We start from the raw sequence: 230,686 nt of genomic DNA on the forward strand, positions 1-230,686 counted from the left end.
ATACCTGCTGTTCTATTACGAAGTCTATAAGGACGTCCGGCTCGTCGGGGCTCCGCCCGAAAAGATCGGAGCGTTCGGAGGCAACCAGGACAACTGGGGATGGCCGCAGCACAAAGGCGATTTCGCCCTATACCGCGTATACGGCGACAAAGACGGAAAGCCCGCCCCGTATTCGAAAGACAACGTTCCGATCAAACCGGCGAAAGTGCTCGACATATCGACGGGCGGCGTCCACGAAGGAGACTATACGATGGTGCTGGGCTTCCCGGGACGTACCAACCGGTACATGTCGTCGTTCGCCGTCGCCGAAAAACAGCAGGTCGTCAACCCGGTCGTGATCCGGGCGCGGCACGAGCGGATGGAGATCATCAAAAAGCACATGGAAGCCGATCCGAAAGTACGCCTGTTGTACAGCGACAAATATTTCAACCTCAGCAATTACGCCGATTACGCGACCTGGGAGAACATCTGCCTGCGTCGTTACGACGTCGCCGGCATCCGCGAAGCGGAAGAAACCGAACTGCAACGGTGGATCGCGGAAACGCCCGAACGGCAGACCGAATACGGCCGCGTTCTGGCCGACCTGAAAAAAGGGTATGCGGCCCGTGCGGAGGCCGTCCGCCGGAAAAACTACTTCCAGGAGGCCTGGATCAGCCCGAGCGACGCGCTGATGACCGGTTTCCGAGTAGCGTCGATGGTCAACCGGATGCGGAAAGAGAAGATCGACAGCGTGCGGGTCACAGACAAAGCGTTCGCCTACGCGCTGAACCTGACGAAAAAAATGTACGCGGCCTACGATCCGGCCACCGATCAGGAGATTTTCGCCGCCATGCTGAAACTATTCACGGACAACGTACCGCCGCAGATGTGGGGCGACTATCTGCAACAGGTTTATACCCGCTACGACGGCAATGCCGAAGCGATCGCCGACTACGCGTTCCGTAACAGCGCGTGCGCCACCCTCGAAAAACTCTGCGAATACTTCGAAACCCCGCGCACGGCCGACCAGATCATGCAAGATCCGCTGGTAGCTCTCGCCGCTTCGGTTTCGACGATGACGTTCAGCGACGGAGTCCGCAACGCCGAAGAAGAGGCGGAAACCGACGTCGACAAAACCGAATCCCTGTACGCCAAAGTGCTGTACCGGATGCGGGAATCGAAAGGGCTCCCGCAATACCCGGACGCCAACTCCACGATGCGGATCACGTTCGGCAACGTAGAGTCGATCAGCCCGTACGACGCGGTAAAATACGACTTCCGCACGACGGTAGACGGATACCTCGAAAAAAACGACCCGAAAGATTTCGAATTTCGGGTGGACGACAAGATGTTCTCGCTGATCCGGGCCAAAGACTGGGGCAGATGGGGCGAAAAGGGAGTCCTTTACACGGACTTCATCACCAATAACGACATCACCGGAGGGAACTCGGGCAGCCCCGTTCTCAACGGCCGGGGCAACCTCGTAGGGCTGGCTTTCGACGGCAACCGCGAATCGATGTCCGGCGACATCTATTTCCATCCCGAATATGCGAGGACCGTCTGCGTCGATATCCGCTTCGTTCTCTGGATCATCGACCGGTACGCCGGCGCCTCCGGCCTGATCGAAGAAATGCGCCTGGTGAAATAAATGACCGAGTACCTGAAAAAGCGGGCGTGTCTGTCGACACGCCCGCTTTTTATTTTCAGTACCTTATGCCCGCGGCCTACTCTTCGGTCGTCTCCTCCTCACGGCCTTGCATGTCGATCTTGTAACTTTTCCCGCCGCGCACGACCAATGCCGTTCCATCCTTAAAGTCATAAGCATCGTCATAACGAAACGGGATAACGGCCGTCCCGTCCTGACGGATATAACCGTAATGTTTTTCGGAAAAGACCAGAATCAAATCGTTCTCGGTGCCGCCCATCCAACGGTAAATAAACGGAACCAACTCTTTCCCGTCGCGGTCGCATAATCCGAAAAGCCCGTCGCAAGCGACTTTGGCGATTCCGCGCTCGCTGTTCCATTCGACCAATTCGTAAATCGCCGGCAGGATCTCCTTTCCGGTTTTGTCGATTAACCCGTAACAACCGTTGCGCATGACCTCGGCGCGCCCCTCCATGAAATCGCTCGCCCACTCGTAACGCAATGGAAGCGCTTCATTCCCGGAACAATCCACATAACCCCACAGATCGCCCTTGCGGACGCAGATCAACGATTCGCAAACCGGCCCGACCCAACAATAAAACGACTGAAGCTGCGTACGGTTCAGCAGGTACTCCTCCCGCCGGGCATCGCTGTCGTCCGGCTCCGCAGCGGACGGTCTCCGTTCGTTCGCCAGTTTTACCGACAAATCGACACCCAGTTCCGTACGGTCGCCTGACAATTTCCGCAACGCTTCGCTCAACGCCAAACGACCGTGCAACGTATGATTGCTGCACGAAAGCATTTCGACGATCCGCAACACCGGTTCGCATCCCGCCTCCCTGGCGACATCGGCAAACATCGGAAGCAGGGGCGAACGCACCACGGGAAACCGGAATATCGCATTGCCCCTCAAATACCGGAAAGCGGCCGGATCGGATGCAACCGCTTTTATACCCAACGCCAGGTTGGCTACCATCACGTTGTCGGCGTCCCGAATCGATTCGTAATCCGGAGCGTCCGATCGCGGCATCTGCATGTACTCGTAATTGACCAGATGCACCGAACAATCCTTGTCGATCATCACGTTCGATGCGCGGATCGCCCCGTGAACCAGGTTGTCGTTGATCAGCCACACGGCCATCTGGCAAAATTCCGTCAGTAATTTACGGATACGTTCCTTGTCGCCCTCCATGCAGGCCTTTTCGAGAAACTCATCCAACGGCTGCATATGATCGGGATATTCCATCAACACCACGTCGATGTAACCGGCAGCTCCCCGGTCGTTGAAAACCAGCATTTCTCCGCTCAGATAATAATAACCGACCAGAAACGAGGAACGTATCCTCTGGAGATAGGCGGCAATCCGCCGCCACGACAACGTATTCTCCTGCTCCTCGCGCAGCGAACATTTCAGCAGGTAGCTCCTGCCCTTCCACACGACCGAGAAACTGATCGTCGTTCCCGAATATGAAAAAACGGGATCGCCCTTTTCGTCCGTCTTTACCCCGATCTCCCGCAACGTTTTGAAACGGCCCGCCGGATTGCAAACGGATTCAATCAAATTATATATCGATAAAGCCATAGGTTTTAGAATAAAAGGTTCGCACTTACGGAGCCGATATTCATCATACTGACCAGATCGGTCATCGCCGCGTTGTAACTGATCCCCCTGAAACGCTCCCCGTCGCGTCCCCGCAGCTGGACGATGCTTTCGTTATAGATTGCCGGCATTTCACTGGACATATCGTACAGCAACCGGGCGTAACGCTGATCGGGAAGCTCTTTTTTCGATTCGGGAAACAACACGGGCGAACGCTCCGCATCGGAAGAGATATGGATGTTGATCAGCAGCGCAGCACCGTCCTCGGTAGAGAGTCCTTTGATACTGTCGGCGATCTCCTGCAACTTGAAATCGTCCCCGTCGGACGACTCCCCGTCGGTAATGTTGAAGATCGTCGGCGGATAACTCTTCCGGTGCGCCTTCGCGCCGCACCACGCTTTGCAAAGCCGGTAACACTCGGTCAGCGCATGATACATCGGCGTCTTTCCGCCCGCATAAGGCTCCACCCAGATCTTCTGGCAAACCGACGATACGACGGTACTGCCGTCGGGCAACCGGCGCTCCCGTTGAACGGGCACGCGAGACAGTTCGTTTCCTATCAAATCGTTGGGACGCATAAACATTCTATTCGGGTTCTTCCACAGGGAAGCAACCTCGTCTCCGTGATACCCCAGTACGGCGATATCGAAATAATCGCGGTACCCCTCTTCCCGCCTGCTGCGGTTGAGCAGCTCGGCGATCAGCATATTGACGATAAAAGCCACCGCTTTGGCTTTGACAACTTCTTTACGATCGATTACCACCGTTTCGGCCATCGATCCGGACTGATCGATCAGGATAATGAAAGCTGCCGGAGAGTTCCGGCTGATTCTGGCTGAATACATAGAATTGCGATTTAGCTAAGGCTCTAACAAAATTACAATTCCTGTCCGGATAAACAAACCGTAGCGATCATTTCAGACCCGAATCTGCCACTTTCGATCGAAACGCCCGATAAAAAACGATTCTCCGTTTTTTTCGACCCGCGCACGACCGTTCCGAAAACAACCGGCATAGTCGAAAACCGGCGGCCCCGCCAGCTCGCCCGACACGTCGATATATCCGAATTTATCCCCGATCCGCACGGCGGCCAGCCCTTCCCGGAAACTGGTTGCGAACACGTACCGCAGCGGGATCGCCCGTCTGCCCTCCCGGTCGATAAAACCGTACAGGCTCCCGTCAGAAACCAGGGCCAGGCCTTCGCTCAACGGTTCCACGCTCCGGTAATCGCGGCAATCGATCCGACAATGTCCCCGAGGGTCGATCATCCAAAACCCCTCTTCGAGACGCACGACGGCCAATCCTTCACGGAAAGGTTTCGCGTCGAGATAGATGTTCTGCAACAGGATGCGCCGATCCTGCAAATCGGCGTACCCGAACCGCCCGTCGCAGCGAAATACGGCGCAACGCGGGTTTTCGTCGTCGACTATCTCGATCCCGTCCGACAATCCGTCCGGCACATTGCCCGATAAATCCCTCAACAACCCAGGCAATCCGTTCACTTCCGGCGTCGGATGCTGCATCCAGCCGCCCAGAACGACCAAAGCCGACGCGCCGCAGCGCGCCCACTCCCGCATCAGTCGGTCGAAAAGGGCCGACTTCCCCCGATTCACCTCGGCAGCGTCGAAAATAATATTCTCCCCGTCGTGATAACGCCCGAAAAGCGACGGATCGAGTGCCAGCGCATGCAGGCTCAGGCTAATCAGGGCGATCGGATAATCGTCGATCGCCTTCCCGAAAAAATCCGCATCGCGCGACGGATGCTGGTAAGCCGGCGAGCCGATGACTTCTGCCTTCCGTCCGGCCAGTTCTCCGATATAGGCTCCGTCGTAATCGATCAGCCGCAACCGCCCCTGCCGATCGACCATCAGATTGTCCTGTTTCAGATCGCCGTGCGCGAAATCCGATTCCAACAGCCACAGCGCCATCCGGTCGAACGCCCGGGCCAATTCCTTGAGCCCCGTACGGTCGCCGTTACGGCACAGTCGAGCCAACCGGCCGCCAAGCGACTCGCCTTCGACCCACTCCATCAAAGTTACCGGATAATAAGCTCCTCCGCCCGAGTGCTCGCACAGATAAATCTCGTCCGGCAGGAAACGGGCCGGCACCAAATAAGGAACCGTTCCGCCGCCGAGCGACGCATAGACCGCAGCGGCATGACGCGGCAGGCGCGTATAACATTTCAGGGCGTAATATTTTCCGTCCGCGCAGCGGACTTTGAAAATCACCGAATAATTCCCCGACCAGAACAACGGTTCTCCGTATGCATCCCGCTCGGGGACAACCTCCCCCAGCGTCCTGAAAATACGAAACGGATCGGTCAACGCTTCTACATACTGGCCGATAATCGGATTTCTCAACATAATCGTTCAAATTCGGGATCTACGATAAAGTTTTTAAAGTTATGTAAAAATTGCGGCGAGGGAAAATAAAAACCGTGAAAATAACGAATATTTATACATGACGCGGAAGATCCTTCCTGTCTGACGCATCGCCGATCTCACAAGTCATTATCCTGAATACAAACACGATAACACAATATTATTTCCACCCAGAACGCGACGGGGCGTCCGACCGTATGCCGAACGCCCCGTCACGACCGGATTCCGGCAATTTACCGGTTCATCACCATATTCTGGCGGTTGATGCTTTCGAGGTGGATCGCTTCGAGCACCGTTTTCAGGAATTCGGTGCTGACGCCCAACTTCGGAGCCTGCGAAACCACGCGGTCTACGATGCTCTGCCATCGGCCGCCCTGCAGGATCGTCACGTTGTTGTCGCGTTTGACGAGTCCGATCTGCTCGGCCACCCGCATCCGCTTGCTGATCAATTCGAAAATTTCGGCGTCGATCTGGTCGATCTGGCTGCGCAGTTTCGCCAATGCCTGCTGGTAATCCGGGCTGTCGGTCGTCGAACGACGCCATACGATCTTACCCAGCAACTCCTTCAACCCGTCCGGGGTAACCTGCTGCGAAGCGTCGCTCCACGCCTTGTCCGGACAGATATGGCTTTCGATGATCAGCCCGTCGTAATCGAGGTCGGCGCTCTTCTGCGCAACCTCCTGCAGATACGTCCGGCAGCCGCAGATATGCGACGGATCGCAGATCATCGGCAGTTCCGGGAAACGGCTCCGCATTTCGATAGCCAGATGCCACATCGGATTGTTGCGGTACAGCGAGGCTCCGTAGGCCGAAAAACCGCGATGGATCAGGCCGAGCTTGGTGATTCCGGCATTCTGCATCCGGGCTATCGCCCCGCTCCACAGTTCGATGTCGGGATTCATCGGGTTTTTGATCAGCACCGTCACGTCGGCCCCTTTCAGCGCATCGGCAATATCCTGCACGCTGAACGGATTGACCGTCGTACGGGCCCCCACCCAGATCACATCCACCCCGAATTCGAGGGCGGCCTCGACGTGTTTCGACGTGGCCACTTCGGTTCCGATCGGCAGGCCGGTCAGTTCGCGGGCCTTACTCATCCACGCCAGACCTTTGAGGCCCACTCCTTCGAACGAACCGGGCTTCGTCCGGGGTTTCCAGATGCCGGCGCGCAGTACGTCGACCAGGCCGGTCGCAGCGATTTGCCGACAAGTCTCGAGTGTCTGTTCCTCCGTCTCCGCGCTGCACGGGCCGGAGATAATCAAGGGACGTTTCGCTTTGATATCAAACGGTTTCATATCCTTATGTTTTTTACGTTTCCTGTTTTCATTCCGGCGAACGGGCGCCGGACGCCCTATTTTATAATCCGGTTGATCCGGTTCGCGCGCTGCATCATCTGTTTCAGTCCTTCGGTGTCGTCCTTTTCGAGCAGGCGCCGGAAAATCTGCAACTGATGGATATGCTCGCGCAGCACGTCGAGCACATTATATTTATTTTGCATGAAAATCGGAGCCCAGGTTTCCGGCGAACTTTTCGCCAAACGCACCGTACTCTCGAAACCGCCGCCCGCCAGATCGAAGATATGTTCCTCTTCGCGCTCCTTCTCAAGCACGGTCAGCGCAAGCGCGAACGACGTGATGTGCGAAATGTGGCTGACGTAAGCCGTATGCGTATCTTGCTCCTCGGAACTCATGTATTTAATCGGCATTCCGATTTTCCGGTAGATATCCTCGACCAGTTTCAATGCGTCCGGATCGCTCTCCGCACCGTCGCAAAGCACCACCGTACGTCCTTCGAATCCATCGTGAACGGCCGCTTCCGGGCCGCTGTACTCGGTACCCCACATCGGGTGGGTCGCTACGAAGCGCCCGCGCCTGGGATGCTGGGCGATCACCTCGCAAAGCTCCTGTTTGGTCGATCCCATGTCGATCACCACCTGCCGGTCGACCTTGTTCAGCACCTTCACGGCCAGCAGCGGAATCGAATCTACCGGCGTGGCCAGCACGATCAGATCGGCAGCCGGAATCGCTTCGTCCAGCGGAAGCGTGCGATCGACCAGTCCCAATTCGACCGCCTTGGCGCGGTTGCGCTCGGAATTATCCACTCCGATCACTTCCTCGCAAATGCCTTTATCTTTCAGGGTCAGTGCGAACGATCCCCCGATCAACCCGATACCTATTACCGCCGCCTTCATAGCAATGTCTTGATTTTATCGATCGAACGCTGCAACAACTCTTCCGTCGCGCAAAGGCTGATCCGGACGTACCGGTTCCCTTCCGAACCGAAAATACCGCCCGGCGTCAGGAAGACGCCGCAGCCGTTCAGTATTTTATCCGAAAACTCGTAACAGTCGCCCGCGCCCTCCGGCAGGCGTCCCCAGACGAACAGACCGGCCTGGCCCGCATCGTACGAACACCCGATCTGGTTCAGGATTTCATAGGCTTTCGCTTCGCGGCTGCCGTACAACTTGTTGATCGAACGGTACCAGTCGTCGCCGAGGCTCAACGCTTTGGCCGCAGCCGCCTGCATCGGGTAAAACATTCCGGAATCCATATTGCTCTTGAATCGGATGATCTCGTCAATCCGCTGTTTCGCCGCTCCGATCATCCCGATACGCCAACCGGCCATGCTGTGGCTTTTGCTCAGCGAGTTCAGTTCGATGGCCACATCCATCGCCCCGTCGGCCGCAAGCAGGCTCGCCGGACGCGGGTTACGCAAGAAACTGTACGGGTTGTCATGCAGCAGCAGGATGTTATGCTTTTTCGCGAAATCCACCAGTTTCTGAAACAAACCCTCTTGGGGTATCGCCCCGGTCGGCATGTGCGGATAATTGACGATCATCATTTTGACGCCCTGTATCCCCTGCCGTTCGATCTCGTCGAAATCGGGCATCCAGCCGGTCGCCTCGCGTAATTTGTAATCGACGCAGACCCCGCCGGCAATCGTAGCCGCCGAGCGGTAAGTCGGATAACCGGGATTCGGCACCAGCACTTTATCGCCCTTGTCCAGGTAGGTCATGCAAACGTGCATGATCCCCTCTTTCGAGCCGATCAGCGGCAGGATCTCGCTCACAGGATCGAGCGTTACGCCGTAACGATCCCGATACCAAGCGGCGAATGCGTTGCGCAGCACGGCGGCGCCTTTATAGGGTTGATAACCGTGATTCCCAGGTTTGGCCGCTTCGGCGGCAAGCGTGGCCACCACCTCCGGATGGGGAGGCTGATCGGGACTTCCGATGCCGAGGTTGATTACCTCGCGTCCGGCGGCCCGCATCTCGTCGATCTCACGCAGCTTCTTCGAGAAGTAGTACTCCTCGACGCTGCCCAGCCGTTCGGCCAGTTCCACTTTGATCGGATTCATCTTTTGCTATTTTAAAATTTACGAATGTTCTCCTCTGCGGTAAACGCCGTATACGTGCAGCTCGCGGCTCGCGCGGCGCATACGTTCGATCACTTCGTTATAATCGTCCATCGACGCGAATTCCATGTCGATATGGAACATATAGTGCCACGGTTCGCTCGGGATCGGCGACGATTGCAGCTTGGTCATGTTGATCGACGAATCCTCCATCGCCCGCAGCACTTGCAGCAGCGATCCCTGCCGGTGGTCGGTCATCAGGCACAGCGACGCCTTATCGGCCTTTTCGTCGATCGGCTGGTGGTCGGGGCGCAGAATCATAAAGCGGGTGCAGTTGTTCTTGATCGTATGGATGTCGGGAGCCAAAATTTCGAGTCCGAACAGCCGGGCCGCCAGTTCGCCGGCGATTGCGGCGGCGTTGCGCGTGCCCCGTTCGGCGATCCGGCGGGCGCTGAGCGCGGTGTCTTCGGTTTCGACCAGCTTCCAGCCGTGCGGATCGAGGAAATCGACGCACTGCAACAACGCCATCGGATGCGAGTGCACCTCTTCGATATCTTCCAACCGCACGCCGGGCAGCGCCATCAGGTTCTGCCTGATATGCAGGTAATACTCGCCGACCGCCTGCAGGCGGCTGTTATGCAGGATGCCGAGATTCGGCAGGATGCTGCCGGCGATCGAGTTCTCAATCGCCATCACGCCGCAGTCCGAGTCGCCGCTTTCGACCTGGCGAGCCACTTCGCGGAATGTCGGGCACGGCACGATCTCGATCCCTTCGCCCCAATACCGTTCGGCGACAATGTGGTGGAAACTCCCCTCGTAACCCTGTATGGCCACTTTCATCTTTCCGTTCATCTTCCTGTCTCTTTTACATCTTCCGTATCGACAAAAAATCCCGGCTCCTTACGGACCGGGATTTTTATTATTTTTCGCACAAGCACTTATCTTCGCTATCGGCAACGCAACCCCAGTCCGCTTTTGGTAAAAAAGTAGAAGTAAAAATAATAACCCCAAAAAAGCGAAAGCTGATTCATCGTCCCTCTGAACTGATTAGCTTGTTATACTTTATTTTTTAACTGTGCAAATGTACGATAAAAACGGGAAAAAACAAGAAAAATTTAACCGATACCGTTATTTTTTTCAACCTGAAGCCCCGAGCGGCCGTCCTGCGCCCCCGGCAACGGGTCCCCATCGTCGTAATCGGACAGCTGCGCAGGCAGGTCTTTGGTGGCTTTCACCCCCAGCTCACGCAACCGCTCGGTACGCCGGATCAGGTTGCCGCTGCCGGTTTTCAATTGTTTGATCGCCCGTTCGTATTTCTCCCCGGCAGCCGAAACGCTGCGCCCCAGATCGGTCAGCGTCTCGGCGAAACCGACGAATTTGTCGTACAGATTCGCCCCTTCGGTGGCGATCGCGATCGCATTCTTGTTCTGCTTGTCCCGCTTCCACAGGTCGTCGACCAATTTCAGCAACGCGAACAGGTTCGTCGGACTGCTGACGATCACCTTTTTATTATAAGCGTCGCTCCACAGCGTCGGGTCGTACTGCATCGCCAGCAAGAACGCCGGCTCGTTCGGCACGAACATGATAACGAAATCCGGCGAGTCTACGAGCGCCTGGTAACGCTTGCTGCCCAGCTCGTCGATATGACTGCGCACCGACCGCAGGTGATTCTTCACCGCGCGCGACGCTTCGTCCGGATCGGCGCTTTCGGTATAGGCGACATAAGCCGTCAGCGACACTTTCGAGTCGACGACGATCTGCTTGCGGTCGGGCAGGTTCAGGATCACGTCCGGACGCAGGTTGTTGCCCGCAGCGTCTTTGAGGTTCTCCTGCGTAAAATAATGAATCCCCTTGACCAAGTGCGAACTATCGAGGATCGTTTCGAGAATCATTTCGCCCCAATCGCCCTGCACCTTCGAATTGCCCTTCAGCGCACGCGTCAGGTTGTTGGCCTCCTCGGACATCCGGCGGTTCATCTCGTTCAGGCTGCGAATCTCCTCTTTCAGCGAGAAACGCTGCTGCGCCTCTTTGTCGTACACTTCGTCGACCCGTTTGCGGAATCCTTCGATATTTTCCCGGAACGGCTTCAGCAACGACTCCAGCGATTCCCGGTTACTCTGCTTGAACTGCCGGCTCTTCTCCTCCAGAATGTCGTTAGCCAGATTTTTAAAAGCGAGACGCTGCTGCTCTTGCAGCGCGGCGATCTCTTCGGTGCGGCGGGCGCGCTCGCGCTCGGCTTCGGCCTGCTGATAGAGCAATTTCTCCTCGAGGGCCGCACACCGGGCCGCCCGTTCGGCGGCCTGGCGGTTCAGGTCGATCAACTGTGCGTTTTTGGCTTCGTTATCCGCTTTCAACGCCTCTTCCGTCCGCGCATACCGCCTGAACGCCGGCCGGAAAGCCAACGCCGCCGCAGCGATTCCCGCAATCAATCCGATGAACAACAAACCCGCTTCGATCATTCTCCTGTCCTTTAAATTTAGCCGGCAACGCCGGCCGCAGAACAAAAATAGCTATAAAATCATTACCTTTGTACAAATTTGACATTTACAAAACCAAAACTTCAGAAAACATGAAAAGAATCATATCCCCTTCGGTGCTCTCGGCGGACTTCGGACATTTGGCCGACGACATCGCGATGCTCGACCGCAGCGAAGCGGAATGGGTGCACATCGACGTGATGGACGGCGTATTCGTGCCGAACATTTCGTTCGGATTTCCGCTGATGCCGCCGATCCGCAAAGGAACGAAAAAGGTGCTCGACACGCACCTGATGATCGTCAATCCGGAAAAATACATCGAACGCTTCGCCAAGGCCGGCGCGGACATCGTCACGATCCACCTCGAAGCGACCGACGACCTGCACGGCGCGATCGCGACGATCAAAAAGGCGGGCGTCAAAGCCGGCGTTTCGATCAAGCCGAAAACGCCGGTGTCGGCAATCGTACCCTATCTCAATGAACTGGATCTGGTGCTGATCATGAGCGTCGAACCGGGCTTCGGCGGACAGTCGTTCATCGAGGGATCGACCGAGAAAGTGGCCGAACTGCGTCGGGAGATGGACCGCTGCGGGTCGCAGGCGATGATCGAGATCGACGGCGGAATCACGCTGGATAACGCCGCCGAGGTGTATGCCGCCGGATGCGAAGTACTGGTTGCCGGAAGCACGGTATTCGCCAGCCCGGATCCGGAAGAGACAATCCACAAACTGTTGAACGTATAGACAAACGATGATATCGGTAGACAATCTTACGGTCAGCTTCGGGGGTTGGGATCTGTTCAGGGAGGTATCGTTCCTGATCAATGCCAAAGACCGGATCGGTCTGGTGGGCAAGAACGGAGCGGGAAAATCGACGATGCTGAAAGTGCTGATCGGAGAACAGCCGCCCTCGTCGGGAACCGTTTCGCGCAACGGCGACTGCACGGTAGGCTACCTGCCGCAACAGATGAAGGTGGCCGACACGACCACGCTGTTCGCCGAAACCGAATCGGCCTTTTCGGAAGTGATCGGACTCGAACGCGAAATCGAGCAACTGAACCGGGAGATCGCCGAGCGGACGGACTACGAAAGCGAGGGGTACGAAAAGCTGCTGCACCGGTTGAACGATGCGACCGACCGCTTTCACATTCTCGGCGGGATGAACCGCGAGGAGGAGGTCGAAAAGACGCTGCTCGGACTGGGCTTCCAACGAAGCGACTTCGGACGGGCGACCAGCGAGTTCAGCGGCGGATGGCGGATGCGCATCGAACTGGCGAAGCTGCTGCTTCGCCGGCCGTCGGTATTCCTGCTCGACGAACCCACGAATCACCTCGACATCGAGAGCATCGGATGGCTCGAAAACTACCTGAAGGAGTACAACGGCGCGGTCGTGCTGATTTCGCACGACCGCGCATTCCTCGATAACGTCACCACGCGGACGATCGAAATATCGCTCGGCAAGGTGTACGACTACCGCGTGCCGTACAGCCGGTACGTCGAGCTGCGGCGCGAACGGCGCGAGCAGCAGATGGCGGCCTACGTGAACCAGCAAAAGATGATCGAACAGACCGAAGACTTCATCGAACGCTTCCGTTACAAGCCGACCAAATCGAACCAGGTGCAGTCGCGCATCAAGCAACTCGAAAAGATCGAACGGATCGAAGTGGACGAGGAGGACCTCAGCCGGCTGAACATCAAGTTTCCGCCGGCCCCGCGTTCGGGACAGATCGTCGTGGAAGCGAAAGACGCCGGCAAAAGTTTCGGCGAAAAGCACGTCTTTTCGGGCGCGACGTTTACGATCGAACGCGGACAAAAAATCGCGCTGGTCGGCCGCAATGGCGAAGGGAAAACCACGTTCGCGCGGATGGCGATCGGGCAACTGGAGCCGACCGAAGGCAGCGTCCGCATCGGACACAACGTCCGCATCGGCTACTACGCACAAAATCAGGACGACCTGATGAACGGCGATTTCACGGTATTCGACACGCTCGACCGGGTGGCCGTCGGCGACATTCGGACGCGACTGCGCGATATCCTGGGGGCATTTCTGTTCCGCGGCGAGGACATCGACAAGAAGGTGCGCGTACTGTCCGGAGGAGAACGGGCGCGGTTGGCTATGGCCCGGCTGATGCTCGAACCGTACAACCTGCTGGTACTCGACGAGCCGACCAACCACATGGATATGCGTTCGAAGGACATCCTCAAAGACGCCGTCAGAAAATACGACGGCACGGTAATCGTCATTTCGCACGACCGCGAGTTCCTCGACGGGCTGGTCGAACGGGTATACGAATTCCGCGACGGACGGGTCAAGGAGCACCTGGGCGGCATTTACGATTTCCTACGCGACCGGCAAATCGAGTCGATGCGCGAAATCGAACAGAAAGCTCCCGTCGTTACAGCCGAACAAAAGCCCAAAGGGCCGTCCGGCAAGGCGCAGTACGAACAGAAACGGGAAGCCGAAAAACAGCTCCGCAAAGCGGAACGCGACGTCGAAAAGGCCGAACAGGAGATCATGGCGCTCGAAAAGGAGATCGCCGAAAAAGACCGGCAGTTGGCCGACCCCGCCGCACACGGCATCGACCTGGCGGACGGCAGCTTCTACGCGCATTACAACGAACTGAAAGACAAACTCAATAAACTGACGTACCGCTGGGAAGAACTCAGCATCACGCTGGAAAACCTGAAAGAAACGCTGGCCTCGTAGACCCGGCGGCAACGCCGGGGCGACCAAAGCCCGAAAAAAGAAAAACGATGGAAAAGAAAAACATGATATTCGGGCTACGCCCGATCATCGAGGCGATCGAGGCGGGCAAACAGCTCGAAAAAGTGTACCTGAAAAAGGGCGCCGACGGCGTGTTGCTGAACGAGTTGGCCGAACTGTGCCGCAGCAAGCGCATCCACGTGCAGTGGGTTCCGATCGAAAAACTGAATTACCTGACCCGCAACGGCAACCACCAGGGAGCCGTCGCGCTGACGGCGGCGATCGAATATGTCGACGTGTACGACATGCTGGCTGGGATTCCGGAGGACGAAACGCCGCTGGTCGTCGTTTTCGACGGGGTGACCGACGTGCGCAACTTCGGGGCGATCGCCCGCAGCGCCGAATGCGCCGGAGCGCACGGGCTGATCATGCCGGTCAAGAACTCCGCGCCGGTCAACGCCGAGTCGATGAAAAGTTCGGCCGGAGCGCTGAGCGTCATTCCCGTCAGTCGGGTCGGCAGCGTCCGCAACACGCTGAGAATATTGCAAAGCGAAGGAATGCAGATCGTAGCGGCCACCGAAAAGAGCAACACGCTGCTGTTCGAGGCCGACCTGACCAAGCCGACCGCGCTGGTAATGGGCAGCGAGGACGTAGGCATTTCGAAAGAGGTGCTCAAGATGTGCGATCTCCAATTGGCGATCCCGATCGTCGGCAGCATCGAGTCGCTGAACGTTTCGGCCGCCGCCGCCGTCATGCTGTTCGAAACGGCGCGGCAACGGATAAACAATCGATAACGCTATGGAAACGGAACAATTATACGAAAATGCGGTCGCTCTGTTGCGACAGATGATCCAAACCCCTTCGTTCAGCAAAGAAGAAGCCGGAACCGCCGGGCTGCTGGCCAAATTCCTGCAAGAACGCGGCGTGGAAGTGCACCGGAAAAAGAATAACGTCTGGGCGTTCAACCGCCACTACGACCCGGCCAAACCGACCATTCTGCTGAACTCGCACCACGACACCGTCAAACCGAACGGCGCCTACACGCGCGACCCGTTCGCAGCGACCGTCGAGGGCGACCGGCTGTACGGGCTCGGCAGCAACGACGCCGGGGCCAGCGGGGTATCGCTGTTGGCAGCCTTTTTGCATTTTTACGACCGGAAAGACCTGAAGTATAACTTATGCGTAGCGATCACGGCCGAGGAGGAGAACAGCGGGCACGACGGACTCGAATGCGTGATCCCGGAATTGGGGCCGCTGGAATTCGCGATCGTCGGCGAACCGACGCTGATGCAACTGGCCATCGCCGAACGCGGACTGATGGTCATCGACTGTACGGCGCACGGCAAAGCCGGACACGCGGCGCGCGAGGAGGGGGACAACGCGATCTACAAGGCGATGCAGGACATCGAGTGGTTCCGCACGTACCGTTTCCCGAAGGTGTCCGACCTGTTCGGTGCGGTCAAGATGAGCGTGACGATCATCTCGGCCGGAACGCAACACAACGTGGTTCCGGCCGAATGCCGCTTCACGGTGGATATCCGCGTCACCGACCGTTACACGAACGAGGAGGTTTTAGAGATTATTAAGGAGCATGTGAGCTGCGAAGTGAAAGCGCGTTCCACGCGCCTGCGACCGTCGAGCATCCGGCCGGATCATCCGATCGTACAAGCGGGCCTGGCGCTCGGACGCACGACTTACGGATCGCCGACGACGTCGGATCAGGCGCTGCTCGACATCCCGTCGCTGAAGCTCGGCGTCGGGGACAGCGCCCGGTCGCACAGCGCCGACGAATTCGTCCATTTGAGCGAAATCCGCGAAGGGATCGAACTGTATATAAAGATGTTATCCGCGATATTGTAACGAATCCGACCACGCCGACGAAACGGATCGGACAAACCTAAAATTCGGACGTATGAAAAAACTAATTCTGACTGCCGCCGTCGTGCTCGCCGCTGCGAGTATGTACGGCCACCGCGCACCGAAATACCAGCCCGTTCCGGTCGATACGGCGGTGCGCGTCGGAAAACTGCCGAACGGTCTGACCTATTACATCCGGCACAACGACCTGCCGAAAGAACGGGCCAACTTTTACATCGCCCAGCGGGTCGGATCGATTCTCGAAGAGGAGAATCAGCGCGGACTGGCGCACTTCCTCGAACACATGGCTTTCGCGGGAACCAAAAACTTCCCGGACGGGAAACTCACCGGTTACCTCGAACAGAACGGCATCAAGTTCGGCGCGAATCTGAACGCCTACACTTCGGTCGACGAAACGGTCTACAACATTACCGACGTGCCGACCGTAAAGCCGGGACTGGTGGACTCCTGCCTGCTGATCCTGCACGACTGGTCGGGATTCATCCTGCTCGAAGACGACGCGATCGACCGCGAGCGCAAAGTGATCCACGAAGAGTGGCGCACGCGCAGCAACGCGACGCTCCGGATGTACGACAGCCTGCTGCCGAAACTCTACCCGAACGGCAATCGTTATGCGAGCCGAATGCCGATCGGATTGATGGAAGTGGTCGACAATTTTCCGTACGAAGTGCTGAGAAATTATTACAGAAAATGGTACCGTCCGGATTTGCAGGCGATCGTCGTCGTGGGCGACATCGACGTGGACAGCGTCGAGGCGCGGATCAAAACAATGTGGCAGGATATCCCGCGCCACAAGCGCGCCGCCGAACGGAAATATTTCCCGGTAGAAGACAATGCGGAACCGATCGCAGCCATCGCCACCGATCCGGAAGCGACCTCTTCGTCGCTGGCCGTTTTCTACAAACACGACAAGCTGACGCCCGAACGAATGAAAACGACCGAAGCGCTCGACAACGATTATATTCAGTCTACGTTTTCGATCATGCTGAACGCGCGACTGGCCGAACTGACCCAACAGGCCGACCCTCCGTACCTGTATGCGGGATTCGGCGACGACGATTATTTCCTGGCCAAAACCAAGGGCGCTTATCAGCTTTACGTGGCCTTCCGGGACGACGCTTGGCAGCGGGCGCTCGACGCCGGGATCGGCGAACTGAAGCGGGCCCGCGAATACGGCTTCACCGCACCCGAATACCAGCGGGCGCAGGCGAAACTGGCCAGCTACTTCGAGAATAAATACAACGAACGGAACAAGGTCAAAAACGATACCTACGTGCAGGAGTGCCTCGATAATTTCCTCGAAAACGAACCGCTTGCGAGCGCCGAATACCTGTATCATTACTATCTGAAACGCGCTCCGGAGATCACACTGGACAGCATCAACGATATCTTCAGGACGATGTTCCCGGATCACAACATCGCGCTGATGATGATGGCCCCGTCCAAAGACTCGCTGAACTTCCCGACCGAAAAAGAATTCGTCTCAGCCTACCGCAAAGCGTACGAAGCCCCGGTGACCCCGTACGAGGAGAAACTGGACGAAGGCGGATTTCTCGACCGCGAACCGCAGGCGGGAACCGTCGTTTCCGAGCAGACCGACCCGGTATTCGGCACGACAGTGTGGACGCTGAGCAACGGAGCGCGCGTCGTATTCAAGCCGACCGATTTCAAGAGCGACGAAATCCTATTCGAAGCGATCAGCCTCGGAGGAACTTCCGCCTACGGAGACGGCGATTCGTTGTACATGAATTTCCCGACCGGTACGGCGCTCGTCGGCGGATTGGGCAAATTCCGGCCGACCGACTTGCAAAAGAAACTCGCCGGCAAACGGATCTCCTACCAACCCTATATCGGCAGCACGTCGGAAGGCGTTTCGGGCAGTTGTTCGCCGAAAGATTTTTCGGAATTGATGCAACTCACCCACCTGCTGTTCACCGAACCGCGCGAAGACACCGTCCTGTTCTCGGCCTGGAAAAACCAGACGCGCACCGTCCTGGCCAACCAGGAAGCCAATCCTTCGATAACGATGCAGGATACGTTAAACCGGGCGATATACGGGAACAACCCGCGCTACCGCCGCTTGACGCCGCAGCGTCTCGACGGCTACTCGTACGACCGGATTCTGGAACTTTACAGACAGCGTTTCGCCAATGCGGCGGATTTCACGTTCATCTTCGTCGGTAACGTCGATCCGCAGAGCATACGTCCCGACATCGAACGGTATATCGCCTCGCTGCCGGGTTCAGCGCAGAAAGAAACGGCTCGGCACATCGAATTCATCGTGCCGGGAAACCGCGAATCCCGCTTCGACAAAGAAGTATCCACACCGAAAGCGACGGTCGTCGTCACGATCAGCGGCGACGAACGCTATTCGTTGAAAGACCAACTCGAAATGACCTTTCTCAAACAGATCATGGACATCGTCTATGTCGAAACGATCCGCGCCGAGGAGGGAGGTACCTATGGGGTCAGCACGCAGGCTTCGCTGCTGCGCGAACCGTACAACCGGTATGCGTTCACGATCAGTTTCGATACGAGCAACGAGAAATCGGAAGCTTTGGCCGACCGGGCGCTGGCCGAACTGAAAAAAGTGGGCGACGAAGGCCCGACCGCAGCCGCTTTCGACAAAGTGAAAGAGTTCTTACAGAAAAGCTATGCGCAGTCGATCAAGGAAAACGGCTATTGGCTGGGGCAGCTCACTTCTTTCTACCGCTACGGAACCGACTCGCACACCGAATACCTGAAAACGCTGAACGCGATCACCCCGGAAGACATCGCCCGGCTCGCAAAGAAGATTTCCGATTCGCCGAACCGGGTGGAAGTAGTGATGAACGGAATCGCCAAACAAGAATAGAATTACGGGGCGTACCCGCAAATGCCCGTACGCTCCCTGTTTAAAACCCAAAAACGACAGACAGATGAAGTTGTGGCAAAAAACCAACGACGTGAATAAGGCGGTGGAACAGTTCACCGTCGGGCGCGACCGCGAGATGGACCTCTTTCTTGCCGAAGCCGATGTCCTGGGATCGCTGGCGCACACGCGCATGCTCGAATCCATCGGACTGCTCGGCAGCGAAGACCTCGCAAACGTGCAGCGCGAACTCAAAAACATTTACCGGGACATCACGGCCGGAAAATTTACGATCGAAGAGGGCGTCGAAGACGTGCACTCGCAGGTCGAATTCCTGCTGACGCAGCGCATCGGCGACGCCGGCAAAAAGATCCACAGCGGCCGTTCGCGCAATGACCAGGTGCTGGTCGACCTGCGGATCTTCCTGCGGCGGCAGATCCGGGAGATCGTAGCGGACGTGGAGCAGTTGTTCCACCGGCTGCAACAACTTTCGGAAAAGTACAAAGAGGTGCTGATGCCGGGATACACCCACCTGCAGATCGCAATGCCGTCCTCGTTCGGGCTGTGGCTCGGAGCCTATGCGGAAAGCCTGGTGGACGATACCGAAATGCTGCACGCCGCCTACCGCATCTGCAACAAGAATCCGCTCGGATCGGCCGCCGGATACGGCTCGTCGTTCCCGCTGAACCGTACGATGACCACGCAGTTGCTCGGTTTCGACACGCTGAGTTACAACGTCGTATATGCCCAGATGGGGCGCGGAAAGAGCGAACGGATCATGGCGCAGGCCATGTCGTCGGTCGCCGCTACGCTGGCGCGGCTGGCGATGGACAACACGCTGTTCCTGAACCAGAACTTCGGATTCATCTCCTATCCGGCCGAGTTGACCACCGGATCGAGCATCATGCCGCACAAGAAAAATCCGGACGTATGGGAACTGATCCGGGGCAAATGCAACCTGATCCAAGGACTTCCGAACCAGATCGCAATGATGACGACCAACCTGCCGTGCGGATACAACCGCGACCTGCAGTTGCTCAAAGAAGTGCTTTTCCCGGCCATCGCCGAACTGCGGAGCTGCATTCATATGGCAGTTTACATGCTCGAAAACCTGCAGGTTAAAGAGCACATTCTGGACGATCCGAAATACGATTACCTGTTCAGTGTCGAAGTGGTCAACAACATGGTGCTCAACGGAGTTCCATTCCGGGAAGCCTACAAAAAAGTAGGGATCGACATCGAAAACGGGAATTTTAAAGCAGAAAAAACCGTACACCACACCCACGAAGGGAGTATCGGCAACCTGTGTACCGACGAAATTTCGGCCCTGATGCAGCAAACGCTCGATAAGTTCCATTTCGACCGGGTCGACCGGGCCGAAACGGAACTGGTTAAATAAGCAAAGTTCATGGCGGAATATCACCATCCGTCGCTCGGTGCGATCACGGTCGTCCGCTCGTCGCGGTTACGCAGGCTCGGCATCAGCATCCGGGCAACGGGTGAAATACGCCTGTCGATCCCTTCGGGGGTCAGCGACCGGCAGGCGATCCAATTTCTGAACGAAAAGGAACAATGGGCCGTCCGTACCCGGGAACGGCTCGCCAGGCGCTACCCGCACGAAACGATCGAACTGCCCTACGCTACGCGCAGTCACGTATTGCAGTTGAACCCCTGTCCCTGCTTGAGCCCTTCGGCTCGGATCGGAAACGGAATCATCCGGGTCAGTTATCCCGCCGCCCTGCGATACGACGCTCCGGAGGTTCAGCGGATCATCCAGCAGGGAATCGAGGAAGCATGGCGTATCGAAGCGAAAGCCTACCTGCCGCAATGGGTCGACGCACTTTGTAAAACATTCGGATTCCGTTGCGGAACCGTGACGATCCGCAACACCCGGTCGCGCTGGGGCAGTTGCTCGTCGGAAAACAACCTGTCGCTGAGCATCCATCTGATGAAATTGCCCGACCACCTGATCGACTACGTCATCGTTCACGAACTCTGCCACACGCTACATAAAAACCACGGGGCCGAATTTCACCAGCTTCTCGACCGGCTGACCGGCGGTAAACATCCGCAATTGAGACAGGAACTGAAAAATTATACGACCCGTTGGAGATAATCGTCCGGAACGATATCCGGCATGAAACGGGCGTTCCTCCTGTGGGAGGAACGCCCGTTGTTTTCGCTGCTTTTTACAGCGTTTTCAATCGGATGTCGTCGATTCCGTAATTCGTTCCGAGACAATCGAAACGAATCACCAGATTTTTGGTCTTCGGGATTCCCTCCGTAACGGAGACCTGAGCCCATTTTTTATTCGCCGGACGAGCATCGGACGCGATCGGAAGCTGCGTAAAATTAGCCCCTTCATCCTGACTCACGCTGACCGTCAGGTTATTCACATCGTAAGCCTGCGAAAAACTACAGCATCCGAACGACAACACCAGATCGTTCGCCGCCATCGACGTATTCAGGCCCGAAACCGTAAAATAGGCGCCGGACGTCTTGAACAACAGGTAATTTCCGCCGGAAGCGCCGTTGTAATCGGAAGGAGCGGCCGACGAAACGAAAGCGCCCGATCCCGCATACGAAGCTTTCAGGTACGACCATTTCGCATACCCGCTGACATTTTGCTCGACCGAAACGGGAACGCCGCCCATCGTCTCCGTATAATCGACCACGCCGGAAGGGAAAACGACCGCCACGTCCTGCTCGCTCACATCGGTCGAAACCGTAATATCGAGTTTCAGGTTTCCCGAAACCGACTGAGGCGCGTCGTCGACGCTCACGTTATAGACGGTTTGGGCATCCAGCGTCAGCTCCTGCTCGTATTCCACTCCGTCGGCCGTAACGACGATCGTCGCCCGGTCGGCCGGAAAATAGCCGATTCGCCCACCGGAAACGTCGTCGTCAGTAAATGTCAGAGCGCCCTGGATCTGCCGGATCGTCGTTGAACGCGTCGAATGGTTGGCGCGAAAAGCTTCCGAATAGCTGACCCGGACGCCGGCATTGGTCTGCTTGCAGCCGATCGAAACCGGGGTTTCGTTGTCAACGGCGATCGACACCCCCGCCGATCCGCCGTAAACGGGCGTATCGAAAGCCGGCGCAGTAAAAGACTGCGAATAGGTCCGCACCGTATAAACTCCCGAAGGCAATTCGATAGGCCCCGGATCGACGCCGATGGGCGACAGCTTTTTAATCACCGTTTCGTTTTGCAGGATCTCGAGCGTGAAGGTGGCGGCATCCGCACTTTTGGTTGCCGACGCAGTTACGACTCTCACGGTCGGATCGACATCCAGGCGGACAACAAGCGATCCGTTTCCGACATTTCCGGGATCGTTTTTAGCGCACGATCCCCAGCCCATCGCCGTTATCAGCAATGGGAACAACAGGTTCCTTCTTTTCATAGTAGTTTGGTTATTCGGTCAGTTTCAATGGACTCCACCACGTATTCCATTGTCCCCACGCAGCTTCCGGCGTGCCGTACGCATAGGAGATATACTGCTGCACCCCTTTGCGCATGTGTCCCCGGCCGTCGCCGCTCCACCCGCAATTGTGCAGGTAAGGCTTCAAATTATCACGAATCTCTCCTTTCCGGGTAAAATGGATTCCGTCCTCCGATTCCCACAACACGATATAGCTGTCGGGACCCATCCGCTGGGCGGCATGGATCGCCTGAAATTTCTTGAGATCGTCACGGTATTTCACATCGCAATGATCGGCCCCTTTGATGTCGCTCTTATTGATCACCGTCCCGTGGAAATTCAGATGGGCGGGCCAATTCGGATCGTTCGCATCGGCCGTAACCAACCGGGTCGTTATCGACTCGTCGCCCGTCGCATTCCAGGTATAATAGCAATAGACGCTGTCGCCGAGCACCACGAACGACGGCTCCCCGGCTCCGAACTTCTTCGGATCGTCCGTGTACCGGATCATCGGCTGTACGTCCGTCCCGGTAGTCCAGCCCGAACCGTTCCACTTTTCCCACGGGCCTACCGGCGATTTCGAACGGGCGATATAAACATGGTTTTCGACCATCCCCTCGTTTTCAGTAGAAGTATAACCCGCATAGTAATAATCGCCCCACTGGGCTACGGCCGGGTCGCATACCGAAAAATGATCGGAAGCAAATTCGGTCGGAAGCAGCACCATCTGCTCCGGAGTCCACGTTTTGCCTCCGTCGGTCGAATGCTGATAGGAAGCCTGATCCCAGAATATGGTTCCGTCCGAAAAGTCCTGCGACACGCGTGCCCGGAAGCTACCGGCGACCTCTTCTCCGTTCAAATAGTTGGTCACCCCTTCCATATTCTTATCCGACTGCCAGACCATACACTGGTCGTTGTTGCCGTCGCTGAGCGTCCACAAGTATTCGCCGTACGGAAACTTATCCTTGTTGACCAGCTCCAGGCTCTGGTTGTCCTTATAATTTTCATAGCGCTGCGTGGCCACCGGACGGTGCCGCAGGGTCGTTTTATAGTCGGTATCCCACCGGTACAGGCTGAACGTAAGCGATGCGTTTTTCGCCTGTTGATTCGGGCAGATCACGCGTACCGAATAGAACGGTTTGGTTTCGGCGAACCGCTGGGCGGCCGTCATGCCTTTGCCCAGCACGACCGGCTTCATGACGGCATCGGCATCGAATTTCAGATTGCCGTCGTCGTGATAACCGCCCGGAGCGGCGAACCACGCATCGACCGAGCCGTCTTTGTTGACGATGATGGAAGGTCCGTAACGGTACTGTCCGCCGGTGTAAATATCCCACCCCGTCTCGACGACGGGAATTTCCAGAGCCGACTTGCAACCGCCCAAAGCCAGCGCCGGAATCATTGCCAAAACCAATTTCATTCTCTTTTTCATAGGTCAAAAATTTAAGGATGCGCAAATATCGTATTCAGACCCAAAAACCGTTCCAGACGGCCTTAATATCAAAATTAAATTATTTTTTCTGAAATAACAAATTCATCCGTAAAATTATTCCGAAAAGACGCAAATAGTCGCGCTTTTCGCTAAACAGATATCCCGACTTCGGGTTTTGCCAACAGTCTATTCCAGCAACCGGACGATCCGTCCGCAGGCCTCCCCGTCCCCGTAGGGATTCACGGCCTCGCTCATTGCCCGGTAATAAACGGGGTCGGTCAACAAAGCGGAAACCTCGGAAACGATCCGGGCCTCGTCCGTACCGACCAACTTGACCGTACCGGCCTGCACGGCCTCCGGCCGTTCGGTGGTTTCGCGCATCACCAACACCGGTTTACCGAGCCCCGGAGCCTCTTCCTGAATGCCTCCGCTGTCGGTCAGCACGACCGCGCTTTTCTCCATCAGGTATACGAAAGGCAGGTATTCCTGCGGTTCGATCAAGAACAGGTTCTGCGGCGCGTCCGTCCCGAAAACCTCGCCGATCGGGCGCCGCACGTTCGGGTTCAAGTGCATCGGATAGACGAAATCGACCTCCGGGAACCTGCCGGTCAGCGTCCGGATCGCCGTACAAATACGCAAAAAGCCGTCCCCGAAATTTTCCCGCCGGTGTCCGGTAATCAGCACCAGCCGGCGATCGGACAATCGCCTCGCGGCATCGTATCCCGCCCGCCGCAGCTCCCCTGCCAGTCTCCCGGCCAGGGCCTCGTCCGACTTGATCCGTCCGACCACCGCATGGAGCGCATCGATCACCGTATTGCCGGTCACGAATATCCGGTCGTCCGGAACGCCCTCCCGCAACAGGTTTTCGCGGGCCAGCGAGGTCGGCGCGAAGTGAAACGACGCCAGCCGCCCGGTTAACTGACGGTTGATCTCCTCGGGCCATGGGTTGTACATATCGTGCGTACGCAGGCCCGCTTCGACATGCCCCACCGGAATCCGCGCGTAGAAAGCCGCCAGCGCGGCGGCCGCGGAAGTGGTCGTATCGCCGTGCACCAACACCACGTCCGGCTTCGCTTCGGCCAGCACGCCGCGCATCCCGGCCAGCACAGCCGTCGTAATATCGTAGAGATCCTGCCCCTGCTTCATGATATTCAGGTCGTAATCGGGAACGATCCCGAACAGACGCAACACCTGATCCAGCATCTCGCGGTGCTGTCCGCTGACGCAGACGACCGTTTCGAACCGGTCGGGACGCTCCCGGAGCGCTCCGACCAGCGGGGCCATTTTGATCGCCTCCGGCCGGGTGCCGAAAACCAGCATGATTTTTTTCATTCCGTTACTGTTTTTTAAAAACGCCGCAAAAATCGAGAATAACGGCGTCGTCCCGATATTCCAGAGTTTTAAATTCTTTGTGCGCCACCAAAAAAGCGATGATATCGGATTCGGCATAAGCCTTCCGGTAATCGGCGAGTTTGAATACCGGATGCTCCCGCACGTTCGGCTCGACGATCCGGTAATCGGCATCCTCCCCCTCCATCACTTTCGAAGCGATATACTTGGCAGGACTCTCGCGCAGGTCGTCGATATTCGGCTTGAAAGCCAGTCCCATCAGGGCTACCCGCGGGGGACGCCCCTGCGTCACTTTGAACCGCTGGATAGCGGCTTTGACCTGCCCGGCGCACCAGAAGGCCTTATAATTGTTGATCTCGCGCGATTTGGCGATCAACTGCGACTCGCTCGGAAAATCGGCCGTGATAAAATAAGGGTCGACCGCAATGCAGTGGCCCCCCACCCCGCTGCCGGGTTGCAGGATATGTACGCGCGGATGTTTGTTCGCCAGTTCGATCAATTCCCAGACGTTGATCCCCGCTTTGGCGCAGATCAGCGAAAGTTCGTTGGCAAAGGCAATCTGAACGTCACGCGACGAATTTTCGGTCAGCTTACACATCTCGGCCGTCCGGGCATTGGTCGGATGCAGCGCGCCCTCCACGAAACGGGCGTAAAAAGCTATCGCCCGCTGCGTCGAAGCCTCGTCGATCCCGCCGATCACCCGGTCGTTGTGCACCAACTCGTGCAACACGTTGCCCGGCAGCACCCGCTCCGGACAGTAGGCGACGTGCAGTTGCCCTTCGAGCTCGGGCCGCTCCGAAAAGATCAGCCTCGCCATCCGGTCGGTCGTTCCGACCGGCGAAGTGGATTCGATGATAAAAAGGTCGCCCGCTTTCAGCAACGGAACGACCGAACGCGTAGCGGCCTCCACGTACGAAACGTCCGGCTCGTGATTCCCTTTGAACGGAGTCGGCACGACGATCAGGTAAACGCCGCTCGCGACCGGCTTCGTAGCGGCCCGGAACCGTCCCGCCCGCACGACTTCGCGGACTACCTCCCGCAATCCCGGTTCGACAATGTGAATCTCGCCCCGGTTGACGGTATCCACGACCTGCGGATCGATATCGACTCCGATGACCTGCAATCCTTTGGATGCGGCCACGGCCGCCGTCGGCAGGCCGATATAGCCCAACCCGAGAAAAAGTATCTGTTCGGTACTCTCCATAACTGTTCTGATGCTTTTAGATACGACCGATCGTTGCGGCGCTTCCTGCGTCGCACAATCGGCGCGATAAAGTTACGGAAATTTACGAATTTCTACGCTATCGCCCCGTTTTAATCACATTTTCAGGCAGAAACAATATCGGTCCGGGTTAATGGCGAAATAATTCCACGCAGGAAGGGATCCGGTCGATCTCGTAATAAACCGCATGAATCCGTTCCGGATGAACGATCACAATCTGCAAACCGGGTTTCTCTTTTCCCGCCGGGTGGCCGGCTGAACCGGCTACCGAGAAATGCGTATCGTTAAAATCGGATTCCGTCCGGCGACACAGGTGTCCGGCCAGCACCAGATCGACGCGATAACGGGCGCAGAGATCGAGGTATCGCTGCCGTTCCTGCGACGGAATGTTTTCGTCGGCGTCGGGTTCGTCCGGCCGGTTTACAAAAAACGGATGATGTCCGATCAGTATCCGGCGCCGGTATTTCCCGGCGTGCCGGAGCTGCTTTTCGAGCCAATCGTATTGCTGCCGGCGCTGCCCGGAGTTTCCCGCTTTTACGACCGGCGTATTCAGGCCGATCACGCAACACCCTTCCTTACGGAAAACGAAACGATCGCTGCCGTACCGGCCGATAAAATCCTGCACCGCTTCGGGCGAGGCTTCGTCCCCTACGTCGCAGGCGCCCGGCAACAGATAAATCGGGATTTTCGAATCGATCCGGCGGCACAACTCCCGGAACCCGGCCAGTTGGGCGGCGTTCCCGCGGTCGTTCACCAGATTCCCGGAAATCACCACGAATGCGGGCTTCAACCGGTTGATCGCGTCGATAAACTGCTTGAACTGCTGTTTTTCCCGCTCGAAACCGCCGTCCTCACTACAAAGGCCCAACCGCGGATCGCTCAACTGAACGAAAAAGAACGACCGGTCCTTTCCCGGGGCGGAAAAAGAAAAGGAAAACAGCATACAAAACAAAAAGAATACGATACGTTTCATAATCCGAGGAGATTAAATGACGATATTCAGCACATAAAAAAATGCTATGACCGGTCGTAAAGTTAAAAATAATTGCCATAATTCAAAAATATTTGATTCCATACGCTCTTTTTGCGCCATCGTCCGCTTCAGGAACGACTAAAATTCGGATCGTTCGGTATTTTTTATTCACGGATAAAACGGTATCTTTGAAAAGCACCGTTTTGAACATCGAATTACTATGAAAAGGATTGCCATTCTATCGTCCAGCGTGCGGACGGGACGCCTCAGTCACCGTGTCGCCCTCTATCTTCAACACTATCTGACGGCCAACGAACTGGCCGAAACCGAAATACTCGACCTGAAAGCGTACGATTTTCCGCTGTTCGAGGAACGTTTCGCCTTCCTGCCGAATCCGTCCGGGAAAGTGATCGATTTCACCGAACGACTCGTGGCGGCCGACGCGCTGATCATCGTCACCCCGGTCTACAACGCCTCCTTCTCAGCCGCGCTGAAAAACGTCATCGACCTGTACCTGCAGGAGTGGCGCCGCCAACCGGTGGCGGTCGTTTCGGTCACCTCGGGCAAAGTGCCAGGAATCGCGACGGTACAGCAACTCCAGGCTTTGCTGCTGAAACTCGGGGCGTTGGTCGTACCGATGCTGTGCACGGTGATTTCGGCCGGGGAGACTTTCGACGAAAAAGGGACGGCCGCTTCTCCCGCAGCGACCGAGAAACTGCTGCGCCCGATGATCGACGAGCTACTCTGGCTGACCGGTAAAACCGGCGAATAAGATTCCGGGAAACCCGAAGACGGCATCTACCGTTCCGTCTCCGCCTGCCGGCTCACATAGCGGAGCAATCCGTCGCAGGCGTCTTCCAACAGATCGAGCACCCGCTCGAACCCTGCCGCCCCGCCGTAATAGGGATCCGGAACCTCCGTTTCGTCGAAACGGGTGCAGAAATCGGTCATTTTCCGGATCTCGGCCCGGCCATCCGCCGGAGCCTTGCGGCGCAGGTCCCGGATGTTCCGATCGTCCATACCGACGATCAAATCGAAACGGTTGAAATCTTCCGCAATCACCGGACGGGATATCGAAGTCAGCCGATATCCCCGTTGAGACGCATGCCGCTTCATTCGAGGATCGGCCCCCTCCCCCGCATGGTAACCGATTATTCCGGCCGAATCCACCTCGACCTTTCCGCTCATTCCGGCTTTGTCAACGGCCTCGCGAAACACGGCTTCGGCACTCGGAGAACGGCATATATTCCCGAGACAGACAAAAAGCACTTTATATTTTCCGTTCATAACAAATTATTTACATCCCGATCTTTTCGGTTTATCCGCCCGTTTTCCGAACACGCCGGGAAACGGATTTTATACCCGACGCAAAAATACAAAAAGTCCCGGAAAACCGCACCCGGAAAACAGACCACACAAAAAACCTGTAAATAAACAATATACAGTAAAAACATCCGACAATAACTAAAAAATTAGTTAAAAAAACTTGCACAACTAAAATTTTAGTTATATGTTTGTTTTCAAATCAAACCGGTATATTATGAGAAAAGAGACGGAGCGGGAAAACATGCGGGAACTGACCCGGGCGGAACTCGAAATAATGCAAATCCTGTGGGACGAAAAAAACGCTTTCGTAAACGATATCCTCGAACGGATGCCCGAACCGAAACCTGCTTATAATACGGTTTCGACGATCGTGCGCATCCTCGAAAAGAAAGGCGCCGTCGGGCACGAAGTCCTCGGAAAAAGCCACCGCTACTACCCGCTGTTCGGGCGCGAAGCCTACACGCAAAACCTGATGCAGGGAGTCGTCCGCAATTTCTTCGGCAACTCGTTCGCCCGAATGGTCTCGTTTTTCTGCGAGAAGGAACACTTGCCGGCCGACGAGTCCGAAAAAATCCTGCAAATCGCGCAGGAAGCCATCGCCCGAACAAAAAAACGAACCGAGTAACCCGGAACCGCACGGCGCACCCCGATCCGACGGTACCTCAACCGTAAAACTTATGGGAACTGAACTACCCTACCTCGTCAAAACACAGATTTGTCTCGCAGCGTTCTGGATCGTCTACCGGCTGTTGTTCGCATGCGACAAGGCATTCGCACGCAACCGGGCCTACCTGCTGCTGACAGTAGCGGCGGCTTTTGTCATTCCGGCGCTTTCCGTTCCGGTATGGACGCCGGAGGCAACCGGAGGAGAACCGTACGGTTTCCGCATTCCGGCCGAGATCTTCACCGGAATACAACCCGAAACGCTCCCCGGCACCCGACCGGGCGGTATTCCGCAGGGACTCCGACTGTTTTGCTACGCAGGCAATCTGATCATGCTGCTGGCGTTATCGGCAGGCGGATTCCGGCTGTGGAGAATCACCCGTCGCGCCACGCTGCTACAACCGGGCAAAATCCGTATTTACGGCCTCAACATGCAGGGTTCCGCCTTCACCTTCTTCAATCGCATCTATATCAACGAACTGGGGACGAAGCCGCAGGACATCGCGCAGATCGTCGCGCACGAGACGCACCATGCGAGACTGCGCCACAGTTGGGACATTCTGCTGTCGTCCGTACTGCGGATTCTATTCTGGTGGAATCCGTTCGTGTGGCTGTGGGAACGTTCGCTCAGAGAGGTGCACGAGTTCCAGGCCGACGATGCGGTACTGAACAACGGTTTCGATTCGGAACAATACATCGCGCTGATCCTCGGAGGACTTACCGTCATCCGTCCGGAGTTTGTCAGCGGGTTCTGTTATTCACTCATCAAAAAACGCCTTATCATGATCGCTCGAAACAAACAAAAACGCCGGTCGAAATTCAGAATTTTGCTGGCATTACCGCTAACCGCGCTCCTGACGGTTTGCTTTTCCTTTACCGAACGCCCGGTACGGCAATCCGTACTTACGGAGACCGCCGACACCGAACAACCGTACTCTCCGAACAACGGGGAAAGCCCCCAGAGGTTATCCGCCGTGCAACAAATGTCCTCTTCCTCCGCAACCGGGACGAATGGCGGAAATGCGATCGCACCTACCTCCCCCGCGCCGCCGCCTTCGACAGCCGATGAACAGAATGAAAAAAACGCAGCGCGCCCGACCGTTTCGAAACAACCGGAACAGCCTACCGAGATATCGCAAAACGCCCGGGAGCATACGACCGATACGGCATCCCGTACGACTGCGCTCGACAGGCAATCGACCGATCTGATCAAACAAGCCAATGCTTTGGCCTCCCGTACGGCTGAGCTCAATAGACAATCGGCCCAGTTGGCCCATGCATTGACAAACAACCTCTCGTCCGAACAAACCCGTTCCATAGCATCCCGTATGGCTGCGCTCAACAGGCAATCGGCCAATCTGTCCCATGCGCTGGCCAACCGAATGGCAAGATTCTCAGACTCAACAAACAGAGCCTCTTCCGATACTTCAATATTCGGGAAACCCCGCCCCATCATTCTCATCGACGAGAAAGAAGTAGACAATATCAAGGGACTGAATCCAAACGACGTCGAAACGGTATCGGTGCTCAAAGACCCGACGCTTGTGGGCGTCTACGGCGACAGAGGCAAAAACGGAGTGATTCTAATCAAGACCAAATCCCTGTCGAAAAACTCCCGCGTCAAAATCGTAGAGATACCCGCCGTCATAACGTCTGATCGATCCGATAAGCCTGCTCGAAATCCGGAAGAAAACGAAAAACCGGAAAAATAAATACCCGAACATTTAAAAAGAATCGAACCCCAAGACAAACCGCGGGACAAAGATAACCGGAATTTCCGGTTATCTTTGTCCCGCGTTCCGATACGGCATCGTACCGGCATATACGACACGACACAAAGCGAAAAGACCATGAAATACAAATTTACCGCACTGAAAACCGGACTTCTGATCAGCCTATTGATGGGTTGCGCCTGCTGCAACCTCCGCCGAAACACGGTGGAACAGATACAGATCATCCCGGCCGACACCGTAAAATCGCTGTTCAGCAACCACGAGTCGAACGATACGCCCGTCGAGAAGAAAATGCGCGACCAGGGACTGGTCGACATCGCCGAACAGGATTCGTCGATCGCCGTGCGCCTGGTCTATGCGACACCCTACAACTTCATGGGCAAACGGCTCTATCACGGATTGACGAAAGCCTTCATGCTGCCCGAAACGGCCGGTATGCTGATCAATGCGAAAAACCGGCTCAAAGCGATCCGTCCCGACCTGAACCTGCTGGTCTACGACGCCGCACGCCCCCTTTCGGTACAGCGGGAAATGTGGGATATGGTCAAAGGAACCGCGATGAAAGATTTCGTAGCCAACCCGAACAACGGCCCCGGTATGCACAACTTCGGAGCAGCGGTCGACCTGACGCTAATGGACTGCACCGGACAACCGCTGCCGATGGGATCGTGTTACGACTTTTTCGGCGACGAAGCGCGCATTACCGACGAGCGGCAGTTGCTCGACTCGGCGCGTATCACCCGGCGGGAACTGGAAAACCGACTGCTGCTGCGCCGGGTAATGACCGAAGCGGGCTTCACGACCATCTCCGAGGAGTGGTGGCACTTCAACATCATGCCGACCGCCGAAGCCCGTAAAATATTAACGCCTATCGACTGAACACGCCGGATCGGGCGGAGGCAACCGACTCCGCCCGATCCGTTTCGAGACACGGGATTCTATTTACTGAAATCCAGATTTTCAGGAGATTCGGGAATATTTGGATTCATATCCATGCCTGTCAACGGAACCGAATCGCCGACGATTTCGAACGACACGTTACCGAACCAGACTTTTCCCTCTCCGTCCAACAATACGCCGTAGGCCAGCTTTCCCGCATCGGCAGGGACATCGAGTACGATCTGACATTGCTTCCAATCCGTAGTTCCTTTTATCGGACGATCCTGCATATTGTCAAAAGCGAGACTGTTTCTGGAATTTTTCGCATCGACCCGGAACCACATGCCAGCCCAACCGGTAACATTTTCCGATTTGATATCCGCAGTCATTTTAACGCGTTTACCGGCATATTGGCCGGGAAGACACATCTGCATCAATGTACCGAACTTTCCAACGCCTGACTGAAAAGCCTCGACCGACTGAATCACAGCTACGTTCTTCCCATCTTTTTTCGCAGACGGATCGACTCCCATTTCATAATTTTCAGGTGCGGTGCCCGCTTTGATCCACCCTTCCGGCACGGTCAGCGATCCGGCGGCATCGCTGTTTCCGGCCATTCCGAAAGACATCAGCGCCAAAGCCGCTACTGGAAGGTAAACCAGCGACTTCCAATAAACCTTTCCGTTTTTTCTCATCGTGTTCATCATAGCAATTCGTTTTTTGGTTTGACAATAGGTGTTATTGAAATTGGTTGCGAGTGCAAAATGTTGCAGGCCGACGCTTTTACGGATAATCAGCATCTGGTATTTACGGGCGTCGACGCCACGCTTCAACGCATAATCGTCGGCCTGGTATTCATGTATCTCACGCAGATCCCGCTTGATCAGATAGATCACCGGATTGAACCAGAAGACGATTTGCGCCACGGTAAGCAACGTCAGATCGAACACGTGTCCCAACTGCCGGTGTCCCTGCTCGTGGGTCAGGATCTCCTCCCGGTTGTTCGCGTAATCTTCGTCGGAAATGACCACGTATTTTCCGAAAGAAGCCGCCGACACCATCCCCGGCAAGACGATCACCTCGGCCCCGAAATAGTCCGATAAAATCTCAAATAATACCAAACTATTTTTATTTTCTGCTATTCGGGAAAGAGAGAACTAGAAACGCAACTTGCGAAAGAAGGTTTCCATCCATTCGCGGCACTCCTGTTCGAGAATGCCGGTGCGAACCTGCGTTTTCGGAGTCGAGACCAACCTACTACTTTAAATCATTGTGTACATAGAAGTTACAAACTGATGTTTTAGTTAAAAAAATACAGTAAACACAACAAGAGCGGGTAACAAAGAACAATCGACCTTTTGTATATTTTCTTTTTCTCAGGATCAATATCCCGCTTATAAACAAGGATATAGGCAACAGCGAATATTATGATAAGCCACTCCGAAGAAGCCGTGGAATCATCCTCCCACCCAAGCCTTTGCAGCGGATCTTTTATGTATAAATACAAATACAATCCGCAAAATAACCAAAATCCGACCTCAAGTAGAATTTTTTTCGTATTCATAATTCAGCATACTTCTTTATTGACTGATATACTGTAAACGGTGGAGAGGGTCCTGTTGCAGAGAGAAAATTAAAACCGTAGCTTTCGGAAAAACCGCTCCATCCATTCGCGGCACTCTTGTTCGAGAATGCCGGTGCGAACCTGCGTTTTCGGATGGAACAGCGAAGGCGTATGCAGCGACGCCCCCCGTTTCGGATCGGGCGCGCCATAAATCACCTGCCCCACCTGACACCAGAAACAAGCCCCGGCACACATGACGCACGGTTCGACGGTCACATACAAACGGCATTCGTTCAGGTATTTCCCGCCGATCGCTCCGGTCGCCGCCGTCAGCGCCTGCATCTCGGCGTGCGCCGTCGGATCGGCCAGCGTTTCGGTCAGGTTGTGGCCGCGTCCCACGATCCGGTCGCCGTACACGACCACCGCCCCGATGGGCACTTCTCCTTTATTAAAAGCTTTGCGGGCTTCGTCCAGAGCCTGCCGCATGAAAAATTCATCGCCGTTTTGCATCCCGTTCGCCAGAAATTTACTATCTTTGAAACCTGTTTTGCAGGATCGGAGGAACTGATTTCCCGGCACATTCCCGCATTTCAAAAGACAAAAATATAAAAAATCAGGTAATGTACAGAACGCATACCTGCGGAGAACTCCGCATCGAAAATTCAGACCAAAACGTTACGCTGGCCGGCTGGGTACAGAAAGTGAGAAATCTCGGCGCCATGACGTTCATCGATATCCGCGACCGTTACGGCATCACCCAATTGGTAGTCGAAGAACATTCGTCCGACGAAGTGCGCGCCACGGCCGCCGGACTGGGACGCGAATACGTGATACAGGCCAGCGGGAAAGTGATCCCCCGGGCCGCGAAAAACCCGAAGATCCCGACCGGCGAGATCGAAGTGGCGGTCGACGGACTGAAGGTGCTCAACGTATCGCAAACCCCTCCGTTCACGATCGAAGACAACAGCGACGGCGGCGATGAACTGCGGATGAAATACCGTTTCCTCGACCTGCGCCGCAACCCGCTGAAAAACGCGCTGATACTGCGTCACCGGATGGCGCACGAAATTCGCAATTACCTGGACGAAAATAGCTTTCTCGAAATAGAAACGCCCTATCTGATCAAATCGACGCCGGAAGGCGCGCGCGACTTCGTGGTTCCGTCGCGGATGAACCCGGGCGAATTCTACGCGCTGCCGCAGTCGCCGCAAACGTTCAAACAACTGCTGATGGTGGCCGGTTACGACCGCTATTTCCAGATCGTGCGCTGTTTCCGCGACGAAGACCTGCGGGCCGACCGTCAGCCGGAATTTACGCAGATCGACTGCGAAATGTCGTTCGTCGAACGCGAAGACGTTTTGAATATGTTCGAAGGCCTGGCAAAGCGCCTGTTCAAAAACATCCTCGGCAAAGAGTTCGACGGGAACTTCCCGCGGATCGGCTGGCACGAAGCGATGGATAAATACGGATCGGACAAACCCGATATCCGGTTCGGCATGACGTTCAACGACATTACCGAAGCCGCCCAAGGTAAGGGATTCGGCGTATTCGATTCGGCCGAATATGTCGGCGCGATCTGCGCCGAAGGGTGCGCAGGCTATACCCGCAAGCAGCTGGACGAACTGACCGAATTCGTCAAAAGGCCGCAGGTCGGCGCCAAAGGCATGGTGTACGTGCGCTGCGAAGCCGACGGCAACTACAAATCGAGCGTAGACAAGTTCTACGGACAGCAAGACCTCGGGAAATGGGCGGCGCAGTGCGGCGCCAAAGCGGGCGACCTGCTGCTGATCCTCAGCGGGCCGCGCAGAAAAACGCAGACCGCCCTGTGCGAATTACGCCTCGAAATGGGCAATCGGCTGGGACTGCGGTCGCACGAGAAGTTCGCGCCGCTGTGGGTAGTCGATTTCCCGCTGCTCGAATGGGACGACCAGACGCAGCGTTTCTACGCGATGCACCACCCGTTCACGTCGCCGAATCCCGAAGACATCGGCCTGTTCGACACCGATCCGGGAAAAATCCGGGCCAACGCCTACGACTTCGTCGTCAACGGCGTGGAAGTCGGCGGAGGGTCGATCCGTATCTTCGATGCCGAACTGCAGGCAAAGATGTTCGAAACGCTCGGCTTTACGCACGAAGAGGCGGAGAACCAGTTCGGATTCCTGATGAACGCATTCCGGTTCGGCGCGCCGCCGCACGGGGGTATCGCCTTCGGGTTCGACCGCTGGTGCGCGCTGTTCGGCGGAGCCGACTCGATCCGCGACTACATCGCCTTCCCGAAAAACAACTCGGGCCGCGACGTAATGATCGACTCGCCTTCGAACATTTCGAACGCGCAGCTCGAAGAACTGTCGCTGACCGTCAAAAAAGAAGAAAAGTAAATCCAAGACGATTCCCGTTTCGGGGAGTCGTCCGTTTCGATATTCATCCCGGAGAGGTTTCCTTTCCGGGATATTTTTGTATAAATTTGTATAAATTTGTATAAAACCGACGACTCGATGAAACGAAAAATCACCGCCCTGCTGTTCGCCTGCTGCGTCACGACGCTCGCAGCGCAAAGCGGCCAACCGCAACCGCCCGAAAATTACCGTCCGAGAATCCACTTCTCGCCGGCCAAAGGCTGGATGAGCGACCCGAACGGACTGGTTTATTACGACGGCGAGTACCACCTCTGCTACCAGCACATCCCGTTCGACGAAAACGGCAACCTCCCTTGGGGAGGGATGCACTGGGGACATGCCGTCAGCCGCGATCTGCTGAACTGGCAGCACATGCCGATCGCGCTGGCTCCGGACAGCCTGGGCTATATCTTTTCGGGATGCTGCGTAGCCGACCTGAACAACACGTCCGGACTCGGAACCGCCGCCGATCCGCCGATTCTGGCGATCTTCACCTATTACGATCCGGTCGCCGCCGCCCAGGGACGGATCGAAACCCAGTCGCAAGGACTGGCATACAGCATCGACCGGGGACGCACGTGGACCAAATACGCCGCCAATCCGGTTCTGCCGAATCCCGGCATCGCCGACTTCCGCGATCCGCACATCGTCCGGCACGAACCTTCCGGACAATGGATCATGGTGCTGACCGCCGGCAAAGCCGTCCGGTTCTACGGATCGCCCGACTGCCTGCACTGGGAATACCTCAGCGAATTCGGGCACGACCGCGGATCGCACGTCGGGCCGTGGGAATGCCCCGACCTGTTTCCGCTCCGGGTCGAAGGATCGAAAGAAATCAAATGGGTGCTGCTGGCCAGCGTCGTGAATTTTACCGAAACGCCCGATAAGCTCGCTACGGCGACCCAGTATTTTATCGGAGATTTCGACGGAAAACATTTTACCAGCGAACAAACCGATACGCTGTGGATCGATTACGGCAAGGATAATTACGCGGGCATCACGTTCGACAACGCGCCGGACGACCGCCGGATTTTCGTCGGCTGGATGCACTCGCACCAATATGCGGCGGCCGCGCAGGGGCATACGACCCAGTCTTGGTCGGGAGCCGCCACTTTCCCGCGCGAACTGAGCATCGTCCGCAGCGCCGACGGCTACCGGCTGAAATCGAAGCCGGTGCGGGAACTGGAACGGCTTCGCGGCCGATCGGTGAAACTGAAACGGCAGAAAATAAACCGTACGGCGACGCTGTCCGACCGGATTCCGTTCGACAAAGCCCCCATCGAACTCGACCTGACTTTCGATGGCATCGACGGCCCGGATGCTCCGTCGCGATACGGCATCCGGCTCCGCAACGACCTCGGGGAGTACGTCTCGATGGAATACGACCGGAAGAAACGGCTGTTCCGGGTCGACCGCACGCAAGCGGCGGCCGTCCGGTTTTCGGATCCTTTCGCCTCCGTACAGACCGCCCCCTACGAACCGGAAACGGGAACGATGCGCTGGCGGTTGCTCGTCGACGTCGCGTCGATGGAGTTGTTCGCGGCGGACGGCCGGATCGTCTTCACCGACGTATTTTTCCCCGGCAAACCGTTCGATATCATCGAACTATTCACCGAAGGCGGCAACGTGACGCTGAAAAAAGGCGATGTTACGGCGCTGGAAACGATCCGATGCAATCCGGTAGAACCCTGACCTCACGCTGTCCGAAACCGACAGCCAGGAGAGTGGGAACGTCTTGCGACGCCCGCCGGAACGTTTCGTTTATTAGTAATATAAAATAAAAGTTATGAAAAACCGGAAAAAAATCGTTGTCTTCACCGGCGCCGGAGTCAGTGCCGACAGCGGCATCTCGACTTTCCGCGACTCCGACGGGCTGTGGGACAAATACCGCATCGAGGACGTATGCACCCCCGAAGCACTGGCTCGCAACCGCAAAACGGTCATCGACTTCTACAACATCCGGCGGCGCGAGTTGCTGTCGAAAGAGCCGAATGCCGGACACTACGCGATCCGGAAACTGGAAGATCATTTCGACGTGGAGGTCGTCACGCAGAACATCGACGACCTGCACGAGCGGGCCGGCAGCACGCACGTCACCCACCTGCACGGCGAACTGCGTAAACTGCGCAGCAGCGCCGACGAATCGCTGGTCGTACCGATCGAAGGTTGGGAACAACACCTCGACGACCGCGCCCCGGACGGATCGCTGCTACGTCCGTTCGTGGTCTTTTTCGGCGAGGGCGTCCCGATGTTCGACCGCGCGGCCCGAATCGCCGCTACGGCGGATCTACTGATCGTCGTAGGCACCTCGTTGGCCGTGTATCCGGCCGCCTCGCTGGTACGCTACATCCGACCGGATGTCCCGGTTTACCTGATCGACCCGAACGAGCCGGATATGTCCGGTATCCGCAACCCGACAGAACTTATCCGGATGAACTCGGCGCAAGGCACTCCGCTGCTTGTGGACAGGCTGATCGGCGAGTTCGGAAATCGCTGATCCTACGCCAAGACAGCCGGGAGGCTTCCGCACGGAAGCCTCCCGGCTGTCTTTATACGCTTTCGGATTATCAGTAAACGAGCGATGTTTCCGGATTCCGATACCAATCCTTATGCCCCCCGGAAGCTACCCAACTGCTGAAATCGGGGTAAGCCTCATCGATCCGCGTTCCTTCCTTCGGACACCGGAAGTCGTAACCGGCGATATGGATCGCAAACGGGAACTGATTGTTTTTCGACACGTAATACAGGCCCTTGTCGGGCTGCGAAACGTCGTGTCCGAAATGCAACTGCGTCCTGTCGGCCAGCGCCGTCGGAGGATAATTGACCAAATGCACTTCGGATCCCCGTCCTTCGTCGGTCTTCAATACGGCGAACGGATTGTAAGGCGGTACGACCCGCTCGTAACCGATCCCGCTGGTAAACGAAGTCGTCACTGTAAACGTATGTCCCAGCGCAACGCCGATATCGTCGAACAACACGACCGTCGGATGATCCTGACCCGGTTCCAGGCTCTTCCCTTTCATGAAGGAAGACGGCGCCAGGTCGCTTTCGATCTGCACGCTCCGAACCGCATCCGCCCCGAGCAGGTGCAACTGATAACCGAAACCGTCGGTATAAGCCGCGCCATTGTGTTTAGCGGTAAATTCATCGACGGTACGGGACACGTTGTTGCTTCTGTCCGTATAAACCCGGCTTTTATACAATACGACCACGTCGTTCATATCGTAGTCCCCTTCGTAAGGCCACAGATCCTCGAACGCCAGCGTTCCCCGGTATTCGGTGTAGGTATCGGGGTCGGCGCCCGGTTCCGGCAGATCAGGAACGCCGGGAATCGCGTTCTGGTGTTCCATCTGTAGACCGAACAGCGCGTCCGTATAATTCCAGTCCTTGTTGTCCTCGAATCCGACGGCTACCCATCCGCTTTGCCGGTCATACAGAGAAACCGTGCGCTGCTGGCGCTTCCCGTCCGCCATCGGGTTCAAATCGGGCTTCGAATAACGGATATCCTTCGCATAATCGTAAGATGCGATATTCCCACTGGCAAACCAGTGTCCCATCAGGAAAAATCCGATGCTGACCCCGGCCGGGAATTCATCCTGAAAAGCCGTTCCGTCCCAGTACTTGAGCTGCACCCGATCGCCGGCAAGCAACGACCCGACACGCACATCCGAATTACCTTTGTAATACTTGGTTACATTCGGGAATGCGATGATTTTCGTCAGGGCGTCCGCCGCAGGAACCGTTCCGGTCGGATAGGTAAAATATCCCACGACGTTCTGCCACGAAGCGCCGCTTTTCAGAAAGACCATATTGATCTTGGTCGGCGACTCGATCGAAATATCCGCACTGGCCTCATCTTCGAACAATTCGGGATAAACGGTAGTGATGAATTTGCCGACGACTCCCGAATAGACCTTATCCACCCTCGCAACGAACGAGGCAGGCAGTTCATTATCCGACAGCACATTAGGCAACGTTCCGTACACATCCGTCCATTCGGACAATACTTTGCAATCGTCCGGATACGTGTAACCGCTCCCGGTCATCGCTTTCGATCCGGCATGCTGCGCGATATACTCGTTCTGGTCGAAATCGATCCGGTTTCCGGAAACTTTCAGATGCGCCGTTCCGACGGAACCGATCGCATCGGACGACAACCAGACCTCCGTCACCAGCGAAGGCATCGTCAGATTGCCGGAGAAATGCCCCGTCTCGTCGGTATATCCCCGGAAATAAGGTTCGACCTCTTTCTTGGTCAAAGTGCCGTCGGCATTCTCTTCATAGGGATTTTCACCGAACACCTCGAAACCGATCTGATAACCGTTCAGACGGTAATCGATGTTCGCGGCATACGACTGCGCCGTCGCGAACGTCTGATAATCGCCCGCAGACGGATCGTCCGGTTTCGGGCCGTCGCTCGGATTTTTGACGCAACCGGTCGCAACGACCGACGCCATGCAACAAAGCAGAACCCGTCCCGCATTGAAGCCGCCTTTATTTTTCCTCATACTAACAATCCTTTAAATATTCAATGCAAATGTAGAGCATTTTTAAAGGATCGGTACTTATTTTTCTTTCAATTCGATAAAAATTTCAAGTTCCGTTAATAATTTTTGCACAGGGAGCCCCATTACATTGTAAAACGAACCTTCGATCCGCTCGATCGCCACATAACCGATCCATTCCTGAATGCCGTAAGCGCCCGCCTTGTCATACGGACGGTAGCGGTCGACGTAATAGTCGATCTCTTCGTCGGACAGTTGTTTAAAAAAAACCTTTGTCCGGGAATCGAACGTGCGGCTGCGGCTTCCATTGCGCAGCGTAACCCCGGTAATCACCGAATGACTGCGTCCGGAAAGGCTCCGCAACATGTCCAGCGCCGTCTCCCGCCCGGCGGGTTTGCCCAAAATACGGCCGTCCGCAATTACGACCGTATCGGCCGTAATCAGGATATCCTTCCCGCCGAGCGGCTCCGGATAGGCTTCCGACTTCAACCGCGAAAGGAAAGCGGCCACTTCGTCCGCCGGCAGGTCGCGAGGATACTCCTCGACGACTTCGTAATCGCCGGCCAGCGAAAACTCCAATCCGCAATCCGCGAGCAATTGCCTGCGCCGCGGAGAGCGACTGGCCAGGATCAAATCGTATTCTTTTAATTCCTCGATAAAAAACATATGCAGGATTTTCGATTATCATCGGACGCATCCGATGAGATACCTTGCAAAATTACGCAAAAACATCCTGAATATCCCCTTTTCCCATTCGTTTTATACCTCGCTATTCGGTAGAAGGCCAGGCTTACATCCTGCGATACAGGCTCCGGGGGATTATTTTCAGCGCCAAGCCGATCCACCGCCAGCGCGGGGTGACGTACTGCACGGAACGTCCTTTGCGAACGGCCCGGCAAATGCACTGCGCGGCCCGCTGCGGCGAAGCGATCCAGAAATGGCCTTCGCCTTTCATCATCGCCGTGCGCACCGATCCGGGACGGATATCGACGACCCGAATCGGAAGCTTTTGACGGCAAGCCTTCTGGCGCAGACTCTCCAGGTAATTGATCTGATAGGCTTTCGACGCGGCATAAGACGGGGCCGTGCGGCTGCCGCGCAGTCCCATCACCGAGGTAACCGCCGCGAGACATCCCCCGCCGCGACATTCGAAATAACGGTAACACCAATCCACCGTGCGGGTAAATCCGTCCACATTCACCCGGTTGGTCGCCTCCTCGATCCGGTAGTCCAATCCGTCGTTCAGGTCGCCCGTCCCGGAGCAAAAAACAATCAGTTCCGGACTTCCCAGCGAGCCGGTCAACGCCGCGAGCCGGTCGCAGGCATCGGGTTGCGCAATATCGAAAGCGGCCGTTTCATAGCGTTGCGGAGCGGAACGCGCCAGTTCCTCCAGCAAAGCCTCCCTCCGGCCGGTAATCCCCACGCGGTAACCCTGCGAGGCGAGCTGCGCCGCCACTTCGCGGCCGATCCCGGAAGTAGCTCCGATCACGACCGCCGTTTTCGAAACATCGTTTGTTCTCGTCATCGTATGCGTTCCATAATTAACTACGGCCAAAAATACATACGCTCGGCGCGGAATTTCTTGAAAAAATTCAAGATTTTCTTTTCGATGACAATTTTCGGCGAATGTGGCTGACCGTCTCCGGCGTCACGCCGATAAACGAAGCCAACTCCTTGAGCGGAATAACGTCCACAAGCCCCGGATAACGGTCGATCAGATTCAGATAGTGCTCTTCGGGCGTTTTACAATAGAAATCGAGCAGCCGGTCGTAAGTTATGGCAAACAGTTCCTCGGCGACTCGGCGACCCAGGCGCTGCCCTTCGATACCGCTTTCCCAGTAACGTTCGAGCTCTGTGCAGGGGAGCAGGTACGACACCGACTCCGCAACCGCCCGGATATCGACCACGGCAGCCGTACCGCAGATAAACGACCGGTAATCGCAAACGTATTCGTCCGGGAAGGCATATCCCACCACATGCTCGTTTCCGCGCCCGTCAAGGCACGTATAGCGAAACACGCCGCTCTCGACGAAAGCGACGAAACGGGGAGCGCTTCCGGCCGTCAGGAACGATTCGCCCCGTCCGTAAACCCGGCGCTCGCCTCGTTCCGTAAAAAGCGGTTTCAACAAAGAGACATCCAGCCGGTCGGCATAACGATTGAATCGGTTCATAAACGCGACAAAGGTACTCGTCCAAATTTTACTTGATGTCGAAATCGAGCAGCAAACGTCCTTCGAGCGAGGCCCGGATACGATCTCCGGGACGCACCGGACCGACGCCGACCGGCGTGCCCGTATAGATCAGGTCGCCGATTTTCAGCGTCACGAACTGCGACACGTAAGCGATCACCCGGTTCACGCCGAAAATCATCTGCGACGTATCGCCGCGCTGGCGCACCTCGTCGTTGAGCGACATCTCGAAATGCAACCGCTGCACGTCGCCGCCCAGTTCGGCCAGCGGAACGAACTGCGGCGACAGCGCCGCCGAATGGTCGAACGCCTTGCCGATCTCCCACGGCAAACCTCCTGCAATGCACTCGCGTTGCAGGTCGCGGGCCGTAAAGTCGATACCGAGCCCCACCTCGTCGTAATAACGCGGGGCAAAACGCTCTTCGATCGCCTTGCCCACGCGGTTGATCCGGACGACCAGTTCCGTCTCGTAGTGCAGATCCCGGCTGAACGCAGGCACGTAGAACGGATCGTTGTTGCGCAACAGCGCCGTGTCGGGCTTCATGAAGAACTGCGGTTTCCCGGGCAGATCGCGCGTATGGTCCAGTTCGGCGACATGCTCGGCGTAGTTCCGTCCGATGCAGATGATTTTCATTTCTTATCTTCTTTAAGCAGTTCGACCATTCGCGCCCCGACACGGTCGGAGGCTCCGCTGCCGCCGATCAGCCGACCCAGCTCGGCGTAATCGGATATCATCCGGTCGTGCTTCGCCCCGCCGGGCAGGATCGCCCGCAGTTCGGCCGTCGCATTCGGCATATTCATCTGGTACTGCAACAGTTCGCGCACGCACTCGCGGTCGAGCACGAGGTTTACCAGCGACACGTACTTCGTTTTCAGGAACATTTTGCCGATCAGCATCGTCGGCAGGTCGCGGCGGTAACACACCATCTCCGGAACGCCGAGCAAAGCCGTTTCGAGCGTCGCCGTACCGGACGTCACGACCGCCGCATCGCTGACGGCCAGCAGTTCGTAAGTTTTGTCGCACACGTAGCGGACGTCGCTGTCGGCCAGGTAAGGCGCATACACCTCGCGGTCGAGCCACGATACCCCCGCCACGACGAATTGGTATTGCGAAAATTCCGCGGACAACTCCACCATGAACGGCAGGTTGAATTTGATTTCCGAACGGCGGCTACCGGCCAGCAACGCTACGATCGGGCGGTCGTCGAGTCCGTTTTCTTCGATAAAACGGGCGTACGGTTGCAGGTTTTGCCGGCGCTCCGCAATCGCGTCCATCAGCGGATTGCCTTCGTAGATCGCTTCGATCCCATGACGGCGGAACCAGGCCGTCTCGAACGGGAAGATAACGAACAGCCGGTCGACGTACTTCCGGATTTTTTCGACGCGCGACTCTTTCCACGCCCACGCTTTCGGCGCGATATAATAATAGGTCGGGATGCCGTTCTCTTTAGCGAATTTCGCCATCCTCAGGTTGAACCCGGCGTAATCGATCAGGATCAGCACGTCCGGACGGTAAGCGGCGACGTCTTCCTTGCAGGCGGCGATCTGTCCCAAGATCGTGCGCAGGTTTTTCGCTATCTCGACAAAACCCATGAACGATGCCTTTTTATAGTGCATCGCCAGATTTTCCGCACCGCCGACGGCAGCCATCTTGTCGCCGCCCCAGAAACGAAACCGCGCCTGCGGATCGGCTTTCAGCAATCCTTTCATCAGGTTCGCGCCGTGCAGGTCGCCCGACGCTTCCCCGGCAATCAGGTAATACTTCATCGCTATATGATTTTTATCTCGTTGAATTCCATTCCGCAACCTTCGACCCGGATCACTTCAGCAGATCGGGCCGCAGCCGTTCGGTGCGTTCCAGCGCCTGCTGCTCTTGCCATTTGTCGATCTCGGCGAAATTGCCCGACAACAGCACGTCCGGCACGCGCCATCCGCGGAACTCCGCCGGACGGGTATAGACGGGCGGCGCGAGCAGGTTGTCCTGAAAACTGTCCGTCAGCGCCGAAGCCTCGTCGCCGATCGCCCCGGGAATGATCCGGATCACGCTGTCGGCGATGATCGCGGCAGCCAGTTCCCCGCCGGTCAGCACGTAATCGCCGATCGATATCTCGCGCGTAATCAAGTGTTCGCGCACCCGGTAGTCGATTCCCTTGTAATGACCGCACAGGATGACGATATTTTCGAGCGTCGACAGGCGGTTGGCCTCGTGCTGGTCGTACCGAACGCCGTCGGGCGAAGTATAGATAATCTCGTCGTAGCTGCGTTCGGCCTGCAACGCTTCGACGCAGCGGAAGATCGGTTCGGGTTTCATCACCATGCCGGCTTCGCCGCCGAACGGGTAATCGTCCACCTGACGGTGTTTGTCGAATGTATAGTCCCGGATGTTATGGATATGGATTTCGACCAGTCCTTTTTGCTGCGCCCGCTTCAGAATCGATTCATTCAGCGGGCTTTGCAACAGTTCTGGAACGACCGTAAGGATATCTATGCGCATGGCCCGATCAGCGTTTGATACGGCTCGATCTTCGACCCGTGTATGAAAATAATGTCTTTCGTATCTTCCGGCGCGAGCGGCTTCATCCGTCCGTCGCACAGCGTAAACCCGCGATAACCGCGCGATTCGAAAAAGTCGGCGATCGCCGTGCGCGTATCGCCGCCCGTCTCGATCAGTACGGTCGGCAGGTGCCGCTCGATCAACGGCCGCAGTTCCGGGATCACGACGCCCTCGTATCCTTCTATATCGCACTTTATGAAGTCGATCTTCGGCAAATCGGCGAACAGTACGCTGCCGCGCCGCATCTCGGCCTCGAACTCGACGACCGGCAGGCCGTCCGTAGGCCGATCCATCACGAAATTCTGCCCGGTGCCGAAATAGCCGTTCTCGCCGACCGAACTGTTCCCCATCCGGATCGTCTTTTCGGCGTCGCCGAGCGCATAATTCAGGATTTCGACATTGCGGTATTTCCGCAGGTTACGGCGCAACACATTCAAGATCGGACGCACCGGCTCGACGGCGTACACTTTTCCCGACGGGCCCGCGAGCCCGGCCAGCACGTAAGAATAATATCCCAGATTCGCGCCGATGTCGATCGCCGTATCGCCGGGTGAAACGAGGTATTTGAGAAAACGCGGATATTCGTACACCTCCGAGCGGGGCGAAACGCCCCACCGGTATCCCTGCAGGTACATGCCGCTGAGCACCCGCAAGTAACTATCCAGCGACAGGTTTTTATACAACAATTTGCGGATCGCATTTCCCATCTGTCCCATCGTATCCGGCATTCGAAAGATTAATAATTGACCTCCCCGCCGAGCACCTCGGTTACGAACGGATTGTAGAGCGCCTCGTGGCCGATCGTACTGTCCTGCCCGTGCCCGGGATAGAAATGCACGTCTCCGCCGAGCGGCATTAGTTTATCGAGGATGCTACGCATGATCCAACTGTAGTCGCCGCCCGGAAGGTCGGTGCGGCCGATGCTTTCGCGGAACAGCGTATCGCCGGTGATCAGCAATTTCTCGTCTTTGTTGTAGAGGCAGATATGGCCCGGGGTATGGCCCGGAGTCTCGATAATCTCCATCGCGGTATCGCCGAAACGAACCTCCTTTTTGCCTTGCAGGTCGATGTCGATCGTCGGCACGGAATCCACTTTGAAGCCGTAGATCGCTCCGTGCGTCGGGGCCGACTCAATCAGGAAAGCGTCGCGCCCGTCGATTGCGAACGGAATCCCGTACCGCTCCTTGACGTAGTTCACGCCGAGCATATGGTCGACATGACCGTGCGTATTGACGGCCATCACCGGCTTCAGACCGTTCGACTCGATATAATCGGACAGCGCCTTGTTTTCCTGCGGCGTATAACCGCCGGCGTCGATGATGATGCACTCTTTCGTCTGATCGGACAATACGATCGTATTCTCCTGAAACGGGTTCGAAACGATAATTTTAACGGTTATCATAGATTGTCGGTTCCAAAATTTTACACAAAGATAGTTATCATTACCTTTGTAAGAAATAAAACAGGACAAAGTGGCAAGAAAAAAAGCGAACTACCCGCTCGTCGAAGGGCTCGAAATCGTCGACATCGCCGCCGAGGGCAAGGCGCTCGGCCGGTGGAACGACATCGTGGTATTCGTCCCGATGGCCGTTCCGGGCGACGTGGTGGACGTACAGATACGCAGCAAACGGCGGCGGTTCATGGAGGGATACATCGTAAATTACGTGAAAAAATCGCCGTTGCGCGAGGAGCCTGTCTGCGAGCACTACGGCACCTGCGGGGGATGCAAATGGCAGCACCTGCCCTACTCCGAACAATTGCGATTCAAACAACAGCAGGTCGCCGACCAGCTCGGCCGGATCGGAAAAATCGAACTGCCCGCAGTCAGTCCGATCCTGGGTTCGGCGAAAACGCTCTTTTACCGCAACAAACTCGAATTCACTTTTTCGAACAAACGGTGGCTGACCGCCGAAGAGATCGCTTCGGGCGACGAAATCGCCGACAGTCCCGCGCTGGGGTTTCACATCCCGAACCTGTTCGACAAAGTGCTCGACATCCGCAAATGCTGGTTGCAGGACGATCCGTCGAACCCGATCCGGTTGGCCGTGCGGGAATTCTGTCTCGAAAACGGGTATTCGTTCTACAACATCCGCGAGCACAAAGGGCTGATGCGCAACCTGATCGTCCGCACTTCCACGACCGGAGAGGTGATGGCGATCGTCGTTTTCGGCGAAAACGATCCGCAACGGATCGACGCGTTGCTGCAACACACGGCGGAAAAATTTCCGCAGATCACGTCGCTGATGTACGTCGTCAACACCAAACTGAACGACACGATCGGCGACCTCGACATTTTGCTTTATAAAGGCAACGACCATATTTTCGAACAAATGGAGGGACTGCGGTTCAAGATCGGGCCGAAGTCGTTTTACCAGACCAATTCGCTGCAAGCCTACGAGCTTTACAAGATCGCCCGCGACTTTGCCGCGCTGACCGGCGCAGAAACGGTTTACGACCTCTACACAGGAACCGGGACGATCGCCAATTTCGTGGCGCGGCAATGCCGGAAAGTAGTCGGCGTCGAGTACGTACCCGAAGCGATCGAAGACGCGAAAGTCAACGCGCGGCTGAACGGCATCGGCAACGCCGTTTTCTATGCCGGCGACATGAAGGATGTGTTAAACGAGCGTTTCATTGCCGAAAACGGGCGGCCCGACGTGGTGATCCTCGATCCGCCGCGAGCCGGTATCCACGAAGACGTGGCCCGCACGATCCTGACGGCAGCGCCCGCTCGAATCGTCTATGTCAGTTGCAATCCGGCCACGCAGGCACGCGACGTCGCGCTGCTCGACGGGGCGTACCGGGTGACGAAAATCCAGCCGGTGGATATGTTCCCGCATACGCACCATGTCGAAAATGTGGTACAATTGATGCGTCGATGCAACGTTTAGGGATCGGAAACGATCTTATATACAGTTACAAACTCTAAAAAAGAATGACTATGAAAAAACTGATGGTATCCGTGGCGGCCGTATTGCTCGCCGGATCGCTGTTCGCACAGGAAAAGAATTACATCGACCAACCCTATATCGAAGTGACCGGCAAGGCCGAAATGGAAGTCGTTCCAGACGAAATCTACCTGCGTATCGTCATCAACGAAAAGGACAACAAAGGCAAAGTATCGGTCGACCAGCAGGAAAAAGAGATGTTCAAACAACTTAAGGGAATCGGCATCGACCTCGAAAAGAACCTCGTCGTACAAGATATGTCCAGCGATCTGCAAACCTACTTCCTGCGTAAGAACGCAATCCTTTCGACCAAGGCCTACCAGTTGAAGGTAAACAGCGCCCAGCAACTCGGCGAGGCGTTCCAGGCGTTGCAGACGGCCGGTATTTCGGACGTGAACATCGAAAAGACGGACGTTTCGAACATCGAGGAGCTGCGCCAGGAAGTACGCACGAACGCGGCCAAAGCAGCCCGCAAAAACGCGGAAGTGCTGGCGGCGGCGCTCGGACAGCAGGCTAAGGAAGCGATTTTCGTACAAGATTACGGATTCAACATGCGCCCCTATGCGAACGTACTGATGGCCAAAAGCATGGCCGTAGCCGACGCTGCGGGAGAGGAAGCCGCTCCGCAGTTGGAATTCCAGAAAATCAAGATCGAGCACTCGGTCATGGTGCGCTTTATCCTGGGACTTTGATCCGGCCCGAAATAGAAATTACCGGGGATGGTTCCCCGACCCTGCGTCACCCGGTTACGGGTGACGCTTATCATTCCGTGCGGGGCGCGGTCGGCGAATCCGAACACGTCTTTATCCGCGAAGGATTTTTATGCAGCGAGTCGCCGCACGTCCGGATCTTCGAAGCCGGATTCGGCAGCGGGCTGAACGCCTGGCTGACGGCGCAGGCCGCACGGCGGGAAGGCCGTACGGTTTTTTACGAAGCCGTCGAGCGCTATCCGGTCGATCCGCAAACTGCCCGAAAACTGAGCTATGCGACCGATCCGCTGTTCCGGGCGCTGCACGACGCGGCGTGGAACGTCCCGGTCGGCATCGACGAACGCTTTACATTGAAAAAAGTAGAGGCGGCGTTGGAGGATTACCGATTTGACACTACCTTTGATCTGGTGTACTTCGACGCATTCGCCCCGGACACCCAGCCCGAACTGTGGAGCAAAGAACTATTCGCACGGTTGTATGCCTGTCTCGCCCCGGGCGGCACGCTGGTCACCTACTCGGCAAAAGGCCTGGTAAAGGAGAACCTGCGCGCGGCCGGCTTCGAAGTCAGGCGGTTGCCGGGAGCGCTCGGCAAACGCCACATGGTACGCGCCGTTAAACCGGAGCGATCCGACACCGGCTCAGAAGACTAAACCGAACGACGATGGAGACAAAAAAGCATTGTTTCGATTTCCGGCAATACCGGACGCAGCAGGAGCTACCGGAGCAGGAACGCCTGCTGATCGGCAAAGCCGCGGAAGCCTGCGGTTCGGCCTATGCGCCCTATTCGGGATTCCGCGTCGGGGCGGCCGTGCTGCTCGATGACGACGAAATCCTGACGGCTTCGAACCAGGAGAGCGAGGTATTCCCGTCCGGCATGTGCGCCGAACGCAGCCTGCTCTATTACGTACAGGCGAACCGTCCGGGCCGAACGATCCGGACGATGGCGATCGCCTCGGCGCCGTCGCCGAGGGAGTGTACCCCGTGCGGCGCATGCCGGCAAGTGATCGCCGACGCCGAAAAAAGGCAACAGGCGCCGATTCGGATCGTGATGAGCGGAGCGGGCCGGGCGATCGTCGTCGAAGAAGCGAAACTGCTGCTGCCGTTTACATTCGAACTGGAATAATCATCTCAACCCGAACCATGTTCAATCCCGAATCTATCCTGTACGAAGACAACCACCTGATCGTAGTCAACAAACGTTCCGGAGAGTTGGTGCAGCCCGACACGACCGGCGATCCGACCCTCGAAGACGAAATCAAAGCGTTCATCCACGTGCGCGACGACAAACCGGGCAACGTGTTCCTCGGCGTCGTGCACCGCATCGACCGTCCGGTCAGCGGAGCCGTGCTTTTCGCCAAGACCGGCAAGGCGTTGACGCGTATGAACGAATTGGTCAAAAACCGCGAAATCCGTAAAATCTACTGGGCTCTGACCGAGAACCGGCCTCAACAACCCGAAGGAGAATTGGTGCACCACCTCGTCCGCGACGGCAAAACGAATAAATCGAGAGTGTACGACCGTCCGACAGCGGGAAGCAAGGAAGCGCGACTGAGGTACCGGCTGAAAGGCAGCGGCACGCACTACCACCTGCTCGAAATCGAACTGCTGACCGGCCGTCACCACCAGATCCGGGCGCAACTGTCTAAGATCGGCTGCCCGATTCGCGGCGACCTGAAGTACGGCGCCGCGCGTTCGAACCGCGACGGCAGCATCTCGTTGCATTCGCGGAGTATCGAATTCATCCATCCGGTGCGCAAGGAACCCTTACGCGTCACGGCTCCCGTACCGCAGCAGGACAACCTGTGGAAGTTCGCCGAAACGTTCGGATAAACGGACAACAAATAAACGCATTCGCAAATCTCACTTCCGCCGGAAGACGACAGATGTAAACGGAATCGTACAACCTTCAAAAATAGGCAGAAATCTTCCGGAAGATCCCCATAAAAAAACAGGCGAAATTTCTTTCGCCTGTTTTTATTGATCAAAGGAGAGTCTTAAAATGCAGAATAAACGGAAATTTCATCGACGATCAACATACTTCCCCGTGCACCGAGTACCGTTCCTTCCGGACCCTTATAGCCGCTTCCGTTCTTACTCGACGAACATACGATCGCAAATTTATATTTATTCGCGGGATTGTATTCTCCGGTATAATTCAGTTCCAGACCGAATTGCTTGAAATCTTTCTGTTCACCGGAAGTCATAATTGCACTGGCAACGATCCGCGAATCATTCAGGACATTGCTACCATCGAGCGTTTCGTCCTCCTCGTTTTCCACTTCATACAATACGGCCACGATCGAACACTCGTCCGTTCCGGCATCTTTGAGAGCTTCGCCGATATTGTTGATCATACTATCGCCCGGCGCATATTTGTAATATCCGCTTACGAATGTAGGTTTCGTATCGCAAAGAGCACCAAAACGAGTACTTGCCAACGTATTTGTCATATTCAGCTTAAATTCGCCTATGAATAACGAACCTGCGGCAAGAGCGGGCACCATCGTCGGCAACGCTTCGTAATACGTACGGGCATCGATCGAATAAATCTGTGCACCTTTGCCCTTATAACCGGCATCAACCGGCCCAACGGGTTTATAAGGCGCATCCTGCAGAACAACGGCGGCAGAATTACTGGTCGCCCATCCCGAAGAAAGAACCGGCCTCATACCAACCGGACTACCCCATAATTTTTCTTCTTCCCACTCTTCGAAGCTGGCCAGACTGGTCTGTTTTCCGACGCAAGATACCGTATAGGTAGCCGTAGTGGTTCCGTCCTCGGCCGTAACGACAAAGTCCACGGCGCCTTGCGAGAAATCGACGGTCTTGTTCGACGCCGGTACGACGGTAGCCATTTCCGATACCACGATCGTCGGAACCAGCCCTTTCAGGTCGTCGGCCGTAGCGTCGGCCGTCATCGCAAAAGTATAATTCTTACCGTCCGTCGTCGCAGGCTGCACGGCAACTTTCGCATTGTCGGCGAATTCGATCGACAGCAGTTCGGCCAGGTCGCTCGGAACGTATTCGATCGCGCCGGTAAATTCGGCTTTGACATCGCCTACGCCCGGGACGTTAATCGTCATCACCAACTCGGTCGCCTTATCTTCCACCGTACCTTCCAACGTCACTTTGACGGTCAGCGGGTTTCCGCCGAGCGACACTTTTACGTCGCCTTCGCCGGCAACGGTATATCCGGCATCCTTCTTGGCAACGTTCACGTCACTCAAAACGATCTTACCGAGGGAGGCGCCGCCGAAAGAGAAATCCTCCATCGACATCTGCACTACATTCTCGTTCTGACGCGCGAAAACGATCTCCTGCTTGGTCGGGCCGACGGGAGTGTCGCCTACGGTAACGATCATTTTCCCGGTATAGGTCCCGGCGATATCCAGCGCATAGTCCGGAGTATCCGCGCCGATCTTATCGCCGGCAAAACCGACGTTGACTTTCAGACCCGCAGCGTCCACGACGATCTTGATATCGGCCTTATCGTTGGCAACCGTCCCGGAAACCTCCACATCGGCCGTCAACGGCACCCCGTTCAGGTTGATCGAAACGGAGCCTTTTCCGGTTACCGCGCATTTATAGGCAGCGGAAGCGTCCGTCGCCTTGGTCGCAGCCACGGCAACGTCCTTGATCTCGATATTTCCCAGGCTCATGCCTTCGTACGTGAAATTCTTGATCTCCATGGTCACTTTGTTCTCCCCGGTCCGGGTAACGTAAATCTTTTCCGTAGTCGGTGCGCCGGGCTGCGCCTCTCCGAGCGCTACGGTCATATCGCCTTTGAAAATACCGGCGATCTTGGCTGCATAATCGGTCAGATCAGGTCCCGGACCGTCATCGTCCTTGGAACAGGAACTCATCAGACCCAGCGTGAAAACGGCCGCGAGCGACGCTAATAAAATTTTTCTCATAATAAAATTGGTTTTTGTTAAAATTATTTGACGTATAAATCGTACTTCCTAATAAAGGATATCCCGGACATGAGCCTTGTCGTATTCGATATGATGTCGGTCGAGCATCTCGAAATCCTCGGGACGCAGGCCTGAATTATAAAATTCCACCGCCTTGTTATGGTCGTTCAGGTACATCCTGCGCGGATTGAACACGAAACCCGAACTGGTAAAGGCCTGCGTCGAATCCATGTAACGGCTCTGCAGGAACGCCATGTCGGCCAGATCGTGGAAAACCGAACCCGTCGTCGACGGCTTATCGCGGTTCGCCACGGCATTCCGATACTTTTCGGGGAATTGCGCCCGGTATTCGTCCGAAAACCATGCGAGCGCAGCCACGTGCAACTGATAATAGGTCGGCGTTGGCGAAGCGTGCAGGAACCGTCCGCGGTCGTCGTCCATCAGGTCCTCGCCGTGGTCGGCGCAATAGAACAACGCCGAACAAACCCGCGCGCTGTCCAGCAACGAAATCACCCGATCCAATACATAATCGGTATAATACACGCTGTTGTCGTAAGCGTTGCAAACGACATCCCGGTTCTCGCGGTTTACCGCCGACGCATGATCGGGCACGAAACGGGCGAATTCGGCCGGATAGCGTTTCGTATAATCGAAGTGAGATCCGTAAGTATGCAATACGATGAACAGGTTATCGTCGTTCTCTGCGATGACATCCCGCAGATAAGACAGCATATCCCCGTCCGGACGGTTGTCCGTATAGAGCTGCCCTTCGCGCGGACTGATGTCGATGCGACTGTCGGCTTCCTCCGAGAAAAAGTCGATCAACGAACGGTTCGGAACCTGATTCGATATGAACAGCGTCCTGAACCCGGCCTCTTTGAAAGCCGTAATAATACTTTTCTCCTGAAAAATATCATTGTAATTAGCCGCAGAAACGGCGCTGAGCAGGATCGGCACGCTCTTATGGGTCGCATTGCACTGCGTCAGCATATCGCGGAACGGCACCAGGCCGTCGCCGACCCGCTGCTGTAAACGGGGCGTGGTTTCGCGTTCGTAGCCGAACAGACTCCACGATGCGGCGCGCGACGCCTCGCCGATTACGAACACATAGATTTCGCGGCCGTCGGCCTGCCGGCTTCGCGTCACGTCGAAACGAAAATCGCGGGAAGTCTCCGGATAAGCTTCGCTCTGCGACCAGCGGTCGAGCGTCAGGTCGATATTATAAATCACGTTGATCGGAAAAACATGGTATTTCATGCCGAATCCCGGATGGGCGAACGTCGAAACGAGCACGAAAATCACGCCGAGCACGAAAGACGCCGCCGCCGCCCACAGCGCGCGACGGCGAAAAACCCCGCTGAGCCGCCGTTTGATAACCAGAGAGCGCACCCCCAACACCAACAGCGGAATATAGATCACGCAGACGAACACGACCGCCGGCCAGATGTTCGCCAACAACTCGCCGGCCTCGGACGCATTGGTCGTAAACAGGTTCGTGAACATATCCACCGCGATGATCGACCCGCCGAACAGATACAACAGTACGATCTGGAACGCGCCGAGGATCATCAGCGGCAGCGTGCACAGCATCACGCCGCCCGGACGGGGCAGCGATACCGACACCAACAAATAAAACGTAGCCGGCAGCAGGATCGACCCCAGCACGGTACTCCACGAATAGGGCTCTGTAACGGCCAAAAACAGGTTCGGCAGCAACATGATCGCCACGTAAACGACCGATATGGTCTCCTGTAGCCCGAGCGCCCGTTTCAATCCGCTGAAAAACCGATTTATCATCTTTTTCATTAAAATGCTTCGTTAATACTGAACAGAAATCCGTTCTGTCCCTTCTTTCCAAAACCGTAGTCCAACCGGACGTTCACCCGCTTTTTGAACTCCCAGCGGTAACCGATCCCGTAGTTGGGCAGCGTATGCGCCGGGTTGAACTTGTTCAGGCTCGGGAAGACGTTGCCGGCTCCCACCCAAACGGCGATCCCGCTGCGCCCGTAAATCTTCTGCCGCAGTTCGGCCTGGATCTCGATCATCTGCTTATCCCGGTAACGGCCTTCGTAATATCCGCGCATCCGGGTCGATCCCCCCATCAGGGCGAGCATCGTCCACGGCGTATTGCCGTAGTTGAACACCCCGTACAGGTCGTAGGCCATAACGCCCCCTTTCCACACCTGATGATAGGCGTCCACCTGGAGTTCGGTACGCGAAAACGCCCCTTTGTTCCCGAAGAAACCGGGGAAAACCCGCTGTTCCAGCTTCACATAAACCCCTCGCCACGGATTGGGAATAAAATCCCGCGTATCGTACATCAGGTAGCCTCCCACGCCGGTATTGATATAACGGGTAGCTTCCCCTCTCAGATAACCGACGTCCGAAAAATCCTTCCCTTCGATGTAGTTGAAACTCGCATCGACGCCGAGATAGAAATTCTTCGCCACCCGGAACATGAAATCCGCCTTCACCTGGTTCTGCAACCGCTTGTAGCTGCCGGGAGTCGCATACGTAGCGTTGTCATAGCCGATTCCCCAGAACGCGCTCGGGAACGAAAAGAAATAGGTCGAGAAACCGACCCGGTACTTTCCCCCTTTGAGCAGCGTATTGTTACTCACGCCCAGCAGATAAAAACCGGTCGTAGTAATATCCCCGAACAACGAGACGCTCGACGGCTGTATGCTGAGGTCCTTTTTATCGACCCGGTACAATCCGGCAGCCACGATCCCGATTCCCAGTTTGATATCGGACGAATAGTGCGGTCCCCCGATAATACTGAAGTCCAGCTTCTTCGTTTGGGTCTTATCTTCGTTGGCGGTTTCGAAATAGCGATAAAAACGCCTGAAGAAATTATTCTTCCTCACCACCGTATCCCCCGATTTCTTCAACCGCGTCACGTACAGATGCTTCACCGTCGTATCCCCCGACGGTTTGACGATCGTGTCGTTCGAAAGGTACAGCGTCGAATCGGCCGCAGCCTCCGCCGTCTCTCCTTCCGATCCGCCGGTCGCAGCCGTCCGGCCGGAAACCGTCGCAAAATTCATACAAACTGTCAATACAAGTAACAAAATTTTCTTCGTGGTCTCCATATTCAGGAACTTTTCAACAGAGAAAACATTGTCCCCCGTTCGTTTTGCGGGCAAAAGTAGTGAATAATCGCCACAATTCAGCTATCACTTGTATTTATTGATAACTCTGTAAAATTCATCGATTTGATTCTGCGAAAGCTCCCCCTTCGACAAAAACTCGATCTCTTTGTCCTTGTTCACGAAAATCAACACGAACATATCGTTCACGTCCCCCAGATTCCACCCGTCGCGCAGCATGTAATCGGGATCGGTATAGATCGCGGCTCCCGTTTGTTTGACTTTTTTGCGAATCATAGCCCGCACGATCGCATTCGGCAGCAACGGAGCATCCTTGAGATTGACCACGCCGAAACTGTATATATTGTCGCTCTCGATCTGGTTCTTTTCGAGGTTCTCGCGGAACTCCTTATTCTGATTGGCCTTATCGGGGTCCACGTAAAAAATCAGCAGGTTTTTCTTGCCCAAATACGGCAGCTCCACAGGCTCGTTGCTCGGATCGCATATTTTAACAGGACCTACTTTCGATCCGACCGTAGCAGTCTGAGCGGACAAGAACGCCGGGGAGACCATCATGAACATGAAAATCAGGTAATTTAAACGTTTCATACGATTTTATTTTTAAATGGATTCACAAATATAGGCCAAAAACGGAAAACTAAAAAAGTTTTCCCGTTTTCGACTATTTTCTCATCCCTTTAAAACAATCCTCACACGAGCCAACCGCTTTATCTGAATTAAACGGGAAAGCCGGAAAAAAGTTACAATAAAAAAGTGCGGATCCTGTAAAATGATCCGCACTCCGAAACCAAACCCGAAGCCCCGGTTACCGGGACGAAACCGCAGGCAGTTCGAGCGTCCGGGAAGTGTTGGCTTTCACCTGCACTTTTTTCTTTCCCTGCCCGGTGAAAATCTCGACCGCTTCGTCCGGAGCGGTGACCGTATAATAGACCGTACCGTCTTTCAGCGTCCAGTCGACCCCGACGACGGCGCCCGACGGCAACGGAATTTTACCCGAGGCGCGATCGAGCGAACCGACGTGCAGCGTCAGGTCGAACGAATTCACTGCGCGGTCGAACCGGGGATTCAGCCCCAGCGCATAGCGCGAAAGCTGCCAGGTCGGCGCTCCCGCCCACTGGTGGCAATGCGTCCAACGCGTATCGAACACTTCCACCCAAGTCGTGCGCCCTTCGCCCAACGCCCAGCCCCAGCATTTGCGGTACTGATCGAGGACGAAATCCGTCTCCCCGTTCTCGAACAGGATCGGAAAAGCGTAATGCGAAAAATAGGGCGTAATCAACTGCGGGTTGTTCGCAGCCGGATCGCTCAACCGAGGAGCGTCCGGGTTGTTCGGAAAGCAGTTTAAGATATGTTTTTTGATAAAAGCGACCGCCGCCGGACGGTACTGCTGCGGAATCAGTCCGGCCTTCATGCCGAGTACTGTGCGGTGGTATCCGATCTTATCCCAATCGTACCCGTACTGCGCGTAGTAACGATCCAGTATTCCGCTGAACTTCGCGGCTTTTTCGCGGTAGTAGGCCTCCCTGTCTTCGAGTCCCAGTTCGGCCGCCCAGCGCGTCATCGTCTGCACGGCAATCATATAGTGCAGGTTCAGCGCCATATCGCTGCCGCCATCGTTGGCTACGTACCCCCAGTCGATGAAGTTCCAGTAAGGGCAATCGTTGGTAATTCCCTGATCGGTCAGGTACGGATCGAATGCGGCGACGTTCTTTTCGGCCGCGGCGAACAATTCGTCGAGCACCGTGCGGTCGCCGGTCAGCCGCCAGTAATTCAGGCAGGCCGGAACCCATTGCAGCGCATAGGAAGCCATGTAAGACTCCCCGCCGGGACACAGTCCGGCCACCAGGCCTTCCGGATTGGCGCACTGGGCCGACTGCACCAAGCCGCGGCGCACGATACCGATATCGGAGAAACCGACAGCCCCGATCTCCATGCCGACGATACCGACATCGCCGAGCCACTGTCCGCGCTCGCGGGTCGGATTGTCGATCAGGGCATCCTCGCTGCACGCTTTGTAGGTCTCGATCCCGGTGTTCCAAATCGTATTGAGCAGATCGTCCGCGCTCGAAAAACTGCCGTCCGCACGGTCGTAATACCCCCTTTCGACGAACGACTCGTCGACGAAACGCACGCTGTCCTTCGGCGCGATCACATGCACTTCGACGAAACGGCCCCCGTGCGGGATCAGCGGGAAAAAACGCTGCTCGCCGCCGCGGGCGATAAAGCGGTACATATTATAGGAATCCCCGGCCGACAGCGTGATCCACGGGGCGACGCGGCCGTCGCTGAGGAATTCGCTGGAAGCGATCTCCACGACAGCTCCGGCAGGCAGATCGAGCACCAGGTCGGGACGCGCCAGGCGTACCCGGCCGAGATCGTAACGCCGCCAAACGCCTTGCCCCGGATAACGTTCCGGCGACAAGTCGCGCAGGAAAAAGCTGGCCCCCGGATTATCGCCCGGATAACCGAACACTTCGGCCAGTTCGCCGGAGGCGATCAGCTTCGGTTCGATCTTCAAGCTTTTGACCGGAGCGATCTTCGATGCGGCGAATTCCCCGATCGCGCGTTCGACGAAAACGGGCTTTCCCCACGACGAATCGTCGTAGGCGGGCTGCTGCCAATCCTTTTGCAAGGCGCGGGTATCGAGCCACTCGATCCACCCCAACTGCGGGTTGATCCGGCGCACCTGCGAGCTATAACCGGCAAGTCGCTGGCAGCGCCAGTCGATCGGCAGTTCCTTGCCTCCGACCGCAGCCTCCAGGTAGAGGAACGGCTGTATCGGGTGCAGAATGCGGGTAACGACCCCTTCGTACTGCAACTGCACGGCGATCGTGTGTTTTCCTTTTTTCAGATCGACGCTACGAAGCTGGTACTCCGGATAAGCCGCCGTATAACGGTCGGGCCCTTCGGTAAAATACTCCCCGTCGATCCAGACCACATACCACGAAGCCCCGCTCAGCCGCAGGTCGACGCGGGCGTCCGAGTCAAGCGTAAACGTTCCGCGGAAACCGACATGGATATCGGGCGCGGCCGTTGCCGCGTCGGTCCACATCAACCGTTCTCCGATCTGCGACCCCGCAGCAGCAGCCGGAAACGATAGTCCGGCACACAGGATCGCGCAAATTATTTTCAACGATTTCATTTTTGATATTAGGTTTAAGTTCAGTTTTTCATTCGAAATCCCGCCGACGGATTTACGAAACGTTCTCCCGGCGTTTCTGTCATTTGATCTCTTGCCGCATATAGCGGATCTGGTCGTAAAACCAATTGTACTCCCCTTCGCGGAACCATTCGTACCGACGGCCGTTGTCCCGGCGGCCGATCTGCGTGGCATAGAACAGGTAGAGCCACCATTTGCCGTCGCGGCGGCAGACGAAGGTCTGCGGCACCTGGCAGGCGGCGATTCCGGGATCGGGCGGGATAAATTCGCCCTTCTCCCAATGCCGCCCGTCGGCCGAAAAAGCCGTCCGGAGCTGGCGGCTGTCCCATCCCTCGAAGCGCCCGGGAGTCTTATCCGCAGGAGCGTAACCGGGCGGATCGGAAAAACAGTAGTAACCCGTGCCGATCTTAACCACTTCCGGATTGGGCCAATTGTCGAGCAGCGGTTCGTCGAGGGAATGGACAAAATCGAAACGCCCCGTCCGGAAATCGCCCCGACACTCAGCCAGCCCCATATGGCAGTTCCCCGGAAGGGAAGCGTTGTAATAGTCGAAATAGAGCTTCCACGCCTGCTGCTGCTCGTCCCACATCAGCGTCGGCCGGTGAAAGTCGCCTACCCGGGCGGCGGCGGCCCGGGGCGGGAACACCGAATCGCACTGCGCGATCAGCAGCGGCTCTTCGCGCTTGTGCCAATGAACCCCATCGACGGACGTAGCCCCCATTACGCACAACATCATCCCGGAAGGATACCCCGCAAGCGGCCCGTCCAGCGGTTTCGACGTCGAACTGAAAGCCATGTAATACACCCCGTCGCGAAAGACGACCGACGGATCGCCCACATGCCACGCATGGTAATAATGCCGGTCGCCGTCGGTCGAAGCGAACAGCGTCGAGGCCCAATCCTCCGGTCGGTCGCCGCTCCAACTGCCGTCTTTACAAAGCACCTCCCAACGATCCAGATCGCGCGAACGGGCATGGTAGATCGCATCGCAGCCGGGATATTCGGGATTCGTCGGATCGACGATCCAGCCGAAAAACCACATCCGGTAAGGATATTCCGAATCGTCCATCTCGATCACACAGGGCTGATAAGCGTGCAGAAAGCCCTCCAGCACAGCCCGCTGCGGACGCTCCCACTCCCCGGCAGGAAACCGGGGCGAATGATCCAGCACCGGCTTACGATCCCAGGTCAGCCGCCCGGCGACGCCGGATACGGAGCAACCCGCCGGCGCCAGCGCCAACAGTCCGCCGGTCAACAGAACGAGCAAGTCGCCCGTTATTTTCCGCCGGCTCAGCATACCTTCACCACCGGGATGCCCAGCAGGAAACCCAGTTTTTCGATTTTATCGCCCAGATGACCGATACCGATCGCACAGTGGTGGGCAGGCCCGGCCTTGGCCCATCCGTCCATAAAGGCGCGGGCACCGATCGGGAAACGATACCGGCTGTTCGTATTGCCGATCTGCAGCACCTTACCCTCGACGGACTCTCCTTCGGCGGTCAGCAAAAACACCCCGTCGCGGCCCTCGACCACCGACAGCAGCGTCACCGGTCCGCGGCGGACGCTCATCTGGATCGAAAGTCCTTTGCCCGGTTTGCCGTGATAGATCGGCAGCGGCACCAGTCCCACGCGGCCTTCGGCGATCGCAAAATGCGCCGGACCGTCGTGTCCCCACAGCACCACGTCGTCGTCGAAATCCATCGCATAAGGCTCCGAGAACGACCCGCCGGCCCCGAATTCGGCCAGTATCTTCATCGCATGAGCATTCTTCACTTCGCACTCGCCGGCGACCGGAATGTTACGGCCGGTCAGCAGCGTATTGCCGGCGATCACCGACGTCACGATATTTTCGTATTCGTTGCCGGCGGCCCCTTCGTAATAATAAGCCATCGAGCCGAGCCGGTGCGCCTCCACCAATTTGTCGAGCGCGACCGAAGTCCGCGCGGCGCGTTCCACCTCGTACGGTTCGCAATCGGCGGCTACGTCGAAAGTCGAACGGAACTCCTCGATCTTAGCGGCGGTTTCAGCATCGGTCACGCGGTCGCGCAGCTCTTTCAGTTCGCACATTTCGAGCAGTTCGACATGCGTCCCGAATACGCCGGACATCCGCGTAAGGTCGGTATATACGTCGAGCATCCCGCAATAGTAATGGCCGAGCACCCCCATCCGGTTCCGACGCATCGCGGCGGCTACACCGGCCGCTTCGATCCACGCTCCGATCTGCTCCCAGACGGACTCCTCGGCCAGGTATCCGGTCACGATGTCGTATTTCAGTCCCAGCCGGTTGAACACGCAGGCCACTTCCGGCACCGAGCAGGCCTGGCAGTGCGACAGCCACTCGCCGGTCATCCGACCGCGGTCGCCCATGCCGTTCAGGTAATCGTAGTCGATCGCCGCGGCGGGCTGCAGGTTCAGCACGATCACCGGCACGCCGAGCCGCTGCACCACCGGCAGCACCGTCGACGACAGCGCGTAAGTCGATATGTACAGGAACACCAGTTCCACATCGTTTTCTTTCAGCCGCCGCGCGGCGGCGTCCGCTTTCGCCGGGTCATCCACCATCCCGGCGTCGACCACCTCGGCCCCCATGCCGCTCATTTTTTCCGCGATCTGCCGCTGGTAGCCCTGCAAACGTTCCAGCAAACCGTCGAACTGCCCCCAATAAGTATTCAGTCCGATTCCAAAAAGTCCGATTTTCATGTTTTTTATTCGTTTTCAAAAAATAATCATTCGCATTCGACGAGCGCAAAATCCTCCTGCAACCCGAACGGCGTCAGGAAATATTCCGACGCCTTACGCAACTGCGGCACGTTCCACCGGTTCGGATCGACGATGCCGTCGTAGGCGACGTGGTGCGGACCGATCAGGTTTTCCATGTTTCCCACCACGCGCAGTTCGACGTCGTTTTTCCCTTTCCGGACGAAAGGCGTGACATCGAGCGTATACGGCTCGGCGAAAACGACGCCCGCCTTACGGCCGTTGACCCATACCTCGACGAGCGACCCCGTCCAGCGGTCGGCCTTTACGTAATAGCTTTTCCCGGCAACGCCGTTCACTTTGAAGCGTTTCGCATATTTCATCTCCCACGGGTAGAACGGCGCGCCGAGCGCCTGCCAGTTCCGCAACGGACCGTAACGGGCCGCCGGCACGATCGTCCAGCGGTCGCCGCGCTGTACGACCTCGAAATCGCCCAGCACATAGACGGCGCCCAATTCGGTATGGACGGTCGTTTTAGCGGCGACCAGTTCGACCGTATTCTCTCCGGAATGCACGTATTTTCCGACCGGGATCAACTTGAACTCTTCGTCCAGCAGCCAATCTTCGCCGGCCTGCACGGGCGTGCCGTTCACTTTCACGGTGTACAGCCAGGGGCGTTCCACCAGAATCTTCATCGACTTCGTATCCACCCCGGCTCCCGAAACGGTAAAACGGTAAGCGGCCGTAAAGCCCGGCGCGGCAGAAAGATCCATGTTCACGATATCCTGCTTGTACTGCATCGCCCAGAACCACGGATTCCCGCTCAGCCCGGCGTTGCGGAACACTTCCGCGCCTGCATTGTTGTAATAAATATCTTTGTACTGCTTGTCCCCGTTTTGCAAATCGATAAAATCGATCAGCAGCACGTTGTCCCTGTGGCGTGCGATCCGCACCGGACCGTCGGCCTGCAACGGCGTACCGCCCGTCGACACCTGCGGTTTCCGGGCTTCGACCGGATCGTTAGAAACATACAGCAGCACGCTGCCGGCCGGTTCGACACGGGTTTTTACGGTCACAGCACCATTTGCCGTTTCGACCGGCATTTCATATACCTTCCCGTCGAGCGCATCCATCCGCACCGCATGTTTCCCGTTCAGCGCGACTTCCACGTCGGATGCTTCGTCGAGCGAAGCATTCACCAGCAGCAGCGTCTGGCCGCCGTCGAACTCCCTGCGGTGATGGTGCAGATCGCCCCCTTCCCGGCGGACAAACCGGATGCCCTCGCTGCGCAAATAACGGTCGATCGCTTCCGGTGTGCATTCCGCCAGCGAAATCACGCTGTCCGACGCAAAAAAAGCTTCCGCTTCCGCAGACGGTTCGCCTTCCACGCGGGACGGATGCCCGAAAGCGATCAGCCGGCCGCCGGTGCGCACGAACCCGCGCAACATATCGAACGTTTCGCGTTCGAGGTTTTCGGTCTGCGGCGCAACGACAAAAGTACCGTACGCCCGCTGCCCAACGACGAACTTTCCGTCGCGGACGCTTCCGTTCGTCCGGAAAATATTTTCGCATCCCAGGTCGAATTCCACCTGCGCGTGTTCGAGTTCCGTCACCAAATCCTGAAACGCCTGCCCGATCTCCATCGCCCGGTTCAAAGACGCAGTCCCGTAATACTGGTTATACATCCATACCGAGGTCGTAGGTTCCAGCACCAGAATATCGTTTCGCTGTTCGCCGAGGCTCATCGCCGCGCAAATGCGGGCGATGTAATCGTTCAGCGCCCGGTAGTCGTTCCACCACGCGGCGCTCTGATTGAACATCGGCGGATAATCGAACTTACGCACCCCGGCCATGCTCATGTGCCCTACGTGCTGATTGACCAAGTTGACGCCCAGCACCATCTGCCAGTCGCACAGCCGTTTCATATCTTTGAACGTCACGTTCCATCCTCCGCCGCCGTAAGTTTCGCTCAGGACGCGCGGCCGCCCGAGCTGGTTGGCTATGCTCCGCACCTCCTTCACCGACCGGATATTCCCGAACTGCGCGCCGGTGCTCTTTTCATTGAACTGGTTGAACAGCATGTCGATCCCCGGAACCTGCTGCCACGCGGCCATCGACATGTTGTCCGTTACGCCGGTCACCAGCGGCCAGTTGTGCTCCCAGTAGTGCCCCGTCCACGAAATCCCTTTCCCGGCACAGTAATCGTACCACGGCCTGGCCCAGCGCTCGACAAACAGGCGGTTGAGCAACTGGAAATAGTCGTGACGCACCTTTCGCCAATCCCCGATTTCCTCGTGCAACTGCGGCAGGCAGTCGCTCAGATCATAACCGTACTCGCTACGGAAAACGTCGAACAGATCGGGCGTCCAACGCACGCCGCCGGGCGACACGATCTCGGGTTCGTCGGTAAAAACGCCCTTCACATTTCCCTTCAGGTCGCCTCCGAACGTCTTTTCGTAACCCTGCATCGTGATCTCCATGAATTTGTCGGTCACCCCGTGCGCCAGCAAGTCGACATACGGCCCGCCGGCATACCACGGCGACGGCTGGTAAAAAGTCTTTTCATACAGGTAAAACCGGCCCGGCCGTCCGGCCATCGAAGCGGCCCGCTCGGTAACGTTTTCGAATTTACCGTCCTCCTCGGCGACAATCACGAAATATTTCGAAACATCGGCGGGCATCGTATCGGCCGCCGTCGGTTTCAGGCCCTGTCCCTGGTTGAACGCTTCCGGCATCTCGCGCGGCACATGCCCGCCGGCGAAACCGCTCGGGTAGGAATTTTCGTCGTAAAGCCACACTTCGAGTCCCAGATCGCGCCCCTTGTCCACCGTATATTTCACCATCTCGTTCCACGTCGGCGACAGGTACTCGGTAATCAGTCCGAGCCGCGGATGGATAAATACGCCGCCGCAGCCCTGTTCCTTATATTCGGAAAGGATACGGTCGATCCGGTGCGGCGTAATCTCGGTGTTCCACACCATAAACGGCTTGGTGCGGAACTCGCTGCCGGGATCGGCGAATTGATCGAAAAGCCGCTGCGCCGATTGCGCGTCGGCTCCGTCCTGCGCGTCGGCAGTTCCGCCGACGGCAAGCATCAAAGACAGGATGGTCAAGTGGATTTTTTTCATTCGTCCAATATTTGTAGGTTATGCCGCCCGCACCGAAAAGAGCCCCCGTTCCGTACCGGCGCGCGCCTTCGTCTCCCCCGACACGGTTATTTATTTAGAAAGGTAAGTTTCAGTTTCAACTTGCTGACCACCCCGTACGACAGGCCGTCGTAATCCTTAAATGCGGTGAAGAACATCGTATACGTGCCGTCTTTCTCCTTGATCAGCGAAATCGGCGTCCGCAGCGCGGTCCACCATTTTTTCACGACCGGTTCGATGTCGATGTGGCGCAGTTTCGACCAGTGCACACCGTCCCACGACAACGTATATCCCAGCTTATCGACCCACGGACCGCCGTCGACGATCGCGATATAAACTCCGTTTTCGAGCCGCATCACGATCGGATTCTCGGCAAAACTCTCCAGGCCTACCGGGTTCAGTTCGCTCATCCGCGTCCACGGCCCTTCGATTCGGTCGGCCCGGGCCATCCCGACCATCCACCTGCAGGTGGACATCTGCTGGGTCGTCGCGCTGCCGTACAGCGCGTACCACTGCTTTCCGATTCGATACGGGAAAAACGAATCGACCCCCTGATGTCCCTCCCACGGATCGGGATTCTCGTCGTAGCGCATCAATATTTCGCGGTCGGTATAGGGACCGCCGATCCCTTCGATTCCTTTTACATCGGAAACGGCGTGCTGAATCACGCCGTCAAAATTCAGGTTATTGACGTCGGGTTGCTGCGGAAGCGCCTTATAGCATACGTAAAAGAGATGCCACCGTTTGTCTTTTTTATGGTAGACCATCATCGGCCCCCAGATCGCCGCGCGCTGCGACGCGCCGGTAAAATCGGCGTCCGACTCGCGGATCGTGGCCCGGCGGCGCCAGTCCGTCCCGTTCTCGGAAGTCCAGTAGCCGGTGCGCATCCGCACGCAGTACGGATCGCCGACCATCTCCGACGTAATCATGTGATAAGTGTTTCCGATTTTCACGACCCGGCCGCCCTCGAATCCATATTTGATATCTTCCGTATCCGGAGAACCGCGGCGGAGGATCGTATCCTCGCAGGCGAGCACCTCGATCCGGACGATTCCGTCGGAATCGGCGATCCGTTTCGGAGCGGCATCGCGTCCCTTGCCGGACGCGCCCATCGCCGCCAGCAAGGCCGCGGCGACAAACAGTTTCTTTTTCATAACGATTTCTGTTCGGGTTAAAAAATTACGCACGATCTCCCTCGTTCATACAAAAGTAAAACGACCGGACGCGGATCGTGTTCCAAAATTGATATATAAGTTCTGATTTTTGATCCGTCAGTCGAGCGGATCGTCCGTGGCTTCGCTGCCGCGCAGCCGGCAGCGGTACTCCTGCGGACTGTACCCGGTGCGCTTGCGGAAAAAGCTGGAGAAATAACGCGAAGAGTTGAAATCCAACGCATAGGAAACCTCCTTGACCGTCATCGCCGGATCGGAAAGCAACTCCATCGCCCGGAACAGTTTCAGTTCGAGGATATACTGCGCCGGCGCCATCCCGGCGTGCCGTTTGAACGCCGTGCGGAACCACGAGTAGCTGACGTGCAGCCGCCGGGCCACCTCCTGCGCGCTGATATTTTCGGACAGGTTATCGCGCATGATCACCTTCGCCCGGGCGATTTTATCGCACGTCTCGTCGTTCGGGGATTTCCGGCCGGAATTCAGGTTCAGCGCCCCCCCCATCAACAGCGAAACGGCGCCGGACAGCATCTGCTGGTAATAAGGGCCCTCCTGTCCGGCCGCCTGCATCGCGCCGCGGTAAACGTCGATCGCCAGCGTACTGATCCCTACGTTGTAGACCGGCGAACGCCCGCTGAAAAAGCCGCCGGCAACCCGTTCGTCGACCACCTTGCCCCGGAAACCGATCCAATAGACGCCCCAACCGGTTTTGCGGTTCGGACGGTACGTATGCCAGCATCCGGGAAAGATCAAGAACATCGCCCCGGGAGCCAGCGCGTATGTCTTGCCGTCGGATTCGAAAACGCCCTCTCCGTCGACCACGTAGATCAACTGGTATTCGTCGAGCACCCGGCCGGCGGTCACGTTGAAATAATAACCGGCCGGGTGGTCGGCCGGAGGATAGGCTTCGTCCGCATCGATGCGCTGAAAACCGACCGACGTGACGGTAATTCCCCACAGCCGGTCCCGATCGTTCGCCACCAGGTATTTGAACTCGCTCTGATCCTTCGTTGCCATCGGATTCCGGTTTAGCGGCCGCGGATGCCCGCCGCCGTCCTCAAAATTAATTCTTTTTTCGCAAATGCAAAAACGGTCGCCCCGGAAGCCGCTTATTCGGCCGCAAACGGCAACCGAGCCGTACCGTGAAATCACGACGACCCGATACGCGAAAAGCCCGCGCAGAATAATTCTGCGCGGGCTTTTCGACGGTCGCTTACGGCATTCCGGAACGCTACCCGAGCACCGACACGTTGAAAAACTCGACGACGCCCGCCACGGCGCCCGCATCGTCGACCACGATGATCGAATGGATCTTATTGACGCGCATCATCTCCTCGGCCGCCGTAATGCGGACATCGGGCGAAATGGTTTTCGGATTGCGCGACATGATCTCCTGCGCCTCGATCCGGAAAAAATTCTCCTTGTATTTAGCCATCGCCCGGCGCACGTCCCCGTCGGTAATCACACCGATCAACTTGCCGTTCTCGACGACCGCGGCAATCCCGAGCCGGGCGTCGCTGATCGCAATGATGACCTCGCCGAGGGTCATCGTCTTCGGAACGCACGGAACGCCGTCCTTGCGCATCACGTCGCGCACGCGGGTCAACAGCCGGCGTCCGAGGCTTCCGCCCGGATGAAACACGGCGTAATCCTCCGCCTTGAAATTCCGCATCTTCATCAGCGCGATCGCCAACGCGTCGCCCATCACAAGCATCGCGGTCGTCGACGACGTGGGAGCCAGATTCAGCGGACACGCTTCGCGCCCCACATTGATATTCAGATGAAAATGTGCATTTTTAGCCAGCGTTGACTGCGGGTTGCCGGTAATGGCGATGATCGTATTGCCGTTGTTCTGCATGAACGGGATCAGCTTCAGCACCTCGTCGGTCTGTCCCGAATTGGCGATCGCCAGCACCACGTCGTTCTTCGAGATCATACCCAGATCGCCGTGATAGGCTTCGCCCGGATGCAGGAAAAAAGCCGGCGTCCCGGTACTGGCCAGCGTAGCGGCGATTTTTTTACCGATGATACCCGATTTGCCCATGCCGGTAACGACGACCTTGCCGGTACAAACCAGTATCGCCTCGACCGCCTGGTCGAAATCGTCGGTCAACAGGTTGCTCAGGTTGCGAATGGCGTCCGCCTCGGCGTTGAACGTATCGATCGCATACTGCTTGATCTGACTCATATTCGTATCGTTTTTCATAATAAATTCGGTCGATTATGCAATGAATCCCCCTCTTATCAAAAAGTTCCGATCAGGCCGTAGCCCTGCGTGGCGCAGAAAACCTGACTGTAAATATGGAAACCGGGACGATTAGTCTCGATCTTCCGGTTCAACTGCAGGATCGGATGGCCGGCGCGCACGTTCAGGTACTCCTGCAGCCGCTTGTCGGCGCGGATCGCGAAAAGCTGCTGCGTTCCGCCGGTCACGACGATCTGATAGCGCGTTCGCAGCGAATCGAACAGCGAACGGTTTTCGAGATCGTATTCGGCGAAACGGGGCAGGTTGATATCGGGCAGCATCGTTATATCGAAAAACACCGGCTCGCCGTTCACCAGCCGCAGCCGCTCGAAATAAAAACAGCCGGCCCGCTGCTCCTGCGGTTCGACCGGGAATGAAAACGCCTCGTCCAACGGCCGGGACTCCGGCTTCAGGATGATGTGCGTCGAAAGATTCGCGCTGCTCAGCGCCGAGGTCGTTCCGGTCAGCGACAGGATGCCGATTCCTTTGGGCGCCCCTTTGACGATACTGCCTTTGCCTTGGTGCTTGACGATGAACCCGTCGGCGACCAACTGGTCGAGCGCCTTGCGCACGGTCGGCCGCGCCAGACGGTACTGCCGGCAAAGGTCGTGCTCGGACGGCAGCAAGTCGCCCGGACGGAATTCCCCCGACGCGATCTGTCCGCGCAACGTTTCGTACATTTGTTTATACTGCGGCAAATTGCCCATAACAACTTCTCTGAATTAATCGCCCCGCACGCCGACGAACCGGCTTATCGGTCAACCGGATACTGCGATCGGGCGACCGTCCGAACCGCGCGCCGGGCAGTCCAAAAGTAGACAAAGTATTCTGTTATTCCAAATTCCAAGTCAACAAATTTGTATATACAAGCTACAAACTTGTAAGTATTAATATTTTCAATAACACGCTTGTTATCAACGCTTAAAAAAAATTATCAAAATCACTTGTATATCTAAGTTATTGTTGTAACTTTGCAATGATTTTCCAAAAACTACAATTTAAAACCAACATACTTAAACCTAAATTATGGCAACAGTAGTTATCATGCCGAAGCAGGGACAGTCCGTAGAAAGCTGTATCCTGACCGAAATGAAAAAGAAAAAAGGCGACACCGTAGCGGTGGGAGACATCCTTTTCGCCTATGAAACGGACAAAGCCTCTTTCGAAGAAGAAGCCCAGGTAGCCGGAACGGTTCTGGACGTTTTTTTCGACAACGGCGATGAAATACCGGTGCTGACCAACGTAATGGTGATCGGCAACGAAGGCGAATCCACCGACGAATTCCGTCCGGGTGGCGCAGTTCCCGCAGCAGAAGTTGCGGCGCCGGCGGCAGCGGCCACGGTAGCGCCCGCCGAAGTAAAAACGACAGCGCCCGCACCGGCGGCAGCGCCTACGGCAGCTCCTTCGGGGACAATGTCGCCGGTATCCCCGCGCGCCAAAGCGCTGGCAGAAAAAGAAGCCGTCAACGCTGCCGCGTTGACCGGAACGGGCCCTCACGGCCGCGTGATCGAACGCGACGTAAAAGCCGCCGCGGAAGCCGCTCCGAAAACCACGCCCCTGGCCAAAGCCATTATCAAAGAGACGGGAGCAGCCCTTCCGACGGCCGGAAGCGGACTGGCCGGCATGGCCAAAGGCGCCGACGTAGGCGCGCTGAAGAATTCGGTTTACGCCACCGACAGCGAAATCAAGCCGATCTCGAACATGCGCAAAATCATCGCCAAGGCGATGCACGCTTCGTTGCAGAATTCGGCGCAGCTTACCCACCACCTCAGCGCCGACGCCCGCCGCATCATGGCGCTGCGCAAGAAGGTCAAAAAAGCGGTCGAAAACGGCTACCCGACCAACATCACCCTCAACGACATGGTATGTATGGCCGTTATCAAGGCTCTCAAGAAGTTCCCGCAGGTCAACGCCCACTTCCTCGGCGACAGCACCCGCAACTTCTCGAAGGTGCACCTCGGACTGGCCGTCGATACCGAACGCGGCCTGATGGTTCCGACCGTCAAGAATGCCGACGACCTGTCGATCCAGGGGCTGGCCAGCCAGCTCAAAGAGGTCGCCGAAGCCTGCAAGAAAGGCTCGATCGATCCGGATCTGCTCTCTTCGGAAGCCGCTTCGTTCACCGTATCGAATCTCGGCAACTACGGCGTAGAGATCTTTACCCCGGTCATCAATCTGCCGCAGGTTGCGATCCTCGGCGTGAACACGATCGTTCCGCGTCCGAAAGACCTCGGCGGCGGAGTCTACGGTTTCGTTCCGCACATCGGACTGAGCCTTACCTACGATCACCGCGCGCTGGACGGCGGCGAAGCGACCCGTTTCGTGAAACAGATCGCCACGGAGATCGAAAACCTCGAATTCGAATTGTAAAATCAACCGGACTCCGAAACGCCACTGAAGGCGTTTCGGAGTTCATCACTTAAAACTATAAACCGAAATACAATGATTGATTTAGCAATTATCGGAGGCGGTCCCGGCGGCTACGTGGCTGCGGAACGCGCCGGTGCGAAAGGGCTGAACGTCGTGCTGTTCGAAAAGAGGGAATTGGGCGGCGTCTGCCTGAACGAAGGATGCATCCCGACCAAAACCCTGCTTTACAGCGCCAAAGTATACGACTACGCCGTACACGGCGACAAATACGGAATCAGCGCGCCGGGCGCGACGTTCGATTTCGGCAAGATCGTCGACCGCAAAAATAAAGTAGTAAAAAAATTGGTGGGCGGCGTCGGTTCGAAGATGAAAGCGCACAAGGTGCGGGTCGTTAAGGGCGAAGCCAAAATCAAAGGACGCTCGGCCAACGGAATCGAGATCGAGTGCAACGGCGAAACGTACTATGCGGTAAACCTGCTACTGTGCACCGGTTCGGAAGCTTTCGTTCCGCCGATTCCGGGCGTCAAAGAAGCCGGCGACGTGATCGTTACGAACCGCGAAATCCTCGACCTGAAAGAACAACCCAAATCGCTGGTAATCATCGGCGGAGGCGTAATCGGGATGGAGTTCGCGAGCTTTTTCAACAGCCTCGGCACCGAAGTGACCGTCGTAGAGATGCTGCCGAAAATCCTCGGCGGACTGGACGGCGAAATCAGTTCGATGTTGCAGGATATTTACGCAAAGAAAGGAATCAAGTTCAATCTCAACTGCAAAGTAACCGAAATTCGCGGCAACGAAGTGGTCTATGTAGACAAAGACGGCAAAACGCTGTCGGCTAAAGGCGACAAGATCCTGATGAGCGTCGGTCGTCGTGCCGTTACGGCGGGCATCGGCCTTGAAAACCTCGGTCTGGAATTGAACCGCGGCGCGGTCAAGGTGGACGACAAGATGCGCACGAACGTGCCGAACGTCTTCGCCGCGGGCGACGTGACCGGATTCTCGATGCTGGCCCACACGGCCAGCCGCGAGGGCGAGGTAGTCGTCAACAATCTGACGGGCCGTCCGGATGTCATGCGTTACAACGCGATCCCGGGCGTGGTTTATACGAATCCGGAAGTGGCCGGCGTCGGACTGACCGAAGAACAGGCTAAAAAAGAGGGCATCGAATACCGCATCGCAAAACTGCCGATGGCCTATGCCGGACGCTTCGTCGCCGAAAACGAAGGCGGTAGCGGCCTGTGCAAAGTATTGGTAGGCGCCAAATACGGCGAAGTGCTCGGCGTACACATGCTCGGCAACCCGTGCAGCGAGATCATCTACGGCGCCTGCATGGCCATCGAACAGGAAATGACGCTCAAAGAGATGCAGGAAGTCGTATTCCCGCACCCGACCGTATCCGAAATTTTCAAAGAAACCATTTTTGCTTTCTAACCGAATAACAACTAATTAAAAACTTAAAAATCATATATTATGCCTAAGTCGCAATATATCGACCCGAAAGAGATGCGGAAAGCCGGTGAGATCACCTTCACCCCGATTCCGGTCAATCAGTACAAAAAGACGATCAAGGAAGAGCTCAAGGCGAAGAACTTCACCAAGGACGATCTGAAACGCATTTACCACGACATGGTCGTGATCCGCGAATTCGAAACCATGCTGCAACTGGTAAAAACGACCGGCGGATACAACGGCGTGGAATACAACAACCCGGGCCCGGCGCACCTGTCGGCCGGTCAGGAAGCCGCCGCCGTAGGTATGGCTTACATGCTCGATATCAATGACTTTATCTTCGGTTCGCACCGCAGCCACGGCGAAATTCTCGCCAAAGGTCTTCGCGCCATCGAGCTACTCGACGACAAGGATCTGGAGAAGGTGATGAACGAATTCTGGGACGGCGCTACGGTAAACGTCGCCAAGAAAGCTTTCAAGGGCGGTTCCGTAAAAGAACTGGGTATCCGCTTCCTGCTGTACGGCGCGCTGGCCGAGGTATTCGCCCGCACGACCGGGTTCAACAAAGGCCTCGGCGGAAGTATGCATACCTTCTTCACGCCGTTCGGCATCTACCCGAACAACGCCATCGTAGGCGGTAGCGGCAGCATCGCAGTAGGTGCGGCCCTGTACAAGAAAGTGAACCGCAAGCCGGGCGTGGTGGTTGCCAACCTCGGCGACGCGTCGATGGCCCGCGGCCCGGTTTGGGAAGGCATGACCTTCGCTGCGATGGATCAGTTCAAACAACTGTGGGCGGACGATATGAAAGGCGGCCTGCCGGTGATCATCAACATCATGGATAACCAGTACGGCATGGGCGGTCAGACCCGCGGCGAAACGATGGGCTTCGACTTCGCGGCCCGCATCGGCGCCGGCGTCAACCCGGCCCAGATGCACGCAGAACGCGTGGACGGCTTCAACCCGCTGGCCGTGATCGACTGCTACCGCCGTAAGAAAGCGATCCTCGAAGAGGAAAAAGACGGCCCGGTACTGATCGACGTGCTGACGTACCGTTACAGCGGCCACTCGCCTTCCGACGCTTCGTCGTACCGTACCAAAGAAGAGGTGGAAGCCTGGGAAGCGGAAGACTGCATCGCAGCCTACGGCAAGGAACTGATCGCCGCCGGCATCGCAACGCAGGCCGACTTGGACGCCACGACCAAAGAGGTGAAGGACATCATGTTCGACACCTTCAAACTGGCTATCGACGACGAACTTTCCCCGCGTATGGACCTGCACAAAGATCAGGAACTGCTCGGCACGATGATGTTCTCGAACCAGTCGATCGACTCGCTGTCGGACGCTAAGCCGGAAGTAAACCACCCGATGAGCGAAAACCCGCGCGTACAGCAGATCGCCAAGAAAGAGCGTTTCGCGTTCGACAAGGACGGCAAGCCGTTCTCGAAAATGAAACAGTTCCAGTTGCGCGACGGTATCTTCGAAGCCATCATCGACCGCTTCTACAAAGACGCGTCGCTGGTCGCCTACGGTGAAGAAAACCGCGACTGGGGCGGCGCGTTCGCCGTATACCGCGGTCTCACGGAAGCGCTGCCGTACCACCGCCTGTTCAACTCGCCGATCGCCGAAGCCGCCATCATCGGAACGGCTATCGGATACGCCATGTGCGGCGGCCGCGTAATCCCCGAAATCATGTACTGCGACTTCCTCGGATGCTGCGGCGACGAAGTGTTCAACCAGCTACCCAAATGGCAGGCCATGAGCGGCAACATCCTGAAGATGCCGGTAGTCGTCCGCGTATCGGTAGGTTCGAAATACGGCGCGCAGCACTCGCAGGACTGGACGTCGCTGGCAGCCCATATCCCGGGCCTGAAAGTGGTGTTCCCGGTTACTCCGTACGACGCCAAAGGTTTAATGAATGCGGCTCTGCAGGGCACCGATCCGGTGATTTTCTTCGAAAGCCAGCGTATCTACGACGTAGGCGAGCAGTTCCACGAAGGCGGCGTTCCGGAAGGATACTACGAAATTCCGCTGGGCGAACCGGACGTGAAACGCGAAGGCAAGGACATCACGATCCTGACCATCGGCGCCACGCTGTACCGCGCGCTCGAAGCGGCCAAAACGCTCGAAGAGAAATACGGCATGAGCGCCGAAGTGATCGACGCGCGCAGCCTCGTTCCGTTCAACTACGAGAAAGTGCTCGCTTCGGTGAAGAAAACCGGACGGATCGTCATCGCCGGCGACGCTACGGCGCGCGGCTCGTTCCTGAACGACCTGGCCCGCAACATCACCGAACTGGCGTTCGATTACCTGGACGCGCCCGCCGTCGTTCTGGGATCGCGCGACTGGATCACGCCGGCCTACGAGCTGGAATACGCGTTCTTCCCGCAACCGGACAGCTTCTTGGACATCATCCACGAAAAGATCGTTCCGTTGCAGGGATACGTTCCGACGCGTAACTACACCGATGCCGAACAGATCCGCCGAGCTAAAGAAGGTATCTAAAGACGTGTAACATAACACCGATTTCCGAAAGGTCGCATAGATATCGAAGTCCGTGTGACCTTTCGTTCTTAACAAAACATGTCAAAACCTAATAAACGTAAAACTACCGACAATCATGGATGTGTCAAAAAAACATAAGCTCGAATGCGTCGACGTCAACGCACACCTGCACACGCCGTACTCGTTCAGCGCTTTCGATAAACTGACCGACGCGCTGGATCGCGCCGTCAACGAAAACGTGAAAGTGGTCGGCATCAACGACTTTTATTCGATGGACGGCTACAAAGAGTGGAACGACGGGTGTATTCAGCGCAAGCTGTTCCCGCTGTTCAACATCGAGTTCATCAGCCTGCAAGAAGAAGACCAAGCCGCCGGCATACGGGTGAACGACCCGAACAACCCGGGCCGCACCTACCTCAGCGGCAAAGGCCTCGCCTACCCGATCGACCTGCCCGAACCGTACGCCTCGCAACTGGCCAACGTCCGCGCCGAATCGAACGCGCAGGTAAAAACCATGTGCGGCAAGCTGAACGACGTGCTCGCATCGTACGACGCTCCGTTCAGGCTCGACTTCGACCTGATCAAGAAGACGCTGACCAAAGGTTCGATCCGCGAACGCCATCTGGCCAAAGCGCTGCGGATCGCCGCATACGCGCATTTTAACAACGACAAGGCCGCCATCGCTAAATTCTTCGAAACGATTTTCGGAGGCAAGGCGCTGAAATCGAATGTAGACGACCTCGCCGCCGTCGAGAACGAAATTCGCGGCAACCTGCTCAAAGCGGGCGGAGCGGCTTTCGTCCCGGAAGACCCGAAAGCATTCCTGCCGATGGACACGGTACGCAAGATCATCCTGGCCGCCGGGGGCATCCCGACCTACCCGTTCCTGGCGGACGATGCGAAGGGCGGATTCACCGACTTCGAACAGGACGTCGTGAAAACGGCCGAGATCCTACGCCAGCGCGGTATTTTCTCGGTAGAATTCATCACGACGCGCAACAGCGTCGAAGTGCTTGAGAAGTACGCCGGCTACCTGCACGACAACGGTTTCGTCGTAACGTTCGGCTCGGAACACAACACGCCCGCGATGGAACCGATCGAACTGTTCACCCGCGGCGGCGCGCCGCTGACCGAACGGCTCAAATTCATCAACTACTGCGGCGCCTGCGTCGTGGCCGCCCATCAGGACATCGTCCGCAGCGGTATGCAAGGCTACGTAGATAGTCGTGGAAAGGCCGATATCGACAAACGCGACGAATACGTCAAGCACGGCGACCGCGTTATCAAATCCATCATCCTTTAAACCCGTAAACCAATCATGAAAGAGATAGAAGAACTGATCGAGATATCCCGCAAATACGGCAAAGACAGCCGCTATGTCATCGCCGGCGGCGGAAACACTTCGTACAAAAATGCGGAAAAACTGTGGGTCAAAGCGAGCGGATGCGCGCTGGCCACCATTACCGAGGACGGCTTTGCGGTGCTCGACCGTAAAAAGCTGAACGTGATCTCGGAAAAAACGTACAGCAGCGACACGGCAGCCCGCGAGGAAGAGGTCAAAAACGACCTGGCGGCCGCCTGCATCACCAAAGATCGCCGTCCGTCGGTCGAGACGTCGATGCACAACGCGCTGGAAGCTAACTTCATCGTACACCTGCATCCGACGATGGTCAACGGCCTGATGTGCGGCCAAAACGCAGAGGCCGAAACGCAAAAGCTGTTCGGCGACGATGCGGTTTACATTCCGTACACCGACCCGGGTTACGTGCTCTTCAAAGAAGTCGAAAACCGGATCAACGCCTACAAAGCGAAATTCGGCAAGGAGCCCGCAATCCTGCTGCTGCAGAACCACGGCATCTTCGTCGGAGCGAATACGACCAAAGAGGTGGAAGCCATCTACGAAAAAGTGCTCGGAACGATCGAAAAGGCGGCCGGCGCGAAACTGCCCGAAGGAGACGTTCCGGTATGCGAATGCGCTCAGGAAGTGCTGCCCGCCATCCGGATGATGCTCAGCAAGCAGGGTCTCAAAACGCTGAAAGTACGCAATAACGAACTGACCAAACACTTCCTCTCTTCGGCGGCCGAGTACGCCAAGGTAGCCGCTCCGTTCTCGCCGGACGCGATCGTATATTGCAAATCGAAATACCTCTATTTCGACTGCGATAGCAAGGAAGCGCTGCTGGAAACGGCCGAAAAAGAGATCGAAGCGTATGTAAATAAGAACGGTTACACGCCGAAAGTGATCCTGATCAAAGGGATCGGCCTGGTAGCCGTCGGCGACAACGCCGCGGGCTGCGACATCATCCTCGACGTCTACGAAGACATGATGAAGATCGCCCTGATCGCGCAGGCATTCGGCGGCGAACACCCGATGACCCAGCGACAGATCGACTTCATCGACAACTGGGAAGTGGAAAACTACCGCCGCAAAGTAAGCGCCGGCGGAGCTTCGGGCCGCGTCGAGAACAAGACGATCATCGTCACCGGAGCCGCCCAGGGGTTCGGTGAAGGAATCGCCGCCTGTCTGATTAAAGAAGGGGCGAACATCGTGGTGGCCGACCTGAACGAAACGGTCGGTCTGGCGACCGCCGAGCGGCTCAGCGGCATGGCCAAAAGCAACCGCGCGATTTTCGTCAAGACGAACGTAGCCGATACGGCGAGCCTGCGCAACCTGATCCACGAAACGGTGTGCAACTTCGGCGGCCTGGACGTATTCGTCAGCAACGCGGGCGTTCTGCGCGCCGGCGGTCTCGAAGAGATGACGCCCGAAAACTTCGAATTCGTCACGAAAATCAACTACAACGCTTACTTCTACTGCGCTCAAGCCGCTTCGCGCGTGATGAAGCTGCAAAACAAATACGCGCCGGACAATTACGGCGACATCGTCCAAATCAACTCGAAATCGGGTCTGCGCGGTTCGAAGGCGAACTTCGCCTATGCCGGCGGCAAGTTCGGCGGAATCGGGCTGACGCAGTCGTTCGCGCTGGAACTGGCTCCGTTCCGGATCAAGGTGAACTCGGTATGTCCGGGCAACTTCTACGAAGGGCCGCTGTGGTCGAACCCCGAGAACGGACTGTTCCTGCAATACCTGCACGCAGGCAAAGTGCCGGGAGCGAAGACCGTCGAAGACGTCCGCAAGTTCTACATGGATCAGGTTCCGATGCGTAAGGGAACCGGCCCGGAAGACGTTACCAAAGCCGTGCTGTACCTGATCGAACAGACCTGCGAAACGGGGCAGGCCGTACCGGTCACCGGCGGTCAGGTGATGCTGAGCTAACGGAAGACGGAACACACCGACTATCGGGCCCGTACGAATACGGACGGTGCGGGCCCGACAGTTAACCGTTTCGTAACGCCTTTAACCTATATAAGTATGACAAAAATTCGCATGATATGAATTTAATGTATATCTTTGCAGAAAATTTAGATTTTTCATGTGAAACCTTGTCGTCGTGAACTTTTAAAACCAAAACACATGAAAACAAAAGCTGTAAGACTGTACGGCAAAAACGACCTCCGATTGGAGGAATTCGAACTGCCGAAGATCAAAGATAACGAAATACTCGCCAAAGTCGTATGCGACAGCATCTGCATGTCGTCGTACAAAGCCTCCCACGAGGCCGACATCCACAAACGCGTTCCGCGCGACATCGCGCAGCGTCCGGTCATTATCGGTCACGAATTCGCAGGGGAACTGGTCGAAGTGGGCAGCAAGTGGAGCAAACAATTCAAAGCCGGCGACAAATTCTCGATCCAACCCGCGCTGAATTACGAAAAAGGGCCGGTCGGCGTGTTGAGCGCTCCGGGCTATTCGTACCAATTCATCGGCGGCGACGCCACCTACGTGGTAATCCCGAACGAAGTGATGGAAAACGGTTGCCTGCTGCCGTATACCGGCGCCGGATATTACCCCGCTTCGCTGTCCGAACCGCTGTCGTGCGTGATCGGCGCGATGCATGCGAACTACCACATCACGCCCGGGTCGTACAAACACGCGATGGAGATCAAACAAGGCGGCAGCATGGCGGTACTCGCCGGCGTGGGCCCGATGGGGTTGGCCGCCATCAACTACGCCATCCACCGCACCGACCGCAAACCGAAGCTGATCGTGGTGACCGATATCGACCAGACGCGTCTGGATCGCGCCGCATCGCTCTATTCGCCCGCGGAAGCCGCTAAAAACGGCATCGAACTGAAATACGTCAACACCGGCAAAATGGCCGATCCGGCAGCGGAACTGAAAGCGCTGAACGGCGGCAAAGGCTACGACGACGTGTTCGTATTCGCTCCGGTCGCTCCGGTCGTGGAACAGGGAGACGCGATCCTCGGATTCGACGGTTGCCTGAACTTCTTCGCTGGCCCGGCCAAAACGGATTTCAAGGCGCAATTCAACTTCTACAACGTACACTACGCCTACACGCACGTCGTAGGCACCAGCGGCGGCAATACGGACGACATGAAGGAAGCCATCGAGATGATGGGCAAAGGACTCGATCCGGCCGGCCTGGTAACGCACGTAGGCGGTATCAACGCCGTGATCGAAACGACGTTGAACCTGCCGAGCATCCCCGGCGGAAAGAAATTGATATACACCCATATCGAAATGCCGCTGACCCCGATCGCAGAATTCGGGGAAAAAGGCAAATCGAATCCGGTTTACGCCGAACTGCACAAACTTTGCGAAAAGCACAAGGGTTTGTGGAATCCCGAAGCGGAGGCCTACCTGCTGGCTAACGCCGATAAACTGTAAGCGCGCACGAAACGCGCGTTACGGGAAACGTTAGCGTCAAACTGTAAAACAAAGCCCGGCGGCGGACGGAAGTTTTCCGCCGGGCTTACAAAAAAGGCAACACGATTAGGTTAGTTAGATAAACAACAGGTTTAGCATTCGAGCTAAAAAAACAATTAGTTAGGTTATGAAACAGTTAGACACTAAGTTGATGCACCCCGCCGACCAGATTACGGTCGTGATCGGTCGCATTTACCGGAGCGGAATGACGACCACCTCGGGCGGTAACATTTCGATCAAGGACGAAAACGGTGACATCTGGATCACGCCGGGCGCAGTGGACAAGGGTTCGCTGACCCCGAAAGACATCGTCTGCGTAAAAGCGGACGGTACGGTGATCGGACCGCACAAACCGTCCTCGGAATTCCCGTTCCACAAGGCGATTTACGAAATGCGTCCGAAGATGACCGCCGTGATCCACGCGCATCCGCCCGCACTCGTATCGTTCAGTATCACGCACCAGATTCCGAACACCAACATCATTCCCCAGGCAAAACGCGTCTGCGGAACGATCGGGTTCGCTCCTTACGACGTCCCGGGAAGTCAGGGGCTGGGCAAGAAAATCGCTACCGAATTCAAAAATCACCCCGACTATAAGGCCGTGATCATGGAGAACCACGGCGTGGTGCTCTGCGGCGAAGACCTGATGGACGCTTATCAGCGTTTCGAGACGCTCGAATTCTGCGCCCGCACGGTCATCAACGCGAAGACGCTCGGCGAGCCGACTTACCTGACCGACGAGCAGATCGACCAGCACGAACGTTCGCTGCCGACCGATTTCCCGCACTTCATGGGGGTCACCTACCCGTCCGACGAACGCGCGATCCGCAGCCTGATCGTCAAGATGGTGCGCCGCGCTTGCGACCAGGGATTGATGATCAGCACCTACGGTACCGTATCGGTACGCTGGAGAGGCAACGACTTCCTGATCACCCCTCCGGGCGTTCCGCGCTGGGACATCGAACCGAGCAACATCGTGCAGGTGAAAAACGGCATGGTGGAAGCGGGCAAGATCCCGAGCCGCTCGGTAGCGTTGCACCAGGAGATCTACCAGAACCATCCGGAGATCAACTCGATCATCATCACGCAGCCTCCTCACCTGATGGGTTTCTGCACTTCGGGCGTGAAGTTCAACGTACGGACGATCCCGGAAAGCTGGATCTTCCTGAAGGATACCCCGATCATTCCGTTCGGCGTTCAGTACGAGGACAGCAAGAAGATCTCGGAAGCGTTGAAGAGCGTACCCGCCGTACTGCTGGCCAACGACTCGGTGCTGATCACCGGCGACGGTCTGCTGCAAACGTTCGACCGGCTGGAAGTAGCCGAATTCAGCGCGAAATCGCTGATTATGGCCGCCCCGATCGGCGAACTGAAACCAATCACGGACAAGGAAGTGGAAGACTTGCGCGTGGCATTCCACGTAAAATAACACGCGGTATGCTGCTGCTTAGGAGCATATCCGACTCTCCGGCATTCAATTGCGCCCTGGAAGAGTATCTTTTGACAGAACGTCCCGCAGGGGACGTTCTGTTATTCTATATCAACCGGCCGTCGGTCATCGTCGGGCGCAACCAGCGCATCGAGGCGGAAGTAGACACCGGATATTGCTGCGAACACGGCATCGAGGTCGTCCGAAGGCTGTCCGGAGGCGGAACCGTCTTCCACGACTACGGGAACATCAACTACGCCTTTATTGCGGACAAAGGCTCCGTCCCGGTGCTCGACCGGGACTTCGGCGTTCCGATCGTCGCCGCGCTGCGGGCGAACGGAATCGAAGCCACGATAGGCGCGCGTAAAGAACTGCTGGCGGCCGGATACAAAATATCGGGCACCGCTTCGCACGTGACGCGCACCAGCCAACTCTTCCACGGCACGCTGCTGCACCGTACCGACCTGGAACGGCTGGACTACACGCTGCGCGGGGATCGCTCATTGCGAGGCAAAAGCGTAGCTTCGGTACCGAGTCCGGTGACCAACATCGCCTCGATCACCGGTACGGAAGAGACGACCGAAACGTTCCTTTCGAGATTAACAGACTTCCTGTCAGCCTACTACGACTGTGATCCGATCCGTCCGGTTCCGTCGCAAATCGTCGAAAAAGTCCGTAGGATCGCACAAGAGAAATACGGATAACGCACTCTGGGAGCGGTCATTCGGGGTTCCGGAAAAATAAAACGCAAAAAAATAAAAATAAAACGCGCATGCTATTGTTTTTCCGAACTTTTTGTTTTCCTTTGTGTTGATTTATTTCTTTAATTACATTTTTTATGAAAGGTACAGTAAAGTGGTTTGATTCGGCCAAAGGTTATGGCTTTATCACAACCGAAACAGGTAGCGACATCTTTGTTCACTACACCGGTATTAACAAAGAAGGTTTCCGCGGCCTGGAAGAAGGACAGCACGTCGAATTCGAAGTCAACGAAGGCAAGAAAGGCGAACAAGCTGTAAACGTTTCTGTAATAGGATAAGATTTTGTATTCATCAAAATACTGATTTTTTCTATTAAATCCACAAAAAAAGGACTGCTCACAGAGCAGTCCTTTTTTTACTTTTCGCCAAACGGCTATTTCTTTGCCGGAGCGGCCGGTTTCACGGCCGTCGAATCGGCGGCCGGAGCCGCCACCGAAGCGGCGCACTGTTGCATCGCGTCGGCCAGCTCGGTCGGTACGCCCGGCTGCACGAACAGAGCGACGGTAAACTGCTGCGGCGTCACGTACAGTTCTTTCACCTTTCCGGCCAGGCAAGTATAAAAGGCCTGGATCTGTTCGTCGGTCGCGCCTGCGGGCAGGATACCGGCCTGTTGCAACTCGGCCGCCGGAAACAGCAACGGCAGATTCTCGAAATTATCGCCGATCGAGAAACCGACGCAGGAGACCATCGCAGCGTTGAGCGTATCCTCCTTAGCCGTAAGCTGATCGTACTTGTTGTAATCGGGATAAGTGCCTTCGATCGTCGTCAGCACGCACTGTTCGAGGTTGCCGTAATTGGCGGCTTCCATGTGTCGGATCGCCGAACGATCGCGGTAATCGCGGAGGGTTTTGCGTACTTCTTCGCGTTCCTTGTCGGTCCACTTGCGGGACTGCGAACAGGACACGACGAATGCGACAACTGCCAGAAGAGTGATAATTTTTTTCATCGTTTTTTGAATTAGGTTATTAAATTTGTTCAACATCGAATCGTCTGATTACCGGACTGAACCGGATACACCGGCAGTATGCTGCAAAAATCGCACAGACAAATCGCCGTTGCCCGATCCGGTCGTCTCCCCCGTCGCGCCCATACCGCCGAACCCGGAAAACGAAACCGACCAGAATCGGAACAAATCGGAATAAAAGCCGTTGCAAAACCCTTTTTTATTGGTATATTTGCTTTCGGCAAGGTAACACGACCGGGTTCCTGCCCCGCGATCCGAACCCCACTATTCGACGGCAAAAAGAGCCGTCCTAACCAAAGACACGACCGAAATGGACATTTTCGAACTGCGAGAGTTTTGTCTCTCGCTGCCTGCGACCGAAGAAACCACTCCGTTCGACGAAACGACGCTCGTCTACAAAGTAGCCGGTAAAATGTTTCTGCTGACCGATATGACCGACAGCCGGTGGATTAACGTCAAGTGCGATCCCGACCGGGCCGTGGAACTACGGGAGACTTACGAAGAAGTCTCGCCCGGATGGCACATGAACAAACGCCACTGGAACACCGTCCGCACGGACGGCGACCTGCCGGCCGGTCTGATCAGGGAATGGATCCGCGACTCCTACCTGCTGGTCGTAAAAAGCTTGCCGAAAACAATACGCGACGAAATACGAAACGCTTACGTCGAAAATAACGAAAACCGATGAAAAAATTTTACCTGCCGATTTGCTTCGTCCTGTGCACGCTTGCCGCGCCGGTTGCGGCCCAGATCCATCTGGAGGGATACCGCCAGGCCGACATTGCGCCGCAATGGCTCGACGGACGCTGGACGGCTCAATGGATTTCCGTCCCCGGAGAACCTCAAAACGCTTACGGGATTTACCATTTCCGAAAAACGTTCGAACTTCCCGAGCAACCGGAACGGTTCGTCGTGCACGTCTCGGCCGACAACCGTTACAAGCTGTACGTCAACGGCGAGCTGGCTTCGGTCGGCCCGGCCCGCGGCGACGTATTCAACTGGAACTTCGAAACGGTCGATCTGGCCCGGTGGCTGAAACCCGGCAAAAATACGCTGGCAGCCGTCGTATGGAACTTCGCGGAAATGAAACCGGTCGCCCAGGTCAGTTTCAACCAGACCGGGTTGATCGTACAGGGCAACACAGCGGCCGAAGAGGCCGTCAATACGAACGACAGTTGGCTGTGCAGCCACAACGGCTCCTACAAACCGCACCAGGCGCGCGTCTACGGTTATTATGCCGCAGGACCGGGCGAGCAGGTCGACGCGGCCGCCTACCCCTGGGGCTGGGAAACGCCCGGATTCGACGACTCGGCATGGAACAAAGCGCAGGCCGGCATGACCGGCGGAGCCAAAGGAGCGCGCGACTATCCGGGACGCCTGCTGGTGCCTACGCCGATCCCGCCGATGGAAAACCGTACCGAGCGTTTCGCCGAAGTGCGGCGGAGCGACGGCGTGCGTATTCCGGAAGGATTTCCCGGCCGGGCCGCGACGGTGACCGTTCCGGCCCATACGACCGCCGAAATCCTGCTCGACAACGACTCGCTGACGACCGCCTACCTATCGCTGTTGTTTAGCGGTGGAAAAGGCTCGCAGATCACCGTCGCTTATGCCGAAGCGCTCTACCGCGATACGCAGACCTTTTTCAAAGACGACCGCAACGAAGTAAAAAACAAACAGTTCCTCGGCTACGAAGATATCGTTCGTCCGGACGGCGGTAACGGCCGGCTCTATACGACACTGTGGTGGCGTACATGGCGGTATGTCAAACTGACCGTCACGACGCAGGACGAACCGCTGGAACTGCAAGACATCTACGGGACATTCACCGCCTATCCGTTCGAAAGGGCATCGTCGTTCGCGGCGCCGGGACACGAGAAACTGTCGCGGATGCTGGATATCGGCTGGCGCACCGCCCGGCTGTGCGCCAACGAAACCTACATGGACTGTCCCTATTACGAGCAACTGCAATATTTCGGCGACACGCGGATCCAAGCGATGATCTCGCTGTATAACACGCGCGATCCGTACATGGTACGCAATGCGCTGGAGCAGGGCCGGCAGTCGATCGTGGCCGACGGAATCACGATGAGCCGCTATCCGTCGGGATTGCATCAGTTCATTTCGTCTTTCTCGCTTTACTGGATCTGCACCGGATACGACTACTGGCGTTACCGCGGCGACGAAGAGTACCTGAAAACGCTGTTGCCCGCTTTCCGCGGCGTGCTGTCGTGGTACGAAGGATTCCTGCGCGAAGATCATTCGCTGGGCTATATCCCGCACTGGTTCTTCGCCGACTGGGCGTCGAACTTCGACGGCGGGGAACCGATCCGCGAAAAAGAGGGAAATTCGGCGTTCCAGGATCTGCTGTTCGTCATGGGGCTCGATGCAATGGCCGAAATGGAACAGGCTTTCGGCATCCCGATGTACGGGGAGCGGTTCCGTAAAATGGCCGATGCGATCCGAGGAACGATCCGTCCGAAATACTGGGAAGAAAACAAAGGTCTGTTCGCCGACACGTACGACCGGCGCAACTACTCGCAACACGTCAACGTACTGGCCGTCCTGCTGGGCGCCGTAAGCGGGAACGAAGCGAAAGCCGTGATGGAGCGTACGCTGTCCGACACGACCCTGACGCAAGCCACGATCTATTTCCGGTACTATCTGAACCAGGCATTGCAAAAGGCCGGGCTCGGCGACCGGCTGCTCGACAACCTGAAAGTCTGGGACGACCAGATGGCGCTGGGACTGACTACGTGGGCCGAGCAACCCGAACCGTCGCGTTCGGACTGCCATGCCTGGGGAGCCAGCCCGAACATCGAATTTTTCCGGATCGTCCTCGGCATCGACAGCGACGGCCCCGGATTCTCGAAAGTCCGAATCGCACCGTCGCTCGGCGAACTGAAAGAAGCCTCCGGATCGATCCCGCATCCTCAGGGCGACGTCGCCGTCCGCTACCACGTCGGCAAACGCGGAGAACTGTTCGCCGAAATTTCGCTGCCCGATGCGGTCGAAGGCACTTTCGTCTGGAAGGGGGAAACCCGTCCGCTGCGGGGCGGCACGCAAACGATCAACATAAAATAAATCATAACATGAAAAAAAGAGGTTTATTCGTAATCGCATCGCTCATCCTGATGCTTATTTCCGCCACTTTGCAGGCAGGCGGACTAAAAATTCTGTTCATCGGGGATTCCATTACCGACGGCAACTGGGGCAGCGGAGACGGCAAGCCCTCTTCCGAACGCACTCTATGGGATATGAACCATATATACGGACACGGATTCATGTACCTGTGCGCTTCCCATTACCTGGGAGAATATCCGCAATACGAATATGAATTTTTCAACCGGGGAATCAGCGGAAACTCGCTGTACGATTTGGAAAAACGTTGGCAGGAAGACGTATTGGACATAAACCCCGACGTGCTGTCGATACTCGTCGGCATCAACGACATCAACCGGTACCTGCACGGCGACAGAACCTCGCCGTTCGATTTCGACGCTTGGGACAAAAAATATCGCGAACTGCTCGACCGGACGCGTCAGGAAAATCCGAATCTGAAAATCGTACTGGCCTCGCCGTTCGTCGCCCCCACGGGAAACATGAGCGAAAACAAAGATTTCGGGGAGTATGACAAAATCGTGGAGCGTTGCAGCGCGATCGTAGAAAAGATAGCACGAGATTACAAGGCCGTCTACCTGCCCTACCGACAGATGTTCAACGACCTCTTGCAGCGCGATCCCACATCGCAAAACACTTACTGGATCTGGGACGGCGTTCATCCGACGGCGGCGGGACACCAACGCATGGCCGATCTGTGGATCAGGCAGGTGGACAGGGAAAGAATCCTTCGCCCTTAACGATTCGGCTCATATAAGGGGTCCGGCTCCATCGAACCGGGAAAAAACCAGAAATAAAAACATTCGGATGGAGAATTTCTAAAAAACTCCTTCTCCCCGTCCGGTAAACAGCGATCCGTACAATCTTTGCGAACATGGCGTTAACCGCAATAGCCGTTCTGCTGCGTATTTTGTCGAACCCGTTGGCGAACGTTTTCCAGAAACAGCTCACCGAGCGCTCGGAGCCGCCGCTGAAGGTCAACTTCATCACATTCCTGCTGCTGAGCGCGGTCTGCATCGTTCCTGCCACCCGGATCGAGTGGGCGGCTTTGCCGAAGGAGTTCTGGGTCTGGTGCACGGTCGCCGGCATATTCGGCGCCACCGGAAACGGCTTTCTGGTAAAAGCGTTGCAAGGGGGCGACCTATCGGTGCTGGGACCGATCAATTCCTACAAATCGGTCGTCGGAATGATCGCCGGCATCCTGCTGCTGGGCGAAATTCCCGGATTATGGGGCGTTGCAGGCATCGCGCTAATCGTCGGAGGCAGCTATTTCGTACTGGACACGCTGAACGAAAAGTTTTCTCCGGCCATCCTGCGCAGAAAAGACATCCGGTACCGGATATGGGCCATGGTGCTGACGGCCGTCGAAGCGGTATTCATCAAAAAGGTCATCCTGTACGCTTCGGCCACGACCGCTTTTATCACCTGGTGCTGGTTCGGAGCCTTGTTTTCACTGGCGCTGGCACTACTGGCCGGACGTTCGCAATCGCCGCTGCGGATCCGGCGCAAAGATTTTTCGCGCTACGTCTGGCTGGTGCTCTGCATCGGCACGATGCAGTACACGACCAATTACGTATTCGACCGCATGAACGTGGGATACGCCCTGGCGCTTTTCCAACTCTCGACAATCGTCAGTATCCTACTCGGCTACAAAATATTCCGGGAGCAGGCCATCGGGCGTAAATTGCTCGGAGCCGTAATTATGATCGTCGGATCGGTATTGATTATCTTTTCGAAATGATCCGCAGGCAAAAAACAGGGAGGCAATCCGCACCGGACGCCTCCCTTTGTCATTCGTACGTTTTCCGCCGCTCTACCAGGCGAACAACGGATATTTCGCCATCAACGTATTGACCTCTTTCCGTACGGCAACGATATTCGACTCGTTGTCGATATCCGACAACACCCGGTCGATCAGTTCTACGATCGTTTCCATCTGGTCTTCTTTCAAACCGCGGGTCGTAATGGCCGGCGTCCCGACGCGGATACCCGAAGTCTGGAACGGCGAGCGGCTGTCGAACGGCACCATATTCTTGTTGGTCGTGATATCGGCTTTTACCAGCACCTTCTCGACCTGCTTTCCGGTCAGGTCGGGGAACTTGGTACGCAGATCAATCAGCATCAGGTGATTATCCGTACCGCCCGATACGATTTTGTAACCGCGCTTTACGAATGCGGCAGCCATCGCCTTCGCATTTTTCTGCACCTGCGCCTGATACTCCTTGTAAGAGGAATCGAGCGCTTCGCCGAAAGCGACCGCTTTGGCGGCGATCACATGTTCCAACGGCCCGCCCTGGATGCCGGGGAAAACGGCCGAGTTCAACATAGCGGACATCTTCTTGATCTCCCCTTTCGGAGTCTTGACTCCCCACGGATTCTCGAAATCCTTACCCATCAGGATCACACCGCCGCGCGGGCCGCGCAGAGTTTTGTGGGTGGTCGAAGTAACGATATGAGCGTATTTCACCGGATTGTCGAGCAGCCCGGCGGCAATCAGGCCCGCCGTATGCGCCATGTCGACCATCAGCAGCGCGCCCACTTTGTCGGCGATCTCGCGCATCCGCTTGTAATCCCACTCGCGGCTGTACGCCGACGCGCCGCCGATAATCATTTTCGGTTTGTGTTCGAGGGCGAGACGTTCCATCGCATCGTAATCGATCGTTCCGGTCTCTTCGCTCAGCTTGTAGCCGATCGCATTGTAAAGGATACCCGACGTGTTGACCGGCGAACCGTGCGACAAATGACCGCCGTGCGCCAGATCGAGCCCCATAAAAGTATCGCCCGGCTTGAGCACCGTCAGGAAAACGGCCATGTTCGCCTGCGCTCCCGAGTGCGGCTGCACGTTAGCGTATTCGGCGCCGTACAACTCGCACAGACGGTCGATGGCCAGTTGCTCCACCTGATCCACCACTTCGCAACCGCCGTAATAACGCGCCCCCGGATACCCTTCGGCATATTTGTTAGTCAACACGGAACCCATCGCCTGCATAACCTGCTCGCTTACAAAGTTCTCGGAAGCGATCAACTCGATACCGTGCAACTGCCGCTGCTTTTCGCTCTCGATCAATCCGAATAGTTTTTCATCCCTTACCATAAGATTTATCTTTAAAGTTTAATAGCCTTGAAGAACGCTCCAAAGGTAGTAAAAAAGAGCAATAAAACCCACCGAATCATCTCCGAACCAAAATAAATTATTACCTTTGTATGGCTTTCGACGGGGAAACGGGCATAGCTAAAAGGCTCTGCTTAAAGTTGCTCCCGGCAAAAAGCGAGAACCGTCCAGGCGGGATGCCGCCGAAAACGAACCATTTTGTTAGACACTAAAAAACAGACGAATGAAATTACTTGAAGGAAAAGTCGCTATCGTGACCGGAGCCGCCCGGGGAATCGGGAAGGCAATCGCCATGCGGTTTGCCGAAGAGGGCGCGTCGGTCGTCTTTACCGACCTGAAAGTGGACGAAAATTTCCAGAACACGGAAAAAGAGTTGCAGGCGCTCGGCGTCAAGGCCAAAGGATATGCCTCCAACGCCGCAGACTTCGAAGATACGGCCGGCGTGGTGGCTCAGATCGTGAAGGATTTCGGTCGCATCGACGTACTGGTCAATAACGCCGGGATCACCCGCGACGGCCTGATGATGCGCATGAGCGAACAGCAGTGGGATATGGTTATCAACGTGAACCTGAAATCCGCATTCAACTTCATCCATGCCGTAACGCCGGTGATGATGAAGCAGAAAAGCGGCAGCATCATCAACATGGCGTCGGTGGTGGGCGTTTCGGGCAATGCCGGACAGACCAACTACTCCGCTTCGAAAGCCGGCCTGATCGGTCTAGCCAAGTCGATCGCCAAAGAGCTGGGTCCCCGCGGCATCCGCGCCAACGCGATCGCGCCGGGTTTCATCATTACCGATATGACCAATGCGCTGTCGGACGAAGTAAAGGCCGAATGGGCCAAACAGATTCCGTTGCGTCGCGGCGGTACGCCCGAAGACGTGGCCAAGGTAGCCCTGTTCCTCGCATCCGACCTGTCGTCGTACGTCAGCGGACAGGTAATCCACGTTTGCGGAGCGATGAATACCTGATCCGTCGAAATATCGTAAGTCATGCAAACCCGGTACCGGACAGCGGTTACCGGGTTTATTTTACCGGGACGGCCCGATTATGCCGCAAAAAACCGGGGCGTCCCATTCGAACGCCCCGGCCTGTTTCTTCGGTTCCTCGACCCCTTATTCGGCGTCGGGCACTTTTCCGAACCGGTTGTCCGACGGCGTGCCGGGCTGGCAGTAAAGAACGATCAACCAGATGCTCCCCACCAGCGGAATCAAACTGATCAAAATCCAGTACCACTCCTTGTCGATATCCTGCAACCGCCTTACGGAGATAGCCAGGGACGGAATCAACAACGCCAAACTGTACAAACCGCTCAGGATCGCGTTCAGTCCGACGATACCGCCAATAATCCCGACGATCACGGCGGCGATCACATTGTACAAAACGAACATCCAGAACTGCCTGCGCGACGCCCTGCCCTTAAAATCAGCATACTGCAATTTCAGCACATCCAGAAAATACTTTTTCATAAACTTGTCATTTTATCGGGTAATACATGAATAACGAGGCAAAAGTAACACATTGCGGTATCGGAAGCAATCTTTTAATCGATTAATTTTTGTCGTTTCGGGGGGCGAAAAACAATCTTAAAGCGAAAAACGAAAACGGTTCATAACCTACATACGGATAAACAACTGGATATCGCCGTTTTACACATGCCCGATCCGAAAAACGGAAAAGATTTCCAACAGCTTCCTCCGGTATCTCCCGGATTTATGAACAGAGTCGAACAACTTATAAACAGGTTATACACTTTTTACAAACCGTATATCAGATAGCCTGCCGCGCCGGACAGCACGATCATCGCAAGTACCATCGGCCGCATTCCGAACATCGCGCTTTTGATATACAGATTGCTACAGGACGAGACAAAACAGACGATCTGGCAGGCAATCAAGATCTGAAAGCAATGGACATTTGATCCACAACCACAAATTTCTCATAAAAAAAACAAAAACAAGTTAAAGCACATGTATTTATATCTATTTTTGTATAAATTCTTAATTCAAAATTCTCAAAAGTCATGAGAATACGGGTTTGCATTGGAATATTATTTAGCTTCATCGGATGGCAAAGTTGTACGCCGGGACAAAATATCAAAATAAACAGCGACCGTTCAATCGTTATCTCCCGAGGGCAATGCAATATAGTCGAAGAAGTACACAGCGCCGCATTGATCGACCAGATCAAATATGTACCTTTGGAAACACATGAAAAATGCTTGCTGAAAGACATCCAAAAAATCAAATATCAGGATAGCACATTATTTATTTACGACGGACGGGCCATATACGCCTTCAGCAACGAAGGAAGATTCATAGCCCAAATCGGGGAACGAGGAAGATCCGGAAACGAATACAATACAATATCTGCGTTTTTTCTGAATCGGTACCGCAAAAGCATCATATTGATCGACGGATATACGCGTAAAGCGTTGGAGTACGATTATTCCGGAAATTTTAAAAGCAAAACACCAATCGATCCTATCTATAATTACATGGCCGATATCGAGATGGCTGACAGCACTTCCCTGCTATGCAACTTTTTTATAACCAATCCCTCGCTCGAAGACAATACGGCATTTCAATACGGCTTGGCCGATGCAGTCGGTTATCAGGTCAAGAATCTTTTTCTGCAAAGCAACCTGTCTATGAATACCGGACTGTTGACATTCTCCAACCATCCGATCACCCGCTGTAGTCACAACTTATCATTCATTCAATCTGTTTCGAACAAGATATACCAGATCGAAGGGGAACAAATAACAGAAATGTATTCGATAGAAATGATAGATCCGTTGCCGGACGAGCGTTTTTTGCAACAAAACAATCATAAAAACTACTTCGAATTGTTGCAGACCTTATTCGATAGCGGATACAGTTCGGGAGTTACCAACCTGTTCGAAACGCCGCAATACTTGTTAGTTACTTTCGGCAAAACAAAAGATTCTCCTTCGATTCAGGATTACACACTGATCTGGGACAAACAAAAAAAGCGGGGAACTTACTATTACCGGTATTTCGATGACAACCTATTGACGCTATCAACGTGCCTCAACCTGAATAGTCCGTCTACATGCTATTCGGAAAATACCTTTATCACGGCGATCTCCCCTTTGACATTCGGAACAAACATGCATGTTATTCTGGAAAAGAGCAACGATACGACCGTACGAAGAATAGCTCAAACAATAAAAGAAGACGACAATCCCGTCATCTCTTTTTTCACGTTAAAAAAAGAGATCGTTGACAATACGGATTAAAAAGTTCCGCTTTATCAAATAATTTTGCACCAAATTATCTTTTATTCCTGCATCGAAATTTTGCGAAGAAGTTGCATTCGATCGAATGCAACTTCTTCGTTTTTTCTATCCCGGACAAATATAAAACAAGTAACATTTATGGAAGACTCAAGGCATCGGAATCGGAGCCAAATAACGAATCAACGCATTACCAACCAACGACGCTATCCGTATATCAGATAGCCTGCCACGCCGGACAGCACGATCAGCCAGATCGGATCGACCTTTCGCAGCGTAGCCACGAACACTACGCCGAAGATCGCCCAGCTCGCCGCGTCCATGAACGTATCGGGCGTGAAAAGCACCGCGCCGGCCAGTCCGATCATCGCAAGAATCATCGGCCGCATTCCGAACATCGCGCTTTTGATATACAGGTTGTCCTGCAAAGCGAGGTAAAACCGCGTGATCACGATCATCAGCGTTATGGACGGCAGGCAGACCGCGAACGTAGCGAGGATCGCGCCCCAGATATTCCCCGTCACGACATAGCCGATGTAGGTCGCGCTGTTGATCGAGATCGGCCCCGGCGTCATCTGCGAAATGGCGATGATATCGGTCAGTTCGCTGTTCGAAATCCACTGGTGGCTGATCACCACCTCGTGCTGGATCAACGACAACATCGCATAACCGCCGCCGAAACCGAAAAAGCCGATCTTCAGATAGGATAAAAACAGTTGCAGGTAAATCATAATCCTTTCCCTTTCTTTTTGCGATAAACCCCGTACCCGATCCCGGCCAAGGCTCCCACCAGAATCAGGTAGACGGGAGAGAATCCCGCATACCATGTTACGCCGAGCGCCAGTGCGCCAAGACCCAGCCGCACCGGCCCGATCCCCCGGGACAGATTGAATACGGGGGCCAGCACCAGGGCGACGACCGCCGGCCGCATCCCTTTGAAAACGGCTTCGACCACCGGATCGTGCCGGAACTCCGCAAAAAACAATGCGATGACCAGAATAATGACGAACGAAGGAACCACTACGCCCAACACCGACCACACTCCCCCGCGGTACCCATCGACCTTATAACCGACGAAAACGGCGGTATTGAGCGCCAACGCTCCCGGCGAGGTTTGGGCCAATGTCAGCAGGTCGAGAAATTCCGTCCGTTCGACCCATCTCCGGCGGTCGACGACCTCCTTCTCGATCAGGGCCACCATCGCATATCCTCCGCCGAACGTAAAAATCCCTATCTTCAGGAAAGACCAGAACAAATCGAACGACTTACGCATCGTAAAAACGGTATTCATCAAATTTCAAATCATTTTTCATTCAGGAAAGCGACCGAATGCGTCGCTACGACGGCGGCCGTCTCGGTACGCAGCCGGCTGTTCCCCAGCGAAACCGGAACGAAACCGTTGCGGTACGCCAGGGCGATCTCCTCTTTCGAAAAGTCGCCTTCCGGGCCGATCAGCACCAGCACGTTCTCTCCGCGGCGAACGCAATCTCTCAGCAGGATCTTCCCCGCGTCGGCCTCGCAATGGGCGATTAGCTTTTTCCCGTCGAACGGTTGTCCGATCAACTCGCGAAACGGGGTCAGCTCGTCCACCTGCGGATGCCAGGCTTTCAACGACTGCTTGACGGCGCCGGTCACGACCCGTATCAACCGGTCGGTCTTGACCGTCCGCCGTTCGCAGTGATCGGTCAGCAGCGGCGTGATCCGGTCGATACCGATCTCGGTAGCCTTCTCGGCGAACCATTCCAACCGGTCCATGTTTTTGGTCGGCGCCACGGCTACTTGCAGAAAATAACCGCGCTTTTCGAAATTTTCGGTACGCTCGCCGAGAGACAACTCGCATCCGTGCGGCGAAACGGAAACGATCTCGGCACGGCAAAGCGTTCCCCGGCCATCGGTAATATGCACGAAGTCGCCGCTGCGCAAACGCAGCACCCGGGCGCAATGACGCGACTCTTCCCCGGAAAGCAGGTAGCGGCCGGTACTGAAATCGACGTCCGGAGCGTAAAATAATTGCATCGGCAGAGGCGTTATATACTGGATTATGGTTACTTTTGCATGTCCTGACAAAGGTACGAAACAACCGAGGAACAAACAACGTCATCCGAAGATCCATGAGATTTTTTTTAATTGCCGCATTCATGACCGCCGTTCTGTCAGCCGGCTCGGGCTGTGAAAAGAAACAAGCCGACGCCAATCCGTTTTTCACCGTATGGGATACGCCGTTCGGAGTTCCTCCGTTCGACAAAATCAAAAACGGGCACTATAAGCCCGCTATCGAGAAGGGTATCGCCGACCACGCCGCCGAAATCGATTCGATCGTCGCCAACCCGGATGCGCCGAGTTTCGAAAACGTGATCGCCGCGCTCGACCGTAGCGGCGAACTGCTGAAAAAGGCATATGCCGCGTTCGCGCAGGTCAAAGCGGCCGACAGCAACGACGAACTGCAGGCGGCCGACCTCGCGATCGCGCCGGCCGTATCGGCCCATTACGACGATATTTACCTGAACGATCGGTTATTCGAAAAAATCAGCGCCGTGCACGAACAGATCGGGGGAATGGCGCTGTCGGCCGAACAGATACGCCTGACCGAACAAACCTATAAACAGTTCGTAAGAGCCGGAGCACAACTCAACGCGCGGCAGAAGGAGCGGTTGCGCGACATCAACCGGGAACTGTCGTTGCTGAGCGTCCGATTCGGCAACAACCTGCTGGCCGAGACGCGGGACTTTACCCTCGTCGTCGAAAGGTCGAAAGACATCAGCGGGGTTCCCCAGACCGTCACCGACGCGGCGGCGGACAAGGCCAAAGAGATGGGAATGACCGACAAATGGGTTTTCACGCTCAGTCCGCCCAGCATGATCCCGTTCCTGACCTATGCCGAAAACCGGGGACTGCGCGAAAAGCTGTACACCGGCTACGTAAAGCGCGGCAACAACGGCAACCAGTTCGACAACCGGCAGATCGTCAACGACATCATCCGGCTCCGCACCGAGAAAGCCCGCCTGATGGACTACCCTTCCTACGCCGCCTTCGTGCTGGACGACCGGATGGCGAAAACTCCCGAACGGGTGTACGACCTGCTCGACAAACTCTGGAAACCCGCCCTCGATACGGCGAAACGGGAGTTGGAGACCCTGCGCGCGATCAAGGCGAAGGAGACGCAGGACAGCGCGTTCGCCGCATGGGACTGGCGGTATTATGCCGAAAAAGTCCGCAAATCGCAATATAACCTCGACCAGACGTCGCTCAACCTCTACTTCTCGCTGGACAATGTCCGATCGGGCGTTTTTCAGCTTAGCAACCGGCTGTGGGGGCTGACCTTCCGCCCGGTTTCGGTTCCGGTATATAACAAGGAGTGTTCCGCCTACGAAGTGCTCGACAAAGACAATACCCATCTGGGAGTCCTCTATTTCGACCTCTATCCGCGCGACGGCAAGCGGGGAGGCGCCTGGTGCGGCACGTTTCGCGAAGCATCCTACGGTACGGACGGCAAGCGCATCGCCCCGATCGTCACGATCGTCTGCAACTTCACCCGTCCGAACGGAAGCGATCCGGCCCAACTGACGCTCGACGAAACCGAAACGCTGTTTCACGAGTTCGGACACGCCTTGCACAAACTATTTTCGCAGGTACGCTACGCCGGACTGAACCGGGTAGAGCGCGACTTCGTGGAACTGCCCTCGCAGATCATGGAAAACTGGGCGACCGAACCCGAAATGTTGCGGCTCTACGCCAAGCACCTCGTGTCCGGGGAGCCGATGCCCGAAAGCCTGATCCGGAAAATCCGCAAAAGCAGGCAGTTCAACCAGGGATTCGCCACCACGGAACTGGTAGCCGCGGCGCTGTCCGACATAGACATCCATACGATCGAAGACTACAAACCGTTCGATCCGGAAGCTTTTGAAAAAGAGGCGCTGAACGACAAGCGCGGACTGATCGGACAGATCGAGCCGCGTTACCGCTACCCCTATTTCAACCATATTTTCAACAGCGGCTACGCGGCGGGATATTACGGTTATTTGTGGGCCGAAGTACTCGACCGGGACGCCTTCGAAGCATTCGTCGAAAGCGGAGACATTTTCGATAAAGCGACCGCCCTCTCTTTCCGGAAAAACATTCTCGAACGCGGCGGCACGCAGGACGGAGCCGAACTCTACCGCAATTTCCGCGGCAAGGACCCGGACATTACGCCGATGATGGTCAAACGGGGACTGATCAAACCGGTCGAACCCCCGGCGGACAGCGTCGCGGCGGCAACGCCGGTCGTACCGCAGGCGCAATGACCCGGAGTACCCCGCTATTTCCAGCCCTGCGCCTGCAACGCGATTTCCTGCCCGTCAGGTGTGACCAATGCGGCTCCGGTTCCCGCTTCGGTCATATGACCGATCACGTCCACCCCGAGCGCGAAGACTTCCTGCCGCCGGGCAAGCGGCACGGTAAATAATAACTCGTAATCGTCGCCGCCGTTCAGCGCGGCAACCACCGGATCGCTGTGCAGTTCGTCCGCCATCGCATAGGTCTGCTTGGCGATCGGCAGCCGGTTCAGGTAGATCCGCGCTCCCTTGTCCGACGCTTTGCACAGGTGCAGCAGTTCGGACGACAGCCCGTCCGAAATATCGATCATCGACGTAGGCACGATTCCGCTTTGAGCGAGTTTTTCGACGACATCCACCCGCGCATCGGGTTTCAACTGCCTGCGCAGGATATATTCGTACCCTTCGAATTTCGGCTCCGGATTCGGATGCCCGTCGCAGGCCCGTTTCTCGCGTTCCAGCAGATGAAGCCCCATATACGCGGCTCCCAAGTCGCCCGTCAGGCAGATCAGGTCGTTCGCTCCGGCTCCGCTACGGTACGCGATCTTGTCCTTGTCCACGTCGCCGGTCGCGGTCACGCTGATCGTAAGGCCGTTAACCGAGGCCGACGTATCTCCTCCGACCAGGTCGGTCTTGTAATCGGAACAGGCGGCCCGCACCCCTTCGTAGAACCGGTCGATCATCTCGACCGAGAAACGCGACGATATCCCGAGCGATACCAGTACTTGCCGCGGCGTCCCGTTCATCGCCAGAATATCCGACACGGCCACCACGACCGCTTTATACCCCAGATGCTGCAACGGGAAATAGGTCAGGTCGAAATGTACACCTTCCAACATCAGGTCGGTCGAAACCAATCCGTAACGATCTCCCGCATCGAGTACGGCAGCGTCGTCTCCGCATCCCTTTACCGTGGTTTTCTGCTGCGGCTCGAAAGGGGCGCAGACCCGGTCGATCAGGCCGAATTCGCCCAGTTCGGCGATCTCCGTTCGCTTCGTATCATCCATTTTTATTGCGTTTTAGTAAACACAAAGGTACTTTATCTTTTGTTCCGGCAAAAAAATACACTACTTTTGTTAACGTTTAAAAGAGTGAATCATTAAATTTTAACACGATGTTGAACATTGTATTGTTCGGCCCGCCGGGGGCCGGAAAGGGAACGCAGGCAGCCAAACTGATCGAAAAATACGGTTTTCACCACATCTCAACCGGAGAAGTCATCCGGGAAGAGATCCGGCAGGAATCGCCGCTGGGCCGAAGTATGAAAAGTTACATCGACAAGGGGCATCTGGCTCCGGACGAATTGGTTATCGACATCATAACCGAGTATGTCTGCAAGCACAAAGACTGCAAGGGAAACGTTTTCGACGGATTCCCGAGAACCACGCCGCAAGCCGAAGCGTTCGACAAAATCATGGAAATGCACGGCGCGCCGATCAACCTGATGCTGTCGCTGGAAGTTCCCGACGAAGAACTGATCAAACGGATCCTGCTCCGCAGCAAGGACAGCGGCCGGGCCGACGATCGCTGCGAATCGGTCATCCGGAACCGGATCGACGTTTACAAAGCTCAAACGGCCATCGTAGCCGAACACTATAAAAAACAGGGGAAATACCGCGCCGTTAACGGCACCGGAGATATCGACGGGATATTCAGAAACCTATGCGCCGAGATCGACCCGCTCCTGAAATAGAAAACGGAACGGATCTATAAAACGAACGGGCTACCGCAGCGGTAGCCCGTTCGTTTTATAGATGCGCAATCGGTCACGATCCGGCGTGCCCGGCGGAATCGAGCACTTCGATCGACCGGGCAATCACGTTGTCGATTCCCTGGATTTCGTGATAGAACGCATTGTCCTCCAACTCCGTATTCCGGCCGATGTAAGCCTTGAGCTGCGCCAGCAGGATCGCTTTCGAACGCTCGATCTCGGCGGGCTTTGGCGCCACGCCCGCTTTTGCCGCGTAACTTACGAACTCGTTCAACAGATTCGGCTGCCGGTCGAAAAACCGGTCGAGTTCTTCCAGCGAACGGATCTTGTTCAACTGCCCGCGGTAACGGTCGGAAAATTCCAGCGTAAACTTGTACAAGATGCTGCGCCCGGCGACCTCGCGGAAATAGGGCGTCATATCCGTCGTATCGACCGGAACGAAAATATCCGGCATGATCCCGCCTCCGCCATACACCACGCGTCCCGACTCGGTCGTATATTTCAGGCTGTCGGCAAAATGGATGCTGTCGGCCGAAAACATTTCGTCGTGCTGGTAACGCGACAACAATTCGTTGTAGTAATCTTCGCGTCCGTTGCTGTACGGTTTCTGGATCGAGCGTCCGGTCGGCGTATAGTAACGGGCGACGGTAAGCCGTACCGCCGAACCGTCCGGAAACGGAATCTGATTCTGCACCAGCCCCTTACCGAACGATCTGCGACCGATGATCGTTCCCCGGTCGTTATCCTGGAGCGCGCCGGCCAGAATCTCGCTCGCCGAAGCGCTGTTCTCGTCGATCAGAACGACCAGTTCCTCGTCCATAAACTTGCCGTTCCCTTCGCTGTATTCGATCTCCCGGTTCCCGTCACGATCCTGCGTATAAACGATCATTTTGCCTTTCGGAAGAAACTCCCGCGATATCAGAATCGCCTGGTCGAGCAATCCCCCCGGATTGCCGCGCACGTCGAGGATCAGTTTTTTCATACCCTGCTCCTTCAACCGAGCGATCGCTTCGGCCAGTTCTTTATGAGCATTCATCGAGAACTGCTCGAACTTGATATACCCCGTTTCGGGACGGATCATGTAGGCGGCGACGATGCTTTTGATAGGAATGGCGTCGCGGGTCACGACGAACGGAACCAGATCCTTTACGCCCGCCCGCTGGATACCGAGCGTCACCTGGCTGCCGCGCGGCCCGCGCAACCGTTTCACGACGCTGTCCTGCGGCATCTTAATGCCGGCCACCACGGTATCGTTCACCGTCACGATGCGGTCCCCGGCCTGTATTCCGGCCTTAGCGCTCGGCCCCGAGTTGACCACGTTCAGCACGATCACCGTATCGGTCGCCATATTGAAAACGACCCCGATCCCGTCGAATTCCCCTTCGATGCTCTCCTTCGCCCGCGACAGATCTTGAGCCGACAGGTACGTGGAATGGGGATCCAGCTCATCGAGGATCAGCGGAATGACCCGTTCGGTCAGCGAATCGATCGAAACCGAGTCCACGTACTGCGTCCCGATCAGCGACAGCAGCCGATTGATCTTGTCGCTGCCCGGAGCCGTCAGGGCGGGCCGCCGGACGACCGGACGGTTCGTGCGAAAAACCAGGCCGCCCAAAAGAACCCCCGCCACCAGCGAACAGGCTACGACCGCCGGCAGAATAATGGTGAATTTACTGTTTTTATACATACTTCAAATCTCTTTTGCATCGTGCCACCTATGCAGAAACCGTTCCGTCATCACTTGTTCTTGAACGTATACGCAACACCCAACCCGAACGTATAGTTCCATTGCAACGGCTTATTGCGAGGAGTCGGTTGCACTTCGTTGTAGATCATCCGACAGAACGCGCTCGCGTTGATGATTTGGGTAATTTTGATATTCAACGTGTTCTGCCACTCCACGTAATTATTTTTCTCGTAGTTGGTGGAAACGTAAAAATAGGTGATATAATTCAGCTTGCTTTTGGCGATCGGCTGGTTCAGGTCGATCCGCATCGTCGAGCCCAGGGCGCTCTTCTGGTGCTTGCCCGGCTCGACTCCGGCAACCCCCTGTTTGGACAGCGTGTCGCTCAGCACGAACGTCATGCTACCGCTCAACGGGTTGACCGTAATCACGATCGGAACTTTGCACGCCGTATTGTCCTTTTTCAGCGCCCGGAACGTAAAACCGACGCCGAGCGCCAGCGTACCCGGCGACATGATGTTGCTGACCATCGTTTTATCGTCCGCCGATCGGAACCCTTTGGTCCACTGGCTGCGCAGGTCGACGCTGGCGCTATAGGCCCAGCAACGCGATATGTTCCACGCGCTGTTTACGTTGAGAATGAAATAGTCGATATTTTTAAAGGTTTTGCCCGAGATAACGTTCATCCCGTATTTCGAATCCAACTGGGTCGCCAGGCGCAGCCGGTCGCGCTGATAAACATGATTAAAAAGCAACGAGGCCACCCCGGAAAAAGTATTGACGCCGCCCGGCGCCCAGTTGTCGAATTTAGTCTGGTTCAGGTTCAGTCCCACCGTGCAGGTAAGCGTATTGCGCTCCTTGCGCAACCGTCTTTTCTCAGCGCGGAACCGGGCCTCGCTGAAAAACTCGTTACTGACGGCGGAGATGGGTTTCACGGAGTCCTTTTTGAGCCGCGTATCGGCTTCGCTGGGGACTTTCGAAATGGAAAATTGCGCCAAACCCTGGTTCGAAACCATTATGAATCCTGCAAGTATCAGAAGTAAATTCAGCCGTTTCATAATTTCCGGATTGGATTTGGGCAAAGATAACAATATTTGGCCAGTGTTTTGCCGTTCATCGGTTTTTCTGCAAAAAAGTCGTAGCTTTGTTCGACGCCGGTCTCCCGGCGACGTCGCCGCCTGCGGAATCCCGACGGCAGGCGACGTGAAAAACGGCGAAAACACGACCCGGATTGCCGGCAGCGTCAACGAACTAATTAAACGTTTGTCATGAAATACTTCGGAGCACACGTCAGCGCATCGGGGGGCGTAGAAAACGCCCCGCTGAACGCGCATACCATCGGGGCGACCGCTTTCGCCCTTTTCACCAAGAACCAGCGCCAGTGGACGGCCGCGCCGCTCAGTCCCAAATCGATCGAAGCGTTCGGCGAGAACTGCCGGACGGATCATTACCAACCGGCACAGATTCTCCCGCACGACAGCTACCTGATCAACCTGGGGCATCCGGACGAAGAGGGGCTGCGCAAATCCCGCGCCGCCTTCCTCGACGAAATGCGGCGGTGCGAACAGCTCGGCCTCGACCGGCTGAACTTCCACCCGGGCAGCCACCTGGGACAAATCACGATCGAAGAATGCCTCCGGCGGGTCGCCGAATCGATCAACCTGACGCTCGCGGCGACGCGGGGCGTCACGGCCGTGATCGAAAACACGGCCGGTCAGGGAAGCAACGTCGGTTTCGCATTCGAACATCTGGCCGCCATCATCGAACGGGTCGAAGACAAAAGCCGGGTGGGCGTCTGCATCGACACCTGCCACGCCTTCGCCGCCGGATACGACCTCGGCAGCGAGGCGGCCTGCGACCGGACGTTCGACGAACTGGAGCGCGTCGTCGGATTCGGCTACCTGCGGGGGATGCACCTGAACGACGCGATGAAACCGCTCGGAAGCCGCGTAGACCGGCACCAGAGCCTCGGCGAAGGGACGCTGGGCATGACGGTATTCCGTTACATCGCCCGCGACAAGCGTTTCGACGACATGCCGCTGATCCTCGAAACGCCCGACGAATCCCGTTGGCCGCAGGAGATCGCGCTGCTGAAAGAGCTGGCCGAAGGATAACCGCCGGCGCCTGTCTCCGGCTCCGGTTCTCCGCCGACGTCGAATTCCTGTTTTTTTGTTACATTTGCGAAAAATTCGCCGGCGGCAGGACATTGCCCGTAACGAACGACGAACGAAACGGTTCCGTATGCACAACAGCATAAAAAACATACCTGTTCCCAAAAACCCGGATACGCTGCTGGGACTTTTGCTCGGCGGATGGTGGATCGTCAACCTGATCCAAGCCGGATGCACCGAACTGGCCAACGACGAGGCCTACTATCACATGTTTTCGGAGTCCTTGGCATGGGGCTATTTCGATCATCCGCCGATGACCGCGCTGCTGGTCAGACTGGGCGGTTTTCTGGGCGGGGAACTGGGCGTTCGTTTCCTGTTCACGCTGCTGCAACCGCTGTACCTGTTCGTCCTGTGGAAAATCGTCAGACCGGCTTCGGCCGACAGCCGCGAAGCAGGATTGTTCGCACTGATCGCCGCAGCCATGCCGATCCTGCAACTGTACGGATTCATCGCCGTTCCGGACGGGCCGCTGATGCTTTTCACCGCGCTGCTGCTATGGTTCTATAAAAAGTTTACCGAGGACGACCGCTGGTCGAGCGCCCTGCTGATGGGAATCATGATCGCGGCGCTGGCTTACAGCAAATACCACGGAGCGCTGGTCGTGCTGTTCATCGTGCTTTCGAACCTCCGGCTACTGAAGAATCCGAAATTCTACGTAGCCTGCCTGCTGACGCTCGCACTGATCGCCCCGCACCTGTGGTGGCAGTACCAGCACGACTGGATTTCGTTCCGTTACCACCTGGACGGACGCACCCGCGATTTCGAATACTCGTTCGTTACGGAATACCTGCTGAATCTGTTCGCTATTTTCAACCCGTTCCTATTCCCCGTATTTTTGAAAGGATGGTGGAAAACCAAAGGCCACACTCCGGTACTGAGAGCTCTGAATTGTATTTCGGCCGGATTCATTCTGTTTTTCCTCGCTTCCACGACACGCGGATACGTACAGCCGCAGTGGGAAATCCCTGCTACGTTCGGCGTGATCGCCGTACTGTACCTGTTCACGCAGGGGCGCGAACGGCTGCGCCGCTACATCGTCCGCGTCGGATGGATTACGATCGCGCTGATCGCGCTGGTGCGCATCGAAATGATATTCAATCCGCTGGGACTGAAGTTCGAAGTATTCGACAACCGTGCCTCCTACAACGAAATAGCAGCAGCGGCCGACGGCCGGCCCGTTATTTTCGACGGCAGTTATACGGATGCCGCGAAATACGGTTTTTATACCGGACGAACGGCATACGCCCAACCGTCGATCCGCTACCGTACCAGCCAGTACGAACTGAAGGACGATGACGACCGGATGGCCGGGAAACCGGCGATCCTGCAGGTTTGGGACAGCGTTCCCGGCAAACGACGCTTGAAACTGAGTAACGGGAAGCGGTTCGAATACATCGAAACGGAGCATTTCACTCCCGTCCGCAGGATCGACGTCGCCTACGACGCGCTTCCCGGACAGGTCGCGGCGGGAGACACGCTACATTTGCGCCTGACGCTGCACAATCCTTACCCCTACGAATACCGAATCGACGGAGATTCGGTTTCGGTCAGCATCGTATGGCGTAACCGCAGCGAACCGACCCACCGATATAAGTTGCCGATAACCGGCACGCTACCCCCGCACGGCGAACTGCAAGGAACCGCGGACTTCGTGGTACCGGCACTGACGCCTCGCACGTTCCAGGTCGGATTCACGATCGCCAACCTGCCCGCAACAACCTGGTTCAACGGCAAAACCGTAAAAATAAACCTGAAAAAATAAGCGACATGTTCCTGCAATTCATAAAATTCTGCGTCGTCGGCGGCACCGGAGTGGTGGTGGATTTCGGCATCACTTTCCTGTTCAAAGAAAAACTGAAACTGAACAAATACATCGCCAACTCGCTGGGATTCATGGCCGCCGCCTCGACCAATTACCTGTTGAACCGCTGGTGGACATTCCGCAGCCATGACCCGGAGGTGGCGCAGCAGTACGTCCAGTTCGTCGGCATTTCGGCCATCGGACTGATCCTGAACAACATCATCATTTACCTGCTGAACGACAAAGCGCGCCTGAATTTCTACCTGTCGAAACTGATCGCCATCGGACTCGTCACGCTGTGGAACTTCTTTATGAATTACTATTTCACATTCACCGGAAAATAATAGCGGCATGACGGAAAAAGAGAAAATGCTCGCCGGAGAACCGTTCGAAACGATGGACAGGCAGTTGGCCGAAGAGCGGCGGCTGGCGTCCGAACGGCTCGGCAGGCTGAACGCCCTGTCGATCGATGCGGAAGGATACCGGAAAGCCGTGACCGAACTGATGCCCAACGCCGCAGCCGACTGCCTGGTGCGGCCGCCGTTCCACTGCGATTACGGCTACAACCTTTATATCGGTTCGGAAGGTTTCATCAATTTCGACTGCGTTATTCTGGACGGAGCCCCCGTCCGGATCGGAAACCACGTGCTGATCGGCCCTGCCGTACAGATCTATACGTTCACCCATCCGATGGACTACCGCGAGCGGCGGCAGGGAATCGAGCAGTGCAAAGAGATCGCCATCGGGGACGACTGCTGGATCGGAGGCGGGGCGGTTATCTGTCCCGGAGTAATTCTCGGACAACGGGTGGTCGTCGGGGCGGGCAGCGTCGTCACCAAATCGTTTCCGGACGACGTCGTCGTCGCCGGCAACCCGGCGCGGGTGATCCGCCGGCTCGACTTCTGAGTTACCGCCGGCAGATTTCGCGGAAATCGCAGAAAGCGCAGGTCTCCTGCCTACTGCACTGCACGAACGGCTTCGAGAGATCGAACAGTTCGATCAATACGCGCCGAAGCAGACCTTCGAACTCCGCGCGGTACTCCGAAAAACGGACGACCGGCGTATTCCCCTCCAGCAGCAGCGGCGAAAAATCCGGCTCCTGCATATTTCTGACATAGTAAAGCGCCGGCTGCACGTCGCACTTCTCCGAACGGGTCAGCATCAGCGAATAAAGCAGCGTTTGCAACACGGCCGCGCTCCGTTCGCGGATATCGCCGAAAAACAGCGATTCGAGATCTTTGAACCGGATATGCCGTTTGCCCGTTTTGTAATCGACCACGCGCAGCAGGCCGTCGGCGAGCAGGTCGATCCGGTCGGACTTTCCTGCGAAAACGACCGTATGCTCCCTGTTCCCTTCCTCGAATCCGAACGGACAGCTTACCGGCACTTCCAGCCCCCGCATCACGAAACCGGTCTGCGAAGCGTCGTACGGCAGAATGCAACTGTTGACGTACTTGGCGACCACATCCCGCACCAGAATCAGGTTCCCTCCGTACTCCTCTTCCCCCGCCCCTTCGTCGCGCAGGTACTCTTCGTTGATCGCCCGCTGGACGGCGGCCTTCACCGCCGCAGATCCGACAAGGGCTCCGATCTTCGGCCCGGCGGCAGGATCGCCCAGCAACGGCGCGTACAGCAGCTCCATCGTCCGGTGTAGGATGGTGCCGAACATCGGCAAATCGACCTCTTCGGCAATCTCCTGCTGCGGCGACAATCCGGCGACGCTGCGGAAATAGAATTTCAGCGGACATTCGACGTAATGGTAGAACGACGTCGGCGAAAGACGCTTCTGTCCGCCGTCCAAGTAAGCGCGCAGCGCATCGGCCACCCGCCCGGTCTTATCGACCGAAAGCGGCTGCCGGGCCGAAAGATTGACCCCCAGCCGGATCGGACGGTAAACGGGCTTGTGAGGCGACTCGTATTCGAGCTGGTAAATGTAGCGGCTGGGCTCGCCGGTGCGTTTGTCGTCGCTGCGCGAACAATAGACCAGATGCACCCGCTCGGCGCGCTGGATCAACCGATAGAAATAGTAGGCATAAACCCCTTCGTGGTGCTGCGGCGTCGGCAAGCCGTAAGCGTAGCGCAGGTTGTAAGGAATGAAGGAGGACGAGACGGCCCGGTTGCCGGGAAACGTATCGTCGTTGACCGACAGAATCAGCACGTTTTTGAAATCGAGGTTCCGGGTCTCCAGGATTCCCATGATCTGGACGCCTGCCAACGGCTCGCCTTCGTACGGAACGCGCAACGTTTGCAGCGTCCGCCGCAGCAGCGAAGCGAACACGGGCATCGGAATTTCCAACCCGGAATCGGCCAGTGAATTGACGATCCGCACCAGGTGTTCGTCGATCACCGTGAAAAACTCGCGCCGTTGCGCGGCATCCTCCTGTCCCTCCCCGGCCGGTTGCGCGACGACATGCGCCAGGCAGCCGCGTATATAGTCCGACAGCGACTGCCATGAACCGGTCGTCCGGAACACCTGTCCGATCGTCCCCCCGACCTCGAAAAGCCCGGAACGGACGTACACCGACCGGCTGCGCCGGATACCGTCCGCCAACGCGGAAGCGATTTCGGGCTGGCTCTGCCGGATGTACGGATGCTCCAGCAGGCCGAGCGCGTCGTTGTGATAAAACCAGGTATTTCCGCTCCGCACCCGCTTGCGCCCCTGCAGCCCGATCAGACGCTCGACGAACGAATAAGCCGTCGTCTGCCGCAGCGGATACCCCATCGTAATGTTCAACTGATCGACCGCGCCGGGAACGGCGTACAGCACCGGCAGCAACAGCGATTCGTCGGTCAGCACGATGGCCGTCTCCTTATCCGGCGTTTCGCCGCGGTCGATCAGTTCCTGCAAAAAAGTATGGACGTACTTGCACTGCAAAGCGTCGGAAGGCGCGGGAACGACGACCGTTTCTTTGGGAGCTCCGAAATGGTCGTGCCCGATCCGCGCCTCCGGCGGCGGCGGATAATCTCGGATATTGTCCCGCAGGAACATCCCCGCCTCGTAATCTTTATGATCGACGTAATACGAATCGTAGTCCCAGTAGAACTCGGCGCGGCCGCTTTTTTTCAGTCGGTTGAACAATCGTTTCTCACAGGCCGACAGCGCATTGAATCCGACCACGACATAACGGCCGTCCGCATCGCCGGGCAAGGCGACCGCTTCGTCGTCGAGCAGTCTCTCGGCAGCCGCCCGGTAAACCATGCCTTCATAGGCCAATCCCTGCGCCGAAAGCGACTCGCGGAACCGGTGGTAAATATCGGCCAGCGACTCCCAGATCGTCAGGAAGTGCCGTTGTTCGTCGGAACAGGAACTCCCGGAGCCGAAACTTTGCCAAAACTGCCGAATCACCCGGATCTGATCGTCCGTCAGATACGAATGATCGCCTTCGAGCGCTTTCAAATCGCCGATGTTCGAGAACAGCATATCCGCATCGATCAGGTATTTGTCGATCTGGTCGAAATCGGCCAACAGCATATCCCCCCAGAAATAGAAGGTATCGAAACTCTCGTCGTGAACACGGGAATAAACCTTGTAAAGTTCGGTAATCAGCTTGACCCGGTCGCTGCCGCGCAGGCCCGACAACCGTTCCATCAGTTCGCCGATGCTAACGAAAGCGGGCTGCCACAGCGGCCTGTGAATCAACGAACTCAACGCATCGCAAAAGAAAAGTTGCGCCCGGCGGTTCGGGAATACCAACCGTAGGGACGATATGTCGTCCCCGTAGCGCCGGTACAGCGCATCGGCCACTTCCGTTATGAATCCCCGCATCGGATCGTATTGTTAAAAAATGCCGCCCGCAAACCGGACGGCACCGTAAATTCCATTCGGCAACCGGAAATATCCTTATTGCCCGATATTGTTGATCGTTCCCAGCATTTTCGACGAAGACCGGAGGATCTCCGGAGAACCCTTGTAGAAAATCGCGGCCCCGGTATCGGCAGTCATCTGAAGACGTTCGGTCACGTTCACATAAACTTCGGCAGCCGATCCGGCTTCGACGCGCACATCTTCGGCCGTCAGCGCCCGGCAATCCACCTTCGACCTGGCCCCGGCCACGAGCGTAAAATATTTCGTCGTTCCGGTCACGTTGGCGACCGAATTGCCGGCTACTTTCATATAAGTGTCTTTCGTCGCAAGCTCGGCGCCGAAAGTCGCTCCGGCCGACAGGTCTATGTCCAGCATAACGGCCGACAATACCCCCGCAACCGATACGTTGGCTCCGGAAACTTTCACCGACGACAGGCTGTCGTAATAGAGCGTCACGTCGGCGCTACCCTTGCCGTTCATCCCGGGTTTCAGCCGAACGGTCAGCAGACCGTCCTTAACGCCCCAATTCAACCGATTGATCTCCGCATCCTGCAGTTTGATCGCAATCCGCGCCGTGTCGGATCGAATCATCTTCACGGTCAGGTTCCCGCTCAGATCCGCTTTCGAAAAATCCAGCGATCCCTCGCTTCTAATCTCCTGTTGTGCAAAAGCCGGCAACACTGCAATTCCCATCAGCACGGCCAGCGCCAAAAACTTTTTCATGGCATCCGGTTTTTATGATACAAAAATACTATTTTATGCGAGATTATCAATCTTTTCTATACCTTTAACGCATACAAGCGTTTTTTTGTTACATGGGAAATGTCAAAATCCTGAAAGCTTCGGCCGGTTCCGGTAAAACCTACCAGTTGGCCTACGCCTATATCCGCAACGTGATTCGCGATCCCGGACGCTACCGGCATATCCTCGCCGTCACCTTTACCAACAAGGCTACCGAGGAGATGAAACAACGGATCATCAGCGAGATCAACCGCCTGGCCTGCGGCGCGCCGGACGGATACCTGCCCGAACTGGTGCGCGACCTGGAACTGCCCCCCGACACGATCCGTCGGCGGGCCCGGGAAGCGCGCACCCGAATACTGCACGATTACAGCCATTTCACCATCGTCACGATCGATAAATTTTTCCAGCGCATCATCCGTTCGTTCATCAAAGAGCTGGGCATCGACATCAACTTCAACCTCGAACTGCAAACCGATCCGCTGCTCGATACGGCCGCCGACCGTCTGATCGAAGCGATCGCCACGGACGACAAACTGCGGAAATGGATCGTCCGTTTCGCCGAGGAGCAGATCGACCGGAACGGCAAATGGGACGTTCGCAGCGAAATCGTCGCCTTAGGCAGGGAACTTTTCAGGGAACAGTACAAAACACTGCAAAGCGAACCGGTCACGCCGGAAAAGCTGACGGCCGTCGTAGGCGAGGCGATCGCCCGAAGCCGGGCCGTCAAAGACGAAATGCGGCGAACCGCCTCCGAAGCGCTGGCGGTGATCGCCGACGCGGGATTGCGTCCGGAAGATTTCGCCTACGGCCGCCAAGGCTGCACCGGTTACCTGACGCGGATAAACAACGGGGAGATCGTCCCTTACGGTAAACGCGTGCAGGACGCCCTCGGTTCGGACGACAAATGGGTCAGCGCCAAATCGCCGCACCGAGCGAAGATATTGAGCCTCGTTCCGCAACTGCGCGGACTGTTCGGGCGGCTTTGCGAAACGTTCGACCGCAATTTCCGTTTTCTGAACACGACCCGGCTGCTGCAAACCAACTATCGCAGCTTCGCGCTGCTGAACAACCTGAACGAAAAAATCGCGGAAGTCTGCGCCGAACAGCACCTGATCCCGATCTCCGAAACCAACTCGATCATCAACAAGCTGATCGCCGGCAACGATACGCCGTTTATTTACGAAAAAACGGGCAATACGTTCTCGCACTTCATGATCGACGAATTCCAGGACACCTCGTCGCAGCAGTGGCAGAATTTCGTCCCGCTACTCGAAAACGCCGTGGCGCAGCAGGACGAATTTCCCGTCCTGCTGGTAGGCGACGTCAAACAGTCGATCTACCGGTGGCGGGGCGGCGACTGGCAGATTCTGGGACGGAAAGTCCGCGAAGCGTTCGGGCAGATCGCCGAGCAGACTCTGGACACGAACTATCGCAGTTCGGGAACGATCGTCGCCTTCAACAACAACCTGATCGAACGGTGCGTCCGGTCGGCCAACGAATCGCTGAACCGGCTGCTCGACGCGTCCGCCGGGGAGGGAACCATATCGGCCTCCCTGCGCCGCGAACTGACCGACATGCTGGCGGAAGCTTACAGCGACCTAAAACAAAAGCAGCACCGCGCTCCGCAGGCCGGATACGTCCGGATCACGGCATACGATCCGCCGGAAGAAGAAACGGCGCGAACGCCGGTCATCGAAACGGTCGAAGAACTGCAACGGCGCGGTTACGCGCCCGGCGACATCGCCGTACTGGTACGCACCAACGCCCAGGGCGTAGCCGTAGCCAGGCAATTGCTCGACTACAAGGCCTCCCGCCCGGACACGCCGTACTGTTACGACGTCGTTACGCAGGAAGCCCTACAAATAGGCAACTCCGACACCGTCGGCTTCATCATCGCCGTACTGCAAATCGCATCGTCTCCGGACGACAGGATCCGCATAGCTTTCTACAACCGCTACCTGGGGCGCAACCTGGACGAACCGCCGACGCCGGACGAGAGCGCATGGATCGGCCGGTTGCGGCTGCTTTCCCTCGAAGAAGCGTTCAGCGAAATCGTCCTTTTCTACCGGCTCGCGGAGAAAAAAGACGAGATCGCCTACATACAGGCGCTGGAAGAACAGATCCACGCATTCGGAACTTCCAGGATCGCCGATATCCCGCTTTTCCTGCAATGGTGGGACGAATCGGGACGCACCCAATCGATCCACCTGCCGCGCAACCGAGACGCCATCAATATCATCACGATACACAAGTCCAAAGGACTGCAGTACAAAGCCGTATGTATTCCCTACTGTAACTGGAGCCTGCAACCCAAAACGGGTAGTTTGCTGTGGGCCCGAAGCCCCGAAGCTCCGTTCGACACACTGGAGCACGTTCCTCTCGAATGGAACAAAGCGCTGGCCGAATCCTACTTTTCGGAAGCCTATTTCCGCGAAACGGTTCTCGCCCAAATCGATAACATCAACCTGTTCTACGTGGCGGCGACCCGCGCCGAAGAGGAACTGCACATCCAGTTCCCCCGGAGCGCGCAGGAGAACACGGCGCGCATTCACCAGTTGATTCTCGGTTCCATCGAAACCGACGGCGAGGGCAATGCGAAGATCGGAACGCTTCAGGGACATTTTTCGGAAACGGAACAAGGACTGACCTACGATTTCGGCACTCCCGCCGTCTCCCCCGCGGAAGAACATGCCGCCACCGGTTACTCGGCCTCCTACCCGGTAGAGAAAAACCACAGCAAACTGAAATTCAGGCTGAGTTCGCAACGCTATTTCGAACAGGACGATCCTCCTGCCCCGTCGCTGCGCGACCACGGCATCCTCATGCACCGGCTGTTCGAACAGGTCGCAGACCGCACGGAGATCATGCCCCGGCTGCAGCAGATGCGCCGAAACGGTCTTCTGTCGGACAACGAAGCGCAGCAGGTACAGGCCCTGCTTGACAAAGCGCTGGACGATCCGTTGATCGCGTCGTGGTTCGACAGCCGTTGGAGCGCCGTACGGAACGAAAATACGATTCTCGTCCCGAACGCCCCGACCGTACGGCGACCCGACCGGGTACTGACCCGGGGAACCGAAGCCGTCGTGATCGACTACAAATTCGGACGCAAAAAACGAACGGCACACACCCGGCAAATCGAAGCCTACATGCGGCTGCTCCGGGATATGGGATACCGTTCCGTAACGGGATACCTGTGGTATGTCGAACTCCAGGAGATCGAACGGGTCGCAGCAAACGCGGTAGGTTAGAAGGGCCTAAAGCAACCGCTCCTACGCCGGCAACTCCTCCCAGCAGAACCAATAGCGACAAGGTACGGAAACGGCTTCCCCCTTGCCCACCTCTTCCCGATCCCACCTACAAATCGGAAATCGCCCGAAACGGTACCGTTATGCTCTCGAAGGTCTTAATCATGATGATCGAAGCCGGCTTATATCCGATAGGATTCCTTGCAAACGTTCGCGAACTAAAAAGAAAGCGCTGCGGCATTTGTCGCAGCGCTTTCTTTGAATATTAACGGGACCTCCGGTCCGAACTATTCGTAACTCTTTTGACCTATTCTCAGGTTACGAACGTAAATAGGTACGTTAGCAATCATTCCGCCGCTATGATCTTTCAGGTCTTCCAAGTCGAAGCGGAACGGAGCTCCCGCATCTCCGGCCGTCGGATTGGTCGTAAAGATGCTCTTCACCTGATCCGTCCAATCCATATGAACGGCAACCCAAACATCCGAAACGGGAAGCATATACCCGGCGCGGCCGCTCCATGAATCGGCTACTGCCTGCCAGAACAACTGTAGTTCGAACGGTGATTCGCTCTTGTATTCGAAATAGATCTGATTGTCATTGATCGTTACCGCTTTTTCACGACTCTTCGCAGAAACATACGGATCGGAAGTGCCGCTCGGAGTGAACTTATAGGTAAGGAATTGTTCATCCGTAGTCACATCGTTCACCTTCAAATTGTTTCCGGTCTTGCCGTCTTCAAACTTGAAGTAATAAGCGTTGTCGGCGAACATCTGTTCTTCATAGTTCTTTTCGCGTACCTGGATATCCTTGATCTCGATCGTTACGCCGGATTCGCTGCCCAACGAGAGCGTCAACGGATAACCCGGTGCAAGTTCCGATCCCATATCGAAGTAAACGCCGCCCAAATCTACGGCATATTCCGTCCAATCGTCAGCCTGGTTCATCTCGTAACCGAGCATCTGCAATTTCTTATTATTCACGTCCAGACTCAACCTCGGGCGACCGATCGCTTTGGTTGCCTTATACGAGAACGAAACCACAGAACCGGCCGATACCGGGAACATCGACGTAGAGACGGTCGGAGCCGTACCCGTCGTATTCAGCGTATAGCTGCCGCCGCCGTTGTCGGTGACTTCCACGTCCGCACTCCGCTTAATCGCAAGATTATTATCCGAAGGATCGTTCCAGCAGATCATCTTGTAAGTGGCCGTACCCACCAGGTCGTTCTGAACCTTCACATAAGTCGTATCGGCCGACAGATCCATCGTTAGATTCGTGCTCGTAGGATCGACCATCGACGAGATCGCCGAAATCACGAATTCCACCTGAACCTGCGTGAAGTCCACGGGATCGCTGCCGAAATAAACATTGATCAAACGAGACTTTTTGTCGAGACTCGTTACGGCTTCGACTCCTCCGTAAGACGCCTTCACCTCCTTGATCGGGCTGTCCACTTCCGCTACGATCTTATAGCAAACAATGTTGTCGCCCGTAAGGATATTTACGCCGGTTACGTCGCTCAGATCCATCTCGACAGGATTCGTAACGCTCGGCGTATAAAGAGACGCACCGTTGACCAGGTCGAACGTACAGAGAACATGACTCAGATCGCGCGCTTCCTGGCTGAGCGAAACGGTCACGAGGCGGTTGGCATGATCGATATTGATCCGTGTCGAAACGGTACTGTCCGCCGCTGCCAGTTGCACGGACATCCCGATCAGCGGGCTCGATGAGCCGGACTCGTCGTCTTTGCAGGAACTGAAAATGCCCGCCGCCAATACGACCAAACATAAGGCGCTGATTTGTAAATACTTTTTCATAGACAAGGTTTTAAGTTTAGTATTATTCATTGTTTCGATTTCAAAGCACGATCAAATTTAGGATTAATTTTTCAAATTACATAAATTATCCTCGACAAATTTAGCGCATTGTTGCAAAAAAACAATAAAAAACACAATTTTTCAACCTAAAAAAACCATCCATATCTTCAAAAAAACAGGTATGGATTACGAATCTTCGAACACCTCCTAACAGGAGGTACGCAGCGTGATTCTCCGGAAACGGACAATACGACAAGCTCCCGCAGCATCCGGCACGTCATTGGTTTCCACACCATCCCATATTGCAAAATAAATCAAACGAATCCCCGCAAGATCTTGCGGGGATTCGTTTGATTTATTAACTGGATCTTTGGTCCGACTATTCGTAACTCTTCTTACCGATTCGAGGATTACGGATAATCATCGGGCCGTTCGGCGTACCGATGTCGATAGGATCCCAACGGAAGGAACTACCCGCATCGCCCGCATCCGGATGATTCTTAAATATCGTAGCTACCTTATCCGTCAGATCGGCATGTACCGCAACCCAGATATCGGAAGCTTCCAAAGCCTGACCTATTTGCAAACTGTATCCACCTGCCGCTTTCCAGAAAAGTTCCTGACTGAAATTCGTTTCGCTCTTGTACTCGAAATAGAACTGGTTATCGTCCGCGGTCAGCGTCTGACTATGAGACAAAGCGCCGTAATAGGGGTCAGAGCTTGACGAAGCCACGAACCGGTAAGTCTGGTAAGCCTCATCCGTAGTCTCGTTCGAACACGTCAGGTTATTTCCCGATCCGTTATTGAACTTAAAGTAATAAGCATTGTCGGTGAGCATCTGTTCCTGGTAGTTCTTTTCGCGTACCTGGATATCCTTGATCTCGATCGTCACGCCCGACTTACTGCCCAGAGAAAGCGTCAACGGATAACCGGGTGCCATGTTCGCTCCCATATCGAAATAAACATTATACAAATCCACCGAATAATCTTTCCAATCGTCAGCCTGATCCATCTCGTAACCGAGCATCTGCAATTTCTTGTTATTCACGTCCAGACTCAACTTCGGGCGACCGATCGCCTCGGTTGCCTTATACGAGAACGAGACCACAGAACCGGCCGATACCGGGAACATCGACGTAGAGACGGTCGGAGCCGTACCCGTCGTATTCAGCGTATAGCTGCCGCCACCGTTGTCGGTAATTTCCACATCCGTCCCGCGTTTAACCGACAGATAGCTGTCCGAAGGATCGTTCCAGCAGATCATCTTGTAAGTGGCCGTACCCACCAGGTCGTTCTGAACCTTCACATAAGTCGTATCGGCCGACAGATCCATCGTTAGATTCGTGCTCGTAGGATCGACCATCGACGAGATCGCCGAAATCACGAATTCCACCTGAACCTGCGTGAAGTCCACGGGATCGCTGCCGAAATAAACATTGATCAAACGCGACTTTTTATCAATACTGGTAACCGCTTCCGCTCCCCCGTAAGATGCCTTCACGTCCTTGATCGGGCTGTCCACCTCCGCTACGATCTTATAGCAAACGATACTGCCGCCCGTAAGGATATTTACGCCGGTCACGTCGTTCAGATCCATCTCGACAGGATTCGTAACGCTCGGCGTATAAAGAGACGCACCGTTGACCAGGTCGAACGTACAGAGAACATGACTCAGATCGCGCGCTTCCTGGCTGAGCGAAACGGTCACGAGGCGGTTGGCATGATCGATATTGATCCGTGTCGAAACGGTACTGTCCGCCGCTGCCAGTTGCACGGACATCCCGAGCAACGGGCTCGACGAGCCGGACTCGTCGTCCTTGCAGGAACTGAAAATGCCCGCCGCCAATACAATCAAACATAAGGCGCTGAGTTGTAAATACTTTTTCATAGACAAATTATCAATAAGGTTTTTTTAATGTCACAAGGTATAATCCTTGTCGTAGCTTAGAATCAAAAATAAATCATTTTTTCAACTTTGCAAGCCATTTTCGTTTTAATTCGACAAAGAAACACAAAAAAGGACTTTTTAAACTTATTTTCCTTCTCTTTGTGATATTGTTGTGCAAAACAGAAAGAAGATGCAATTCAGACACTGCATCCTCTTTCCGACGAATCTCTATAGCTCGATTATTTCAGGACTCCTACGCATCCGACCGGTTTGTAGTAATCCTTATCGGTAAGTCCGGTAGACGCATCTGTCTTCGACGAATAGATCGTCCGTTGCCCTCCGACGAGCATACACGAACCCGATCCGCCCTGCAGACCGACAGCGTAATAACATGCCCAGTCGGCCATGATATCGCGTTGCTGCTCCACCGTAATACCGGGCGAAGTGTATTTCTGGCAAACGAAGAATACATAATATCCGCGGGAAGTAACCCCGATGGCGGCACGCGCATCCTTGGTTTCGGCATCCAGTCCATCCTGTAGGGTACCTTTCTCAATCAACGACTGAACTGCATACATCGCATAGTGTGCCGTGCTATCGTTCTGTTTAACCTTATCCCATTCGACTTTAAAATTATCGCCGATCAGAATCGTCCCCGCCTTGGTTACGCCGAAACCCGCAGTAGTCGTTTGCCGGCCCTGGTTGATCACCTGCCCGTCGACAACGATCATATCGTCGGTCGCACTGCCGTTGATAATCACCGTCGCGGTAGGATCCTGCTGGTAAAATTCGGGAAGGGTCGTCAGGAATTTGTAACCGTTACTCAGCACGGAGAATTTGGCCCGCTTATCCGCAACAAGCACATAAGCTTCGTTTTCATACAACATATTGGTTTTGTACAGTGCCATATACGAAGGCATGGTATAGCCCGACACTTTTTCCCAACCGTCGGGAACGATCGAAGCGTCCGCACTCTCCACCGCTTTCAGTTTATAAGTAACGGGGCCGCCGCTCTTATCCGATTCGGCAGTGATCGTCTGGTCTTTCGACATATCCAAAACGCACGGGTTAGTCAAGCCGATCAACTTGCCGCCCTCCGGACTCAGAGTGAACTCGCAATTGACTTGCGTCGGATCGATCACATAGTTGAATTCGACCGTGATTTCACGCGTATTCTGGTCGAATACGACACGTCCTTCGATCGCTCCGTCATCGGCGGTAGCGACCATCCCCATGATCGGGTAATCGACTGCGCCGTATACGTCGTAATACACCAGATCGTCGCCAGTCTGTACGACGATCGTCGAACCGTACTTCGTGTTCGACAGATCCAGCGTAGCCGGATTCTTCATCAGAGGCGTATACAGATAAGCTCCATCGACGAACTTAAATGTGATCTCGACGGCCGAGAGCGGATTGTATTCGTAGAACAGAACATCAATCCTTTTGTTTGCCTGATCGATTGTCACTTTTGCATCCTGCACGGAAGCGTCGACGATCGGGTTGGGATTCCCCGGATTGTCGTCCTTACACGAGCAAAAAAGCACTGCCGACAATAAAAGAGGTAAAACGCTAAGTTGTAGGCACTTTTTCATAAAACAAGGTTTTTAATTTAGTATAATGCATTAATTTGGCTTCAAATCAAAACCAAAGTTAAACTTTTTTTTTTAATCCGGCAATAACTTGTATTATTATTTTACCCGCCGAAATAAAAATAGCGAGACTTTCCCCTGGTTCATTCATTCAACCAAATTCCCTATTCTTTCCGATAAAATCGGACTATAAAACCGCCTTTTTCACGAAACCGATCGCAAAATACGGGGTCTTCTTTCGGACAAAAATAATTCATTATTCGAAACGGACAACAAAAATATGCATTTTTGTCATCAAAAAAATACGGCCGGACACCGATCGGTGTCCGGCCGTGCATGAAATCCCGCCGAAACGATTAATCGTTCAGCGAAAAACGTTTGTAAGCGACGACCGTAGCCTGCGGATCGTCCTGTTTGATATAGGCGCCCACCGACAACTTGTTGTTCTTCACCAGCGGCTGGCTCAACAACGTATTTTCGGTCAGGAACTTATTCACCTTTCCTTCGGCGATCTTATCTAACATGGCCTCGGGCTTTCCGTCCAGACGGGCCTGTTCGCGGCCGATCGAACGTTCGTGCTCGATCACCGCCGGATCGCAATCCTCCCGGCTGATCGAAATCGGAGCCATAGCCGCAGCCTGCATGGCAACGTCCTTGGCGACTTCCATCCCGATCTCCTTGTTGAACCCGATCAACGTACCCAGCTTGTGGTTCGTATGAATGTAGGTTACGCACATCGGAGCTTCGATCTTCGCGTAGTAAACCAGTTCCACCTTCTCGCCGGTCTGGCCCGATTTCTCGGTCACTTTGTCGGCAACGGTGCGTCCGTCGGCAGCCACGGCGTTCAGCGCCTCCAGATCGGCGGCATCGGCGGCAATGGCTATATCCAGTATTTCATTGGCGGTCGCCGAAAACTCGGAGTTCTTCGCCACGAAGTCGGTCTCACAGGCAAGGCAAAGCATATACCCTTTCTGACCCACGATTTTGGAAACGACCACCCCCTCGGTAGCCGAACGGTCGGCGCGCTTGGCGGCAACCAACTTTCCACGCTCGCGGATAATATCCTGCGCTTTGTCGTAATCGCCATCGGCTTCGATCAATGCCTTTTTGCAGTCCATCATACCTGCACCGGTCATTTTACGAAGTTTGGCGACATCAGCAGCTTTTATTTCCATGATCTTCTGTTTTTATTAAAATGTCATTACTCGGCGGCGGCCTCTTCGGCAGGAGCTTCCGCAGCTCCGCTTTCGGCAGCGGCTTCTTCGGCAGGGACTTCCGCTTTCGCAGCTTCGGCTCTGGCTACTTTCCGGATACGCGGCTTAGCCTCTTTTTCCTCTTTTTTCGGAGCCTCGGCAGCCTCTTTTTCCTTTTCCAGCTTGCGTTCGGTCAGCCCCTCTGCAATGGCGCCGACAACGGCATCCAGCACTACGGCAATGGATTTGGTCGCGTCGTCGTTGGCGGGAATCACATAATCGATATCTGTCGGATCACAACAAGTATCAACCATTGCAAATACGGGGATGTTCAAACGTTTCGCCTCTTTCACGGCATTGGCTTCCTTCTGGATGTCGACCACGAAAATAGCCGCCGGAAGACGGGTCAGATCGGCGATCGAACCGAGGTTCTTTTCGAGTTTGGCGCGCTGACGGCTGATCTGCAACTTTTCGCGTTTGGAGAAGTTGTTGTAGGTTCCGTCGGCAGTGAATTTATCGATGGTAGCCATCTTCTTGACGGCTTTACGTATAGTGGGGAAGTTTGTAAGCATACCGCCCGGCCAACGCTCGGTGACGTAAGGCATGTTGACGGTCGATACTTTTTCTGCGACAACCTCCTTGGCCTGCTTTTTCGTAGCGACGAAAAGCACGCGGCGACCGCTTTTGACGATCTGCTTCAGGGCTGCGGCAGCCTCATCGACCTTTACCACCGTTTTGTGCAGGTCGATGATGTGAATCCCGTTTTTTTCCATGAAAATATAAGGAGCCATTTTGGGATTCCATTTTCTTTTCAGGTGACCGAAGTGAGCTCCGGCTTCCAACAATTGATTAAAATCAGTTCTTGACATTGTTTTCTGATCGTTAATAAATCTCTGATTAAAATTCTCTTTACATCAACCGCGGCGGTAGTGTCCTGGACAATCCCCGCGGTTTTCCGCAGACGGGCAATAACAGAGTAGTACGAAAATCGCAGTCTCCGGTATTTGTTCCCGTTCTGTGCCCGGTGAACGCAGTGATTAACGTTTACTGAACTGGAACTTGCGACGTGCTCCGGGTTGTCCGGGTTTCTTACGTTCAACCTCGCGCGGGTCGCGCGTCATGAAACCGTTCTTCTTGAGGATCGGTCGCATCTCCGCATCGATTTCGCAGAGTGCACGGGCGATCCCGAGACGGGCGGCTTCGGCCTGACCCTTGATTCCGCCGCCATCCAGATTGATCGTGATGTCGAAATTTTCGGTATTGTCGGTAACCAGCAACGGCTGTTTTACGACATACTGGAAAATTTCCAACGGAAAATAGGTAGCCAGCGGCTTCGAATTGATCGTAATGTTGCCTTTTCCGGGTTTCACGTAAACGCGAGCTACAGCAGCTTTTCTACGTCCAACGCTGTTTACAACTTCCATACTCATTACTTAATCTCGTTTAAATTGATTGTTCTCGGAGCTTGAGCGGCGTGCGGATGCTCGCCGCCTGCATACACCTTCAGGTTGCGCATCTGCGCAGCCCCCAGACGCGTGCGGGGCAACATGCCTTTCACGGCTTTCTCGATAATGAATTCGGGATTTTTTTTGAGATATTCGGCAGGCGTGGTCAACCGAATGCCTCCCGGATAGCCCGAATGACGGACATACTCCTTGTCCGTGAGCTTCTTCCCGGTCAGTCTCACCTTCTCGGCGTTGATGATGATGACATTGTCACCGCAGTCAACGTGAGGAGTGAAACTCGGCTTGTCTTTTCCGCGCAGGATTTTGGCTACCTGGGCGGCAAGACGTCCCAATACCGCGTTCGTTGCGTCGATCAAAACCCATTCCTTGGTGACGGTCGCAGCGTTGGCGGAGATTGTCTTGTAGCTTAGTGACTCCACTGTTTTTAAGGTTTAAAAAATTAATACTTGTTTAATTATGTGATCCGTGCCCGCTTTTACGGGCTTGCAAAGATAGTGATTTTTCCGAAAACAAAAAAATATTCGCATTTCTTCCGGGCGATTGCCCGATTTCCGCCGCAGAGGATTCGTCCCGTTCGTTTTTATGCACGGATTTTTCCCGTCCGGCGCAGGCCTGGACAGGGGCGCACCCTACGGAATCGCACCAAAAGCGCACCCGTTTTTTCGGAATTTCCCCGGCAGGCGATCCGAATAAAAGGGAAGAGGAGATTATCCCGACGGACAACCTCCTCTTCGTTAGGAATTACGAACGTATGCTATTTCTCGGGGAACGCATACAATCCTTTCGTACCTTCTCCACGTTTATAGGAGATGTAAGATTTCGCCTTCACCGTACCGGTAGCCGCATCGACGGCATAACGCACGCCAGAAGCGCCGGCCCACAGGTAGTACGAATCTACCGGCAGCGGATCGGCTACGGTAAACCGAACGCCGTCGGTCGATGTGAGCGTCCCGATTTCGCGGTCGGCGGTCACGTAAGTCGCAACATATTCGCTGCTGCCCGCATGGTATTTCACGTCGATTTCGGCAGGAGCGTCTTCGGTGAACGCGTAGCCTACGCTCTGCTGTCCGGAAGCCGGCCAGTTGTCGCCGCCGGCGTATTTAACCGACACCACATTGTCGCCGTCCATATAATAAGCGTACACGGCTCCGTCTTTCCCGACCAGCGAAACGGGGGTCGAGCTCGTCCATACGGTAGCTTTTCCGTCGGCCGACCAGCCCGAACCGTTCCACGATTCCCAATCGCCGCCGGCTATTTTACACCGGGTTACGCAAATACCCTTATCACCGGCCTTATCGAAAGTCACATAATAATAACCGTCGAATGTCGTGATATTGAAATTGGAAGCGACCGTATAATCGCCGAGCCATTTCTTGCTGAGAGCCGCGAAAGATTCGTCGGCCTGATCTTTCCACGTTTTGCCCAGGTCGGTGGAAGTTTTGCAGGCCACCTGTCCCGAACCGTTCACCTTCGTGTCGTAAACGCAATAGAATTCGGGGAAATTAGCAGTCATTTCCTCTTTTCCGCACCAAGCCCCTTTGACGAACTCTTCATTCGCCTTACCCCACGACCAGTATTGCGGGTTATTGATATCGATATCGGTGGCTTCCAGCGAAAGCATATATTCGCCCGGAGCTACGGTCTTGCCGCTCGGCAGCATATCGTAGTGCTTACCTTCGGTGTACGGAATCGTATTGGTAATGATCGGATCACCGGCCAGCGTCGTGTTGTAATCGGTATCCCAACGGTACAACTTGAAGACCATTTTGCTAGTACTTCCCCAACCTTCCCCACGGATAGACTGCTTCATATTGCTAGCAGGCAGATCCAGCACGAAATGCACGTATAAGGTTCCCTTTCTGAACTCTCCGCCAGTAACGCCTGAGTTGGCAGCCCACAATTCAGCCTGCGAAGCGCTCAACTTATAAGGATAAGTATAAAGCCCTATCAGGTTGCCGCTCTTTTCGAATACCGAAGGATTGGAATACGTCGCTGCATCCCCTTTATAAATAAAGGCTCCGTTTTCAACGCCCAGTTCGGTCTGTTGGATCGTAATGGTTCGCACCATCGTGTCGGCCGTCAGCGTGAATACGGCGGTACGTGCCTTGGTAAGCGCTTCCTCAACCGAGAAGACCAACTCATATTCGCCTTTTTCTCCTTCCGGACCGGTCCCGGTCAACTTACACCAAGCAGTCGCTTCCTCCTGCGTCAATTTCCACGCAGCGCTCGATACCAGCGAAACGGTCACCTCCTGTTTCTTCCCGTCGATTTCGGAAAGCGCCGGATCTACGACAAGGGTCGGGCCGGGATTCTGCGAAATATCGATCTGCTCGTAAGCCCCCAGCGCCGTGTTGGTCAGCGTAATGCTCGTTTCGCGCGGGAGAAGCCCCGTCCGGTAAGTTTCGATCTTGAAATAGAGCGTGTCTTTCACCGGCTCGGCCTTCGATTCCACCTGCGAAATCCACTCCTGCGCTTCCGCCGAGATATTCACCTTGTACTCGACGTTGCTGACCAACGGCACTTCGATGATCTGCTCTTCATAAGACAGATCCTTGAACTCGTGAACCTCGGCCGCCAGTTCGTTCTTCGCCGGCATCGTAACCTTGTAAACTTTCGAAGCGGAACCGGAATGCACCACGACGTCGACCGTACGATCCTCGAAAGTCTCGTTCTGGGCAGCCGTAATGGTAATTTCATTGTCTCCTGCGCCGCCGCTCATCGGAGATACGGTGCACCAATCTTTTTGAATCGCCCCTTCCGGATAGTCGATGGAAATGGACCATCCTTTGGTCGCCGTAAATTTCACTGCTGTGGACCCGCCTGCAATCGGGAAGGACACTTCAGGCGCGCCCCACGTTCCGATCGCCGCAGATTCCCATTCAGGATCGTCACATTGCCAGAAAGCCGTAGCCCCCAAGACGAATAAAGCCGCATACAAAAGTTTTTTCATAATAATCAAGTAGTTTTTTAATCGTTAAAGTTGACTTTTGGTTAAACAATTCGTTTCTGTCTGTAAATTTATCTTTTTTTATTTAATAAACCAAACAAATAAGCGTAAAAACAACACTTTTTCCGGGAACGGGGATTCGTGCGAAGCCGGCGAAAACAGCGGACGGACGGCTTACTTGATCCAACTGTCCACGATCTCGGCCACGTACAACCGATGGTCTCCGCCCTGGGACCCTCCGTACCACTTCCGGTAAATACTCTTATCGATAAACCGCTCCTCGGCGGTTATCCCGGTGTACAGTTTCCGGCACTCCAGCGTCAGGCGGGACTGCTCGAAGGTGACGTTTCCCAACGGCGTAACGAACGGGACGAGCCCCGCTTCCTTCACTTTATCGGTATCGCGCCCGGAACGGGAACCGCAAACTTTATACGCTTCCCGGTACTCCTCGCACAAGAACGACAGCGTAAAACAGTCGCAGCGTTCGATAAATTCGAACGTATACCGTTCCGGACGAACGAATACGAACACCACGGGCTTATTCCACAGATACCCCACCCCGCCCCACGAGGCGGTCATGGTGTTGAAACGGGACGCATCGCCAGCCGTGACGAGCATCCATTCTCTGCCGATCAGCGAAATAAAATTTTCGGTAATCCAGGCGGGATCGATTTTTTCCATAGACGATCAGATTTTATTTATGCAGTTCTTTATGTTTTCCGGACAGGTGCTCGATATCCAGCCTCAGAATCTCGGTCCGGTGAAACGATCCGGCGATATATTTAGCCGCGATATCCTTAAAATCGGCGCTGTATTTATCCACCAGCAGATCGAGGGCCGACAGCCGTTCCGATTCGGGCAGCGAGCAGGCGACCGTTCCGAACGCCATCACGCTCCGGTACTCGGTAGTGAACCCTTCCGGAATGATCCGGGTATGCCCGACGACGCAGAAACACGCCCGATTGTTCGCCCGGACGCACTCCAGTTTGTACCCTTCGGGCGCGCAATGAAAATAGACGCTTTTTCCCGACAGCGCATAGCTGATCGGGATTCCGTAACCGTAACCGTTCGTTCCGCACAGCGACAGAAAACCGTATTCGCCTCGGGCCAGCAATTCCCAGGCCCGCCCGTCGTCCCAAACACGGTCTTTTCTTCTGATTTCTCTAAACAATCCTCCCATAAATCCGACATTTAATGAAACATCCGGCTTCCTTGTTTGTGCAAGTTTAAACATACTTGTTCTAAATCCGATATCTTTGGGGGAATTTTTTTGAAGAATCCCCAAAAAATCCGTCCCGGAAATCGCAAAAAACGCCGATCTGCATCTTCCGTTTTTCGCACTCGCAATAAATCATTATCTTTAAAGCGCGGAAACGCCGGCAGGTCGAATCTGCCTATTTTGATATTATTAACCGATAACTTAACCGCAAGATGAAAAAAAACATCTACAAATTGCTGTCGCTTCCGGCATTGTTGCTGGCCCCGGGGCTGCTCGCGGCGGGTAATCCCGCGCAGCAAAGCGCCGCCGACACCGCCGGATACCGGGACATCTATCCCGACACCTGGGTAGCCACCGACGCCGTGGGACGCACGATGCCTTCTTACGAAGAGGTCGGAGCCGTGAAAAACGACCAGCGCCGCATCGTCGGCATCTTCTACATCACCTGGCATACCCAGGGACTGGCTGGACTGAAAAGCCCTTACACGGCCGACGTGACCAAAATCCTCGAAAAAGATCCGAACGCGCGCCTGCAGGCCGACAATCCGTTGTGGACGGAAGGTTCGTACCACTACGCCGAACCGGAAATGGGTTACTTCCTCAGCCAGGACGAATGGGTGATCCGCAAGGACATCTCGATGCTGGCAGACGCCGGCGTGGACGTGATGATCATGGACGTCACCAACGCGGTGCGCTACTGGGACGAATGGGACGTGATCTTCAAAACGATGGAAAAGATGAAGGCCGAAGGCAACAAAGTGCCCAAATTCTGTTTCTGGGCGTTCAACGGCCCGGTCATCACCGTCGTGCAGGATCTCTACGAACGCATCTACGAGAAAAACCAATACCCCGACCTGTGGTTCTACTGGGACGGCAAACCGCTGCTGCTCTATAACGGCACCCCGAAATACGACGCCAACGGACAGGATACGCCGCACCCGAATCTGCACTACGACGAAGACGCCGTGACCAACAAAAACAATCCGCATTACGGAGACCCGTACTATACCGCTAAATATTATACGGATTATTCCGACGACGTGAAAAACTTCTTCACGCTGCGCACGATGTGGTGGGGCTACTACGAATGGGCCAACGAGCGTTTCATCGGAACCGAGGACAACTGGAGCTTCGGATACAACATGGCTGATCCCCGGATCAAAGATATGAAACCCGAGGAACTGCTCTCGACCCATAAGGGCAAACGCGAACAGGCCGCCGTCACGCCGGCCCAGCATCCGGTCACGATGATCGAAGGCGAACGCATGGGAGTCGGCAAATCGTGGTCGAAAAAGTACGGCGAGCCGGAGCTGGACGAACACGACATGCCCAAATCGGCCTATGTGCCCTGGCTCGGGAAAACCGTAAAAGACCCGGTGAACTACGGAATCTATTTCCAGGAACGCTGGGAGGACGCCCTGCAGGCCAACCCCGAATTCCTGTATATCAACGACTGGAACGAATGGACCGCCGGGAAATACCATCCGGGCAAAGGCAAGACCACCGTCTGGCTGAACCGTGACAGCCCGTTCTTCTTCGTCGACCAGTACAACATGGAATTCAACCGGGGCATCCAGCCGATGAAAGGCGGATACACGGATAACTATTACATGCAAATGGCGCAGAACATCCGCCGCTACAAAGGAATCCGTCCGATCCCGGAACTGGCCGGCTACGTAAAAACTAAGATCGACGGCCGGTTCGACGACTGGGCGGGGGCTACCACCGAATACCGCGATACCAAGGGCGACGTTTTCCACCGCGACGCCAAAGGTTACGCGGGAATCCATTACGTCAACAATTCGGGACGCAACGACATCATCACCGCCAAAGTGGCCGTCGACAAGAAGCAGATGGCGTTCTACGCCGAAACGGCCGACGCGCTGACCCCGTGCACCGACAACAATTGGATGTTGCTGCTGATCGACGCGGACAACGATCCGTCAACGGGATGGTACGGATACGATTACCTGATCAACAAGCGGATCAAAAACGATCAGACCACCACGCTGATGCGTTACGACAGCGCCAAAGGCGACTGGACGGAAGTGGCCGATCTGCCGATGCGCTACGCTGGCAACCAACTGGAAGTTTCCGTTCCGCGCGAACTGCTCGGACTCGGCGGCGACCGTTTCGTGTTCGATTTCAAGTGGAGCGACAACCCGGCCGACCTGAACGATCCGATCTCGCTGTGCCTGAACGGGGACACGGCTCCGAACCGCCGGTTCAACTACCGCTGTATCTGGAGCAGATAGACGAAAAAAAGCTCCCGCCTCAAAAAAGCGGGGGCTTTTCTTTCAAGTATCATTATATTTGTTATATTTGCAGGTGAAAATCAAACGGAAACTCAGCACAGAGGGAACTGCCTTGTCGTCGCTTTGCTTCAAAAAAGTCGAATTCCGGTTGCCTCCATGTATTTCCGAATGTCTAACTATTAATCGTAAAAGCTTATGAAAGAGTTGGTTAACCAGATCAAAGAACAAATTGACGTCTTTATGGCCAATGCAGATCTGCAGGTTGAAAAAAACAACAAAGCAGCCGGAACCCGTGCGCGCAAAGCAGCGCTGGAACTGTCCAAACTGCTGAAAGATTTTCGTAAAGTATCTGTTGAAGAAGCAAAAAAATAGTTTTCGACAACAAATTCGACAAACGGAGCGTCCTCAAAAAGGGATGCTCCGTTTGCTTTCGCTCCCCCCGGACGGTACCCGACACGGACGCTCACTTCTCGGCCGTTTTGCCGAGTTTCGACATAAATGCGGCGATCTCCGGCGCATTGAAAACGAATCCGGCATCCAGCAGTTTCCGGGGAATCGCGCACGGGCCCGAAACCAGCATACCGGAAGCCTCTCCATAAAGCAGCCGGAGCGCCCAACCGGGAACCGCCACGTGTAGACGGGCGGCGTAATGGCGGGCGGCGGCCCGGGCGAACGCCGCATTGGTCAGCCGTTCGGGAGCCGTCAGGTTGATCGGCCCGGCCAGCATATCCGACGAAAGGATAAAAGTCAGCGCACGCACCAGATCGCCGATGTCGATCCATGCAAGAATCTGCGCGCCCGACGCAATGCGGACGGCGATCCCTTTGCGAAACGGGAAAGCCATCTTTGCGAAAGCGCCTTCGTCCGGGGCGAGCACTACGCCGAAACGGGCGACCGCCAACCGTATCCCCGGAACCACCCGGCTCGCTTCCCGCTCCCAGCTTTCGCAGAGGTCGGACAGGAAGCCCGTTCCCTTGACCGCCGTGTATTCGTCGTAACAACCCTGGTCGGGGTAATAACCGACAGCGGACGCCGAAACGAAAACCTTCGGCGCGGGATTCATTTCGTTGATTGCGGCCACCAGCTTACGGGTCGTCCCGATCCGGCTGTCGTACAGTTGCTTTTTATAGGCGTCGCTCCACCGCCGGTCGATCGGCGCGCCGGCCAGATTGACCACGGCCCCGCAGCCGGCAAGCGCCGCCGCAAGCGACTCCTGCGACCGGAAAGCCGGACGTCCCAGCGGAACGACCCGATGCCCCAATCCCGTCAGATAGGCCGTCAGATGCGTACCGATAAACCCGGTTGCTCCCGAAATCGCAATTTTCATCGGATGATCTCCCAAACGGCCACTCCCCCCGTCGTAACCCGGAACAACGGATGCGGCTCGATGCTGCGCACGGCAATCAGCCGCATATAGTTTTTCGGGGAACGGAGTTCCAGCTTTCTTTTTAAATGTTCGAATTCATAATCGAGCTGTCCGCAGGAGACCGTCAGACGGACGACGGCAATGCCGGGCACGACCTTCGTCGCATCGAACCGGTACCCCCTGCGCACGGATTCTTCCCAGACGGCTTCGAGATAGCGGTCGATCGCCCGCACCGGGTCTTCCGCCTCCTTGAAACGCGCCAGTTGCGGATGGTTCCGGTAACCGGACGTCCGGCCGCAAAGCACCTCCCGCGCCAGCAACCCTTCGCGCCAGCAGGCCGTCAGACCGGCCGGATCCAGATACTTCGGATGTATCGACCACAATCGCATCGCTTTATCGGAATTAGACGTTATCTTTGCCGGAAACTTCGCACGCCGCAATGAAAAAGCTTTGCCTTTACGGCCTTTTATGGCTGTTTCCGATCGTTCTATGCGCCACAACTTATGCCCAGACAAAACCGATGCCGAAAACGGGCACCGTCAAGGGCCGCGTGACCGGCAGCGGCGACGACCGGCCGATCGCAGGCATCACCGTGCGGCTCGCGGGCGACACTCTCGCGGGAACGTCGAACGGCGACGGGCTGTTCCTGATCCGCCGCGTCCCAGTGGGATACAACACATTGTATGTCGCCGCCGAAGGATTCCACGCGGTCACCACCGAATCGTTCCTGGTCACGGCATCGGACACCGCCGTGGTGAACATCGCCCTCGACACGATGCAAGTAGCGCTGTCGGAAGTCGTCGTGGCGGTTTCGCCGCTCGCGGCGACGACCGAATCCCCCGTGTCGATGCGGCGGATCGGAACCGAAGAGATCGATATGACGCCCGGCGCGAACCGCGACATCTCGAAAGTGGTGCAATCAGCCCCCGGGGTCATCGCCACGGCCATCCAGCGCAACGACGTGCTCGTGCGCGGCGGCGGGGCCAACGAAAACAAATATTACCTCGACGGCATCGAAATCCCGGTGCTGAACCACTTCGCCGTGCAGGGCGGATCGGGCGGCAACGCCTCGCTGGTCAACACCGACCTGCTGCGTTCGGTCAACTTCTACACCGGGGCGTTCCCGGCCGCGTTCGGCAACGGCCTCAGTTCGGTGATGGACATGCGGATGCGCGACGGCAACCCGACGCGGTTCAAAGGCAAACTGATCCTCGGAGCGTCGGATTTCGGGATCAACTTCGATACGCCGGTTTCGAGAAACGGCAAGACCACGCTGCTGGCCTCCTATCGTCGCAGCTACCTGCAAATGCTGTTCAGCGTACTCGGCCTGCCCTTCCTGCCGACCTATAACGACTACCAGTTCAAACTGGCCTCGAAACTCGGCGCGTCGGACGAATTTTACCTGATCGGACTCGGATCGTTCGACTACAACCGGCTGAATACCGGACTGAAAGACCCCGACGACGATCAAAAGTACATCCTCGGCTACCTGCCCGAAAACAGGCAGTCAAGCTACGTGTTCGGCGCGGGATACGTGCACCGTTTCCGGGCCGGGCAACTGCGCGTCGTGGTCAGTCGCAACGCTTTTACGAACAAACTCTACAAGCACGAACGCAACGACAAGTCGCTGCCGCGCACGATCGACTACAATACCGAGCAATCGGACAACCGGGTGCGGGCCGAAATCGAATTGCGGTCGGTCGGCGGCTTCCGCTTTACGGGCGGCGTCGGAGGCGGCAGCGGGCACTACGACAATACGACCCGGCGGCCGGCTTACACCGGCGGCCAGCTCCGCACGGAACGGTTCGACAGCCGGCTCTCGTTCGGACGCTACGAACTGTTCGCCACGCTGAGCCGGGAATTTTTCGGGAAACGCTTTTCGGTGCTGCTCGGGCTACGGGCCGACGGAACGACCTATTCTTCCGAAATGCACAACCCGCTGCGACAACTTTCGCCGCGGCTGAACCTCTCTTACAACTTCCGGCCGCAGTGGACGTTCAGCGCTTCGGTCGCGCGATATTACCAGGAACCGCCCTACACGTCGATGGGATACAGGGACAGCACCGGCGTACTGATCAACAAAGCGAACGGACTGCGATACATCGCCTCCGACCATTTCATCGCGGGAATCGCCTTTACGCCCGACGCGCACTCGCGCATTTCGATCGAAGGCTTCTACAAGCGCTACTCGGACTATCCGGTATCGCTGATCGATTCGCTGCCGGTATCGACCGGCGACTTCGCCGACTATACGATCGGGGACGTTCCGGTGCGGTCGGTCGGCAAAGGACGCGCCTACGGGATCGAACTCTCGTACCGCAACACGAACCTCGCGAACACGGTCGTCAACGTTTCGTACACGTTCCTGCACTCGCAATTCAACCGTCCCGGCGCAGACCTGCGCCCGACGGACGAGTACGTCTCCTCCGATTGGGACGTGCGGCACATCCTGAACGTCTCGGCGATCCACAAGTTCGGGCGCAACTGGACGCTCGGCGCCAAATGGTATCTGACCGGCGGCAGCCCCTTCACGCCCTACGATTTCGGCCTCTCGTCGCAAACCGGAGCCTGGGACGCCCGACAGCGGCCCTACTACGATTACGCGCTGTACAATTCGCGGCGACTGCAGGCTTTCCATCAGCTCGACGTGCGGGCGGACAAAGTATGGTACTTCGCGAAATGGCGGCTCGGATTCTACGTCGACATCCAGAATCTCTACAACTTCAAAGCGGCCGGGCAGGATATCCTGATGCCCGAGACCGACGCTTCGGGGCAATACGTCCCCGATCCGCAGCGCCCCGGACACTACAAAATGAAGACCGTCGCGCACGACATCGGCGGCACCGTACTGCCGACGCTTGGCATCACCGTCGAATTTTAACGTACCGCACGCAAGCGCTTTGACGAACCGTACAAATTAGCTACCTTTGTTAAAATCGGATTTTTAGATACTATGAAAAAACAACTATTGACCGCCGTCGGCGCGCTGCTGTGCGCTCCGGGCGGATTCGCCCAAACACCGCAGGCGCTGCCGCTGTACCCCGACGGGGCCGTGGAAAGCAACGGATTCTCCGCAGCCGACGTCCGGCTGACCGCCACGAACCTCGACAAATGCGCGGAAGCCGATTATTTCGTTTTTCCGGCCGATCCGGCGCAAGCGACCGGACAGGCCGTCGTCATCTGTCCCGGAGGCGGGTATATCTCGCTGGCTTACGGTCACGAAGGACTCGACGTGGCCGAATGGATGAACGAGCACGGGATAACCGCCGTCGTACTGCGTTACCGGATGCCGAACGGGCATCCCGAAATTCCATTGAAAGACGCGCAGACGGCCCTGAAACTGGTGCGGCAGAAGGCCGCCGACTGGCACGTCGACCCGAACCGGGTCGGCATCATGGGATTTTCGGCCGGAGGGCACCTCGCCGCGACCGCAGCCACCCACTTCACCGGCCCGGAAGACCGGCCCGATTTCTCAATCCTGATCTACCCGGTCATCTCGATGGATTCGATCACGCATCAGGGGTCGAAGGACAACCTGTTGGGCACGAACGCCCCGGCGGAGCTGGCCGAGCGCTATTCGAACGAAAAACAGGTTACCGACCAAACGCCGCGAGCATTTATCGCGCTCAGCGACGACGACAACGGCGTACCGCCCGCCAACAGCATCGGTTACTATTCCGCGCTCAAAAAGCACAACGTGCCGGCCGAACTGCACGTTTATCCGAGCGGCGGACACGGATGGGGCTGGCGCGATTCGTTCGAATACCACGACGAACTGCGCGCTTCGCTCGGCCGCTGGCTCGAAGAGATCCGCAAATAAGAATCGCCGAAAGCCCGTTACGATGAAAAAAATGGTATGGCTGGCAGTCCTTCCGCTGCTGTTGTCCGCCGCCGAAAGCCCGGGCCGGACACCCGAACCGAACCGAACGCCCGAAGCGTTGCCGCTCTACCCGAAAGGCGCGCCGGAGAGCAACGGCCTGTCGGCGGACAGCGTCAAAGTATTACCCGACGTGATTTTCGGGGCGGTCGACGCCGACTACCTGGTGCTGCCGGCCGATCCGACGCAGGCGACCGGCCAGGCCGTCGTCATCTGTCCCGGCGGAGGATACGGAGCCATCTGCTTCGATCACGAAGGCTTACAGGTCGCCCGATGGTTTAATACGCAGGGCGTAACGGCCATTGTACTGCGTTACCGGATGCCGAACGGCCACCCCGAAATCCCGCTGAAAGACGCGCAGCAAATGCTGGAATTGGTACGCAAACAGGCCCCGAAATGGCGCGTCGATCCGCACCGGGTCGGCATCATCGGATTCTCGGCCGGAGGACACCTTGCCGCAGCCGCCTCGACGCTGTTCACCGGAGCGGACAACCGTCCCGATTTCACGATCCTGTGCTACGCGGCCACCTCGGACGATCCGGACATCATCGACAAGGAGACCTTCGGCAACCTGATCGGCCCGGACGCTTCCGCCCCGGAGACGTTCCGTTATTCCTGCGAAAAACAAGTGACGGACCGAACGCCGCAAGCATTCATCGCCCTCAGCGACGACGACGACAACGTCCTGCCGGGCAACAGCACCCGCTACTACACGGCGCTGAAAAGCCGCAACGTTCCGGCCGAACTGCACATTTTCCCGACCGGCGGTCACGGCTGGGGCTGGAGCGAATCGTTCCGCTACAAGGACGAACTGCGCGCCGCGCTCGGCCGCTGGCTCGAAGAAATCCGCAAATAAAGAGTTTCCCATATAATTGAAGGAATAATTCACGGCGGAATTTCCTACCTTTGCGGAGGTCCGCTGCAACAACAGCGGAAACACGTGTTCGAGACGACCTAAATAATACGATTACATATTAAACTCAATCAAAAAAAATGGAAAAGGGACCTATTTCTCAATTCATTACGCACCACTACCGCCACTTCAACGCGGCTGCGCTGATCGACGCCGCCAAAGGATACGAAGCCCACATGCAGGCAGGGGGTAAAATGATGATCACCCTCGGCGGTGCGATGAGTACCGCCGAACTCGGCATCTCGCTGGCCGAAATGATCCGCCAGGACAAAGTGCAGATCATCACCTGCACCGGCGCCAACCTCGAAGAAGACATCATGAACCTCGTCGCCCACTCGCACTACAAACGCGTGCCGCACTACCGCGACCTGACGCCGCAGGACGAATGGGAATTGCTCGAAAACCACATGAACCGCGTGACGGATACCTGCATCCCGGAAGAGGAAGCGTTCCGCCGCCTGCAACAACATATCTTCAAGATATGGAAAGACGCCGACGACAAAGGCGAACGCTACCTGCCGTACGAATTCATGTACAAGCTGCTGCGCAGCGGCGTACTGGAGCAGTACTACGAAATCGACCCGAAGAACAGTTGGATGCTGGCCGCCTGCGAAAAGAACATTCCGATCATCGTTCCGGGATGGGAAGACAGCACGATGGGCAACATCTTCACGTCGTACGTCATCAAAGGCGAACTGAAAGCCTCGACCGTCAAAGGCGGCATCGAAACGATGATCTTCCTGACCGAATGGTACCGCGCCAACAGCGGCGGCAAAGGCGTCGGGTTCTTCCAGATCGCCGGCGGCATTTCGGGCGACTTCCCGATCTGCGTGGTGCCGATGATGTACCAGGATCTCGAATGGGAAGACGTGCCGTTCTGGGCCTACTTCTGCCAGATTTCGGACTCGACGACCTCGTACGGATCATATTCGGGCGCCGTTCCGAACGAAAAGATCACCTGGGGCAAACTCGCTCCGGACACCCCGAAATTCATCGTCGAGTCGGACGCTACGATCGTGGCCCCGCTGATTTTCGCATACGTGCTGGGCTGGTAATTCCGCGCGCAATCGATTTCACAAAGCGGCCGGAACCTGCCGGCAATACACAGAAGCCTGGAGACATTGTAAATACGGTCTCCAGGCTTTGTCATCGTATATTCCCCTCTGTTCCATCATCCGATATCAACCATCTTCTCCCGACAACAATCAGCGGAGCGCCTCGCTACCTGTATAAATCGGGGGAATTGAAGACGACGGTTTACGGTCACAAGAAGAAAAAGGACGGGGGCTTCGATTCGGCGTCGGATAAAGAATTTCGTTTCGACGACTACGTTACGACCGTTTCCGGAAACAAAGCCCGTAGGTGGTTCAATGCCGGTACAGTGTATCTATACTTTGCCGGTAGACGACCCATACAAGAAAGGTTATGTGTATTGTACGGGTGTGGTTATCACCAAAAAAGACCGTGTCGGCATGGCATTGAAGATGTACTTTACCGACAGCGGAAAGAAAAAGGAATCCCGCTATCTCCGTTCGCTGCGCAAAAAGATATGGTACCGCAACGACGAATGGAAATACGATGCGGACATCGTCGCACGTACGGCTCAAAAATACTACGGAGAAAATACGTTCGGCGGATAGGAGATCGCACAAAACAAACGATAGGGAGAGTCGCCCCCCTATCGCCATGAAAACAGAATACGAGTTTACAGAAGTTTTGCGATTTTCTCCGCGAATACGTTTTTCGGAGCCGCGCCGATCTGCTTGTCGACGATCTGCCCGTTCTTGATGAACAAAATCGTCGGGATGTTGCGGACGGCATACTGCACGGCGATCGCATTGTTCGAATCGACGTCGCATTTGCCGATCGTCACTCTGCCTTCGTATTCGCCGGCCAGTTCGTCGATGATCGGAGCGACCATCCGGCAGGGGCCGCACCATTCGGCCCAGAAATCGATTACCAGCGGCTTGCCCGAATCGAGCAATCCCTGCAGATTTTCGGATGTGATAGTAAGTGCCATAATTTCGGTATTTTTAAAGTTTATGTTTCACTGTGGTCGTACAAAGGTCATAATAACATCCGACAAAAGCACGCGGCGACGGCAAAAGTAATCAACAACTTATTCAACATTCCGACTGACAGACGAATACACACTTACGGATCAAATAGTTACATCAGCGTATACTGCAACGCATAGTCTTCCAGAAACCGCACCATGTCGCCGGTCATATCGACCTTCACGCTCTTCGAATACAAATTTACTGCCACATCGGCTGCCGGATCGTACACCTTGACGCGGAGCATCACCTTACCGCGGTTGTCCTTCACCGTACAGGAAAGCTTCCCGATCAACTCTTCGGTCAGATCGTTCACCGGTACCATTACGGTAACCTCTTTCATCAGCGTTTCCTGCGCTTCGGAAAGCATCATCATCGACGTGATTTTCGCTTCGAGCTCACTCGGATTGTAGATGCGAGGACCCACCTTCCCCCGGATGAACAGGTAATATCCTTCGAACATATAGCGGCGGAAATTCTCGTATTCCTTCGAAAAGAGCACGAATTCGTGCGAACCGTTGTAATCCTCGATCGTGAACCGTCCGTAAGGCTTGCCGGTTTTGGTCGTCAGGTGCATCACCGATGTCACCATGCCGGCGACCATGAAGTCGCGCCCGTTCATCGACGACAGGTCGGACAGGTCGCCGAGCGAGCAGTTGCAATAGTGACGGATAATAACCGAGAAATCGTCCAGCGGATGCGACGACAAGTAGATACCGATTACCTCGCGTTCGCGGTTCAACATTTCCAGCTTCGACCACGGCGTATGCTGCGGCGGCTCCGGCTTCTGCACCGAAGACTCGGCGGCCGTTTCGCCGAACAGGCTTTGCTGCACGTTGTTTTTGTCGTTCTGGATGCGGTTTCCGTAACGGATCAGCGCGTCGAGCATCGTCATATCGTGGTCGTCCTTGGCCAGGTAAGCGCTCCGCGGGAACGAACTGATCGTGTCGAACGCTCCGCCGAGCACGAGGTTTTCGAGCGTTTTCTTATTGACGGCCTGCAGGTTCACCCGTTCGACGAAATCGTAGATCGACGTGAACTTACCGCCCTCTTTGCGCACCTCGATGATATTCTGGACGGCGGCCTCGCCCACGCCTTTGATCGCCGCCATGCCGAAACGCACGTTGCCGTCCTCGTCGACCGAGAAGCGCGACTTACTGTAATTGACGTCCGGGCCCAGTACCGACAGCCCCATCCGCTTGCACTCGTCCATAAAGAAGCTGATCTTCTTGATATCCGACAGGTTGCGGCTCAGCAGCGCCGCCATGAATTCGGCCGGATAATGCGCTTTCAGGTAGGCCGTCTGGTACGAAACGTAGGCGTAGCAGGTCGAGTGCGACTTGTTGAACGCATACGATGCGAACGCCTCCCAATCGCCCCATATCTTTTCGCAGATTTTCGGGTCGTGACCGTTCTTTTTAGCCCCTTCGATGAACTTGGGCTTCATCTTATCCAGCACGTCCCGTTTTTTCTTCCCCATCGCCTTGCGCAGCGTATCGGCCTCGCCGCCCGAAAAACCGGCCAGCTTTTGCGACAGCAGCATGACCTGTTCCTGATAGACCGTAATCCCGTACGTGTCCTTCAGGTACTCCTCCATGTCGGCAATCTCGTAGGTCACCGGTTCCAGCCCGTGCTTACGGGCGATGAAGTTCGGGATGTACTCCATCGGGCCCGGGCGGTACAGCGCGTTCATCGCGATCAAATCTTCGAACCGGTTCGGCTTCAGGTTGCGCAGGTGCTTTTTCATGCCCGGCGACTCGAACTGGAACAGGCCGGTCGTCTCGCCGCGGCTGTACAATTCGTACGTAGGACCGTCGTCCAGCGGGATCGCGTCGATATCGAGCTTCCGCCCGGTCGTCGATTCGATATTTTCGAGCGCATCCTTGATAATCGACAACGTTTTGAGTCCCAGGAAGTCCATCTTAATCAGGCCGACGCTCTCGACCAGCTTGCCTTCGTACTGCACCACGTTCAGCTCGGCGTCCTTCGCGATCGCGATCGGGGCGAACAGTTCGAGGTCGTCCTGCCCGATAATCACGCCGCAGGCATGTACGCCGGTCTGGCGCACCGACCCTTCGAGCTTCTCGGCATAACGCATCGTATCGCGCACCAGCGGGTCGGGCGATTCCTTCTCGGCCAGCAGTTCGGGAGATTCTTTATAGGCTTTCGGGAACGACATCCCCGGTTTTTCGGGAACCAGCTTCGCCAGGCGGTTGCTTTCCGAAAGCGGCAGCTTCTGAATCCGCGCCACGTCTTTGATGGCCATTTTCGGAGCCATCGTCCCGAACGTGATGATCTGCGCGACGCGCTTGCTGCCGTATTTTTCGGTCACGTAATGCAGCACGTCGGCGCGGCCGTCCTCGTCGAAATCGACGTCGACGTCCGGCAGCGAAATACGATCCGGATTCAGGAAACGTTCGAACAGCAGGTCGTATTTCATCGGATCGATGCTGGTGATCTTCAGCGCATAGGCAACCACCGACCCGGCCGCCGACCCACGACCCGGCCCGACCGACACGCCCATCTCGCGCGCCGCACGAATAAAGTCCCACACGATCAGGAAGTAACCAGGGAACCCCATCCACTCGATCGTCGACAATTCGTATTCGATCCGTTTGCGCACCGCCTCCGAAAGCGTGCCGTAACGTTTTTCGGCACCCAGGTAGGTCAGGTATTCCAGGTAGCGGAACTGTTTCGAGATCATCAACCGTTCGGACAGTTCCGGATGACGCGCGATCACGTCGTCGAGCGACGCGCAATCGTTCACTTCCGCGCGCAGCGCCTCGTCTTCCAGCTTTTTCAGGAAGGTTTCTTTCAGTTTGTCGAGCGGTATTTCGAAATCGTCCGGGATCGGAAAGTTCGGCATCAGCGGCTTGTGTTCCAGCGAATAAGACTCCACTTTAGCGGCGATCTCGGCCGTCGTAGCGAGCGCTTCGGGATGATCCGGGAACAGCGCGGCCATCTCCTCTTCGCTCTTCAGATACTCCTGGAACGTGTACCGCATCCGATTCGGATCGTCCAGGTCGCGGCCCGTGTTCAGGCAGATCAGCCGGTCGTGCGCCGGCGCATCGTCGGCCATGATGAAATGCACGTCGTTCGACGCGATGTACTTGACGCCGTGTTCGGCCGCCAGCCGCAGGATCACTTCGTTGACCTTTTTCTGGTTCTCGTACACCTGCGCGTCGATCCGCGCGTTACCGCTCGGATGCAGTTGCAGTTCGAGGTAGTAATCCTCTCCGAAAATCGACTTAAACTCCTCGACGACGCGGTGCGCCTCGTCGATATTCCCGTGCATGATCGCCTGCGGAAGCTCCCCGCCGAGACAGGCCGAGCAGCAGATAATCCCGTCATGGTACAGCCTCAACAACTCTTTATCCACACGCGGACGGTAATAGAATCCCTCGATAAAGGCGTACGAAACGATACGCGCCAAGTTATGATACCCTTCCAGGTTCTTGGCCAGCAGGATCAGGTGGTCGCCGCGGTCGTCCTTGCCGCTTTTGTCGAAACGGCTGCCGCCCGCAACGTACACCTCGCATCCGAGGATCGGTTTGATCCCCTCTTTTTCGGCCGCATCGTGAAACTCCTTCACGCCGAACATGTTGCCGTGATCGGTAATCGCCAGCGACGTCATGCCCAGTTCTTTGGCGCGTTTGAGCAACGGTTTGATCGCAGCCGCCCCATCCAGGATCGAATATTGGGTATGTACGTGCAGATGTGTAAATTGAGCCATTTCAGATTCGCTTTTAATGATGTATCCCGACAAAAATAACGAAAAAATAGTTGTCCCGCGGCATCCCCGGCGGGAATTTATTCACAAATTATCCCTATATTTAGAACATGCGGAACAACCGGCGACGATCCGATATTTCCGCCTGATTATCAATGTCGTACTAAAAACCGAATGCGATGGACGATTCGAAACTGGTAGTAATCCGGAGCTTCTCCTCGGTAGGGGAAGCCTCCATTTACAAAAGCCTGCTGGAAAGCAGCGGAGTACCGTGCGAACTGCTGAACGAACTGACGGCCGAGGTGTTGCCGATCCGCAACGAGATGATGCCCGTCCGGCTGGTCGTCAACGAGGCGGACGCCCGCCGGGCCGAAGAGATCCTCGGGGCGAAGTTCGATCAGGAAGAATTCGATAAGGAGAGCGCCAAACGGCGGAAAAAGCCGTAGCCGGAACGGGACGAAACGCTTCAGAGCCGCACGTCGTTGATCCGTTCGGCGAGTTTCACGGCCATCAGGTTGAAGTAGCGGTAATCCCCGTAACCGAGCAGCGACACGATTCCCTGCACCGAAACGGTAAAGGCTTCTTCGCAATGGGTCAGCATACCCCGTGTCAGCGGGCATTCGCACACCGCGATCTTTTCGGCGCGGCAGACGGCAAGCACCAGCCGCCGCATCACCGAATCGGTCGCCCCGGCTGCCAGCGGCGTCGTAAACACCTCGCCGGCGGAGACGAGGAACAACGGCTCGTCGTCGACGTGGGTCAGCGTCCCGTCCCGGTTCTCGAGAACGGCGAGTTCCGCTCCGGCTCGGGCAGCCGCATCGCGTCCGAATGCCGCCGAAAGCAGCGAAACGGAAGTCGGATATCCCGGCCAGGCGCAATCGCACGGAAACACGTCCAGCAGCGGACGCTTATGCCACAGCACGTAACGCGGATAATAGAGCGGAGCAGCGGTCTCCAGCAGCCAAGACGGTTCTTCGGCATCGGATTCCAGCCCGTGCGGAAAAACGCGCAACGTAATCCGACTGCTGCCGTGCGGATAACGATTGGCGTCGAGCAACGCCCCGACCGCCTGTCGCAACGTCGGTTCGGGGAGGACGAACGGCACGCCGCAAACCCGCTCCACGGCCTGCCCGAGAATTTCCAAATGCGCATCCGGGAAAAGAATCCGGCGATCGAAGGCATGCATCTGCTGATAGACGTAATTCGTCGAAAGCAACCGTTCCGGCGCGAATCCCCGCTCTCCGGGAACGACGAACGCCCCGTTGTAACAAACCGTATCCATCGCAGGATCAGAACGACGTCAGGTTCTTAACGAATACGTGCCACAGCGACGGCTCCATCAGCAGCGGGAACACGAATCCGAAAAGCGCCCCGAACAGGTGGGCGTTGTGGTTGATATGATCGCCCGGACGACGGCTCATGTACTGCTCGTAGCCTACATAAAGGATTCCGAACAGAATCCCCGGGATCGGCAGGATACCGAAGAAATAAATCTTACTCCACGGATTGAAAAAAATGGAGGTGAAGATTACGGCCGACACCGCTCCCGAAGCCCCGATCGACGCATACTGCGGATCGTCGCGCCGACGCACGAGGTCGGGAAGCACGGAGAACAGCAACCCGCCGAAATAGAGCAGTCCGTAGCTCAGGTAGCCGCTGAAAATGGTCCCTGCCTGCTGGTAAGCCTTAAACAGTTGCTCAAGGAACTGCCCGAACGACAGCAACACGAGCATATTGACGATCAGGTGCATGTAATCGCCGTGCACGAAACCGTACGACACGGCCCGGTACCATTCGCGCCGATGCACGACACGGTAGGGGACGAACGCGAGCCGGTCGAACAATTGCCGATTGTTGAACGCCGCTATCGAAACGATCGCCGTTATGAAAATCAGGATATAGGTCATCAGAGTAAAAATATTTTTAACAGCAACTCCTTCAGCAACTCGCCGCCGTCGGCCTGCCCGGTATTCATGCCTTTGCTTTTCAGGTCATACTCGCGCAACAGGCCGAGAATCGCAAAAACCTTGTTGTTCGGATAGAGCGCAGCCGCCTGCTGGTACTCCTTCAGAAAGAACGCCGTGGGCAGCTTCAACATCCTTGCCAATTCCGCATCCGGCGGCATCGGCGCGCCTTTGCGGCGGCAATACCACTTTTGGTAATTCAGTATAAAAATCCGCTGAAAATGCGTAAACAGCGCGCTGACGGTCACCAGCAACGGATTCTCCTTCGGATTGCGGGCGAAATGATCGGCAATCAGCATCGCCCGGGCCACGTTCCGCTCAGACATCGCCCGCGTCAGCTCGAAATTATTGAAATCTTTGCTGATGCCGATATTCTGTTCGATGTGCGCGGCCGTGATCTGCTTCGTTCCTTCGGGCAGATAGGTGAGCAGTTTGCCCAGTTCGTTGCTGATCTTCGAAATATCGGCGCCGAGGTGGTCGGTCAACATGGCTGCCGCTTTCGGGTCGATCGAACATCCTTTACTGCGGACGAAATCGCCGAGCCAACCGGCGATCTCGTAATCGCGCGGAGCGACCGATTCGAAAACCGCTCCTTTAGCCTCGATCTGCTTGTAGAGCTGACTACGTTTATCGAGTCCTTTTTCTTTATGACACAGCACGAGGATCGTAGTCGGGGAGGGCGCCGACGTATACAGCGACAACTGGTCGATCCGGCGCAACGTCTGCGCTTCGCGGACGATCACCACCTGAAAAGCCCCCATCATCGGCATCTGACGGCAAAAATTGACGATCGCCCCGGCTTCGGTATCCCTGCCGTAAACGACCGTCTGGTCGAAGGCCCGCTCCTCGGGCGACAGGATCGTCTCGCCGAGCCGTTCGGCCAGCATATCGATAAAATAGGGCTCCTCGCCCATCAGCAGATAGACCGGCGCGAACTGCCTCCGGCCGATCCGTTCGGACAACGCCGCATAATCGGCCACACTCTCCTTAAAGCTCTTTTTACTGCTTTTCGCCATCGCTCGTACGGAATCTGATCTTTTACGCAAAGGTAACGAATAAAACGGGGCTTTCAAAACCCGGACTATCCGTTCCGATGCTGCGGCCGCAGCAGATCGCCCACAACTTTCACCGGACTGAAAGTCGATATGGGAACCTCGACGAACACGGTGTTCCACCGCGCCATCGCTCCGTTCCACAGACCCGGCAATTCGAGCGCCTTCAGCGGCCGCCCCTGCTGCGATTTCGACGAAATAAAACCGGTCTGCGGATCGACGTAACGCGTCAGATCGAATTTACGGCCGAGATAATCCCGCACCCCGCAGACGAGATCTACCGGGTTGAAATGCGTCGCCGCGGTCATCAGACCCTTTTGCTGCGGCGCGATCTGGGACGATTCGGCGATCTGCAACGACTCGCCGCCGTCGGCCTCCCGCACCCAAAACGGCCCGCCGCCCGGCTCGCCTTCGTTCTTCACCATACCGCACACCCGGATCGGACGATCCAGCAATTCGCGCAGCAAACCGACCTGCCGCTGCGGTTCCAACGCAGCGAACGACGACGGCAGCCGACGGCACAGCCTGCCGGAAACGAATGACGCCATCTCCTCCGCAGACACCCGTTCCCCGGCATCCAGCCGGCGCAAATACCCGAACGCCTGCCGCTGCAAATCGAGCAGCAACCCGGCGAGCATCTCTTTATAGATCACCGTATCGGATTTCAGACGGTCGGGCGCCACGTTGTCGACCGTTTTGATGAAAACCAGGTCGGCATCGATCTCGTTCAGGTTCTCGATCAGCGCCCCGTGCCCCGCAGGACGGAAAAGCAGGCGCCCCTGCCCGTCGCGCAGCGGCGTATCGTCGGGATTGACGGCCAGCGTATCGGTCGAAGGCTTCTGGCAGGAATAACCGATCCGATACTTCACCCCGAAACGGGCTTCGTAAAACGGAACCGTTTCGGCGGCCAGGCGTTCGAACTGCTCCCGGTGCTCCGCAGATACGGTAAAATGAATGCATACTTCGCTCCCTGCTCCGGCCGCATACAGCGCCCCTTCGGCCAGATGTTCTTCAAAGGCCGTCCGGTTGCGGTCGGGATAACGGTGAAAAAGGATCAGCGCTTTCGGCAGCGTCCCGTAACCGAGCCCTTCGGTCAGGATATTCGAGACCACGGTTCGCGGATCGCGGCTGCCTCCGGTAAACTCCGCAAGCCGTTCGGCAAAAGCGAAACGGTCGAGACCGGCCAACAATTCGTCGACTTCGCGGCTGCGAACGCCGTCGTTCAAAAATTCGAATAACGCCTTGAACATACGGGTCGCCGCACCCGACGCCGGAACGAATTTCACGACCTTGCGCTGCGGACGGAGTTCCCGGTAAACCGCGCCGTAACGCTCCGCAGCAGCCCCGTCGGCTCGCAGGATCCCGTCGCCGGCCACTGCCGCACGGCAAATATCCAGGTATGGAAACCCTTCTCTGAAACGGAGCATCTGCCGCTCCGCATCGGCGACGCACAGGCCGTGAGCGCCGATCTGTTCGATATCCTGTTCGGTAAACATTTTTCGTCGGATTTAAAAATTCACATTAAAAGTAATCATTTTTCCGCAAATATCCGCATCCGGTTTTTTTACCGGCCGTCGGTCTGTAGCGGAACCGCTCCGTCGGCAGTCGGTTTTGCAAAATCTGATTTATTGTCGTATGTTTGTTTAACAATAGCGTGTATGATGGAAGAAAACAAATCCCTCCGCGGACTGAACAGTTTCGGGGTGGACGTTTCGGCGCGGCGTTTCGCCGAATTCAGCGACCGGGCCGAACTGACCGCCCTGCTGGACAGCTTGCCGCCCGGCGAGAAATGGATGATCCTCGGCGGCGGCAACAACGTGCTGTTCACGGGCGATTACGACGGCACCGTGCTGCATCCCGCGTGCCGCGACATCGCGCAGATTTCGGACGACGGCAGGACGGTGCGCGTCCGAGCCGGAGCCGGCGTCGAATGGGACGACCTCGTCGCCTGGGCGGTGCGCAACGGATTGGGCGGCATCGAAAACCTGTCGCTGATCCCAGGCTATGTCGGGGCCGCACCGGTACAGAACATCGGAGCGTACGGGGCCGAAGCGAAAGATACGATCGAAAGCGTCGAGTGCCTGCTGACCGACACGCGGGAAACCGTGACGCTGTCCAACGCGGAATGCCGTTTCGGTTACCGGGACAGCATTTTCAAACGGGAGCTGAAAGGCCGCGCCGTAATCCTGGCGGTTCAATTCGTCCTCGCGCGCGATCCGCAGTTCCGGCTGCGCTACGGAGACGTGGAGCAACAGGTCGAAGTGCTCGGCGGCGTATCGCTGGAAAATATCCGTCGGGCGGTTATCGCTATCCGGAGCAGCAAGCTGCCCGATCCGAGAGTGCTGGGAAACGCCGGCAGCTTTTTCAAAAATCCGGTCGTGTCGCAAGCGCAGGCCGATTTCCTGACGAAGAAATACCCGGACATGCCGCGCTACGCGACCGGAGAAGGCCGGGTGAAACTGGCGGCCGGCTGGCTGATCGACCGCTGCGGATGGCGCGGCTCAAGGCTCGGCCCGGCCGGCATCCACGAACGCCAGGCGCTCGTAGTGGTCAACCACGGCGGCGCTACGGGAGCCGATATCGTCCGCCTCGCCCGTGCCGTTCAGCAGGATGTGCTCGAACGGTTCGGCGTAACGATCGACATGGAAGTAAATCTGATATAGATATGCTACAGGATAAATTTCGGGCCTACATCCGGGAACGGGGTCTGTGCACCCACGAAAACCGCATTCTGCTGGCCGTAAGCGGCGGCGTCGATTCGATGGTCATGCTGTCGCTGTTCGTCCGCGGCGGATACGAAGTGGGCGTGGCGCACTGCAATTTCCAGCTTCGCGGAGCCGAAGCCGACGAAGACGACTTACTGGTCGAACGCGAGGCGACCCGCTACGGAATCCCGTATTACGGCGTTCGCTTCGACACGATGGCGGAAGTCGCCGCGACCGGCGAATCGGTCGAAATGGCCGCGCGGCGGTTGCGCTACGAATGGTTTGACAAGCTATGCGAAGAGCGCCGCTACGACCGGGTCGCAATCGCACACCACGCCGACGACTCGGTGGAAACCTTTTTCATCAACCTGATCCGGGGAACGGGGCTCCGGGGGCTGACGGGCATCGGCGTCGTGAACGGGCGCCTGATCCGGCCGCTGCTGTTTTCGCAGCGCAAAGAGATCATCGACTACGCGCTGACCAACAAAATCCCCTACCGCGAAGATTCGACCAACGCGTCGACCAAATACCTACGCAATAAATTCCGGCTCGGCATCGTGCCGCGCATCAAGGAGATCTCTCCGAAATTCACCGACACGATGGCGGCCAACGTCGAACGGCTGACCTCGGCCCAGAATTTCATCGACCGCAGCATGGAAGTGATCCGCCGCCAGGCGCTCATACGCGACGAAACGCGCACCGTCGTCGATCTGTCGCGGATCGATCCGTCGCTGCCTGCCGATTTCGTCATCTTCGAACTGCTGCGCGGTTTCGGGTTCAATGGGGAAGTCATCAACAGCCTTTACCGGGCATTCTGCGAAGGACACGGCTCCGGCAAGCGTTTCTTTTCGAAAGACAGCGTAGCTTACATCGACCGCGGTCGCATCCTGATCACCCCGATCCCCGACGACGAGGGCTGCACGACGGAGGTGACTCCCGAAACGACCCACACCTACTGCGGCGGCGCGTTGCTGACCTTCGAACGCCTCGAAGCAGACGACGTCGAATCGCTCCGCCAGCCCGAAAACGTAGCGCTGCTCGATGCGGACAAGCTGACCTATCCGCTGACGGTGCGCCGCTGGAACGAAGGGGACGCATTCGTTCCGTTCGGCATGGACAGCCGCAAGAAAATCAGCGATTTCCTGATAAACAACAAGGTATCGCTCCCGGACAAACGCCGCCAATTCGTCGTGACCAGCGGGAACGACATCGTATGGGTGGTCGGACGGCGCATCGACGACCGCTACAAAGTGGCGCCCGCTACGGAAAACGTGCTCCGGATCGTACGCGAAACGGACGTGGAGATTTAACGCCATTCGCCCGATAGCCGGGGCGACCGACAACTCTCCCCGGCGCTCGGCCTGCTGTTCGATCCCGAAGGCATCCTGATCGACCGGCGGCTCGATTACGGCAAGGGGAGCCTGAAAAAGAGGATCGAAGAGCACATCCGGATGCAATAACGCATTCCGAACGGGACGACGCCATCCGTTTTTCGAAAGGAATCGGTATATTAGCGGTCGGAAACACGATCCGTTCACCGAAAAACGACCGAAATGTATATCGCACAACGCAAACGCAAAGAGAATATCGCCGAGTACATCCTCTATCTGTGGCAGTTGGAGGATTTGCTACGCGCCCTGCAGTTCAGTCCCGAAGCGATCTATTCGCAACTGGTGCAGAAAAGCGAACTGGACGAAGCCAAAAAACAGGAGGTTTTCTTCTGGTACATGGATCTGGTAAACCTGCTGCGCAAAGAAGGCAAGGAGGAAAACGGCCATCTGGAACACACCCTGCACCTGATCGCCGATCTGGATAACCTGCATAAACAGTTGCTGACGCTGCCCGTCGGCGAGAAATACCGTGCGCTCTACGCCGCGGTAGCCCCCGAAATCCCGACGCTCAAAAGCAAACTCGGCAAACAGGACATCTCCGACGTGGAACTGTTCTTCCGGGCTCTGTATGCCGTTATGCTGTACCGGATCAAAGGCGATCGAAGCAAGGAGAACGACATCCGCAACGTCATCGGCCTGATCTCGCCGGCAGTCGCCGAACTGGCCACCGTATTCCACGCCGTCGAACGCGGCGAGACCGACCTGTTCGGCCCGAAAAAATAACCCGAAATCCGCCGACCGTGATCCTTTCGACCGCTTATCTCGGAAACGTCCAGTATTACGCCAAACTACTGAGCGGAAAAGCCGTAATCGACCTATACGAACATTATCGGAAACAGAGCTACCGAAACCGATGCGACATCCTGACGGCCAACGGGACGGGTCCGCTGATCGTACCGGTACTCCAACCGTCGGGTATAAAAAAACCGACCCGGGATATCCGGATCGATTCGTCGAAAAAATGGCAACACCAACATTGGCAAGCGATCGTATCGGCTTACCGGAGTTCGCCCTATTTCGTCCATTACGAAGAGCGGTTCGCCCCGTTCTACCGGCGACGGTACGATTTTCTGGTCGACCTGAATGCGGAACTGCAACAAACGGTACTCGATCTCTTACGAATGAAACCGCGCATCGCGTACTCCGAAAGTTACGTGCAAAACCCCGATCCCGCCGAAGATTTCCGAGACGCGCTATCCCCGAAGCCGCGCCTGCAACGTCCCGACCCGGCATTCCGGGCCGCACCTTATTACCAGGTTTTCACCGAACGCTATCCTTTCGCGGCGAACCTGTCGATCATCGACCTGTTGTTCTGCGAAGGGCCTGACTCGACCGGGATTCTGCGGAATTCGACCGTACGTTAAGCCGTTCCTGCGTCCCGATCTACAACACCCGAATGTCAGCATAGTCGATGCTCGTGTCGCTGCGCGCCTCGAGCGCGTTCACGCCGCGTTTGAGTTCGACGTTTTCCCACAGGAACACCCCGTTGGCCCCCGTCTTCCTGCCGAGCGAAGCGCCGTTGACCAGCAGTTCCACTTCCGGAGCATTCGAATAGACCCGGATCGTCTGGGTCGTTTTCACGCGCGGCGTCCAGCGCTTCTGCGCAATATAAACCATCGGTTCGGCCTTGTTCCAGTTGGCCTTATAGAAATAGAACGCATCCTTGCGGTACTTGCGGTCGAAAGTCACCAATCCCCGGTCGTCGATCCCGGTGCCCTCGCCCCAGTCGCGCCCGGCCGCCCCGTAATCGAACATATTGGCCACGAACCAGCCCCACAGAAACGGCGACGCGTCGACCAGCGGGAAATACTGCTCGTGCAGACTGGTCTGCCAACGCTCCGGATGCCAGTTGCCGAGGTAGTTGGGCCGGTAGAGCGAATCTTCCTGATGATAGATCGAAGCCCCCGCTCCGTACGTGATCCCGGAACACAGGCTCCCCCACTTTTTCTGCAACTGCTCGAGCCATATCTTCAGATCGCCCGGCATCCCCTCCTTCCATCCGAACGGAAGATCCCAGACGATCAGGTCGGTCACGAAATTGATCGGGCCGTCCTGATTGCTTGTTGCCGTCGTCATCCGCGACGGGTCTTCCTGCATCGCCATCGCGTTGAGCCCTTTGATGTAGTCGGTCGGATCGTCGCCCCGCGGATCCTGATCCGAAAAAATACCCCAGAATACGACCGAAGGGTGGTTGAACTGCTGGAAAATCATTTCGTAAAGCTGCTGCTCGCCGTTGCGGCGGAAATCGTCCGTATGGATATACCCCTTATCGGTCATATAAGCCGGCCCGATAAACGGCATTTCGCTCCAGACCAAGATCCCGCGGCGGTCGCACTCGTCGTAAAAGCCCGGATGATGCGGATAACCGGCAGCCCGGACGGCATTGGCGCCCATCTCGGTAATCAGATCCAGATCCTCTTTGATCTGGTACTGTTTCAGCGCGATCCCCACCGACGCCCGGTCTTCGTAATGCACCACGCCGTGAATCCGATACGGACGGCCGTTCAGCAGGAATCCCTGCTTCGGATCGACGCTGAAAAAGCGCAGTCCGAGCGGCACCGTAACCTCGTCGCACACGCGTCCCTCGTCGGCCAGTTGCACGCGCACGGTATACATATACGGATTTTCGACGCCATCCCACAACGTCGGATTTCCTACGATCACCGGTACGGTCGCCGATCCCCGGCCGTCCCCCGCGATTTTGACTTTCGCACCTTGCACGACCACCGTATCGCGGTTCGGCGTTTCGACGGCCAGATTGACCGTAAGGGTCTTACCGGCCGCGCCGCGCACCCTCACGACCGTCTCCAGATCGGCCTTTTCGCGGGAGACCTCTTTCTGGTGGACATAAACGCCCTCAGACGCGTAATCGTCCACGGCGATATGCGACGGATCGGTTACGATCAGTTCGACATCGCGGTACAATCCCCCGTAAACGTTGATGTCCCCGGCGGTCGGAAGCACGTCGAGCCGCGGAGCGTTATTGACGATCACCCACAGCGAGTTGTTCTCGCCGTATTTCAAGTAATCGGTCAGATCGAACGTAAATGCGCTGTAACCGCCCCGGTGTTCGCCGACATAGCGCCCGTTGACGATCAGGTCGGCCACGGTTCCGGCCCCGCCGAAGCGGACGAAAATCCGCCGACCGGCCCACTCTTTCGGTACGGCGATATCTTTCATGTAATTGCCTACCCCCCGGAAATAGTCGTTCCGGCCGCTCAGGGCGTCGTTGTTCCACATGTGCGGCAGGTTCACGCCCTGCGCCCGGTCGCTGGAACCTTCGGTATGGCTGAAAAAACGCCAATCCCTGTTTATATTAATCACGTCTCTTGCAGACAATTGCGTCAGCATAAACACCCCTGCGATCAAAATCCAGATTCTTTTCATATGCGTTGCATTTGAGAGCAAATTTAATAAATAACGAATAAATCCCTATATTTGGTACAAATATTCGGCCGTCCCGTCTTCCGGCGCCGTCCGGAAATACGGGAACCGGGCCGATCGCCGGGCAGCCCGCAGCCGGATACGGAACACGGACGCACGAGAACGCAAGCATGAACGGATTCGATATCATCCTGGGCATTCCATTGCTCTACGCCGCATACAGGGGATTCCGCGAAGGAATCATCGTGCAACTGGGCGGAATCGCGGGACTCTTCATCGGAGTCTATTTCGCATTCCGCCACAGCAGCGCGGTAGGCCAATGGCTGCATACCGATCCGCCGATCGCCGCAGCCGTCGGATTCGTCGTAATACTGCTGGCGGTACTGTTGGTCATGGCGCTGTTGGGACACCTGATCAAAGGAATTTTCAAACTCGCCGGACTCGGCCCGATCGACGCGATCGGCGGCATTCTGCTGGGCGTGTTCAAAATGGCCGTCATTCTCAGCCTGTTGCTATATGCGTTCGAAACCGTCAACAGCACGACCCGATGGGTCGAAAACGACCGTTACACCGAAGCCGCGCTCTACAAGCCGGTACGGAGCACGACCGCGCTGCTTTTCCCGTACCTCGACCTGATGAAAAACAAAATAACCGGCAATAACGACTGACGCCTATGGAATCCGCACGTTCGGCATTGGTAATCAAAAGTACCGGAAGCTGGTACACGCTGCGCGACGACGCGTCGGGGCAGACCGTAACCTGCCGCATCCGCGGGAATCTCAGGCTGAAAGGAAGCCGCACGACCAATCCGGTCGTGGTGGGCGACCGCGTCGAATACGAACAGCCGGAAGGAGCGACGGGCGTCGTCACGAAAATCCTGCCGCGGCGCAATTACATCATCCGCCGCGCATCGAACCTGTCGAAAGAGTCGCACATCATCGCCGCGAACGTCGATCAGGCCTTTCTGGTCGTGTCGCTCTTCCTGCCGTCCACCAACTGCGAGTTCATCGACCGCTTTCTGGTCACGGCGGAAGCCTACCGCATTCCCGTCACGCTGCTGCTGAACAAATGCGACCTCTACGCGACCGATGCATTGCAGGACGCCCAGACCGAATTTCTGAAAATTTACCGGTCGGCGGGATACGAAGTAATCGAGCTGTCGGCGACGCAGCAGACCGGCATCGACGCGTTCAAAAAAATGTTACCGGGAAAAACGTCGCTGCTCTCGGGCAATTCGGGCGTCGGCAAATCGACGCTGATCCGGGCGATCGACCCGTCGCTGGACATCCGCATCGGCGCGGTATCGGCCAGCAGCAGCAAAGGAAAACATACGACGACCTTTTCGGAAATGTACCCGCTCGCCGGAGGCGGCTACCTGATCGACACGCCGGGCATCAAGGGATTCGGACTGATCGACATCGAAAACGACGAGATATGCCGCTATTTCCCGGATCTGTTCCGTTACGCCCCCCGGTGCGGCTACTACAACTGCACGCATACCCACGAACCCGCCTGCGCGGTGCGGGAGGCGTTGCGCGCCGGAGAGATCGGCCTCTCCCGTTACGAAAGCTACCTCAAACTGTTGGACGATGACCAAAAATACCGAAAATAACGACGGACTGCTGGCCCGCAAGATCGAATACATTTCCGGTTTCATGCTGCCGGAACGGGCCGAAGTGCTGCGCGCCACGCTCGCCCGCCGGACCCGCTACATGACCGTATGCATGGAGAATACGTTCCATCCGCAGAACGCCAGCGCGCTGGTGCGCAACTGCGAAGCGTTCGGCATACAGGATATCCACACGGTCGAAGCGCTGTGCAAGTTCTCGCCGAACGTCAACATCGTCCGGGGAACCGACAAGTGGGTCGATATCCACAAAACGGGAAGCACCGGCGATCTGATCGCCGCGCTGCGGGCAAAAGGCTACCGTATCGTAGCCACCTCGCCGCATGCCGACGACCGTACGCCGGAAAATTTCGACGTGACCGCCGGACGGTTCGCGCTGTTTTTCGGCACGGAGCACGCCGGCATCAGCGACGAAGTAATGCGCTGTGCCGACGAATTCATCCGCATCCCGATGTGCGGATTCGTCGAAAGCCTCAACGTCTCGGCATCGGCGGCGATCCTGCTGTACACGCTGTCGACGCGGCTCCGGGAGTCGTCCGTCGACTGGCGGATTCCGGAAGACGAGCGGGACGAAATCCTGCTGCGTTGGATGAAAACGACCGTCCGGGACGCCGAACGGATCATGAAACGGGGCGGTTTCTGAGTTCTCTGAAAACAAACAAAGCACGGCTGCGGGAACGTTTTCCGCGGCCGTACTTTTTACACTTTCCGGATATTATGCTTCGGGAACTTCGATCAACAGGACACGCGCTTTCTCCTTCGCATGAATTTCGAAACGGTCCATTTCGCTGACGCCGAGCCCGTCGCGCGGCGATAGCGACTGTCCGGCCACCTCGATTTCCCCGTCGATTACGAACACGTAAACCCCGAAACTGCCGGGCGATTTGAGCGCATACTCCGCGCGCGTACCCGCTTCGAGCTCTCCCCACGAGAACCAAGCCTGCTGGTAAATCCACAGCCCGCCGTGTCCGTCGCCCGGATAAGGCGAGACGATCACGCAGAGCTCGTTCGGACGGATCAGGTCGGAAATCACGGCATTTTCGTAGCGGGGTTTCACGCCTTCCCGATCGGGGAATACCCATATCTGAAGAAATTCGACATTTTGCTCGCGGCTCTGGTTGTATTCGCTGTGGTGCAGCCCGGTGCCGGCGCTCATCACCTGGATTTCGCCGGTGGTGATCGCCGAAACGTTCCCCATGCTGTCTTTATGTTCGAGCGTCCCGCTCAGCGGGATCGAAACGATCTCCATCTCGCGGTGCGGATGCAGGTCGAACCCCATTCCCGGAGCGACCGCGTCGTCGTTCAAAACCCGCAACGCCCCGAAATGGATGCGCGCGGCATTGTAATAACTCGCAAAACTGAACGTATGGTGGGTCTTCAGCCATCCGTGATCGAAATAACCCCGCGTAGGAGCTTTGTGCAACAGTATATTCATAATTCTGAAATATTAATATTCAATATATAACCCGTCAACTATCAAATAGTTTGCCAACTTTAACATTCACGCCGGCCGCACGCCTCCGCTCCAGGTAACGTTCGGTCAGCCTCGAAACGGCATAACGATCCAGCTCCGCTTCCGGCACCCTCAGAAAGCCGGACAGCGAATCCGGAATCCGCTCCAGTTCGATCTCCTGAAAGCAAGCGTAAATAATCCGGTGCGACAGTACGTGCCGCGGCATCGCCGTCCGTTCCCCGATCCGCATCCGCCGTTCGCCGCCGAACCACGCTTTCCATGCGGAAGTCCGCTGCAACGCGTCGAACTCGGTCTCCGCATCGGTCTCGATCAGCGGAAATTCGTACAGGTTGCGCCAGATATCCTTCTCGGTACGCTGCCGCAACAACAATGTCCCGTCGCAGCGGATGCACAAGTAATTGAAGTAACGCGGCCGCACGGCCGCTTTGCCGCGTTTCACCGGACGCCGGCCGACCGTGCCGTGCGCCTGCGCCAGACAGCGGTCGGCCAGCGGACACGCCCCGCAATCGGGACGCTGCGGCACGCATTGCAGAGCTCCGAACTCCATCGTAGCCTGGTTCTGCAGGCCCGGACGTACCGGATCGAGCAACGACTGCGCCAATTCGGCGAAGTAGCGTTTGCCCGCCGCATCGTCCACCGGCAAATCCACGTCGTACACGCGGGAAAGCACCCGATAAACATTGCCGTCGACCGCCGCATAAGGCAGCTCGTAAGCGAACGAACAGATCGCGGCAGCGGTATAATCCCCCACCCCGCACAGCGAACGCACCGCCTCGTAGTCCTCCGGAAACCGACCTCCGAAACGCGCCATGATGTCTTTCGCTGCGGTATGCAGGCTCCGCGCGCGGCTGTAATAGCCGAGTCCCTGCCACAGTTTCAGCACCTCGTCCTGCGGAGCTTCGGCCAGCGAGCGCACGTCCGGAAAACGGGCGACGAACCGGCGGAAGTAATCCAGTCCCTGCGCCACGCGGGTCTGCTGTAAGATAACCTCCGACAACCAGATCAGATACGGATCGGACGTTTCGCGCCACGGCAATCGGCGGTGATTGTCCGCATACCAGCGGATCAGTATGTCTGCGAAACCGTCCGTCATCCGATCAGGTCGGCCGTCACGGCCCGCGTAAAACGAATCAGATCGCCGGGAGCCAGCTTCAACTGCAATCCCCGCACCCCGGCGCTGACATAAATCGTATCGTAATCGAGACAACTGCGATGAATAAACGTCGGAAACCCTTTTTTCATCCCGACGGGCGAACATCCGCCGCGGATATATCCCGTTACCGGCAGCAGTTCCTTCATGTGCAACATCTCGACGCGTTTGTTGCCGGACGCCTGCGCGGCGGCTTTCAGGTCGACCTCGGCATCGCCGGGAATCACGCACACCAGAATCCCGTTGCGATCGCCGCGCAACACCAGCGTCTTGAACACCTGGCCGACCGGCTCGCCGAGCTCTTCGGCGACGTGCGCGGCGGCCAGATTCTCTTCGTCCACCCGGTAAGGGATCAACTCGTAGGCGATCTTCGCCCGGTCGAGCAGGCGGGCGGCATTGGTTTTATTGATTTTTACGGACACGGCTTACGACTCTTTCGCACGAAGGTAAAACTTATTCGTCGAAAATCGAAAACAGGCGTACCGATTCCGGTATTAAAGTTGTATCTTGGAGGGTGTTTTTCACCGAGTACAAACCTTTAAATTTTAAAATTATGGATAATTGGAAAATCACGTTCGGGGGCAAACCCATGACGCTCGTGGGCAAACACCTCGCCGCCGGAGACCGGGCTCCGCTTTTCGAAGTAATCGATCAGAACCTGCAGCCCGTATCGCTGACGCAATACAAAGACAAAACGGTCGTCATCAGCGTATTCCCGTCGGTGGACACTTCGGTCTGCGCCCTGCAAAACATCCGTTTCAACCGCGAAGCCACCAAACTGGACGGCGACGTGGCGATCCTGTCGCTATCGGTCGACCTGCCGTTCGCGCAAAAACGTTTCTGTGCCGCCGAGAACATCGACAACGTGTACGTCTATTCGGACTACCGCGACCTGGACTTCGGCATGAAGTACGGATTCGTCATCAAAGAACTGCGGTTGCTGTCGCGCGGAGTCGTCGTGATCGATAAGAAAGGGCTGATCCGCTACATCGAATACGTGCCGGAAGTGACGCACGAACCCGATTACGAAGCCGCGCTGAAAGTGGTCAGGGAGTTGAAATAGCCGGATTTCCCGGTTCCGTGCAAAAACCGCGGGAAGGTCGCCGTCAACGGTCGCCTTCCTGCGGTTTTACGATGATAAAGGAAGGCAGCGCATGCAACAGCGCCCGTTCGTTGCGCAGGATGTACTGCCAGGCGGAATAGCTGATCAATACCAATTGCTTGCCTTTCAGCCGCGCGGCCAGGGGTTCCTGCGGATCGCCTATCGTAAAACGACCGGATTTGCCTGCGGAATCCTTGTCCAGGAACGGGGAGTCGCCGTTGACCGAACTCAGTTCCACCCGCAGCCGGTCGGACATCGACCCGACCAGCGACAGCAGGCTCCGGTCGCGCTCGTCGCGCAGGATCACGCCGGCGTCGGTAACGGAGTCGATGTCGCGGTTCACGAAGACTCCGAAAGCGGAGTGCATATTCTGGAACAACACGCGGATCTTGTCCTGCGTCAGTCCCGGCGACAACCATTTGCCGCCCTTCGACAGCAGGGCGTTCAGCCGACGCGGCGGATCGAGATAACTGCGTAGGAAAGCCGGCCCTACGCCCGTCAGCACGAAATCGTAATGTTCGTCGTCGGCCAGCGCGCAAAGGTCTTCGGTATAGTGGTCGGTAACGCGGTAACGCATATCCACCCGCAACCCGAGACGTTTGGCCTCGGGCTCGAGCAGGCTGAAACTCTCTTTCGAATAGTCGCTCGCATTGAGCGGGTTGGTCTCGGTGCCTATCGTATAGTGGATCGCCGTCACCTTAGCGTCTTTCAGCACACGACCGTACAGCAGGCGCACCAATTTCAGGAACAGCGGCCCGCTTTCGGGATTGGCGAACGAAATCAGGATACGCGGATGCCCGTTGCGGGTCGGCCTCACCTTGCGCGATTTATACCCCGCGATCTTTTCGATCAGCGCCAGCAGCGGCGTAGCCATAAAGGTCGTGAACAACGCCATGATCACGAAAATCACGAACAGCGACGACGGGATGATCCCCATCTCGTAACCGATGTTCAGCACAATCAGTTCCATCAATCCGCGCGTATTCATCAGCACGCCGATCGACAGGCTGTCCTTCCACGACTCGCCGACCAACCGGGCCGAGAACGTGGCGCCGATCATCTTACCGGCGATCGACACGACGATGAACAGCGCGCAGATTCCCCACAGGTGAGGCGTATTCAGCAGGCCGATCTCCGTACGCAAACCCGTAAAGACGAAAAACAGAGGCAGAAAAAGCACTAATGCGACATCCTCGATCTTCTCGGTCATCACGCGGCGGAAACTCAGGTTCGCCGGCATAACCACCCCGGCCAGGAAAGCGCCGAACAGCGCATGGATCCCGAGGATTTCGGTAATGTAGGACGAAATGATCAGCACCAGAAAAATAAAGGCGACCAGCGTTTTGCTGACCGTCTCCTGTTTGTTATAAAACTCCCCGATCTTGCGCAGGAAAGGCTTGACCAGGTAGAACATGAACAAAATATACAGCGCCGTCAGCACGATGGTGAAAAACGCGCTGGTCACGCTGCCGGCCCGGGCCACGGCGATCACCGCCGCCAGCAGGCACCATGCCGTCACGTCGTTGTTGGCGGCGCTGGCGATCGCCAGCATCCCCATCGGCGTCTTGCTCAGATTCCGCTCCTGAACGATCCGCGCCAGCACCGGAAACGCCGTAATGCTGACCGAGATGGCCACGAACAGCGCGAAAGGCACGAACGAAGCGTGCCGCGCCCCGAACTCAGGATAGACCACATAGGCGAGCCCCATTCCCATCAGGAACGGCACGATGATGCTGGCGTGGCTGATGACCAGCGTTTCGCTGGCTTTGCGGCGGATGACGCCCAGGTCAAGCTCCATCCCGATTACGAACATAAAGAGCACCAAGCCGATCTGGCTGATGATATTGAGCGGAACGAGCGAATCGGGATCGAACAGAAAAGCGAACGTCTCGGGCGACAGGTGCCCGAGTACGGACGGTCCGAGCACGATACCGGCGACGATCTCGCCGATCACCCCCGGCTGCCCGAGGTATTTGAAAAGATAAGAAAAGATACGTACCGTGATCAGAATAGCGATGACCTGCAGCAGCAACAGCGACAGCGGGTGCTTCAGGTTTATCGTCAGCGTGTCGTACAGCAAGCCGACCGGCGAATCCTCCCCGGAAGGCGCCGCTCCCGGCCCGAGACCGTCGTAAGCATGACCCAAATGCACGATCCACAGCAGCAGCGCCGCAAACGCGGCAAGCATCAGCCCGTAGATTATGTAGTTGCGTTTTGCCTTCATAGACCTGTTCCGTCGGGATTCCCGTTCCAACAAAGGTAAGTTTATTTCGGAACTTTTACAAGGGCGAAATACTCCTTTTCGGACGAATCAACGGGAAGCGGAACCGCGTCCGGCCTCGGCTTCCAACTGCGCCCTCGACTTGCTGATCGTCACGATATACACCCCCGCGAACACCAGCAGCACGGCAACGCCCTTGAGCCATCCGAACGTATCCATTCCCAGCGAAACGGCGACCAGCGTGGCGACCAGCGGCTGCACGTAATTGTAGGAACTGGCCACCGTCGGGCGCAGGTTCTTCTGGCCGATCGGCATCAGCAGGTAGGCCAGGAACGTGGCGCCCAGCACGACGTAAGCGATCTGGGCGTAATCCGCCCAGCCGAGTTCCGCCCAGCCGACCGCCTTCAGGTCGGAGTAACCGAACGGCAGGCAGCACGCCGTCGCATAGAGAAACATCCATTTCATCAACGTAACCGGCGAATAGCGGCTAATTAGTTTTTTGAATACCACGAAATAGGTCGCAAACGACAATTGGGCGAAAAGACACAGCAGGTCGCCGGAAACGGAACCGCTGCCCGTCCGGCTGGAAACCAGGTGCGCGCCCGAAAGGATCAGCAGCAGCGCGCCGGCGGCGCCGACGACGACACCCAGGATTTTCTTGCCGGTGATCGGTTCCCGCAGGTACAACGCGGCAATGATCATCACGAAGATCGGCGTGGTAGTGGTCACGACGCTGGCGTCGATCGGTGAGGTCTTGGACACGCCGAGCACATAAGTTCCCTGATTCAGCACGATCCCGAGCAACGACGCGAAGAAAAACAGCAGCAGGTCGCGCGGCGGCACGTGCTCGCGGCGCGTAAACAGCGACGCGATCCAGAACACGACGGTTCCTCCGCCCATCCGCATCATCGTCAGCGCATAAGCGCTGACGAGTCCCGTCCCGAACAGCGATTTCGAAACGGGCGCGAGCAGGCCGAACGTAATGCACGCCCCGAGCATCGCGGCATGTCCCCTGAAATTTTTATCTTCGATTAAATTCGACATTCGAAACCAAAATTAAAAAACAAAGTAGGACGAAACCGGCGAAAATCGAACGCTCCCAACGGCATTCCGGCTTCCGCACCGACGGAATCGGTCTCAACGGATCATCAATCGTCTGATTTACAATATCCGTAGCGCCATCCCGCTGCAAATTTAGCCAATTTCCGGGAAACCGGACGGATCGACCGCAAAAAGAATTCCATACCCGTCTGCCCATCGAGCCGATCGTACTCCGTTCCGACGTCTTTCCCAGCGAGTCGCCCTCCCGGACCGTTCCGCACTCCGTTTCCGCGCCTTTTCGCAACCCTAATTTCCGCCCGCAAGTCGTTTTCCGTTTCCCGGGCTCCGGATTCGAAACGCGTCATATCGTTTGCGTTTATCCGCCGTTTTACCTGTTCCGGCACAATCTGCCGGAGCGAACAAAGGCAATCTTTTTTCGAGATTCGTTTTTCGACGGCAATCCTCAAAAAAATCAAAAAAAGCATTACCTTTGCGATCCGCTTTTTTTTCGCACAAAAATCGACTGCCGAACAACAATCGCTTTTCCCGATGAAACCGACCTACAAACAGATTTGGCTCATTACCTATCCGATCCTGATCAGCCTGCTGATGGAGAACCTGATCGGACTGACCGACACCGCTTTCCTGGGCCGCGTCGGAGAAGTGGAACTAGGCGCTTCGGCGCTCGCGGGAGTCTATTACATGGCTATTTTCATGATCGGGTTCGGGTTCAGCATCGGAACGCAGATTCTGATCGCACGGCGGAACGGCGAAAAAGCGTACGCGGATATCGGCCCGCTACTGCAACAGGGAATCCTGTTCCTGTTGCTGCTGGCCGCCGTCATGTTCGTCGTCTCGCGGACGTTCACGCCGGTCGTGCTGCGCTGGATCATCGACTCCGGCCCGGTCTGCGACGCGGCGATCAGCTATACGAACTGGCGCGTTTACGGCTTTTTCTTCTCGTTCGTCGCCGTTATGTTCCGGGCGTTCTACGTCGGCACGACCAATACGAAGATACTCACGGCCAATTCGGTCACGATGGTGCTGACCAACGTGGCGCTGAATTACGCGCTGATCTTCGGTAAATTCGGACTTCCGGCCATGGGCATCGCCGGAGCCGCTATCGCATCGTCGGCCTCGGAACTGGCTTCGGCGCTCTTTTTCATCCTCTACTCGTGGCTGAAAACCGACCACCGCAAATACGGGCTGTTCCGGTTCGCCCGTCCCCGTCCCCGGCTGCTCGGACGGATGCTGAACGTCTCGGTGTGGACGATGCTGCAATCCTTCGTCTCGGTCGCCACGTGGTTCCTGTTCTTTCTCGCGGTCGAACACCTCGGCGAGCGGCCGCTGGCCGTCAGCAACATCGTACGCAGCATATCCGGGATTATCTTCATGGCGGTCAGCGCCTTCGCCTCGACCGCCAGTTCGCTCGTGAGCAACCAGATGGGAGCGGGACAGCAAACGCTCGTAATGCCTACCGTCCGTCGGATCGTCGGCATGTGCTACCTGACGATCGCTCCCGCGGCTCTGCTATTCGCGCTGTTTCCGACCGCCGTACTGCGTATTTACACCGACAGCATCCCGCTGATCGACAGCTCGGTGTCTTCGCTGTGGGTCATGCTGTCGGCTTACCTGCTGACCGTGCCGGCGATCATCCTGTTCAACACGGTTTCGGGAACGGGAAACACCCGCTCGGCGCTGGCGCTGGAAATGACGACGCTGCTGATCTATATCCTCTATACGCTCTACGTAGTGATCTACCTGCGGGCCGACGTCGCGGTCTGTTGGACGACGGAGCACGTATACGCGATCGTAATGTTGTTGCTGGCCTGCCGATACCTGAAAAAAGCCGACTGGCAGCACAAAAAAATATAAAGCCATGAAAATCGTCACCTACAACGTCAACGGACTGCGCAGCGCGCTGTCGAAAGGACTGACCGACTGGATCGCCGCCGAACGGCCCGACATCCTGTGCCTGCAGGAGACCAAGGCGCAGCCGGAGCAGATCCCGACCCTCGAACTGGAAGCGCTGGGATACCGTTGCTATTTCTTCTCGGCCGTCAAAAAAGGGTACAGCGGCGTGGCGATCCTGACCCGCCGGGAACCCGACCGCGTGGCGGCGGGCATGGGTATCGAAAAATACGATGCGGAAGGGCGTTTCCTGCGCGCCGACTACGGCGAGCTGTCGGTCGTCAGCGTCTATCACCCGTCCGGAACTTCAGGCGACGAACGCCAGGCGTTCAAAATGCAGTGGCTCGAAGATTTTCAGCGATACGTATCGGAACTCGTAAAAGAGCGGCCGCAGTTGATCCTGTGCGGCGACTACAACATCTGCCACCGGCCGATCGACATCCACGACCCGGTGCGCAATGCCTCGAGCAGCGGTTTCCTGCCCGAAGAACGCGAATGGATGAGCCGCTTCCTGGACAGCGGCTTCATCGACACGTTCCGGCTGTTCAACCACGAACCGAATCAGTACACCTGGTGGAGTTTCCGCGCCAACGCGCGGGCGAACAACAAAGGCTGGCGGATCGACTACGCGATGGCGTCCGAAGCGGCGCGCCCGCTGCTGAAAAACGCCTGGCTGCTGCCCGACGTGCGCCATTCGGACCACTGCCCGGCCGTACTGGAGATCAAATAGGGTCTCTAACGCCACGACTCACGACTCCTCATAATCCATCCGACCCGTTTTTTAATTTCTCGCATATCGCGATCTTCTCAAAAACAGTTATCGGGTAAATAAACACGCTATTCTACCGAAAAGACACAGACAAACATAACAAAAAAAACACATAACACACTTGAATTTAAAATTTCACATTCAGACCTTGCATATTGAATATAAATTAACTTTAAATTCAATAAACTTATGACGAAACGAAATTTTTTGTTTATCTTGTTATTTGGTGGTATTTTCATACTCAGCGGCATCGTTTTTATGAAAAATGCAGACACGAAAAAGGTATTTTGTGTTAATCCGGAAGCCTTGACCGCAACAGTGGAAGAAGGAGAAAGTTACACGGGGTGCATCGTCGGAGGAGGTACACAAGGTGAGGTAGTAATTGCTTTTTACTGTGGCACCTGCTCCATATCAACCATTATTCCCAATGGAGACGGACTTTGCCGGAGCAATTAGAAATCATGCAAAAGTACCCCTTGCTGTCCAAAGGGTACTTTTATATTCAAATATGTATTTCGACATGAAATTCTTAATAATAATGGGGGTGTTGTCCATTTTGTGGGGATGCCGTTCCCCGCATGAGATCTTGGTTATCCGGGAGACCAAACCTTTAATTACGGAAGATTCAGTACGGTTGGGAAACAATTGTACGATGGATATGACCCTGATCGATTCCTCGATCATCCTGTTCAATCATTGCAGTAACCATTTTTTCAGTATTTTCGACCCCTCTTCGTTAAAACCAGTTTGCTCGTTCGGAACAAAAGGTAAAGGTCCGAACGAATTTCAGTACCCTATGCAAGACCGTTCTTTGCAAAGTATCAACGATAACACCTCACTGCTTATATACGACGGAAATCTGCTCGCAAAAAAAGAACTCGAGATCCCCGCTTTGCTCCGGGACACGGTTGTTTATAACTTTCATTCCGAAAATTTACCCAAAATATTATTTGCAAACAAGGACGTCAACCGGTTGAACGATACGTTATATGCCGGAATCCCGATGAGTAAATACGAAGGACCGTTCGCGATCCTCGATATAAAAAACGACAAAACCGTCTGGAGCGAATCCGATTGGGGATTCACCATGCCTCAACGCAGCGAAATGTTGTCTTATTTGATCACCTACGGTTCCCTGTGCGCCAATACCAAGAAACAGATCATTGTTCGATCGTACCGAAATATTGACATGATTCAACTTTTCGGATTCGACGGCCGCCTGGTTAAAAACATTTGTTTGTCGAAACCCGAATGCCCACCGTTCGATCCTCAAAAAAATTGCCTCGAACCGGAGCACAACCTATATCATCTTGAAATGTTCGCCACGCCGGAACGTATCTATACGCTGCATTACGCCCATCCTTACAACGATATTAAAAACGGAACCGCCACGCCGACGATCCTCGCTTTCGATTGGGACGGCAATCTGACCGCCGCTTACGATTGCCCGCGGCCCATACAGCAATTTTGTGTGGATGAAACCAACCGCAAGATATACGGAATATCCGGGACATCCGAAATCGAATACAACCGACTCTTTCGTTTTTCATACTGATACGCCATGAAGAACGCGTTTATCAAAGGCGCTTTGTCACATTACGCCTCATCCATGAAATCATTCAAAACGATTATCGGCATAATGGGGATGGTTCTTTTATGCGGATGCAATAACCGGCATCGACACGTTATTCTGCCGATCGAAAAACCAGAACTACTACGGGTCGAAGATTCCGTACGAATCGAAAACAATTGCGCCTACGACATGGCTTTATACGATTCGGCGATCGTCCTCGTCAATTATTGCGGACGGAAATTCTTCAGCCTTTTCGAAACGGGGTCGCTGAAACCGATATGCTCATTCGGAACGAAAGGAAAAGGCCCGAACGAATTCCAGATGCCGCAACGCGACCGTTCGACAGGTTCCGCCGAAGATTCCGTTCTCAGGATCTACGATGCGCATCTGGTCTTTACGAAAGAGATCCACGTGCGATCTTTACTGCGCGACACGGCTGTTCTCAATATCCAAGGAGAACATACCTACAAAGCCTTACGATACAACAAAGATATCAACCGCCTGAACGATACGTTATACGCAGGAATTTTAGCAGACGCTCCCCTGGGCCCCGTTGCAATTTACGACACGAAAAACGATCAAACCTTGTGGGGGGAATACGACCTGGGGTTCGCAATGCCCGTAAAGGCTAATCCTTACGGGATATGCTACGGTTTCCTATGCGCTAACCCGGGGAAAGGGATCATGGCGAGAGCCTATAAATACCTGGACATGATCCAACTATTCTCCCAGGAAGGTCGTCTTGTGAAAAGCATTTGCTTCTCTGAACCGCAATTACCCATTTTGAACACGCAGGGGAATTGGCCGGAATCGTCCGCCGTAAACTATGCGCTCGGGTTATTCGGCACGCCCGATCGCTTTTTCGTGCTGCGCTACACGAATCCTTACGGCGAAATCAAAAACAGTACCGCCACGCCGACGATCCTCGCTTTCGACTGGGACGGCCGCCTGACCGCCGCTTACGACTGCCCACGCTCGATCACGCAGTTTTGCGTAGACGAAACCGGTAAAAAAATATACGGCTTGCTCGATATGCCGGACATCGAGCATACGCAACTTTACCGGTTTTCTTACTAAATGCCGAACACGCCATGAAGAACGCATTCATCGTAGGCATGATATTGCTAAATGCCTTTTTGCTTTATGCATTGATCCGGACCGGATCGGCCGCAAAACAACGGATGATCGCCGGCGCAGACACCTCGGTCTATGCGATGGAAAAATGGGACATCAGGGAGAGTACGCTGTCGAGCGTCCGGTATGCAGGCCGCCCGTTTTTCATTTCGGACAGCGCGCGGGCGTTGCTGGCCCCCTATTCGGCCGACTCGTCGAAACTGTTCGTGCGCATACAATTCCCTTCCTGCGAACGCTGCATATCACAACTCGTCCGAAGCCTGAAAAGAAACGAAAACCGGTTGGGTACGACAAATATAATTCTGGTCACCGAATTCCACGACGACGACGAGGTCGCCGAATTCGTTCGGAGGTACGACCTCGGCGGGTTCCGTTTGTTCAATATCCCGGAGTTGGAACTGTGTCTCGACCTGAAAAACTTTATCGGCTCGTATATGTTCACATTATCGCCGGACTTCCGCGCAGAGAATCTGCTGGTTTGCTCCAAACACAACGATTACATGCACGACGACTATTTCACCCAACTGCCGGGACGGGCGGAATAATGAATCATATATTTCCTATTTTTACCGCTGAATGGAGCAGCGGAAGATCATACACATCGACATGGATGCGTTCTACGCGTCGGTCGAACAGCGCGACCACCCCGAATACCGGGGCCGTCCGTTGGCGGTCGGCCGTCCCGAAGGCCGCGGCGTGGTCGCCGCGGCCAGCTACGAGGCGCGGCGCTACGGCATCCGTTCGGCCATGCCGTCCGTTACGGCCCGAAGGCTGTGTCCCGAATTGATTTTCATTCCCGGACGGCTGGAAGTCTACCGCGAAGTATCGCGGCAGATTCACCGGATTTTCCGCGAATACACCGACCTGGTCGAGCCGATCGCATTCGACGAAGCTTTTCTGGACGTTACCCGGAACAAAAAGGGAATCCCGCTAGCGGTGGACGTCGCCCGGGCCGTCAAACGACAAATCCGCGACGAACTGGGACTGGTCGCATCGGCCGGAGTATCCTACAATAAATTTCTCGCCAAGATCGCTTCGGACTACCGGAAACCGGACGGACTCTGCACGATCCATCCCGACCGCGCCGCCGCTTTCATCGCGCGCCTGCCGATCGAAGCGTTCTGGGGGATCGGCCGCGTCACGGCACGCAAGATGCACGAAATGGGAATCCACGACGGCGCTGCGCTGCGAGAGTGCCCGCCGGATTTTCTGACCGAACGGTTCGGAAAAGCAGGACGCCTTTATTACGAATTCGCCCACGGCATCGACCTGCGACCGGTGGAAGCGAGCCGCGTCCGCAAATCGGTCGGATGCGAAACCACCTTCCCGTACGACCTGACCTCGTTCGACGCGATGACGGACGAACTGTATAAACTCGCCGCCAAACTGAACGGGCGTCTCGACCGGGCCGGATTTCGCGGCAATACGCTGACGTTGAAAATCAAATTCGCCGATTTCCGGCTGCAAACCCGCAGCCTGAGCCCGGGATACGAGCTGTTCGCATCGGCCGAAATTTTCCCGCTGGCGACTGCGCTGCTGCGCGATGCCGGCATCGAAGGACATCCGGTACGGCTGCTCGGCCTGTCGGTCGGAAACCCGACCCACCCGGTGCAGCACGAACTGTACCGGCAGTTGAGCCTCGACCTCTGACTGTCATGTTACAGGTCGTATTTCAGCAAGTCGCGCATCGAAATCACTTTACATTTGCGCTCCTTCAACATGCTCAATAATTTTTCGAAATTCTCGGGCGAAGTGCTGACGAAATCGTGCGCGAGGTCGGGCACCCCGTGCAGGCAGAAAATCACGACCTGCCCGTCGCGGGCCTCGTCCAGCGCTTTTTCGAAAAATTCGGGCGTCTCGAACCGCGCGTCGACCACGCCGTAACTCGGCATCAGCATTTTATCCGACACTCCTTTCACATAAGGCTTATCCCCGCCGTGACGGGCCAGCTTATAGCCTCGCTCTTTCAGGACGGCGATCCCCTCCGGACTGTTGTCGTAACCGGGATAAGCGTAAGTCACCGGGCGCGGAATGCCGTACAACGCGCATTTCTCTTCGATGTAGGCCGTTTCCGAACCGATCTGCTTACGGGTCATTTGACTCATCTGCCCGTGACTGCGGCTGTGGTTCCCGATCTCGAAGCCCATTTCGTCCAACTCCCGGATTTGATCCCAGCTCATATACTTGGTTTTGTCCTCGAAACCCGGAAATTCGCAAACGTAGAACGTCGCGCCGAATCCGTATTTATGCAGCAACGGAGCGACCACTTCCCGCTGGCCCGCCGTCGCATCGTCGAACGTCAGCACGACGATCCGGCCTTTCAACGGCTTCAGGCGTTTGGCCGTTTTTTCCGCTACCGCCGTCACCGCAATGACGACCGATAACAACAGTAAAAAAAATCGTTTCATCATCCATGCTATTTTTTGGAAAACCCGGCACGTAACGCGCCGCCGTTTCCCAGAACCTTACTCTGAACTTACTTCCCGTACAGGCTGCGCGCGATTCCCATTTCGAGCCCTCTCAGTTCGGCCAGGCCGCGCAGGCGGCCGATGCAAGAATAGCCCGGATTGGTCTTCTTGCGCAGGTCGTCGCACATCTGATGCCCGTGATCGGGACGCACCGGAATCGATACGCCGCGACGTTGCTGCAACGCCAACAACGCCTTCATCACGCCGTACATATCCACGTCGCCTTCGAGATGGTTCGCCTCGTAAAAATTACCTTCGTCGTCGCGGCAGGTACTGCGCAGATGGACGAACCCGACGCGATCGCCGAATTCTTCCATCATGGCGGCCAGTTCGTTGTCGCTGCGGACGCCGAACGATCCGGTACAAAGGCAAAGTCCGTTCGAACGGTTCGGAACGGCCGCAATCAATGCACGAAAATCGTCCGCCGTGCTCAGAATACGCGGCAAGCCGAGAATAGGATAAGGCGGATCGTCCGGATGGATCACCAGTTCGACGCCCGCTTCATCGGCCACCGGAGCGATCTCGCGCAGAAAAGCGACCAGGTGTTCGCGCAGCCGGGCGGCGTCGATCCCCTTGTACTGGCCGAGCGCCCCGCGGAATTGTTCGATCGTAAAACTTTCCTCGGCGCCGGGCAATCCGGCGATCATGTTCCGGGTCAGCCGCTCGCGTTCGACCGCATCCATCCGGTCGAAGCGTGCTTTCGCCTTCGCGCGCTCCTGCGACGTATATTCCGCCTCCGCCCCCGGACGCTGCAGAATAAACAGGTCGAACGCCACGAACGCCGCCCGTTCGAAACGAAGCGCTTTCGAGCCGTCCGGCAGCGTATAGGCCAGGTCGGTGCGCGTCCAGTCCAGCACCGGCATAAAATTATAGGTAACGGTACGAATGCCACAGGCGGCCAGGTTGCGCAGGCTCTGCTTGTAATTTTCGATATACCGCTGAAATTCCCCGGTGCGGGTTTTGATCCGCTCATGGACCGGAACGCTCTCGACGACGCTCCATACCAACCCGGCATCGGCAACCGTCCGCTGTCGTTTGCGGATCTCATCGACGCTCCATGTCTCCCCGTTGGGAATATGATGCAACGCCGTTACCACGTCCGTAGCCCCGGCCTGCCGGATATCCCAAAGGCCGACCGGATCGTCCGGCCCGTACCAGCGCCATGCCTGTTTACACAAATACATATTCTTTATCCGTTTTATGGATTCCCTATCGCAAAAATACGATTTCCGTTCTAAATCGAAAAAGCGTCGAAACCGCCGTCGATAACCGTGACCGTGCCCGAGACGAAACGCGAGGCATCGCTGGCGAGCCACTGCAGCGTACCGAGCAACTCTTCGGGTTCGCCGAAGCGGCGGAACGGCGTATGGCCGAGGATCGCCTCGGAACGCGGCGTCAGGCTGCCGTCCGGATTGGTCAGCAGCGCACGGTTCTGTTCGGTCAGGAAAAAGCCCGGAGCGATCGCATTCACCCGGAAGCCGTCGCCGTACTTCAGCGCCAGTTCGCCGCACAGGTACTTCGTAAAGTTGACTACCGCCGCCTTAGCCACTCCGTACCCGGCTACCCGGCTCAGCGGGCGGATCGCCGATTCGGACGCGATGTTGATGATCGAACCGCCGCGGGCCGCAACCATCGCGCGGGCGAACGCCATCGTCGGCAGCACCGTCCCGAACAGGTTCAGATCGACCACGTCCCGGAATGCCTTCATATCCAGGTCGAAGATCGTCTTATCCGGCGCGATCGTGGCCCCGGGCATATTGCCGCCGGCCCCGTTGATCAGCACGTCGATCCGGCCGTAACGTTCCATGATTTCCGAATACGCCCGTTCGATGTCCTCCTTATTCAGCACGTCGGCCGCCACGAACAACGCGTCCCCGCCGGCCGCCGCGGCTTCCCGCTGAAGGGCGAGCCCGGTTTCGGCCTTGCGGCCCATCAGCACGACCCGGGCGCCCTGTTCGGCGAAATGGAGCACCATCGAGCGTCCCAACACCCCGGTAGCCCCGGTAATCGCCACGACCCGGTCTTTTACGCAAAACAAATTTTTCATCATCGAATACCTTAAAAAATGAACCGCATGAATTTCATGATCGGATATTCCGAGGGGTAAAGATACCAAAATTTCCGTATCCGCGACGTCCGCACGCCTTGTCCGAAACGTTTTTCCGGACACTTTTCCCGTCCGGATTTGCAATATTGGCAAATGATTGTTTATTTTGTACATTGTGAATTGTGACGTTTCATCCAGACTTCGTATCATGAAAAAGATCCTGTTGCCGGTCCCGGCGCTGTGTGTCGGCGTATTGTTGTGCCTATCGTTGCGGGGAGAAGCCCCTTCGCGGCTAACGACCGACCTCGCGGAACATACCGACCGGGTCTGGATCGGCGGTTATCCGTCGCAAGTGACGCTGGAACAGGCGGACAAGATCGTCGAACCGGCCCGGTTCGTTACGATCGGCAGCCGGCGGCCGTCGTTCGGCTGGCAGGTCAACGATTCGCGCAGCGACGTAATGCAGACCGCTTGCCGCATCCTGCTGGCTTCGTCGCCCGGAACGCTCGCAACCGACTCGGCCGACCTGTGGGACAGCGGCGTAATTCCGGGAGACCGCAGCGTAGCCGTCCCGTATGCCGGCAAGGCACTGGAGCCCGGCAAAATCTACTACTGGAAAGTGATGACTTTCAACAACGGCGATCCGCAGCCGTGGTCGGCCGTCAAGGCGTTCCGCACGGCAGATTCGCTGACCGAATACGCCACGCCGGCCTACCCGCTCGAAAAAACGGACAACGGCTTACCGAAAACGACCCAAAAACTCTCCGATCGGCTCGTTTTCGCCGACTTCGGTTACGACGCGTTCGGACAGCTCCGGCTGACGCTTTGCTCGCACGCCGGCGGCGACACGGTGACCGTCCGCCTCGGCGAATGCCTGAAAGACGGACGCATCGACCCGGCTCCGGGAGGCTCCCGCCGTTTCCTGAGCCAGCGCCTCGCACTGCTGCCGGGCATACGCACTTACACCGTAAAAATACCGGCGGACGCGCGCAACACCGGCCCCCAGGCCGTTCGGATGCCGGACTATATCGGGGAAGTCTATCCGTTCCGCTACTGCGAGATCGAAGGCGATGCGATCGGCAACGGCACGGGTATCATCAGCCGGCAGGTCGTAAACTACCCGTTCGACGATCTCGCGGCGGAATTCGCCAGTTCCGACACGACGCTGAACCAAGTATGGGAACTGTGCAAATACTCGATCAAAGCGACCTCTTTCGCCGGATTATATGTGGACGGCGACCGCGAACGCATCCCTTACGAAGCCGATGCGCTGATCAACCAACTATCGCACTACTGCGTCGACCGCGAATACACGATGGCGCGGCGCAGCCACGAATACCTGCTCGGGAACGCCACTTGGCCGACCGAATGGATCCTGCAATCGGTGCTGATCGCCTGGTACGACTACCTGTACACCGGCGACCTGCGGGCCGTAAAAACGCATTACGAGACGCTGAAAAACAAGACGCTGACCGCACTGTCCGGCATGGACGGATTCGTCAGCCTCACGCCGGAGAAACTGACGCCCGAACTGTACGCGTCGATCAACCTGCGGGGACAAACGTTGAAAAATATCGTCGACTGGCCGCACACGGGGATCCTGGGACTCGGCAAGGCGGAAGGGGGCGAAACCGACGGTTTCGTATTCCGCGACGTCAACACGGTGGTCAACGCTTACCACTACTGCGCGCTGGAACTGATGGCCCGCATGGCCGGAGCCGCCGGAGAGTCGGAAGATTCCGCCGCATACGCCCGGGCGGCCGGTCGTCTGGCGGACAATTTCAACAAACAACTGTTCAATAAAAAAACCGGCGCTTACCGCGACGGCATCGGCACCGACCACTGCTCGCTGCACGCCAACATGTTCCCGCTCTGCTTCGGACTCGCCGACGCAAAACGGACGCAGGCCGTTGCGGATTTCGTCAAGACGCGGGGCATGGCCTGCAGCGTCTACGGCTCGCAATTCCTGATGGATGCGCTGTACGAAGCCGGAGAAGCCGACTACGCGCTGCAACTGCTCACGTCGGATGCCGAACGCAGTTGGTACAACATGATCCGCGTCGGCTCGACCATTTCGCTGGAAGCCTGGGACGACAAATACAAACCGAACCAGGACTGGAACCACGCTTGGGGCGCGGCCCCGGCCAACATCATCCCGCGCAGGCTGATGGGCGTCGTACCGACCGAACCGGGTTTTTCGCGCATCGAAATCCGCCCGCAGCCGGCCGGACTCGAAAAAGCCTCGCTGCGGATGCCCACGATACGGGGCGACGTGGAAACGGCGTTCGAAAACACGCCCGGCCGTTTCACGCTGACGACCGTCGTACCGGCCAACGTGAAAGCCGACGTCTACCTGCCGCTGCCCGCCGGAACCAAAAATTACGACGTGACCGTCAACGGGCAGCCTGCAGGACAGACCGTCCGCGAAGGAAATTTTATAAAGATCGCGGATCAGGGTTCCGGAAAAAACGCATATATTCTGAACACTAAATAACTTAATCAAACCAAACACAAACAACCGAAATGAAAAAACTTTTTATCTGTGCATTCCTCGTGTATGCCGCTTCGCTTCAGGCGCAACCGATGGGCAAGGGCAACCTGCCCCCCGTATTCCCGAAAGAAGTGGCCGAAAAGACACAATTCGATACCCGTACGCGTGCGTATATTTCGCCCGTGCGCGTGATGTGGACGCAGAACGGCGACCTGATCACCGGCTCCGAGAACCTGTTGTTGCAAGGCAACGGGCAGGCTACGACGGCCAATACCCCGAAAACCGTTTTCGTATCCAAAGAGGGTAAGCGTCCGTCGATCCTGCTGGATTTCGGTCGTGAAATCCACGGGGGACTGCAGTTCGTAACCTGCATTCGCGCATCGACCAAACCCGTCAAGGTACGCGTGCGCCTCGGCGAATCGGTCGGCGAAGCGATGTGCGAGATCACGAAGGAAAACGGCGCGACGAACGACCACGCGATGCGCGACTACACGATCGAACTGCCGTGGCTGGGCGTCTGCGAAGTCGGGAACTCCGGCTTCCGTTTCGTCCGGATCGACATGCTCGAAGACGACGTCGAACTGCCGATCAAGGAGATCCGCGCCAGCCTGTTATACCGCGACATCCCGTACCTCGGCTCGTTCCGTTCGAACGATCCGCGCGTGGACAGCATCTGGGCGACCGGCGCCTACACGCTGCACCTGAACCTGCAGGAATATCTCGTAGAGGCCCCGAAGCGCGACCGCCTGGTATGGCTCGGCGACCTGCATCCCGAAGTGCGTACCGCGCTGGCCGTATTCGGCGACAACGAGGCGCTTTCGCGCGGCCTGGACTTCGCCCGCGACGAAACCCCGCTGCCGGGCTGGATGAACGGCATGTGCTCCTATTCGCTGTGGTGGGTGCTGATCCACCGCGACTACTACATGTACCGCGGCGACCTGAATTACCTGAAACAGCAGCAACAATACCTCAGCGACCTGATGAAGATCCTGATGAGCAAGGTGGACGCCGAAGGCCGTGAACACCTCGACGGCGGCGGACGCTTCCTCGACTGGCCGACCAGCGAAGACACGTTGGCCGTCAACGCCGGCCTGCACGCGCTGATGCTGATGACTTTCGAAGCCGGAGCCGAAATGCTGAACGCATTGGGCGACAAAGAACTGGCCGCACAATGCACCGCAACCGCCGACCGGATGAAAAAAGTAACGCCCGACTACAAAACGTCGAAACAGTCCGCCGCACTGATCGCCCTGGCCGGCATCGTTCCGGCCGAAACGGCCAACAAGGAAGTGCTCGAAGTGGGCGGCGCCCACGGTTTCTCGACCTTCTACGGCTATTACATGCTGAAAGCCCAAGCCCTGGCCGGAGACTATACCGATGCGATCCAGAACATGAAGGACTACTGGGGCGGTATGCTCGACCTCGGCGCTACGACTTTCTGGGAAGACTTCGACATCAACTGGAAGAAAAACGCCGCACGGATCGACGAGCTGATCCCGGCCGGTAAAGTAGACGTTCACCGCACTTACGGCGACTACTGCTACAAAGGCTACCGTCACAGCCTGGCGCACGGATGGGCATCGGGGCCGACGGCATGGCTCAGCGAATACGTGCTCGGCGTGAAGATCGTCGAACCGGGTTGCAAAGCCGTGAAGATCGAACCGAACCTCGGCGGTCTCGAATGGGTCGAAGGAACCGTTCCGACGCCGTACGGAGTGATCAAGGTACGTCATGAGAAACAGGCCGACGGGAAGATCAAATCGAAGATCGAAGTCCCGAAAGGCGTGAAAGTGGTAAAATAACGAACCGCGGGAAGCGATTCGGCCGCCAGGGATATGCCTGTGAAAATAAGGGTATCAAAAAATATATTTTTTATATCATTATTTTCACAGGCATATCCCTTGTTTTAGGTACATTTGCTTTCACAAAAACACGGCATCCGTCGGCAACAGCCGGACAATAAGATACGGATGCAGCTTTCGGACATGCGGCGGAAAACGACGGCGCGCCGAAAGACATGGAGGTTACAAAGAGGCAACGCGACAGAGAGACACGAAAGAAATCGTATCGCAGACGGAACGAGCAACCGGGGCTGAAAACCGGGACGGTCGGGACGGCGCGAAAAGCCGGAGCAACGAGGACGCGGGGATTCCCCCGCACAATCTGCAAACTCCGAAAAACGATCTCAGCGTGTTCGGTTTTCGGAAATTTGATTTGCGACGGCTGTTCGGACAGCTTATTAAGCCAAACAAATTAAATAAACTTAAAAACCGAAAACCGATGAAACAAATTTCATTTCTGGCGTTCGACCTTGGAGCAACCAGCGGCCGTACCATTCTGGGGACGCTGAACGAAGGCAAACTCCAGATGAAGGAACTGACTCGTTTCCCGAACCAGATCCTCGAACTGAACGGACACGCTTACTGGAACATCTTCTCGCTGTACGAACACCTGAAGGCCGGCATGATCGCCGCCGCCAAGGAAGACGTGGAGATCACCTCGATCGGCATCGACACCTGGGGCGTCGATTTCGTATTCCTCGGCGAAGACGGTCAGATTCTGGGTATTCCGCACGCTTACCGCGACCAGCACACGGCAGGAGCGCCGGAAGAATATTTCGAGAAGGTATTGCCCCGCAAAGAGGTATACGATATCACCGGCATCCAGATCATGAACTTCAACAGCCTGTACCAGCTCTACGCGATGAAGCGCGACAACTCGTCGCTGCTGAACGCCGCTAAAGAAGCGCTGTTCATTCCGGACGCGCTGAGCTACATGCTGACCGGCAAGAAAGTGGTCGAATATACGATCGCATCCACGTCGCAGATACTGAACCCGCGCACCAAGAAGTTCGAAACTTGCCTGCTCGAAAAAATGGGCGTGAAGGCCAACCTGTTCGGCGACATCGTGATGCCGGGTTACGTGATCGGTACGCTGACCGATGCGCTGGCCGCAGAAACCGGACTGGGCAAACTGCCGGTGGTAGCCGTTGCCGGTCATGACACCGCTTCGGCCGTGGCAGCCGTTCCGGCCAAAAACGAAAAATTCGCTTATCTGAGCTCCGGCACCTGGTCGTTGATGGGGATCGAAGTCAAAGACCCGATCATCACCGAAGAAACTTCGCGCCTGAACATCACCAACGAAGGCGGCGTCGAAGGCACTACCCGACTGCTGAAGAACATCACCGGCATGTGGATTCTCGAACAGTGCATCAAAGAGTGGCGTAAGGAAGCGATCGAATACACTTACCCCGAAATCGTCAAAATGGCGCGCGACGCCGCTCCGTTCCAGTCGTTCATCGACCCGGACGACGAATCGTTCGCCAATCCTCCCAGCATGATCAAGGCGATCAAGGACTTCTGCCTCAGAACCGGCCAGAAAGTTCCGCGCAACCACTCCGAACTGATCCGCTGCATCTTCGAAAGTCTCGCGCTGAAATACAAGAACGTGCTCGATAAGTTCCGTTCGCTGGCTCCGTTCCCGATCGAACGGCTGCACATTATCGGCGGGGGCGCAAAGAACCGCCTGCTAAACCAGTTCACGGCCAACGCGACCGGCGTAACCGTCGTCGCCGGCCCGTCGGAAGGCACGGCCATCGGCAACATCATGCTGCAGGCGCGCGCCGCAGGTTGCGTCAATTCGCTGCAGGAGATGCGCGACATGATCGGCGAAGCCATCGAGATCGAAACGTTCACGCCGGAAGATACCGACGCATGGAACGCCGCTTACGAACGCATCAAATCGCTGATCAAATAATTCCGTTCCGCCGGATTCGGTAACGACAGAAAACAACAATCATTCAATACTCTTTAACTTAAAACAAAAACCATGAAAGACGCAAAAATCCAGCAAGCCTACGAGGCCGCCAAAGCACGCTATGCCGAAATCGGTGTCGATACCGACGCCGTACTGGAACAGATCGCCAAAGTATCCCTGTCGCTGCACTGCTGGCAGACGGACGACGTAACCGGTTTCGAAAACCCGGACGGCCAGCTTTCGGGCGGTATTCAGGCTACCGGCAACTATCCCGGCAAAGCCCGCAACATCGAAGAAGTGCGCAAAGACATCGAAAAGGTGAAAAGCCTGCTGCCGGGTAATCACCGTCTGAACATCCACGCCATCTACGGCGACTTCGGCGGTCAAAAGGTAGACCGCGATCAGATCGAACCGAAACACTTCCAGAGTTGGATCGACTGGGCGAAAGCCAACAACATGAAACTGGACTTCAACAGCACCAGCTTCTCGCACCCGAAGAGCGGCGACCAGTCGCTGTCGAACCGCGACAAAGGCATCCGCGACTTCTGGATCGAACACACCATCCGCAGCCGTAAGATCGCCGACGAAATGGGTAAACAGCTCGGCGACAAAGCCTGCCACAACCTGTGGATCCACGACGGTTCGAAAGATATGACCGTCGACCGTTACCTGTACCGTTCGCTGCTGAAAGACTCGCTCGATCAGATCTTCGCCCACAAATTCGCAAACGTGAAAGACGCCGTCGAGAGCAAAGTATTCGGCGTGGGCCTCGAAAGCTACACGGTAGGTTCGCACGAGTTCTACATGGGTTACGCCGTACAGAACGGCATCATGTGCACGCTCGACATGGGTCACTTCCACCCGACCGAAGAGACTTACGACAAGATCTCGTCGCTGCTGCTCTTCACGCCGGAAATCATGCTGCACGTAAGCCGTCCGGTACGTTGGGACAGCGACCACGTGGTTATCCTGAACGACAGCGTACAATTGCTGGCACAGGAAATCGTATGGGCCAACGCACTGAACAAGACCAATATCGGTCTCGACTACTTCGACGCTTCGATCAACCGGATCGGCGCATACGTGGTAGGTAGCCGCGCTACGCAGAAAGCGTTCCTGCAGGCACTGCTGACCCCGATCAGCAAACTGCGCCAGTATGAAGCGAACGGCCAGTTGTTCCAGCGCATGGCTGTGCTCGAAGAAGCCAAGAGTATGCCGTGGGCTGCCGTGTACGACTACTTCTGCTACAAGAACAACGTTCCCGTTGCCGAAGACTACATCACGGAAATCGAAAAATACGAAAAGGAAATTACCTCTAAGAGATAATATCCGATATTAACCAAGCGAGCTGTCCGTGCATGTGTTTTTCTCCCGAAAAACGACATGTGCGGATAGCTTGTTAAAAACTACTGATTCATATGGAAATTTTACTGGGTTTACTTATCATCGCGATAGGCAGTTTCGGGCAGTCAAGCTCGTACGTGCCGATCAATAAAGTGAAGAACTGGGCTTGGGAAAGCTTCTGGATCGTCCAGGGCATTTTCGCATGGCTCGTATTTCCGCTGCTCGGCGCGCTGCTGGGCGTTCCCGAAGGAATGGGACTGTTCGAACTGCTCGGAAACGGCGGCGCTGCAAAAGCCATCGTTTACGGCATATTGTGGGGCGTCGGCGGTCTGACGTTCGGACTCAGCATGCGCTACCTGGGCGTTGCGCTCGGGCAGTCGATCTCGTTGGGAACCTGTGCCGGATTCGGTACGCTGCTGCCGGCCATTTTCGCCGGCACGAACCTGTTCCAGGGCCAGGGTCTGATCCTGCTGGTAGGCGTGTGCATCACGCTAGCCGGTATCGCCGTGATCGGTTACGCCGGTTCGCTGCGCTCGAAAAACATGACCGAAGAGGAGAAAAAAGCCGCTATCAAAGATTTCGCGTTGACCAAAGGTCTGCTCGTAGCCCTGCTGGCCGGCGTAATGAGCGCCTGTTTCGCACTCGGTCTCGACGCCGGAACACCGATCAAAGAAGCTGCGCTCACCAACGGCGTGAAACCGCTGTTCGCCGGTCTGCCGGTTATCCTGCTGGTGACTTTCGGCGGATTCCTTACGAATGCCGCTTACTGTATCCAGCAAAATATCAAAAACAAAACGGGAAAAGATTATTTCTCCGTTCCGGGCGGCATTTTCGTAAACAACGTGCTGTTCTGCGCGCTGGCCGGAGTGCTGTGGTATTCACAGTTCTTCGGACTGGAAATGGGCAAGAGCTTCCTGGTGGATTCGCCGCTGCTGATGGCCTTCTCATGGAGCATCCTGATGTCGCTGAACGTAACGTTCTCGAACGTATGGGGCATCCTGCTCAAAGAATGGAAAGGCTGCAATTCGAAAACGATCTCCGTACTGGTCATCGGTCTGGTGATCCTGGTATTCTCGGTATTCGCACCGTCGCTGATGAACATGGCGTTCGGATACTAAACCGGATAAAACCTATTCGAATTCCGGAACCGACTCCGGTTCCGGAATTCTTAACCAATAAAACTTCAATATTATGAAATGCGCATTTAAAATGAAACTCAAACCCGGTTGCGAGGTAGAGTACGAAAAACGCCACCGCGCGATCTGGCCCGAACTGGTCAAACTGCTGAAAGAAACCGGCGTAAGCGACTACTACATCTTCTGGGACAAGGAGACGAACCTGCTGTTCGCCGTTCAGGAACAGGGAGGCGAGAGCGGTTCGCAGGATCTCGGCACGAATCCGATCGTAAAAAAATGGTGGGACTACATGGCCGACATCATGGACGTGAATCCGGACAACTCGCCGGTTTCGATTCCGCTGAAAGAGGTATTCTACATGGAATAAGACCGGGTCTTCCGGGACGGAGAGGATGACTTCGGTCATCCTCTTTTTTTATTTATTCGCCGCGCTTAAACGACCACCCGAGGAGCAATCATCTAAAAAATCCATTCCGTTGAAATTCCGCGCCCGGTTAGGTTAACCGGATTTTAATGCTTAGATTTGCACCCGAATCAAAAAATACTCCGATGAGAATAAACGATTGATAGTCGGTACTGTTAAACCGACGCCTCGAAGCAACTAACATTTTTCGGTTTATCAACCCGGTCTCATGCAAGACCCCTTATTAATCGTACTTTGATGAGTATTATCCTAAGCGGTGTAAATTACCGCTATACCAACCGGCAACCTCTTTTCGAACCGGTCAACCTATCGGTACTTCCGGGCGAGAAAATCTCGATCGTCGGAAATAACGGAACCGGAAAATCGACCTTGCTAAGGTTGATCGCCGGAGAACTGGCTCCTTCCTGCGGAAGCATCGGCCGTTCCGTCTCCCCTTATTACGTTCCCCAGCAAACGGACATCCGGAGCGAATCGGTCGGCCGGACATTGGGCGTCGCGGAGAAACTCGACGCACTGCGCGCCATCTGCGACGGCAGCGCCAACCCGGATCACTACGACACGCTGGCGGACGACTGGGACATCGAATCCCGCTGTCGTTCCGCTCTCGACGCTTGGGGCCTGCCGCACGTAGAACTAACCGCATCGACCGATTCGCTGAGCGGCGGGGAGAAAACGAGACTTTCTCTGGCTGGACTGACGATCCACCGACCGGCCATCGTACTGCTCGACGAACCCACGAACCACCTCGACCGCACGGGCCGCGACCGGCTTTACGACTACATCCGCACCTGCAAGGCTACGTTGATCGTAGTCAGTCACGATACCTACTTGCTCAATCTGCTCGACCGCACCTGCGAACTCTCCAAGAAAGGGCTCAAAACATACGGAGGAAACTACAATTTCTACCGGGAACAAAAACGAATCGAAGACAGCGCCCTGGAGCAGCGGATCGATTCGGAACAGGCCGCGCTGCGGCTGGCCCGTAAAAAAGCGCAAGAAATCGCGGAACGACAGCAGAAAAGGTTCAACCAAGGAGAACGGAACAAAGACCGGCTTCCCCGCATCCTGCGCAAAGGGGCGAAAGACCGCGGTGAAACAACGATTTCGAAACTCCGGGAAAAACATTCGGACATCGTCGGCCTGAACGAAAAGCGGCTGAACGATCTGCGGCGACAGCGCGGAACGGCGTGCCGGTTCAAAATCGATTTCGACGATGCGCTGCTGCATAACGGGAAACTGCTGATCGCTGCGGACGGAGTGAACTTCGGTTACGACCGGGAGCGCCCGTTGTGGAGAATTCCGCTCGACCTGGAGATCCGTAGCGGCGAACGGATACGTCTTACCGGCAACAACGGCAGCGGCAAAACGACTCTCGTCAGGCTACTGACAGGAGAACTGTTCCCGACAGCGGGCGAAATCCGCAGAACCGACTTCTCGTACGTCTGCCTCGACCAGGAATACAGTCTGGTCGACACTCCGCAGACGGTACTGGAACTGGCGCAAAAATACAACCGCAGCAACCTTTGCGACCACGAGATCAAGATGCGGCTCAAGCGGGTCCTATTCGCCGCAGACACGTGGGACACAAGCTGCAACGCGCTGAGCGGCGGCGAAAAGATGCGGCTCTGCCTGTGCTGCCTGATGATCTCGAACCATGTTCCCGATCTATTTATTCTCGACGAACCGACCAATAATCTCGACCTGTCGAGCCTCGCCGTGCTCGCCGATACGATAGGCGATTATCGGGGCACCCTGCTCGTTATCTCCCACGACCGGAACTTCACCGACGAAATAGGAATCACGAAAACCGTCGAACTCGGATAAGCGCCGCTTCCGGAACGCCCCAAAAGAGTCCGGGAAAACGGTATGACGAAATCGTCTCCGTTTTCCCGGACTCTTTTTTACGGTCCGACCCGCGCGTTCCGCTACGAACGACAACGGATCGGATGGAAAATCAATATTTATCCAACTGGGTTTTCAGATAACCTTTTTCTTTCCAGATATTCTCGATCTTTTTCAACCGCTTGCGGAAATCTTCGTAGTATTTCTTGTCCGCAGGCGTCCAGCCGCACTCGGCATAAGCCGCGATACGCGGGAAAATCTGATAATAAAGCCGGTCGAGGTTCGGCGTGAATTCGCCCCACATCTGGCAGCCGGTTCCCAGAATTTTCTCTTTATCGGCATCGGCCAGGCCGTCCGGAATCGGATTGAACGAATAAGCCTTTTCGAACGGGGTCACTTCGTACGGATAGTCCAGGTAAGTGAAGAAACGGTTCGAATTGACCACGTCGTACCCTTTCTCGATCGCTTTGTTCACCAGACTGATATCCCCGTCCCAGAACTGCACGATCGTACCGGGAGCCAATTTCTCGGACTGGCTGGCCTGTACGTGCGCTTCGCCGCGAACATTGTCGCCGGTAATCTCGTTCCAGCCGATCATCCGACACCCTTTCGAGGCGAGGTATTTCGACATCCGGTTGATCGCCCATACCTGCAAATCGGAGCAGGTCGGCAGGCCGTTGGCCTTCATGAAAGCCTGGATCTCCTCCGAATTCTGCCAGTGCGTGTAATTCGCTTCGTCGCCGCCGATATGCACGATCTTCGACGGGAACAGCGCCACCACTTCATCGAGAATATCGTGCAGGAACTCCTCGACCTTCGGGTCGGTCACGTCGTACAGATCGCCTACGACGGCTTTCCCTTCCCTGCGGCTCGTGGCGCCGATCCACGGATAGGCATAGATCGAAGCGGAAGCGTGCCCCGGCACCTCGATCTCGGGAATCACCTTGATCCCCCGGTCGTCGGCATACTTCACGATGTCGCGGATCTCGTCCTGCGTATAATAAGCGCGTTTCGGGAACAACTCGTCCCACTCTTCCGACGTAACGTTCATGTGGTCGAAATCGCGTTTCGAACCGAGTTCGGTCAACTTCGGATATTTTTTGATCTCGATACGCCACCCCTGATCGTCTACCAGATGCCAATGGAACGTATTCATTTTCAGCCGGGCCATCTCGTCCAGCAGATTCTTGACCGTTTCAGCGCCCTGGAAATGACGGCTTTCGTCCTGCATGTAAGCGCGCCACGGGAAAGCCGGCGCATCGGTAATCACGCAGGCCGGTATCGTCACCAGGCCGTTCTGCGGCGTGGTCATCTGGCGCAGCGTCTGCAACGCATAGAGCAACCCCGCACGGGCGTCGGCCGTAGCCACGATCTGCTTTTTGCTGTCCGGGGACATCACGGCCAGGCGATACGCCTCGTCGTTGTTATTCGACGGCACGGCATTGAGTTTAAACGCCAGTTTGGCTTTCTTGGCTTTGGTCGTATAAACCGGATCGATCCCGGCCTCTTTCAGCACCCCGGTCACGTAATCCTGATTCAGGTTCGCTTTCGGATCGAGATAAACCGAAGTCTCCCCGCTCAATACGGCTGCGTTCTGGAAAGCGACGATCTTGACCGGCTTCGGCAGTATCTCGATCGGGTGGTTCTGCGCCCGTGTTCCGTTTACGGCGAACAGCGCCGCGGCAACCAGGCCGATAAAAAGTTTTTTCATAAAGAAGCGTTTTAATGCTTGGTTAATTTAAGTCATTCAAACCGGTTCCGAAAACGGTCAGTAGCGGATAACCGGCGTTTCGCCGTCCCACTCGACTTCCCAGAAACGGATAAAATTGCCGTTCATTTCCCACTTGAAAGCGGAAAAAATCAGACGGCCTTTATCTTCGACGATCTCCCAGCCCGACCACAATCCGTCCGGCGGCCAGTCGAACGGCACCTCTTCCCAGCGGTTCGACATCGGGTCTTTGGTCTTGCAGAGCACTTTCCCGTGTCCGCTGGTAGCGAACATATAATATGTGCCATCATGCTCGAAAACCCGCGGACTTTCGGGCGTCGTAAACGTAATCAGCGCCGGCCCGAGATCTTTCCAACGGATCGCATCGTCCGACGAAGCGAGCGCGATCGCGCCTTTGCCGTCGGCGGTAGTGACCATCGAAAACATCAGGAACTGCCCGCCATATCGCAGGATGTGCGAATCCCGGCAATCCTCCCAACCGGTCGGATTGCGCATCGCCCACTCCGGCGCCGTATAGACCGGATTTTCCGGACAACGTTTCCAGTCGAACAGATCCTTGCTGGTAGCCAGACCGACGGTTTGCTTGCCCAGCCAACGGTCGTCGAACCCGGTATAAACCATGTAGTACGTTCCCTTGTGCTTCACGATGGACGGAGCGGATACGACCTGCCCCTCCCACGTACCGGGAACGACCCGGATGACGCGCGGGTGATGCTCCCAATGCACCAGATCGGTCGAAGTGGCGTGTCCGAACGCCTTCTCGCTGTCCGGTTCCTGCCAGTCCTGCGTATCGTTGGCCACGCCCACGTTGTAGAACAGATGGAACGTACGCCCCTTCTTGATGACGAAATAATCCTTGACGTATTCGCCCTCGCGGGAAAACTGCCCGATTTGCCCGGAATTCGCCCGCATCTTTTCCGGCGCGCGCGCGCCGAGCGGGGAACAAACCCAACAAGCCATCCCCGCCAACAGCAGGAACGCGGCACCCCAACGGTTGATCTTATACATAGCCGAAATGTTTTGCGACAGCGCCCCGGCAGCAACCTGCCGGACCGAATGCCTATTCGATAACGATCAATACGTCTCCTTCGAGCACGGAATCTCCGGTGCCGACGCGAATCTCCGCAACAGTGCCTTCCTTGTCCGAATCGACGTTGTTTTCCATCTTCATCGCTTCGAGCACCATCAGACGCTGTCCGACTTTGACCGCATCGCCGACCGCAACCTTGATGTCGAGGATCACGCCCGGCAGCGGACTCTTGACAGCGCCTCCGCCGGCGGCGGGTTTCGCGGCTGCGGCAGGCGCCGGCTGTGCCGGAGCGGGCGCGGCGACAGCGACCGGTTTCGCAGCGACGGCTTTTTCCTGGTCGAGCGTCACCGTATAGTTCGTTCCGTTCACCGTCACGTCAGCGCGGTTTCCGTTCAGGTCGTTGACGGCGACCTGGTAATCGTTTCCGTTGATATTCAGTTTATATTCCTTCATGATGATTCGATCTGTCGTTTGTATGAACGGGCGTCCCGACTCCCCGGAAACCGGACCGGCCGCGGCGCCCTGCAATCATTCCCTACCAGCGGCGGTTGCGCTGCGGCAGGCGGGTCATCCCGTAACTTTTGCAATTCCATCCGGAAGCCGCTTTCGCCGTCCGAACAACGGCAGCGGGAGCCGTGCGGGTCTCCCTGCCGTACAGTTCGAGAGCGACGGCAATCGCCGCAACCACTTCGTTTTCGGAAGATGAAGATCCGGATTTTTTGGATGCAAACAATCTGCTGAAAAATCCCTTCATCGCTACAACGGAATATTAGAATGTTTCTTCGGCGGGTTCGCCAGACGCTTGTTGGCCAACGACTGCAACGCCCTCGCAATGCGGAAACGGGTGTTACGCGGCTCGATGATATCGTCGATATAACCGAACCGGGCAGCCACGTACGGATTGGCAAACTTGTCGCGGTACTCCTCCTCCTTCTGGGCTATGAATTCCGCTTTTTTCTGCTCGTCCTCGATCGCAGCGATCTCTTTCGACGACAACACCTCGGTAGCGCCTTTCGGCCCCATAACGGCGATCTCTGCGGTCGGCCACGCATAGTTGATATCGCCGCGCAGGTGTTTCGAACTCATCACGCAGTAAGCTCCGCCGTAGGCCTTGCGCAGGATTACCGTCACTTTCGGAACGGTCGCCTCGCCGTAAGCGAACAGCAGTTTCGCACCGTGGATAATGATTCCTCCGTACTCCTGGGCCGTCCCCGGCAGGAAGCCCGGCACGTCGACAAACGTCACGATCGGAATATTGAACGCATCGCAGAAGCGCACGAAACGGGCCGCCTTGCGCGAAGCGTTGATATCGAGCACCCCGGCCAGGAACTTCGGCTGGTTCGCGATGATCCCGACGCTCTGGCCTCCGAAACGGGCGAAACCGGTCACGATGTTCGGGGCGAATTTCGCCTGGCTCTCCAGGAAATCCCCGCCGTCGACTACGGCATGGATCACGTCCAGCACATTGTACGGCTTGTTGGGGTTGTCCGGGATGATGTCGTTCAGCACGTCTTCCATCCGGTCGATCGCATCGGTGCAGGCGGCTACCGGAGCGTCCTCCATGTTGTTCGACGGCAGGAAGCTCAGCAGCTTGCGCAGCATTTCGATCCCCTCCTCCTCGGTTTCGGAAACGAAATGGGCCACGCCGCTCTTGGCCGCATGAATCGAAGCGCCGCCCAGTTGTTCCTGCGTCACCTCTTCGCCGGTCACGGTCTTCACGACCTTCGGGCCGGTAACGAACATATAGCTGCTGCCCTTGCTCATCAGGATGAAGTCGGTCAACGCGGGCGAATAAACCGCGCCGCCGGCGCAAGGTCCGAAGATAGCCGAGATCTGCGGGATAACGCCCGAAGCGAGGATGTTGCGCTGAAAGATTTCGGTATAACCGGACAAACTGTTCACGCCCTCCTGGATACGCGCGCCGCCCGAATCGTTGATTCCGATCACCGGAGCCCCGTTTTTCATCGCCATATCCATCACTTTGCAGATCTTAGCGGCGAAGGTTTCGGACAGCGAACCGCCGAACACGGTGAAATCCTGCGAGAACACGTACACCTGACGGCCGTTGATCGTACCGTAGCCGGTTACGACGCCGTCGCCGAAATAGGTCTCTTCCTCGAGGCCGAAATTATTGCAGCGGTGCTTTACGAACATATCGAACTCTTCGAAGGAACCTTCGTCGAGCAGTAGCTTAATGCGTTCGCGCGCCGTTTTTTTCCCTTTTTTATGTTGTGAATCGATCCTTTTCTGACCGCCTCCGAGTCTCGCCTGTTCGCGATACCCCATCAATTCTTTGACTTTCTCTTGAATGTCGCTCATTTTGGTTTTGCAGTTATATACGGTTTCAGGTAAATTATTTGTTCTTGTTTTCGCACAGTTCGGTCAGCACGCCGCCGGTAGACTTCGGGTGCAGGAACGCGATGCTAAGCCCTTCGGCGCCTCCGCGCGGAGCCTTGTCGATCAGTTGGATGCCGTTCGCCTCGCATTCGGCCAGACAGTTTTCGATCCCGTCGACGGCAAAAGCCACATGGTGCACGCCTTCGCCCCTCTTTTCGATGAACTTGCCGATCGAACCTTCGGGAGAGGTCGATTCGAGCAGCTCGATCTTCGTGTCTCCGACTTTAAAGAAAGCGGTTTTCACTTTCTGGTCGGCGACCTCTTCGATGTTATAGCATTTGGTTCCGAGCATTTTTTCCCAATACGGGATGGCGGTATCCAAGCTTTTCACTGCGATACCGAGGTGTTCGATGTGCGATACTTTCATGATACAGATTTTTATTTTTAAGTAAGTTAATAGCTGCCGTATGCAATAAGGGGATTATTCAAATCCGAATCTCACAAATTTAGGATTTTATTCTTTAAAATCCAGTATCTACCGGAAAGTTTCTGTCCAAAAAACATACAGTCGCTAAAATCGGTGCAACTTTTGATACTGATTTTCGTTTTATTAATTAAGAATACGTATATTTGTTTAATTGTCGTGCTCATGAAAAAGATCATCGTTATAACAGGCATTTTGTTGCTGGCCTTTTCAGGAGTCAAAGCGCAACAACTGATCAACGGGGAAAAAGCTCCGGAACTGAAACTCAGCGAGTGGATCAGCAAGAACCAGTTGCAAAGCGGAAAGCCCACGTTGATCGAGTTCTTTTTCTCGCGCAGCGACCTGAGTATGAAGCGCCTGCCCACCGTGGACGACTTCGCGCGGAATTACGGCAAAAAACTGAACGTAGTCGTCATCGGCTGCGAAACGAAAGATAAGATCCAAAGCGTAATGGACGGAAAAGGATATGCGTTCGCCGTCGCGGTGGACAACGAACACAAGACGTTCACCGCCTACGGAGCGCAGTTCGTCCCGTACGGCGTTTTGCTCGATGCGCGCGGGAAAGTGCTCTGGTTCGGCAATTCGTCGAAATTCGGTGCCGAGGAGCTGAAAAAGACGCTGGAGTGGGAGTAGCCCTGACGAAGAGATTGATCCGATAATCATTTAATAACCTATGTTAAGATTGCTATTCCGACGGATATTGCCGGGAATCTTGTTCGTTGCAGTCTTCGCCGCCGGAGCGCGTGCCGAAGACCCTGCCGTAACGCCCTCGACGGCTTTGGAATCCTATTTGCACAACGGCGACCTGACCTACGGTTGGGAAGTCCGGGAAACGGTGCGCGACGGCAATGCGACCGTCTACCACCTGCTGTTGACTTCGCAGAAATGGCAGGACATCACCTGGACGCACCAGCTTTCGGTCATCGTACCGGATCGGATCACGCATCCCGGCGCGCTGCTGATGATTACCGGCGGCTCGGTCAAGGACGGACAACCGAACTGGAACGGAGGCATACAGGAAGGCCTGCTCGCGCCGATGGGAAAAATAGCGCAGGACAACCGCGCCGTCACAGCCGTCCTGAGGCAGGTTCCGAACCAACCGCTGTACGACAGCCTGAAGGAGGACGCGCTGATCTCTTATACGTTGCACCGTTTCCAGCAGGACGGCGACTACACCTGGCCGCTGCTGTTCCCGATGACCAAAAGCGCCGTGCGGGCAATGGACGCCGTGACGGAATTCTGCGCAGAGCGGTTGCAGCGCAAAGTGGAAGGATTTGTCGTGGCCGGAGCGTCGAAACGGGGCTGGACGACCTGGCTCGCCGCAGCGCAGGATAGCCGCGTGGCGGCAGCCGCGCCGATGGTGATCGACATCCTGAACATGCCCAAAAGCATCCGTTACCAACTGGAAGCGTACGGCGCTTACAGCGAACAAATCAAGGATTACAGCGACTTGGGCATCCTGCAATCGATCTCTTCGGAAAAGGGGCGCGCCATCGTCGAGATGATCGACCCGTACAGCTACCGCCGCAAATTGTCGCAGCCCAAACTGCTGCTGATGGGAACCAACGACGAATTTTGGGTGGCCGACAACGTCAAGAACTACATCGACTCGATCCCGGGGATCAACCGGCTGCATTACATCCCGAACGCCGGGCATAACCTCGGCGGCGGAGCCGAAGCGATGCTGACGCTGGATGCTTTTTTCGCTTCGCTGTTGTCGGATAATCTTTTCCCGACCTGCGCATGGCAGGCGAAAACCGGAGGCAAGAATCTGAAAATCGTGCTGGAGATGTCCCGCGAAAATCTTGTCGGCGCAGAGCTGTGGAGCGCCGTCTCGCCGACCCGCGATTTTCGCAAAGCGGAATGGAATTCCGCTCCGCTGCCGGAACCGGAAAGCGAAAAATACACGGTCGACGTACCGTTGCCCGAAACCGGTTTCAAAGCTTGTTACGTAGATCTGATCTACCGTACCGACGACGGCCGGCAATACAAAATCTCCACGCGCATTTTCATGACCGATCCAGGCAAATTGTTGTAATTATCCGGATAACGTTCGATCGGCCCGTATTTCCTCCCGGTGCCCCCTTGCCGCGCATTCAACGGATAACGCGGCCGGACGAAACGGCGGACGAAGGGAAGATCTCTTTTCAGGACGGTTTATTTCGGAAGCGGACCCGTGGATAAAAACGCGGGATATCCGTTCTTTTAAAAGCTAAAGCAAATTTCCGACGAGCAACAAACGAGCACAAAAAAAAGGAGCATGTCCTTGCACACTCCTTATCGGATCATACGTACCGTCGGAAACTTTCCGTCGCCGGCCGGCACTGCATTTCGGTTTCGGTTAGATTATTAGGCGCGTCAGCCAACGGCCTTCAATTGCCGGAATTTGTCGCTTTCGAGGCGGCTTTTCGCATACGGAACCGTCACGCGCAGCGACTTGCGTCCCTCCTGGCCCGGCAGGTCGAACATGCCGTCCATCATGATCGCTTCGCAGATCGACCGCAGGCCGCGCGCGCCGAGCTTGTACTCGATCGCCTTATCGACAATGTAATCGAGAGCGTCCTCGTCGAACGTCAGTTTGATGCCGTCCATTTCAAACAGCTTGACGTACTGGCGCGTAATCGCGTTTTTCGGCTCGGTCAGAATCGAGCGCAGCGCAACCCGGTCGAGCGGTTCGAGGTAGGTCAGCACCGGAATACGCCCGATCAGTTCGGGGATCAGTCCGAACGATTTGAGATCCTGCGGCATGACGTACCGCATCAGGTTGTCCTTATCGATCCGTTCCCTGTGAAGCTGTCCGTAACCGAGCGCCTGCGTATTGAGCCGCTGAGCGATTTTCTTCTCGATGCCGTCGAACGCTCCGCCGCAGATGAACAGAATGTTCGACGTATTGACCTGTATGAATTTCTGGTCGGGATGCTTGCGTCCCCCCTGGGGCGGTACGTTCACGACCGTACCCTCGAGGATCTTCAGCAACGCCTGCTGCACGCCTTCGCCCGACACGTCCCGCGTGATGGACGGGTTATCCCCTTTGCGCGCGATCTTGTCGATCTCGTCGATGAAAACGATCCCGCGTTCGGCCAGCGCCACGTCGTAGTCGGCCACCTGCAACAACCGCGTCAGGATGCTCTCCACGTCTTCGCCGACATATCCCGCCTCGGTCAGCACCGTCGCATCGACGATCGTAAACGGCACTTTGAGCAATTTGGCGATCGTCCGGGCCAACAACGTCTTCCCGGTACCGGTCTGCCCGACCATCATAATATTCGACTTGTCGATCTCGATCTGCATGTCGTTGCTCTCCTCGTGCAGCAACCGCTTGTAATGATTATAGACCGCCACCGATATATGCCGCTTGGCGCTCTCCTGCCCGATCACATACTGATCGAGAAACTGTTTGATCTGAATCGGTTTCAGAAGCTCCTCCATGCGGATGGAAGGCGCCTTGCGCACCGTCTTTTTGGGGTTCTCGGCCAGCAGCGCATGCCCGCGCTCGATGCACTGGTCGCAGATGCGGGCTCCGTTGTCGCCGTCGAACAGCATAGCCACCTCGTAACGCGAAAGCCCGCAGAACGAACAATGATCCGCCGGCCGTTTCGTATCCTTTTTCTCCATTTTCTATTCAAAAATATCCGCGCGATGCGGAAATTCGTATATTCGTTAGATTGCAGTCGTTTTCCGTTCCGTCGCCCTATTTCTTCCGGGCCGACAGCACTTCGTCGATCAGACCGTATTTCTGCGCTTCGGGAGCGGTCATCCAGTAATCGCGGTCGGCATCCTTCTCGATCTTTTTGATGGTTACGCCCGAATGCAGAGCGAGTATTTCGTATAACTCCTGTTTGGTGCGAAGAATCTGACGCGCCGTGATCTCGATGTCCGAGGCCTGTCCTTCGACGCCGCCCAGCGGTTGGTGGATCATCACCCGCGAATGCGGCAGCGCCGAACGTTTTCCCTTGGCTCCGGCCGTCAGCAAGACGGCCCCCATGCTGGCAGCCAGCCCGGTGCAGATCGTAGCCACGTCCGAACTGATCAACTGCATCGTATCGTAGATTCCCAAACCGGCCGTCACCGATCCTCCGGGCGAGTTGATATAAATCTGAATGTCTTTGTCCGGCTCGGTCGATTCGAGAAACAACAACTGCGCCTGGATGATATTGGCCACGTCGTCATAAACGGGGCAACCCAGAAAAATGATCCGATCCATCATCAACCTCGAAAAGACATCCATCGCGGCCACGTTCATCTGCCGCTCCTCGATGATCGTCGGGGAGATGGAGCCTTGCGCCGCCGCTTTGAACTGATGCAGTTTAAGACTGCTGATCCCGGCATGACCGGTCGCATATTTTTCAAACTCGCTCTTACTCATAATTATTTCATTTTACCGTTACTGTCTTTTATCGAAAGCCTATCCGGTATTTCTCTGCAAACCCCGAACCAAAAAGCGATCCGACCCGAATTTTCCGGACTTCCGCTCAACGTGCCAGCGCGACGACCGAAACGATCGCCCGGTGATCGGACAGGCCGGAAGGCATGATCCGCGTCGATTCGAGCGTCCACCGACCGGCCGGATAACCGAACAGGTAATCGATCTTGACGTCGGGAGCGTCGGCCGGAAAGGTCGGCTGCATCCCGCACAACAGATCGCAACCGGACGTCATCGCAGCGATCTCGGCGGCATCGGGCTCCGCATTGAAATCTCCGCCGAGCAACACCGGATAGCGCGACCGTTTCAGTTCGTTCAGAATGCACTCCGTCTGCATCCGTCGGCTCTCCTCGCTCAGTCCCAGGTGGGTCGATGCAAACACGACCGTATCCTGTCCGACTTCGACCGTAACGAGCAGCAACGCCCGGGATTCTTCCTGCGCGGAAGCCTGCGGCAACATCAGCTTCCGCACCCCGAGGTACGGCCTGGCCGTCAGCAGCCCGATCCCGTACCAGCCTCCGGCAAAAGCGATCGTCTTGCCGTACAATGGAAACATCCCGGTACGGAAGCCCAGCTCCGTAGCGAAATCCTTGCCGTGCTGATGCGGGATTCCCTCCCGGCGAGTATGGCAGTCCACTTCCTGAAGCGCCACCATATCCGGTTTTTCGGACGCGATTCGCGCCGCAAGCTCTTCCAGCGACGCCAACTCCCCGAAACGCAGGTTGTAGGTGATCGCTTTCAGCCGCAAAGTATCCTGCGCGCGGGCTATCGGCGCACAGCACAGCAGAGTCAGCAAAAGGCAAACGAAAAACGCCCCGGATTTTTTCATCGTCGTCCCGTTTTGGTCACAAATATTTACAAAGATACAACATTACTCTACAATTCCGCATACGTCTGCCGGTACGGATCGAAAAACGAAGGCGCAGGTCGTACTACCTGCGCCTTCGTTTTTTACGTCATTGCCGAAACTACTGCGCGTCCTGAACCAGTTTGCCGAAATCTTCGGCCGAAATGGCTTTTTCGGAAACCGTGATCTGCGGAATCACCGCGTCGATTACTTTATTTTCGAACAGTTTTTCGTAGACTTTCCGATTTTCCTCCTTGTTGCCGAGAATATTTTTCGCATAATTCGCCAACGTCTCGCCGTCTACATTCGGAATCCCGTAGTAAGCGAACTGGGCGGCGGCCATTTTCTTGGCTTCCTCGGTAGCCTCTTCCGGGGTCACTTCGAGTTTCAGCGCATCGATATAATGTTTCTGAATCAGATTCCAGCGCATCATATCGAGGAAACGGTCGAAGTCTTTGTCGATCTCCTCCATCGAGAACTTGCCCTCGTTGATCGTATAGAGCCAGTTTTTCAGGAACGCTTCCGGCATTACGAGTCCGGCTTTTTTCAACAGGAATTTGCGCACGTCGAGGTGCAACAGGAAATCGGTTTCGCGCGACAAATCGCGGGCGATCTGTTCCTCGATGTATTTTTCGAACGCTTCCGGCGTAGCGACGCCGCCGTCCGGGAAAGCGGTTTTGAAAAACTCCTCGTTCATTTCGGGAGCGACGAAACGGCGGATCTTATTGATCGTCAACTTATAATTCGGGTCCATCCCTTCCAGGTCGGCTTCCTTCACGCCGAGCGCGGCAGCACGCTGCGACGGCGTCTTGAACAACTTGGTCACATCGACGTCCAGCGAATCGCCGACCTTCTTGCCGATAAACGGCGCGCGGTCTTCGTCGCTCATGCCGATCAGACCTACGTAAGCCTCCTCGACTTTCGTATCGCCCTGTTCGAGCGTTACGTCGAGCGCGTCTTCCTTCTCGACCGTATCGACGTCGGTCAGTTTCCCGAAACGGTTCAAGAAGTTGGTGCGATAACCGTCGCGCATCTTATCTTCGATCCGGATCGAATACCGGGTTACTTTATCTTTTTTACTCAGGTCGATACCGATCTCCGGAGCCAGACCCACTTCGAACACGAACTCGTATTCGGTGCTGTCGTCGAAATCCAGCGGTTGCTGTTTGTCGCTCGGAATCATATCGCCGACGAGCGTGAGCTTCTCTTTTTCGATGTAATCGAAGCAGGCTTTCGAAGCGGCGCGGTACGACTCCTCGGCAACGACTCCTTTGCGGTACATTTTATTGATAATCCCCATCGGAACCATCCCCGGGCGGAAACCCGGAACGTTCGCTTTGCGTTTGTAGGTGCGCAGCGCCTTATCTACAGCTTCACTGTAATCGGCCTCACCCACGGTCACCTTCAGCAGCGTGGTGAGATTTTCAAGATTTTCTCTGACAATATTCATTTATCCGTAATATTTTGATCGTTAACGCGAACAAGATGGCCGCCCTGCGACAATGTCCGGCGGCCTTCCGACATCGTGCGGATAAAGGGACTCGAACCCCCACGCCGTGAGGCACCAGATCCTAAGTCTGGCGCGGCTACCAATTACGCCATATCCGCAGAAGCGCCACAAAGATAGCACATTTTTCATCAGGCTGCAAATTTTCGACCTAATTTTGCATGAATGACGCAAATACGTTTTTTCCCGGCCAAACGGCAAAAACGAACCGCCCCGTTTTCCCGACATTTTGATTTCCGGCAAAATATCGTTAGTTTTGTGCAAACGGTTGCATTAGTCCGACAACATCGCAAACCTAACCCTACCGAGTCATGAAACGGATCTACCTCCTGCTGAATGCGGCGACGCTGCTCGCCTGCCTGTTTTGCTCCCCTTTGTCCGGCAAACGCAAAACTCCGCAACCGGCCGAACCCGCGGCCCGCGAATACTGGATCGCCACGCTCGACCGGACGGCTTTGCCGGTACTGACCGCGTTGAGCGAACAGCGCCTGAAAGCGGCGATGCCGCTCGAAACGAAGATCGACCGAGCGCAACACGTGGGCTACCTCGAAGCGTTCGGCCGCACGCTGACCGGGATCGCCCCGTGGCTCGAACTCGGCCCGGACAGCACCGTCGAAGGCCGGAAACGGGCGCGCTACATCGAACTGGTACTGAAATGCCTCGACAACGCGACCAACCCGGAGTCGGCCGATTGCATGAACTTCACGGAATACCAGCAACCGCTGGTCGATGCGGCCTTCCTCGCGCACGGGCTGGTGCGGGCGCCCAAACAAATCTGGGGGCGTCTGGACGAACGAGTCAAACGGCAGGTCGTCGATGCCCTGAAATCCACCCGCACGATCCGCACTCCGACCAACAACTGGCTGCTTTTCAGCGGCATCATCGAAGCGTTCCTGCTCGACAACGACTACGGCGGCGACCTGATGCGAATAGACTTCGCGGTCAACAAACACCTCGAACGCTACAAAGGCGACGGCACGTACAGCGACGGCGACCTGTTCCAATGGGACTATTACAACAGCTTCGTGATCCAGCCGATGCTGCTGGACGTGGTGCGTATCCTGCATAAACGGAAACTCGTTTCCGACAAAACCTTTCAGGACGTGCAGCGGCGGATACAACGCTATGCCGCCGTACAGGAACGGCTAATCTCGCCGGAAGGAGCGTTCCCGCCGATCGGCCGGTCGCTGGCCTACCGGATCGGGGCGTTCCAAGCGCTCGGACAGGTCGCGCTCGGACATTTGCTGCCCGCCGAAGTCGCCCCCGCACAGGTGCGTTGCGCGCTGACGGCAGTGATGAAACGCATGATGGAAGCCCCGGGCACTTTCGACGAAAAAGGATGGCTGAAAATCGGTTTCTGCGGAGCGCAGCCGGGTATCGGAGAGGGCTACATCAATACCGGTAGTCTGTATCTGTGCTGCGCCGGTTTCTTGCCGCTGGGACTGCCGGCCGACGATCCGTTCTGGAACGCCCCCGACGCCGACTGGACTTCGTTGAAGCTGTGGAAAGGCATCGACCTGCCGGCCGACCACGCCGTCAACTGACCGGATTATTTTTCCAGGAAAAAACCGACCGAAACGTATTCGATACGCAGTTCGGGAAAGCGGGACAGGCGCACCATGTCGAAAACGACTTTGACCGAATCCGTTTCGTATTGCAGAAGCGCGCTCTTCATCGAATCCAACGCCGCGACGGGAACCGTATCCCGCACGGCATAACCGCTCCCGGACAGCTTTTCTCGCAGCATATCTTCCAGTCCCCGCCGGAACAGAAGGCTGCCGTCATTGTCTTTGATCGACAGCGTATCCCGGCTCAGATCGGCATACAGGCGCTGCCCGTTCTCGTAATTCTGCACGGCCCGCAACGTGCGGTATCCGGATATATCGACCGGAGCCCCGTCCGATTCGAGCAGCACGGAGTTCCGCTGCGGATCCTCCTGCGGAGTCAGTTCGGTGGCCCACGGCACGCTTACATACCATTCCAACACCTGAGGAATCACCTCGTTCTGCAAAGCGAACGAGTCGTCCACCCCGTAACGTTCCGCCATAAATCCGGCGGGACAGTTCCGGGCGAGGTATTCGAACGATTCGTAAAGACGACGGTAATCCTCGCGGTAAACCGAGTCGGCATCGGGACGTTTCTGCAAAATCAACCGGCCCGAAGCATCGGCCAATCCGAGACGGACGACGATCCGTTCGGCGCGCTGCATCTGCGAACGAATGCCGATAGCCGCCGCCGTAACTCCCGGTATATACGTGAAAACGGCCAGTAAAACGCCCGACAGCGCCGCGACATACAGGTAACGTCCGCTCCGACGGCTGAAAAACAGCAGGATCGTCACCGTCATGATCGCCCCGCAAACCGCCAGGTAAACCCTGTCCTGCGTAAACCCGTACTGCTGCACGCGATAACCCACTCCCGTCCAGAACATCGCGAGCGCCGGCAGCGCGATCAGGCTGAACCGGCCGTAATACCAGTCGTACAACCGCCGGAGCAGCATCGGCTGGCAGGCTTTCAACACCGTCGCGACGATCGCATAACCGAACACGAGGTAAGCGATTCCGCCCTTGGGCAGTTCCCACCGCAGCACGATCATTGCGAAATAGAGGTACAGGATCGCCGTGTAGATCAGCACGGTGGGGCTCAACACGTAATTGAGCAGCACATCGAAAAACGGATTCGGCCGAACGCCTTGCTCCCGGTCGCTCGTCCGGTTGAATGCCAGGAAACAAACCGGCGCCAGCAGCACGAACGCCGACATCGCGGCATAGGTCGTGAAACCGGACGATATCCCGGTGAAAATATTGAATATGTATACGATCGAATGGAAAATGGCCATCAGCGCCAGGAAAGCCGTCAACGCCAGCAGTAAGGCCGACAGCAGGTCGTACACGTAGCGTAGCGCGCGCTCGACGAACCGTTCGTTATCGCTCTGCCAATCGCTGGCCAGCACCGTCAACGCGCAGACGACCAGCGTCACGGGATAAGCCACCGTCCTCGTCCAGTCGCCGACGTCGGCCGCCAGCAACGGGAGCGCCAGCAACGGCGACAGATAATAGACGATCCGCCATGCGCCGCGGCGACACCACCGGTTCGTCACGAACGAAAACGTGAAAAACAGCGGCAGCAGCAACGCATAACCATCGTTTTCGATCACTTCCTCCCGGATCAACGCGCAGATCAGAAAGGCATAAACGGCTACGGCCGTTTCGGCCGGCGCATACCGGAACGTCTCGGCCAATCGGCCAACGAACCGGCGAATACGATCTTTTAACGATACTTTCAATGGTTATTGTTTTACGTCCAGACGGACACGTTATCCTCAATTACCGGTCGAACTCCAGCGCCCGGCCCCGGGCGTCGCGATCCACCGCCCCGTTCCGAAAAACGATTTTCCCGTTGACCAGCGTATGGGTCACCCGATTCGAAAACGTAACGCCCTCGAACGGCGACCAGCCGCATTTGGACAGGATATTCTGCGGCGACACCGTCCACGGATCGTCGGGCCTGACCAACACGATATCGGCGAAATACCCTTCGCGCAGGTAACCGCGCTCCCGGATCCGGAACCGGACAGCCGGCGCATGACACATTTTTTCGACCGCCGTTTCGACCGGGAACACCCCGTTGCGACTCATTTCGAGCATCGCCACCAGCGAATGCTGCACCAGCGGGCCGCCGGACGGAGCTTTCAGGTAAGGCAGCTTCTTCTCATCGAGCGTGTGCGGGGCATGATCCGTCGCTACGACGTCTACGCGTCCGTCCGCGATTCCGCGGCGCAACGCATCGCGGTCGGCCTCGCTTTTGATAGCCGGATTCCACTTGATAAAATTCCCCATGCGGGCGTAGTCGGCGTCACTGAACCACAGGTGATGCACGCACACCTCGTTCGTAATCCGTTTACCGGAGAGCGGCCCCCGGTCGAAAAGATCGAGTTCGCGGGCCGTGCTCAGGTGCAGCACGTGCAGGTCCGCCCCGTAGCGCGTCGCCAATTCGATGGCCTTCGCCGACGACCGGTAACAAGCCTCGGCCGACCGGATCAGCGGATGCATCGCCACCGTTATCTCATCGCCGTACCCAGCCCGGAAACGCTCCATATTAGCGCGCACGGTCGCCTCGTCCTCGCAGTGCGTCGCCACCGGCACCGGGGACTGGGCGAATATCGACGCCAGCGCGCGATCGTCGTCGACCAGCATGTTCCCGGTCGAAGAACCCATAAACACTTTGACGCCGCACACCCATTTCGGATCGATTCGTTCGATCTCGGCGGCATTTTCGTTCGTCGCCCCGAAATAAAACGAATAGTTCGTTACGGACGTTTCGGCGGCCCGTTCGAATTTCTCGTCGAGCAGGCCGAGCGTTACGGTCGGAGGCTTGACGTTCGGCATATCCATAAAAGAAGTGACTCCTCCGGCGGCGGCGGCGGCCGACTCGCTGCGGATATCGGCCTTGTAGGTAAGCCCCGGTTCGCGGAAATGCACCTGATCGTCGATCACGCCGGGCAACACCCACTGTCCCCGGGCGTCGATCGTTTCGCCTTCGAAACGGTCGTGCGGATATGCGCCCCGGCCGATCTCGGCGATCCGTTCGCCGCGGACGACTACGTATCCTTCGAAACGCTCCCCGTCACCGAAGACCGTCCCTCCGCGAATCAGCAGCCCCCGGCTCATACGGCTTTCGGTTTGATCGAACGGAAACGCAGTTTCAGCACCCCGAAAAAGGCTTCGCGGAAAATCCCGCCGCTCATTTTCGACGCGCCGAGCGTCCGTTCGGTGAAAATGATAGGCACCTCCTTGACACGGAAACCCAACTTCCACGCGGTATATTTCATTTCGACCTGAAAACCGTAACCTTTCATCCGCACGGCATCCATATCCATCGTCCGCAGCAACTTCGCGCTGTAACATACGAAACCGGCCGTCGCATCGCGCACCGGCATCCCGGTCACGAAACGCACATACGCCGACGCGTAATAGGACATCAGCACCCGCTTCATCGGCCAGTTCACCACGTTCACGCCGGTCACGTAACGCGACCCGATCACCAGGTCGGCCCCTGCGACCGCCGCCTGCGACAACCGCACCAGATCGTCCGGATTATGCGAAAAATCGCAGTCCATTTCGAAAACGTAGTCGTACCCGTTCTCAAGCGCCCAGCGGAATCCCGCAAGGTAAGCGGTGCCGAGTCCCAGCTTGCCGGAACGCTCGATCAGGTGCAGCGAGCCGGGATAGACCCGCTGCTGCTCCCGGACTACTTTCGCCGTACCGTCCGGAGAGCCGTCGTCGATAATCAACAGGTCGAACTTTTCAGGCAGGGAAAAGACTTTGTCTATCATCGGCCGGATGTTGTCAAGCTCGTTGTAGGTCGGAATAATCACCAGGTTTCTCATACATTCAGTTGCTATGCGCCGCGATGTTGCACGCGACACGCTAATTTTAAAACAAAAGTAGTAATTTTGGCGAAATATGTAACTTTATCCTTAAAAATTATGCCCATCGAACTGTCGCTGGAACTCACGCCGAAACAGGCATCCGACCAGGCCCGTTACCTGCCGCTGATCGCCGACCGGATAGCCGTTCCGCAATCCCGGATCGCACTGGTACGCATCGTTCGCCGTTCGATCGACGCGCGCAGCCGCCAGATCCGCGTCAACCTCGGCGTACAGATCTATGTCGACGGAGAACAGGCTCCGCCGCCGGTGCGCTTCGATTATCCGCAGGTCGGGGGTCGCACGCCGGTCGTCGTCGTCGGATCGGGGCCGGCCGGACTGTTCGCCGCGCTGCGGCTGATCGAACGCGGCTTGCGCCCGATCGTACTCGAACGCGGACGAGACGTCTCAGCGCGCAAAAGGGACATCGCCCGGATCAACCGCAACGGCCCGGTAGATCCGGAATCGAACTACGCTTTCGGCGAAGGCGGAGCGGGCACCTATTCCGACGGCAAGCTCTTCACGCGCTCGAAAAAACGCGGCGACTACCGCAAGGCGCTCGAAGTTTTCCGCTTCCACGGCGCCGACGAGTCGATCCTGTACGACGCGCACCCGCACATCGGCACCGACCGGCTGCCGCGCATCATCGCCGCGATGCGACAGACGATCGTCGACGCCGGCGGACAAGTGCTGTTCGGGGCGAAAATAACCGACGTCCGAATCCGGAACGGAAAAATCGCCGGGGTCTGCCTCGGCGACACGACGGTCGAAGGGGCCGCCGTAATTCTCGCGACCGGACACTCGGCGCGCGACATCTACGAAATCCTGCACCGCCGGGGAGTACGGATCGAAGCCAAACCGTTCGCGATGGGCGTCCGGGCCGAGCATCCGCAACAACTGATCGACCGCGCGCAATACCACCTGCCCGAACGCGGCGAATACCTGCCCGCCGCCTCGTACTCGTTGGTCAGCCAGGTCGGCGGACGGGGCGTCTACTCGTTCTGCATGTGTCCGGGAGGTTTTATCGTGCCGGCCATGACGCGCGCCGGAGAGTCGGTCGTCAACGGCATGTCGCCGTCGGGCCGCAACTCGGTATTCGCCAATTCGGGCATCGTCACCGAAATCCGCCTTTCCGACTTCGAACACCTGCGGGCCGAACACGGGGAACTGGCCGGGCTGCGTTTCCAGCAGCAATTCGAAGAGCTGGCCTACCGGCAGATCGGCGACCGGCAGATCGCCCCGGCGCAACGGCTGGCCGACTTCGTAGCCGGAAAAGCGTCCGGATCGCTGCCGCGCTGCTCCTACGTGCCGGGCATCGCCGCGACGCGAATGGAACAATGGATGCCCGGTACGATTTCCGACGCGCTGCGGGGCGGCCTGGCCTCGTTCGGCAAAAAACTGCGCGGATTCGTAACGAACGAGGCGCTCGTCGTCGGCGTCGAATCGCGCACTTCTTCGCCGGTACGCATCCCGCGCGATCCGGCGACGCTGATGCACCCGCAGACCGCGGGGCTTTTCCCGGCCGGCGAGGGCGCCGGATACGCCGGGGGAATCATCTCGGCCGCCATCGACGGCGAACGGTGCGCAGACCGCGCCGCCGACTACCTTGCAGGAAAGCCGTAAAGTCCTTTTTATGACCGGAATGGACGGAATGCCGCCGACAGGATGCAAAAAAGCCGTACCTTTGCGGTATGAACCGTAAAATCCTCGCGCTGGCCATTCCGAACATCATCTCCAACATCACGATCCCGCTGTTGGGCATGGTCGACATGGCCATCGTCGGTCACCTCGGCGACGACGCGCTGATCGGCGGAATCGCCATCGGGACGGCCGTTTTCAACTTCATATACTGGAACCTGGCTTTCCTGAGAATGGGAACCAGCGGCCTGGCGGCACAAGCCTACGGCGCGCACGATTTCCGCGAAATCGCCGCCATTCTGGTACGGGCTCTTTCGGTCGCGCTGGCGGCAGCGATGGCGCTGCTGATCCTGCAGCGTCCAGCCGGCCGGCTGACGCTGATGATGATGGACGGCACGCCGCACACGATGCGCTATGCGGCCGAATATTTTTTCGCACGCATCTGGGCGGCCCCGGCCACCATCTCGCTGTTCGCTTTCCAGGGATGGTACATCGGTATGCAGAACTCGCGCTTCCCAATGTACATCGCCATCGTCATCAACCTGATCAACATCGTCTTCTGCCTGTGGTTCACGCTGGGACTCGGCTGGGGCATCGCCGGCGTAGCCTGGGGAACGGTCGTCGCGCAATATTGCGGTCTGCTGATCTCCGCCGGGCTGTGGCTCCGGTATTACCGGCGCTTTCTACGCTACATCGACCTGAAAGAGAGCCTGAAGATCAAACCGATGCTCGGATTTTTCCGAATCAACCGCGACATTTTCCTGCGGACGGCCTGCATCGTCGCCGTATACACTTTTTTCACCTCCGCATCGTCCGGCATGGGAGACACGCTGCTGGCGGTCAACATGCTGCTAATGCAGCTTTTCACGTTGTTCTCGTACCTGATGGACGGCTTCGCCTATGCCGGGGAATCGCTGGCGGGACGCTACGTAGGCGCCCGGAATCCCGAGATGCTGCGCAAATGCATCCGCTACCTGCTCGCATGGAGCCTCGTCGTGGCGATACTCTACGTCGGCGTCTACGCCTTCGGCTGGCGGACGATCCTGTCGCTGTTCACCGACAGCACGGCCATTCTGTCCGGAGCCGGGGCCTATGTCGAATGGCTGGTCGTGATCCCGCTGATCGCCTTCGCCCCATTCATGATCGACGGCATTCTGATCGGAGCGACCCGCACGGCGGTGATGCGCAACTCCGTCTTCGTCTCGACGGTCGTCTTCTTCGCCGCCTATTACGGACTGCGCGGCATAGCGGGCAACAACGCCCTCTGGTTCGCATTCACGGCATTTCTGGTGATGCGCGGGGTGCTGCAATATTATATGACGAACCGGCTGCGGATCATCTGACCCGCAACCGGCAATCGTTATCCGCCTTCCCGACGGAATTTATTTCCCGATCTTGCCGAAATAATCGTTCAGCAACTCGCGGGCCGCGACGAACGAACTTTTACGGTCGGCCAGCACCATCTTCTCGAATTCGCCGATCCGGGCCGCGACCTCTTCGTTCCGGTAAAAATGCTCGCGCAACGCTTCGTCGATCGTTTCGTACATCCAGTATTTAGCCTGCCGGTGACGGTTGCGCTGGAAATAACCGTTCTTTCCGGTAAACTTCAAAAAATCTTCGACGCCGTTCCAGATTTCGGACAGTCCGGTGTGCTCGACCGACGAACAGGTGTAAACCCGCGGCCGCCACTGCGAATCGGGCATCGGAAACAGGTTCAGCGCATTGGCGAAATGACTCCGGGCTACATCGGCACGCTGCTGATTGCCGCCGTCGGCCTTGTTGATCGCGATCATATCGGCCATCTCCATGATGCCGCGCTTGATCCCTTGCAGTTCGTCGCCGGCGCCGGCGATCTGCAACAACAAAAACATATCGACCATCGAATGCACGGCCGTCTCGGACTGCCCCACCCCGACCGTCTCGATGAAAATAACGTCGAACCCGGCGGCTTCGCACAGAATGATGGTTTCGCGCGTCTTGCGGGCCACCCCACCGAGCGAACCGGCCGAAGGGGAAGGGCGTATGAAAACGCTCGGATTGTGCACAAGCGTCTCCATCCGGGTCTTATCGCCCAGGATGGAACCTTTGCTGCGCTCCGAACTCGGGTCGATCGCCAGCACCGAAAGCTTGTGCCCGAGGTTGGCCACCATGTCGCCGATCGCTTCGATAAACGTCGACTTGCCGGCGCCCGGCACCCCGGTGATCCCGATCCGCACCGACCGGCCCGAATGGGGAAGGCAGCGCTCGATGATCTCCTGCGCCTGCGCGTAGTGTTCGGGCAACAGGCTCTCGACCAGCGTAATCGCCTGCGAAAGCACCGTAATATTACCCGCCAGGATTCCCTGCATGTATTCGTCGGTCGTCATCCGATGCCGTTTCGCCCGGCGGAAATAAGGGTTTACGACGGGAGGCTGTTCGACGCCCCGGTTCACCGCCAGCGCGCTGTCGTGCTCCCTGCCGTGTATATCTTCGTAGTGTTCCATAGTCCAATCGCGGATTATTCGACGAAGATACCAATTTTATTTGATCTCTCCTACCGTACAACGGAAAAGTCTCCGGCATGAATTCCGGAAATGTCCCGCGCTTCCGGAGTACGGGCGAGACGTCGTTCGGATTCCGCCGCGGTAAATTGCCGCATCACGGGACTTCGCAGCGCGCCGCTTTTGCAAATCCGGAAAAATAAATTACTTTTGCCCTGACTTTTCCGTCCGGAGAAGGATATTCGGGGTGTAGCGCAGCCCGGTTAGCGCACCTGCTTTGGGAGCAGGGGGTCCCAGGTTCGAATCCTGGTACCCCGACAAATGGAAAATGCGGGCGGCGGCAAAATAATTGCCGCCGCTCGGTTTATTTATTTTCAAACCGTTCGCTCTTTTCCGTCGGGCATTACCGGCTTTTGCTTTTGAATATTTTCCGAAATACGCGGTACGCCCTGATATAAAGCCCGTAATGACCGTACAGCATCCGCCGTCTGAACCAAGTTCCCCAACCGATTCGGCTGAATTTCAGGCGATCGAAATCATGCATCTTAGATACGATATCCCTGCAAACGGCGTCGAATTCGAACGCCTCGCCGAAAACGGAGATGTGATTGATCACATGGGCGCCTCGTTTCAACACTTCGGCTTCGAACCGATCCTGGTCTTCGGGGAAAACATTTTTTTCGCGCAGGAACAGCACCCTCTCACGGATCACCAAAAAGAACCGATATTCGGCCTGCGGATCAAATCCGCTGTGCAGGATACTTCCGGTCCGGAGCAGGTAATAATATAGAGGCACATTCTGTTGCACGATCCGGTTCGCTCTGTAAAACAGTTTGTACATGATCGCCATATCCTCAAAGACCGTATGATCTTCCGGGAAAAGCACCCCGTCGAACAACTCCCGTTTGAACAGTTTATCCCAGAAATAACTTCTTATCAGGGAGTCTTCGTATAACAATCTCAGCGCCTCCCTGCGGTCATAAACGACGGTATCGCCGCCGTCCCCGGAAGCCCCGCACCGCATCCCTTGCTCCCCGACCTCGTAATACGAACAAATGGAAATATCCGCCCCGTAATCCGTCGCCCCCCGGTACAATGTCCGGCAAAAATCGCGATCCACCCAGTCGTCGCTGTCCACGAAACCCAAATACCTGCCGCGCGCAAGCCGAATACCCGCATTGCGGGCTCCGCTGACCCCGGCATTCCGTTGGTGGACGACCCGGATCCGGCTATCCCGCTCCGCATAAGAATCGCAGACGGCCCCCGACGCGTCCGTCGAACCGTCGTCGACGAGAATGATCTCGATTTCACCGAAAGTCTGCGCCAAAAGGGAGTCTATGCACTTCGGCAAATAAGCCTGCACGTTATAGACAGGAACTACGACGGTTATCTCCGGTACGCTCATTCCTTTGGATGTTAACGGCATTTTCGGCCGGTCAGTTTCCGGCAACTTCGGATCAGATTCGCATATCCGTCGAAATGATCATAAATCATCTTCCGCCTGAGACAAACGCCGATACCGATTCGTCCGATCCCCAGATGGTCATAACCGTGCATCCTTGCAATCACATCGCCGTACAGGCTTTCGAATGCGGTATAATTTTCACGGGATACGATTCGCCCGATCAGGCGGATCGCCCTTTTCAGCACCTTGGCCTCCAGTTTTCCGCGCTCTTCGGGCAGCAGGTTTTTCTCTTTCTCGAAAAGCGCCTGTTCGCAGACCGCCAGAAAAAACTGATACTCTTTCAACGGATGGGACATCTCGTTCGTACAGCTATCGCCCCGCATCCGGTAATAATACAACGGAACATTCATCTGCACGACCGCCCCGGTCCGGTAAAACAGCTTATGCATAATGGCCATATCTTCACACATGATACGGTCTTCGGGGAACCCGATCCCGTCGAACAACTCGCGTCGGAACAACTTGTTCCAACTGAAACTCCTGATCCGGACATCTTCATACAGCATCCGGATAGCCTCTTTCCGGTCGTAAATCGTTATTTTTCCGTCCGCCGCCTCGGGTTTGGTTTTCCGCGACCGCGCCACGTAATAAGAGCAGATCGAAATATCCGCCCGGTAATCGATCAACGTTTCATACAGCCGCTTGCAATAATCCCGGTCGACCCAATCGTCGCCGTCGACGAATCCCAGATATTTACCGCGGGCGAGACGGATCCCGACGTTGCGCGCCTTGCTTACGCCGGCATTCTGCTGATGAACGACCCGGATGCGGCCGTCCCGGGCCGCATAGCGATCGCAGATTTCGGCAGAGGCATCGGTCGAACCGTCATCGACCAGGATGATCTCGATCGCCGCAAAACTCTGCCCCAACAGAGAATCCAGGCACTCGGGCAAATATTCCTGCACGTTGTATACGGGAACCACGAGGCTGATCCCGGGCACATCCTTTGTTCTTTCCATCCAATGCAAAACAGTCAAAAGTAATCGATAAATTCCCTCCTATTCGTTCGTACGCAAACCGTTTCATTCCGGCGTCTTTACTCGGACAAAAATCATTGTCAAGGCCGAATATTCCTCAAACCTATCCCGTTTGACCCTTTTCGTATAACAAAGAAACGATTATTAAACGAATTTGCAAATCAAACCGAAGCAATTCGCACGGAATAGATAAAAAAACACACGGATATCCGACTCGAAACGCCGGCCCTGCTTTAAGGATGCCTGCGACCGTCCGATCGTTGCTTACCGGCAGCCAGAAAACAAAAATATCCGGGATAATGACTTATCCCGGATATTTCGGTTAAACGATCGACGTTATCAGTCGACGTCCACGATAGCCACACGATTCAACGGAATTTCCGGGAATTCGTTGGTACCGCCCTTCGCTACGATCTCCAGCTAGGAAGCTTTCACGCCCAGACGGTCGACGAGCACTTTGTAAACGGCTTCGGCTCGCTGCTGGCTCAGGTACTGGTTGCGTTTTGCAGAACCGGTAGCGCTATTTGCACTGACCATCATTCATTCTGTTGAATAAATGCGTTTAATTTAAGTATAATCTTATAAACTTCTGTATTTCGTACTTTCATCGGCTTTCTTAAAATTTCATCGGACAATTGAAGGGCCTTTACTCTTCGGCCCGTTTTATCGTAAATCAACACCAACTGATAAAGGGGTGTAAAACGGTTAGGACACATCCTGGAGGCTAACCGGGCACACTGTTCCGCTTGGATATAATCGCCGACATTATAATAATTATCTGCCTGCAACACCTGTACATCGCAATCATTCAATTGTCGTTCGCAATCTCTCAATACCTGGTTGCTTTGTTGATATTGCCCGGATTTATTCAGAATAGCTCCGTAATTATAAAGAAATTCAGGATCATCAAACTGTTCAATTAAATACAAATCACGATATCGAGTTAACATTTGTTCGCTCACCCCCTGAATGAAGTACTGTTTTTTTAACCGACTCCATACTTTCTCCGATCGAACTTTTCTCATAGAATCCACACTAGCATAATAAACAGCAGGCAAAAAGATCGCCAGCAGTAACCAGACAGGAACAGTACCTTTCAATATATCTTGTCCCTGTGATCTTGTGATCAGAAACAAGTTCAACGAAACCATAATTAAAACAACCGCATAGGAAAGCGGATAAGAAAACAAACCCAAGATGCCGATTCCCAATAATGACAAGACAGCCATCTGTTTATCTTCGGTAATTATTATCAGGCTTTTTCTGAATGTAAAAAAAGAGAAGTACGGAAAGCAACAAAATCCCCGTCACGCCGAATTGAATCAAAAAACCAAGATACTCATTAAAAGGAGCTCTGACATTATCAGCAAGATTCCCGAACCGGCTATTCGGATTCTTTTCAAAATAAGCAGCCTGATAAAGCATATAGTTTGGCTGAAAAGCATTCGCCCCATGCCCGAAAAACGGTTTATCGGTCACCATATCCCAGGATGACTTCCAAATCAATACCCTCCCATCGGCCGAATCTTTTTTATAAAAATACAGGCTTATTCCTCCACCTATAATACACGCGGAAATGAATACGGAAACAAGCCATTTGATTTTTTCGGAAAGCGACGCAAAAGATTTATAAGTATATCGCAACAAACAGATCGCACCGATCGCTCCTGCAGCGATTAGTCCGGCCCGTGACTTCGACAATACGAGTCCTGTCAGGAAAATTCCGATTGCACAGATTCCGAGAATCCGTAACAGAAATCCGCGGCGGACAACCTGATATACTGCAAAAGGAAGCAGCGCAATCAGCATCGATGCAAAACCGGCAGGATTATCAAAATGTCCGCAAGCCCCCAAAACATCTGATCTATAACGGGAAATACCATACAAAGTTTCGCAAATCCCCAATAAAACAATGACAACAGATAACAAACGGATATCCCGCTCTCCGAAAAGAGTTTTCAGGATCACAAAAACTCCCAAGACTAAACCGATCCTGTAAAAAAGGTTTCGTTCCGGGAAAGGTGAAAAAAGTCCGAAAACAGCAATCAACCCCAGAAAACTTAGCAAAAAAACCTCACCGGCATTCAGGAAAAACTTTCGTCTTATTCGAAATAGCAAAACGATTGCAGCCACTACTATCGTAATAGTGGCTGCAAACTGAATGAATGTATTCTGACTTATCTCAGATATCAGAAACTGTAGAAATGACACAATTTAATACATAATTAGCAAAAGAAAAAACGACATTCTTTTTGATTTCGTTGCTCCTTATACCATAAATTCTCCGCAATAAAAATCACGATTATTGTTAGATTCCACCGTCTCAGTAAGGTTTCACACAATAATAAAACGCTGAAGCGATAAAAATTACTGCTATAATAACTATGCGAATGATTCTTAATGCTTTTTTGTTGGTTATAGATTCTTGCGACACAGTCAAGATAAGCGAACAAGTTATTAAGACCGTTAAAAACCACGTTCGCGTCCAAATGAGAATAACAAGGACGATACATGAAAAAACAACCGCGACTTTGTATAACAATTTGCTGCGCATAAGCCTACATATCCACCATACTACCAGGAACCTGCGGCCTAATAAGCCCTGTATGCTGCGTTCCGGGAGCTAAGTCGCAGTCAATAATTATTCCATTCGGATAATCTGATGCTAAACGGCCTAGCCCCACAGAGGCTAAAGCACTTGCCGCAGCTGTTATGGCCGCAACAGGCGTAGCGGCAGGAAGGGCTGCAGAAAAAGTTGCAATTATAGATGCCAAATCTGCACCATCAGAGATACCCTTTAACATCTCATTAGATATATAGATATCACAACCGCTCCAAAAAAAATCCACGTTCGTCGTTCCCCCTTCCGGAATTTCCACACCCCCTCCTTTTGTCATTCCTAACAAGATCGGAGCATTCGGATCAATGAATCGAACTACATTAGGCGAAACCTCAACAGGAATTAAACCATCCGATTGAGCCTCGGCTAAATTTCGATTCTGGGCGTCCATACAAGTTTTGAAGTGATCGAATAACCTGTCGGAAATCCCGACTTCACTCCCCGACCGAAGATTCATTTCAAATTTACCTTTAGAAAAAATCACTTTTTTGTCAATCCGCGCCTGCGCTTCATGATAAACCGACATTTGAGTTTCGGACATCTGCCCATTTACAACCGCAAGATCAAGATCAAGAAATCTTTCCAAGATATGAATATAAAACAAAACGTTCGATTTTCAAAACAAATTCATTAAAAAGTCAGAAAATCCGACCGCGTAACGAACGAAGCTAGTTTTTAACTTTTGAAATACCGATCCTCCTACATTGATTTCAGGAAAGAATCCGACATCCGAAACACGATATGCCGGCATATTTGTTTCAGAAAGAAACGGGAGCCGTATTCCGATATCCCGACAAAAAACAAAAATAACCGGAATGAACGGGCCATTCCGGTTATCGTTAATGATTTGTCTTTTATCAGTCGGCGTCCACGATAGCCACACGATTCAACGGAATTTCCGGGAATTCGTTGGTACCGCCCTTCGCTACGATCTCCAACTGGGAAGCTTTCACGCCCAGACGGTCGACGAGCACTTTGTAAACGGCTTCGGCTCGCTGTTGGCTCAGGTACTGGTTGCGTTTTGCAGAACCGGTAGCGCTGTCGGCATAACCCACGATCTTGAACTTCTTGTCCGGATAAGCCTTCATGAATTTGGCTACATAACCCAGGTTCATGATCTCTTTCGCAGACAGGGTGTAGCTGCCGATATTGAAGAACGTACCCATGATCGGGCCTTCGATTTCGGGAGCCGGAGCAGGCGTCGTTTTCACTTTGTTCTTTTCGGCTGCCAGTTCGTCGGCCAGACGTTTCGCATTGGCCTGCGCATCGGCCAGATCCCCTTCCAGCGAAGCGATCTTGTTGTTATACGGAGTCAGGTCTACCGGAACCGGAACGATCGGACGGCTGAAGCCGCGACGGTTCAACTTAAAGGTCAGACCGGCCGTAATGGTCGTCATTCCTTCGCCCTTGCTGCCGCGAACGACGCCGTCGAAACGCTGGTTAACGACCATCTGCTTCACTTCGAGGTTCAGGTCTACCAGACCGCCCAGACGGATGTTGTTCAGCAAACCGTACGTGAAGGCGAACTCGTTGTTATAGGCGTGGTTTCCGAACGAACGGGCCCAACCGAAACCGACATAAGGTACGAAATTCCAGGTACGGGTTTCCTTATAACCGCCGATCGCGTTGGAGATATTCCACATTACGTCGGCGTGCAAGTTCGATACGTTGAACTTTTCACGGAACATTCCCCTCGAATCGGCAGATTCCGATGCGACCGCGTACATGGTACGGGCGTTCGTCCAGCCGTAAGCTTTCAGGCCCGAATACTGCAAACGCAGTCCCACGCTCGGAGTGACCCATTTACCGACAGCCACGTCCAGAGCCGGCGCAAGGCGCTTACCGCCGTAACTGTCATTCTCTCCTTCATAAATATTGATACCTCCGGCAACACTGATAAAAATGTTGTCGAACAAACGATTGGTCAGGTAGGGGCCTCTGCGGGTCTGGGCTTCCTGAAGTCCGACTACCTCCTGAGCAAAAGCCGGCGCACATGCGACCGTCAACGCCACTGCAATGAAAAATCTTTTCATAATCAATCTGTTTTAATAGTAAAATTTTTTTTAAAATGATTTAACCATAAAATCATCGAACTTCAAATCCATCCCCGTTATATTCCAAGGTGGCAGGCTCCAAACCTCGTCCAATGTTGTATCTTATTTTCACATACTTACTTCAAACTTTCTGCCACGTGTGCAAATTTATAAAACTTTTTTCAAAAATATCAAATTCCACCGGCTCCATCAACTGAAAGATCATTTTTTTCACTTTTTTTCGATATTAGAAAGCGAACAACAACAAACTACGTACCAATACTTTAAATGAAACAAAAAAAAATCGCATCCTCTTTTTCCGGACAATCGCAAAATAAAACGGAATATTTCTTTGGCACATAACGAATAATTACTATATTTGCGCTCGATTTGTCGCGGGGTGTAGCGCAGTCCGGTTAGCGCGCCAGCTTCGGGAGTTGGAGGTCCCGGGTTCGAATCCCGGTACCCCGACAATGAAAGAGAAGCACTTACGTATTGCGTAAGTGCTTCTCTTTTTATCATACCCGGCGAAAAACGCTTCGACCGCCCCGGTCATTCTGACATGCCGGCCTGTCACGGACATTCCGACAGTTCGGGATGCTAACCGGAAATCCGGCCGTAAAGAAATCGCAAATACCATTTACCGAGCCGTCCGCAACATTCCGAACGATGCAAACCACGACAAATGGAACTCCCCGGAAAACCTCCGGAGCGAACGCCCGGTTTCATCGGACTGAAGAAATGAAAAAACGCCGCAGAAAGATTACAGCGGCCGGCGGTTATGCAGCGCATGGGCAATGGTCAGGTCGTCGGCATAATCCAACTCGTCCCCGAACCCGATCCCGCGAGCGATCGAAGTCAGACGGACTCCTTCGCACGCTTGCAGCCGTCTCGATATATAGAAAGAAGTGGTCTCTCCTTCGACCGTCGTACTCAGTGCAAGGATCACCTCCCTGACATCCCCGCTCGCCAGATGGTCGAGCAGCAGGTCGATCTTCAGGTCGGACGGACCGATCCCCTGCATCGGCGAAATGACGCCCCCCAAAACGTGATACAGACCGTTATACTGCCGCGTATTTTCGATCGAAAGCACGTCTTTGACCTGTTCGACCACACAGACCGTCGACCGGTCGCGCGTCGCATCGGAGCATATTTCGCAGACATCGCCGTCGGAGAGGTTGTTGCATCGGGAACAATAGCGGATATCGGAACGGAAACGGGCCATCGCCTGCGTCATCAACATCACGTCATGCTCTTCCATCCGCAGCATGTGCATCGCCAGGCGCATCGCGGTACGCCGGCCTACGCCCGGCAACCGCGACAGCTCGCTCACCACGTCGTCCAGTAATTTCGACATCTCCCCGCTAATCGATCATTTCGATGGCCGAAACCTGAACCCAGCCCTTGTTACCGTCGGCGATACGTATTTCACGCCAGTCGCCCAGCGAATCGCCGACCGCCACCTTCGTTCCCTCGTGCAATACGAAAATATCCTTGCTCTGCGGATCGGGCGAACTCTTGACCGGAGCCGCCGTACTCATCACGATCGCCTCTGCGGGATGGATGCGCTGGCTGCGCCCGACGGCCGCATAAACGACCGCCAGCGCGAACGCCGCGACGGAAACCAAAGCCCCGTAGAACCCGGCCTTCTGCAGCGCGACGCGGCGCAGCAGCAGGTAAGCGCCGAGTCCGACGAGCGTCAGCGCGAAAAAGAGCAGGCTCAGTGCCGCCCACGCGTTACTGCTCAGGCTGTTCCCCAATCCGATCAGCCAACGCTTCGCGAAAAAAACGGGAACCGCATCGATCTTGTCCTGCACATAAGCGTTGGCGATCGACAGGTTGTAACGGATATCGTCGTCGGAAGGCGCGAGTTTCAGCGCCCGGTTATAGTTCAGGATCGCCTTGCCGTTCATACCGCGTTTGAAATAGGCGTTCCCGAGATTCAGGTAAAGCCGGTCGCTTTCGAGTCCCGAATCGAGCAGCTTTTCATAACCGTCGATGGCGGCTACGTAATCGGCATTGATATACGCCGTATTGGCATCGTCCCAGATTTTATCGGCATCCGCCTGCGCGACAACCGTGCCGCAACACAGCGCAACCAGCGGAAATACGATCAGAATGATCTTTTTCATCTTATGCATGTTACTTTTTAATTACCGATTCCAATTTGGAAAGAATCCCCGCCGCAGAGCCGTAAAGTTCGCTCATCCGCCCCGAGGACGACGGCGAATACTGCGCATACTCGCAGTGGGTGATCGTATCGATAAACTGCCCGGTCAATTCGGCCGAAACGTTGCGCTTGAGCAATTCCTCGCGGATATTGTCTTTCGTCAGGTTGGCGACCGGAATGTTCAGCTTATCGCTCATGTAACCCCACAACGCCTTCAGCATCTCTTCGTAAAACGCTTTTTCACTCCCTGCGTTCATGTGCTGGAAGGCGGCCCGCAAACGCTGCAACGCCACTTTGTTCGCTTTCCGGTTACGCACCAGCACGGTATTCTGCATCTCGCTCAGGCGTTTTTTCAGATAAAGATATCCTCCGGCGAAAACGAGCAGGATCAGCGCCAGCGCCGCAAAATAGGCCGTACTGCCGAACAGTAGGTTCCCGCGCCGCGTCAAACACGGATCGCCGATACGGATGAAACGGATATCCTTGTCCAGAATCTTCAGATCCTCCTTATTGATTCCGCTGACGATCCCCGACACCCCGCCTCCGCCGGTCGAATCGGGACGCACCTCGATGTTGAACGACGAAGTATTCAGCGTCACATACTTGGCCGCATCCGGATCGAAATAACTGAATTCCACCGGATTGATCGTATAGCTACCCTCTGCGCGCGGGATGAACGGGTATTCGAACTGGCGGTAACCGGTAATCCCGTTCGCATTGTGCGCGAGGCTCTCGGTCGTCTTCTTGTTGTATTGCTCGAACGACGTAGGCATTTCGACCGTCGGAGCCTGGATCAGCGGCAAGTTGCCGCTGCCGGATATCTTCAGGGTAAAATTGTCGGACGCATTGGCCGACATCGTTTTCTTGTCGATCCCACCGCTCATCTGGAACTGTCCGACCGCTCCGTTGAACGAAGCGGGAGCCCCCGCGGGGAAATCCTTGACCGTAATCGCTACCGGCGCGGTCGACAGGTTTTTCCGCACCTCCTGCACCGTTTGCCCGCCTCCGAAAAAGTCGTCGAACAACGACTGCCCGCGCGGCGAGGTCTGCATAACGATCTGCGCGACGGCATTCAGGCTGAACTGCTCGATGTGCAACTGCCCGGCCTGCTGCGGATAGAGCAGCACTTCCCGGATAATCTTGGCGTCGTACACTTTCCCGTTCAACGTCTCCCGCTGCCAGCCGTATCCCTGCACATCGAGATCCTGTACCCAGAAACCGTTGAATGCCGGATACTTAACATTATCCAGCCCTCCCAACTGCACCCGCGTATAAATTTTGAATGTGGCCCGGATCGGCTGTCCTTTGAATACGTTGTTGCGATTGACCGCAACCCGCACCAGCAAATCGTCGGCCCCCAGCTTCGCCGACCGCGCCTCCCCCGCCTGCTTTTCGCCTCCGGCGGCGCCCGGCCGGGCCGAAGCTTCGTCGGCGATCACCTCGATCGTCAACGGCTGCGTCCCGTAGCTCTTCCCGTCCACCCTGACCGACGCCGCCGAAATCGAAGCCTTGCCGACCGACGAAGCCTGAATGACATAAGTGTAGGTAAAAGACGAAGTCTTGGTCACGTTGCCGTTGACGATCGACACCGAAGTGCCTTCCGACAGGGTCGGCCCGGCCACCACGTCGAATCCGTCGAACGTCGGCGGCACGAACTCCTCGGGCTTGGCATTGAGCGAAAACTCGATGCGGAAAGCCTCCCCGACGGCCACGACGGCCGGCGCATTCGCCTCGAACTCGACTTTCTGAGCAAAAGCGGCCACCGAAACGAACAGGAAAGCCGCCGCCCAAAACAGATGCTTCATCAAACGTAACATATTGCTATCGGATCAATTTAACCGCAAAAATAACTGTTTTTAATCAAAACCCGCAACGGGTACTGACATTCTTGTCCCGGCCGTGTTTTAGAAACGCGTCCGAATCCCGCTTTAGTATCCGGCATTCATAGAAACAGACCTTCGCGAACGCCGTTTTATCCTTAATCTTACGTAACTTTGAAACTCAAAAACTCCAACTTATGAAATATTTATGCTTTATTTTCCTGATCGCGGGCTTTTCGATCGCCTGCACCGGATCGGGAAACAGGAACTCCCGGACGACCCCGTCCGGTCCAATCGCCGTAGTAATCGATACGATAACCGACGCAACCGATAGCGATAGGATCGCCCCGGGTACGCTAACCGACCTAAGGAATCCGGCCTACATGCGGGCCGTAGCCGATACAATTCGCCTTCAATTGGGCGGCGCCCTATACGATGCGGCCGACCCGGCCGATTCGATTACCGTTCTCGAAACCTATTACGATCAGGATTCCGTCTACGGGTTATCCCGGACTTACGTCTACATCAACCACAACCGGGAGGCCCCTGCCTACAGGTGGTTCGAACCCGACTCGCTGCAAAAAAGATTCGATTCGTACCGTGAAGATATGATTCGGGACGGTTCCGCCGCGCTGTTCGACGAAGCGCTTCAGCGCGGACGCGACACACTGATCATCCGATTGGACTCGACCATCGAACGATACCGGGGATACTGGGTGTGCGTCTATAAATACCCCGGCAGGGAAGACTACTACCTGGATGACAACCGTACATGGAAATTCGTCTATTGTCTCTCGGACTCAACCTTTTCGTTTTTAAATATGGACGGCCCCGAACCGGATCTGATCACCTCTTTCCAATCCGATTCCGCCGGTAACTTCACGATCGGATTTCCGGGTCGGGAAGCGGATTTCAGCCTTATCGACCCGGAACGCGGTTTATACAGAGAAACGATCAAGGGGAAATTCCGGAGTTACATGATTCCCGCATCCAACGTCCGCAAGTTCGACATCATCCGATACGCCGATACGGACGGAGGCATGATCTCCTGGTTCGAACGGGTAGAAGAAGAATAAATGCAATCAAACGGCAGACGCTATACAAGCGGCGCCGTCTCTTTCGGGAGACGGCGCCGCTTTTCATTTACACGGTGCGCGGCAATCAATGTCCGCTCCCGCAGCCGTCTTTCTTGAACTCGGCAAAAAAGTCGTTGCCTTTGTCGTCGACAATGATGAACGCCGGGAAATTCTCGACATAGATTTTGCGGACGGCTTCCATTCCCAGTTCCGGGAAATCGACCACCTCGACGCTCTTGATGCTGTTCTTCGCCAACACGGCGGCCGGGCCGCCGATCGAACCGAGGTAGAACCCGCCGTGCTTCTTGCAGGCGTCCGTCACGGCCTGCGTGCGGTTTCCCTTGGCCACCATCACCAGCGATCCGCCGCGATCCTGGAACAGGTCGACGTACGGGTCCATACGGCCTGCGGTCGTCGGGCCGAAGCTGCCCGAAGCCATTCCCTGCGGCGTCTTAGCCGGGCCGGCGTAATAAATCGGATGTTTCTTGAAATACTCGGGCATCGGCTTGCCTTCGTCGAGCATTTGTTTGATGCGGGCATGGGCGATGTCGCGGGCCACGATCAGCGTGCCTTTGAGGTTCAGGCGCGTTTTAACCGGGTATTTGGACAGGATTTCGCGCACTTTATCCATGCCCTCGTCGAGGTCGATCTCAACGGCGGGTTTCATGCCGGGAGCCGTCTTCGGCAGGAAACGAGCCGGATTCTTCTCAAGTTGTTCGAGGAAAATCCCCTCTTCGGTGATCTTCGCCTTGATGTTCCGGTCGGCGCTGCAACTCACGCCGATGCCTACCGGACACGATGCCGCATGGCGCGGCAGGCGGATCACCCGCACGTCGTGTACGAGGTATTTACCGCCGAACTGAGCGCCCACGCCGCTCTCGCGGCAGATTTTCAGCACCTTTTCTTCCCATTTCAGGTCGCGGAACGCGCGCCCCCCTTCGTTGCCCGAAGTGGGCAGGTGGTCCAGGTAACCGGCCGACGCTTTCTTGACGGTCGCCAGGTTCGCTTCGGCCGACGTACCGCCGATCACCAGCGCGAGGTGGTACGGCGGACAGGCCGACGTACCGAGGTCCATAATGTGCGTCCGAATGAATTTGGTCAGCGACTCCTCGTTCAGCAGCGCCTTGGTCTGCTGGTACAGGAACGTCTTATTCGCCGATCCGCCTCCCTTGGTGATGAACAGGAAGCTGTATTTGTTGCCCTGCGTCGCGTACAGGTCGATCTGCGCCGGCAGGTTCGTCCCCGAATTTTTCTCTTCGGTCATCGTGAACGGCACCACCTGCGAATAGCGCAGGTTGCGGTCGCGATACGTTTCGTAAACGCCTTTCGACAAGGCTTCGGCATCGTTCGCGCCCGTATATACGTCCTCGCCTTTCTTCCCGATCACGATCGCCGTGCCGGTATCCTGGCAGGTAGGCAATTCGCCCTCGGCCGACACCGCCTGATTCAGCAACATCGTATAAGCGACGAATTTATCGTTATCGGTGGCCTCCGGATCGTTCAGGATATCGGCCAGTTTCTGCAGGTGCGAAGCCCTGAGGTAGAACGATACGTCGGCGAACGCCTCGCGCGAAAGCAGTTCCAGTCCTTTCGGGTCGATCTTCAGGATTTTGCGGCCGTCGCATTCGACCGTCTTGACATAATCTTTGGTGAGCAGGCGATACTCGGTGGTATCCTCCGAAATCGGAAAAGGCTCCTGATAAATAAATTCTGACATAGCGCTATCTGCGGTTTAAATTAATTTCAATTTTACAAAGGTAAAAAGAAACTCTGAAAAACGGATCGCCGCCGCCGGGAATCTTCTCAGTAAATTTCACCGGATAAAAAGTCCGCCCTCCTTGGAAATACCACAAAAAGTCTTTAATTTTGAATATACAGTCTATAATCGCAACCTTTTAAAACTCGCCGCCATGAAACGTTTACAACTGATCGCCCTGGCAATGATTGCCGGCAGCATTTCCTGCACGCTCCGGGCCTCCGACACCTCCCGCTCCCTGTCGACCCTGCATCTGAAAATCATCAACACGGGAACGAATCCGACCGGCGTCCTTACCGTCGATTTCCACGACCCGACCTGCTACCGGGACCCGCTCAATGCGCTTTATTCGCCCTGCACGGACGGCAAACAAGCCTTTTTCATAGACAGCGACACAAGCTTCACCCTGAAACGGGAAATGCCGTGGCGCCAAGACATCCGCATCGGCGTCGGCGCCCGGATGGACACCCACCACGCCGTCCTGCTCTCCGCCCCGGGGGATTCGGCATCGCTGACGCTGGATTTCGGCAAAATCTGCGGCAACGACGACACGGGATTCGTCTTCGGCGGCAAACAGGGTTCGCTGAACGCCCAGATCAACGCGTGCGAAAAATACCTGTCGCAACTGTCGGAAACGATCCGGTTCCCCCGGGATTCGTCCGCCTACGGGCTGTATCCGGAAAAAACGGCGCAAATGCAAGATTCGCTGGCCCGTTACAGCGCGCGCGCCAAATTATCCAAAGCAGCGAAAGAGTGGGCCCGGCAAAGCATTCCGGCGCGGGTGTATATCCAGCTCCGAGAGACGCTGGGCTTCTACCAAATAGATTTTCCCTTTCTGTCCCAGATCGCTTCGAACGATCTGCAAAGCCTGACTTTTTCCGGCGCTCAGGCTTTTCTGACGGATTACGCGCAACGCGGTTTCGGCCTCTTTTCGGACCGTCCCGAAAACAAGGCGCTCACCCCGTGGGAGCGGATCGCGCGCTTCGCCGGCACGCAACCCGCTTCTCCGCGCCGGGACTTTATGACTTTCCAACTGGTAGCCCAAACGCTGCAGGAACAAGGCGCCCCGGACATACCCGATACGGAACCCGCTTCCTTTTTCGAATCGCCCTATTTTTCCGACCGGACGGTACGGGCAGTACGGGCGGAACGGGAGCGAACGGACATCCGGTTCCCGGAAACGCCCCTGAAAGAGATCTGCTATTTCGATAAACAGGGCGGCACGGTCGACACCGTCTCAGGAAAAGACATTTTCGGCCTGCTTCGCTCCCGGTATGCCGGGAAAGTAGTCTACATCGACGTCTGGGGCACGTGGTGTTCTCCCTGCATCGCCCAGATGTCAAGTCTGGCCGAACTGCAGGAAAAGTACGAGGGCAAAGACGTCGTATTCGTTACCCTGGCGGTATGGTCGCCCCGGGAGAGGTGGGTCGAAATGGTCGGCGAGGGTAAAATCCCCGGCGAATGTTTCCTGTTCGACTTCGCTTCGGCGACTGTCTTCAGTACGGTTTGCGACTTTTATATGTTCCCGTCCCACCTGCTGATGGACCGCAGCGGCAGGATCGTCACCCGCTATGCCCCGGTCGGGATTTCCAGCGCCGGCGCGGCGATCGACCGCCTGCTGAAAGACAATTAAACGGCAAAAACCATAAAAAACGGCGGACAGCATTGGGATTTCCCTGTTTTTTATTACCTTTGCGGCACATTTTCACAAAACAAATTAAATCAAATCGTTATGAATCATTACGAAACCGTTTTCATTGCCACGCCGGTGCTGTCTGACGTTCAGACCAAAGAGGTGTTCGGCAAATTCCAGGGTGTCATCACCGAGAACGGCGGTCGGATCGTAAGCGGCGAAGAGTGGGGACTCAAGAAACTCGCCTACCCGATCCAGAAAAAGACCACCGGCTTTTACTTCCTGATCGAGTTCGAAGCGGAAGGCGACATCGTCGACATCCTCGAAACTCAGTATCGCCGCGACGAACGCGTGATCCGTTTCCTGACTTTCAAAATGGATAAATACGCCGTTGAGTACGCAGAAAAACGCAGAAACAAATACAAATCAAAACAGGAATAACAAGTCATGGCACAGAATCAATCCGAAATCAGATACCTGAACCCTCCTACCGTAGAGGTCAAAAAGAAAAAATACTGCCGTTTCAAAAAATCCGGCATCAAATACGTCGATTACAAAGACGCCGAATTCCTGAAAAAGTTCCTCAACGAACAGGGCAAAATCCTGCCCCGCCGCCTGACCGGAACTTCGCAGAAATTCCAGAAAAAGGTAGCCACCGCCGTAAAGCGTGCACGCCACCTGGCTCTGCTGCCTTTCGTTACCGATATGTTTAAATAATCTAAAACCGGAGGAAATATCATGCAAGTAATTCTTATCAAAGACGTCGAGAACTTGGGTTATGCCAACGACATCGTGGAAGTTCGCCCCGGTTACGCCAATAATTACCTGATCCCGCAGGGATACGCCAAAAGCGCGACGGCTTCCGCCCGCAAGGTGTTGGCCGAAAATCTGAAACAGCAGGCGCACAAAGAGGCCAAGCTGATCGCCGACGCCGAAGCGCTGGCAGCCAAGCTGGCAGAGATCGCGTTGACCATCACCGCCAAAGCCGAGGAAGGACGCATTTTCGGTTCGGTAACCGCAGCGAACGTGGCCGAGGCCCTGAACGAAAAAGGGATCGCCGTAGACCGCAAGAGCATCAGCGTAGACCCCGTGAAGACGATCGGCGCTTACGAAGCCGCCGTGAAGCTTTACAAAGGCATCAGCGCAACCGTTAAATTCGAAGTGGTAGCCGAAGCTTAATTATCCGGCTCTTTATCTCCGAATTGCATGTGAAATGCAGGAAGAAACAACGCCTAAAAGGCGGCATTTAATAAATGCCGCCTTTTGTGCTTTGATATAAGTAGGTAATAATTATCTTTATTCATCTTCTATATCATCCATCAACAAATGACCCGACATCATTGCGCCGCCGCCGTTAACCGCCAAAAATAAACCGTCATGAAAAAAGTGCCGATACAAACAGGGATATGGGTATTTATTATCTTAGCTCTCTATCTATATATTGGAAATCCCCTTGAGAAAAATTATAATTTGGCATTGATAGCGCTTGTCGTATCGGTTATATCGTTGGTTATATCTTTAGTGTTGCATAAGTATAAAAGAAAATATGAGACGATCGGACGTTTGTGTGTCCTAGCTCTGTTTTGCGTCGCGTATTTCTTCTTATAAACAAACAACAGGTTAAAGTCACTTTTTATCTTTATGCCGCGAAGGAAATTATGCCGTTCCCATCGCAGCGTAGTTCGCGTAAAACCGAACGATCGTTTCGATTCCCCGGTAGAAATTGGCCAGCGGATAACTTTCGTTCGGCGAGTGGATCGCATCCTCGTCCAGTCCGAATCCCATCAGGATGGACTTTACGCCGAGTTCCTTTTCGAAAACGCTGATTACAGGGATGCTGCCGCCCGAATAGAACGGAACCGGCTTGCGGCCGAAAGTCTGCTCGAACGCCGCCGAAGCAGCCCGGTAAGCCGGCAGATCGGTCGGCGACACGTACGGAGCGCCGCCGTGCAGCACTTTGACCCGCACTTTCACGCTGCGCGGGGCGATGTCCCGGAAATAAGCCGCGAACAGCTCCCCTATTTTATGAAAATCCTGGCCGGGAACCAATCGCATCGAGATCTTCGCATACGCCGAAGACGGAATCACCGTTTTGGCCCCTTCGCCGGTATAGCCCCCCCAGATGCCGTTCACGTCGAGCGACGGCCGGATCCCGGTGCGTTCCAGCGTCGTATATCCTTTTTCGCCCTGCGTTTCGAGAATACCGAGCGACTTGCAATAGGCCGCCTCGCAAAACGGCGCGGCGGCAAACTCCCGATGCTCTTGCGGAGCAAGCTCACGGATGCCGTCGTAAAAGCCGGGAATCGTAATGCGCCCTTCGGCATCGATCAGCGAAGCGATCATCCCGGAGAGCACATTGATCGGATTGGCTACCGCTCCGCCGTACAGACCGGAATGCAGGTCGCGGTTCGGCCCCGTCACTTCGACCTCAACGTAACACAGACCGCGCAGGCCGCAGGTGATCGACGGCACCTTCCACGACAGCAAGCTGGTATCCGAAACCAAAATGATGTCGGCTCTCAACAACTCCCGGTGCAGGCCGCACCATCGGGCGATGCTGCCCGAACCGATCTCCTCTTCGCCTTCGATCATAAATTTCACATTGCACGCGAGCGTGCCGGTCTGCAACATGGTTTCCAGCGCCTTGACATGCATATAAAGTTGTCCCTTGTCGTCGTCGGCGCCGCGCGCCCGGATCCGGCCGTCGCGGACGACCGGTTCGAACGGATCGGTCTCCCACCGGTCGGGCGGATCGACCGGCATCACGTCGTAATGGCCGTAGACCAGCACGGTCTTAGCCGCCGGATCGACGATTTTCTCGGCGTAAACGATCGGATTTCCTTCAGTGGGCATCACTTCGGCGCGGTCGGCTCCGGAACGCACCAGCAATCCGGCCAACAATTCGGCACAACGCACCACGTCGGGCGCATGCACGCTCTGCGCACTGACGGACGGAATCCGCAACAGTTCGAACAGCTCCCCGACGAAACGCTCCTTGTGTTCGTCGATATACGCTTTCGCTTTATCCATAAGTCTGCATTTAAGAGGTCGGGATAAAGATAAAAAATATCGGGGACAATCCGCAACGGTTTCCGAAAATAGGAACGGGGGTCTACAGATGGCAGATCGCCACCAGCGACAGCACCGAAATCGCGACCCACAACGTGACGCCGAGCAACAACGGTTTGAAACCGACCTCGCGGATTTTCGAAACCGAAAGCCCTGCGCCGATCAGGAACAGCGTCACGACCAGCGCGGCCTTCGACACGATCACAACGGCCGTATTGAAATCGTCGACGAACGGCAGGTAGCTATTGGCCAACATCGCCAGGATAAAGAACCCGATGAACCACGGAATCGAGATCTTCTTCCCCTTGCTGCGGAACAGCAGGGCGGACAGCAGCGATACCGGAATGATCCACAGAGCGCGGGCCAGTTTCACGGTCGTGGCCACTTCGAGCGCTTCGCTGCCGTAGGCGGACGCCGCGCCGACCACCGAACTGGTATCGTGAATGGCGATGGCGCTCCACATTCCGAACTGGTGCTGCGTCAACCCCAGCAGATGTCCGATCGCCGGGAACAGGATCAACGCCACCGAATTGAGCAGGAACACTACGCCGAGCGACACCGAAATTTCCTTCTCCGAAGCGTCCACGGCAGGAGCCACCGCCGCAATCGCGCTGCCGCCGCAGATAGCCGTCCCGGAAGCTACCAGGTGCGACGATTTGCGCGGCATCCGCAGCCAGCGGCCGACGAAATAACCGAGCGTTAACAGCAACGCGATCGAAACGACCGTCAGTTCGAGCCCTTCGCGACCGACTTGCAACGCGCTGTGGACGTTCATGCCGAAGCCGAGCCCCACGACCGAAACTTTCAGCAGCAGTCCGGTGGCCTTATGGTTCAGTTTGGCGAAAGGATGCCCCCAAAACAAGGAGAATAAAAAACCGCCGACCAGAGCGATCGGAGCGGATACGTACGGAGTCGCGCAAAGGGCGATACAAAGAATAAAACAGGCTTTCAGAACAGCGGTTTTTCGGGCGGATCGTGTTTGCATACGTCGTTTCATCTTTTGAATTACGCCGCAAAAATAGACCGCCGATCCGTTCAAAGCCAATCACGAAAAGTGCTCTCCTATAACTTTTGGTTATAATAATTGATACAGAACTGTTTGAACAACTCGCAAAGGCGGCTATTGCGGCCGTGCCGCATCACGAAACTGAAACGGCGCACCACCGACAGGTCGGCGATCTCGATCACCCGCAGCAGGTTGTGCCGCAATTCCTCGAACACGGCCTGCACCGAAACGAAGGCGACGGCATCCGACCCGTAGAGGTAGTGCTTGATGCTCTCGGTACTGTCCAACTGCATCTCGACCGGCAGCGTCCGCAACGAAATTCCGCGCGAAGCGAGCGCCCGTTCGACGACGTCGAGCGTCCCCGATCCCGTTTCGCGGATCACCAGCGGCAGTTTCTTCAGATCGGCGGCCGCAATCTCCTCCTGCCGCAGCGAACGGTTCGACGAAGCGGTCACGAGCACCAGCTCGTCCTCCATAAACGTCTCGTAATGCAGTTGCGGATTTCCGGCATTGCCCTCGATCACCCCGAAATCGAGCTTTTCATCGGCCACCATCCGCTCGATCAGTTCGGTATTCCCGTTGCACAGCGTCAGGCGGACTTCCGGATAACGTTTTTTGAAACGGGACAGAATGGCCGGAAGCACGTATTGCGAAATGGTCGTACTGGCTCCGACCGCCAATTCACCGCCGAACGTCTCGCCGTCCCCGGCGAACGCGTCGTTCAGTTCGGCATACAACGCCAGCAATCGGCGGACATAGCCCAGCAGCAACTCGCCCTGCGGCGTCAGCGCGACGGCATTGCGCCGTCGGACGAAAAGCGGCACGCCGAGCTGCTTCTCCAGTTCGTTGATATGTTTAGTCACGGCCGGCTGCGTGACGAACAGCTCGTCCGCCGCACGGGTAAAGCTGAGCCTTTCGGCCACGGCCCGGAAAACTTTCAGTCGGAAATCGGTTATCATACGACGAATATAATACGCTTTGCGCACAAATCAAAACACGGCGGATCGATCGCACGAAAAGTCGCCGGAAGTATGAAATATCGACGCCTACGCCCAACGGAGCAACCGACTTATAAAAAAAACACGGCACGGTTATGGATATTTTCCGATACAGATCCGAACTACCCGGAGCCGGAACTTAATGTATGTACCGTACTCTAACCTAAAAACTACCTGTTTTGTTTCCAAATTTAGTAAGAAAAGCCCCGCTCCGGAATCCGGAACGGGGCTTTTTCGATACGGGAACGGTTCCGCCGGTCAGCCGGCGATCACCGAACGGATATCGGCGATGATCTTTTCGGCCAACGCATCGGCCGCCGCCTCGTCGCGACTCTCGCTGTAAATGCGGATGATCGGTTCGGTATTGGATTTACGCAGGTGTACCCACTCGGTCGGGAAGTCGATCTTCACGCCGTCGATATCGTTGACCTGTTCGTGCGCATATTTCGCTTTCATCCGGCGGAGCACGTCGTCCACGTCGATCTCGGGCGTCAGTTCGATTTTATTCTTCGAAATGTAATACGGCGGATAGGTGGCGCGCAGAGCCGACGCGCTCATCCCTTTGCGGGCGAGATGCGTCAGAAACAGCGCCACGCCGACCAACGCATCGCGTCCGTAATGGATTTCGGGATAGATCACCCCGCCGTTGCCCTCACCGCCGATCACCGCGCCGACCTCTTTCATCTTCGTCACGACGTTCACTTCGCCGACCGCAGCGGCGTAATACCGGCAGCCGTGCCGTTCGGTCACGTCGCGCAAAGCCCGCGACGAACTCAGGTTCGACACGGTAGCCCCTTTCGTATGCGACAGCACGTAATCGGCCACGGCGACCAGCGTATACTCCTCGCCGAACATCGTCCCGTCCTCGCACACCAGCGCCAGGCGATCGACATCCGGATCGACCACGATCCCCAGATCGGCTTTTTCGGCCGGCACGCGCGCCGAAATCTCCGTCAGATTCGCCGGAATAGGCTCCGGATTGTGCGCGAAATGCCCGTCCGGAGCGCAGTTCAGTTCCACCACCTCGACGCCCAGTTCCCGGAGCAACGCGGGGATCACCACGCCGCCGACCGAATTGACCGCATCGACGACCACTTTGAAACGGGCGGCGCGGATCGCGTCCCGGTCGACCAACTTCAGGGCGAGCACCCGGTCGATATGCGTCTTATCGTAACTTGTGCGATCGAGCACGTGTCCGATGCGATCCACGTCCGGAAACGTATAACCGTCCGATGCGGCGATAGCGAGCACCCGCTTGCCTTCGGCATCGTTCAGAAATTCGCCGCGCGCATTGAGCAACTTCAGCGCATTCCACTGTTTCGGGTTGTGGCTGGCCGTCAGAATAATCCCGCCGTCGGCCCTACGGCCCGTCACGGCCACTTCGACGGTCGGCGTCGTAGCCAGACCGATATCGATCACGTCGATACCGCAACCGCACAGCGTCCCTTCGACGATCGAAGCCGCCATTTCACCCGACAGCCGCGCGTCGCGACCGACCACGACCGTCAGTCTCTTATCACCGCTGGTCTCTTTCAGCCACTGGGCGTAGGCCGACGTAAACTTCGCCAGATCGATCGGCGTCAGGTTGTCGCCCGGCTGTCCGCCGATCGTCCCCCGTATTCCGGAAATTGATTTTATCAGTGTCATAACCTATGAAATTTAACGCAAATTAATTACTTTTATAGCAATAATAAAAATCCAAAACCTGAAAACCATGCGTATTATCGCCCCCTCGGAATTGATTATCAACGGCGACGGCTCGATCTTCCACCTGCATTTGAAACCGGGCCAGTTGGCCGATACCGTGATCCTCGTCGGCGATCCGGGACGGGTAGAGCAGGTCGCCGCATACTTCGACTCGGTAGAATGCCGTGCGGAAAACCGCGAATTCGTTGCGGTGACCGGAGAGTGTTTCGGCAAACGGATGACCGTACAGTCTACCGGCATCGGCACCGACAACATCGACATCGTCGTCAACGAACTGGACGCGCTGGCGAATATCGACTTCGAGACCCGTACCGAAAAAGCTGAAAAAACGCGGCTGACACTCGTGCGGCTCGGAACCTGCGGCGGCATCCAGCCCGAACTGAAGATCGGCGACCTGGTGCTGTCGCGCATCTCGGCCGGCTTCGACGGGCTGCTAAATTTTTACAAAGGGCGCAACGCGGTCTGCGATCTCGAAATGGAACAGGACTTCGTCGAGCACACCGGTTGGAGCCGCTTGCTGACCGCCCCCTATTTCGTCCGGTGCTCGGATCGGCTGGCCGAACTGTTCGCCGACCGGACGGTCGAAGGCATGACGATCTCGGCCCCCGGGTTTTATGCCCCGCAGGGCCGCTTCCTGCGGCTCTCGCCGGCCGATCCGTCGCTCAACGGCAAGATCGAATCGTTCGAATACCGGGGACGACGCTTTACCAATTTCGAAATGGAAGGTTCGGCGCTGGCCGGACTGTCGCTGCTGCTGGGGCACGACGCCGCCACGATCTGCACGGTTATCGCACAGCGAGTTGCCCTCGAAATGGACACCGACTACCGGCCTTTTGTTGATAAGATGATCAAAATGTCCCTCGAAAAGCTGGCCGGATTGTAATTTTTTGAATTATCTTTGAAGTTGGAATTTGGTTCAAATGCATATAAAACACTAAAATGTATAACATATGAAATTCGTCGTATCTTCTACCGCGCTGCTGAACGTGCTGCAAACCTCGAGTAAAGTCGTCAGCAACAAAAACACGCTGCCCATTCTGGACAACTTCCTGTTCGACCTGAAGGAAGGCGTCCTCAAAATCACCGCTTCGGATCTGGAAACCACGCTGATCGGATCGCTGAAAGTGGACAATATGGAAGAAGAAGGACTGATCGCCGTCCCGGTAAAACTGATGCTCGACTCGCTGAAAGAGTTCTCGGAACAGCCGCTGACGATCGAAGCCAACGAATCGACCTGGGAGATCCAGGTAAGCTGGAAAACCGGTAAGCTGACCATTCCCGGCACTTCGGGGCTGAGCTATCCGAACCTGCCGGAACTGAATCCGGAATCCCGCCGGGAACTCGACGCCGACGCGGACATGTTGCTTACGGGCATCAACAAAACGATCTTCGCGACGGCCGACGACGAACTGCGTCCGGTGATGAACGGCGTCTACATCAACATCGAATCGCAGAGCATTACGTTCGTGGCGACCGACGCGCACAAGCTCGTCAAATACGTATCGCCGATCGAAACCGAAATCGCCGCCTCGTTCATCCTGCCGAAAAAACCGGCCAACCTGCTGCGCAGTATGCTGGGTAAAGAAGACGAAAGTATCCGCATGGAATTCGACGACAAAAACGTGACGTTCCGGCTGAAAAGCCATACGCTGATCTGCCGGCTGATCGAAGGCAACTACCCGAACTACAACGCCGTCATCCCGAGCAACAACCCGAATCACGTGCGGGTCGACCGCGTCGAGCTGCTCAACGGCATCCGCCGCGTGGCCGTCTGCTCGAACCAATCTACGAACCTGATCAAGATGGACATCGAATCGAGCACGATCAACCTGACGGCGCAGGACCTGGACTTTTCGGTATCGGCCCAAGAATCGCTGGCCTGCGAGTACGAAGGAGAGGCTATCTCGATCGGTTTCAAATCGACTTTCCTCGTCGAGATTCTGGCGAATATCGACACGCAAAACGTCGTGCTGGAGCTGGCTGACTCGACCCGCGCCGGAGTGTTCAAACCCATTTACGACGAAGCGCCGGCCACCGACACGCTGATGCTGCTGATGCCGATGATGATCAACGCATAACCGAATCTGCGGCACGGACATCCCCCCGCGGCGTACCCGCAGGAAAGTCCGTGCCGTATTATATACGTACCTGAGACACGGAAAACAACGCGCACCCCATGAAACTGAATCTGAAAAATCCGATCGTCTTCTTCGACCTCGAAACGACCGGAGTCGATCCCGCCAAAGACCGGATCGTCGAAATATCGCTTGCAAAAGTAATGCCCGACGGCAGCCAGGAGACCAAAACCCGCCGGCTGAACCCGGAGATGCACATTCCCGAAGCGGCATCGGCCATCCACCATATCTACGACCAGGACGTAGCCGACTGTCCGACTTTCCAGATGATCGCCAAATCGCTGTGGAGCTACATCGAAGGATGCGACTTGGCCGGATACAATTCCAACAAGTTCGACATCCCGGTGCTGGTCGAAGAGTTCCTGCGAGCCGGTATAGACGTCGACCTGAAAAAACGCCGTTTCATCGACGTGCAGAACATTTTCCACAAGATGGAACAACGCACGCTGGTCGCCGCATACAAATTCTACTGCCAGAAAGACCTGACCGAAGCCCACTCGGCCGAAGCCGATACGCTGGCCACCCTGGAAGTGTTGCAAGCCCAGCTCGACCGTTACCCCGACGACCTGAAAAACGACATCGGTTTTCTGGCCGAATTTTCGTGCCGCGACCAAAACGTCGACTATGCCGGACGTATCGTATACAACGACAAGGGAGTCGAAGTGTTCAATTTCGGCAAGCACAAAGGCAGGTCCGTGTCGGAAGTGTTCCGAACGGAACCGAGTTATTACTCGTGGATGATGAACGGCGATTTCCCGCAGTATACGAAAAAAGTCATCACGGCGATCCGCCTGCGGGACATCAACGGCAAATAACGGAACCAGCCACGAATAAACGCAATCCTTTACGCATTCCGGCGGCATTTTCCCGAAAACGGTTTGCAGATAAGGAATAAAGCGCTATATTTGCACTCTCGAAACACATCTTGCCCGGATGGCGGAATAGGTAGACGCGCTGGTCTCAAACACCAGTGGAGCAATCCGTGCCGGTTCGATCCCGGCTCCGGGTACTTTTAAGGCTTCGAATAATTGATATTCAATTATTCGAAGCCTTAATTTCATTTTACACATTCGCAACTTCGCCCGTTTTTTTGTAAAGTTGATAATTGTTCCGGCAATTATGCGCTGTTCCTTCCGTTTATACCTATGTTACGAATCCTTTTCTCTGCAGATAAAGAAAACGCGGAACCGGAACAGATGCAGAATACCACATTGCGAAAAATAAAAGCCATGAAATCACATTCGATTCATGGCTTTTATATTGAAACAGCGGCAAAAATAAGGATTTTTCGCTCTTTCAGATTCCGTTCATGTTATTTCCGCCGGATCATCGTCACCCGCGAAATACTCTCGTCGCAACCGGACACGGAAACGTTCGTCGTAATTTTCCCATCGTTGGCGGGAGTAATCCTGATGTCGATGCGACATCCGCTTTCGGCATGTTCGTTGCACAAAAAAACATTGCAGTTCGGAGCCCAAACGGCCGTCGTATCCGGCCTGCGACATCTGATTCCCAGCTGGTTTCCTCCTTCGTGAGGACAACCCGGAATAATACATTTTTCCATAATATATTCTATTTTGGTTAGTGTGAATTGAATTGCACCGATTCTTCCGGCCGGACCCGTCTCCTACCGGAGTCCGGTTATAAACTTTTTGTTACAAATTTATGAATTATATTGTTATTAGATTCCAAAAATATTCGTTTTTTCGACCGTTTCGACTCCGGTACAATATTCTCGTTGAAGGATATACGCACGGAATCGTCCCGCAATCCAACCGATACGGGATGATTCGATCTTTCAAATACGGATTCAGGATATTTCGGAACTTCTCATTCGTTTTCGAAGTCCGACTGTCCGCACTTTAATTCAGTGTATTCGTTCCGGATTCAATGCGCCGCGATTCACTCTTTAACCTCCACGTCCAACCGTTCGCTCACCATCTCGCAATATTCCGGAATAATTTCGATTCCGATCGCATTCCGGTTCATTCTTTTGGCAACAAGAAGCGTCGTACCGGAACCCATGAACGGATCCAGCACGCAATCGCCCTCCCGAGTAAACAGCTTAATGAACCACTCGGGCAGTTCTTCGGGAAAGGCCGCGCTGTGATTTTTGTTATTGCACTCGGTGGCCAGATGCAGCACGTTGGTCGGATAGGCTTTGTCCCGGTTGATCCAGTTGGATATGTTTTTACCGAAGCCGCTGCCCACTTTCGAATTATCCCTGCTTTTGTCGATTTCGGAAAGGTTCTTGAGCCTCGATTTCGCCCAATCGCCCATCGGCACCATCACCTCCTCCTGGTACATATTGAATTTTTTCTCCTTATTGAACTGAAGCAACCGTTCCCACGAATCGCGGAACCGGTTCGGCCATTTGCCCGGATACGAATTCTTCTTATGCCAGATAAACTCTTCGGTCCAAATCCAGCCTTGCTGCCGCATCGCCAGGATCAGTTGCATGACATAGATACTGCGTTCGCCGTTCACGACTTTTTCTTTAATATTCAGGATAAAAGTCCCCGTAGGCTTCAGCACCCGCAGCAACTCTGCCGAGATCGGCAAAAACCACTCGACGTACCGGTCGGGATGGATCCCTCCGTAAGTTTTTTTCCGTTGATCCGCGTAAGGCGGGGATGTTACGATCAAATCGACCGAATTGTCCGGAATCTTTTTTAATCTTTCTGCGCTGTCGTCCCGGTATATATCAATTATAACACTCATAACGCTTAATTATGCGACAAAGTTACAAAATTTACACGAGTGTCCCAAAACGAATCATCTGATTTATACACACTGATAATCAAACGATTTACCACCTCAAACAAGCAGTCCTTCCGTCTAAATTCACCATAAATCGGCCCGGAAGGCACAGCCGGCCGCCGGACGGCAAAAAATCGACCGCAGCGTGGTACGGATCAAAAGACGTCAACAAATATGGCAATACGCGAAAGCCGGAAAAGGGGAAAAATGTCAGTCGGTCTTTTCGAAATCCCGAGAAAGAGAAACAGTTCGTTGAAAACAGGGATCATCCCGATACCGACGGATTCGGTTCTCCGGATCGCACGATACCGAACCAGAACAGGCTGTCCCGGCACGGTATCGCCCGGATAGCCGTTTTCGAAGAACGCCTCTACCGGACGAAACGGCGTGTCGGGCGAAACCGGAACATGATCCAGACCAACGCGCAGCTTATCCCGAAGGCAAAAAGCGCGACGCAGAAAATACGTAGCAACACAGGAAGCGCATCCAGCGTCCCCATCAGATCGTATCCCACCTGCACGAAAATAAAGTGACACAAGTAAATGCCGAACGTCAGCGAGGCGAGGCGCGACAGACCGACCGACGCGCGCACCTTCAGTTTGCGGATAACGACGAACACCGCGAAAGTCATCATAAAAACGTTGATCCCGGTGAAAAGCCACACGATCTCGAGGTAAGCGTAATCGCCCGGAAAATATTGCTGGGTCAGCACGTAACCGAACGAAGTGATCAAGTAGCCGCCCAGAAACATCGGAACGGTAACGGCCAGCGTACGCTTCCAGCTCCACTGCGGCGGGTACTTCGCCAGGTAATAGGCCAGGATCAGGTAACCGATGAACCCGGACACGTAATAGAAAGTTCCGTAACTGTTCCAGTCGCAAACACCGAGAATCCCCATATTGCCGTAATTGCCGGTATACCCCAGCGCCGGAGCGACCATTTTTATATAGGGCAGCAGCAGGGTAACGCCCCATACGTACAGAACGAGCCGGATATCCCTTCGGGAAGCCTGCTGCAGCCATGCGCCGATCACGGGCATGATCAGATAAAGGCCGACCAGCATGTAGAGATACCACAACGGGGTCGTATCGTAATTGAAATTAAAAATAAAGGTATAGATCCGGGTCAGAGTAGCTCCCAGGGTATGGTCGTCGGCGACGATCATCGGATTACCGGTCGAAACGACGTAATTCAGGTAAACGAAATACGACAGCGGCAACACGACCGACCAGAAAACCAACGGAACGACGATGCGTCCGATACGCTTCCGGTAAAAATCCCCGAGCTCCGCGCGTACGGGAAGCAACAGCACCCCCGTCATCATCACGAACAGCGGGACGCAGGCCCGGACGAAACTACCGGTGAATACCCCGGTCAAAAATGCTCCCCGGTCGGCATCGAACCGGGCGACGAACGGGTCGCAGCAGTGCGACAAAACCACCAGAAAACAGGCGACGACACGCAGCAGGTCGATCCAGCCGATATGTTCCCTCCCTTGCATTTCCATCAGCAAACGAATATTTGAGAATACGATTAAAAACCATGCAATCGCGCGGTCGGCGGTCTTTCGGTTCGACCCGCACGACCAAAAACATTACAAAATAAACAAAAGTTCCGATAACATCCGCCATCCGACTCCATTTTCGCCGGTCTCACCGAAATACAGCGCTTCCCGTCCGAAACATTCCCGGCTCCGGTATCAAAATCGGAAGACGCGGTTCGTATGCGGACCATATCCGGATCGGACGCTATTTTACCGGACAAGGTTTTGCTTTTTACCTAACATTAGGTATCTTTGCGCCGAAGTTCGGCAATGGTATCTGCCTTGAACCGCCGCCTTTCCAGGCGAGCTGATGATACCTACGGGAATTCGAATCCACTTTGCAAATCAGCTATGACGGTAACAAACAAACACTTTTATCGTTCCATGTCAAAGAGCGAAGCCTTATGCTGAGGACGCTCCTTTTTATCGGCATGGGTAGTTTTATCGGAGGGATCGCCCGTTTTCTGCTCGCGCGCTGGGTGCAGGGGGGAACCGGGTCGTCGTTCCCGTTCGGGACACTGGCGGTCAACGTGCTGGGCTGCCTGGCGATCGGCCTGCTGTACGGAATTTTCGAGCGCGGCAACCTGATGAATCCCGACCTGCGCTTGTTCCTGACCGTAGGGCTGTGCGGCGGGTTCACGACGTTCTCCACGTTCGTTCACGAAAACTTTTCGCTTTTCCAGAACGGCAACCTCCTGCATTTTATCCTCTACACGACGCTGAGTTTCGGACTCGGACTCGCCGCCGCCTGTCTGGGGCATCTGATCGTCAAAATCTTTTGAACGAACGAGTCATGCGAAAAACGGAGAAACACACGGCAACAATACCCGCGCTGCGCAGCCGCCCGGCGCGGATCGGAATACATCCACAAAACGTTTAACACATAAATTTACCGTTATGATTTATTCACACGAAGTGCAGCACATGTGCTGCGTGAAAAAGGGAGCCAACCATCCCTCCGCCCCGATCCCCGAAGAGGGCAAATGGGTGCGCGCCAAAGAGATCAAGGATATTTCGGGACTGACGCACGGCGTGGGCTGGTGCGCGCCGCAGCAGGGCGCCTGCAAGTTGACGCTGAACATCAAAGACGGCATTATCCAGGAAGCGATGGTCGAAACCCTCGGCTGCTCGGGCATGACGCACTCGGCTGCAATGGCATCCGAGATCCTGCCGGGCAAAACGCTGCTCGAAGCGTTGAACACCGACCTCGTGTGCGACGCCATCAACACGGCGATGCGCGAACTGTTCCTGCAAATCGTCTACGGACGCAGCCAGTCGGCCTTTTCCGAAGGAGGACTTCCGATCGGAGCTTCGCTCGAAGACCTCGGCAAAGGATTGCGCAGCCAGGTGGGAACGATGTTCGGCACGGTGGCCAAAGGCACCCGTTACCTCGAAATGGCCGAAGGTTACTGCACCCGCATGGCGCTCGACGAAGACGACCAAGTGATCGGTTACGAATTTGTCCACCTCGGCAAATTTATGGACATGATCAAAAAGGGCGTCGACGCCAACGAAGCGCTGGCCAAGGCCAAAGGTTCGTACGGCCGTTTCGCCGAAGCGGTCAAATACATCGACCCGCGCCAGGAATAACCCGTTTTGTAAAAACCGTTAAAATTTAAAAACATGGCTTTATTTGAAGGATACGACCGCAGAATCGACCATATCAATGCGGTACTGAAAGAATACGGGATCAACGGCATCGAGGACGCCAAGGCGATCTGCGCCGCAAAGGGAATCGACCCCTATGCCACCTGCAAGGAGACGCAGCCGATCTGCTTCGAAAACGCGGCATGGGCTTACGTGGTAGGCGCGGCGATCGCCCTTAAAAAAGGTTGCAAAAACGCAGCCGAAGCAGCCGAAGCGATCGGAATCGGCTTGCAGGCTTTCTGCATCAAGGGCTCGGTAGCCGACGATCGCAAAGTGGGCATCGGACACGGCAACCTGGCCGCCCGCCTGCTGCGCGAAGAGACCCAGTGCTTCGCATTCCTGGCCGGGCACGAATCGTTCGCCGCCGCCGAAGGCGCGATCAAGATCGCCGAAATGGCCAACAAAGTGCGTAAAAATCCGCTGCGCGTGATCCTGAACGGCTTGGGCAAGGACGCCGCGCTGATCATCTCGCGCATCAACGGTTTCACCTACGTGCAGACCGAGTTCGACTATGCTTCGGGCGAACTGAAAATCGTCAAGGAAACCCCGTACTCGAAAGGGCTCCGCGCAAAAGTACGCTGCTACGGCGTGGACGACGTGCGCGAAGGCGTGGCCGTAATGCACAAAGAGGGCGTCGACGTG

General features: G+C 55.9%; 195 protein-coding genes, 4 tRNA genes and 1 riboswitch (2 of these 200 cut by a window edge). Of the genes, 91 read left to right on the plus strand and 108 right to left on the minus strand.

What is annotated here, in order from left to right; all coding sequences use genetic code 11:
- Nucleotides 1-1,627 carry the 3' portion of a S46 family peptidase gene (locus C1A08_RS01920; RefSeq protein WP_101571016.1) on the plus strand. Its footprint begins 548 nt before the window's first position, so 1,627 of the gene's 2,175 nt are visible here — the last part of the coding sequence; its start codon lies off the left edge, out of view; the stop codon is at nucleotides 1,625-1,627.
- Nucleotides 1,628-1,703: 76 nt separating this feature from the next.
- Here C1A08_RS01920 and C1A08_RS01925 read toward each other — a convergent pair whose 3' ends face one another.
- The 8 genes from C1A08_RS01925 to C1A08_RS01960 form a co-directional block, all read right to left on the minus strand.
- Nucleotides 1,704-3,206 (minus strand): WG repeat-containing protein, encoded by a 1,503-nt coding sequence (locus tag C1A08_RS01925; RefSeq protein ID WP_101571018.1) that lies wholly within the window; start codon nucleotides 3,204-3,206, stop codon nucleotides 1,704-1,706.
- 5 nt (nucleotides 3,207-3,211) lie between these two features.
- Nucleotides 3,212-4,069 (minus strand): hypothetical protein, encoded by an 858-nt coding sequence (locus C1A08_RS01930; protein WP_055205511.1) that lies wholly within the window; start codon nucleotides 4,067-4,069, stop codon nucleotides 3,212-3,214.
- Nucleotides 4,070-4,141: 72 nt separating this feature from the next.
- Entirely contained in the window at nucleotides 4,142-5,587 is a 1,446-nt protein-coding gene (locus C1A08_RS01935) for a WG repeat-containing protein (protein WP_101571020.1), read from the minus strand.
- A 251-nt stretch (nucleotides 5,588-5,838) separates the two neighbouring features.
- Nucleotides 5,839-6,900 (minus strand): chorismate mutase, encoded by a 1,062-nt coding sequence (locus C1A08_RS01940; protein ID WP_055205509.1) that lies wholly within the window; start codon nucleotides 6,898-6,900, stop codon nucleotides 5,839-5,841.
- A 56-nt stretch (nucleotides 6,901-6,956) separates the two neighbouring features.
- Complete coding sequence (locus C1A08_RS01945; protein ID WP_055205508.1) at nucleotides 6,957-7,796, minus strand: prephenate dehydrogenase; 840 nt, start codon at nucleotides 7,794-7,796, stop codon at nucleotides 6,957-6,959.
- Nucleotides 7,793-8,962 carry a pyridoxal phosphate-dependent aminotransferase gene (locus C1A08_RS01950; RefSeq protein ID WP_101571021.1) on the minus strand — a complete coding sequence of 390 codons (1,170 nt, stop codon included), beginning with the start codon at nucleotides 8,960-8,962 and terminating at the stop codon, nucleotides 7,793-7,795. The genes C1A08_RS01945 and C1A08_RS01950 overlap by 4 nt, the downstream gene beginning before the upstream one ends.
- A gap of 18 nt (nucleotides 8,963-8,980) precedes the next feature.
- Complete coding sequence (locus tag C1A08_RS01955) at nucleotides 8,981-9,811, minus strand: prephenate dehydratase (RefSeq protein WP_055205506.1); 831 nt, start codon at nucleotides 9,809-9,811, stop codon at nucleotides 8,981-8,983.
- Between the two features lie 263 nt (nucleotides 9,812-10,074).
- Nucleotides 10,075-11,418 (minus strand): DNA recombination protein RmuC, encoded by a 1,344-nt coding sequence (locus C1A08_RS01960; RefSeq protein ID WP_101571023.1) that lies wholly within the window; start codon nucleotides 11,416-11,418, stop codon nucleotides 10,075-10,077.
- A gap of 110 nt (nucleotides 11,419-11,528) precedes the next feature.
- Here C1A08_RS01960 and rpe point away from each other — a divergent pair, with 110 nt between their 5' ends.
- The 7 genes from rpe to C1A08_RS01995 all read left to right on the plus strand — a co-directional run bounded on the left by rpe (nucleotide 11,529) and on the right by C1A08_RS01995 (nucleotide 20,984).
- Entirely contained in the window at nucleotides 11,529-12,179 is a 651-nt protein-coding gene (gene rpe, locus C1A08_RS01965) for a ribulose-phosphate 3-epimerase (RefSeq protein WP_101571611.1), read from the plus strand.
- 7 nt (nucleotides 12,180-12,186) lie between these two features.
- Nucleotides 12,187-14,142, plus strand: a complete 1,956-nt coding sequence (gene abc-f / locus C1A08_RS01970) for a ribosomal protection-like ABC-F family protein (RefSeq protein WP_101571025.1) — start codon at nucleotides 12,187-12,189, stop codon at nucleotides 14,140-14,142.
- Nucleotides 14,143-14,189: 47 nt separating this feature from the next.
- A complete protein-coding gene (gene rlmB / locus C1A08_RS01975) occupies nucleotides 14,190-14,933 on the plus strand; it encodes a 23S rRNA (guanosine(2251)-2'-O)-methyltransferase RlmB (RefSeq protein ID WP_055205505.1) in 744 nt (247 codons plus the stop codon).
- Nucleotides 14,934-14,937: 4 nt separating this feature from the next.
- Nucleotides 14,938-15,999, plus strand: a complete 1,062-nt coding sequence (locus C1A08_RS01980; protein ID WP_101571027.1) for a M20 family metallo-hydrolase — start codon at nucleotides 14,938-14,940, stop codon at nucleotides 15,997-15,999.
- A 52-nt stretch (nucleotides 16,000-16,051) separates the two neighbouring features.
- Entirely contained in the window at nucleotides 16,052-18,871 is a 2,820-nt protein-coding gene (locus C1A08_RS01985) for a M16 family metallopeptidase (RefSeq protein WP_101571029.1), read from the plus strand.
- Between the two features lie 64 nt (nucleotides 18,872-18,935).
- Nucleotides 18,936-20,267 (plus strand): argininosuccinate lyase, encoded by a 1,332-nt coding sequence (gene argH / locus C1A08_RS01990; RefSeq protein WP_055205502.1) that lies wholly within the window; start codon nucleotides 18,936-18,938, stop codon nucleotides 20,265-20,267.
- Nucleotides 20,268-20,276: 9 nt separating this feature from the next.
- Nucleotides 20,277-20,984: a M48 family metallopeptidase gene (locus C1A08_RS01995; RefSeq protein ID WP_101571032.1), complete on the plus strand. Its 708-nt coding sequence runs from the start codon at nucleotides 20,277-20,279 to the stop codon at nucleotides 20,982-20,984.
- Between the two features lie 73 nt (nucleotides 20,985-21,057).
- Here C1A08_RS01995 and C1A08_RS02000 read toward each other — a convergent pair whose 3' ends face one another.
- The 5 genes from C1A08_RS02000 to C1A08_RS02020 form a co-directional block, all read right to left on the minus strand.
- Nucleotides 21,058-22,269 carry a DUF4493 domain-containing protein gene (locus C1A08_RS02000; RefSeq protein ID WP_101571034.1) on the minus strand — a complete coding sequence of 404 codons (1,212 nt, stop codon included), beginning with the start codon at nucleotides 22,267-22,269 and terminating at the stop codon, nucleotides 21,058-21,060.
- Nucleotides 22,270-22,279: 10 nt separating this feature from the next.
- Nucleotides 22,280-23,719, minus strand: coding sequence for a hypothetical protein (locus C1A08_RS02005; RefSeq protein WP_101571036.1), 1,440 nt, complete (start codon nucleotides 23,717-23,719; stop codon nucleotides 22,280-22,282).
- 186 nt (nucleotides 23,720-23,905) lie between these two features.
- A complete protein-coding gene (wecB, locus tag C1A08_RS02010) occupies nucleotides 23,906-25,051 on the minus strand; it encodes a non-hydrolyzing UDP-N-acetylglucosamine 2-epimerase (protein ID WP_101571038.1) in 1,146 nt (381 codons plus the stop codon).
- A 4-nt stretch (nucleotides 25,052-25,055) separates the two neighbouring features.
- Nucleotides 25,056-26,273, minus strand: a complete 1,218-nt coding sequence (gene wecC, locus C1A08_RS02015) for a UDP-N-acetyl-D-mannosamine dehydrogenase (RefSeq protein ID WP_101571040.1) — start codon at nucleotides 26,271-26,273, stop codon at nucleotides 25,056-25,058.
- 148 nt (nucleotides 26,274-26,421) lie between these two features.
- Nucleotides 26,422-27,264, minus strand: a complete 843-nt coding sequence (locus C1A08_RS02020) for a metallophosphoesterase (RefSeq protein WP_101571042.1) — start codon at nucleotides 27,262-27,264, stop codon at nucleotides 26,422-26,424.
- 220 nt (nucleotides 27,265-27,484) lie between these two features.
- Between C1A08_RS02020 and C1A08_RS02025 the strand changes: the two genes are divergently transcribed.
- Entirely contained in the window at nucleotides 27,485-28,036 is a 552-nt protein-coding gene (locus C1A08_RS02025; RefSeq protein WP_101571043.1) for an NADPH-dependent FMN reductase, read from the plus strand.
- A gap of 26 nt (nucleotides 28,037-28,062) precedes the next feature.
- On the opposite strand, the gene C1A08_RS02030 is transcribed toward C1A08_RS02025, so the two are convergent.
- On the minus strand, nucleotides 28,063-28,551 hold the full coding sequence (locus C1A08_RS02030) for a low molecular weight protein-tyrosine-phosphatase (RefSeq protein WP_055205494.1): 489 nt from the start codon (nucleotides 28,549-28,551) through the stop codon (nucleotides 28,063-28,065).
- Between the two features lie 253 nt (nucleotides 28,552-28,804).
- On the opposite strand from C1A08_RS02030, the gene C1A08_RS02035 reads away from it, so the two are divergent.
- From C1A08_RS02035 to C1A08_RS02045, 3 genes are all read left to right on the plus strand, one after another.
- Nucleotides 28,805-29,215 carry a BlaI/MecI/CopY family transcriptional regulator gene (locus C1A08_RS02035; RefSeq protein ID WP_257937031.1) on the plus strand — a complete coding sequence of 137 codons (411 nt, stop codon included), beginning with the start codon at nucleotides 28,805-28,807 and terminating at the stop codon, nucleotides 29,213-29,215.
- A 52-nt stretch (nucleotides 29,216-29,267) separates the two neighbouring features.
- Nucleotides 29,268-30,965 carry a M56 family metallopeptidase gene (locus C1A08_RS02040; RefSeq protein WP_101571046.1) on the plus strand — a complete coding sequence of 566 codons (1,698 nt, stop codon included), beginning with the start codon at nucleotides 29,268-29,270 and terminating at the stop codon, nucleotides 30,963-30,965.
- Between the two features lie 138 nt (nucleotides 30,966-31,103).
- On the plus strand, nucleotides 31,104-31,865 hold the full coding sequence (locus C1A08_RS02045; RefSeq protein WP_145996495.1) for a M15 family metallopeptidase: 762 nt from the start codon (nucleotides 31,104-31,106) through the stop codon (nucleotides 31,863-31,865).
- 59 nt (nucleotides 31,866-31,924) lie between these two features.
- On the opposite strand, the gene C1A08_RS02050 is transcribed toward C1A08_RS02045, so the two are convergent.
- Both C1A08_RS02050 and C1A08_RS02060 read right to left on the minus strand, forming a co-directional pair.
- A complete protein-coding gene (locus C1A08_RS02050; protein ID WP_101571050.1) occupies nucleotides 31,925-32,986 on the minus strand; it encodes a M56 family metallopeptidase in 1,062 nt (353 codons plus the stop codon).
- A gap of 512 nt (nucleotides 32,987-33,498) precedes the next feature.
- Entirely contained in the window at nucleotides 33,499-33,939 is a 441-nt protein-coding gene (locus C1A08_RS02060; RefSeq protein WP_228385763.1) for a nucleoside deaminase, read from the minus strand.
- A gap of 110 nt (nucleotides 33,940-34,049) precedes the next feature.
- On the opposite strand from C1A08_RS02060, the gene aspS reads away from it, so the two are divergent.
- The 3 genes from aspS to C1A08_RS02075 all read left to right on the plus strand — a co-directional run bounded on the left by aspS (nucleotide 34,050) and on the right by C1A08_RS02075 (nucleotide 38,322).
- A complete protein-coding gene (aspS, locus tag C1A08_RS02065) occupies nucleotides 34,050-35,807 on the plus strand; it encodes an aspartate--tRNA ligase (RefSeq protein WP_101571053.1) in 1,758 nt (585 codons plus the stop codon).
- Nucleotides 35,808-35,924: 117 nt separating this feature from the next.
- Nucleotides 35,925-37,517 (plus strand): glycoside hydrolase family 32 protein, encoded by a 1,593-nt coding sequence (locus C1A08_RS02070; protein WP_145996496.1) that lies wholly within the window; start codon nucleotides 35,925-35,927, stop codon nucleotides 37,515-37,517.
- 94 nt (nucleotides 37,518-37,611) lie between these two features.
- The gene (locus C1A08_RS02075; protein ID WP_101571057.1) at nucleotides 37,612-38,322 is read left to right on the plus strand and encodes an SIR2 family NAD-dependent protein deacylase; all 711 of its coding nucleotides are present in this window, start codon (nucleotides 37,612-37,614) and stop codon (nucleotides 38,320-38,322) included.
- Nucleotides 38,323-38,392: 70 nt separating this feature from the next.
- On the opposite strand, the gene C1A08_RS02080 is transcribed toward C1A08_RS02075, so the two are convergent.
- The 9 genes from C1A08_RS02080 to C1A08_RS02120 form a co-directional block, all read right to left on the minus strand.
- Nucleotides 38,393-40,333, minus strand: coding sequence for an LruC domain-containing protein (locus C1A08_RS02080; protein WP_101571058.1), 1,941 nt, complete (start codon nucleotides 40,331-40,333; stop codon nucleotides 38,393-38,395).
- A gap of 57 nt (nucleotides 40,334-40,390) precedes the next feature.
- A complete protein-coding gene (locus C1A08_RS02085) occupies nucleotides 40,391-40,996 on the minus strand; it encodes a Maf family nucleotide pyrophosphatase (RefSeq protein ID WP_101571060.1) in 606 nt (201 codons plus the stop codon).
- A 124-nt stretch (nucleotides 40,997-41,120) separates the two neighbouring features.
- Nucleotides 41,121-41,855, minus strand: coding sequence for an SDR family NAD(P)-dependent oxidoreductase (locus C1A08_RS02090; RefSeq protein WP_101571062.1), 735 nt, complete (start codon nucleotides 41,853-41,855; stop codon nucleotides 41,121-41,123).
- 67 nt (nucleotides 41,856-41,922) lie between these two features.
- Nucleotides 41,923-42,501, minus strand: coding sequence for a Crp/Fnr family transcriptional regulator (locus C1A08_RS02095; RefSeq protein ID WP_101571064.1), 579 nt, complete (start codon nucleotides 42,499-42,501; stop codon nucleotides 41,923-41,925).
- Between the two features lie 28 nt (nucleotides 42,502-42,529).
- Nucleotides 42,530-43,153 (minus strand): fumarylacetoacetate hydrolase family protein, encoded by a 624-nt coding sequence (locus C1A08_RS02100; RefSeq protein WP_101571066.1) that lies wholly within the window; start codon nucleotides 43,151-43,153, stop codon nucleotides 42,530-42,532.
- Nucleotides 43,150-44,286: a lipid-A-disaccharide synthase gene (lpxB, locus tag C1A08_RS02105; RefSeq protein ID WP_101571068.1), complete on the minus strand. Its 1,137-nt coding sequence runs from the start codon at nucleotides 44,284-44,286 to the stop codon at nucleotides 43,150-43,152. Before lpxB ends, C1A08_RS02100 begins: the two co-directional genes overlap by 4 nt.
- Before the next feature lie 52 nt (nucleotides 44,287-44,338).
- Entirely contained in the window at nucleotides 44,339-45,013 is a 675-nt protein-coding gene (gene trmD / locus C1A08_RS02110) for a tRNA (guanosine(37)-N1)-methyltransferase TrmD (RefSeq protein WP_055205480.1), read from the minus strand.
- Nucleotides 45,004-45,789, minus strand: coding sequence for an FkbM family methyltransferase (locus tag C1A08_RS02115; RefSeq protein ID WP_306345967.1), 786 nt, complete (start codon nucleotides 45,787-45,789; stop codon nucleotides 45,004-45,006). Before C1A08_RS02115 ends, trmD begins: the two co-directional genes overlap by 10 nt.
- 20 nt (nucleotides 45,790-45,809) lie before the next feature.
- Complete coding sequence (locus tag C1A08_RS02120) at nucleotides 45,810-46,475, minus strand: MBL fold metallo-hydrolase (protein ID WP_101571070.1); 666 nt, start codon at nucleotides 46,473-46,475, stop codon at nucleotides 45,810-45,812.
- 70 nt (nucleotides 46,476-46,545) lie between these two features.
- Here C1A08_RS02120 and rlmD point away from each other — a divergent pair, with 70 nt between their 5' ends.
- From rlmD to C1A08_RS02145, 5 genes are read left to right on the plus strand one after another with little or no spacing between them, the layout of a single operon-like run.
- Nucleotides 46,546-47,964: a 23S rRNA (uracil(1939)-C(5))-methyltransferase RlmD gene (gene rlmD / locus C1A08_RS02125; RefSeq protein WP_101571072.1), complete on the plus strand. Its 1,419-nt coding sequence runs from the start codon at nucleotides 46,546-46,548 to the stop codon at nucleotides 47,962-47,964.
- Nucleotides 47,965-48,014: 50 nt separating this feature from the next.
- Complete coding sequence (locus C1A08_RS02130) at nucleotides 48,015-48,713, plus strand: SIMPL domain-containing protein (RefSeq protein ID WP_101571617.1); 699 nt, start codon at nucleotides 48,015-48,017, stop codon at nucleotides 48,711-48,713.
- Nucleotides 48,710-49,381 (plus strand): tRNA (5-methylaminomethyl-2-thiouridine)(34)-methyltransferase MnmD, encoded by a 672-nt coding sequence (mnmD, locus tag C1A08_RS02135; RefSeq protein ID WP_055205476.1) that lies wholly within the window; start codon nucleotides 48,710-48,712, stop codon nucleotides 49,379-49,381. Before C1A08_RS02130 ends, mnmD begins: the two co-directional genes overlap by 4 nt.
- An 11-nt stretch (nucleotides 49,382-49,392) precedes the next feature.
- Nucleotides 49,393-49,854, plus strand: coding sequence for a cytidine deaminase (locus tag C1A08_RS02140; protein ID WP_101571074.1), 462 nt, complete (start codon nucleotides 49,393-49,395; stop codon nucleotides 49,852-49,854).
- Nucleotides 49,855-49,871: 17 nt separating this feature from the next.
- A complete protein-coding gene (locus tag C1A08_RS02145; RefSeq protein ID WP_101571076.1) occupies nucleotides 49,872-50,561 on the plus strand; it encodes an RluA family pseudouridine synthase in 690 nt (229 codons plus the stop codon).
- Nucleotides 50,562-50,725: 164 nt separating this feature from the next.
- Here C1A08_RS02145 and C1A08_RS02150 read toward each other — a convergent pair whose 3' ends face one another.
- The 12 genes from C1A08_RS02150 to C1A08_RS02205 form a co-directional block, all read right to left on the minus strand.
- Complete coding sequence (locus C1A08_RS02150) at nucleotides 50,726-52,645, minus strand: PCMD domain-containing protein (RefSeq protein WP_101571078.1); 1,920 nt, start codon at nucleotides 52,643-52,645, stop codon at nucleotides 50,726-50,728.
- Between the two features lie 48 nt (nucleotides 52,646-52,693).
- Nucleotides 52,694-54,451 (minus strand): phosphoethanolamine transferase, encoded by a 1,758-nt coding sequence (locus C1A08_RS02155; RefSeq protein ID WP_101571079.1) that lies wholly within the window; start codon nucleotides 54,449-54,451, stop codon nucleotides 52,694-52,696.
- Complete coding sequence (locus tag C1A08_RS02160; protein WP_055205471.1) at nucleotides 54,451-55,692, minus strand: BamA/TamA family outer membrane protein; 1,242 nt, start codon at nucleotides 55,690-55,692, stop codon at nucleotides 54,451-54,453. Before C1A08_RS02160 ends, C1A08_RS02155 begins: the two co-directional genes overlap by 1 nt.
- A gap of 129 nt (nucleotides 55,693-55,821) precedes the next feature.
- Complete coding sequence (locus C1A08_RS02165) at nucleotides 55,822-56,343, minus strand: YtfJ family protein (RefSeq protein WP_055205470.1); 522 nt, start codon at nucleotides 56,341-56,343, stop codon at nucleotides 55,822-55,824.
- Nucleotides 56,344-56,560: 217 nt separating this feature from the next.
- Nucleotides 56,561-58,897 (minus strand): alpha-L-rhamnosidase-related protein, encoded by a 2,337-nt coding sequence (locus C1A08_RS02170; RefSeq protein ID WP_055205469.1) that lies wholly within the window; start codon nucleotides 58,895-58,897, stop codon nucleotides 56,561-56,563.
- A 79-nt stretch (nucleotides 58,898-58,976) separates the two neighbouring features.
- Nucleotides 58,977-60,182: a hypothetical protein gene (locus C1A08_RS02175; RefSeq protein ID WP_145996497.1), complete on the minus strand. Its 1,206-nt coding sequence runs from the start codon at nucleotides 60,180-60,182 to the stop codon at nucleotides 58,977-58,979.
- A 23-nt stretch (nucleotides 60,183-60,205) separates the two neighbouring features.
- Nucleotides 60,206-61,615 carry an L-fucose/L-arabinose isomerase family protein gene (locus tag C1A08_RS02180; protein WP_101571086.1) on the minus strand — a complete coding sequence of 470 codons (1,410 nt, stop codon included), beginning with the start codon at nucleotides 61,613-61,615 and terminating at the stop codon, nucleotides 60,206-60,208.
- Nucleotides 61,616-61,641: 26 nt separating this feature from the next.
- Nucleotides 61,642-64,740 (minus strand): glycosyl hydrolase, encoded by a 3,099-nt coding sequence (locus C1A08_RS02185; protein WP_101571088.1) that lies wholly within the window; start codon nucleotides 64,738-64,740, stop codon nucleotides 61,642-61,644.
- A gap of 86 nt (nucleotides 64,741-64,826) precedes the next feature.
- Nucleotides 64,827-65,912 carry a hypothetical protein gene (locus C1A08_RS02190; RefSeq protein WP_101571090.1) on the minus strand — a complete coding sequence of 362 codons (1,086 nt, stop codon included), beginning with the start codon at nucleotides 65,910-65,912 and terminating at the stop codon, nucleotides 64,827-64,829.
- A 117-nt stretch (nucleotides 65,913-66,029) separates the two neighbouring features.
- Entirely contained in the window at nucleotides 66,030-66,944 is a 915-nt protein-coding gene (locus C1A08_RS02195; protein ID WP_180951506.1) for an AraC family transcriptional regulator, read from the minus strand.
- Between the two features lie 214 nt (nucleotides 66,945-67,158).
- The gene (locus C1A08_RS02200; RefSeq protein WP_055205463.1) at nucleotides 67,159-68,115 is read right to left on the minus strand and encodes a KpsF/GutQ family sugar-phosphate isomerase; all 957 of its coding nucleotides are present in this window, start codon (nucleotides 68,113-68,115) and stop codon (nucleotides 67,159-67,161) included.
- A gap of 56 nt (nucleotides 68,116-68,171) precedes the next feature.
- Nucleotides 68,172-68,879, minus strand: a complete 708-nt coding sequence (locus C1A08_RS02205) for a GntR family transcriptional regulator (RefSeq protein ID WP_101571094.1) — start codon at nucleotides 68,877-68,879, stop codon at nucleotides 68,172-68,174.
- A gap of 319 nt (nucleotides 68,880-69,198) precedes the next feature.
- On the opposite strand from C1A08_RS02205, the gene C1A08_RS02210 reads away from it, so the two are divergent.
- The 9 genes from C1A08_RS02210 to C1A08_RS02250 all read left to right on the plus strand — a co-directional run bounded on the left by C1A08_RS02210 (nucleotide 69,199) and on the right by C1A08_RS02250 (nucleotide 81,750).
- Nucleotides 69,199-70,542: a dihydrolipoamide acetyltransferase family protein gene (locus C1A08_RS02210; protein WP_101571096.1), complete on the plus strand. Its 1,344-nt coding sequence runs from the start codon at nucleotides 69,199-69,201 to the stop codon at nucleotides 70,540-70,542.
- Nucleotides 70,543-70,614: 72 nt separating this feature from the next.
- Nucleotides 70,615-71,973: a dihydrolipoyl dehydrogenase gene (gene lpdA, locus C1A08_RS02215; RefSeq protein ID WP_055205460.1), complete on the plus strand. Its 1,359-nt coding sequence runs from the start codon at nucleotides 70,615-70,617 to the stop codon at nucleotides 71,971-71,973.
- A 39-nt stretch (nucleotides 71,974-72,012) separates the two neighbouring features.
- Nucleotides 72,013-74,493 carry an alpha-ketoacid dehydrogenase subunit alpha/beta gene (locus tag C1A08_RS02220; RefSeq protein ID WP_055205459.1) on the plus strand — a complete coding sequence of 827 codons (2,481 nt, stop codon included), beginning with the start codon at nucleotides 72,013-72,015 and terminating at the stop codon, nucleotides 74,491-74,493.
- A 115-nt stretch (nucleotides 74,494-74,608) separates the two neighbouring features.
- Nucleotides 74,609-75,796: a hypothetical protein gene (locus C1A08_RS02225; protein WP_101571099.1), complete on the plus strand. Its 1,188-nt coding sequence runs from the start codon at nucleotides 74,609-74,611 to the stop codon at nucleotides 75,794-75,796.
- A gap of 15 nt (nucleotides 75,797-75,811) precedes the next feature.
- Complete coding sequence (locus tag C1A08_RS02230; RefSeq protein WP_055205457.1) at nucleotides 75,812-77,770, plus strand: SDR family NAD(P)-dependent oxidoreductase; 1,959 nt, start codon at nucleotides 75,812-75,814, stop codon at nucleotides 77,768-77,770.
- 198 nt (nucleotides 77,771-77,968) lie between these two features.
- A complete protein-coding gene (locus C1A08_RS02235; RefSeq protein WP_101571101.1) occupies nucleotides 77,969-79,243 on the plus strand; it encodes a zinc-binding dehydrogenase in 1,275 nt (424 codons plus the stop codon).
- A 166-nt stretch (nucleotides 79,244-79,409) separates the two neighbouring features.
- Complete coding sequence (locus C1A08_RS02240) at nucleotides 79,410-80,711, plus strand: class II aldolase/adducin family protein (RefSeq protein ID WP_055205455.1); 1,302 nt, start codon at nucleotides 79,410-79,412, stop codon at nucleotides 80,709-80,711.
- A gap of 8 nt (nucleotides 80,712-80,719) precedes the next feature.
- A complete protein-coding gene (locus C1A08_RS02245) occupies nucleotides 80,720-81,415 on the plus strand; it encodes a lipoate--protein ligase family protein (protein ID WP_055205454.1) in 696 nt (231 codons plus the stop codon).
- Nucleotides 81,416-81,549: 134 nt separating this feature from the next.
- Nucleotides 81,550-81,750: a cold-shock protein gene (locus C1A08_RS02250; RefSeq protein WP_081032628.1), complete on the plus strand. Its 201-nt coding sequence runs from the start codon at nucleotides 81,550-81,552 to the stop codon at nucleotides 81,748-81,750.
- 95 nt (nucleotides 81,751-81,845) lie between these two features.
- Here C1A08_RS02250 and C1A08_RS02255 read toward each other — a convergent pair whose 3' ends face one another.
- Nucleotides 81,846-82,418, minus strand: a complete 573-nt coding sequence (locus C1A08_RS02255) for a hypothetical protein (protein ID WP_055205452.1) — start codon at nucleotides 82,416-82,418, stop codon at nucleotides 81,846-81,848.
- Nucleotides 82,419-82,746: 328 nt separating this feature from the next.
- Between C1A08_RS02255 and C1A08_RS02260 the strand changes: the two genes are divergently transcribed.
- The 4 genes from C1A08_RS02260 (at nucleotide 82,747) to C1A08_RS02275 (ending at nucleotide 87,294) form a co-directional block, all read left to right on the plus strand.
- Nucleotides 82,747-83,124, plus strand: coding sequence for an MmcQ/YjbR family DNA-binding protein (locus tag C1A08_RS02260; protein ID WP_055205451.1), 378 nt, complete (start codon nucleotides 82,747-82,749; stop codon nucleotides 83,122-83,124).
- Nucleotides 83,121-85,517 carry an alpha-L-rhamnosidase-related protein gene (locus C1A08_RS02265; RefSeq protein WP_101571106.1) on the plus strand — a complete coding sequence of 799 codons (2,397 nt, stop codon included), beginning with the start codon at nucleotides 83,121-83,123 and terminating at the stop codon, nucleotides 85,515-85,517. The genes C1A08_RS02260 and C1A08_RS02265 overlap by 4 nt, the downstream gene beginning before the upstream one ends.
- 8 nt (nucleotides 85,518-85,525) lie before the next feature.
- The gene (locus C1A08_RS02270) at nucleotides 85,526-86,293 is read left to right on the plus strand and encodes an SGNH/GDSL hydrolase family protein (RefSeq protein ID WP_101571108.1); all 768 of its coding nucleotides are present in this window, start codon (nucleotides 85,526-85,528) and stop codon (nucleotides 86,291-86,293) included.
- Nucleotides 86,294-86,427: 134 nt separating this feature from the next.
- The gene (locus C1A08_RS02275; RefSeq protein WP_055205448.1) at nucleotides 86,428-87,294 is read left to right on the plus strand and encodes an EamA family transporter; all 867 of its coding nucleotides are present in this window, start codon (nucleotides 86,428-86,430) and stop codon (nucleotides 87,292-87,294) included.
- A 72-nt stretch (nucleotides 87,295-87,366) separates the two neighbouring features.
- On the opposite strand, the gene glyA is transcribed toward C1A08_RS02275, so the two are convergent.
- Nucleotides 87,367-88,647, minus strand: a complete 1,281-nt coding sequence (gene glyA / locus C1A08_RS02280) for a serine hydroxymethyltransferase (RefSeq protein WP_101571110.1) — start codon at nucleotides 88,645-88,647, stop codon at nucleotides 87,367-87,369.
- 241 nt (nucleotides 88,648-88,888) lie between these two features.
- On the opposite strand from glyA, the gene fabG reads away from it, so the two are divergent.
- Entirely contained in the window at nucleotides 88,889-89,635 is a 747-nt protein-coding gene (gene fabG, locus C1A08_RS02285) for a 3-oxoacyl-[acyl-carrier-protein] reductase (RefSeq protein ID WP_055205446.1), read from the plus strand.
- A 144-nt stretch (nucleotides 89,636-89,779) separates the two neighbouring features.
- Here fabG and C1A08_RS02290 read toward each other — a convergent pair whose 3' ends face one another.
- The gene (locus C1A08_RS02290) at nucleotides 89,780-90,133 is read right to left on the minus strand and encodes a DUF805 domain-containing protein (RefSeq protein ID WP_055205445.1); all 354 of its coding nucleotides are present in this window, start codon (nucleotides 90,131-90,133) and stop codon (nucleotides 89,780-89,782) included.
- 554 nt (nucleotides 90,134-90,687) lie between these two features.
- Here C1A08_RS02290 and C1A08_RS02295 point away from each other — a divergent pair.
- Nucleotides 90,688-91,926: a 6-bladed beta-propeller gene (locus C1A08_RS02295; RefSeq protein WP_101571112.1), complete on the plus strand. Its 1,239-nt coding sequence runs from the start codon at nucleotides 90,688-90,690 to the stop codon at nucleotides 91,924-91,926.
- A gap of 203 nt (nucleotides 91,927-92,129) precedes the next feature.
- Here C1A08_RS02295 and C1A08_RS02300 read toward each other — a convergent pair whose 3' ends face one another.
- The 3 genes from C1A08_RS02300 to C1A08_RS02310 are packed head-to-tail and all read right to left on the minus strand — an operon-like array spanning nucleotide 92,130 to nucleotide 93,939.
- Entirely contained in the window at nucleotides 92,130-92,654 is a 525-nt protein-coding gene (locus tag C1A08_RS02300) for a chromate transporter (RefSeq protein ID WP_055205443.1), read from the minus strand.
- A complete protein-coding gene (locus C1A08_RS02305; protein ID WP_306345968.1) occupies nucleotides 92,651-93,214 on the minus strand; it encodes a chromate transporter in 564 nt (187 codons plus the stop codon). Before C1A08_RS02305 ends, C1A08_RS02300 begins: the two co-directional genes overlap by 4 nt.
- An 11-nt stretch (nucleotides 93,215-93,225) precedes the next feature.
- Nucleotides 93,226-93,939, minus strand: coding sequence for a 16S rRNA (uracil(1498)-N(3))-methyltransferase (locus tag C1A08_RS02310; RefSeq protein WP_101571113.1), 714 nt, complete (start codon nucleotides 93,937-93,939; stop codon nucleotides 93,226-93,228).
- A gap of 95 nt (nucleotides 93,940-94,034) precedes the next feature.
- On the opposite strand from C1A08_RS02310, the gene C1A08_RS02315 reads away from it, so the two are divergent.
- Nucleotides 94,035-96,206, plus strand: coding sequence for a M3 family metallopeptidase (locus C1A08_RS02315; protein WP_101571114.1), 2,172 nt, complete (start codon nucleotides 94,035-94,037; stop codon nucleotides 96,204-96,206).
- A gap of 14 nt (nucleotides 96,207-96,220) precedes the next feature.
- Here C1A08_RS02315 and thiL read toward each other — a convergent pair whose 3' ends face one another.
- Nucleotides 96,221-97,243 (minus strand): thiamine-phosphate kinase, encoded by a 1,023-nt coding sequence (thiL, locus tag C1A08_RS02320; RefSeq protein WP_055205440.1) that lies wholly within the window; start codon nucleotides 97,241-97,243, stop codon nucleotides 96,221-96,223.
- Between the two features lie 107 nt (nucleotides 97,244-97,350).
- On the opposite strand from thiL, the gene C1A08_RS02325 reads away from it, so the two are divergent.
- Entirely contained in the window at nucleotides 97,351-97,929 is a 579-nt protein-coding gene (locus C1A08_RS02325) for an adenylate kinase (protein WP_101571116.1), read from the plus strand.
- A gap of 73 nt (nucleotides 97,930-98,002) precedes the next feature.
- Here the strand turns inward: C1A08_RS02325 and C1A08_RS02330 are convergent, their stop codons facing one another.
- Together C1A08_RS02330 and C1A08_RS02335 are read right to left on the minus strand one after the other, a co-directional pair.
- Nucleotides 98,003-99,634, minus strand: a complete 1,632-nt coding sequence (locus C1A08_RS02330; protein WP_055205438.1) for a S41 family peptidase — start codon at nucleotides 99,632-99,634, stop codon at nucleotides 98,003-98,005.
- Nucleotides 99,635-99,684: 50 nt separating this feature from the next.
- Nucleotides 99,685-100,689, minus strand: a complete 1,005-nt coding sequence (locus C1A08_RS02335) for a DUF3078 domain-containing protein (RefSeq protein WP_172970751.1) — start codon at nucleotides 100,687-100,689, stop codon at nucleotides 99,685-99,687.
- 210 nt (nucleotides 100,690-100,899) lie between these two features.
- Between C1A08_RS02335 and nfo the strand changes: the two genes are divergently transcribed.
- The 4 genes from nfo (at nucleotide 100,900) to C1A08_RS02355 (ending at nucleotide 104,509) form a co-directional block, all read left to right on the plus strand.
- Nucleotides 100,900-101,745 (plus strand): deoxyribonuclease IV, encoded by an 846-nt coding sequence (gene nfo / locus C1A08_RS02340; protein WP_101571119.1) that lies wholly within the window; start codon nucleotides 100,900-100,902, stop codon nucleotides 101,743-101,745.
- A gap of 127 nt (nucleotides 101,746-101,872) precedes the next feature.
- A complete protein-coding gene (locus C1A08_RS02345; protein ID WP_101571122.1) occupies nucleotides 101,873-103,564 on the plus strand; it encodes an ArnT family glycosyltransferase in 1,692 nt (563 codons plus the stop codon).
- Nucleotides 103,565-103,569: 5 nt separating this feature from the next.
- Nucleotides 103,570-103,947: a GtrA family protein gene (locus C1A08_RS02350; RefSeq protein WP_055205433.1), complete on the plus strand. Its 378-nt coding sequence runs from the start codon at nucleotides 103,570-103,572 to the stop codon at nucleotides 103,945-103,947.
- Between the two features lie 7 nt (nucleotides 103,948-103,954).
- On the plus strand, nucleotides 103,955-104,509 hold the full coding sequence (locus C1A08_RS02355; protein ID WP_101571124.1) for a sugar O-acetyltransferase: 555 nt from the start codon (nucleotides 103,955-103,957) through the stop codon (nucleotides 104,507-104,509).
- A 1-nt stretch (nucleotide 104,510) separates the two neighbouring features.
- Here C1A08_RS02355 and C1A08_RS02360 read toward each other — a convergent pair whose 3' ends face one another.
- Together C1A08_RS02360 and C1A08_RS02365 are read right to left on the minus strand one after the other, a co-directional pair.
- Nucleotides 104,511-107,369, minus strand: a complete 2,859-nt coding sequence (locus tag C1A08_RS02360) for a PD-(D/E)XK nuclease family protein (RefSeq protein WP_101571126.1) — start codon at nucleotides 107,367-107,369, stop codon at nucleotides 104,511-104,513.
- 75 nt (nucleotides 107,370-107,444) lie between these two features.
- The gene (locus tag C1A08_RS02365) at nucleotides 107,445-108,131 is read right to left on the minus strand and encodes a GIN domain-containing protein (protein WP_101571128.1); all 687 of its coding nucleotides are present in this window, start codon (nucleotides 108,129-108,131) and stop codon (nucleotides 107,445-107,447) included.
- A 92-nt stretch (nucleotides 108,132-108,223) separates the two neighbouring features.
- On the opposite strand from C1A08_RS02365, the gene C1A08_RS02370 reads away from it, so the two are divergent.
- The gene (locus C1A08_RS02370; RefSeq protein ID WP_101571130.1) at nucleotides 108,224-111,400 is read left to right on the plus strand and encodes a UvrD-helicase domain-containing protein; all 3,177 of its coding nucleotides are present in this window, start codon (nucleotides 108,224-108,226) and stop codon (nucleotides 111,398-111,400) included.
- Nucleotides 111,401-111,684: 284 nt separating this feature from the next.
- On the opposite strand, the gene C1A08_RS02375 is transcribed toward C1A08_RS02370, so the two are convergent.
- The 10 genes from C1A08_RS02375 to C1A08_RS02420 all read right to left on the minus strand — a co-directional run bounded on the left by C1A08_RS02375 (nucleotide 111,685) and on the right by C1A08_RS02420 (nucleotide 123,474).
- On the minus strand, nucleotides 111,685-113,217 hold the full coding sequence (locus C1A08_RS02375; RefSeq protein WP_101571131.1) for a hypothetical protein: 1,533 nt from the start codon (nucleotides 113,215-113,217) through the stop codon (nucleotides 111,685-111,687).
- A 379-nt stretch (nucleotides 113,218-113,596) separates the two neighbouring features.
- The gene (locus tag C1A08_RS02380) at nucleotides 113,597-115,105 is read right to left on the minus strand and encodes a hypothetical protein (RefSeq protein ID WP_145996498.1); all 1,509 of its coding nucleotides are present in this window, start codon (nucleotides 115,103-115,105) and stop codon (nucleotides 113,597-113,599) included.
- A gap of 239 nt (nucleotides 115,106-115,344) precedes the next feature.
- Nucleotides 115,345-116,700, minus strand: a complete 1,356-nt coding sequence (locus tag C1A08_RS02385) for a phosphodiester glycosidase family protein (RefSeq protein WP_101571135.1) — start codon at nucleotides 116,698-116,700, stop codon at nucleotides 115,345-115,347.
- Between the two features lie 353 nt (nucleotides 116,701-117,053).
- Entirely contained in the window at nucleotides 117,054-117,872 is an 819-nt protein-coding gene (gene tsf / locus C1A08_RS02390; RefSeq protein WP_101571136.1) for a translation elongation factor Ts, read from the minus strand.
- A 26-nt stretch (nucleotides 117,873-117,898) separates the two neighbouring features.
- Entirely contained in the window at nucleotides 117,899-118,759 is an 861-nt protein-coding gene (gene rpsB, locus C1A08_RS02395; protein ID WP_101571138.1) for a 30S ribosomal protein S2, read from the minus strand.
- Between the two features lie 168 nt (nucleotides 118,760-118,927).
- Nucleotides 118,928-119,314, minus strand: a complete 387-nt coding sequence (gene rpsI, locus C1A08_RS02400) for a 30S ribosomal protein S9 (protein WP_055203430.1) — start codon at nucleotides 119,312-119,314, stop codon at nucleotides 118,928-118,930.
- A 5-nt stretch (nucleotides 119,315-119,319) separates the two neighbouring features.
- On the minus strand, nucleotides 119,320-119,775 hold the full coding sequence (gene rplM, locus C1A08_RS02405; RefSeq protein WP_055201734.1) for a 50S ribosomal protein L13: 456 nt from the start codon (nucleotides 119,773-119,775) through the stop codon (nucleotides 119,320-119,322).
- 335 nt (nucleotides 119,776-120,110) lie between these two features.
- Nucleotides 120,111-122,306 carry a BACON domain-containing protein gene (locus tag C1A08_RS02410; protein ID WP_101571139.1) on the minus strand — a complete coding sequence of 732 codons (2,196 nt, stop codon included), beginning with the start codon at nucleotides 122,304-122,306 and terminating at the stop codon, nucleotides 120,111-120,113.
- A 171-nt stretch (nucleotides 122,307-122,477) separates the two neighbouring features.
- Nucleotides 122,478-122,984, minus strand: coding sequence for a flavin reductase family protein (locus C1A08_RS02415; RefSeq protein WP_055201738.1), 507 nt, complete (start codon nucleotides 122,982-122,984; stop codon nucleotides 122,478-122,480).
- 13 nt (nucleotides 122,985-122,997) lie between these two features.
- Nucleotides 122,998-123,474 (minus strand): pyridoxamine 5'-phosphate oxidase family protein, encoded by a 477-nt coding sequence (locus tag C1A08_RS02420; protein WP_101571619.1) that lies wholly within the window; start codon nucleotides 123,472-123,474, stop codon nucleotides 122,998-123,000.
- A 260-nt stretch (nucleotides 123,475-123,734) separates the two neighbouring features.
- Between C1A08_RS02420 and C1A08_RS02425 the strand changes: the two genes are divergently transcribed.
- Nucleotides 123,735-125,777 carry a hypothetical protein gene (locus tag C1A08_RS02425; RefSeq protein WP_101571141.1) on the plus strand — a complete coding sequence of 681 codons (2,043 nt, stop codon included), beginning with the start codon at nucleotides 123,735-123,737 and terminating at the stop codon, nucleotides 125,775-125,777.
- A gap of 195 nt (nucleotides 125,778-125,972) precedes the next feature.
- Nucleotides 125,973-126,149: a histone H1 gene (locus tag C1A08_RS02430; protein ID WP_055201742.1), complete on the plus strand. Its 177-nt coding sequence runs from the start codon at nucleotides 125,973-125,975 to the stop codon at nucleotides 126,147-126,149.
- A gap of 91 nt (nucleotides 126,150-126,240) precedes the next feature.
- On the opposite strand, the gene C1A08_RS02435 is transcribed toward C1A08_RS02430, so the two are convergent.
- Nucleotides 126,241-127,104, minus strand: coding sequence for a TIGR01777 family oxidoreductase (locus tag C1A08_RS02435; RefSeq protein ID WP_101571143.1), 864 nt, complete (start codon nucleotides 127,102-127,104; stop codon nucleotides 126,241-126,243).
- On the minus strand, nucleotides 127,101-127,532 hold the full coding sequence (locus C1A08_RS02440; RefSeq protein ID WP_101571144.1) for a pyrimidine dimer DNA glycosylase/endonuclease V: 432 nt from the start codon (nucleotides 127,530-127,532) through the stop codon (nucleotides 127,101-127,103). Before C1A08_RS02440 ends, C1A08_RS02435 begins: the two co-directional genes overlap by 4 nt.
- Before the next feature lie 131 nt (nucleotides 127,533-127,663).
- Between C1A08_RS02440 and C1A08_RS02445 the strand changes: the two genes are divergently transcribed.
- From C1A08_RS02445 to C1A08_RS13200, 5 genes are all read left to right on the plus strand, one after another.
- Nucleotides 127,664-130,024 (plus strand): TonB-dependent receptor, encoded by a 2,361-nt coding sequence (locus C1A08_RS02445; RefSeq protein ID WP_180951507.1) that lies wholly within the window; start codon nucleotides 127,664-127,666, stop codon nucleotides 130,022-130,024.
- A gap of 72 nt (nucleotides 130,025-130,096) precedes the next feature.
- On the plus strand, nucleotides 130,097-130,963 hold the full coding sequence (locus C1A08_RS02450; protein ID WP_055201748.1) for an alpha/beta hydrolase: 867 nt from the start codon (nucleotides 130,097-130,099) through the stop codon (nucleotides 130,961-130,963).
- A 22-nt stretch (nucleotides 130,964-130,985) separates the two neighbouring features.
- Nucleotides 130,986-131,876 (plus strand): alpha/beta hydrolase, encoded by an 891-nt coding sequence (locus C1A08_RS02455; protein WP_101571148.1) that lies wholly within the window; start codon nucleotides 130,986-130,988, stop codon nucleotides 131,874-131,876.
- Between the two features lie 137 nt (nucleotides 131,877-132,013).
- Nucleotides 132,014-132,988 (plus strand): deoxyhypusine synthase family protein, encoded by a 975-nt coding sequence (locus tag C1A08_RS02460; RefSeq protein ID WP_055201750.1) that lies wholly within the window; start codon nucleotides 132,014-132,016, stop codon nucleotides 132,986-132,988.
- A gap of 417 nt (nucleotides 132,989-133,405) precedes the next feature.
- Nucleotides 133,406-133,573, plus strand: a complete 168-nt coding sequence (locus tag C1A08_RS13200; RefSeq protein WP_153497947.1) for a hypothetical protein — start codon at nucleotides 133,406-133,408, stop codon at nucleotides 133,571-133,573.
- Nucleotides 133,574-133,638: 65 nt separating this feature from the next.
- On the opposite strand, the gene trxA is transcribed toward C1A08_RS13200, so the two are convergent.
- Together trxA and dnaE are read right to left on the minus strand one after the other, a co-directional pair.
- Nucleotides 133,639-133,953: a thioredoxin gene (gene trxA, locus C1A08_RS02470; protein WP_101571152.1), complete on the minus strand. Its 315-nt coding sequence runs from the start codon at nucleotides 133,951-133,953 to the stop codon at nucleotides 133,639-133,641.
- Between the two features lie 149 nt (nucleotides 133,954-134,102).
- Nucleotides 134,103-137,723 (minus strand): DNA polymerase III subunit alpha, encoded by a 3,621-nt coding sequence (gene dnaE, locus C1A08_RS02475; protein ID WP_101571153.1) that lies wholly within the window; start codon nucleotides 137,721-137,723, stop codon nucleotides 134,103-134,105.
- Nucleotides 137,724-137,899: 176 nt separating this feature from the next.
- Here dnaE and C1A08_RS02480 point away from each other — a divergent pair, with 176 nt between their 5' ends.
- Nucleotides 137,900-138,166, plus strand: a complete 267-nt coding sequence (locus tag C1A08_RS02480) for a putative signal transducing protein (protein WP_055201758.1) — start codon at nucleotides 137,900-137,902, stop codon at nucleotides 138,164-138,166.
- Between the two features lie 20 nt (nucleotides 138,167-138,186).
- On the opposite strand, the gene C1A08_RS02485 is transcribed toward C1A08_RS02480, so the two are convergent.
- From C1A08_RS02485 to C1A08_RS02500, 4 genes are all read right to left on the minus strand, one after another.
- Nucleotides 138,187-139,002: an aminotransferase class IV gene (locus tag C1A08_RS02485; RefSeq protein ID WP_101571155.1), complete on the minus strand. Its 816-nt coding sequence runs from the start codon at nucleotides 139,000-139,002 to the stop codon at nucleotides 138,187-138,189.
- 7 nt (nucleotides 139,003-139,009) lie between these two features.
- Complete coding sequence (locus tag C1A08_RS02490; RefSeq protein ID WP_101571157.1) at nucleotides 139,010-139,630, minus strand: rhomboid family intramembrane serine protease; 621 nt, start codon at nucleotides 139,628-139,630, stop codon at nucleotides 139,010-139,012.
- Nucleotides 139,627-140,700, minus strand: coding sequence for a DNA polymerase III subunit delta (gene holA / locus C1A08_RS02495; RefSeq protein WP_055201763.1), 1,074 nt, complete (start codon nucleotides 140,698-140,700; stop codon nucleotides 139,627-139,629). The genes C1A08_RS02490 and holA overlap by 4 nt, the downstream gene beginning before the upstream one ends.
- A gap of 65 nt (nucleotides 140,701-140,765) precedes the next feature.
- A complete protein-coding gene (locus C1A08_RS02500; protein WP_101571159.1) occupies nucleotides 140,766-142,232 on the minus strand; it encodes a DUF4301 family protein in 1,467 nt (488 codons plus the stop codon).
- Nucleotides 142,233-142,394: 162 nt separating this feature from the next.
- Here C1A08_RS02500 and murB point away from each other — a divergent pair, with 162 nt between their 5' ends.
- From murB to C1A08_RS02520, 4 genes are all read left to right on the plus strand, one after another.
- Nucleotides 142,395-143,399, plus strand: a complete 1,005-nt coding sequence (gene murB / locus C1A08_RS02505; protein ID WP_180951508.1) for a UDP-N-acetylmuramate dehydrogenase — start codon at nucleotides 142,395-142,397, stop codon at nucleotides 143,397-143,399.
- A gap of 2 nt (nucleotides 143,400-143,401) precedes the next feature.
- Entirely contained in the window at nucleotides 143,402-144,751 is a 1,350-nt protein-coding gene (gene tilS / locus C1A08_RS02510; protein ID WP_101571161.1) for a tRNA lysidine(34) synthetase TilS, read from the plus strand.
- Nucleotides 144,752-144,994: 243 nt separating this feature from the next.
- Nucleotides 144,995-145,555, plus strand: a complete 561-nt coding sequence (locus C1A08_RS02515; protein ID WP_055201769.1) for a DUF4924 family protein — start codon at nucleotides 144,995-144,997, stop codon at nucleotides 145,553-145,555.
- 17 nt (nucleotides 145,556-145,572) lie between these two features.
- A complete protein-coding gene (locus tag C1A08_RS02520) occupies nucleotides 145,573-146,196 on the plus strand; it encodes a WbqC family protein (protein ID WP_101571163.1) in 624 nt (207 codons plus the stop codon).
- Between the two features lie 19 nt (nucleotides 146,197-146,215).
- Here the strand turns inward: C1A08_RS02520 and C1A08_RS02525 are convergent, their stop codons facing one another.
- Entirely contained in the window at nucleotides 146,216-148,219 is a 2,004-nt protein-coding gene (locus C1A08_RS02525; protein WP_101571164.1) for a glycoside hydrolase family 2 protein, read from the minus strand.
- Between the two features lie 167 nt (nucleotides 148,220-148,386).
- Between C1A08_RS02525 and C1A08_RS02530 the strand changes: the two genes are divergently transcribed.
- The 3 genes from C1A08_RS02530 to C1A08_RS02540 are packed head-to-tail and all read left to right on the plus strand — an operon-like array spanning nucleotide 148,387 to nucleotide 150,486.
- Nucleotides 148,387-148,884 carry a CvpA family protein gene (locus C1A08_RS02530; RefSeq protein WP_101571165.1) on the plus strand — a complete coding sequence of 166 codons (498 nt, stop codon included), beginning with the start codon at nucleotides 148,387-148,389 and terminating at the stop codon, nucleotides 148,882-148,884.
- A 5-nt stretch (nucleotides 148,885-148,889) separates the two neighbouring features.
- Nucleotides 148,890-149,828, plus strand: a complete 939-nt coding sequence (gene rsgA / locus C1A08_RS02535) for a ribosome small subunit-dependent GTPase A (protein ID WP_101571167.1) — start codon at nucleotides 148,890-148,892, stop codon at nucleotides 149,826-149,828.
- Nucleotides 149,806-150,486, plus strand: coding sequence for a TrmH family RNA methyltransferase (locus tag C1A08_RS02540; RefSeq protein WP_101571169.1), 681 nt, complete (start codon nucleotides 149,806-149,808; stop codon nucleotides 150,484-150,486). Before rsgA ends, C1A08_RS02540 begins: the two co-directional genes overlap by 23 nt.
- Nucleotides 150,487-150,558: 72 nt before the next feature.
- On the opposite strand, the gene C1A08_RS02545 is transcribed toward C1A08_RS02540, so the two are convergent.
- From C1A08_RS02545 to ybaK, 3 genes are read right to left on the minus strand one after another with little or no spacing between them, the layout of a single operon-like run.
- Nucleotides 150,559-151,278, minus strand: coding sequence for a pirin family protein (locus C1A08_RS02545; RefSeq protein ID WP_101571171.1), 720 nt, complete (start codon nucleotides 151,276-151,278; stop codon nucleotides 150,559-150,561).
- A gap of 34 nt (nucleotides 151,279-151,312) precedes the next feature.
- Nucleotides 151,313-152,410, minus strand: a complete 1,098-nt coding sequence (gene mutY, locus C1A08_RS02550; protein WP_055201783.1) for an A/G-specific adenine glycosylase — start codon at nucleotides 152,408-152,410, stop codon at nucleotides 151,313-151,315.
- Entirely contained in the window at nucleotides 152,407-152,889 is a 483-nt protein-coding gene (gene ybaK, locus C1A08_RS02555; protein WP_055201785.1) for a Cys-tRNA(Pro) deacylase, read from the minus strand. The genes mutY and ybaK overlap by 4 nt, the downstream gene beginning before the upstream one ends.
- Before the next feature lie 131 nt (nucleotides 152,890-153,020).
- Here ybaK and tpx point away from each other — a divergent pair, with 131 nt between their 5' ends.
- Nucleotides 153,021-153,530: a thiol peroxidase gene (tpx, locus tag C1A08_RS02560; protein WP_055201787.1), complete on the plus strand. Its 510-nt coding sequence runs from the start codon at nucleotides 153,021-153,023 to the stop codon at nucleotides 153,528-153,530.
- Between the two features lie 43 nt (nucleotides 153,531-153,573).
- Here the strand turns inward: tpx and C1A08_RS02565 are convergent, their stop codons facing one another.
- Both C1A08_RS02565 and C1A08_RS02570 read right to left on the minus strand, forming a co-directional pair.
- Nucleotides 153,574-155,793: a cation:proton antiporter gene (locus C1A08_RS02565; protein ID WP_101571174.1), complete on the minus strand. Its 2,220-nt coding sequence runs from the start codon at nucleotides 155,791-155,793 to the stop codon at nucleotides 153,574-153,576.
- Nucleotides 155,794-155,880: 87 nt separating this feature from the next.
- Nucleotides 155,881-156,822, minus strand: coding sequence for a DMT family transporter (locus C1A08_RS02570; protein WP_101571623.1), 942 nt, complete (start codon nucleotides 156,820-156,822; stop codon nucleotides 155,881-155,883).
- A 558-nt stretch (nucleotides 156,823-157,380) separates the two neighbouring features.
- Here C1A08_RS02570 and C1A08_RS02580 point away from each other — a divergent pair.
- The 7 genes from C1A08_RS02580 (at nucleotide 157,381) to dinB (ending at nucleotide 163,868) form a co-directional block, all read left to right on the plus strand.
- Complete coding sequence (locus C1A08_RS02580) at nucleotides 157,381-158,706, plus strand: MATE family efflux transporter (protein ID WP_101571177.1); 1,326 nt, start codon at nucleotides 157,381-157,383, stop codon at nucleotides 158,704-158,706.
- A gap of 4 nt (nucleotides 158,707-158,710) precedes the next feature.
- Nucleotides 158,711-159,472 (plus strand): exodeoxyribonuclease III, encoded by a 762-nt coding sequence (locus tag C1A08_RS02585; RefSeq protein WP_101571178.1) that lies wholly within the window; start codon nucleotides 158,711-158,713, stop codon nucleotides 159,470-159,472.
- A 228-nt stretch (nucleotides 159,473-159,700) separates the two neighbouring features.
- Nucleotides 159,701-159,967, plus strand: coding sequence for a hypothetical protein (locus C1A08_RS13030; protein ID WP_145996499.1), 267 nt, complete (start codon nucleotides 159,701-159,703; stop codon nucleotides 159,965-159,967).
- The gene (locus C1A08_RS02590; protein WP_101571180.1) at nucleotides 159,939-161,066 is read left to right on the plus strand and encodes a BF3164 family lipoprotein; all 1,128 of its coding nucleotides are present in this window, start codon (nucleotides 159,939-159,941) and stop codon (nucleotides 161,064-161,066) included. The genes C1A08_RS13030 and C1A08_RS02590 overlap by 29 nt, the downstream gene beginning before the upstream one ends.
- A gap of 207 nt (nucleotides 161,067-161,273) precedes the next feature.
- Nucleotides 161,274-162,161, plus strand: coding sequence for a hypothetical protein (locus C1A08_RS02595; protein ID WP_145996500.1), 888 nt, complete (start codon nucleotides 161,274-161,276; stop codon nucleotides 162,159-162,161).
- A gap of 14 nt (nucleotides 162,162-162,175) precedes the next feature.
- Nucleotides 162,176-162,763: a hypothetical protein gene (locus C1A08_RS02600; protein WP_101571183.1), complete on the plus strand. Its 588-nt coding sequence runs from the start codon at nucleotides 162,176-162,178 to the stop codon at nucleotides 162,761-162,763.
- Nucleotides 162,764-162,794: 31 nt separating this feature from the next.
- Nucleotides 162,795-163,868 (plus strand): DNA polymerase IV, encoded by a 1,074-nt coding sequence (gene dinB, locus C1A08_RS02605; RefSeq protein WP_101571184.1) that lies wholly within the window; start codon nucleotides 162,795-162,797, stop codon nucleotides 163,866-163,868.
- 8 nt (nucleotides 163,869-163,876) lie between these two features.
- Here the strand turns inward: dinB and C1A08_RS02610 are convergent, their stop codons facing one another.
- The 3 genes from C1A08_RS02610 to C1A08_RS02620 form a co-directional block, all read right to left on the minus strand.
- Entirely contained in the window at nucleotides 163,877-164,629 is a 753-nt protein-coding gene (locus C1A08_RS02610; RefSeq protein ID WP_101571186.1) for a polysaccharide deacetylase family protein, read from the minus strand.
- 65 nt (nucleotides 164,630-164,694) lie between these two features.
- On the minus strand, nucleotides 164,695-165,870 hold the full coding sequence (gene uxuA, locus C1A08_RS02615; RefSeq protein WP_101571188.1) for a mannonate dehydratase: 1,176 nt from the start codon (nucleotides 165,868-165,870) through the stop codon (nucleotides 164,695-164,697).
- Between the two features lie 50 nt (nucleotides 165,871-165,920).
- Nucleotides 165,921-166,733, minus strand: a complete 813-nt coding sequence (locus C1A08_RS02620; protein WP_055203440.1) for an SDR family oxidoreductase — start codon at nucleotides 166,731-166,733, stop codon at nucleotides 165,921-165,923.
- A gap of 208 nt (nucleotides 166,734-166,941) precedes the next feature.
- On the opposite strand from C1A08_RS02620, the gene C1A08_RS02625 reads away from it, so the two are divergent.
- From C1A08_RS02625 to C1A08_RS02655, 7 genes are all read left to right on the plus strand, one after another.
- Nucleotides 166,942-169,227: an alpha-L-rhamnosidase-related protein gene (locus tag C1A08_RS02625; RefSeq protein ID WP_101571191.1), complete on the plus strand. Its 2,286-nt coding sequence runs from the start codon at nucleotides 166,942-166,944 to the stop codon at nucleotides 169,225-169,227.
- 89 nt (nucleotides 169,228-169,316) lie between these two features.
- Nucleotides 169,317-171,026: an alpha-L-rhamnosidase-related protein gene (locus C1A08_RS02630; protein ID WP_101571625.1), complete on the plus strand. Its 1,710-nt coding sequence runs from the start codon at nucleotides 169,317-169,319 to the stop codon at nucleotides 171,024-171,026.
- Between the two features lie 478 nt (nucleotides 171,027-171,504).
- Nucleotides 171,505-172,980 carry a rhamnulokinase gene (locus C1A08_RS02635; RefSeq protein ID WP_055201811.1) on the plus strand — a complete coding sequence of 492 codons (1,476 nt, stop codon included), beginning with the start codon at nucleotides 171,505-171,507 and terminating at the stop codon, nucleotides 172,978-172,980.
- A 72-nt stretch (nucleotides 172,981-173,052) separates the two neighbouring features.
- Nucleotides 173,053-174,306 (plus strand): L-rhamnose isomerase, encoded by a 1,254-nt coding sequence (locus C1A08_RS02640; protein WP_055201813.1) that lies wholly within the window; start codon nucleotides 173,053-173,055, stop codon nucleotides 174,304-174,306.
- 92 nt (nucleotides 174,307-174,398) lie between these two features.
- A complete protein-coding gene (rhaT, locus tag C1A08_RS02645; RefSeq protein ID WP_101571193.1) occupies nucleotides 174,399-175,442 on the plus strand; it encodes an L-rhamnose/proton symporter RhaT in 1,044 nt (347 codons plus the stop codon).
- 70 nt (nucleotides 175,443-175,512) lie between these two features.
- Nucleotides 175,513-175,827 carry an L-rhamnose mutarotase gene (gene rhaM, locus C1A08_RS02650; protein WP_055201816.1) on the plus strand — a complete coding sequence of 105 codons (315 nt, stop codon included), beginning with the start codon at nucleotides 175,513-175,515 and terminating at the stop codon, nucleotides 175,825-175,827.
- Between the two features lie 294 nt (nucleotides 175,828-176,121).
- Nucleotides 176,122-177,708: an ABC-F family ATP-binding cassette domain-containing protein gene (locus C1A08_RS02655; RefSeq protein ID WP_101571195.1), complete on the plus strand. Its 1,587-nt coding sequence runs from the start codon at nucleotides 176,122-176,124 to the stop codon at nucleotides 177,706-177,708.
- 130 nt (nucleotides 177,709-177,838) lie between these two features.
- Here the strand turns inward: C1A08_RS02655 and C1A08_RS02660 are convergent, their stop codons facing one another.
- The 6 genes from C1A08_RS02660 to mce all read right to left on the minus strand — a co-directional run bounded on the left by C1A08_RS02660 (nucleotide 177,839) and on the right by mce (nucleotide 183,249).
- Nucleotides 177,839-179,437, minus strand: coding sequence for a beta-N-acetylhexosaminidase (locus C1A08_RS02660; protein WP_055201821.1), 1,599 nt, complete (start codon nucleotides 179,435-179,437; stop codon nucleotides 177,839-177,841).
- 57 nt (nucleotides 179,438-179,494) lie between these two features.
- Nucleotides 179,495-180,463, minus strand: a complete 969-nt coding sequence (locus C1A08_RS02665) for a family 43 glycosylhydrolase (RefSeq protein ID WP_055201823.1) — start codon at nucleotides 180,461-180,463, stop codon at nucleotides 179,495-179,497.
- A gap of 52 nt (nucleotides 180,464-180,515) precedes the next feature.
- The gene (locus C1A08_RS02670) at nucleotides 180,516-180,938 is read right to left on the minus strand and encodes a biotin/lipoyl-containing protein (RefSeq protein ID WP_101571197.1); all 423 of its coding nucleotides are present in this window, start codon (nucleotides 180,936-180,938) and stop codon (nucleotides 180,516-180,518) included.
- An 82-nt stretch (nucleotides 180,939-181,020) separates the two neighbouring features.
- Nucleotides 181,021-181,239: a hypothetical protein gene (locus C1A08_RS02675; protein WP_055201827.1), complete on the minus strand. Its 219-nt coding sequence runs from the start codon at nucleotides 181,237-181,239 to the stop codon at nucleotides 181,021-181,023.
- A 2-nt stretch (nucleotides 181,240-181,241) separates the two neighbouring features.
- The gene (locus C1A08_RS02680; RefSeq protein WP_055201829.1) at nucleotides 181,242-182,804 is read right to left on the minus strand and encodes an acyl-CoA carboxylase subunit beta; all 1,563 of its coding nucleotides are present in this window, start codon (nucleotides 182,802-182,804) and stop codon (nucleotides 181,242-181,244) included.
- A 34-nt stretch (nucleotides 182,805-182,838) separates the two neighbouring features.
- The gene (mce, locus tag C1A08_RS02685; protein ID WP_055201831.1) at nucleotides 182,839-183,249 is read right to left on the minus strand and encodes a methylmalonyl-CoA epimerase; all 411 of its coding nucleotides are present in this window, start codon (nucleotides 183,247-183,249) and stop codon (nucleotides 182,839-182,841) included.
- Nucleotides 183,250-183,471: 222 nt separating this feature from the next.
- Between mce and C1A08_RS02690 the strand changes: the two genes are divergently transcribed.
- Nucleotides 183,472-183,939, plus strand: a complete 468-nt coding sequence (locus C1A08_RS02690; RefSeq protein WP_055201834.1) for a TlpA family protein disulfide reductase — start codon at nucleotides 183,472-183,474, stop codon at nucleotides 183,937-183,939.
- A gap of 40 nt (nucleotides 183,940-183,979) precedes the next feature.
- The gene (locus C1A08_RS02695) at nucleotides 183,980-185,344 is read left to right on the plus strand and encodes a PhoPQ-activated pathogenicity-related family protein (protein ID WP_101571199.1); all 1,365 of its coding nucleotides are present in this window, start codon (nucleotides 183,980-183,982) and stop codon (nucleotides 185,342-185,344) included.
- A gap of 320 nt (nucleotides 185,345-185,664) precedes the next feature.
- On the opposite strand, the gene clpX is transcribed toward C1A08_RS02695, so the two are convergent.
- The 5 genes from clpX to C1A08_RS02720 all read right to left on the minus strand — a co-directional run bounded on the left by clpX (nucleotide 185,665) and on the right by C1A08_RS02720 (nucleotide 190,184).
- Nucleotides 185,665-186,921: an ATP-dependent Clp protease ATP-binding subunit ClpX gene (clpX, locus tag C1A08_RS02700; protein WP_055201838.1), complete on the minus strand. Its 1,257-nt coding sequence runs from the start codon at nucleotides 186,919-186,921 to the stop codon at nucleotides 185,665-185,667.
- A 76-nt stretch (nucleotides 186,922-186,997) separates the two neighbouring features.
- Nucleotides 186,998-187,672: an ATP-dependent Clp endopeptidase proteolytic subunit ClpP gene (gene clpP, locus C1A08_RS02705; protein ID WP_055201840.1), complete on the minus strand. Its 675-nt coding sequence runs from the start codon at nucleotides 187,670-187,672 to the stop codon at nucleotides 186,998-187,000.
- A 106-nt stretch (nucleotides 187,673-187,778) separates the two neighbouring features.
- Nucleotides 187,779-188,558, minus strand: coding sequence for an endonuclease/exonuclease/phosphatase family protein (locus tag C1A08_RS02710; protein WP_101571201.1), 780 nt, complete (start codon nucleotides 188,556-188,558; stop codon nucleotides 187,779-187,781).
- 139 nt (nucleotides 188,559-188,697) lie between these two features.
- Complete coding sequence (gene tig, locus C1A08_RS02715) at nucleotides 188,698-190,026, minus strand: trigger factor (protein ID WP_101571203.1); 1,329 nt, start codon at nucleotides 190,024-190,026, stop codon at nucleotides 188,698-188,700.
- Nucleotides 190,027-190,102: 76 nt separating this feature from the next.
- Nucleotides 190,103-190,184 (minus strand) — tRNA-Leu (locus C1A08_RS02720).
- A 210-nt stretch (nucleotides 190,185-190,394) separates the two neighbouring features.
- On the opposite strand from C1A08_RS02720, the gene C1A08_RS02725 reads away from it, so the two are divergent.
- Nucleotides 190,395-191,627 (plus strand): DUF2264 domain-containing protein, encoded by a 1,233-nt coding sequence (locus C1A08_RS02725; protein WP_101571204.1) that lies wholly within the window; start codon nucleotides 190,395-190,397, stop codon nucleotides 191,625-191,627.
- Nucleotides 191,628-191,632: 5 nt separating this feature from the next.
- Here C1A08_RS02725 and C1A08_RS02730 read toward each other — a convergent pair whose 3' ends face one another.
- The 3 genes from C1A08_RS02730 to C1A08_RS02740 are packed head-to-tail and all read right to left on the minus strand — an operon-like array spanning nucleotide 191,633 to nucleotide 195,472.
- On the minus strand, nucleotides 191,633-193,369 hold the full coding sequence (locus C1A08_RS02730; RefSeq protein WP_145996501.1) for a DUF4153 domain-containing protein: 1,737 nt from the start codon (nucleotides 193,367-193,369) through the stop codon (nucleotides 191,633-191,635).
- A gap of 40 nt (nucleotides 193,370-193,409) precedes the next feature.
- On the minus strand, nucleotides 193,410-194,753 hold the full coding sequence (locus C1A08_RS02735) for a dihydroorotase (protein ID WP_101571208.1): 1,344 nt from the start codon (nucleotides 194,751-194,753) through the stop codon (nucleotides 193,410-193,412).
- On the minus strand, nucleotides 194,750-195,472 hold the full coding sequence (locus tag C1A08_RS02740) for a polyprenol monophosphomannose synthase (RefSeq protein ID WP_101571210.1): 723 nt from the start codon (nucleotides 195,470-195,472) through the stop codon (nucleotides 194,750-194,752). The genes C1A08_RS02735 and C1A08_RS02740 overlap by 4 nt, the downstream gene beginning before the upstream one ends.
- A gap of 99 nt (nucleotides 195,473-195,571) precedes the next feature.
- On the opposite strand from C1A08_RS02740, the gene C1A08_RS02745 reads away from it, so the two are divergent.
- On the plus strand, nucleotides 195,572-197,134 hold the full coding sequence (locus tag C1A08_RS02745; protein WP_101571211.1) for an NAD(P)/FAD-dependent oxidoreductase: 1,563 nt from the start codon (nucleotides 195,572-195,574) through the stop codon (nucleotides 197,132-197,134).
- A 68-nt stretch (nucleotides 197,135-197,202) separates the two neighbouring features.
- Entirely contained in the window at nucleotides 197,203-198,492 is a 1,290-nt protein-coding gene (locus C1A08_RS02750; RefSeq protein ID WP_101571212.1) for an MATE family efflux transporter, read from the plus strand.
- A gap of 39 nt (nucleotides 198,493-198,531) precedes the next feature.
- Here C1A08_RS02750 and meaB read toward each other — a convergent pair whose 3' ends face one another.
- Nucleotides 198,532-199,632, minus strand: coding sequence for a methylmalonyl Co-A mutase-associated GTPase MeaB (gene meaB / locus C1A08_RS02755; protein WP_055201856.1), 1,101 nt, complete (start codon nucleotides 199,630-199,632; stop codon nucleotides 198,532-198,534).
- Between the two features lie 240 nt (nucleotides 199,633-199,872).
- Here meaB and C1A08_RS02760 point away from each other — a divergent pair.
- A tRNA-Pro gene (locus C1A08_RS02760) sits at nucleotides 199,873-199,947 on the plus strand.
- 85 nt (nucleotides 199,948-200,032) lie between these two features.
- Here the strand turns inward: C1A08_RS02760 and C1A08_RS02765 are convergent.
- From C1A08_RS02765 to C1A08_RS02795, 7 genes are all read right to left on the minus strand, one after another.
- A complete protein-coding gene (locus tag C1A08_RS02765) occupies nucleotides 200,033-201,034 on the minus strand; it encodes a glycosyltransferase family 2 protein (protein ID WP_180951509.1) in 1,002 nt (333 codons plus the stop codon).
- 11 nt (nucleotides 201,035-201,045) lie between these two features.
- Nucleotides 201,046-202,053, minus strand: a complete 1,008-nt coding sequence (locus C1A08_RS02770; protein ID WP_101571216.1) for a glycosyltransferase family 2 protein — start codon at nucleotides 202,051-202,053, stop codon at nucleotides 201,046-201,048.
- A gap of 438 nt (nucleotides 202,054-202,491) precedes the next feature.
- Nucleotides 202,492-202,611 (minus strand): OmpA family protein, encoded by a 120-nt coding sequence (locus C1A08_RS02775; RefSeq protein WP_101571218.1) that lies wholly within the window; start codon nucleotides 202,609-202,611, stop codon nucleotides 202,492-202,494.
- Nucleotides 202,608-203,300, minus strand: a complete 693-nt coding sequence (locus C1A08_RS02780; protein ID WP_101571220.1) for a hypothetical protein — start codon at nucleotides 203,298-203,300, stop codon at nucleotides 202,608-202,610. Before C1A08_RS02780 ends, C1A08_RS02775 begins: the two co-directional genes overlap by 4 nt.
- Nucleotides 203,301-203,304: 4 nt before the next feature.
- Nucleotides 203,305-204,204 (minus strand): O-antigen ligase family protein, encoded by a 900-nt coding sequence (locus tag C1A08_RS02785; protein ID WP_145996502.1) that lies wholly within the window; start codon nucleotides 204,202-204,204, stop codon nucleotides 203,305-203,307.
- Nucleotides 204,205-204,629: 425 nt separating this feature from the next.
- Nucleotides 204,630-205,295, minus strand: coding sequence for a hypothetical protein (locus tag C1A08_RS02790; RefSeq protein ID WP_101571224.1), 666 nt, complete (start codon nucleotides 205,293-205,295; stop codon nucleotides 204,630-204,632).
- 253 nt (nucleotides 205,296-205,548) lie between these two features.
- Nucleotides 205,549-206,724: an OmpA family protein gene (locus C1A08_RS02795; RefSeq protein WP_055201862.1), complete on the minus strand. Its 1,176-nt coding sequence runs from the start codon at nucleotides 206,722-206,724 to the stop codon at nucleotides 205,549-205,551.
- Between the two features lie 396 nt (nucleotides 206,725-207,120).
- Between C1A08_RS02795 and C1A08_RS02800 the strand changes: the two genes are divergently transcribed.
- A tRNA-Pro gene (locus tag C1A08_RS02800) sits at nucleotides 207,121-207,195 on the plus strand.
- A gap of 292 nt (nucleotides 207,196-207,487) precedes the next feature.
- Here the strand turns inward: C1A08_RS02800 and recR are convergent.
- From recR to C1A08_RS02820, 3 genes are read right to left on the minus strand one after another with little or no spacing between them, the layout of a single operon-like run.
- Complete coding sequence (gene recR / locus C1A08_RS02810; RefSeq protein ID WP_101571228.1) at nucleotides 207,488-208,081, minus strand: recombination mediator RecR; 594 nt, start codon at nucleotides 208,079-208,081, stop codon at nucleotides 207,488-207,490.
- A gap of 7 nt (nucleotides 208,082-208,088) precedes the next feature.
- Nucleotides 208,089-208,856, minus strand: a complete 768-nt coding sequence (locus C1A08_RS02815; RefSeq protein ID WP_101571627.1) for a tetratricopeptide repeat protein — start codon at nucleotides 208,854-208,856, stop codon at nucleotides 208,089-208,091.
- Nucleotides 208,857-208,866: 10 nt separating this feature from the next.
- Nucleotides 208,867-210,699 carry a BatD family protein gene (locus C1A08_RS02820; protein ID WP_101571230.1) on the minus strand — a complete coding sequence of 611 codons (1,833 nt, stop codon included), beginning with the start codon at nucleotides 210,697-210,699 and terminating at the stop codon, nucleotides 208,867-208,869.
- A 212-nt stretch (nucleotides 210,700-210,911) separates the two neighbouring features.
- On the opposite strand from C1A08_RS02820, the gene C1A08_RS02825 reads away from it, so the two are divergent.
- Complete coding sequence (locus C1A08_RS02825; RefSeq protein ID WP_101571233.1) at nucleotides 210,912-211,790, plus strand: hypothetical protein; 879 nt, start codon at nucleotides 210,912-210,914, stop codon at nucleotides 211,788-211,790.
- Nucleotides 211,791-211,875: 85 nt separating this feature from the next.
- On the opposite strand, the gene C1A08_RS02830 is transcribed toward C1A08_RS02825, so the two are convergent.
- Nucleotides 211,876-213,507 (minus strand): fumarate hydratase, encoded by a 1,632-nt coding sequence (locus tag C1A08_RS02830; RefSeq protein ID WP_101571235.1) that lies wholly within the window; start codon nucleotides 213,505-213,507, stop codon nucleotides 211,876-211,878.
- A 193-nt stretch (nucleotides 213,508-213,700) separates the two neighbouring features.
- Between C1A08_RS02830 and C1A08_RS02835 the strand changes: the two genes are divergently transcribed.
- The 4 genes from C1A08_RS02835 (at nucleotide 213,701) to rplI (ending at nucleotide 216,358) form a co-directional block, all read left to right on the plus strand.
- Nucleotides 213,701-215,179: a TlpA family protein disulfide reductase gene (locus C1A08_RS02835; RefSeq protein WP_101571238.1), complete on the plus strand. Its 1,479-nt coding sequence runs from the start codon at nucleotides 213,701-213,703 to the stop codon at nucleotides 215,177-215,179.
- 99 nt (nucleotides 215,180-215,278) lie between these two features.
- A complete protein-coding gene (gene rpsF / locus C1A08_RS02840; protein ID WP_055201877.1) occupies nucleotides 215,279-215,620 on the plus strand; it encodes a 30S ribosomal protein S6 in 342 nt (113 codons plus the stop codon).
- Nucleotides 215,621-215,626: 6 nt separating this feature from the next.
- Nucleotides 215,627-215,896, plus strand: coding sequence for a 30S ribosomal protein S18 (gene rpsR, locus C1A08_RS02845; RefSeq protein WP_101571240.1), 270 nt, complete (start codon nucleotides 215,627-215,629; stop codon nucleotides 215,894-215,896).
- 21 nt (nucleotides 215,897-215,917) lie between these two features.
- Nucleotides 215,918-216,358 (plus strand): 50S ribosomal protein L9, encoded by a 441-nt coding sequence (rplI, locus tag C1A08_RS02850; RefSeq protein ID WP_055201881.1) that lies wholly within the window; start codon nucleotides 215,918-215,920, stop codon nucleotides 216,356-216,358.
- Between the two features lie 477 nt (nucleotides 216,359-216,835).
- Here rplI and C1A08_RS02860 read toward each other — a convergent pair whose 3' ends face one another.
- From C1A08_RS02860 to glmM, 4 genes are all read right to left on the minus strand, one after another.
- Nucleotides 216,836-218,209 carry a dipeptidase gene (locus C1A08_RS02860; protein WP_101571244.1) on the minus strand — a complete coding sequence of 458 codons (1,374 nt, stop codon included), beginning with the start codon at nucleotides 218,207-218,209 and terminating at the stop codon, nucleotides 216,836-216,838.
- An 82-nt stretch (nucleotides 218,210-218,291) separates the two neighbouring features.
- Nucleotides 218,292-219,233 (minus strand): YeiH family protein, encoded by a 942-nt coding sequence (locus C1A08_RS02865; RefSeq protein WP_101571630.1) that lies wholly within the window; start codon nucleotides 219,231-219,233, stop codon nucleotides 218,292-218,294.
- A gap of 77 nt (nucleotides 219,234-219,310) precedes the next feature.
- Complete coding sequence (locus C1A08_RS02870; RefSeq protein WP_101571246.1) at nucleotides 219,311-220,213, minus strand: LysR substrate-binding domain-containing protein; 903 nt, start codon at nucleotides 220,211-220,213, stop codon at nucleotides 219,311-219,313.
- Nucleotides 220,214-220,510: 297 nt separating this feature from the next.
- Nucleotides 220,511-221,899: a phosphoglucosamine mutase gene (gene glmM, locus C1A08_RS02875; RefSeq protein ID WP_101571249.1), complete on the minus strand. Its 1,389-nt coding sequence runs from the start codon at nucleotides 221,897-221,899 to the stop codon at nucleotides 220,511-220,513.
- Between the two features lie 67 nt (nucleotides 221,900-221,966).
- Here glmM and C1A08_RS02880 point away from each other — a divergent pair, with 67 nt between their 5' ends.
- From C1A08_RS02880 to C1A08_RS02895, 4 genes are all read left to right on the plus strand, one after another.
- On the plus strand, nucleotides 221,967-222,842 hold the full coding sequence (locus tag C1A08_RS02880) for a nucleoside phosphorylase (protein WP_055201892.1): 876 nt from the start codon (nucleotides 221,967-221,969) through the stop codon (nucleotides 222,840-222,842).
- Nucleotides 222,843-222,909: 67 nt separating this feature from the next.
- Nucleotides 222,910-224,037 (plus strand): DNA polymerase III subunit beta, encoded by a 1,128-nt coding sequence (dnaN, locus tag C1A08_RS02885; RefSeq protein WP_101571251.1) that lies wholly within the window; start codon nucleotides 222,910-222,912, stop codon nucleotides 224,035-224,037.
- A gap of 98 nt (nucleotides 224,038-224,135) precedes the next feature.
- A complete protein-coding gene (locus tag C1A08_RS02890) occupies nucleotides 224,136-224,909 on the plus strand; it encodes a 3'-5' exonuclease (RefSeq protein ID WP_055201897.1) in 774 nt (257 codons plus the stop codon).
- A gap of 112 nt (nucleotides 224,910-225,021) precedes the next feature.
- Nucleotides 225,022-225,103 (plus strand) — tRNA-Leu (locus tag C1A08_RS02895).
- Between the two features lie 303 nt (nucleotides 225,104-225,406).
- Here the strand turns inward: C1A08_RS02895 and C1A08_RS02900 are convergent.
- From C1A08_RS02900 to C1A08_RS02910, 3 genes are all read right to left on the minus strand, one after another.
- Entirely contained in the window at nucleotides 225,407-225,658 is a 252-nt protein-coding gene (locus C1A08_RS02900; protein WP_055201933.1) for a hypothetical protein, read from the minus strand.
- A gap of 338 nt (nucleotides 225,659-225,996) precedes the next feature.
- Nucleotides 225,997-226,815 (minus strand): DNA-methyltransferase, encoded by an 819-nt coding sequence (locus C1A08_RS02905; protein ID WP_101571253.1) that lies wholly within the window; start codon nucleotides 226,813-226,815, stop codon nucleotides 225,997-225,999.
- Between the two features lie 409 nt (nucleotides 226,816-227,224).
- Nucleotides 227,225-228,361: an acyltransferase gene (locus tag C1A08_RS02910; RefSeq protein ID WP_101571255.1), complete on the minus strand. Its 1,137-nt coding sequence runs from the start codon at nucleotides 228,359-228,361 to the stop codon at nucleotides 227,225-227,227.
- A gap of 293 nt (nucleotides 228,362-228,654) precedes the next feature.
- A riboswitch (Fluoride riboswitch) is annotated at nucleotides 228,655-228,724 on the plus strand.
- Between the two features lie 77 nt (nucleotides 228,725-228,801).
- Here C1A08_RS02910 and crcB point away from each other — a divergent pair.
- The 3 genes from crcB to C1A08_RS02925 form a co-directional block, all read left to right on the plus strand.
- A complete protein-coding gene (gene crcB, locus C1A08_RS02915; RefSeq protein WP_055201941.1) occupies nucleotides 228,802-229,179 on the plus strand; it encodes a fluoride efflux transporter CrcB in 378 nt (125 codons plus the stop codon).
- Nucleotides 229,180-229,294: 115 nt separating this feature from the next.
- Entirely contained in the window at nucleotides 229,295-229,987 is a 693-nt protein-coding gene (locus C1A08_RS02920; protein WP_055201943.1) for an iron-sulfur cluster assembly scaffold protein, read from the plus strand.
- 33 nt (nucleotides 229,988-230,020) lie between these two features.
- On the plus strand, nucleotides 230,021-230,686 hold the 5' portion of the coding sequence (locus tag C1A08_RS02925) for a GGGtGRT protein (protein WP_101571256.1). Its footprint extends 333 nt past the window's final position; 666 of the gene's 999 nt are visible here — the first part of the coding sequence; it begins with the start codon at nucleotides 230,021-230,023; its stop codon lies beyond the right edge, outside the window.

Origin of the sequence: Alistipes sp. cv1, assembly GCF_900240235.1 — a bacterium.
Lineage (GTDB): Bacteria > Bacteroidota > Bacteroidia > Bacteroidales > Rikenellaceae > Alistipes_A > Alistipes_A hominis.

Coding starts and splice junctions, on each gene's coding strand:
- fabG (WP_055205446.1), top strand. CDS start 88,889: ATGAAATTACTTGAAGGAAAAGTCGCTATCGTGACCGGAGCCGCCCGG.
- C1A08_RS02910 (WP_101571255.1), bottom strand. CDS start 228,361: ATGGAAATGCAAGGGAGGGAACATATCGGCTGGATCGACCTGCTGCGT.
- rsgA (WP_101571167.1), top strand. CDS start 148,890: ATGGAATCCGCACGTTCGGCATTGGTAATCAAAAGTACCGGAAGCTGG.
- C1A08_RS02025 (WP_101571043.1), top strand. CDS start 27,485: ATGAAAAGGATTGCCATTCTATCGTCCAGCGTGCGGACGGGACGCCTC.
- C1A08_RS02680 (WP_055201829.1), bottom strand. CDS start 182,804: ATGAGCGACATTCAAGAGAAAGTCAAAGAATTGATGGGGTATCGCGAA.
- C1A08_RS02240 (WP_055205455.1), top strand. CDS start 79,410: ATGAAACAGTTAGACACTAAGTTGATGCACCCCGCCGACCAGATTACG.
- C1A08_RS02525 (WP_101571164.1), bottom strand. CDS start 148,219: ATGAAAAGAATCTGGATTTTGATCGCAGGGGTGTTTATGCTGACGCAA.
- C1A08_RS02360 (WP_101571126.1), bottom strand. CDS start 107,369: ATGCGGGGATTCATAACGGAAGTGGCCGATGCGCTGTACCGGCGCTAC.
- C1A08_RS02695 (WP_101571199.1), top strand. CDS start 183,980: ATGTTAAGATTGCTATTCCGACGGATATTGCCGGGAATCTTGTTCGTT.
- C1A08_RS02595 (WP_145996500.1), top strand. CDS start 161,274: ATGGCTTTATACGATTCGGCGATCGTCCTCGTCAATTATTGCGGACGG.
- dnaE (WP_101571153.1), bottom strand. CDS start 137,723: ATGGCTCAATTTACACATCTGCACGTACATACCCAATATTCGATCCTG.
- rpsF (WP_055201877.1), top strand. CDS start 215,279: ATGAATCATTACGAAACCGTTTTCATTGCCACGCCGGTGCTGTCTGAC.
- C1A08_RS02245 (WP_055205454.1), top strand. CDS start 80,720: ATGCTGCTGCTTAGGAGCATATCCGACTCTCCGGCATTCAATTGCGCC.
- C1A08_RS02735 (WP_101571208.1), bottom strand. CDS start 194,753: ATGAGCCGGGGGCTGCTGATTCGCGGAGGGACGGTCTTCGGTGACGGG.
- rhaT (WP_101571193.1), top strand. CDS start 174,399: ATGGAAATTTTACTGGGTTTACTTATCATCGCGATAGGCAGTTTCGGG.
- C1A08_RS02765 (WP_180951509.1), bottom strand. CDS start 201,034: ATGAGCGTACCGGAGATAACCGTCGTAGTTCCTGTCTATAACGTGCAG.
- C1A08_RS02640 (WP_055201813.1), top strand. CDS start 173,053: ATGAAAGACGCAAAAATCCAGCAAGCCTACGAGGCCGCCAAAGCACGC.
- C1A08_RS02095 (WP_101571064.1), bottom strand. CDS start 42,501: ATGAACCGATTCAATCGTTATGCCGACCGGCTGGATGTCTCTTTGTTG.
- lpxB (WP_101571068.1), bottom strand. CDS start 44,286: ATGAAGTATTACCTGATTGCCGGGGAAGCGTCGGGCGACCTGCACGGC.
- C1A08_RS01985 (WP_101571029.1), top strand. CDS start 16,052: ATGAAAAAACTAATTCTGACTGCCGCCGTCGTGCTCGCCGCTGCGAGT.
- C1A08_RS02345 (WP_101571122.1), top strand. CDS start 101,873: ATGCACAACAGCATAAAAAACATACCTGTTCCCAAAAACCCGGATACG.
- aspS (WP_101571053.1), top strand. CDS start 34,050: ATGTACAGAACGCATACCTGCGGAGAACTCCGCATCGAAAATTCAGAC.
- tpx (WP_055201787.1), top strand. CDS start 153,021: ATGGATAATTGGAAAATCACGTTCGGGGGCAAACCCATGACGCTCGTG.
- C1A08_RS02690 (WP_055201834.1), top strand. CDS start 183,472: ATGAAAAAGATCATCGTTATAACAGGCATTTTGTTGCTGGCCTTTTCA.
- C1A08_RS02150 (WP_101571078.1), bottom strand. CDS start 52,645: ATGAGAAAAATTTTATTAGCGTCGCTCGCGGCCGTTTTCACGCTGGGT.
- C1A08_RS02480 (WP_055201758.1), top strand. CDS start 137,900: ATGGACGATTCGAAACTGGTAGTAATCCGGAGCTTCTCCTCGGTAGGG.
- C1A08_RS02620 (WP_055203440.1), bottom strand. CDS start 166,733: ATGAAAAATTTGTTTTGCGTAAAAGACCGGGTCGTGGCGATTACCGGG.
- C1A08_RS02075 (WP_101571057.1), top strand. CDS start 37,612: ATGAAAAACCGGAAAAAAATCGTTGTCTTCACCGGCGCCGGAGTCAGT.
- C1A08_RS02155 (WP_101571079.1), bottom strand. CDS start 54,451: ATGAAAAAGATGATAAATCGGTTTTTCAGCGGATTGAAACGGGCGCTC.
- C1A08_RS02815 (WP_101571627.1), bottom strand. CDS start 208,856: ATGAAAAAGATCATTCTGATCGTATTTCCGCTGGTTGCGCTGTGTTGC.
- C1A08_RS02430 (WP_055201742.1), top strand. CDS start 125,973: ATGAAAGAGTTGGTTAACCAGATCAAAGAACAAATTGACGTCTTTATG.
- C1A08_RS02370 (WP_101571130.1), top strand. CDS start 108,224: ATGGGAAATGTCAAAATCCTGAAAGCTTCGGCCGGTTCCGGTAAAACC.
- C1A08_RS02080 (WP_101571058.1), bottom strand. CDS start 40,333: ATGAGGAAAAATAAAGGCGGCTTCAATGCGGGACGGGTTCTGCTTTGT.
- rpe (WP_101571611.1), top strand. CDS start 11,529: ATGAAAAGAATCATATCCCCTTCGGTGCTCTCGGCGGACTTCGGACAT.
- argH (WP_055205502.1), top strand. CDS start 18,936: ATGAAGTTGTGGCAAAAAACCAACGACGTGAATAAGGCGGTGGAACAG.
- C1A08_RS02100 (WP_101571066.1), bottom strand. CDS start 43,153: ATGAAAATCATCTGCATCGGACGGAACTACGCCGAGCATGTCGCCGAA.
- abc-f (WP_101571025.1), top strand. CDS start 12,187: ATGATATCGGTAGACAATCTTACGGTCAGCTTCGGGGGTTGGGATCTG.
- clpP (WP_055201840.1), bottom strand. CDS start 187,672: ATGAGTAAGAGCGAGTTTGAAAAATATGCGACCGGTCATGCCGGGATC.
- C1A08_RS02200 (WP_055205463.1), bottom strand. CDS start 68,115: ATGAGTCAGATCAAGCAGTATGCGATCGATACGTTCAACGCCGAGGCG.
- C1A08_RS02030 (WP_055205494.1), bottom strand. CDS start 28,551: ATGAACGGAAAATATAAAGTGCTTTTTGTCTGTCTCGGGAATATATGC.
- C1A08_RS02160 (WP_055205471.1), bottom strand. CDS start 55,692: ATGAATTTTGCGACGGTTTCCGGCCGGACGGCTGCGACCGGCGGATCG.
- dnaN (WP_101571251.1), top strand. CDS start 222,910: ATGAAATTCGTCGTATCTTCTACCGCGCTGCTGAACGTGCTGCAAACC.
- C1A08_RS02295 (WP_101571112.1), top strand. CDS start 90,688: ATGAGAATACGGGTTTGCATTGGAATATTATTTAGCTTCATCGGATGG.
- tig (WP_101571203.1), bottom strand. CDS start 190,026: ATGAATATTGTCAGAGAAAATCTTGAAAATCTCACCACGCTGCTGAAG.
- C1A08_RS02205 (WP_101571094.1), bottom strand. CDS start 68,879: ATGGGCAATTTGCCGCAGTATAAACAAATGTACGAAACGTTGCGCGGA.
- C1A08_RS13200 (WP_153497947.1), top strand. CDS start 133,406: ATGGCATTGAAGATGTACTTTACCGACAGCGGAAAGAAAAAGGAATCC.
- C1A08_RS02365 (WP_101571128.1), bottom strand. CDS start 108,131: ATGAAAAAGTTTTTGGCGCTGGCCGTGCTGATGGGAATTGCAGTGTTG.
- rpsI (WP_055203430.1), bottom strand. CDS start 119,314: ATGGAAGTTGTAAACAGCGTTGGACGTAGAAAAGCTGCTGTAGCTCGC.
- C1A08_RS02190 (WP_101571090.1), bottom strand. CDS start 65,912: ATGAAAAAGAAACTGTTTGTCGCCGCGGCCTTGCTGGCGGCGATGGGC.
- C1A08_RS01935 (WP_101571020.1), bottom strand. CDS start 5,587: ATGTTGAGAAATCCGATTATCGGCCAGTATGTAGAAGCGTTGACCGAT.
- nfo (WP_101571119.1), top strand. CDS start 100,900: ATGAAATACTTCGGAGCACACGTCAGCGCATCGGGGGGCGTAGAAAAC.
- uxuA (WP_101571188.1), bottom strand. CDS start 165,870: ATGTATTTGTGTAAACAGGCATGGCGCTGGTACGGGCCGGACGATCCG.
- C1A08_RS02660 (WP_055201821.1), bottom strand. CDS start 179,437: ATGAAAAAACTTTTTATCGGCCTGGTTGCCGCGGCGCTGTTCGCCGTA.
- C1A08_RS02920 (WP_055201943.1), top strand. CDS start 229,295: ATGATTTATTCACACGAAGTGCAGCACATGTGCTGCGTGAAAAAGGGA.
- C1A08_RS02795 (WP_055201862.1), bottom strand. CDS start 206,724: ATGAAAAGATTTTTCATTGCAGTGGCGTTGACGGTCGCATGTGCGCCG.
- C1A08_RS02635 (WP_055201811.1), top strand. CDS start 171,505: ATGAAACAAATTTCATTTCTGGCGTTCGACCTTGGAGCAACCAGCGGC.
- tilS (WP_101571161.1), top strand. CDS start 143,402: ATGCTACAGGATAAATTTCGGGCCTACATCCGGGAACGGGGTCTGTGC.
- C1A08_RS02860 (WP_101571244.1), bottom strand. CDS start 218,209: ATGGATAAAGCGAAAGCGTATATCGACGAACACAAGGAGCGTTTCGTC.
- C1A08_RS02865 (WP_101571630.1), bottom strand. CDS start 219,233: ATGCAAACACGATCCGCCCGAAAAACCGCTGTTCTGAAAGCCTGTTTT.
- mutY (WP_055201783.1), bottom strand. CDS start 152,410: ATGACGGACGGTTTCGCAGACATACTGATCCGCTGGTATGCGGACAAT.
- C1A08_RS02060 (WP_228385763.1), bottom strand. CDS start 33,939: ATGCAAAACGGCGATGAATTTTTCATGCGGCAGGCTCTGGACGAAGCC.
- rpsB (WP_101571138.1), bottom strand. CDS start 118,759: ATGTCAAGAACTGATTTTAATCAATTGTTGGAAGCCGGAGCTCACTTC.
- C1A08_RS02825 (WP_101571233.1), top strand. CDS start 210,912: ATGAAATATTTATGCTTTATTTTCCTGATCGCGGGCTTTTCGATCGCC.
- C1A08_RS02305 (WP_306345968.1), bottom strand. CDS start 93,214: ATGAATACCGTTTTTACGATGCGTAAGTCGTTCGATTTGTTCTGGTCT.
- C1A08_RS01940 (WP_055205509.1), bottom strand. CDS start 6,900: ATGAAACCGTTTGATATCAAAGCGAAACGTCCCTTGATTATCTCCGGC.
- C1A08_RS02260 (WP_055205451.1), top strand. CDS start 82,747: ATGGACATTTTCGAACTGCGAGAGTTTTGTCTCTCGCTGCCTGCGACC.
- lpdA (WP_055205460.1), top strand. CDS start 70,615: ATGATTGATTTAGCAATTATCGGAGGCGGTCCCGGCGGCTACGTGGCT.
- C1A08_RS02445 (WP_180951507.1), top strand. CDS start 127,664: ATGCCGAAAACGGGCACCGTCAAGGGCCGCGTGACCGGCAGCGGCGAC.
- murB (WP_180951508.1), top strand. CDS start 142,395: ATGATGGAAGAAAACAAATCCCTCCGCGGACTGAACAGTTTCGGGGTG.
- C1A08_RS02250 (WP_081032628.1), top strand. CDS start 81,550: ATGAAAGGTACAGTAAAGTGGTTTGATTCGGCCAAAGGTTATGGCTTT.
- C1A08_RS02120 (WP_101571070.1), bottom strand. CDS start 46,475: ATGATAACCGTTAAAATTATCGTTTCGAACCCGTTTCAGGAGAATACG.
- C1A08_RS02355 (WP_101571124.1), top strand. CDS start 103,955: ATGACGGAAAAAGAGAAAATGCTCGCCGGAGAACCGTTCGAAACGATG.
- C1A08_RS02750 (WP_101571212.1), top strand. CDS start 197,203: ATGAACCGTAAAATCCTCGCGCTGGCCATTCCGAACATCATCTCCAAC.
- C1A08_RS02630 (WP_101571625.1), top strand. CDS start 169,317: ATGGGCAAGGGCAACCTGCCCCCCGTATTCCCGAAAGAAGTGGCCGAA.
- C1A08_RS02005 (WP_101571036.1), bottom strand. CDS start 23,719: ATGAAAAAGAGAATGAAATTGGTTTTGGCAATGATTCCGGCGCTGGCT.
- trmD (WP_055205480.1), bottom strand. CDS start 45,013: ATGCGCATAGATATCCTTACGGTCGTTCCAGAACTGTTGCAAAGCCCG.
- C1A08_RS02000 (WP_101571034.1), bottom strand. CDS start 22,269: ATGAAAAGAAGGAACCTGTTGTTCCCATTGCTGATAACGGCGATGGGC.
- C1A08_RS02115 (WP_306345967.1), bottom strand. CDS start 45,789: ATGGGACAGATGGGAAATGCGATCCGCAAATTGTTGTATAAAAACCTG.
- C1A08_RS02090 (WP_101571062.1), bottom strand. CDS start 41,855: ATGACGAGAACAAACGATGTTTCGAAAACGGCGGTCGTGATCGGAGCT.
- C1A08_RS02335 (WP_172970751.1), bottom strand. CDS start 100,689: ATGAAACGGCTGAATTTACTTCTGATACTTGCAGGATTCATAATGGTT.
- C1A08_RS02425 (WP_101571141.1), top strand. CDS start 123,735: ATGAAAAAAAACATCTACAAATTGCTGTCGCTTCCGGCATTGTTGCTG.
- C1A08_RS02775 (WP_101571218.1), bottom strand. CDS start 202,611: ATGATGGTCAGTGCAAATAGCGCTACCGGTTCTGCAAAACGCAACCAG.
- C1A08_RS02130 (WP_101571617.1), top strand. CDS start 48,015: ATGAAAAAACTGATGGTATCCGTGGCGGCCGTATTGCTCGCCGGATCG.
- C1A08_RS02870 (WP_101571246.1), bottom strand. CDS start 220,213: ATGATAACCGATTTCCGACTGAAAGTTTTCCGGGCCGTGGCCGAAAGG.
- C1A08_RS02670 (WP_101571197.1), bottom strand. CDS start 180,938: ATGAAGGAATATAAACTGAATATCAACGGAAACGATTACCAGGTCGCC.
- rlmB (WP_055205505.1), top strand. CDS start 14,190: ATGGAAAAGAAAAACATGATATTCGGGCTACGCCCGATCATCGAGGCG.
- C1A08_RS02770 (WP_101571216.1), bottom strand. CDS start 202,053: ATGGAAAGAACAAAGGATGTGCCCGGGATCAGCCTCGTGGTTCCCGTA.
- rpsR (WP_101571240.1), top strand. CDS start 215,627: ATGGCACAGAATCAATCCGAAATCAGATACCTGAACCCTCCTACCGTA.
- dinB (WP_101571184.1), top strand. CDS start 162,795: ATGGAGCAGCGGAAGATCATACACATCGACATGGATGCGTTCTACGCG.
- C1A08_RS02835 (WP_101571238.1), top strand. CDS start 213,701: ATGAAACGTTTACAACTGATCGCCCTGGCAATGATTGCCGGCAGCATT.
- mce (WP_055201831.1), bottom strand. CDS start 183,249: ATGAAAGTATCGCACATCGAACACCTCGGTATCGCAGTGAAAAGCTTG.
- C1A08_RS02880 (WP_055201892.1), top strand. CDS start 221,967: ATGCGTATTATCGCCCCCTCGGAATTGATTATCAACGGCGACGGCTCG.
- C1A08_RS02255 (WP_055205452.1), bottom strand. CDS start 82,418: ATGAAAAAAATTATCACTCTTCTGGCAGTTGTCGCATTCGTCGTGTCC.
- tsf (WP_101571136.1), bottom strand. CDS start 117,872: ATGGAAATAAAAGCTGCTGATGTCGCCAAACTTCGTAAAATGACCGGT.
- holA (WP_055201763.1), bottom strand. CDS start 140,700: ATGGCGAAAAGCAGTAAAAAGAGCTTTAAGGAGAGTGTGGCCGATTAT.
- C1A08_RS02330 (WP_055205438.1), bottom strand. CDS start 99,634: ATGTATAAAAACAGTAAATTCACCATTATTCTGCCGGCGGTCGTAGCC.
- C1A08_RS01930 (WP_055205511.1), bottom strand. CDS start 4,069: ATGTATTCAGCCAGAATCAGCCGGAACTCTCCGGCAGCTTTCATTATC.
- C1A08_RS02440 (WP_101571144.1), bottom strand. CDS start 127,532: ATGCGATTGTGGTCGATACATCCGAAGTATCTGGATCCGGCCGGTCTG.
- C1A08_RS02020 (WP_101571042.1), bottom strand. CDS start 27,264: ATGAAACGTATCGTATTCTTTTTGTTTTGTATGCTGTTTTCCTTTTCT.
- C1A08_RS02085 (WP_101571060.1), bottom strand. CDS start 40,996: ATGTTTTTTATCGAGGAATTAAAAGAATACGATTTGATCCTGGCCAGT.
- C1A08_RS02290 (WP_055205445.1), bottom strand. CDS start 90,133: ATGAAAAAGTATTTTCTGGATGTGCTGAAATTGCAGTATGCTGATTTT.
- thiL (WP_055205440.1), bottom strand. CDS start 97,243: ATGGATGATACGAAGCGAACGGAGATCGCCGAACTGGGCGAATTCGGC.
- C1A08_RS01960 (WP_101571023.1), bottom strand. CDS start 11,418: ATGATCGAAGCGGGTTTGTTGTTCATCGGATTGATTGCGGGAATCGCT.
- C1A08_RS13030 (WP_145996499.1), top strand. CDS start 159,701: ATGACGAAACGAAATTTTTTGTTTATCTTGTTATTTGGTGGTATTTTC.
- C1A08_RS02380 (WP_145996498.1), bottom strand. CDS start 115,105: ATGAAAAAGTATTTACAACTCAGCGCCTTATGTTTGATTGTATTGGCG.
- C1A08_RS02300 (WP_055205443.1), bottom strand. CDS start 92,654: ATGATTTACCTGCAACTGTTTTTATCCTATCTGAAGATCGGCTTTTTC.
- glyA (WP_101571110.1), bottom strand. CDS start 88,647: ATGGTAAGGGATGAAAAACTATTCGGATTGATCGAGAGCGAAAAGCAG.
- C1A08_RS02820 (WP_101571230.1), bottom strand. CDS start 210,699: ATGAAGCATCTGTTTTGGGCGGCGGCTTTCCTGTTCGTTTCGGTGGCC.
- C1A08_RS02745 (WP_101571211.1), top strand. CDS start 195,572: ATGCCCATCGAACTGTCGCTGGAACTCACGCCGAAACAGGCATCCGAC.
- C1A08_RS02530 (WP_101571165.1), top strand. CDS start 148,387: ATGAACGGATTCGATATCATCCTGGGCATTCCATTGCTCTACGCCGCA.
- clpX (WP_055201838.1), bottom strand. CDS start 186,921: ATGGAGAAAAAGGATACGAAACGGCCGGCGGATCATTGTTCGTTCTGC.
- C1A08_RS02900 (WP_055201933.1), bottom strand. CDS start 225,658: ATGGAAAAATGTATTATTCCGGGTTGTCCTCACGAAGGAGGAAACCAG.
- C1A08_RS02375 (WP_101571131.1), bottom strand. CDS start 113,217: ATGAAAAAGTATTTACAAATCAGCGCCTTATGTTTGGTCGTATTGGCG.
- crcB (WP_055201941.1), top strand. CDS start 228,802: ATGCTGAGGACGCTCCTTTTTATCGGCATGGGTAGTTTTATCGGAGGG.
- C1A08_RS02265 (WP_101571106.1), top strand. CDS start 83,121: ATGAAAAAATTTTACCTGCCGATTTGCTTCGTCCTGTGCACGCTTGCC.
- C1A08_RS02385 (WP_101571135.1), bottom strand. CDS start 116,700: ATGAAAAAGTGCCTACAACTTAGCGTTTTACCTCTTTTATTGTCGGCA.
- C1A08_RS01995 (WP_101571032.1), top strand. CDS start 20,277: ATGGCGGAATATCACCATCCGTCGCTCGGTGCGATCACGGTCGTCCGC.
- C1A08_RS02565 (WP_101571174.1), bottom strand. CDS start 155,793: ATGAAGGCAAAACGCAACTACATAATCTACGGGCTGATGCTTGCCGCG.
- glmM (WP_101571249.1), bottom strand. CDS start 221,899: ATGACACTGATAAAATCAATTTCCGGAATACGGGGGACGATCGGCGGA.
- C1A08_RS02165 (WP_055205470.1), bottom strand. CDS start 56,343: ATGAAACGTTTAAATTACCTGATTTTCATGTTCATGATGGTCTCCCCG.
- C1A08_RS02210 (WP_101571096.1), top strand. CDS start 69,199: ATGGCAACAGTAGTTATCATGCCGAAGCAGGGACAGTCCGTAGAAAGC.
- C1A08_RS01955 (WP_055205506.1), bottom strand. CDS start 9,811: ATGAACGGAAAGATGAAAGTGGCCATACAGGGTTACGAGGGGAGTTTC.
- C1A08_RS02580 (WP_101571177.1), top strand. CDS start 157,381: ATGAAACCGACCTACAAACAGATTTGGCTCATTACCTATCCGATCCTG.
- C1A08_RS02035 (WP_257937031.1), top strand. CDS start 28,805: ATGAGAAAAGAGACGGAGCGGGAAAACATGCGGGAACTGACCCGGGCG.
- C1A08_RS02740 (WP_101571210.1), bottom strand. CDS start 195,472: ATGAGAAACCTGGTGATTATTCCGACCTACAACGAGCTTGACAACATC.
- C1A08_RS02435 (WP_101571143.1), bottom strand. CDS start 127,104: ATGAAAATTGCGATTTCGGGAGCAACCGGGTTTATCGGTACGCATCTG.
- C1A08_RS02045 (WP_145996495.1), top strand. CDS start 31,104: ATGAAATACAAATTTACCGCACTGAAAACCGGACTTCTGATCAGCCTA.
- C1A08_RS02600 (WP_101571183.1), top strand. CDS start 162,176: ATGAAGAACGCATTCATCGTAGGCATGATATTGCTAAATGCCTTTTTG.
- C1A08_RS02275 (WP_055205448.1), top strand. CDS start 86,428: ATGGCGTTAACCGCAATAGCCGTTCTGCTGCGTATTTTGTCGAACCCG.
- C1A08_RS02460 (WP_055201750.1), top strand. CDS start 132,014: ATGGAAAAGGGACCTATTTCTCAATTCATTACGCACCACTACCGCCAC.
- C1A08_RS02415 (WP_055201738.1), bottom strand. CDS start 122,984: ATGGAAAAAATCGATCCCGCCTGGATTACCGAAAATTTTATTTCGCTG.
- C1A08_RS02140 (WP_101571074.1), top strand. CDS start 49,393: ATGGAGACAAAAAAGCATTGTTTCGATTTCCGGCAATACCGGACGCAG.
- C1A08_RS02655 (WP_101571195.1), top strand. CDS start 176,122: ATGAGTATTATCCTAAGCGGTGTAAATTACCGCTATACCAACCGGCAA.
- C1A08_RS02710 (WP_101571201.1), bottom strand. CDS start 188,558: ATGAAAAAATCCGGGGCGTTTTTCGTTTGCCTTTTGCTGACTCTGCTG.
- C1A08_RS02270 (WP_101571108.1), top strand. CDS start 85,526: ATGAAAAAAAGAGGTTTATTCGTAATCGCATCGCTCATCCTGATGCTT.
- C1A08_RS02485 (WP_101571155.1), bottom strand. CDS start 139,002: ATGGATACGGTTTGTTACAACGGGGCGTTCGTCGTTCCCGGAGAGCGG.
- C1A08_RS02585 (WP_101571178.1), top strand. CDS start 158,711: ATGAAAATCGTCACCTACAACGTCAACGGACTGCGCAGCGCGCTGTCG.
- C1A08_RS02220 (WP_055205459.1), top strand. CDS start 72,013: ATGCCTAAGTCGCAATATATCGACCCGAAAGAGATGCGGAAAGCCGGT.
- C1A08_RS02410 (WP_101571139.1), bottom strand. CDS start 122,306: ATGAAAAAACTTTTGTATGCGGCTTTATTCGTCTTGGGGGCTACGGCT.
- rplI (WP_055201881.1), top strand. CDS start 215,918: ATGCAAGTAATTCTTATCAAAGACGTCGAGAACTTGGGTTATGCCAAC.
- C1A08_RS02170 (WP_055205469.1), bottom strand. CDS start 58,897: ATGAAATCGTTGAAAATAATTTGCGCGATCCTGTGTGCCGGACTATCG.
- C1A08_RS01945 (WP_055205508.1), bottom strand. CDS start 7,796: ATGAAGGCGGCGGTAATAGGTATCGGGTTGATCGGGGGATCGTTCGCA.
- C1A08_RS02665 (WP_055201823.1), bottom strand. CDS start 180,463: ATGTATAAGATCAACCGTTGGGGTGCCGCGTTCCTGCTGTTGGCGGGG.
- C1A08_RS02590 (WP_101571180.1), top strand. CDS start 159,939: ATGGAGACGGACTTTGCCGGAGCAATTAGAAATCATGCAAAAGTACCC.
- C1A08_RS02310 (WP_101571113.1), bottom strand. CDS start 93,939: ATGCAATTATTTTACGCTCCGGACGTCGATTTCAGTACCGGCCGCTAC.
- C1A08_RS02230 (WP_055205457.1), top strand. CDS start 75,812: ATGAAAGAGATAGAAGAACTGATCGAGATATCCCGCAAATACGGCAAA.
- C1A08_RS02070 (WP_145996496.1), top strand. CDS start 35,925: ATGAAACGAAAAATCACCGCCCTGCTGTTCGCCTGCTGCGTCACGACG.
- C1A08_RS01980 (WP_101571027.1), top strand. CDS start 14,938: ATGGAAACGGAACAATTATACGAAAATGCGGTCGCTCTGTTGCGACAG.
- C1A08_RS02830 (WP_101571235.1), bottom strand. CDS start 213,507: ATGTCAGAATTTATTTATCAGGAGCCTTTTCCGATTTCGGAGGATACC.
- trxA (WP_101571152.1), bottom strand. CDS start 133,953: ATGGCACTTACTATCACATCCGAAAATCTGCAGGGATTGCTCGATTCG.
- C1A08_RS02625 (WP_101571191.1), top strand. CDS start 166,942: ATGAAAAAGATCCTGTTGCCGGTCCCGGCGCTGTGTGTCGGCGTATTG.
- C1A08_RS02040 (WP_101571046.1), top strand. CDS start 29,268: ATGGGAACTGAACTACCCTACCTCGTCAAAACACAGATTTGTCTCGCA.
- C1A08_RS02235 (WP_101571101.1), top strand. CDS start 77,969: ATGAAAACAAAAGCTGTAAGACTGTACGGCAAAAACGACCTCCGATTG.
- C1A08_RS02145 (WP_101571076.1), top strand. CDS start 49,872: ATGTTCAATCCCGAATCTATCCTGTACGAAGACAACCACCTGATCGTA.
- wecB (WP_101571038.1), bottom strand. CDS start 25,051: ATGAAAAAAATCATGCTGGTTTTCGGCACCCGGCCGGAGGCGATCAAA.
- C1A08_RS02725 (WP_101571204.1), top strand. CDS start 190,395: ATGAAACGGATCTACCTCCTGCTGAATGCGGCGACGCTGCTCGCCTGC.
- recR (WP_101571228.1), bottom strand. CDS start 208,081: ATGTCGAAATTACTGGACGACGTGGTGAGCGAGCTGTCGCGGTTGCCG.
- C1A08_RS02315 (WP_101571114.1), top strand. CDS start 94,035: ATGAGATTTTTTTTAATTGCCGCATTCATGACCGCCGTTCTGTCAGCC.
- C1A08_RS02905 (WP_101571253.1), bottom strand. CDS start 226,815: ATGAGTGTTATAATTGATATATACCGGGACGACAGCGCAGAAAGATTA.
- C1A08_RS02225 (WP_101571099.1), top strand. CDS start 74,609: ATGGATGTGTCAAAAAAACATAAGCTCGAATGCGTCGACGTCAACGCA.
- C1A08_RS02185 (WP_101571088.1), bottom strand. CDS start 64,740: ATGAAAAAAATCCACTTGACCATCCTGTCTTTGATGCTTGCCGTCGGC.
- C1A08_RS02545 (WP_101571171.1), bottom strand. CDS start 151,278: ATGAATATACTGTTGCACAAAGCTCCTACGCGGGGTTATTTCGATCAC.
- C1A08_RS02325 (WP_101571116.1), top strand. CDS start 97,351: ATGTTGAACATTGTATTGTTCGGCCCGCCGGGGGCCGGAAAGGGAACG.
- C1A08_RS02890 (WP_055201897.1), top strand. CDS start 224,136: ATGAAACTGAATCTGAAAAATCCGATCGTCTTCTTCGACCTCGAAACG.
- C1A08_RS02455 (WP_101571148.1), top strand. CDS start 130,986: ATGAAAAAAATGGTATGGCTGGCAGTCCTTCCGCTGCTGTTGTCCGCC.
- meaB (WP_055201856.1), bottom strand. CDS start 199,632: ATGGAACACTACGAAGATATACACGGCAGGGAGCACGACAGCGCGCTG.
- C1A08_RS02610 (WP_101571186.1), bottom strand. CDS start 164,629: ATGATGAAACGATTTTTTTTACTGTTGTTATCGGTCGTCATTGCGGTG.
- C1A08_RS02540 (WP_101571169.1), top strand. CDS start 149,806: ATGACCAAAAATACCGAAAATAACGACGGACTGCTGGCCCGCAAGATC.
- C1A08_RS01925 (WP_101571018.1), bottom strand. CDS start 3,206: ATGGCTTTATCGATATATAATTTGATTGAATCCGTTTGCAATCCGGCG.
- C1A08_RS02500 (WP_101571159.1), bottom strand. CDS start 142,232: ATGTTTACCGAACAGGATATCGAACAGATCGGCGCTCACGGCCTGTGC.
- C1A08_RS02350 (WP_055205433.1), top strand. CDS start 103,570: ATGTTCCTGCAATTCATAAAATTCTGCGTCGTCGGCGGCACCGGAGTG.
- C1A08_RS02195 (WP_180951506.1), bottom strand. CDS start 66,944: ATGGCAACGAAGGATCAGAGCGAGTTCAAATACCTGGTGGCGAACGAT.
- C1A08_RS01950 (WP_101571021.1), bottom strand. CDS start 8,962: ATGAATCCGATCAAAGTGGAACTGGCCGAACGGCTGGGCAGCGTCGAG.
- wecC (WP_101571040.1), bottom strand. CDS start 26,273: ATGGAGAGTACCGAACAGATACTTTTTCTCGGGTTGGGCTATATCGGC.
- C1A08_RS02515 (WP_055201769.1), top strand. CDS start 144,995: ATGTATATCGCACAACGCAAACGCAAAGAGAATATCGCCGAGTACATC.
- C1A08_RS02180 (WP_101571086.1), bottom strand. CDS start 61,615: ATGAAAATCGGACTTTTTGGAATCGGACTGAATACTTATTGGGGGCAG.
- C1A08_RS02780 (WP_101571220.1), bottom strand. CDS start 203,300: ATGGCTGTCTTGTCATTATTGGGAATCGGCATCTTGGGTTTGTTTTCT.
- C1A08_RS02675 (WP_055201827.1), bottom strand. CDS start 181,239: ATGAAGGGATTTTTCAGCAGATTGTTTGCATCCAAAAAATCCGGATCT.
- C1A08_RS02450 (WP_055201748.1), top strand. CDS start 130,097: ATGAAAAAACAACTATTGACCGCCGTCGGCGCGCTGCTGTGCGCTCCG.